This is a genomic window from Janthinobacterium sp. SUN176, assembly GCF_030587335.1.
Lineage (GTDB): Bacteria > Pseudomonadota > Gammaproteobacteria > Burkholderiales > Burkholderiaceae_D > Janthinobacterium > Janthinobacterium kumbetense.
This window is the reverse complement of sequence record NZ_JAPWIA010000001.1, coordinates 1,707,541-1,933,637: the sequence shown is the minus strand read 5'-3', so window position 1 is coordinate 1,933,637 and position 226,097 is coordinate 1,707,541. Positions and strand designations below refer to the sequence as shown.

Here is a 226,097-nt window from a genome sequence, read left to right as displayed (position 1 = left end):
TTCTCATCAGCCAAGAACGATGGATCAGGAGTGTCGTAGGTACCTGCAGCGACTTACCCCGATCACACCGTCCGCTTCTGCTCCGTTTGCGGACGTTGGAGGCACTTGTTTTTAAGTCTGGGGTAAGATTCCGGCTGACCTAATCAGCACCCTAAAGGTGAACAATCGCTGGGCGATTACTGATTAACGAGCCTCAATAATCACGATTGACCGAGCTGTAGACGCGCCGATTGCCACTCCGGCCAGACAGCTTCTGCGACAATGTCTGGGTAGCCGCGTTCCTCTTCCATCATTTCAGCTTGTGAAACGGGCATCGGCATGCAACTCGCGTTGTCACGGATAGCAATGACTTCGGGCTGTGTCAATGGTCTGCCCAACGTTTTTTCAGCGTGGAGAAGAACGGTCACAAGCGCAGGGATGAAAACCAAGCAGAGACGGTCTTCAGAATCGTGCGTAGGCGGGGACGGCGGCGCTTGCCGCTTTTTGAACATTCCAAACATTTAAATGTAGAAAGACATAAAAATAATAATCAATTAAGTTCTGGCAATGACCGCTTCTGGCTGCTGATTCAATCGGTCAACGCAACACTTTAACTTAAATGCATCGTTGCAGAACAGAAATTATGTGAAAGAGACCTCGAATCGATTGCTCCGCGCTCCGCGAAACCCGGGATTAACGTTGTAAGAGGTTGAGCCACGGAAGAGTGCATGGTAGAACCCGCCAAAGCTCAAGCAGCTTGTGCTTGAATGCGGTAGAAGTCTCCGCAGGGCCAGGGGGATAGACAGGTCAAGCCCGATCACGTCGTTGGATCAGGCAGCTACTAGATTGAACCCCAGGCGTCTGCTAGGACGCCCAGGTCTTTAACACGATCCATCAGTGTTTCATATTTCAAAAAACTATGGATCAGGAGAGTCTAAGTTCCTGGTGGCGATTCACGGTTCTGTGCTATGGGAAAGGGAGACCGTTTAGGCCACGCGCTCGCACTCGGAATGCAGCTCATTTCTGGTCGCCTTTGGTGCTTGCCGTTTCACATCACGGACATGCGGCATTCGCTGCGCCCCCGGTGTTGCAAGCGTTGAGGTAGCTTTGCGCCACTGCGGGCGTCAATTTACCACCCGCCTGGGCGTTTATGAATGCTGTGCGACAAGCGCTTTGACCGTTGGCCCCCGGGACAATCGCTTGAGCGTTCATGCGTTGAACATAGCTGACGGGGTTGACGCCACAGAGCAGGGCGTTGTTTTGCGCGACAAACGCTCCGGCAGCGTTCCGGACGATATTGGTCGCTTGTTCGCAGTTGTTGGCCTGAGTACGCACTGTCAGGTGGAGAGGGGTGGGCGGGTTCACGCCATTTGGCAGGAGGCCGAAGGTCAAGTGAACGTCGGGTTGTGCGGCCGTCAATTCGCACACTTGCAGGTTTTGCGTAGCAGGGCTTAGGCTTTTGCAGAGGCCGCTGGCGGCGGCATTGCCATAAAACGCCAGCGATGGGCATCGATTTGGAGTCTGCGCCAAAGCACTGGCGGAGGCGGACAACAGCGAAACGGTCATTGCTGCAAGACGCATCTGGGATTTCATCTTGTTCCTTTCGACTTGGTTGAATGGTTGAGTCTGGTATCTCAAATTGAGGTCTGGTTGGTAGCTCCAAGATATAAGAAGTACAAATCCTACATGTTTCTACTAAAGACAAACTATTCAAATGTAATAATATTATTTTTTTGAAAATATCGTTGATGTGCATCGGTAGTGTCCCGTCCGAACTGAGGACAAGTACGTTTTCCAGCTATCGGTGATGTTATCTGCTGATGCGATAGCCCTCTTGATCCTTTCCTTGAGCGGCAAAATCATCAATCCGGCTGCCGTGCGATCGTCCCGATTGCGGCTCAGTAAGTACGGATCGTCTTCGGTCAAGTGTGGCAGGGCATCAATGCCATGCGCTCAACATCAATGTGCCGGGCGCGCTCCCGATGCGCATACAGGCACCTATGTCTGGGGCAAGACTGAGCTCGTCGTCGGTGGTGACGACAAGCATCTGGATTTCCGGATCTGGATAAGCATTCAACCGAGTCTGAAGGGATCGGAAGTGACGGTTTCAACCTTGGTTAAAATAAACAATCTCTTTGGAAGAGTGTATTTGTTTATCATCATGCCGTTTCATAAGCTCCTGACGCGCTCGCTGTTGGAGCGCGCGGTCAACCGGCGCGACTAGGCGCACCGCAAGCCAGAACGGTGACCTCATTGTTGCCGCTAACCGAATATTGACCATATAAACGCAGAGTAGGCCATGGGACATTATCACAGGTCCGACGTTGCGCTCCCATCGGGAATGACCAGTACAAAATCGTAGCCCTGAATCATGCCTTGGACACTGCTGTTTCCATTCGCCAGGGTTTTCGCCGATCCCAGCAAGGGGCGTACGTCGAACAATGACCATTCCTTATGCTCGCTCGCTGCGGCGAAGAAGGGCAATACGCCAGCCATGGCGGACTTGATATCGGTTTTTTTGATTTCTGTCGAGACCGATGCGCGTCCAATTCCAGCAAATTGCGCCTGCTGGCCTTTGGACGCCAGCACTAATACATGCAGCGATTTTTGCCCGCGGCCTTCCGCATATTCAGCCAAATAATTGCCGATCTCCCGGCTGCCGGCACTCAGCGGGTTATAACCTCGGAATACATGAACTGCACCGGCTTTCAGCAACATTCGCTGTGCAGGCGCAAGCGTCAAATGGCTGGCCACATTCCGCTTCATTAGTTTGGCACGTTGTGTATTGGATGCATATCCCTGTCCCGGAGTGATGTTTTTGCTATAAATGCTGCGGCTTTCGATCAACGAATTTAACATCGCCAAGGCGGGCATGTCCTTGGGGGCCGTGAGCAGCTTCTGTAGCGCGAACAATTCCTCTTCTTTGACTTTCAACATGAAAAGATCACGCGGGTCTCCGCTCGCCGACGCCCGGCTATAGTCGTCGTTTTCAAGCTTGCGGAACGCCTCGATTTTTGATTTCGCCAAAGGACCAAGCGGTTGCCCGGCCATTTGGTCGAGCAAATATTTCGAAGCGCCCATGAGTTCCTGATCCATTCCCACTAATTGGAACGATGGTCCTGCAGCTTTGGCGAAACGGGCCAGGAATTGCGCCTCAGCTTGCCAATTGTAGAAAGCAGTAGCGACCGGATAGGCCTTATTAAATGCTGCTATGCCAGCAACGCCAGTATTGGCTTTCAAGGTCTTTGCCAAAGCATCAGCAACAGCCGGCCCATTTTCGACAATCAGTGTCGTAAATCCTTGATTTGCCAATTCTTCAAAATATGCCGCCGAAAAATTTGCAATTTCTGCAATACCATGGTCCTCGCCGATGAGCACGAATTGGCTCTCCCGACCTGCATCTATCAATGTTGCCGCGCCGGAACCAACCATCTTTCCATGGTCGATTGCGATCGTCGTGCGAAGGGCGGCCAAGCGGTCTGGCAAGGATGGTGCCTGATCCGCCGACAATGCAGGCATGGCCAAGCCGGCCAAAATGATAGAAATAATTATGGAATGAGTTTTTCGCATTATTTTTCGCAAGAATTGTGTTCTGGTCGGCGATTTCAGTCGCGGGGTATCAGCATGCTACGCGTAATCAGGGTCGGCTGACCTTGAAAGACATTTTCCTTTTTTTATGGATTTTTCATATTGGCTGGAAGGAAGAATTTGCCAATGCTACGGTAAATCAGGTGACGCGACAACTATCCTGACATGGGAGGAAGTTAATAATTTCGCAAACGATCATTGGACAGGACCCTGCCGCCATTAAAGTGGCGGGCGGTTGGCAATGCCAACCGCCGCCAGCCGCTAATGCGACAGCACCGAATCGCGCGACCGGTGCCCGAGGTAAGGCAGCAAGCTGAGGAGGCCAAGCACGGCCAGCGCGACGCCGACCCACAGCGGGGAGCGCAGGCCGTAGCCGGCGGCGATGCCTAGGCCGCCTAACCATGATCCGGCGCCCAGGCCGATGTTGATGACGGAAGTGTGCACCGTGTTGACCAGCGGCCCAGGGTGGGCCGTTTTCATCACGCGGGCGATGATGGCGGGGTTCATCGACATGCCGACCAGGCCTGTGACGACCAGCAAGGCGACGCTGATGCTCTTGTCGTGCGCAAAGACGGCGAACAGCGCCAGGCTGATGCCCAGGATGACCATGCCCCAGACCATGATGACGGTGGTGTAGCGGTCCGCATAGCGGCCGACCACGGCATTGCCCACCACGTTGGCGACGCCGTAGACGCCCAGCAGCCAGGGGATAGCGGAGGCTGGAAAGCCGGTAATTTCCGTCAGGATGGCCGCGAAGTAGCTGAACGCCGCGAAAATCGCTCCGATGATGAGGCCGCTGCTGGCATACGCTGCCCACAGGTGGCGGTTGCGGAATTCTCCCAGTTCATTGCCGAGGCTGACGACCTCGGATGGTTTGGCGCGCGGCACCAGCACGGTGATGAGCGCCAGGCACAAGAGCGCCAGCACCACCACCAGCCAGAAGCTGGCGCGCCATCCCAGGTGCTGGTCGATGAGCGTGGCGACGGGCACGCCCACCACGGAAGCGAGCATGAGGCCGCCGATCACGACGGCGGCGGCTCGTCCGCGCGCGTTGGGCGCGACGATGTCGGCACAGATCGCCAGGGACAGGCCAAAGCAGGTGGCGGCGGCCACGCCCGTGACTACCCGCGCGATGGCCAGGATGTCATAGCTGGTGGCGGACGCGGCGACTGATTGGGCAAGGACATACAAGCACAGCAGCCACAGCAGTCCCTTCTTGTTCGGCACGCGCAGCTTGAGCAGGATGATGGTGCTCAGCGGTCCGCCGATGACCATGCCCATGGCATAGAGCGAGATCAGATAGCCGATCCGCGTCACCGGTTCGTCCATGGCCAAGGCCAGCGACGGCATCATGCCCGCCACCATGAATTCGGATGTCGTCAACGAAAAGATCGTCAACCCCAGAATGTAAACAACCAGCGGCATAGCAATATCCTTCGAAAGTAATAACTAAAACACTCGCCAGGCGTGGCGCACACCCCGGCCGCATGCGGCCCTTGCGCGCGCCACGTCGTGGTCAGGTGTTGCAAGACGTAAAGACGCTGTCCGGAATGTCGCCGACAAACAGGTTGGGGAAGTCGCGTACCGAAAGATGCTGCGGGTCGTTGCCCGTGACCATGCGCAGCAGGCGGTTGCCGCCGGCCTCCAGGTAAAAGACCGATGACGGCTTGCCCGTCCGCTCCACTACCCAGGCGTCCGCCTCCCGGCCCAGCACGGTGTGGCGGCCGTCGTGGCGGGCGCCGCCGTCCGCCAGCACCGCTTGCGGCAGGAACAGCTCATGGAACGGGATCACCTCATCGGCCAGCGCCGTGCCCTGCAGCTGCTCGCCGGTGGCTTGCGCTTGCCTCGCGTAGGCCACTTTCTGCTTGCGGCTTTGTTCACGCCTGGCGTCGCCGATTTCCGACATCCACAGCAAGTGTCCATGTTCCTTTTCCGACCAGGGGTTGAACAGGCCATCGATGCGGCAGATGTTGCGCGCATAGTCGAACCAGCAATAGCCGGACGTGACCTGGTCGTGCTCCTGCATCGGCGTCCAGTAGGAAATGTAAGCGCTGCTCCATTGCATTGGCAGCAGCGGCGGGGCGACATGTGTCGGCATGGCAGCTCCCTAGCGGCCCAGCGCGTAGCCGAGGCTGGCCATCAGCGCTTCTTGTAGCGACGGCAAGTCCTTGCGGCGGGCGTCAAAGCTGGCGGTCAGCTCTGCATTGCTCAGTCCGATACGTTCGCCCACGCTTTCAAACCACAGGCGGCTGCTGTTGGCGTGCTCCTTGAACAATTGCATCAGGGGCACGGCGCGGGCATTGAAACTGTCCAGGGCGGCGGCCGTGCTGGCTTCAGTATCGAGGATTTTCACCAGCAGCAGGGCTGCCACCACCGCCATGGTGGTGCCGTGGCCGATGGAAAAATGCCCCGATTGCAGCGCATCGCCCAGCAGGACGAACTTGCCGTCGCAGGCCCGGTCACGGCTGAGAGTCATGAAATTGCGCCAGCCCTGGCCCGGTTGGCTCTGCAGCCTGTGTTCACCGAGTTCGGCTTTGAACGTCCTGGCGATGTACGCGGCTGCATCGCGCTCGGAAAGCGCTTCCAGCCCGGCCTTGGCGTACGTTTCTTCGCTGCATTCGACGATGAAGGTGCTCATCGTGTCCGAGTATTTGTAGGCATGGCCGATGAAAATGCCTTGTTCATTGCTGCGGAATACCAGGTTCATCTGGTCGAACAGCTGGGTGGTGCCGTACCAGATGTATTTGTTGCGGCCGAAATCGATGTGCGGCGCCAGTGCTGGCGGCAAGTCCAGCGATTTGTAATTGACGCCATTCGAGACCACCACCAAGTCGTACTCGGCTTCCAGCTGCGCCTTGTCGTCTGGCGGCGTTTCGTAGCGGATGGCAATGCCGGCCGCCACGCATTTGGCGCGCAGGGCTTGCACCAGGGCCTGGCGTCCGACGCCGCACAGGGTAACACCCGTGCTCATCAGGTTGGGCTGGTCGTGATGCACGAGCTTGAATTCTTCCAGGAACTGCGGATTGAGCCGTTCCGGCTGCTCCAGGTAAGAGAGCGGATTGGCGGGATGCCGCGGCGGCCGTCCCGGCAGCACCACGCCCCAGCCCAGCACTTCCTCCGGGGTATTTTTTTCCGTAATGCTGATATTCCAGCCGGGCTGGGCCTGTTTCATCTGGCTGGCGAAGAGCAGGCCTGCGGGGCCTGCGCCGATGACGAGAATGTTCATTAATTTACCCTTCCAAGTTTGTACCAAACGTTTTGTTTCTTCTGGATTTGCTGCAATTCATCGTAGGGAACCGATGTGAAGTACAGTTTCTCCGCCATGTCCGGCGGATAAACACGGGGGAATTTCTTGTGCATGTAGCGCGTGTAGCGCGTCTGCAGGAAGAAAATCAGATTCGGATTGCTCAGCGCTTCATAGTTGGCGATCGCCATGTCCTGCATGGCGTCCGCCTGCACCTTGCGCTGCTGCGTGAACTTGGACAGGGCAGGGCCCAGCGCATTGCCGTGCTTTTCCAGCAAGGAAACGAAGACGTGGACGTCTTCCAGCGCCATGTTCATGCCTTGTCCAAGGAACGGGGCGGTGGCATGCGCCGCATCGCCGATCAGCAGGATATTGGCCTTGTAGTGGAAGGTGCTGGAGCGGACATTGATGAGGTCGTTGCTGGGCAGCGCCATGAACTGGTCGAGCATCTCCTTGCGGCGCTCCGGCGGCAGGCTGCCGAAGTAGCGGTTGAAGAAGTCGGCCATGGCTTCGCGGTTGAGCGTGCCCAGGCTGGGCGTGCCGGTGTAGGGCAGGCACAGGGCAAAGCTGATGCTGCCGTCCGGGATGGTGGCGGCGCGGCCGGCAAACAGGCCCTTGGAATCCATGCCGAAGAAGTACAGCAAATCCTTGCGGAAACCCAGATCTGCTGCGTCCGGCAACACCAGCGTCTTGTAGCCGTGGCGGAAGTAGCTCTGCCTGAACTCGAAACGGCGCATGCCGCTTTGCATGGCGCGCCGCACGGCCGAGTGGGCGCCGTCGGCGCCAATGACCAGGTCGCCATACAGCTGCTGCACGGCGCCGTCCGGGCCCTGGACCAGCACGATCTTTCTTTCCAGATCGACATCCAGGCATTTATGCTCAAAGTAATACTTCACCTCGTGCTTGACGGCATGCCGGTTCAGCAGGCGCTGGAAGGCCGTGCGGTCCAGCGACAGGGGAAACAGGCCTTCGAGCGGGGTCAGCTCGCGTATCCGGTGCCGGCCGCCCACGCTGAAGGCCATGCCGACGATGGGCTCGCCGCATTGGTTGAGCTCCTGTTTGCTGATGCCAGCTCCCAGGACGGCCTTGATGCCGCGCACCGTCATGCTCACGCCGATGGCGCGCGAGTTGACGGGGTCGGCGTTGGCGGCATTTTCCAGCAGCGGATCGCCGCGTTTTTCGATGACGTGGACATCGTGCCCCCGTTGCGCCAGATAAATGGCGCTGAGGCTACCTGCCAGGCCTCCGCCGACGATAATGATTTTATGCATTTCAGGCCTCTCTTGACATCTTTCCCCGAGATAAATCGGTAAGTTGCTGATTAAAAAACTCCAACATTTCTATCGGTGCCATGCCGATGACATCGCTCTCCAGGCTGCGCGCGTACTGCGCCAGCGCCAGGCACTTCTGCGCCAGCATGTCGCAGCCCAGGCTGTAGTCGCCGCTGACCTGGCTGCTGACCGGCTCGGGCACGGGCGGTCCCGCGTGGCGGCCGGGCACGCCCGATGGCATGTTCATCAGGGCCGCCGACAGGGGACGCAACAGGCCGGTCATGATGTCGATGGAGGCGTTCATCAGGCGCGAGCGGCGCAGGCTGCCCAGCGGCCGCTGCGCGAAATGGTGGGCCATCAACAGGAAGGTCAGTTCGTAGCAGCCTTGATACAGCTGCATCAGCGCGCGCGCCGTTTGATCCGTCACCACCGTGCAGTCCGCCCGCGCTTCCAGCACCGGATTCTTCAGCGCCGGCAGCGCCGGCTCGAACGGCTTGCCGCAGGCGGAGAACTTGCCGGCGACGGTGCGCAGCCGCTGGAAGTGCGACGAGGCGAAATGCGGCGAATCGACGGCCACGCCTTCGCCCTGCTCGGTGACGAAGTCGATGGCGAACAGCGCGCTGTCGCGGTCGGACACTTCCAGCTGGTAGCCGGGATAGGCGCGGTTGGTCAGTTCTTTCAGGAACAAATGGTGTTCGCCGCCGCGCTTGCCGCCGCCGCTCTCGAACAGGCCGGGCAGCTCGGCCAGAGCTCGGCGGATCGCGATATAGAAGGTGGCAATGGATTTGCCCGGCGTGGGAATGTAGTCGGGCCATTCGAAACGCACGAAACGGGCCAGTACGTGTTCGGAAAATGGCTCGAATGCAAATTCCGTGTCCAGACCGAAACGCTGGCGCGCCTGCTGGCCCAGCACCGGGGCGCCTCTATGGAACGGTTCGCCGAGCGCCATCAGCACATTGTTGACCAATAAATAGTGAATCATTTCTTCGTGGGCGATTTCCAGCAACATGCCGCGCGTGCCGCTGTTGCGCCGCCGGTCTTCGGCGCCGCAGGCCAGTTCCAGCTCGGCCGGCAGCCAGCGGCCCGCCTGCACCAGCGCCGCCCCTTGCGCATAATTGGGAATGGAATACGCGGCATACAGGTATTGCAGCATGAGCGACAGTTCCAGGTCGACGGCCTTTTTCAGCTCGTCGATCAGTTCCGCCTTGTTGCCGATGGCGTGCGGCGTGGCCGGTGCCGGCAGCGCCGCCTTGGCCTTTGCCTCGACCTGCGTCAGGTATTTCAGGAACAGGCGCGATTTTGGCAGCGACAGTTCGCGCGTGCTGGGCATGTAGTAGCTCTTGTCGCGGTTTTGCGGATCGCACATCTGCCACATCAGGCGTGCATACGTTTCGCACTTGCACTGGTCCGCCAGGCTGAAGACCTTGTCCGACATGAAGGGATACACGAGCTCGTAGTAACTCATCACATGCCGGTAGAGGAAGGCGTAGTCGACCTGTTCCGCCGGTACGTCGTCGAGGTCCCAGTCGTCGGGCAGCACCCGCACGCCGAGGTATTGTCTTGCGCTGGCTGTCCCCAGCACGATCCTGGTCGCGCCCGGCTGGCGCCCCGTCAGGGTCAGCGCCGTGTAGCCGTGCCCGAGCGGCGACGGTTGCTGCTCCACGGCCAGCAGCGCGCCGTCTTCCGCCTGCGCCAAGGACGGGGGCGCCGCCAGCTCGCCGCGGAAGCGGCTTTGCACGGTGATGGTCTGCGGAAATTGCTCGTGCTTGTTGCGGTTCGGCGCTTCCAGGTACAGCTGGTTGCTGTCCGATTGCGATACCCAATCGGCCTCGTCCCACTGCGCTTGCGCGCTGCCCAGGCTGAGCGAACCCGCGGTGGGGGCATGTTGCAGCGGCACGTCGAAGACGCCGTGATGGCGCCAGTGGTCGCGGTACAACTGCTCGGGAATGCGCGCCAGCAAGGTGCCGGAGTCATCCTGCAGCAGCAGGTCGCCGAGCGCCTGCTTGCCGCCCAGGGCATGCGTGGGATGCTGTTCCGAGACGGCGTCCGCGTCGCGCGTGGTGAAGGGGATGGCGGTCGGCATGTTGAACGAGACGCGGTCCGCATGCAGTTTCACCAGCACCGGTCCCAGGCTGGCCTGGCGCGGCTGCAGCAGGCGGCCGGCCGGATAGGTGGCCAGCTCGTCGCGCCGCCACAGGCCGATGCTGCCGGCCAGGTCGTAGAACACGGGCGAGTCCGGTTTTGGCGGCGTCGACATATTGAACAGGCAATACTGCACCGTCAGGCCCAGCACCTCGTCGTCGGCCAGGGCTTGCTGCAAGGCATGCATACTGGCCGGCAACGGCAGCTCCGCATTGAACAGGAAATGCGGGTCTTGCTTGGACACGGAGAACTGGAACAGCCTGGAGCGGCCGATTTCCTCATCGAGGAAATGCCCGCTGCGTTCCGTGATGTGGCCGCTGCCGAGCCAGCGCACCGAGTGCGCCTGCGCGATGTCGGCGGTAAACAGCGTGGGCGTGTTGGGCGTGGCCAGCTTGTCGCTCAAGGTGAACTGGCCGGCGTAGATCAGCGTGGTGTCGGGCTGGGCCGGGTTGTTGTCGATCCACCTGGCGCGGTTGAAGGTCGTGCGCAGGTACTCGTTGTAGTGGCCCCACAGGCCCAGCCTAGCGCCCACCAGCGGGTCTTGCGTATCGACTTCGCCATCGCGCAGCTGGACGCCCGTGATCCTCGCGTTTTCCCACGAAAAATGATTATTCCCGCAAAAATTGTGGCCTGCCGCCAGGCTGAAGATGCCGTCCGGATCGGGCTTGCCCTTGGCGTTGAAGCGGGGGGCAAGCTGTTTCAGGTGCGCATGGAATTCAGCCGGCGGCCGGCACAGGTCGACAGGCTCGCCCGCCATCGATACCGTGTTCGTGGCGATATCGATGTTGCCGTGCGTATTGCGATTCCCCGTCGGCACATTGGCGCGGGCAAAACCCCGAAAATGCAGACGGGGGAAGTCAAGTAGGCTCATGCGCGCTCGGTCGAGGAAGTGATGAAGGTATCGTTGGCGGCGACGACGTCTTCCCGTTGATCTAGCCGCTGCAGCAACAGGCCGCTGGCGTGCTGGGCACTGATCAGGCTGCCTTCCATCCAGCCGCAATGCGCGGTATAGGCATCCGAGCAAGAGATGATTCCGTCCCGGTGCAGCAGGACGGCCGGGTGCTCGGCTTCCGGTTCCACGCAAAACTCGACGCCATGCGGCCAGAACTTGTGGAAGTGCGCCTTGATGGGCGGCAGCGGCTGGCCATCGAGCGGCAGGACGTCTTCCAGGTGGCGGCGGACGCGCTCCAGGTACACGTCTTCACCGAGTTCCAGGCTGTCCCGCCAGTAGGTGGCGCTCTTGCTGTCTGTATAGAACAGCACATACTTGTCGCTCTTGAAGTAGACCTTGCGCAGGGGATTGGCCGCCATCAGCACCTTGTCGGTCAGCCCCAGCTCTTCCCACCAGGCCGTGTCGAACGTGAGGAAGCCCTTGAACAGGGGCAGCGAGTCGTACTGGAACGGGCTCCAGGCGTTCGGGAAATCCAGGTTCAGGCGCGGCATGGCGGACGGCGGGATGGCCATCACCAGGTGGCGCGTGCGGTGCATCTGCGTGTCGCCCTGGTGGCTGAAGGCGAGCACATGGTCGGCGCCGGATTTTTCAACGGACAGCAAGCGGTGTTCCAGGCGGAATTCCACCCCGGCGGCCTGGGCCTGGTACTGCAGCTGGCACAGCAACGCGTGGTAGCCGTCGGTGGCATAGCGCCACTGGTTGGCGGCGTTTTCCGTAAAGTGCTGCGTTTCCGGGTGTTTCTTGATGATGTCGTAGGCCATGGCCGCCGACACCATCGGCAGCAGCAGGGCGTCATAGCCGGTCGCCTTGATGATGTGGGTGGCCTTGGCGGCGCCCAGGTAATGGCTGAAGAATTCGAGGAAGGAGTCGTTCGGATGCTCCTTGAGCATCGGGCTCAGGCCATGCAGCGTTGCCTTCAGCTCTTCCAGCACGCTGTCGTGGGAAATGACCTCGGTGAACGGGTAGACGGCATGCGGCAGTCCGCTGCCCTGCATCAGCTGCTGGAAATGCGGATGCAGCTGCGGCGAGTAGCGGGCGGCGCCGAGTTCGGCGATTTCCTCGCCATCTATTTTCCGCGACTGGATGCGGCCGCCGACGGTGGCATTCAGGTCGAAGACCCGGATGCGCAGCTTCCTGCTGGCGGCGGTGTCGATCAGGCGGTTGGCGCAAGTCAAGCCGCCTATGCCGGCGCCTACGATGCAAATGTCAGAATACGTGCTCATACGAAATTCCTTTTTAACGTTCATTAATCAAAAAGCTGCAAAATCGCTAGCAAAAGTTTCCCCTGCACGTGTAGGCAAGGGAGGTGGGACGCTGGGTGTTACCGCACTTGGCGAGCGTTATCGGCTGGGGAATGAAGAGCCTGGCGAGAACTGGCGTTGTTTCTGGAATGGTCGATTCTTGGCTGCAGAGTTTCTGTTTCAAATCAAAGATGGCACCGACAGTAGCCCAGGCATCGGGCAGTCAATTTGATAAATATCAATGTAGTTGTCGTTCGGTGTTGCGTCCTTGTCGACGCAGCGAGGCAGGCGGGATGGCGGCGGCAGTGCGCCGGGCAGTGGCAGGGAGGTATGGAATGCAGTGCGGTGCGGCGTATCGAGCCGCTGCGGGAGTGTCGCCGTTTGCCGATGGCGGCAGGACCAGCGGTGGGTCCTGGCGCCATCGGCGGTGGCTTGGTCTGCTTCTTGCTATTTTTATTGTTTCTGACTTTGCGGCTGGCGCGCAGTGCATGCGCCAGCCGGACGATGCCGGATGCCGGCGCCCGTCAGAAATCCACGGCGGCCGACAGTTGCACGCTGCGGGGCGCCGATTGGGAGACGGTGCCATACGAAGCCACGCCGGCCCAGTAATGGCGGTCGAACGCGTTCATCAGCCCGCCGCGCAAGGTCGTCGCCTTGCCGGCGATGGCCGTGCGGTAGCGCAAGCCCAGGTCCACCTTGGTCCATGACGGCACCGACTGCAGATTTGTCTGGTCGACAAATTGCTTGCCCGTGTAGCTGACGGCGCCCGTGGCCGTCAGGCCGGGCCAGTACGGCACATCCCATTCGCCGCCCAGATTGGCCATGGACGTGGGCACGCCCACGGGGCGCTTGCCCATGGTGGCGGCGTTGTTGGTCTTCACCAGGCGCCCGTCGAGCAAGGTGATGCCGGCCAGCAGGCGCACGGCCTTGCTGGCGGCGCCCGACAGGTTCAGCTCCAGGCCCCGGTTGCGCTGCTCGCTGTCCATGCTGTAGACCTTGCCATACAGCTGGCCGCTGGGTTTCGTCACCTGGAATACGGCCAGGGTCGCCAGCACCACGCCGAAATCGGCCTTCGTGCCCACTTCATACTGCTTGCTCTTGTAGGGCGCAAAGACCTGGCCCGCGTTGTCGGCGATGTTCGGCGCGATATCGCCCTTGCTCAAGCCCTCGATATAGTTCGCGTACAGCGACACGTGGCGCAATGGCTTGACGACGATGCCGGCCAGCGGCGTCAGGGCGCCCTGCTTGTAGTGCGTGTTCAGCGCGCCCGTCGTCGCATGGTAGTTTTTCGCTTCGACCAGCTGGCGGCGCACGCCCAGGGTCAGTTGCACGCGCTGGTCCAGCATGTCCAGGGTGTCGGCCACGGCCAGGCTGGACAGGGTGGAGGCGGACAGCTTCGGCGCGCGGGCCGGGGCGGCAATGCCGGGGTCGGCCACGGCGACTGGGTGGTAGATATTCGAGGTGATGAGCTTGCCGGAATTGCTGACGCTGCCAAATTCGTCCTGGTAGACATTGCCCATCACAACCAGCGCATGCTCGACGCCGCCCGTGCGAAAGCGCGCGCGCACGCCCGTGTCCGCACTGGCGCGCCGCACGCGGAATTTCCAGTTCATGGGCGTGACCGTCATGTCGCCCGCCGCGCTGGTGATGGTCGGCGTCTGGTCCGAATAGCGCGACACGTCGGAGCGCGTGCCGCCCACGTCGGCAAACACGGTGACGTTGTCGTTCAAGTCGTATTCGACCTTGCCCAGGGTGGCCAGGTCGTTGGACTTCCACCAGCCCCAGGATTGGGCGATGTTGCGGCGGCCGTCGGGCGCTGCCGGCACGGGCAGGCGCGCGGCCACGAGGAAGGGGCGCGTGGGTGCGTCGATCCACTGGTATTGCTCGATCACGTCGAGCGAGGCGCGCAGGCGCTGGCCCTGGTAATCGAGGGCGATGGCCGCCACTTCCGCGCGCGACGTCTGGTGGTCGAGCGGCGTGCGGCCCTGGCGGTGCAAGCCATTGAAGCGGATGCCGAAGCGCCGCTCCTCGCCGAAGCGGCGGCTGACGTCGATGGCCGCGCCTGCCTGCGAGCCCGCGCCGTAATCGACGGTCAGGCGCGTCAGGTCGCGCGGCAAGGAACGTTTCGGCACGGCGTTGACGACGCCGCCCACGCCGCCGTTCGGCGACATGCCGTACAGCAAGGCGGCCGGCCCCTTGAGCACTTCCACGCTCTGCAGATACTCCGTAAATAAATGGTAGTTGGGCGAGACGCCATACACGCCGTCGAACGCCACTTCGCTCAGATTGCCCTCGTTGAGGGGAAAGCCGCGGATGAAGAAGGAATCCGTGACGCCGCCGATCTGGCCAGTGAAGCGCGTGGATGGGTCGCCGCCCAGCACCTCGGCCAGGGTCAGCGCCTGCTGGTCCAGCATGCGCTGGCTGGTGTAGCTGTTGACGCTGAACGGCGTATCGAGCAAGTCTTTTTCGCCCAGCATGCCGGCGCGCGCGCTCTTGGCGATCTGTCCGCCGGCGTCCGCTTCGGCTTGTCCGTTGACCAGCACGGTGGCGAGCGGGGCGGATGCATCGGCCGTCGCCTGGGCGATCGCCTGCGGCGTCACGCTGGCGACGAGCAGGCCGGCGAGGATCAATCGGGTGGTGAGGTGGGGGTGGGCGAGTCGGGAAAGTGGAATGGGCATCAGGGGCAAGCGTATAAAGTTGATAGGGAGGAATTGCACACAGGATATTATAAATGAGAATCATTACGATTTATAATGATTAATATATTCATTGCCGCCACGGCCGCATACATGCCGCGCGCATGCCCGGAGGGCATTTCAGCGCGGAAAATGGCCATCCTGGGCCTTCAGATCCGGATATTTGCTGTCTTATATAAGATTCGTCGCCATCTGATACACAAACAGCGGCAGGACAGTCTAAAATACGTGGTGGGCAAGCACGGCGTCACCGCCGGCACACTAGCCGTCCAAAGCAAGGCTAACCGTCCTGTGTTTGGAATGAAGAAAGTTAACCACCAGGCATCACCGCATACAAGGGAATGAACATGGCAACACAAAAATCCAAAATCATCTACACGCTGACTGACGAGGCGCCGCTGCTCGCGACGTATTCCCTGCTGCCAATTATCAAAAAATTCACCGCGCCGGCTGGCGTGGACGTGGTCGCCAGCGATATTTCGGTGGCGGCCCGTGTACTGGCTGAATTTCCCGAATTCCTGACGGACGCGCAAAAAGTCCCGAATACCCTGGCTGAACTGGGCAAATTGACCCAGAGTCCGGACACCAACATCATCAAACTGCCGAACATCAGCGCCTCGCAAGGCCAGCTGATCGCCTGCGTGCGCGAATTGCAAGGCCGTGGCTACAAGCTGCCGGATTACCCGGAAGATGCGAAGACGGACGAAGAAAAAGCCCTGAAAGCCCGCTACGGCAAGTGCATCGGCAGCTCGGTCAACCCGGTCTTGCGCGAAGGCAATTCCGACCGCCGCGCACCGAAGGCCGTCAAAGAGTACGCACGCAAGCACCCGCATTCGATGGGCGAGTGGAGCCAGTCGTCGCAAACGCACGTGTCGCACATGCACCATGGCGACTTCTACCACGGCGAAAAATCGCTGACGCTGGAAAAGGCGCGCGACGTCAAGATGGAACTGGTCACGGCCTCGGGCAAGACCATCGTGCTGAAACCGAAGGTTTCCCTGCAAGCGGGCGAAATCATCGACAGCATGTTCATGAGCAAGAAAGCGCTGCTGGAGTTCTACGAGAAGGAAATCGACGACGCCTTCAAGACGGGCGTGATGTTCTCGCTGCACGTCAAGGCGACCATGATGAAGGTTTCGCACCCTATCGTTTTCGGCCACTGCGTGCGCATCTTCTACAAGGACGCGTTCGCCAAGCACGCCGAACTGTTCGACAAGCTGGGCGTGAATGTCAACAATGGCATGAGCAACCTGTACGACAAGATCGAAACCCTGCCAGCGTCGCAAAAGGATGAAATCCTCAAGGATCTGCACGCTTGCCACGCCAACCGTCCGGAACTGGCCATGGTCGACTCGGCCAAGGGCATCACCAACTTCCATTCGCCGAACGACATCATCGTCGACGCGTCGATGCCAGCCATGATCCGTATCGGCGGCAAGATGTGGGGCGCCGATGGCCGTCCGAAGGACGTCAAGGCCGTCATGCCGGAATCGACTTTCGCGCGTATCTACCAGGAAATGATCGGCTTCTGCAAATGGCATGGCAACTTCGATCCGAAGACCATGGGCACCGTGCCGAACGTGGGCCTGATGGCGCAGCAAGCGGAAGAATACGGTTCGCACGACAAGACGTTTGAAGTGCCGGAAGGCGGCATCGCCAACATCACCGACCTGGAAACGGGCGAAGTGCTGCTGACGCAAACGGTGGAAGAGGGCGATATCTGGCGCATGTGCCAGGTCAAGGACGCGCCGATCCGCGACTGGGTCAAGCTGGCCGTCACGCGCGCGCGCAATTCGGGCATGCCTGCCGTGTTCTGGCTCGATTCCTACCGTCCGCACGAGAACGAAGTCATCAAGAAGGTACAGGTTTACCTGAAGGAGCACGACACCAAGGGCCTGGACATCCAGATCATGTCGCAAACGCGCGCCATGCGTTACACCCTGGAACGCGCCTTCCGCGGCCTGGACACCATCTCGGTGACCGGCAATATCCTGCGCGACTACCTGACCGACCTGTTCCCGATCCTGGAACTGGGCACGTCCGCCAAGATGTTGTCGATCGTACCATTGATGGCCGGTGGCGGCATGTATGAAACGGGCGCCGGCGGTTCGGCACCGAAACACGTCAAGCAACTGGTGGAAGAAAACCATTTGCGCTGGGATTCGCTGGGCGAGTTCCTGGCCCTGGCCGTGTCGCTGGAAGACATGGGCATCAAGACGGGCAATGCGAAGGCCAAAATCCTCGCAAAAACCCTGGATGAAGCCACCGGCAAGCTGCTGGACAACAACAAGTCGCCATCGCCACGTACCGGCGAGCTGGACAACCGCGGCAGCCATTTCTACCTGGCCATGTACTGGGCGCAAGCCCTGGCTGCGCAGAAGGACGATGCGGAACTGGCAGCGCATTTTGCGCCGGTGGCCAAGGCCCTGGCTGACAACGAAGAAAAGATCGTTGCCGAGCTGAAAGCAGTACAAGGTAAGGAAACGGATATCGGCGGCTACTACCTGCCAGATCCGGCGAAGACGGAAGCCGTTATGCGTCCTAGCGCCAGCCTGAATGCGGTGCTGGACAGCATCTGATGCAGTCTTGACAGGCAGTAAGTTCTTGATTGCTGCCTGATAGAAAAACGCCGCCGGAAGCGATTCCGGCGGCGTTTTTCATTTCCGTGCAGGTTTTTTACTTGTAATGCTTGTAGACCTCGGTGCTGCCATTGTTCTTGACCAGCAAGACGTCATACGCATCCTTGCGCGGTCCTTCCATGCCTGGCGAGCCCATCGGCATTGCCGGCACGGCCAGGCCTTTCGCCTTGGGTTTGTCGCGCAGCAACTGCTTGATCTCGCTGGCCGGCACATGGCCTTCGATGGCGTAGCCGTTGACGAGGCCCGTGTGGCAGGAGCCGAGCGCGTCGGGAATGCCGGCCAGCTTGCGGTATTGCGCCGGCATCTCGACATTTTTCGCACGGACCGTAAAACCGTTCGCTTCCAGGTGCTTGATCCAGTCGGCACAGCAGCCGCACGAGGCGCTCTTGTAGACTTCGATGACGGGCAGGGCCGCCATGGCGAACGTGGGCAGGCCCAGCATGGCGGCGAAGGCGCCGCGCAATAAGAAATGTTTGATCATGTGTTGCTTTCAGACGGAATAGGGCTATCGTGGCCACCTTGGTGGCTTGCTTGGGATCTAGGCGGAAAGCGGCCGCGGCGGCCGGCGCGGGCCGTCGGGAATGAATCCCGTCAGCAAGGTGGCCGCAGCGATGGTGACTTGTTGTGCGCCGCTGCAGGCGGCGGCAGGCAGGGCCAGGCCAGGCGGCATCAGCGCGCCCAGGCAAAAGCTGGCGCAGGCGCCGCACGCGGGGTGCTTGGCAGGGGTCTTGTCGTCTTCCGGCGTGCCGGCGTCGTGCGGGATGGCGAAGGATGGCGCAGCGTGATGCTGGCAAGCCGCTGTCATCGCGACGGCAGGCACGGCAGCGAGCGGCGCGCATAGCCGCGTGGCTCCCGCAGCGGCCGCTTGCAGCGGCACCGCCGCGATCAGCAGCAGGATCAGCCATGTTTTGAAGAGTCTTAGCATCGCCGGAAAGTATAGCATAGGGGCAACTGCCGCCAGGAGCGGGCGTCCGCTAGCGCGAGGCGGCGGCCAGCATTTTCGACGCGTACATGGCCCGGTCCGCATGGCGCAGCAGCAGTTGCATGGTATCGCCGTCTTCCGGATAGTGGGCCACGCCGATGCTGACGGCGATCTGCAAATGCTGTCCGTTGCCCAGGTGCAGCGGCGCAGCCAGGGCCGCGTGGATCTTTTGCTCGATCAGGCTGACGTCGGCCGGCGCGGCATTGCTTTCCAAAAGCACGACGAATTCATCGCCGCCCATCCTGGCCAGGGTGTCGGTTTCGCGCATGCAATCGCGCAGGCGGCTCGCCACCGTTTGCAGCAGCAGGTCGCCACAGGCATGGCCGTGGTCGTCGTTGACCCGCTTGAAGTTGTCGAGGTCGAGGAACAGCAGCGACAGCCGGCCTTCCTGGCGGTGCGCGCGCGCGAAGGCCGTGTGCAGGCGGTCGTGGAACAGGCGGCGGTTCGGCAGGCGGGTCAGTTCGTCGTGCATGGCCATGAATTGCATCTGCGTCTGCAACTGCCGGCGCTCGATGGCGGTGGCAAGTTGCTTGGCGACAAATTGCAGCAAATCCTGGTCCTGCTCCGTGCCGATGACGGCATCCTGGCCGCCTTGCAAGGCCAGCGCGCCGATGCTGCCCAGGGAAGAATACAGCGGCACGGCCAGCCAGCACGAGGACAGGGCGCAGGCCGCCGTTTGCAGCGCCGCCGGCAGGCCGGCCAGTTGTCCCGCCTGCAGCAGCAGAGGGCGGCCGCTGCGCAGGACTTCGTCGCACAGCAGGCTGGCCAGCGACGACGTGGGCTGGGGCGCGCTGTCGTCGGCATGCGAGGTCATGGGAGGCTGGGCGCCGTGTTCGTCATGCAGCAGCAAGGTCAGGCTGCGCGTGGGCAAGTGTTCGCCGATGATGTGCTGGATGCGGTGCAGCAAGGAGGACAAGTCTTGCGTCGCCTGCATGGCTTCGGAAATGGCGTACAGGGCGGCCTGCTTTGCCTGCGCCTGTTTCAGCAGGGTGACGTCGCGCGCCACGGCCACGCGCAGCTGGTCGGCGGCGGACCAGCGGGCCGACCACATGATGTGCGCCAGGCTGCCATCCTTGCGCAGGTAGCGGTTCTCGAAGTGTGTCTGCGCATGGCCATCCATGATGGCGCGCGCGGCGGCCAGGGTGCGCGCGCGGTCGGCCGGGGCGACCATGTCGAGCATGAGCTTGCCGATCATTTCCTGCTGCGTATAGCCGAAGATGCGTTCGCAGGCGGCGCTGACGAAGACGAAGCGCCCCTCCACGTCGACCATGCACACGGCATCGAGCAACAAGTCGGTAAAGCTGGCCAGCGGCGCGCGCAGAATCTTGTGTTCCATGGTGGCATTTTAATGGACATTCCCGGCGGTGATTCAACTTGTTGGGGGTAGGCGAGGTCGGCGGCATGAAAATGTTTCATTTCCCCGACGCTCATGCTTTTCCGTTTCTTGCCGTTAATGCAGTATTGCCATGCAGTACTTGCCATCACGCCAGATAACGTGACGCAAGGTTTGCCTGGCGCCAGGTAATTGCAAAATACTTAACCATATCGAACTTTTATGATGCATCTTCTCTCCATTTGCAAGGTGACAGCGCCATGACCTCCATTTCTCCACTGTCCAGCTGGAACAGCGCCCCGTCGCGGGCTGCCGCCGCCACGTCGAACCGCGCGGAGGCGCCAGCGCCGTCGCCCGTATCGACGCCATCGTCCATCGTCGCTCTCAGCCCGGAAAGCGTGAACGACGGCAAGCCGGCGGCGTTCGTCAAACCGCCGATGGTGTGGGAAAGCGCGACGCGCGACAAGGTGAGCGAGGCGATGACGAAGAGTTTTTCTTCGTACGCGTTTGGCGGCCGCTTCAGCGGCCTGGGCGCGGCCATGCTGGGACAAGCCAAGCTGGGAAACTACAATTTCTCGCAGGCGATGCGGCAGCCGCCGCCGAGCACCACGCCGAACATCTATGCGGCGTCCGGCATCGCGCCCGGCAGCCTGCATGGCAATGGCGAAGACCGGGTTTCCCTCAGCATCACGACGAAGAGCGGCGTGGAAGTCAAGCTGTCGCTCGACAGCCAGGGCGACGGCCTGGCCGTGAACATGACGACCAGCGGCGACCTCAGCGACGCTGAAGCGAGCGCCCTGGGCGAGCTGGCAAAAGGTTTCCAGGAAGCCATCGACGGCATGGGACAAAGCACGCCGAAAATCAAGCTGGAAGGCTTGATGCAGTTCGATCAGCAAGTGCTCGAGTCGGTGAAGCTGCATGCGGAAGTCAAGGTGCGCGGCGAAACGGAAAGTACTCAAACCCTGGATTTCCAGGCCGATGGCGTGCAGCGCAAGGTCAGCTTCAGCGGCGAGGCCGGCAGCCTGGACCTGAAGGTCGATGCCAGCGCGCTCAATACCCTGGGCAGCCCCGAGCGGCAAGCCAAGGCGCTGGGCAGCTATATGAAGCAATTCGACCAGGCGGCATCGCGCGGCCATGGCGACGCGGGCCTGGTGGCCATGCTCAAGGATAGCTTCACTGCCTTGCACAGCAATACCGCCGCGCCGCAAGTGGCCACGGACAATCCCGAGACGGGCAAGTGGCGCCTGGCGGCCGAGGACAAGTCCATCCTGACGGGGCTGGCCGATTTCAGCGCCTCCGTGTCGCAGACCGTGAAATTCAGCAATCCCATGCGCAGCGCGGAAAAGGATGGCTTCAATTATGAAGTGTCGCAGAAGACGGAGCAGGCCGGCGCCCGCCAGGACGAGCGGTCGATCAGGCAGCAGCAGCAATCGAAGCTGAGCGCCAGCTACCACCAGACGCTGGTCCCCGGCGTGCCGCTGCGCCTGCTGGACAACACGGAATCGCAGAACTATACCTACCACCAGATCGAGGATACGGCCAGCAGCGAGGCGCAAGTGGCCTACAAGGATGGCAAGATGGTGAAGGCGAGCTTGCGGCAGGAGGGCAGCCAGTCCGAACACGTCATGAAGTATTTCCTGGGCAAGCTGCAATCGGACAAGACCACGCCGGGCAATTTCTCCGTGCTGCGCGACTTGCTGCCCGTGCTGGGGCCGTACAAGTCGGGCGAGAAGGAGATGACGCCCGAAGCGCGGCTGGAACAGCGCAAGCAGGCGCTGCTGACCTTGAGCGACGAAGTGCTGCTGCAGTCGTATGCGGGCCAGACCATCAGCCTGTGGCAAGCCGATGTGCCGCCCGAGGAGGCGGTCCGTTAATTGCCCCTTGCCTCATATTAAAAAAAGCCCGTCTTCCTGCGAAGACGGGCTTTTTGTTTGATGCGGCGCAAACAGCTTACGCTTTGGCCTTGCTTTGCTTGATCCAGTAACCGACGCCCAGCGCGGCGAGCCACACGGGGATCAGGTAGACGGAAATGCGCAGGCCCGGCGTCAGGTACATGATCACCAGGATGCCGGCCAGGAACGCCAGGCACAGGTAGTTGGTGAACGGGTAGCCCAGGCTCTGGAACAGGGTCGTCTTGCCTTCGATTTTTTTCTGTGCGCGGAAGCGCAGGTGGATCCAGCTGATCATGGCCCAGTTGATGATCAGCGCCGACACCACGAGTCCCATCAGCACTTCGAACGCTTCGCCCGGCATGAAGTAATTGACCACCACGCACGCACCCGTCGCCAGGGCCGACACGCCCAGGGCGACCAGCGGTACGCCGCGGCGGTTCAGGTGCAGCAGCGCGCGCGGCGCATTGCCTTGCTTGGCCAGGCCGAACAGCATGCGCGTGTTGCAGTACACGCCGCTGTTGTAGACGGACAGGGCGGCCGTCAGCACCACCACGTTCAGGGCCGTGGCCACCAGGTTGCTGTCGAGCGCATGGAAGATCAGCACGAAGGGGCTGCCGCCGGTGACGACGTTTTGCCACGGGTACAGCGACAGCAGGATGCCCAGCGCGCCGATGTAAAAGATCAGGATGCGGTAGATGGCCTGGTTGGTGGCGCGCGGGATCGTCGTGCTCGGGTCATCCGCCTCGGCCGCCGTGATGCCGACCAGTTCCAGGCCGCCGAACGAGAACATGATGACGGCCATGGCCATCACCAGTCCCTGCCAGCCATTCGGGAAGAAGCCGCCGTGCTGCCAAAGGTTGGCCACCGACGCCTGCGGGCCCGCGTCGCCGGAGGCCAGCAGGTACGCGCCGAAGACGATCATGCCGATGATGGCGACCACCTTGATGAGGGCGAACCAGAATTCCATCTCGCCAAACGCCTTGACATTCAACAAGCTGATGGCGTTAATCACGCAAAAGAAGACGAGCGCCGAGACCCAGGTGGGCACGCCCGGCCACCAGTACTGCACGTAGATGCCGACGGCCGTCAGTTCGGCCATGCTGACGAGCACGTACAGCACCCAGTAATTCCAGCCCGACAGGAAGCCGGGCAGGTGGCCGCAATATTTGTCGGCAAAGTAGCTGAAGGAGCCGGCGACGGGTTCGTCGACCACCATCTCGCCCAGCTGGCGCATGATCAGGAAGGCGATGACGCCGGCGATGCCATAGCCCAGCAGCACTGAAGGGCCGGCCATCTTGATGGTTTGCGCGATGCCCAGAAACAGGCCGGTGCCGATGGCGCCGCCCAGGGCGATGAGCTGGATGTGGCGGCTTTTCAGGCCGCGCTTGAGCTCTTGTGGTTCGGTAATCCCGACTGCCGTCATATGTTTTATCCTGTTTTTACGGGGCTGAGGTCGCTGATTCTAAAGCATGAATGGGCAAATCAGGAGCGAAATGCATGTTGCACTGCGGAGGCGCAAGAAAAGCCCCGCATCTTCGCCGAACGGCGCGCAAAACGGCGGCCCAGGCGTCCGCTTTTACGCGCCGGCCGCGACGATGGCCGGTTCGTACGCGGCCAGGAACTCGGGCGGCAGGCGGCGCGCGCGGCCGCTGCTCAATTCGATGCAGATCAAGTCCCAGCGTCCGCGCACGACGGTGGCGCCGTCGCTGTCGCGGACCAGCTGGAAGCGCCGCTCCATGCTGGAACGGCCATCGCTGGCGCACAGCCAGGTGGCCAGGGTCAGCGCTTCGCCGGCCCGCGTCGGCAGCAAATAGTCGTATTCGCCGCGGCGTATCGCCATGGCCCGGTCCAGGCGCCGGTAATCGTCCAGGTCCAGCCTCAGGCTGGCCGAATGGTGCCAGGCGATATGCTCGCACCAGCGCACGTAGACGGCGTTGTTGGTGTGCTGCAAGCCGTCGATGTCGCCCGGTTCGGGCGTGACGGGCAGGGTATGGGCGTGCGGATAATCCCAGTTCAAGAGCATTCCTTTCGATACGGTGGCGGCTGATTGTACGGTCTCGCGGCGCTTCCTGTCTGCGGCGCACGCGTGGAAAAACACTGTTTTTCGCATTGATGTATGATGCATCATAATTTATCGGCGATCAAAAACACGCATGAACCATCCATTGGACACTCTGCTGCACGTCAATCTGGGCAAGTCCGTGTACGCCGTGCTGCGCGAAGCGCTGGCGGCCGGGCGCTTCCAGCCGAATGACCGGCTGCGCATCCGCGAACTGGCGCAGCAGTTGGGCACCAGTGTCACGCCCGTGCGTGACGCCATGCTGCAGCTGGTGCAGGAAGAGGCGCTGGTGCTGCGCTCGCCGCGCGACTTCCGCGTGCCCGTGCTGAGCGTGGCGCGCTACCTGGAAATCCGCGCGCTGCGCCTGGAGCTGGAAGGCCTGGGCGCGGCGGAAGCGGCGCAGCGCATCGACGCCGCCACCCTGGCCGACCTGGAACGCCTGCTGCAGGCGAACGAAGAGGCCATCGCGCGGCACGACCTGGCCGCGGCGCTGCAATGCAACCAGGCGTTTCACCTTGGCCTGGCACAGGCGGCCGGCATGCCGACCTTGAAACGCTTCGTCGACCATCTGTGGATGCAGACGGCACCCCTGATCGCCGCCGGCTACGCCAGCTTTTCGCCCGACATGCGGGTGGGCCACCACCACGCCATCATCAGCGCGCTGCGCCAGCGCGACAGCGGGGCCGCGCGGCGCGCAATCGAGCAGGACATCCTCGACGGCGGCACGCAGATGCTGGCCTACGTGATGCGCCAGGAGCGCATCCACGCCGGCGCAACCGAAGAAGACAAGGAAGAACATGACGCACATCAAGCACAAGATTGAACAGAACATGGAACAGAAAACCGCCATCGTCACGGGCGCCAGCCGCGGCATCGGCCATGCCGTGGCCGAGCGCTTCCGCAGCCTGGGCTGGAGGGTCATCACCGTCTCGCGCAGCCCGATTCCCGGCGGCTGCCCGCGCAGCCAGGAGCACAACACGCATGTGTGCATGGATTTGTCGGACCTGAGCCAGATCGGACAGATGGTCGAGACGCTGCGCCCCATGCTGGGCGACGCCAAATTGCATGCGCTGGTCAACAATGCGGGCGTGTCGCCGAAGGGGCCGGGCGGTTCGCGCGTCAATTCGCTGACGACGGACATGCAGACCTGGCAGGAAATGTACAACACAAACTTTTTTGCGCCGCTGGCGCTGACGCGCGGCTTTGCGCAGGAATTGTCGAACGCGCGCGGCGCCGTGGTGAACCTGTGCTCGATCGCCGGCTACCGCGTGCATCCGTTTGCCGGTTCCGCCTACGCCAGTTCGAAGGCGGCGCTGGCGTCGCTGACGCGCGAAATGGCCAACGACATGGCGCCGCTGAACGTGCGCGTGAACGCCATCGCGCCGGGCGAGATCGACACGGCCATCCTGTCGCCGGGCACTTCGCACATCGTCGACACGCAAATCCCCCTGCGCCGCCTGGGCACGACGGCCGAAGTGGCCGATCTGGTGGAGTTCCTGTGCAGCGAGCGCGCCTCGTACATCACGGGCGCCGAAATCCCCATCGACGGCGGCCAGCGTATTTAATTGAAAAGGAAGATCGCATGACACAACATATCGGCATCGTCGGCTGCTCGGCCGAAGGCGCGGCCCTGTGCTACCGCACGATCTGCGAAGAGGGCGCGCATGCGCTGGGGCCATATGAACACCCGGAAGTATCGATGCACACGCCGTCGCTGGCGCGTTACGTGGATTGCCTGAACGGGGGCGACCTGGCAGGCGTGGCCGAACTGATGCTGGCGTCGGCGCGCAAGCTGGCCGCCGCCGGCGCCGATTTCCTGATCTGCCCCGACAACACCATCCATCAGGCATTCGAGCTGATGGCGCCCCGTTCGCCGCTGCCATGGCTGCATATCGCCGACGTCGTGGCCGCCGAAGCGGCGGCGCGCGGTGTCCAACGGGTGGGCTTGACGGGTACGCGCTGGCTGGTCGACAGTGCCGTCTATCCGGACAGGCTGGCCGCGCGCGGCATCGTTTGCGTGCGGCCCGGCGAGGACGAACGCAGCGAGATCAACCGCATCATCATGGAAGAGCTGGTGCCGGGCGTGGTCAAAAGGGACAGCGTGGCGCGCTTCCAGGCCATCATCGCCGGCTTGCGGGAGCAGGGCTGCGATGCCGTCATCCTCGGCTGCACGGAAATCCCGCTGATCATCAGCGACGCCAATTCGCCGCTGCCGACGCTCGATTCCACGCGCTTGCTGGCGCGCGCCGCGCTGCGCCGGGCGCTGGAAACCTAGCGTTCCAGCTGCGCCTGCAGCGCGGCCACCACCAGCGCGTGGTCGTCCGCCTGCGCCAGGCCGGAAACGGTCACTGTGCCGACCAGTCCCACGCCGCGTATCAGCAGGGGGAACGCGCCGCCATGGCCCGCGTACTCGATGTCATCGAGGTATTTCACGTCTTCGAAGGTGCTGCCGCGGCTCTTGTACGAAATGCCCATGTAATAGGAGCTGCGGCAAAAGCGCTGCACCGTGTTGTTCTTGCGGCGTATCCAGTCCGCCTGGTCCGCCGTGGCGCCCGTCATGGCGTGGTGGAACAGGATCTGACCGTTGCGCGTGATGTTCACGGTGACGGCCTTGCCCCGCTTGCGCACTTCCTCGACGATCCACAGGCCTACGGCCAGCGCGGCGTCGTTGTCGAAGCGTTCGAATTGCAGGGATTCTTCCTGTTGCGCCAGGGTTTGCAGCAAATCGGCGTAATGATCCATCGTGGAGGAGGGCGGTAGTGGCTGGAAGCGCTACTGTAGCGCACCATGGGCCGGCCGCGCGCGCTTTTTCCGTGGCGCGGCTAAAATAAGCGGCATGAACCTGTCCCTGTTTGCCGATGAAGACCAGATCCCGGCCGGCCCGGTGCCGCTGGTGCCAGGCTCGCGCGCCTCGATCCTGCTGCGCGGTTTTGCGCTGCCGTACCTGCACGAGCTGCTGCCGGCGCTGGACGCCGTCGTGCTGGCGGCGCCCCTGCGCCACATGGCCACGCCGGGCGGCTTGCGCATGTCGGTTGCCATGAGCAATTGCGGCCCCCTGGGCTGGGTCACGGATGGGCGCGGCTACCGCTACACGCGGCACGATCCTGCCAGCGGCCTTCCCTGGCCGCCCATGCCGCCCGTGTTCCTGCGCCTGGCGCGGCAGGCGGCGCTGGCGGCCGGCTATCCCGACTTCACGCCCGACGCCTGCCTCGTCAACCGTTATGCCCCCGGTGCGCGCATGGCCCTGCACCAGGACCGCGACGAATGCGACTTCACCGCGCCCATCGTTTCCGTCTCGCTGGGGCTGCCCGCCACTTTCCTGTTCGGCGGCGCCGAGCGGGCCGACAAGGCGGCGCGCATCGCCTTGCTGCATGGCGACGTGGTGGTGTGGGGCGGCGCCGACCGCCTGCGCTTTCACGGCGTGGCGCCCCTGAGGGAGGGCGAACACGCGCTGCTGGGCGCGCAGCGCATCAATTTGACGTTTCGCAAGGCCAGCTGATCCGTCAATACACCCATTAATGCAAGGCACTTGCAAATGCGGCCGTTTTTCTCCATGATATGCAACTTGTTTGCATATGGAGTGTTCAGCATGAAGCGCGATCCGATTTCCTTGCCCCTGCCCGACGTGGCGGCCGGCCCCCATCTGGGCAATCCCTTGCCGCTCGAGTGGGTCGGCATGCAGGGCATCGCCTTGCCCCTGTGGCTGGAAGAGGGCGGGCAGGCGCAGCAAGTGCATGCCTGGGCCGACGTGCAGGTCGACTTGCCCGACCCGCACGTCAAGGGCATCCACATGTCGCGCCTGTATCTGCTGCTCGACGCGTTCGCCGCCGCGCAGCCGCTCGATGCGGCCGCGCTGGCCGCCGTGCTGCGGCGCATGGTGGACAGCCATGCCGATTGCGGCAGCACGCAGGCGCGCCTGGCGCTGGCGTTCCCCCTGCTGCGGCGCCAGCCGGCGCTGCTGACGGCGGGATTGTCCGGCTGGAAATCGTACCCTGTGCGCCTGCAGGCCAGTGTTTCTCCGCAGGGCTTTGCCTTGTCCTTGACGGTGGAGATCGGCTACTCGTCGACCTGTCCGTGCTCGGCGGCGCTGGCGCGGCAATTGCTCGCCGACGCCTTCGCGGCGCGGTTCGGCGCGGGCCCCATCGATGGCGCGGCTGCGCGTGAATGGCTGCGGGAACACGCGAGCCTGGCCACGCCGCACAGCCAGCGCAGCACGGCGACGGTCACCGTGCCCTTGACGGAACAGGCGGAACTGGACCTGTTTCCCCTGATCGACGTGGTGGAAGCGGCGCTGGCGACACCGCTGCAGACGGCCGTGAAACGGGCCGACGAGCAGGCGTTCGCGCGCCTCAATGGTGCTAACCTGATGTATGTGGAAGATGCGGCCCGCCGCGTACAGGCGGCGCTGGCGCCATTGGTGCCACCGTATGCGCGGGCGCGTGTTACCGTACGGCATATGGAAAGCCTGCATCCGCACGATGCCGTGGCGCAGGCGGGCAAGCTTGCCGGAGATTGGTAGTCAACCACCGTGGAGGAGGGCAACATGCCGGAGAACATCGAGCGGGACGTCAACGATGACAGCCTGGAAGAGGAACTGGAGCGCGAACGGCGCGAGCATGCGCTGATCGACGAGGAAAAGCTGGGCATGGACGAGCTGGAAGAGGAGCACCTGAAGCGGGAACGCCAGCCCGGCGGGCCGGCGGGGCGCTAGCGTCAGGCGCGGGAGTCAAGGCGGCGCGATCATCGCTGGCATCGCGCGGCGCTGCCCGGTACAATTTCGCTTTGTCCTGCTCCCCCAACCCCGGAGGCCCATGAAATATCGCGCATTTTTCCCGTTCATCCTCGGCCTGACAGGCGCCGTCCTGGCCGCCTCGCAAGCCCAGGCCGCCACCATCTGCACCGCCATGGCGGACGCCAAAACGGGCACCGTCTTGTTGCAAGAGGGTAATTGCCTCGACCGCGTCACCCCCGCCTCCACGTTCAAGATTGCACTCAGCCTGATGGGCTATGACGCCGGCTTCCTCAAGGACGAGCACAAGCCGACCCTGCCGTACCGCCAGGGCTATGTGGATTGGGGCGGCGAAGCGTGGCGCCAGGAGACGGACCCGTCGCGTTGGATGCAGTATTCCGTCGTCTGGTATTCGCAGCAGGTCACGCAGGCGCTGGGCGCCGAGCGCTTCCAGAAATATGCGAAGGCTTTGCGCTACGGCAATGCGGACGTGTCGGGCGATCCGGGCAAGGACAATAGCCTGGAGCGCTCGTGGATCAGTTCTTCGCTGAAGATCTCTCCGCTGGAACAGCTGGGCTTTTTGCGCAAGCTGGTCAACGATCAGTTGCCAGTCAGCAAACAGGCGATGGAGCAGACGCGCCGCCTGACCCGCCTGGCGGACGTGGGCGGCTGGCAAGTGCATGGCAAGACGGGCGCGGCCTTCCCGCGCAAGGCCGACGGCAGCTTTGACGAAGCGCATGGCTACGGCTGGTTCGTGGGCTGGGCCAGCAAGGGCGAGCGCAGCATCGTGTTTGCGCGCCTGGTGCAGGACGAACAGAAGGGACAGCAATCCGCCGGCTTGCGCACGCGCGACGCCATGCTGAAGGAATTGCCGGCCCTGCTGGAGCAGGCGCAGAAGTGACGGCCAGCATCGTCGCCGCCACCTTCATCGCTTCCGACGGCGAGTATCTGGAAGCCGTCATCGAGGTGGAGGGCCAGCGCCTGCACGTGATGGACGAGTTCGGCGGCGGGCAACTGGCCGCCGGCACGCAAGTCCGGCTCGAACTGTGGCCCATGACCAGCGAACAGGACGACTGGGACGCCATCTTCGGCGCCAACCCCGGCTGTGTAAAGGGCGTGCGCCGGCTCGATGGCTGGCGCTACCTGGCGCTGGGCGTCGTGACCCAGGTCGATCCCGTCATCTGCGATTGCGGCTTGCTGCAGCTGGAAAACCCGTTTACGACGCATGATGCGCGCTGCGTGGGCGCGTATGTCGGCGTTACGCTGGCGCGCCTGGATGCTTGCCTGGCGTAAAATCCGGCCCGCTTTGTTGCCCGCCCTATATACTTGCTGAAACGGATCATCCGGCATCAGACAAGGTTACAAGCATGGCATCAGGCATGGAGCAGTTTCAGGAAAAAGCACGGCAGGCATGGACATGGACGCGCGCGCAAGCCGTGCGCGTGGCGGGAGTGGCGTGGACAAAGGCGGTGGCGCTGTACCGGCGCGGCCACGCGCACCTGATGACCTTGCCGCCCGTGCGGCGCGCGCTGGTGCTGGGGCTATGGTCGTTCCTGGCCGTGCTGGCGCTGGTGATCCTGTACATGCTGCTGCTGATCCCCCTGACGCCGAGCATCCACGATTTGCGCCAGGCGCGCGCGGCCGCGCCGAGCACCATGGTCAGCGCGGACGGCGAGGAACTGGCCCGCTTCGACCAGGGCTTGCAGGAGCGGGTCACGTTAAAACAGATTTCGCCGAACGTGATCAGCGCGCTGATTTCGACGGAAGACCACCGTTTCTATGAACACCACGGCATCGATTTCACGCGCACGGCGGGCGCCGTCCTGCATACGGCGGGAGGCAACCCCCAGGGCGGCTCCACCATCACGCAGCAACTGGCGCGCAATATGTTCCCCGAGGAAATCGGCCGCTCGCGCAACCTGAACCGCAAGCTGAAGGAACTGATCACGGCCCTCAAAATCGAGGCCACCTACAGCAAGACGGAAATCCTGGAAGCCTACCTGAACACGGTACCCTTCCTGTACAACACCTACGGCATCGAAATGGCGGCGCGCACCTATTTCGACAAGCCCGCCTCGCGCCTTGACATCCTGGAAAGCGCCACCCTGGTCGGCATGCTCAAGGGCACGAATTACTACAATCCCGTCGGTAATCCCGAACGATCCTTGCAGCGGCGCAATGTGGTGCTGGGGCAAATGCGCAAACATGATGTCATCGACGAGGCGCGCTACAGGCAGTTGATCAAGCGTCCGCTGCGCCTGCATTTCGAGCGCCAGAGCGAGCGGGCGCAATCGGACAGCCATTTCACGGCGTATGTGCGCAAGTGGCTGATCGACTGGGCCGACGAGAACGACTACAACCTGGAACGCGACGGCTTGATCGTGCACACCACGCTGGACCAGGATTTGCAGCAGGCGGCCGAGCGCGCCGTCGAGCGCCAGGCGAATGCCTTGCAGGCGATCGCCGACGTGGAATGGAGCCGCGCCGGCGTGCCGTCGTCCACGTCGACAGGCATGTATGCGGGCATGCAGGGCGGCAGCGTGCCATTCGATTATTTCTGGAAATCGCATCCGGCCCTGCTCGACGCCTTCGTGCGCGAGTCGGGCGACTACCGCAAGCTGACGGCGGCCGGCGCCACGCCGGACGACGCGCTGGCGCAACTGAAGGGCGACCGCGCCTTCATGGCGGCCCTGCGCAAGTCGAAGACGCGCCTGGAAGCGGGCTTCGCGGCCATGGACCCGGCCACGGGCGCCGTGCGCGCCTGGGTGGGCAGCCGCGACTTTGCGCGCGAACAATTCGACCACGTGTCGCAGGCGGCGCGCCAGCCCGGTTCCACCTTCAAGCCCATCGTGTATGGCGCGGCGCTGGAAAAGGGCCTGAGCCCCGAGCACGTTTACCGTGACGCCGTGATGGATATCAAGGCGTCCGACGGCACGATATGGCGCCCGACGGACATGAGCGGCACCACGGGGCGCGACATGACCATGCGCGACGGCCTCGTGTACTCGAAAAATACCATCACGGCGCAAGTGATGCAGGACGTCGGCTTGCCGCCGATCATCAAGCTGGCGCGCGCGCTGGGCATCCGCGACAGCAAGCTGGAAAAAGTGCCGTCGCTGGCGCTGGGCACCAGTCCCGTCACTTTATTGGAAATGGTCAACGCCTACGCCAGCATCGCGGCCCAGGGCGAGGCGCGCCTGCCGTTCGTCGTCACGCACATCACGGACCGCGAAGGCAAGGTCATCGCCCGCTTTGGCGAAGACAAGCCGCAGCGCGCGATGAAGGCGGAATCGGCGGCCACCCTGACGGACATGATGCGCGGCGTCATCGACCGCGGCACGGGCACGGCCATCCGCAGCCGCTTCGGCATCCGCTCCGACGTGGCGGGCAAGAGCGGCACGACGCAAAACAATGCGGACGGCTGGTTCATCCTGATGCATCCGGAACTGGTGGGCGGCGCCTGGGTCGGTTTCAATGACGCCAGGGTCACCATGCGCAGCAATTACTGGGGCCAGGGCGGCCACAATGCCGTGCTGGTGGTGGGCGACTTCTTCAAGACGGCGCTCGACACGGGAAAACTGTCGCGCGACGCCATCTTCCCTGGCGGCAAGCCTCCACCGCCGCTGCGCCATGTGGAACCGGTCGACGAGCCCGCGGACGAACCCGTGGAAGAGCCGGGCGATTTGCTGCAGGAAGGCGCACCGGCCGCGCCGCTGGCCATGCCGGCCGAAGGCGAGGGCGGACAGGAATCGCATGGGAAGGCGGTGCCGGAGGCGGCTCCCGCACCTGCGCCGCTTCCGTTGCCATCGGATTGAGATGACACTTCTATATGGCGTCGTTATTGCGGCCTTCGGGTTTCATATCGTGCCATCCTCGTTGCTGTTCGTCACGCGGTGCACTTGAAGGCAGAAACTTGGCCATAGCATGTCGCTAACTGTGCTCCAGTTTGTTTCGGGCGAATCAGGATGAAATCGGTTTGCGCACAGTCTTTAGCGAAGTGCAGGAAAATCACGTCCGTTTGGAGTTCTTGAGTTTATTATATGGAACTTCAGTGTTCTATTTTATTAAGGTGATACGATGAATAAAGATACTCCTTTCTATTTTTCTTGTCCGGACTCCGTAGAGATTCAAGTGAAGGTTGACTGGTCGCTTCCAGTGACGCATGACGTGTTGTTTCATGGGCTGGTTGAGGAAGATGCGACTGCCTACTTCTACGCCATAATTGCCATTCATGAGAAAGAATGGTGGCCGTACTACATCGGGAAAGTATTTTCTCAATCTACATCGCAGCGACATCGTGCTGCCGACCATATCGCCAGAATCGCGAGATTACGTGAAGAGTATCCTGAAAAGACATTTCATATTTCGCTTGGTACGCCAATCTTGAAAGACATGCACGAGGTCCCTGACTCGGAAACTGTCGATGATATTGAAGGCCTACTAATTATTTCTAATTGGAGCGAAAAAATGATCAATAAACGAAAAGTTGATCGCTTCATATGCACCCGTCAGATATCGCTTGAAAATACGGGTTTTTCAGAGCATCTTTACAAACGAGCTGCCTATGGATTGTTCTGGGCGGGGGAATGATTGATGATTTTGGTCGGAGTGTTCCGATTTATAAGTACGGTAGATGGTCCAGAAAGTTGATGTATAAATTTAGATTATTTTAAGAGGGAGGAAAGTAATGGAGGGAAATACTGATTCCAGAACCTGTGAAGAGCGGTGTAGCGATCGGGTTCGCACTCCTGCGGAGCGGGCCATTATCTATGCTGGGGTTTTGGGCGGATTGAGTCTGGAACAGTTAAATAATTTACTGGCGCAAACCAATACGCGATGTGTTCCTGCGGCGAGTTACGAATCCATGAAAAAAACTTATGTCCCTTTCTGGATTGCAGGCATGGAAACTAAAGGGGAAGGGCCGAATATATTCGGTAAGGAGATATATCATCCAACACCTTGGGGGCGTTTGAACGCGGCGGCAGACGTTGACGACTGACACTAGCGTGTATTGCGCCTCAACCCCGCTTCGCGCACGAACACTTGCAGCGCCGCCAGCGTCTGCTGGTGCAGCGCTTTCAATTCTTCTCTCAGCGCAGGCTTGACGGCCAGGCTGCCATCCGCCTGCCGGCGCACGGGCAGGCCCAGCGCCTGCGCCATTTCCACCGGGTAATTCGTGAAGTTGCCATACGGCCGCTTGCCGTCCACGGACGGGGTGGGCCAGTAGCCTTCGGCCAGGTAATCCTCCGCACTGCCCATGCCCAGCATTTCCACCGTCAGCCACGACTGCTGGCGCAGCAGCGTCAGGTGCCGCTCAGTCAGGGTGAACGGCGTTTTGCCGTGGGCATAGCTGCCCGGCTTCAGGTCGGCCATCTGCACGAAGTGGGGCAGCAGCAGCGATGCCTCCATCAGGCGCTGCGCGGCCAGGGCCGCATCCTTGCCGGCGATGGCTTGCATGGCCAGTTGCAGGGTATCGCCATTGCCCAGCGGGTGCTCCGGATTGAGCATGGGCGCGCCGCTTTCCACGGGCGACCAGCCGATGTTGAAACGCCGTATCAGCGCCAGGTGGTGCACATTGAGCACCTTGGGCAGCGGAGCGTCGAGGGTGGCCAGGATGCGCTGGCGCACGTCGCGCGGCAGGCCGTCGTCGGCCGCGCGCGCGAGCATGGGCGAGCACAGCAGGGCGCCGGCGAGGCGCAGCAGCTGGCGCCGCAGGGGCCGGTTCAGGCCAGGCATCACGGTGCCGTCAAGTCCTGGCGCTGGAATTCGATGCGGTTTTCTTGATAAGCCCACTTGGTGTAGGGCCCGAACACGCGCCGGTTTTCCTTGCTGTCGGCATTCGACAGTTCGCGCTTCATGCGCCGCACGAGGGCGGGGTCCGTGAGCGGCGCCGTCGTGGCGGCAAATACGTCGTGCCGCACGCTCTGTTTCGCGTCGGCGCCGCGCGAGATGATGGTGAGCTTGCGCGAGGCGGGATCGAAGTACACGCGCATGGCGAAGGTATTCATGTCCTGCAGATACAGGCCGTCGTCGCGCTGCTGGGCATAGAAATAGTCGCCGCACACGGCTTTCGGCTCGCGTTTCCACTCGCACGACAGGACGATCATCAGATGCTGGTCATCGAGTTGCTTGACCGAAATGCGTCCCTTGGAATAGCCCCAGGTGCTGGCCGGCACGGTCGCCGACGAGGCCAGGTTGTAGTCGCCCACGAGCTTGGTCAGGGGAGCTTGCGCCGAGGCGCCCGCGCAGAAAGTAAAGGCGGCGGCCGCAAGGGCGCCTGGTATCTTGGAAAAGGATGTCATGATGGCCATAAAGAAAAGTTGCCATATTATAGATGGCAACTTGCCAAGATGGCCGCGCGCTTGAACGCGCTGCTGGCCGTTACTTCAGCTTGCTTAATTCCGCCACGTCGATCTTGACGGTCTTGCCGTCAGTGGCGGCCACCAGGGTCAGGAAGTGGGGCGTCGCGTAGTGCGCCGTCAGGGCCGCCTTGTCGGTCCATTCTTCCAGCATGATGAAGCGCATGGGAATCTTATTGTCGAGGTGCAATTCGTAGCGCAGGCAGCCGCTTTCGGCGCGGCTGGGCGGCACGACGGCTTCCAGGGCGGCGCGCACGGCGTCGATTTGGTCGGCTTGGGCATCGATGGTGGCGACGACGGTCAGGGTCATGGTGGTCCTTGTGTAGTGGTGGGGCGGATGCAGCTTAGCGCATCCTGGACTTTCATGCCTGTCATGTCCAGTCTGGCTGCGCCGAAACAGTTTCCGTCGCAGCCAGAAAATCCGCCGCCGCTTACGCTGCCTGCAGCGCGCCGATCTGTTCAAACGCAGCCGTCAACGCCTGCACCCTGGCGTCGTCGCTGACCTTGACGCCTTCGGCGCGCACGATCTCGATCTGCGTGACGCCGAGGAAGCCGAAGAAGGCGCGCAGATGGCTTTCCTGGTGTTCCAGGGCGGCCATCGGCGTGTCGGCGCCGTAATAGCCGCCGCGCGTCGAGGCGATGATCACGCGCTTGCTGCCCAGCAAGCCTTCCGGGCCATTGGCGCCATACTGGAACGTTTTGCCGGGCACGGCCAGCGCATCGAGCCACGATTTGAGCTGGCTGGGGATGGCGAAGTTGTACATGGGCGCGCCGATGACGATGACGTCGGCGGCCAGCACCTGCTCCAGCGCGCCGGACAAGTCGGCTGTGTCGGCGGCGCCGGGCGCGGCCGTAAATTGCGGCAACGGTTGCGCGGCCAGGTCGCGGTACTGGGCGACGGCGCCCGGCGCGGCCGCTTGCAGGCGGGCGACGATGGCGGCGGACAATTGGCGGCTGAGGGATTGCTCGCCGAGGATGCTCGAATCGATGTGCAGGATGTTCATGTGGGCCTTCTTGGGTGATATGATCGGGTGGTATGCTTTTGTAACCGAGTTAAATATAGTGACTATCAAATGAACGCACAAGAAGGCACTTTTTCCACACTGGGGCACACGGATGTGACTATTGGCGACGCCGCCGCGCAAGGAGCGGAGCTGGAACGGCGCATGCGTGACGAGGGCGGCCATGCGGGCGTGGCCGCTTCCTGCCGCCCGATCACGGATATCCTGACCCGCGTGGGCGACAAATGGAGCGTGATGGTGGTGATATTGCTGGGTAATGGCACCAAGCGCTTCAATGAGATGCGCCGCCTGATCGGCGGCATCTCGCAGCGCATGCTGACCCTGACCCTGCGCGGGCTGGAACGCGATGGCCTGGTGACGCGCACCGTATTTCCCACCGTGCCGCCGCGCGTCGATTACGCCCTGACGGACCTGGGCCGCTCGCTGTTGATCCCCATCAGCGCGCTGGGCGCCTGGGCCCATGGCCACCGCGACGCCATCGATGCGGCGCGGCTGGCGTTCGATGCGAGGGCGGCGAACCAGTCGCCAGCGGCGGAGTAGGCATGGCGCTGCAAACCATTTGGCGAGAAAGTGAAACAATGCCCCAGATACAATTATTCTACCCCCGCAAGGAAGCCGTGGATCTTGCCTTGCTGCTGGCCGTGTGCGATGAGTTGAGCCAGGAGTGGAAAGACCATGCGCTGGGCGTGGAGCCGATGCCCGTGTATGGTGACAATAAATCGCTGGCGGAGCGCTTGCGCGCCAATCCGCACTACGCCTGCAGTTTTGACGTCGCTTGCCGGCTGCTCAGCAGCCAGCGCAATACGCGGCAAACCTCCCGCGCACTGTTCGACCATGTTGACAATGCGCAATGGTTTGAGCGCGTCAAGGCGCCGCATGGTTTGGGTGGCAGAAACGTGGATTGCGTGGAATTTACCGCGCCATGCCTGGCGTACTGGCATGGCTTGCCGGATGCCGCGCGCGCGCAGCTGGCGCTGCAGGCGCAGCAGCTGATCTGCGCCGACGTCGAGCTGGGCACCGGGGAGGACGTGGCGGTGGTCACCATGCAGTGGTCCGATCCGCAGGCGATTGCCGCGCTCGCCAACACGGTCGAGGTACCGGCAGGCGGCACGCTGGACCGGCGCCAGCTGCTGCAATTGCTGGTCGCCGATATCGGCCAGACCCCGTTCCAGCCGCGGTATCGCCGGCAGAATATCGGTGCCCCGGTCACGGGCTGGGACCGGCGCCTGCTCGCGTATTTCTGGCCGCATAAGTCGGTGGGCTATGCCGGCACGGCGCAGAAGACAAAGCCCTTGATTGCGGCGGCCGCGCAGTTGGCCCTTTGCCTGGAGGACGGGCGCGACTGGGACGGTCAGCAGCAAGGCGAGGCTGTCGATTTGGCGGAGGCGATTTTCAGCTGGGGAGGCGTGCCGCAAAAACACGGCACGGTGACGCCGGCCAATGTCGCAGCCGTGTTCCGCGCCGCGCTGGCCGCGGATGGCAAGGCTGCCGCGCTGATGAACAGCGGCTGGACCAAGGTGGCGGCTTTTGCCACCGCCCACCGCGATCACGCCCGGGCGGCTGGCTGCGCGCAAGTCATCTGGGATAGCCGGGTCGCGACCTCGCTGATTTCGCGTCTCGACCATCTATTGTCGGCCAACGGGCAGTCCGCGCCCGGCAGTCTGTTTCCCGGCATCGGCACCGTTGCCGGACGCGGCGGCAGCCGTCCGCGCCCGCTTCGGCTGCGCTGGCCCGACGGTTACCGCAAATGGAGCGCGCAAGTGGCCGGCAGTGCGCTGGTCCGCGACATTTGCGGCTTGCTCAATGCCGGCAACCATCCGGCGATGCCCTTGCCAGAGGGCGGCACGGGGCCGTGGACCATGCGCGGCGTTGAAATGGTGCTGTTCATGGATGGTTATTGAGCGTCACCCGCGCCCGTCAGCTGCGCCATCGTCTGGCGCAGCTGACGGTTCGACGCACGACGGATCTGCCTGACTAGAGTCCGGCCGCATCGCTCCGGTAGCGCGCCGGCGGCAGTTCGAACTGGGTCTTGAAGAAGCGGGTGAACGCGCTTTGCGAGGAAAAGCCCAGGCGCTCGCTGATTTCCACCACGCTCAGGCTCGTTTCGCGCAGCAAACGGCGCGATTCGCGGCTCTTGGCGCGCAGTTCCAGCGCGCGGAACGACGTTTTCTCCTGCTGCAGCTGGCGCTGCAGGGTCCAGCGGTTCATCGCCAGGCCGTCGCACAGGGCCGGCAGCAGCGCGGCGCCATCGGCGTCGGCTTGCTGGCCCAGCAAATCGATGATGGCTTGCTCCACGCGGGCCGAAAACAGCTGCGCGCCCTGCAACTGCTGCAATTGTCCCTGCGCGTGCCGCAGCGCGTGCGGCGCCAGCATGGCGTTGAACTGGGCGAAAGGCCGGTCCAGCGCGGGCGCGTCAAACGTCAGCGTGTTGCGCGCCTGGCCGAAGGTGGCGGCGGCGCCGAAGCACTCGCCAATGGCTGGCGCGAACCACGGCGCCTTGCCCTGGAAACCGGCATGGAAGGCCGTGGCTGCGCCATCGTCGTAGGCGCGCGCCACCAGCGACAGCATGCGGAAATTGGCCAGCGCCTGCATGGCGCCCCCCAGCGGGCAAAACTCGGACAGGTATTCGATCTCGATGCGCGTCCCATTCTCACTCATCAGCATGAAGTCGAATTCGCCGATCAGGCCCCGCAAGTGCAGCAGCTCGTGCAGGGCGCTGCGCAGGGTGGGGCGGTTGAAGCAGACGTGGGCGATGCCCGAGTAATGGGCGAACCAGTGCGTCACGTCGAGGTCGAGCAAGCCGCGGTGCTGCGGCAGCTGCTGGGCGTAGGCCGTCATGCGGCGGTGCCGCTCGGCGTTGATGCGTCCGCCCGGCTCCTCGAGCTGCGCCGGCGTGATGCCCGTCTGCCGGAAAAAGTCGGCGGGGTCGTGCCCATCGGCTTGCATGGCGCGCGCGCATTGCTGCGCGATCCGGTTCGAAACCGTGCGCGTATCGGGTTTGTGCAAGGGTATCTCCTGCTTGTTGTAGTAATTTTTCACAAATATTAGCACTTTGTAGGAGATTGTTGGTTGTCGTGCCGTCTAACCAAAAATTGTTCTCGCGGGTATAAAACGCGTGCTGTGCGGTCAAGAAACTCACGCATTCTCACGCTATATTGATTTCGGGCTGGCCCTGATGCCACCCGGATACCTACAAAAACAGTCTTGGAGATAATGATGAATTGCACTATGAAACCGATGGCCCGCATGGTCGCCGGCTGTGTCGCCACGCTTGCCCTGGCCGCCTGCGGCAACGACACCGTCAGCGAGGAATACACGCAGCCCGTGTTCGGCGCCACCACCTATAGCCAGCTCAAGGTCGACGGCTATACCTTCAAGGACATGAACCGCAACGGCAAGATCGACCCGTACGAAGACTGGCGCCTGTCCGCCGAGGCGCGCGCCGACGATTTGCTGTCGCGCATGAGCCTCGACGAGAAGGCCGGCCTGATGATGCACGGCACGGCGCCCACCGTGTCCGACCCTTCCGGCATCGGCCTCGGCGGCGCGTATGACTTGACGGCACTGCAAGACCTGATCGTCAAGCAGTACGTCAATACCTTCATCACGCGCATGGCGGGCGATACGGCCAACATGGCGTCGCAGTACAACAAGGTGCAGGAAATCAGCGAAACGTCGCGCCACGGCATTCCCGTGTCCATCAGCACGGACCCGCGCCACCATTTCCAGTACACGGTGGGCGCCAGCGCCGGCACCAAGGGATTTTCCCAGTGGCCGGAAACCCTGGGCCTGGCCGCCATTGGCGACGATGCGCTGGTGCGCCGCTTCGGCGACATCGCGCGCCAGGAATACCTGGCCGTCGGCATCACGCAAGCGCTGTCGCCGCAGGCGGACCTTGCCACCGAGCCGCGCTGGTCGCGCATCAACGGCACCTTCGGCGAAGATGCGGATCTGGCCAAGCGCATGGTGCAGCACTATATCGAAGGCTTCCAGGACGGCAATACGGGCTTGCACGACGGCAGCGTGGTGGCCGTCGTCAAGCACTGGGTCGGCTACGGCGCCACGAAAGAGGGTTTCGACGGCCACAATTACTATGGCCGCTACATGACTTATCCGGGCAACAACTTCGCCTACCACGTGAAGCCGTTCGAGGGCGCCTTCACGGCCAAGGCGGCCTCCGTCATGCCTACCTACGCGTTGCCGGATGGCAATATCACCATCGACGGCATCACCCTGGAGCAGGTGGCGGCCGGTTTCAGCAAGACCATGCTGACGGACTTGCTGCGAGGTAAATACGGCTTCGAAGGCGTGATCCTGTCCGACTGGGGCATCACTTCCGACTGCGACGCCAACTGCCGCAACGGCACGCCGGCCGGAGTGGCGCCTTCCTTCATCGGCTTCGGCACGCCGTGGGGCATGGAAAACGCCACCAAGGCCGAGCGCTACGTGAAAGCCGTCACGGCCGGAATGGACCAGTTTGGCGGCGTGACGGAAGCGCCCTACCTGACGCAAGCCGTGCAGCGGGGCCAGTTGACGGAAGCGCGCATCAACGCGTCGGCGCGGCGCATCCTGATCCAGAAATTCAAGCAAGGCCTGTTCGAACACCCATTCGTCGATGCGGCCAAGGCGGCGACCACGGTGGGCAAGGCGGACTTCATCGAGGCGGGCCTGGAAGCCCAGCGCCGCTCGCTGGTCTTGCTGGAAAACAAGGACAAGGTCTTGCCGCTGGCGGCCACCGTCAAGAAGGTTTACCTGTATGGCATCGATGCGGCCGTGGCGAAGCAGTATGGCTACACGGTGGTCGCCACGCCGCAGGAAGCGGACGTGGCCCTGCTGCGCGTGGCCGCGCCGTATGAAATCCTGCACCCGAACTACATCTTCGGCAGCATGCAGCACGAAGGGCGTTTGAACTATGTCGATGGCGACGCCGACTACGAAGCCATCAAGAACGCGGCGAAATACGCGCCGAAGACGGTGGTGACGGTCTACCTGGACCGCCCGGCCATCCTCGGCAACGTGCAGGACAAGGCCAGCGCCATCCTCGCCAACTTTGGCGTCAGCGACGGCGCGCTGTTCGATGTCTTGACGGGCAAGGCCAAGCCGCAAGGCAAGCTGCCGTTCGAACTGCCATCGTCGATGGCCGAAGTGCAGGTGCAGAAATCGGACGTGCCATATGACACGGCCCATCCGCTGTACAAGTTCGGTTACGGCCTGGCGTACTGATAACGCCCCTGTCGTCAGCGCAAGGTAATCCAGCTGCGCTCCTGCACGGAGCGCAGCGCGGCGGCTATCAGCCGGTCCACCTCGTAGCCGTCGCGGAAGGTGGGCCAGACCGGCTGGCCGCCGGCGATCGCCTGCAGAAAATCGCGCGCCTCGATGACGATTTGCTCGTTGTAGCCCGTGCCGTGTCCGGCTCCCTGGCTGAACGCCAGGTAGTCGGGGTGGGCGGGTCCCAGCAGCAGGCGCTGGAAACCCTGGCGTTGCGCGGGGCGGCTGGCGTCGTACAGCCACAGCTCATTCTGTTTTTCCTGATCAAACGCAATGGCGCCTTTCGTCCCCGTGATACGGTAGGTGTAGCCCATCTTGCGCCCGGCCGCCACGCGGCTGAAGGTCAGCGCGCCCAGCGCGCCGCTGGCAAAGCGCAGCATCAGATTCCCCTGGTCGTCGTTGTCCACCGCTTCCATGCCGTGCGGGCCGTCGCGCCGCGCATGCACGGTATTCATGTCGGCCACCAGCGAGTCGACGGGGCCGCCCAGGCGCAGGGCCAGATTGAGCAGGTGCGAACCCACGTCGGCCAGCGCGCCGGCACGCGTTGCCGTGGCCTCCCGCGTGCGCCACGAGGCGGGCGCGCGCGGGTCGTGCAGGTAGTCTTCCACGTGCTCGGCGGCGACGTGGATGATGTCGCCGATTTCGCCCGATTCGATGATCTGTCGCGCCAGCTGGCTGGCGGGCGTGCGGATGTAGTTGTAGCCGACCATGTTGGCCACGCCCGCGCTTTCCGCCGCCTGCGCCAGCAGCAAGGATTCGGCGGCCGTCATGCCCAGCGGCTTTTCGCAAAACACGGGTTTGCCCAGGGCCAGCGCCGCCAGCACGATGTCCTTGTGCGTGACGGGCGGCGTGGCGACGACGATGGCGTCGATGGCGGGATCATTGACCAGCGCGCGCCAGTCGCCGGTGGACCTGTTCCAGCCCAGTTCCTGCGCGCTGCGGGCCGCGCCTTCCTCGCTGCTGGTGGCGATGCAGGCGCAGACGGGGTTGCGGGCCGTGGGAAAGATGCTGCGCACGGTCTTGTAGGCGATGGTGTGGGCCTTGCCCATGTAGCCGGCGCCGATCAGGCCGATGTGGATGTCTTGCATAGGGAGTCTCCGAGACGCGTAGGGGGTTCAGGCTTGCTGGCGCCAGGCGTGGCTGTCCAGGGCGTCGAGGAAGCGGGCCGCGGGCCAGTCCTGCGCCAGCGCTGCGCGCATGAGCTGCTGCTGCGTTGGCGGCGCCATGCCGTCGATGGGCTGGTCGCGGTCCAGGTTACTGGGAAAGGCATAGCCTTCGGCACAGGCGGCGATCGCGTGGCCGACGCCAGCGTCATCCAGGGCGCCCTGCGCGCGCAGCGCCTGCAGCGCGGGGTATAGCGCGGCGCTCATGGCGCGGCGGTCCAGCGTTTCCATGGCGCGCCCGAACGGCGACGACACTTGCAGCAGGTTGGCCATGCGGCGGATGTCGGGCGAGCGGTTATGCCCGGCCGCGTGGAACAGGGCCGGGTTGAAGAACACGGCGTCGCCCTTCGACAGCGGCAGCTGCACGCAATGCCGGGCGAAATAGTCGCGGAACGGCCGCTGCTGCCAGGCGAGAAAACCGGCCCGGTAGCGCTGCGAATAAGGCAGGTACAGGGTGGGACCGGATTCCAGCGGCATGTCGCAATGGGCGACGGCGCCCTGCAAGGTCAAGAGGGCAGACATCTGGTGCACGGGCGCGGGATAGGCGGCGCAGGCGGCGGCGCTCTGGAAGCCCAGGTGATAGTCGCGGTGCGGCGCCTGGGCGGCCCCGCCGGGATTGACGACGTTTACTTGCGCCGTCATCTGGTAGGCGGGCCCCAGCCAGGCCTCGGATATCCAGGAGAAGACGGGATTGGCGTAGTAGCGCGCGAATGTTACGGGTGCGCGCAGGCAAAGCTTTTGCTGGGCGTTCCAGATGCGGTCATTCGCACCCGGCCTGGCGAAATGGTCGCCGCCCGCCTGTCCGCTGGCATGCTGCCCGGCGATCAGGTCGCGGAACACGCGATTCGCCTGTTCCAGCGTTTCCATGTCGGTGACGGCCCGTTTGAGCACTATGACGCCGGGACCATCCATCAGCGCCTTGCCCCATTCGGCCTGCAGCGCGCGCAGCGAGGCCGGATTGGCAGCCAGTTCGCGCACCGCATCGCAGTCGTAGACGAGGATATTTTCCGGCACCGCGGCGGCGTGCGGATAGTCGGCTAGCGCCGTGCTGCGGCTGACGGTGTCGATGAAGTCTTGCAGATCGCAGCTTTCCGGCGTCAGCCAATACGGGACGGGCGGCTGGGCGCCGGCGTTGGTGGTGTGCATGCGGTGTCTCCTGATTATTTAAGTTGTAGAATCAGTATAGGGATGAAAATCCGCATTTTTCATCAGAAAATCTATCAAAAAACCATCAATCCGAAATGGAGAGCACGTGACGCATCCTTTCCCCGTCAAGGTTGTGGCGCTGCAGGCCGGCGTCAGCGTGGCCACGGTCGACCGCGTGATCAAGCAGCGCGGCGGCGTGCACGCCAATACGGTGCGCCGCGTGATGCAGGCGCTCGACGAGCTGGCGCGGCAAAGTACGCAGGTGGGCCTGTCCGGCAGAAAATTCATGCTCGACGTGCTGATGGTGGCGCCGCGCCGCTTTACGGATGCCGTGCGCGCCGCGCTGGAGGCGGAGCTGCCATCGCTGCATCCGGCCGTGCTGCGTTCGCGCTTTCACCTGCATGAAACCCTGGAAGTGGACGGCATCGTCGACCTGCTGGAGCGCATCCGCAGGAACGGCAGCCACGGTGTGCTGCTCAAGGCGCCCGACTTGCCGCCAGTGGCCGAGGCGGTGAACCGGCTGGCGGCGGCCGGCATCCCCGTGGTGACCCTGGTGACGGACTTGCCGGCTTCCGCGCGCCGCAGCTATGTGGGCATGGATAACCGGGCGGCGGGCGAGACGGCCGCTTACCTGGTCGGCCAGTGGCTGGGCAGCGTGAGAAAAAAACAGCAGGTGCTGGTGACCCTGAGCAGCAACCGCTTTCATGGCGAGGAAGAGCGCGAGATCGGCTTTCGCCGCGCGCTGCGCGAACGGCATCGGCACTTGAGCGTCGTCGAAGTGAGCGAAGGCCACGGCATCGACGGCGCCACAGGCGCGCTGGTGCGGCAGGCGCTGGCCGACCATCCGGGCATCGCCGCCGTGTATTCCATCGGCGGCGGGAATGCCGCCATCGTGCAGGCGTTCGCCAAAGCAGGCCGGCCCTGCCAGGTCTTCATCGGCCATGACCTTGACGCGGACAACCTGGCGCTGCTCAAGGCGGGCGCCATCCACGCCGTGCTGCACCACGACCTGGGCCAGGACATGCGCCGCGCCTGCCAGGAAATCCTGCGTGCGCAGGGCGCGCTGCCGGCATTGGCGCAGCCGGCCTGCCTGTCCGCCATCCAGATCGTCACGCCGTGGAACCTGCCCGCCCTGAATGGCCTGAATTGACAGGCATGCGAGGCTGGCCGATACTCGTCGCTTCGCTCATCGCTCACCCTTGAAGGAAACCCCCGATGTCCGTCATCCCGAAATTGCATCAAACCGTGCTTGCCGCCTTGCTCTCCACCGCGTTTGTCATGCCGGCCATGGCAAACGCCACCCCATCGGCCTGGGTCGAGGCCAGCAACCGCAACGCGGCCATCGTGCTGGCGGCGCAGGCGCAGTTCTCGCCTGAAAACGCTTCCGACACGGGCCTGGCGCAGTACGACGGCCTGGCCGCCGACCTGGGGCCCAATATCGTCGAACGCCAGGTGGCGGCCATGCGACAGGCGCGCGCGCAATTGCAGCACAAGCTGGCGGCGGAAAAGGATGAGCGTATCCGCCAGGATATGCAAATCCTGACGCAGGCCGTCGACCAGGAAATCGCCGGCGCCCAGCTGGAAGCCAAATACACCCTGCCGTGGGTTGATGTGCCGCAAATGGTCTTTGGCAGCATGCAAAGCCTGCTGCAGGAACAGCGCCCGGCCGCGCGCCGCGCCAAGGCGCTGGAACGCCTGCAGCGCTATGTCGGGCAATACCCTGGCAGCACGCCGATCACGCAGCAGGCGAAGGCCCGCTTCACGGAGCAAATCGGCAAGCCTGGCCTGGCGGGACCCGTGCGCCTGCAGGTGGAGCAGTCGCTGGAAAACGTGCCGACGTATGTCGCCGGCATCCGCAAGCTGTTCGCCGACATGCAGATCGCGGGCGCGGAGAGCGCGCTGGCGGCCATGGAACAGCAGCTGACCGAGTATGCGGCGTGGGAAAAGCAGGTGGTGCTGCCCCTGTCGCGCACGGATTTCCGCATGGCGCCCGAGCTGTATGCGTTTCGCCTGAAGCAGGTGGGCATCGACATCGAGCCGCGCGCGCTGGTCGAACGGGCGCAGGTAGCTTACCTGGAAACGCGCGCCGCCATGCAGGCGCTGGCGCCCGTGGTGGCGGAGAGAATGTCGCTGAAAGGTGTCGACGGCAGCGATTACCGCCAGGTGCTGCGCGCGCTGAAAAGCGCGTCGATTCCCAACGAGCAGCTCGAAGCGCATTACAAGGGCGTCAATACGCAGCTTGAAGAACGCATCGCCCGGCAGCGCGTGGTCGATATTCCTGCGCGCGCCATGACCATGCGCCTGGCGTCCGCCGCCGAATCGGCGGCCCAGCCGGCGCCGCATATGCGTCCGCCTCCGCTGATCGGCAATACGGGAGAGCACGGCCAGTTCGTCCTCCCCGTCAGCAATCCGGCCGCCAGCGGCAAGGGCGAGGCGTATGACGATTTCAATTTCGCTGGCGCCGCCTGGACCCTGAGCGCGCACGAGGGCCGCCCTGGCCACGAGCTGCAGTTCAGCGCCATGGTGGAGCGGGGCGTGTCGCAGGCGCGCAGCCTGTACGCGTTCAACAGCGTCAACGTGGAAGGCTGGGCGCTGTACGCGGAAGCGGAGATGATTCCCTACGAACCGGCCGAAGGCCAGTTCATCGCGCTGCAGTTCCGCATGCTGCGCGCGGCGCGCGCCATGCTCGACCCGATGCTGAACCTGGGGCAGGTCACGCGCGAAGAGGCTGGCCGCATCCTGACGGACGAGGTGATGCTGTCGAAACCGATGGCGCGCCAGGAACTGGACCGCTACACCTTCAATATGCCGGGCCAGGCGGGCAGCTATTTCTATGGCTACACGCGCATCCTGCAGCTGCGCGCGGAAACGGAGCTGGCGCTGGGAGACAGATTCGACCGCCTGGCCTTCAACAACTTCCTGCTGGGCCAAGGCTTGCTGCCGCCGGACTTGCTGGCCAGGGCCGTGCGCGAACACTTCATCCCCGCACAGAGAAAAGCCAGGGGCTGACGGCGGTCTCCTGCGCATGCCATACTGGCGCCCTTGAATGAAAACGTGAGAGTGGCAGGCATGTGGCGTGGGATCGTATGTGGTGTGCTGGCCGGCGCCTTTTGGGGCGCCGTTTTCATTGTGCCCGTCTTGCTGCCGGACTTTTCCCCGGTCGAGCTGATGGTGGGGCGCTACATCTGCTATGGCGCGCTGGCGGCCGGCCTGATGCTGCCGCGCCTCTTGCCCCTGCTGCGGCGCTTGCGGCGCAGCGACTGGCTGGCGATGCTGCGCCAGGCGCTGGCCGGCAATGTCGTGTATTACCTGCTGCTGGCCTACGGCGTCAAACTGGCCGGCGTGGCGCCCACTTCCCTGATCATCGGCTTGCTGCCCCTGAGCGTCACCATCCTGGGCCGCAAGGACCACGGCGCGCTGCCGCTGCGCCAGCTGGCCTGGCCGCTGCTGGTGGTAGCGCTGGGCATCGCCTGTATCAATGTCGATATCTTCAGCCATGCAGGCGGCGCGGGCGGCGCCGGTCTGGCGCACAAGCTGGCCGGCGTGCTGTGCGCCGTTGGCGCGCTCGCCTGCTGGACCTGGTATGCGCTCGACAATGCCCGTTTCCTCAAGCGCCACGCGCATTTCAGTTCCGTGGAATGGGCCATGCTGTATGGCCTGGCCAGCGGCGTCATCGCCCTGGCCGTTGGCGCCGCGATGCTGGCGCTGCAGCAGGCAGGCGGCGCCGACGACGCGCCGGCGCGCGACTGGCACCGCTACTGGATCGTGTGTTTGCTGCTGGCGCTGGGCGCTTCCGTGATCGGCAATTACCTGTGGAATCTGGCGTCGCGCCTGGTGCCGGTCACCTTGTCGGGCCAGCTGATCCTGTCGGAGACCCTGTTCGCGCTGCTGTACGGCTTCGTCTACGCGCAGCGCATGCCGCGGCCCCTGGAATGGGCCGCCATGGTCTTGCTGACGGCGGGCGTGCTGTGGTCCGTGCGGCGGCATGCGCAGGAGGAGGGAGCAGGGCAGGAGGCAGGACGGACGTAGCGAAAAATACATCGTTGCCGGCCTGCCGTTTGCAGTGGGCGGGCCGTATAATTACGCTAATTTTCCGCCCACCCAGGGAGTTCCGCTTGCAGCTACCGATCCGTTATCCGAACATGCCGCAACTGCTGCTGAAGGCCCGCGACAGCCTGCTCCAGCATTTCCGCCCCATCCTCAATCACTTCGGCGTGACGGAGCAGCAGTGGCGCATCATGCGCGCGCTGAACGAAAGCCCGACCCTGGAACCGCGCGAACTGTGCGAGATCTGCCAGATTTCCAGCCCCAGCATGAGCGGCATCCTGGCGCGCATGGAAGAAATCGGCTTGATCGGGCGCAGCAAGTTCGAAGGCGACCAGCGCCGCCGCAAGGTGCACCTGTCGGAAGCGGGCGCCAGCCTGCTGCTGCAGATGGGCAAGCTGATCGACCTGCAATATGAACACCTGGAAGCGGCCTACGGCAAGCAAGTGTTCGAAGACATGCGCCGCACCCTGGAAGCCTTCATTGCCCTCGAAACCCTGCCGGTGGCGCCCGCCATCCTGCGCTGACCATCCCGCTTTTTCATCGTTTTTCCACCTGCCTGATTAGCCACCGGGCGCGTGTTTTTCGACACGCGCCGCCGCTGCTTTCCCCATGCCTGTTCCGCGTATTTCCGCATCCTGCCGGGCGTGCGCCCGCATACCTGCCGGTTTTGCTATAAGACACAAGAAAGTTTTGCTATAAGACTACGCCTTACAGTCAATCACTTACATGTGAGTAAATAAGCGTATAATTTGCTCCACTTGATCCAAATCAAGAAGAAAAGCGGACGCCCCACGCGCTGTATGGGGCCGCAACGCGGCGCCACAGCCGGTATGTCGCCATCACGGCGGTAATGCCGGCCGGGCGTACTATAAAACAGGAAAGTCAGGAAAAAATGAACACTACATGCATGCGCGCTGCGGCGCTGGCCGTCTCCACGCTCATCGGCGCAAACGTTTGCGCCCAAAGCAATGTCAGCATTTACGGCGTGGTCGACGCGGCCATGGCGTACACCAGCAACCAGGGCGGCAATTCGAACACCTACATGCGCAGCGGCAACTTGTCCGCCAGCAAGATCGGTTTCCAGGGCGTGGAAGACCTGGGCGGCGACCTGAAGGCGCTGTTCCTGCTGGAAAACGGCTTTGAAAGCGACACGGGCGCGCAAAGTTCGGCCAGCTCCCTGTTCAACCGTCAGGCTTACGTGGGCTTGCAATCGGCAGCCTACGGTAGCGTGACGGCCGGCCGCCAGTACACGCCGTACTACCTGCTGGTGGGCTCGCTGGCGTCGAGCAACGTGTTGACGGGCGCCACCGGCGCCCACCCGGGCGATATCGACGGCCTCGATACGACCGTGCGCATCAGCAATTCCGTCACCTACAGCATGCCGGCCTGGCGCGGCCTGCAGGCCAGCGCGCAGTACGGCTTTGGCGAAGCGGCAGACGGCAATGCCGTGGGCAGCAGCTTCAGCGCCGCCGTCAAGTACAGCACCTCGCCAGCCGAATTCGCGCTCGGCTACCTGAAACTGAAAAACGGCCAGAACAATGCCAGCGCCATGGCCATGAGCACCCAGGGCGGCTGGAACAGCAATGCTTCGGGCAGCTTCGGCATTTCCGCCATCAACCAGGGCTATGCCTCGGCTGAAAGCGTGCAATTCATCGCCGCCAGCACGCGCTACACCATGGGCAAGTGGATGGTGGGCGCCAACGCCAGCAACGTGCAATACGAGGCGGGCAGCCGCTCGGCCTTCCGCGACACGGCCATCTTCAACACGGCCGGCCTGATTTCCAGCTACCAGTTGACGCCGCAGTGGTTCCTGGCCGCCGGCTACAGCGACACCTTCGCCAGCCACGCCAACGGCATCGCCGACCGCGCGCGCTACCGCCAACTGTCGTTCGAACAGACGTATGCGCTGTCGAAGCGCACCGCGATCTACCTGATCGAGGCGCGCCAGCTGGCGCGCGGCCAGACCCTGGGCCAGGACGGCGCCATCGTCAACGCCGTCGCCTCGGTCGGCGATTCGCAAAACGGCACGCCATCGTCGACCGGCGGCCAGACGGTGGTCATGGTCGGTCTCAAGCATTCTTTCTGAACGGTTGCTGAACTCACGGGAGCTTCAAGTGGACGCTACACATCACAAGGAGGGCCGCGGCCCTCTCAATCCCGGCCGCCGCATGGTGCTGGCCGGCTTGCTGTCGGCTTCGGCCGCGGCGCTGATTCCCTGGGCGCTGGCCGAACCGGTCGCCAATGCGGAGCAGGGCGCCTTCCTGGGCGTGTCGGCCATGCTGGTGGGGCGGCAAGTGCTCGACCCCGTGCTGGCCAGGCGCCTGTATGACGCGCTGGTGGCGCAGGATACGGCCTTCCCGGCGAAGGTGCGCGCGCTGCTGGCGCTGATCAATGCACAGGGCTTGCAGGCGGCCGGCCTGCAGGAAGCGCTCGACGGGCTCGACCCGGCCCAGTCGCCGCTGGCCGCCTTGCCGCGCCAGATCGCCAGCGCCTGGTACCTGGGCATCGTCGGCACGGGCGAGGCGGCCGTCTGCGTCGCCTACGAGCAGGCGTTGAACGCGGCCGTCGTGGCCGACGTGCTGAAACCTCCCACGTATTCCTACGGCGCCTACGGCAGCTGGGCCAGAAAACCAATTTAAGGAGCCATCATGGCTGAAGAACTCTCCGCCGATTACCTCGTGATCGGTTCCGGCATCATCGGCTCCCTGGCTGCGCGCAAGCTCGCGCTGGCCGGCGCCTCGGTGCTGATCCTGGAAGCGGGACCGCGCGTGTCGCGCGGCGAAATCGTCGCCCGTTTCCGCAACACGACGCGCCGCAGCGACTGGATGTCGCCGTATCCGTCCGTCGCCACGGCGCCGCACCCGATCTACCAGCCGACCGATAACGGCTACCTGGTGCAGGCCGGCCCGTATCCGTACCCGGCCGAATATATCCGCCAGTTCGGCGGCACGTCGTGGCACTGGGCCGCGCAGGCGTGGCGCAATGTGCCGAACGATTTCCGCATCCATACCCTGTATGGCGTGGGCGTCGACTGGCCGATCAGCTACGAAGACCTGGAGCCGTTTTACCAGGAAGCGGAAGAGATCATGGGCGTCTCGGGCGCCGAGAACACGGGTTCGCCGCGCAAGCAGGCGTTCCCGATGGCCCCCGTGACGGAGCCGTACGCCATGCGCCGCATCCGCGAGCGCCTCGACCCTGCGTTCAAGGTCGTCGGCAACACGGTGGCGCGCAACAGCGTCAGCTACGATGGCCGCCCGGCCTGCTGCGGCAACAACAGCTGCCAGCCGATCTGCCCCATCGACGCGCAATACCACGGCGGCATCGCCGCGCAGCAGGCGGAAGACGCGGGCGTGAAGATCGTCTGCAACGCCAACGTCTACAAGCTGGAACACGACGCGCAGGGCCGCATCACGGCCGCGCTGTATTACGACGTCGACAAGAAAAGCCACCGGGTCACGGCCAAGACTTTTATCCTCGCCGCCAACGGCATCGAAAGCCCCCGCTTGCTGCTCGTTTCCGCCTCGGACAAATACCCGAACGGCCTGGCCAACAGCAGCGACATGGTGGGCCGCAACCTGATGGACCATCCGAGCACCTCGATCACCTTCGACGCCGATGAAGACTTGTGGCTGGGCCGGGGCCCGCAAAGCCCCAATTCCATCAACACCATGCGCGACGGCGACTTCCGCAGCGAGCACTCGCCGTACCGCCTGGATTTCACGAACATTTCTCGCGTCGACGGCGCCACCAGGGAATTGATCGGCAAGGGCGTGTTCGGCGAAGCATTCGAGCAGCAGCTGCGTTTCCGCTCGGCCCGCGAAATGAGCCTGAAAAACGTGCTGGAAGTGCTGCCGAACCCGGAAAACCGCATTGCCCTGAGCAGCGAAAAAGACGCCATGGGCATCCCCAAGCCGCAGGCGCACTATTCGATCGACGAGTACACGAAGCGGGGCCACGAGCGTTCGAAGCAGGATTTCGAACAGATCGCCAAGCTGATGGGCGGCACCAATCTGCGCCACAGCAAGGAAGGCGTGTTTGCCAACAACCAGCACATCTGCGGCACCCTGTCGATGGGTTCCGACCCCGCCAAGGCCGTGTGCGACCAGTGGGGCCGTACCTTCGACCACGCCAACCTGTTCCTGTGCAGTACCGGCGTGCTGCCCACGTCCGGCACCTGCAATTCGACGGAAAACGGCCTGGCCGTGGCACTGCGCACCGTCAAGCATATCCTCGACGAACAACAGGGAGGCACAGCATGATGGCGGCCTTCAGACTGACGGCGGGCGCCGTCTTGCTGTCCCTCGCGGCCATGCCCGTGCTGGCTGCCGACAAGGCCGTGCCCGATGCGGCGGCGATCGAACGTGGCCGCTACCTGGCCACGGCCGGCGACTGCATCGCCTGCCATAGCGTGCCTGGCGGCAAACCGATGGCGGGCGGGCTGTCCCTGGCGACGCCATTGGGCGCCATTGTTGCCACCAATATCACGCCGTCGACCACGCATGGCATCGGCAATTACACGCTCAAGCAGTTTTCCGACGCCGTGCGCCATGGCGTGCGGGCCGACGGCGCCAACCTGTACCCGGCCATGCCCTACACGGCCTACGCCAAGGTGACGGACGAGGACATGGCCGCCCTGTATGACTACTTCATGCACGGCGTGGCGGCCGTGGATGCGGCGCCGGCACAGACGACGGACTTGCCGTTCCCGTTCAACATCCGCCTGTCGATGGCGGGCTGGAACATGCTCTTCCTCGACAAGAAACCCTTCGTCGCCGATACGGCGAAAAGCATGGAGTGGAACCGGGGCGCCTACCTGGCGCAAGGCCTGGCCCACTGCACCACCTGCCACACGCCGCGCAATGCGCTGATGGCCGAGCAGCTGTCGAAGGAGCTGGGAGGCGCTGACCTGGGCACCTGGCATGCGCCGAACATCACGTCGGATATCAACAGCGGCGTGGGCGGCTGGAGCCAGCAGGAACTGGTCGATTACCTGCGCACGGGCCGCACCGCCAACAAGGCGCAGGCCGCGGGACCGATGGCCGAAGCCATCGACCATAGCCTGAAGCACCTGAGCGACGCGGACTTGCACGCCATCGCGCACTACGTCAAGAGCGTGCCGGCCATTCGCGACAAGGCCGACACGCAGTCGGTGACGCAATGGGGCAAGGCGGGCGACGAGCTGGCCAGCATCCGCGGCGTGCCGCTGCCGCAAAACCTGAACAAGATGTCGGGTGCGCAGTTGTACGATGCGCAGTGCGCCAGCTGCCACCAGGCCAGGGGCGAGGGCAGTTTCGACGGCAGCCTGCCGCCGCTGTTCCACAACTCGGTGACGGGCCGCAGCAACAGCAACAACCTGGTGATGGCGATACTCGACGGCGTGGAGCGGCAGGATGGCAGGGGTGCCCATGCAGGTCACCTGATGCCCGCCTTCCGCCAGACCCTGTCGGACGAGCAGATCGTCACCCTCGGCAATTACGTGCAGAAGATGTACGGCAATCCCGCCATCAAGGTGACGGCGGAGCAGGTGACGACCCTGCGCAACGGCGGCGCGCCGTCCAACCTGATCGGCCTGGCCCGCGCGGGCATCATCGTCGGCGTGCTGGTGTTGCTGGCATTGCTGCTGTGGTGGCGGGGACGCCGGCGCAAGCAGGCGTAGAAGCAGCCGCGAATAACAGGCGCTGAAGTACAGACGCTGAAGTACAGGCAGGGGCCAGGCTGAATAGTCTGGCCCCTTTTTTTACGTCTTGATGTTGCAACTGGTTTGCATCTGTGTAAATTATGTACTATCATTAGTTACATGAGACGCGACAGCAAACTATCATCGATCCTCCATGTGCTGCTGCACATGGCTCACGCGGGACGCCCGATGACGTCCGAGGAACTCTCCGCTTACCTGGACACCAATCCCGTGCTGGTGCGGCGCGTGATGGCCGGCTTGCGCGAACGGGGTTACGTGGCTTCGGTCAAGGGCCACGGCGGCGGCTGGCGCATCGTCTGCGACCTGCACCGCGTCACGCTGCACGACATTTACGTGGCCGTGGGTTCGCCCACTGTCTTCGCCATGGGCAACCGCGTCGATCAGCCGGGCTGCCTGGTCGAGCAGGTGGTCAACCAGTCGCTGGCCGGCGCCTTCGACGAAGCCGAGGCGCTGCTGATCCGGCGCTTTGGCGCCGTCACCCTGGCCGACCTGGCCGACCGTTTCAGCCAACAATACGCCATCCACAAAGGAGCACCGCATGCACATTCCTGAACCCCGAGGCGCAGACAGCGCCACGCCCGCCGCCCCGTTCGACGCCATCATCGTCGGCGGCAGCTACGCGGGCCTGTCCGCCGCCACGCAACTGGCGCGCGCCCGGCGCCGCGTGCTGGTGATCGACGGCGGCCAGCGCCGCAACCGCTACGCCAGCCATTCCCACGGTTTTTTGACCCAGGACGGCAGCGGGACGGCCGCCATCGCGGCCGAGGGCAAGGTGCAGCTGCTGGCGTATGCCACCGTCGCCTGGCTGGATGGCACGGCCGTGCAGGCCGCCGCCAGCCGCGATGGCGATGGCTTCGGCGTAACCCTGGCGGACGGCAGCGTCTTCCACGGCCGCCGCCTGATACTGGCCACCGGCGTGATCGACGAATTGCCGCCCATCGATGGCCTGGCCGAGCGCTGGGGCGGCAGCGTCTTCCACTGCCCGTATTGCCACGGCTATGAGCTGGAGCAGGGCGCCATCGGCGTGCTGGCCACCGGCCCCCTCTCCATGCACCATGCGCTGATGCTGCCCGACTGGGGCACGGTCACTTTTTTCCTGAACGGCGCGTTCGACCCCGATGGCGCGCAGCTGGAGCAGCTGGCCGCGCGCGGCGTCACGGTGGTGCGCGCGCCCGTGGCGCGGATCGCTGGCGTGGCCGACGTGGTCATGCACGATGGCAGCCGCCATGCGATGGCCGGCCTGTTCGTGGCGACCCGCACCCGCCTGGCCAGTTCCCTGGCCGGTGAGCTGGGCTGCGCGTTGGAAGAGGGGGCCATGGGGCCGTTCGTGCGCACCGACGAGCAAAAGGCCAGCAGCGTGCCTGGCGTATTTTGCTGCGGCGACGCGGGCCGCATGGCCGGCAGCGTGGCGTTCGCGGTGGCCGATGGCGCCATGGCTGGCGTGGCAGCGCACCGCTCGCTGATGTTCGGACTGGCCCCGGCGGCCTAATGCCGGGGCCGTGGTGCGTGCTGGCGCTCAGGCGGCAAAACCGCCATCGATCTTCAGTCCTGCGCCCGTGACGAACGCCGCTTCCGGGCTGGCCAGGTAGGCCACCATGCCGGCGATTTCATCGGCCGTGCCGTGGCGGGGCAGGGCCATCAGGCCGTGCATCAGGTCGGCGAAGTCGCCCGTCGGCGGGTTCATGTCCGTGGCGACGGGGCCCGGTTCCACGTTGTTGATGGTGATGCCGCGCGGACCCAGGTCGCGCGACAGGCCTTGCGTCAGGCCGCTCAGCGCCGATTTGCTCATGGCGTAGGCGGCCGCGCCGCCGAACGGCATGCGGTGCGCGTTCGTGCTGCCGATGTTGATGATGCGCCCGCCCGTCTGCATGTGCGCCACGGCTGCCTTGATGGCCACGAACACGGCGCGCACGTTGACGGCCACGGTCTTGTCGAAGTCTGCCAGCGAAAAGTCGTCGATGGCGCCAGGCAGGAACACGCCCGCGTTGTTGACGAGGATATCGACGCGGCCAAATTGCGCCGCCACCTTGTCGATGGCCGCCGTCAGGGCGGTGGCGTCAGCCGCATCGGCTTGCACGCCCAGGGCCTTGCCGCCGCTTGCCTCCACCGTGGCGGCCAGCGCCTGCGCTTCGGCGGCCGAGCTTTGATACGTGAAGACGACGTTGGCGCCCTGGCTGGCCAGGCGGCGCACGATGGCGGCGCCGATGCCGCGCGAGCCGCCCGTCACAAAAGCGATCTTGTCTTGCAGTGGCAGGGAGGTGGCGGTTTGGGTTTGCATGATGTGCTTTCTAAGTGAGGAATCGAGGAGTTCAGTATCTGCCTTTCATTCCTGCCGCGCTAGCCATGAATCGCTACAATCACTTTCAACCATTGGTATCAGCTGAGCGGGTAGAATAGGCGCATGGACGCCCTCAATCACTTGCAATCCTTCGTGCTGTCTGCCGAGCTGGGCAGCTTTTCCGCCGCCGCGCGCCGCCTGGGCCTGACGCCGGCCGCCGTCAGCAAGAATGTGGCGCGCCTGGAAGCGAGCCTGGGATTGCGGCTGTTCCAGCGCAGCACGCGGCGCCTGACCCTGACGGAAGGGGGTGAGCGTTTCCTGCAGCAGATAGGCGGCGCCCTGTCCACCCTGCGCGAAGCGATCGCCGGCGTGGCGGAAGAGGGCGGCCAGCCGGCCGGCATCCTGAAAATCAGCATGGCGCCGTCGTTCGGGCGCAGCTACGTGGTGCCACTGCTGGGCGACTTCATCGCGCGCCACCCGGGCGTGGTGCCCGACTGCCATTTCGACAACCGGCAAGTGGACTTGATCGGCGAAGGCTTCGATGTCGCCATCGGCGGCGGCATCGAACTGACGCCCGGCGTGGTGGCGCGCGAGCTGGGCCACGCCCACATCGTCGCCACGGCGTCGCCCGCCTTCATGCAGGGCAAGGCCATGCCCAGGCATCCGTCGGACCTGGCGCAATTCGATGGCGTGGCGCGCCGTTCTGCGGGCAGCGGCAGGCTGCGCAGCTGGATATTGCGCGACGGCGCGGGCGGCGAAGGCGTGGCCGAATGCCGGCCGCGCGCCATCTTCGACGACCCGGAAGCGATGGCGCAGGCAGCCATCCTGGGCGTCGGCGTGGCGCTGCTGCCCATGCCGCACGCGCTGACCCACTTGCGCAGCGGCGCGCTGGTACGCCTGCTGCCAGGCTGGCACGCCGATTCCGGCCCTTTGTCCGTGTACTATCCCAGCAAGAAGCTCTTGCCCGCGAAGACGCGCGTGTTCGTCGATTTCCTGCTGGAGCAGTTCCGCCAGCGCGATTTCGCCGCGCAGATGCGGCCCGATTAAACGATGAACAATTCCCATGCATAGTAATTACAGCCTGTTTTACACCTTCGACGGCGACCGGCCGGCCCGTTTCCGGGAAGCGCGCGTCTTCGGCACGACCGTCTGGACGGCCAGCGGCGCGGCCATGACCTGGGGCGAGGAGACGCGCAACGACTACGCCAGCGAAGCCGAAGCGCACGCCGTCTACCTGGCGCATGGCCGGGCCGCGCTGGCCGACGGCTACGTGCTGGCGCGCGAAAGCGTCATCGACCCGGCCGTATTCGATTTCGCGCTGCTGCAAACCCTGGTGGCAGACGCCGCGCGCCTGGCTGTCGAAGCCGCGCGCCGCGCGCATCCGGACCAGCACATCGACGCATTCGCCCTTGTGAGCGATGACGGCGCCATGACGATAGGCTGCATGGCGAACAGCCGCGAAGCGCTGGTCGCCTCGGAGTATGGCGAGGAAATGCTGTGGAACCCGGCCGAATGGGCGTTCGAGGAGGGCGGCGAGTATTTCGACAGCGCCTACCGTTTGCTGCTGCAGGCGCACCGCGACTTGCCGTTCGACGTGGACTTCGCCACCTTCCGCAGCGGCGTGTTCGACGCCTGCATCGCGGCGCTGGCGCAGCTCGACACGGAAGGCATATTCGGCACGGCCGCCCAGCGCGATGAGCGCGTGCTGTTGTTCGAGGTCAGCGACAGCGAGCCGGTGGCGGGCGCCATGGCGCGCCTGAATCCGCCGGCGGTGGTGGCGCGGTTCGAGGCGTGGATGGCCAGTTGGGTCGACTAGGTTCTACGCCGCCACCAGCCTGAGTCTCGTAATCTCCGCCGGCGCGCCGATGCGTTTCGGCGGCCCCCAGTAGCCCGTGCCGCGGCTCACATAGATCCACAGGCGGCCTTGCCGGTGCAGGCCCGCCACATACGGCTGCTGCAGCGGCACGAACAGGTTCCACGGCCAGAACTGGCCGCCGTGCGTGTGGCCGGACAATTGCAGGTCGTAGCCGGCCGCTTCCGCCTCGGGCGCGCTGCGCGGCTGGTGCGCCAGCAGGATGCGGGGGATGCCGGGCGGCGCGCCGGCGATGGCCGCTTGCGGGTCGCTTGCCTGGGCAGGGTCGAAGGCGGCCGCGTTGAAGTCGGTGACGCCGGCCAGCGCCAGGCGCGCGCCGTCGCGGTCGAGGACGACATGTTCATTCATCAGCACGCGCAAGCCCAGGCGGCGAAATTCCGCCACCCACGGCGCGGCGCCCGAATAGTATTCATGGTTGCCCGTGACGAGGAAGACGCCGTGGCGCGCGCACAGCTCGCCCAGCGGCGCCGTGTGGCTGCCCAGTTGCGCCACCGTGCCGTCGACCACGTCGCCCGTGATGGCGATGAGGTCCGCCTGCAAGCCGTTGGCACGCGCGACGATGGCCTGCACGTAGGCGCGCTTGATGGTGGCGCCCACGTGGATGTCGCTCAGTTGCACGATGGTGTAGCCCTGCAAGGCGGCCGGCAGGCCGGCGATGGGCACGTCGACCTCGCGCACGCGCGCCACCCGGCGGGCGTTGATGAAGCCGACGACGGTGGCCAGCAGCGCCAGGAGCAGCACAAGCACGGCGGATGCCTGCGCGTGCGGGCGGGTGGCAGGAATCAGCATCAGCAGTGCGCGCAGCGCGGTCAGCACGAACAGCGAGGAAAAAAAGCCCATGCACAGCGAACCGGCCCAGCTCAGACGGTCGGCCAGGCGCGCATCGTTGGTGACGGCGCGGGCGAAGATCGTCATCGGCATGAGCATGGTCGACGCCAGCAGGACCAGGCCGCCCAGCAGCCAGCCGGCCAGGCCGACGGGGAGCGACGGCAGCAGCAGCCAGCCCAGGAGGGCGTGCAGGGCGCCCAGTATCATGGTGATGCGCAGCAGCGGCGTGCGGGTTGTCATGTCATGCTTCCAGAGGTGAGGCGGCCGCCGATTATAGCCGACGCCTTGGCCGCAGGCAGCCGCCACCCCGCTCAGGGGGCGATATGCAATCCCAGCATGGCCAGCTTGCCGAAATCGACGGGTTTGGCGAAGTGTTCGTTGAAACCGGCCTGCAGGGCCGCCTGGCGGTCGTGTTCCTGGCCGTAGCCGGTCAGCGCGACGAGCAGGAATTGCTGCGGTATCGGCAGCTGGCGCAGTTTGACGGCCACGTCGTAGCCGCTCATGTCGGGCAGGCCGATGTCGAGAAAGACGATGTCGGGCTTGAATTCCAGCGTGCGCTCGGTGGCTTGCGCGCCCGTGTAGGCCGTGCGCACCGTGTGGCCGTACATTTCCAGCAGTTCGGCCAGGGTATCGGCCGCATCGCGGTTGTCATCGACGACGAGGATGCGCTGGCTGCCGCCGGTGGCGGTCTGCGGCGCTGGTGCTGCCGCCACCGGCACGTTGGCGTCGAGCGGCAGCAGGACTTCGAAGGTGCTGCCCAGCCCTACGCCGGGGCTGCGCACGCTGACCTGGCCGCCGTGCAGGGTCACCAGGTTGCGTACCAGCGACAGGCCGATGCCCAGGCCATCCTGCACCCGGTCGGGCGAGTGGCCGCTCTGCTCGAACAGGTCGAAGATGCTGTCGATGCTGGCAGCGGCGATGCCGATGCCGTTGTCGCTGAGGCGGATGCGCACATTGTCGCCTTCGCGTTCGGCGGTAATGGCGATGCGCCCGCCCGGCGCCGTGAACTTGGCCGCATTGAGCAGCAGGTTGGCGACGATCTGCGACAGGCGCACGGCGTCGCCGCAGACCCACAGTTCTTCCTGGGGCAGGTTCACGTCCAGCGCATGGCCGCGCGCCTCGATGCTGTGCGAACTCGTTTCCAATGCGCTGCGGATGACGCTGGCCAGGCTTACGCTTTCCCATTGCAGCGAGATTTTTCCCTGCGAAATGCGCGACACGTCGAGCAGGTCGTCCACCAGGCGCACCAGGTGATCGGTATGGCGGGCGATGGTGCGGCGCGCATTGTCCTGCACGGCCGGCACGACGGGGTCGAGCTTGCACAGCAGGGCCAGCGCCGTGCGGATGGGGCCCAGCGGGTTGCGCAATTCGTGCGCCAGGGTGGCCAAGAACTCATCCTTGCGGCGATCCACGTCGCGCAGCGCGCGCTCGACGCGGCCCAGGCGCAGCAGCGCCTTGACGTTGGCGATCAGTTCATCGGCCTCGATCGGCTCGACCAGGTAATTGTCGGCGCCGCCGTCCAGGGCGCGGATCTTGTCGGCCGTGCCGATGCAGGAAGCCGACGTTTGCAGCACCAGGATGGTGTTCGTCTCGGCGCCGCCCTTCAACTGGCGGCACACTTCCAGGCCGTTGATGTCGGGCAGCTTGACGTCGAGCAGGATCAGGTTGGGGCGGTCATGGCGGGCGCGCAGCAGCGCGTCGCCACCGTTCGACGCTTCGATGACCTTGAAACCGGCGCGTTGGAGGATGCGCGACTTGGCGTAGCGTGCGCCATCGCTGTCATCGACGTTCAGGATCAGAGCATCGCTGTTGTTATCCGGTAGCATGCGCATTGTCCCAGGTGGTTGTGCCTTGCGGCGGAACCGGCTCTTGCCGGTGGTGGGGATTGCCGATCAGCGCGCGCAGGGTCGCCAGCAATTGCTGGCGCGGCAGCGGCTTGACGTAGTAGGCGTCGGCGCCCAGGGCCAGGCCCTTGCGCACGTCGTCGATCTCGGTGGCGACGATGACGGGCACCTGGCGCCGCAGCGGGTCGTTTTTCAGCTCGGCCAGCCAGTGCCAGGCCGTTTCACCGTGCAGCAGGATATCGAGGATGACGGCGGCGGGGCGCTGCTGTTCCCAGCGCTCCTGCGCCTCGCGCACGCTGCGCGCGGGGACGACGCGAAATTCGCTGCCGGCCAGGAATTTTTCATACAGCAGGCGCACGGGCGGATTGTCTTCCACCACCAGCACGGCGATGCGCTGGTCGTTGCCATTGTCGTTGGCCGGCGCGCATGGCGGCAGGCTGCCTTCGGGCGCATGGTAGCTGGCGGGCAGGACGACGGAAAACAGCGAACCGTGGCCCGGCGTGCTTTCCACGCTCACCGTGCCATTGAGCAGGGTGGCCAGGTTGCGGCACAGGGGCAAGCCCAGGCCCGTGCCCTTGACCTTGCGCTGCATGTGGTTTTCCACCTGGCTGAATTCCTCGAAGATCATCTGCACGTCTTCGGCGGCGATGCCCAGGCCCGTGTCGGAGACGGAAAAGCGGATCGCGTCCTGCTCCGGCAAGGGCGTGGCGCTGACGACAATGGCGCCCGCTTCCGTGAATTTGAGGGCGTTGGAAATGAAGTTGCGCAGGATTTGCGACAGCTTGCCTTCATCCGTGTGGATGTGCAGCGCCGGATCGGGGTCGATGAAGGTCAAGGTGAGCGTATCGGACACCAGCAGCGGGCGCAGCATGCCGCGCAGGGCGCTGAACAGGTCCGCCACCTGGAAACTGTTGGCGTGCACGTCGACCTTGCCCGCCTCGATCTTGGCCAGGTCCAGCAAGTCGTTCACCAGGTCGCTCAGGCTGACGGCGCTTTGCAGGATGAACAGCACCTGTTTTTCCTGCTCTTCCGACAGATCGCCGTCGATGCGGTCGAGCAGCAGCTTGGACAGGGCGCGGATGGAGCTGAGCGGCGTGCGGAATTCATGGCTCATGTTCGACAGGAAGCGCGATTTCATCTGGTCGGCGCGGCGCAGGTGGTCGGCCTTTTCGTCCAGTTCCGCGAACAGCGCCACCACGCCGCGGTTGGTGTCTTCCAGTTCGCGCGTCAGCTGCAGCAGGTCGTCCTGCCGCGTCTTCAGTTCGGCCAGGGTGCTCAGCAGCTCGCGGTTCTGCTGCTGCACTTCCGACAGCGTGATGTCCGGCGGCAGCGCCTGCAGGCTGCCGGACAGCGTGCCGATCTTGCCGCCGTCGAGCAGGGGCGCGTCGCGCGGGAACAGCTTGTGCAGGGTGATCTGCGTGCCGTCGCCCGGCGCGCTGCGGATATGGCAGCGGTCCATCAGGCGCTGCGCGCCCAGGATGCCCAGTCCCATGCCCGTCGGCGAACGGTAGGTGCCGGCCAGTATCTTGTCGAGCTGCGCGATGCCGGGGCCCTGGTCCTCGATGCGGATGCTGAGCACCTGCGGCGCCGTCTGGCCATCGATGGCGAAATGCACCTTGCCGCTGCCGGCGTAGTTGTAGACGTTGCGCGCCAGTTCCGATACGGCCGTGGCGATGCGCACCTGGTCCTGCACGCCGAAGCCGCACAGGGCGGCGATCTGCCGCGCGCGCTGGCGTGCGCCCACCACATCGAGTTCGCTGCCGATATGGGCCGTCAATATGCGTCGTGTCATGTCGTTTCGCTCCTTTCCCCCGTCACGGCCTGCTGTTCCTCGTGTTCGCGCAGGACCACCACCGTGACGTCGTCGCGCCCGCGCGCAAAGTCGCGGTACAGCACGGCGGCGACGAGGCTGGGGTGGCAGTGCGCCAGGCCCGGATACTGTTCCAGGTCCCAGCGCGTGTGCAGGCCGTCGCTATGCATGATCAAGGTCGCGCCAGGCTGCCACGGATAGCAGAATTCCTGCACCTTGCGCAGGTTGCTGCCGACGATGCCGTTGTGCGACAGCAAATGCCGGCGCTGCCGCGCATCGAAGGCGCAGGCGGCGATATTGCCCACGCCCGCGTAGCGCAATTCGTGGCGCGCGCTGTCGATATGCGCCAGGGCCAGGGCCGCGCCGCGCGTGGCGCGCAGGGCGCCGTTGGCCAGCTCGATGAAGGGGGCGGGCAGCGGCGGTAGGCCCGGCGTGTCGTGTTCCAGCAGGGCGCTGGCGCGTTCCGACGCGCGCGCCGCCAGCGGGCCGTGGCCCAGGCCATCGGCCACCATCAGGCTCAGTTCATGGCCTTCGCAGACCACGTTCCAGGCGTCGCCGCATACCTGTTCCGATGCCAGCGGCAGGCACACGGCGCCGATCTGCCAGTTCGGGCTGGCCGGGATGGCGCTGCTGGCGTTCGGCCCCCAGACCACCATCATCAGCACCGTGCCCTTGCCGGGTGCCGTGTACAGGTCGAATTCCTGGCTCAGGCGGCGTATCGCGCCCAATCCCACGCCGTAGGTGCCCGTGGTGGAATGGCCATCCTGCATGTGCTGGCGCACATTTGCCATGCCGGGGCCGTTGTCGATGGCCAGCACTTCGATGCCGCTGGTGCCGCCGCGCAGCACCTTGCGCAGCAGAATTTCGCCGCGCTGCGCGTGCTTGACGATGTTGGTCGCCGCTTCGCTGATGATGATGGCCAGCTGGCCCGTGCGCACGTCGTCGAAGCCGATGTGGCGCGCCAGTTCGTTGCCGGCGCGGCGGGCCGTGGCGATTTCGCTCGGTTCGCCGACGGAAAAACGGCGTTGCCTGGCAATGTCAGGGGCTTGCTCGAGGTGGTTCAAAACAGCTTCCATTTCGCGATGGTGACAGTGGTGCCCGCGCCGGGCGCCGTGTCGATGTGAAAGGCGTCGGCCAGGCGCTTGGCGCCACCCAGCCCCAGTCCCAGCCCGCCGCCGCTGGTATAGCCATCGGTCAGCGCCAGGGGAATATCGTCGATGCCCGGTCCCGCATCGACAAAGCGCAGTTCCAGTCCCTGGCGCGCGCCATCGCAGACGCGCGCGATGCGCGCTTCGCCGCCGCCGCCGTAGCGCAGGGTGTTGCGCGCCAGTTCGCTGGCCGCCGTGATGATCTTGGTCTGTTCGATCAGGCCAAAACCCATGGCGACCATGCTGTCGCGTACCTGTTTGCGCAGCCGTACGACGTCTTCGTCGCTGTGCAGGGGCAGAATCTGCTGCGCACGCTCCTGTGCCTGCGCGCCTAGCACGGCGCCCCCGTCATGCGCATGCGCCGCCCCGTTCCAGCAGCTTGATCCCCCGTTCCACGTTGAGCGCCGTGCTGACGCCTTCCAGGGTCAGGCCCAGTTCCACCAGGGTGATGGCGACGGCCGGCTGCATGCCGACGACGACGGTGCGCGCGTCGAGGATTTTCGCCATCGCCGCCGTGTTGCTGATCATGCGGCCGATGAAGGAATCGACGATGTCGAGCGCGGAAATGTCGATCAGCACGCCCGTGGCGCGGTCCGTCACGATGCGTGTCGTCAGGTCGTCCTGCAAGGTCATCGCCAGGCGGTCGTGCATGTCCACCTGGATCGTCACCAGCAGCAGCCGGCCCATGCGTAAAATGGGGATTCTTTCCATAGGCGCCTCAGTGTTGTTGCTGCTGGTAGGTGATGCTGGAGCCCGTGCGCTTCAGGGCCACGACGAAGGCGTCGGCCAGGGTAGCCTTGGTCATCACGTCTTCCAGGTTCACGCCCAGGTGCACGATGGTTTGCGCGATCTGCGGGCGGATGCCGCTGATGATGCAGTCGGCGCCCATCAGGCGCGCGGCGGCGATGGTTTTCAGCAGATGCTGCGCCACCAGGGTGTCGACCGTGGGCACGCCCGTGATGTCGATGATGGCGATCAGCGCGCCCGTGTCGACGATCTTTTGCAGCAGGCTTTCCATCACCACCTGCGTGCGCGCGCTGTCGAGGGTGCCGATCAGGGGCAGGGCCAGCACGTTTTGCCACAGCTGCACCACGGGCGTGGACAGTTCCAGCAATTCCTGCTGCTGGCGCAATATCACCTGTTCGCGCGCCTTCTGGTAGATGGCGATGGTGAGCAAACCCAGCTCGTCGAACAGCTTGCTGGTGCTGACGATGGCGTCGCCCAGTTCCTGGGGCTGGGCCGTGATTTCCTGGCGCAGGTAGGCGAACAGCGGTTCCTTGAGCGAGAACATGAAGCTGGCCGTGTCGATCGGCGAATAGCCCTGGCGCACGCGCGACTGCGATATTTCCGCCAGCAGCTGGCGCGTATCGTCCCAGGCGCCGCCTTCGATGTCGAACGAGTCGCCGTTTTCCAGCGCGCCCGCCAGCAGCGGCAGGAATTGCGATGCCTGCTGGCGCAGCTCGTTTTCGGCGATCTTGTCGCGCCGCACCAGGCGGGCGATCAGGCCGGCCATCCAGCCGTCCAGCAATGCCGTGTGGTGCGCGTTGATGATGCCGGCCAGTTGCTGCGCCTGGCTCGTGCCCGTCTTGATCGTGTCCGTCTTCATACTCATGCTCATCCTTGGCTGGAGTGGAGGGTGCGGCGCGGCCGCAATCGGGCACGCGCTGTGATGAATAAATTATAGGCAGGCGTGGCCGTAGCTTGTGTTCTGTGCCGCACATAGTGGCGCATGTCGATGTACATTCTTGTGAGAAACATTTGCGCCTTTAAAGATGCATGTAATTTGCATGTTTAAGCGAATTCCGTTACACTGGGAACACTCAACAAGAGAAAAACATCATGAATATCGACAAATTCAAACAGCAGCACCTGGCCATCCTGGCCGCCATCGATGACTTGCGCCAGCTGGCGCGCGGCGGTGTCGCCGCGCAGGCGCAGGCCATTGCCGACCAGATCATCGCCATGAGCGGCTTGATCAAGCTGCACCTGGCCGTCGAGCAGCGCTACCTGTATCCGGCCGCGCAAGCGTGCGGCGTGGCCGAGGTGGCCCGGCTGGGACGCCAGTACGAAAACGAGATGCACGGCATCGCCGGCGCCTACCTGGATTTCGCCGGCCGCTGGAATACGCCCGTGCGCCTGGAAGCCGAACCGGACGCCTTCCGCAGCGAAGCCAATACCGTGCTGCACGCGCTGTTCCAGCGCATGCGGCGCGAAGACCACGATCTGTATCCGGCCATTGAATCGCTGGCCTGACACCGCTTACTAATAAATACACTAATAGATACACAGGAGTTTTACATGCTGACCCAAGAACAACGTGCCATCATCACGGCCACCGTCCCCATCCTCGAGCAGGGCGGCGAAGCGCTGACCCGCCATTTCTACAAGAATCTGTTCCGCGACCATCCCGAAGTGCTGCCGTACTTTAACCAGGCGCACCAGCACAGCGGCGACCAGCAGCGCGCGCTGGCCAATGGCGTATTGATGTATGCCAAGAATATCGACAAGCTTGCCGCGCTGGGCGACCTAGTGGCCACCATCGTCAACAAGCACGTGGCTCTGCAGATTCGCGCCGAGCACTATCCGCTGGTGGGCGCCAGCCTGCTGCAAGCCATCCGTGAAGTGCTGGGCGAAGAAGTGGCCAGCGACGCCGTCATCGATGCCTGGGGTGCGGCCTACGGCCAGCTGGCCGACATCCTGGCCGGCGAGGAAGGGCGCATCTACAAGGCGCAAGCGGCCGCGCCAGGTGGCTGGAGCGGCGCGCGCGACTTTACCGTGCGCGGCAAGAGCGTGGAAAGCGCCGAGATCACCTCCTTCCTGCTGGCGCCCGCCGATGGCCAGCCCGTGCTCGACTTTGCGCCAGGTCAATACATTGGCGTGGTGGCCACCGTCGATGGCGTGCCCATGCGTCGGCAGTACTCCCTGTCCGCCGCCAGCAATGGCCAGACTTACCGCATCAGCGTCAAGCGTGAAGAGGGCGGCAAGGTGTCGAATTTCTTCCACGACCACGTGCAGGCGGGCGACACCGTGCAGCTGACGCCGCCATCGGGCGACTTCGTGCTGACGGAGAGCGACAAGCCGCTGGTGCTGATCAGCGGCGGCGTGGGCATCACGCCCACCCTGGCCATGCTGACGGCGGCCCTGCGCGGCAAGCGTCCCGTGCATTTCATCCACGCGGCGCGCAACCACGGCGTGCATGCATTCCGCGCGCAGATCGATGCACTGGCCGCGCAGCACCCGCAGCTGCAGCGTTATTACTGCTACGCGGAACATGGCGGCGAACACGATGCGCCGGGCGCCGCCGCGCCGGATGCCGTCGGCTTGCTGAATAAAGAGCAGTTGAACAGCTGGCTGCCGGTCTCGCGCGACGTCGACGCCTACTTCCTGGGGCCGCAGCCATTCATGCGGGCCGTCAAGCAATACTTGCGCGAACTGGGCGTGCCGGAACAGCAGACGCACCACGAGTTCTTCGGACCGGCTGCCGCCTTGAATTGATTTTTTGCCTGCCTTGTGTTGTCCCCGCGAGAAAAAACGCTGCCGTAAGGGGCGGGTAAGCCTCGCGCTGTACTGTGAATCCAAGCTCGAAAACAACAGAGCAGCTTTTACATAACAGGAGGCAACACAATGCATGACGATCTCGTTCAAAAAATCAAGAGCGACCCCAACTATCACCAACTGCTCAAGGTGCGTTCCCGCTTTGGCTGGGCGCTGACGGGCCTGATGATGCTGGTGTACTACGGCTACATCCTGCTCATCGCCTTCAACAAGGAATTCCTCGCCACTAAGACGGGCACCGGCGTGATGACCTGGGGCATGCCGATCGGCCTGTTCGTCATCGTGTTTACCGTGCTGGTCACGGGCATCTATGTGCGCCGCGCCAACAAGCAATTCGACGACTTGAGCAACGCCATCCAGGCACGGGTGCAAGCATGAGCGGCACCACATTGACGCAACGCAAACTCTCCTGCCTGGCAAGCCTGGCCTTGCTGGCGGGCGCCAGCAGCAGCGTGCTGGCGGCCGGCGCCGACCTGGGCCAGGCGGTCAAGCAACCGACCAACTGGACGGCGATCATCATGTTCGCCGCCTTCGTCATCTTCACCCTGTTCGTCACCAAGTGGGCGGCCGCGAAGACCAAGTCGGCTTCCGATTTCTACACGGCCGGCGGCGGCATCACGGGCTTCCAGAACGGCCTGGCCATCGCGGGCGACTACATGTCGGCCGCTTCCTTCCTCGGCATTTCCGCCGCCGTCTTTTTGAACGGCTACGATGGCCTGATCTACGCCATCGGCTTTCTCGTCGGCTGGCCCGTCATCACCTTTTTGATGGCAGAGCGCCTGCGCAACCTGGGCCGCTTCACCTTTGCCGACGTGGCCGCCTACCGCTTCAAGCAGGCGCCGATCCGCATTTTCTCCGCGTCCGGCACCCTGGTCGTCGTGGCCTTTTATCTGATCGCGCAGATGGTGGGCGCGGGCCAGCTGATCAAGCTGCTGTTCGGCCTGGAATACTGGATCGCCGTCGTCCTGGTCGGCACCCTGATGATGATCTACGTGCTGTTTGGCGGCATGACGGCCACCACCTGGGTGCAGATCATCAAGGCTGTGATGCTGCTGGGCGGCGCCACCTTCATGGCCGTGGCCGTGCTGGCGCAGTTCAACTTCAGCCCGGAAGCGCTGTTCGCCAAGTCGGTGGACGTGCACGCCACCAAGGAAGCCATCATGGGCCCCGGTTCCTTCATCAAGGATCCTATTTCCGCCATTTCGTTCGGCATGGCGCTGATGTTCGGTACGGCCGGCTTGCCGCACATCCTGATGCGTTTCTTCACGGTGCCCAGCGCCAAGGAAGCGCGCAAATCCGTGTTCTGGGCCACCACCTGGATCGCCTACTTCTACATTCTGACCTTTATCATCGGCTTTGGCGCCATCGTGCTGGTGAGCACGAATCCCGAGTTCAAGGATGCTGCAGGTAAATTGCTGGGTGGTAACAACATGGCGGCCGTGCACCTGGCCAAGGCCGTGGGCGGCAACGTCTTCCTCGGCTTCATGTCGGCTGTCGCGTTTGCCACCATCCTGGCCGTCGTGGCGGGCTTGACCCTGTCGGGCGCGTCGGCCGTGTCGCACGACCTGTATGCCACCGTCATCAAGAAGGGCAAGGCCACGGGCGCCAATGAATTGAAAGTGTCGCGCGTGACGACGATCGTGCTGGGCATTATCGCCGTGGTGCTGGGCATCGCCTTTGAAAAGCAGAACATCGCCTTCATGGTTTCGCTGGCCTTCGCCATCGCCGCCTCGGCCAACTTCCCCGTGCTGTTCATGTCGGTGCTGTGGAAGGATTGCACCACGCGGGGCGCCACCATCGGCGGCTTCCTGGGCTTGATCACGGCCGTCGCGCTGACGGTGGTGTCGAAGTCCGTGTGGGTCGACGTGCTGGGTCATGGCGAAGCGCTGTTCCCGTATGCCTCGCCGGCGCTGTTCTCGATGACGGCCGGCTTCGTCGGCATCTGGCTGTTCTCGGTGCTCGACAAGAGCCCGCGCGCGCGCATCGACCGCGCCGGTTACGAAGCGCAGCAAATGCGTTCGGAAACGGGTATCGGCGCGGCAGGCGCCAGCGCGCATTGATGTAAATAGGAGTTGCTGAAGGAAACAATGCCCGGTTCGCCGGGCATTGTCGTTTCTGGCGCGCTTACTTTGCCACGCGCAGGGGGATGACGCCCGCCGCCAGCGCCGGCGCGCCCGGCGTCGCGTCGAGTATCGATGCCAGCGTCACCGTGTCGAGCACGGCCAGGAAGGCGGCCGTGGCCTGGTCCAGCTTGGCCTTCAGCAGGCAATCGGGCGTGAGCGGACAGGTATTATTTTCCTTGTTGAAACATTCCGCCATGAAAAAATCGTTTTCCGTTTCGCGCACGACGGTGCCGATATTGATCTCGGCCGGGTCGCGCGCCAGGCGCAGGCCGCCATTTCTCCCACGCACCGTTTCCACGATGCCCGACAGGCCCAGCTGGTGCACCACCTTCATCAAATGATTTTTCGAGATGGAATGCAGGTCGGCAATGTCCTGGATGGTCACGAGCCGGTCGCGGTGCACGCCCAGGTACATCAGGGTGCGCAGGGTGTAGTCAGTGTAGGCAGTCAGTCGCATGGGATATCGTTCATAAGATGTGGATTACATCCTTGTTTCAGCCGCCAGCATACAGGAGAGCGCCGGCCATGTGTGTTGCGCCGTCACTTTTCAGCCTCGAAAGACAAAAGTTGATTGCCTTTCGCTTAAATGCGTAGTAAATTTTCATATTGTTGCCATGGCAAACAGCTCGTAAGCCCTTGTCGGCCCTTTGGATATGATTTTTATTGATGGAAATCAAGAGGATGGTGAAGCAATAAGGTAAATTTACTACAAATTCGACGATGGGCGTTTCCCGGGCCGGGAAGCGCGTACTACGCAATCTGTGCGGTGCCGCCGTGGCCGCCCCAGGAAATGAATACCATGCAAATGAATGAAGTGAAAGACGAGCTGCTGAGCAGCGATATCCGCCAGCTGGGCCGTCTGCTGGGCGACGCCATCCGCAACCACCTGGGCGACCCCGCCTTCGAACGCATCGAACATGTGCGCCAGCTGGCCATCCGTTTCCGCCGCGACAATGATGAAGCGGCGCGCGCGCAGCTGTCGGACGCGCTGCAAGCGCTGTCGCAGGAAGAAACCACGCAATTGACGCGCGCTTTCAGCTATTTCTCGCTGCTGGCCAATATTGCGGAAGATCAACATCACATCCGCCGCACGCGCGCCCATCTGATCGCCGGCTCGCCGCCGCGCCAGGGTAGCCTCAGCCATGCCGTCGGCAATGTGTTTGACGCGGGCAAGGCCGATGCGCTGGAAACGTTCTTCGACGATGCGTTCGTCAGCCCCGTCTTCACGGCGCATCCGACGGAAGTGCAGCGCAAGAGCATCCAGAATTGCCAGATGGCTATCGCGCGCCTGTTGAGCGAGCGCGACCGCGTGCAAATGACGCCGGAAGAAGCGGAACAGAACGAAGAAGCGCTGGGCCGCGGCATCGTCACCCTGTGGCAGACGCGTCTGTTGCGCACGAGCAAGCTGTCCGTCATGGATGAAGTGGCCAATGGCCTGTCGTTCTACGACCACACGATCTTGCGCGAATTGCCGAAATTGTATTCCTCGCTGGAAACCATGCTGGCCCAGCGCGATGCCCGCTGGGAAGATGCGGAATTGCCCAATTTCATGAAGGTCGGCAGCTGGATAGGCGGCGACCGCGACGGCAATCCGTTCGTCACGGCCGACATCCTGCGCAGCACCTTGCAGACGCAGGCCGACAAGGTACTCGATTTTTACCTGGGCGAATTGCGCAAGCTCGCTTCGCAACTGTCGCTGGCGCAAATACTCAATGCCTGCAGCGAGCCGCTGCGCGCGCTGGCGGAACGCTCGGCCGACGCCTCGCCGCACCGCGTCGACGAGCCGTACCGCCGCGCCTTGCACGGCATCCATGCGCGCCTGGATGCCACGCGGGTCGTGCTGTCCAAGAAGGGTGACAATGCCGGCAAGCAGGCCGACGGCGTGCAGCCATACGCCGCGGCATCTGAGCTGCTGGCCGACCTGGACGTGGTCCAGCATTCGCTGGTCAGCAATGGCTTGCGTGCGCTGGCGCGTGGCCGGCTGCGCCAGCTGCGCCGCGCCGTCAAGGTGTTCGGCTTTTCGCTGGCGCCGCTCGATTTGCGCCAGAATTCCGACGTGCACGAGCGCGTCGTGGGCGAACTGTTCGCGGGCGCCCAGCCTGGCCTCGTCTACCTGGATCTCGATGAAGAGCAACGCATCAGCTTGCTGTTGGCCGAACTGGAGTCGCCACGCCTGCTGACGTCGCCGTATGCGCAGTACTCGGAGGAAACGACGTCCGAACTCGACATCTTCCGCGCCGTGCGCGAGGCCCATGTCAAATATGGCAAGGAATCGGTGCCGAACTGCATCATTTCCAAGGCGGCCAGCGTCTCGGACTTGCTGGAAGTGGCCTTGCTGCTCAAGGAAGTGGGCTTGCTGCGCCAGGACAGCCGCGAAGTGGACGTCAACATCATCCCCCTGTTCGAAACCATAGCCGACTTGCGCGCCGGTCCCGCCATCATGGCGCGCGCCTTCGGCTTGCCGTTCTACCGTGGCTTGCTGGCATCGCGCGCGGACCAGCAGGAAGTCATGCTCGGCTACTCGGACAGCAACAAGGACGGCGGCTTTTTGACGTCCGGCTGGGAACTTTACAAGGCCGAGATCGAGCTGGTGACGGTCTTCAAACAGTATCAAATCAAGCTGCGATTGTTCCACGGCCGCGGCGGTTCCGTGGGACGCGGCGGCGGACCCAGCTACGAAGCCATCCTGGCCCAGCCGGCCGGCGCCGTGCAGGGACAGATCCGATTGACGGAGCAGGGCGAAGTCATTACGGCCAAGTATGCGAACCCGGAAGTAGGGCGCCGCAACCTGGAAGTGCTGGTGGCCGCCACCATCCAGTCGACCCTTCTGCCGCAGGCGCAATTGCAGCCGAAAGCCTCGGCCGGCGCGGGCCACCTGGCTGCCATGGAAGAGCTGTCCGGCACGGCCCTGAACGCCTACCGCGACCTCGTGTATGGCACGGAGGGTTTCGAGCAGTATTTCTGGGAATCGACGGTGATCGCGGAAATTGCCGCGCTGAATATCGGCAGCCGTCCCGCCTCGCGCAAGAAATCCACGTCCATCGAGGATTTGCGCGCCATTCCCTGGGTCTTGAGCTGGGCGCAATGCCGTTTGATGCTGCCGGGCTGGTTCGGTTTCGGTTCCGCCGTGCAAGCCTACCTGGCCGCCCACCCGGCCGACGGGGCGGACGTGCTGCGCGGCATGTACACGGATTGGCCTTTCTTCACGTCCCTGCTGTCGAACATGGACATGGTGCTGGCCAAGAGCGATATCGCCATCGCCGGCAAGTATGCGGAACTGGTCAAGGACAAGGCCTTGCGCGACGCCATCTTCACGCGCATCCGCGCCGAATACGCGGCCACCCTGGACGCCCTGAAACTGATCACGGGCCAGGAAGAGTTGCAGCAAGCCAATCCGCTGATGCAGCGCTCGATACGCAACCGTTTCCCGTACATCGATCCGCTCAACCACGTGCAGGTGGAATTGCTGAAACGCTTCCGCGAGGGCAAGCAGGACGCAGCGGCGCGCACGGGCATCCATTTGTCGATCAATGGCATCGCGGCGGGACTGAGAAATAGTGGTTAAGTAAGTCATTCAAACAATATCAAGGAGACAGCATGACCATCAAAGTTGCCATCAATGGCTATGGCCGCATCGGCCGCAATGTCTTGCGCGCGTTTTATGAAGGCGGCAAGCAGCAGGATATCGAAATCGTCGCCATCAACGACCTGGGCGACGCCAAGTCGAATGCGCATTTGACGCGCTACGACACGGTGCACGGCAAGTTTCCCGGCGTCGTCACCATCGACGGCGACAATATGCTCGTCAATGGCGACCGCATCCGCGTCTTCGCGCAGCGCGACCCGGCCCTGATCCCCTGGGGCGAACTCGGTGTCGACGTGGTGCTCGAATGCACGGGTTTCTTCACCACCAAGGAAAAAGCGTCGGCCCACTTGAAGGGTGGCGCAAAGAAAGTCATCATTTCCGCGCCGGGCGGCAAGGACGTGGACGCCACCATCGTGTTCGGCGTCAACCAGCACGTCTTGAAAGCCTCGGATACGGTCATTTCGAATGCTTCGTGCACGACGAACTGCCTCGCGCCCTTGGTGAAACCGCTCAACGACGCCATCGGCATCGAATCGGGCCTGATGACCACCGTGCACGCCTACACGAATGACCAGGTGCTGTCCGACGTGATGCATGAAGACTTGCGCCGCGCCCGTTCAGCCACGCATTCGATGATCCCCACCAAGACGGGCGCGGCGGCCGCTGTCGGCCTCGTCTTGCCGGAACTGAATGGCAAGCTCGACGGCTTTGCCGTGCGCGTGCCGACGATCAACGTCTCGCTGGTCGACCTGTCCTTCATCGCCAAGCGCGATACGACCGTCGAGGAAGTCAACGCCTTGCTGAAAACGGCGTCGGAAGGCGCCTTGAAGGGTATTTTGACGTACCAGACGGAACCGCTCGTTTCCATCGATTTCAACCATAACCCGGCCTCGTCGAACTTCGATTCGACCCTGACCAAGGTTTCGGGCCGCCTCGTGAAAGTGTCGTCGTGGTACGACAACGAGTGGGGCTTCTCGAACCGCATGTTGGACACCACGGTCGCCCTGATGGCGGCCAAGTAAGAACGTAGTACCGCTGATCCAGCGCACCAGGACGGCCGGCCCACAAGGCCGGCCCTTGTAGCAGCACGAACTTTATAGAAAGCAGCACACCATGACCATGCAAGTACAGCAACGCGCCACCAAGATCGTTTCCACCATCGGCCCCGCTTCGAACGATATCGATACCCTGGTCCGCATGTTCAAGGCCGGCGTCGACGTCGTGCGCCTGAACTTTTCGCATGGCAAGGCGCAAGACCATATCGACCGCGCCCGCATGGTGCGCGAAGCGGCAGCCCTGTGCGGCCGCGAAGTGGCCATCATGGCCGACTTGCAAGGCCCGAAGATTCGCGTTGGCAAGTTTGAAGAAGGCAAGATCCTCCTGGAAAACGGCGCCAAGTTCATCCTCGACGCGAAATGGGGCGAAAACGGCGAATTGGGCAACATCGAGCGCTGCGGCCTCGACTACAAGGAATTGCCGCGCGACTTGCGCGCCGCTGACGTATTGTTGCTCAACGATGGCCTCATCGTCTTGACGGTGGACAAGGTCGTCGGCAGCGAAATCCACACGACGGTGAAAATCGGCGGCGAATTGTCGAACAACAAGGGCATCAACCGCCAGGGCGGCGGCTTGTCGGCACCGGCCCTGACGGCGAAAGACATGGAAGATGTCAAGACGGCGATGAGTTTCCAGGCCGATTACGTGGCCGTGTCCTTCCCGAAAAACGCCACCGACATGGTCATGGCGCGCCAGCTGGCCAATATCGCCGGCGAAGCGTGGGACCACAAGCCGATGATGATCGCCAAGATCGAGCGCGCGGAAGCTATTCCTGCGCTGCAAGAAATTCTCGACGCGTCCGACGGCATCATGGTGGCCCGCGGCGACCTGGCGGTCGAGGTGGGCAATGCGGCCGTGCCGGCCCTGCAAAAGCGCATGATCAAGATGGCGCGCGCGTCGAACAAGCTGGCGATCACGGCCACGCAGATGATGGAATCGATGATCGTCAACGCCGTGCCGACCCGCGCGGAAGTGTCCGACGTGGCCAATGCCGTGCTGGACGGCACGGATGCCGTCATGACGTCGGCGGAAACGGCCTCGGGCCGCTATCCGATCGAAACGGTGGAAGCGATGGCCGCCATCTGCCTGGACGCGGAAAAGTGGGATACCTGCAAGCTGGATGCCGATTTCCTCAATGCCACGTTCTCGCGCATCGACCAGTCGATCGCCTACGGCGCCCTGTTTACGGCCCATCATCTGCGCGTAAAAGCCATCGCCACCCTGACGGAATCGGGTTCCACGGCGCTGTGGATGAGTCGTTGCAACATCGACATCCCCATCGTCGCGCTGACCCCGAGCGTGGGCACGCGCCGCAAGCTGGCCCTGTACCGCAACGTCAGCACCCTGGAATTGACGTCGGGCACGGACCGCGACAAGGTCTTGCAACAGGCGGAAGATTTGCTGGTGGAACATAAAGTCGTGGCCAAGGGCGATACCGTCGTGCTGACCTGGGGCGAGCCGATGGGCAAGGTCGGCGGCACGAATGCGCTGAAGATCATGAAGATCGGCCAGCACTGACCGCATCGCCGGCCGGCCGCCGCCTGCAGTCTTAAGAATGACTGAAAGCGGGGTGCCTGGCCGCCCATCGCAATGGCAGATGCCTGATTTGCCATTGCGATGGCCACATTTCCGTGTCAGCATGGTTTCCTGCCTTCCAAGGCGCTTCCGGAGTTCATGATGACTACCTACCTGCCGGCCCTGATCTGGTCCCTGTCGGCCTTCGCTTGTCTCTTCATCGCCAAACGCCGTTCCTTGAAAACAACTGCCGTCAGGGCCATCCTGGTGGTATTTCTGGGGCCGTTTGCCATTCCCTTCGTGCTGGCGGCCAAGTCCGGGAAACCCCATCCAGCGTAACCGATCGCCACGGCAAGCGATACGCGCTGAGCGGCCAGCCGCCGCGCTGAAACAACAGTTTGCCGGACGGGACGGGCGCCGGCATTGACGCCGCGGGCAATGATTTGTGATAATGAGAATTATTATCAATTGAGTCGCTTGCCTTGCTGCCGGCCATCGTCCTGGCCGCGCCTTGCCTTGAGCGCATCGGAGTCCCTAGTGAACATTGCGCAATCCGGCGAATCGATCGCAGTCATTTACAGCAATCACCACGGCTGGCTGATGCGCTGGCTGCGCGCCAAGCTGCAGTGCGCCGACCATGCGGCCGACCTGGCGCAGGATACCTTCGTGCGCCTGCTGACGGCGCCGCCGGAAGGCCGGCAGACCATGCGCGAGCCGCGCGCCTATTTGACCACCGTGGCGCAGCGCCTGCTGATCGACCATTACCGGCGCCTGTCGCTGGAGCAGGCGTGGCTGGAAACCCTGGCGCAGCAGCCCGATCTGCTGATGCAGTCGCCCGAGGAGCGGTTGCTCGTGCGCGAAGCCCTGCAGCGCATCGATGCCATGCTCGACGGCTTGCCGCCGCTGGTGCGCAATGCCTTCCTGCTGGCCCATGTCGACGGCCTCGGCTACGGGGAAATCGCCCGGCGCCTGGCCGTGAGCGAGCGCAGCATCAAGCGCTACATGGTGCAGGCGTTCGAGCGCTGCATCCTGCTGATCCTGTGAGCACCGCCAGCACGGCGGCCATCGATCCCCGCGCCGCGCGGGCGGCGGCGCAATGGCTGGTGCGCCTGCATGCGGGCGCCTTAAGTCCAAGCGAGCAGCAGGCGTTCCGGGCCTGGCGCGCCAGCGATCCCGCACATGAAGCGGCCTGGCAGCGGGCCGAGCTGGTGTGCAGCACCCTGGCCGGCGTGCCGCCCGCGCTGCGCCAGGCGGCGGATGCGGCGCCGCAATCGCCGCGGCGGCGTGCCGTGCTCTACGGCCTGGCCGGGCTGATCGCGGCCGCACCCGTGTTGTGGCTGGCCAGCCAGTCGGCGCCCTGGCAAGCGTGGCGCGCCGCGATCCGCACGGCGCGCGGTGAAATCCGGCATATGGCATTACCCGACGGCACGCAACTGGTGCTCAATACGGATACGGCCATCGACGTGCGTTTTGACGATGCGGCGCGGCTGGTGGTCTTGCATGCGGGCGAAATCCACGTTGCCACGGCACACGATGCGGCCGTGCCGGCGCGACCGTTCCTCGTGCGCAGCAGCAATGGCACCGTGCGCGCGCTGGGCACGCATTTCAGCGTGCGCCACCTTGGCAGCGTGCTGGCGCCGCGCACCGAGGTGGGCGTCAGCGAGGGCGCCGTCGAGATCGAGCCATCGCAGGCGCCCGACGGCTTGCGCACGATCGATGCGGGCCGGCAGGGCAGTTTCGACGACGTGGCCGTGTCCGCCTTGACGCCGTCGTCACCCCATGCGGACGCCTGGCTGCGGGGCGTGCTGATCGCCGAACGCATGCCGCTAGGGGAGGTGCTGGAACAGGTGGCGCGCTATCGCTATGGCGTGCTGCGCTGCGATCCGGCGCTGGCGGCCTTGCCCGTGGACGGCATTTTCCAGTTAAACGACCCGGACAACATCCTGCTCTTGCTGCAACGTTCCTTGCCGATCCGGCTGGCGCGCCGCACGCGCTACTGGATCAGTGTCGAGGCAGCCTGAAGAAATTACTTGCCGCTTGCCTGTCCCTTTTTTGAGATTGCTTCGTCATACAAGGTAGAGAACGAACAATCCGAACCATCGAAAGGGTTTTACATGGCTGTGCAGCACCGCTTATTTTCCCCGTGGACGCCACTCGCGCTCCATCCCACCACGGGCGCCGTGCGCGCCGCGCTGGTCTTGCTGCTGGCCGTGGGCGCGGCTGGCGCCGGCTTGCCGCAGACAGCGCTGGCCGCTGAAGCCAGCCCGTCCGCAAGCGTGCGCGACTACAGCATTCCCGCCGGCAGCCTGCGCAGCGCATTGGCATCGTTCGCCATCGCCGCCGGCGTGAACCTGTCCACCCAGGGCGTGGCGCTCGACGGCCTGGCCACGCCAGGCTTGCAGGGCCGCCATGGCGTTGCCGCCGGCCTGCAACAATTGCTGCAAGGCAGCGGCCTGGAGGTGACGGACGGTGGCAACGGCAATTATCTGTTGCGCAAGATCAATACCAATATGGCCGATGGCGGCCTGGCCAGCATGCCTGCCGTCGTCGTCAGCGCGGAGGCGGACCGCGCCACGGAAGGCACGGGCTTGTATACCTCGCGCAATCTGTCGACGGCGACGGGCTTGAACCTGTCGCAGCGCCACACGCCGCAAACGGTCAGCGTCATTTCGCGCCAGCAAATGGAAGATTTCGATCTGACCACCCTGCAGGACGTGGCGCGCGCCACGCCCGGCCTGTACGGCAAGACGCAGGGCGTGTCCGACCAGGAAACCACGTATTTCGCGCGCGGCTTCGCCTTGAGCCACATCAATGTCGATGGCTTGCCGCTGGACGTGACGGGCTTCAATGAGCGCAACGTCTCCGCCGACATGCTGATGTACGACCGCGTGGAAGTGGTGCGCGGCGCCACGGGCCTGATGGAAGGGGCGGGCGCGCCGTCGGGCAGCATCAACATGATACGCAAGCGCCCCACGGCCACGCCCTTGCTGGACGCATCCATTCACCTGGGCAGCTGGAAGGACCGGCAATTGACGGTGGACGCCAGCAATGCCCTGAACGCGTCGGGCAGCGTGCGCGGGCGCGTGGCGGCCAGTCTGCGCGACAGCGACAGCTTCGTCGACGTGGTCAACAACAAGAACAGCACCGTGTATGCGATCGTCGAGGCGGACCTGACGCCGTCGACCACGGCCGGCATCGGCTTTTCGCGCCAGCACAGCCGCACCGACGGCGTGTTCGTCGGCTTGCCGACCTTGCCCGACGGCCGCCACATGGACTTGCCCCGCTCGACTTTCCTGAATAATGCCGACTCGTTCCAGAAGCGCGACAACAACGTCGTCTTCGCCGACCTGGAAACGAAGCTGGCGCAGGGCTGGCGCAGCCGCTTCGCCATCACGCATATCGACGCCTCGTCGAGCACGCGCAATACCACCAACGGCCGCGTCGCTGGCGAAACGTTTTTGCTGGAACAGTCGGAAACGGGCTGGAAGTACAACACGCAGCAAGTGGTGGCGGACTGGCGCTTGAGCGGCCCTGTCACCTGGTTCGGCCGCCAGCATGACGTCATCGTCGGCGCCAGCTACCGCCACGACGATTCGGACGCGGGTCAGAGCTGGGAAGGCGCGCAGACGCGCGTGTTCGACATCCGCCACTGGAATCCCCGCGCCTACCGCATGAACGGCGCGCCGTTCGAGCCCTACAACTGGGGCCGCAAGACGGACGAGAAGGGGCTGTATGCGGCCGGCAACTTCAGCCTGGCTGATCCGCTGCGCCTGGTGCTGGGCGGGCGCTTCGGCTGGTATGCGCAGGATGTCACGGGCTGGTATGCCGCCAATCCGACGTGGCGCCGCGACCTGACGGAAAACGCGAAATTCACCCCGTACGCGGGCCTCGTCTACGACCTGGACCCGCATCACTCCGTGTATGCGAGCGGCACGCAGATCTTCCAGCCGCAAAGCGTGCTCGATGTCAAAGGCAATGGCTTGCCGCCCTTGAGCGGCACCAACCTGGAAGTGGGCGTCAAGGGCGAATATTTCGGCGGCAGGCTCAACGCCAGCGGCGCCTTGTTCCGCATCAAGCAAAACAACCGCGCCATGACCGATGAAGTCAATTGCCCCACGGGCGGCCCCATCTATTGCGCCCGCGCGGCCGGGCAGGTGCAGAGCGAAGGCGTCGATCTGCAATTGTCGGGCTCGCCATTGCCGGGCTGGCAGGTCTCGGGTGGTTACACCCATGTGCTGGCCAAGTACACGAAGGACAGCGTGGCCGCGAATATCGGCCAGCGCATCGCCACGGACGAGCCGAAGCAGTTGTTCAAGCTGTACACGAACGTGCAGCTGAGCGGCAGCCTGGCGCGCTGGAACCTGGGCGCCTCCGTGTATGCGCAGGACAAGATCGACCGCCGCGACAAGGCTTACCTGACGCAGCAGGGCGGTTACGCCATCGTCGGGCTGACGGCCGGCTATCGGATCAGCGAACAGCTGCAGCTGCGCGCGAACATCGACAACGTGCTCGACCGCCGCTACTACCAGGCGCTCGGCTATTCCTGGTCCGGCGGGCTGGCGCGCTACGGCGCGCCGCGCAGCGTACTTGTCTCGCTGAACTACAAGATGTAGCCGTTGCGCCAGCGGAGCGCGCCCGTCCGGGCGCCTCTGCTACACTGCCGCCGTCTTTATCTTTCCACTTTGCCATGACCGCCATTCCTCTCCTCACGCCCCTGAAAAGCGCTTTCCAGCAATCGCGCGCCGAGAATAACATCGAGCTGATCCTGCCCGAACTGCTGGCCGCGCAATTGCACGTCGTCATCGGCGGGCAAAGCGAGCAGATCGACCTGTTCCTCGTGCCGTCGCCGAATCCCGAGCGCCGCTGCGTGACGGTGGCGGAAGATCCCGCCTTCCTGGCCGGCATCAATTTCCCCAAGATTCCCGTCACGGGCGCGCAGCTGCTCGCCTCGATTCCTCCCGAGATCGAAATCGTCCTGCTGCATGGCGATGGCGCCAATTACCTGACGCGCGAGCAACTGGCGTGGTTCCGCGGCATGCTGACGCAGAACGCTTGAGCGGCAGTCCCGCCCGGTCTTGCAAGCCGGCGCGCGCCGAATGGATACGCTTTGCGCCGGCCGACGATGCCAGCTGCCATGCGGCGATGATGGCCAATATGCGCCCCGTGCTGTGGCGCAGCGTGCTGCTGGGCGGCTGCGTCCTGATCCTTGCCTTCATCGTGCAAGCCGTCTGGCGCGACGTGCCGTATGCGGGCGAGGCGGTGCTGCTGGGCCTGCCGGCGCTGACCGCCTGGATCGTCGGCGTGCTTTTTCTGCCGGGCCCCGATCTGTCTTTTCATGTCGAGATCAATGATGCGGGCGTGTTGCTGCGCCGGCTGGCACGGGGCTTGCCCGGCCATGACAAGGTGCTGCAGCTGACGCCGCAGCAGATACGCGCGCTGGAGGTGGTCACTTACGCGGGCGCGGTGGATGTCTACCGCGGCGGACCGCCGATGGCGCGCGTGGAGCTGCTGCTGCACACGACCCTCGACGATTGCCCGCTGATCCGCGTGGTGGGCATGGATCTGCCCGTGCCGCAGCGCTGGTCGTTGCGGCAGATCAAGGACGAGCTGGGCCGCCGCTGTACACTGGCCGGTATCCCTGTGACCGAGCGCGCCGGTGCGACCTATCAGGCCTCTTCCGCCATACGCGCGCTGTGGCCGCCAGCCTGAACGGGCGAGTGCTGTCGCATCGCGACCTCAGAATATTGTCTTTCTTGCTATAGTATTGCTGAAGTCCTATGAATATGTTCGCAAAGCAACTATACTCATGGCTCTTTAAAAAATCATCGTCACGCTGGCGGCCAGCCATCCGCGCCAGAGTTCGTACGCATTCCGCTTTTTCACTCTGTAAAAAGCACCTTTCCCCCGCGCGGCAGGCGCGGGCGTGATGACCGAGCCTTGCCCTGGTCGACTGCTGCCGTTGTCATTTCCGCTGTGTTGCCGCTTTAGTAAAAAGCGTGGCGCCGGCGCGCGCGGTGCGCCGTCATGTTTTGCGACGTCACGTTTCACTCACCTTATGCCACGACAGTATGTTTAGTTCCATCTTTGCCGTATCGACCGATACCATGCAGTACATCTACGGCACGCACAACGCCTGGCTGGTGCTGTTTTCCATCGGCATCGCCATCTTTGCCTCGTTCATGGCCTTGCAGATCGCCGGCATGGCGCGCAGCAGCGAGCGCGGCTTCCAGCGCCAGACGGCCATCATCACGGGCGCCATCGCGCTCGGCGGCGGCATCTGGTCGATGCACTTCATCGGCATGCTGGCTTTCGACATCTGCACGCGCGTCTCCTTCGACCCCAGCCTGACCCTGCTTTCCATGCTGCCCGGCGTGGCCGCTTCGTGGGTGGCGCTGCACATGCTGGCGCGCCCGAGCATCAACTGGCGCCAGCTGGTGGTGGGCGGCGTGCTCGTCGGCGTGGGCATCGGCTCCATGCATTACAGCGGCATGGCCGCCATGCAGACGTCGCTGACCCTGCATTACCAGCCCTGGCTGTTCGCCCTGTCGCTGGTGGTGGCCGTCGTCATGGCCATGCTGGCGCTGTGGATACGCTTCGGCCTGAGCGCCATGCGTTTGCGCATGAGTCCCCTGGCGTCCTTGCTGGTCAGCAGTGCCGTCATGGGCTTGGCCATTTCCGGCATGCATTACACAGGCATGCTGGCGGCGCGCTTTTCCGGCACTCCCACGGCAGGCGACAACACGATCACGGTGCAAGCTTCGTTCGTGGCCCTGGCCGTGGCCCTGATCACCGTCACCCTGACGGTGTTTGTCGCCGCCGCGAACGGCTTGCTGCGCTACCGCCAGCTGCTGCGCCATGCGAGCGCCAGCGAATCGCGCCTGCGCGCCATCGTCGATACGGCGGCCGACGGCTTGATCACCATCGATGGCCAGGGCAAGGTGCGCTCCTTCAATCCCGCCGCGGAAAGCCTGTTCGGCTGGCGCGAAGCGGAGATCGTGGGGCGCGACGCCAGCGTGCTGCTGCAGCCGTCCGACGCGGCCGAATACGAGGGCTATCTGCGCGACTACCTGGAAACGGGCGCCTCGCGCATCCTCGACAGCGGACGCGAACTCGATGGCTGCCACAAGGATGGCGCCGTGCTGCCCATGCGTGTGGCGATCGGCAAGATCGACACGCCGGGCCAGCCCCTGTTCGTGGCGTTTGTCACGGACATGCGCTCGTCGCGCAGCATGGAGCAGGCGCTCAAGGACAGCGAGCGCCAGTACCGCACCCTGATCCGCAATATCCCCGGCGTGTCCTTCCACTGCAGCTTTGCGCCCGAATGGAAGATGATCTTCATCAGCGACGCCGTCTTCAACCTGACGGGCTGGATGCCGCAGGATTTCGTCGAGGGCCGCGTCAGGCTGTTCGACCTCGTGCACCCGGACGACCGCCAGCGCGTCAACGACACCTGCGTGCAGGCGGCCGGCGAAAAGCGCGACTTCGAGAACGTCTACCGCCTGATCCACCGCGACGGGCGCGAACGCTGGGTGCGCGAAAGCAGCGGCCCCGTGCTCGACAACGACGGCGTGGTGCGCTGGATCGACGGCGTCATCCTCGACATCACGGAAAGCGAATTGCGCAACGCCGAGTACGAAGGCAAGGTGACGGCCATCTCGCGCGCGACGGCCGTCGCGGAATTCGACCTGCAGGGGCGCATCCTGGCGGCCAACGAGAACTTCCTCGACCTGGTCGGCTACCGTCCCGACGACGTGCTGGGCTTGCACCACAGCATCTTCTGCGAGCCCGGCTATGTGACCTCGCCCGATTACATCGCGTTCTGGCAGCACCTGGCGCAGGGTGAATTCAACACGGGCGAGTACAAGCGCATCGGCAAGGATGGCCGGGAAGTGTGGATACAGGCTTCGTACAACCCGATCTTCAATACGGACGGCAAGCCGTTCAAGGTGGTCAAGCTGGCCACCGACGTGAGCGAACGGCGCGCCATGCAGGAAAACCTGCGCGCGGCCAAAGACCGCGCCGAGCTGGCCGCCGAATCGAAGACCAGCTTCCTGGCCAACATGAGCCATGAAATCCGCACGCCGATGAACGCCATCATCGGCTTTACGGAAGTGCTGCTGGGGACCGCCCTGGACAGCCTGCAGCGCCGCCACTTGGGCACGGTGCGCCAGTCGGCCCGTTCCCTGCTTGAACTGCTCAACGACATCCTCGACACGGCCAAGCTGGAAAAAGGCGCCACCGAGCTGGAACTGGTGGACTTTTCGCTGCCCGACCTGGTCGACCACGTGGCCGCGTCGCTGCGCATCACGGCCCATGCGCGCGACCTGGTGCTGCATGTCGACATCGACCCGGGCATGGGCCAATTCTTCCTGGGCGACGCGCGCCGGGTGCAGCAGGTGCTGACGAATTTGATCGGCAACGCCGTCAAGTTCACGGAAGTGGGCCATGTGCGCGTGGCCGTCGGCATGCAGGGCGAGCAAGTGCATATCGCCGTGCACGACACGGGCATCGGCATTCCCGCCGACCGCCTGGACAAGATCTTCGCGCCGTTCACGCAGGCCGATTCCTCGATGAGCCGGCGCTTTGGCGGCACGGGCCTGGGCACGACGATTTCGCTGCAGCTCGTCGAGCTGATGAAAGGCACCATCACGGTGGAAAGCACCCTGGGCGTGGGCAGCGTGTTCCACGTGCTGCTGCCGCTGGCGCCGGGCAAGGCCGTGGCGCGCCGCAGTGAGCAGCCCGTGGTGGCCTTGCCGCCGCTGCGCATCCTGGCGGCCGACGACGTGCCGCAGAACGTGGAGCTGCTCCTGATCAGCCTGGGCGCGGCCGGCCACCAGGTGATCGCCGCCAGCGATGGCGAGAGCGCCGTGCGCGAATTCGGCAAGGGCAGCTTCGACATCGTCCTGATGGACGTGCAGATGCCGCGCATGGATGGCCTGGAAGCGACGCGCCTGATCCGCGTGCACGAGCGCGAGCAGGGCTTGAAGGCGACGCCCATCATCGCCCTGACGGCCAGCGTGCTGGAACAGGACCGGCGCGCCGCGCAGACGGCCGGCATGAACGGTTTCGCCTCGAAGCCGCTGGAAATGCACAAGCTGACGGCGGAAATCGCCCGCCTGCTCGATATCGCCGTGGCCATGCCGCCGCCGGCGGCCGGCGCGGCGGCGCGCGCCGCTGCCGGTCAGGTGGACTGGCAGCGCGGCATCGCCCTGTGGGGCGGCCGCGAAGCCCTGCAGCGGGCCATCGCGCGCTTCGTGCAGGCCAATGGCGACTGCGCCGCCATGCTGGCGGCGGAACTGGAACGCGGCGGCAGCAGCGTGGCCGGCCACCTGCTGCACCGTATCAAAGGCGCGGCGGGCAACCTGTGCCTGGTGCAGGTCGAAAGCCTGCTGGGGCGCATCGAACAAGCGATTGCGCGCCAGTTGCCGGTGACGGAATTGCTGGTGCAGCTGGCGGCCGCCTTCATGGCGCTGGCCGGCGAGCTGGAGGAGGCGGGCATGCCGGCCGTGGCCATGCAGGCGCCGGCCGCCAGCGCGCCCCTCGATGCAGCCGCCGCTGGCGCCTTGCTGCGGCAAGCCATCGCCAGCCTGGAAGGCGGGCAGCTGGACGACGCCTTGATGGCGCAGATCTCCGCCATGCTGGCGCCGCACGGCCAGCAGCCGCGCCTGCAGGCGCTGGCCAGCGCCATCGACGACTTTGAATTTGCGCGTGCCGCGGGCGTGCTGCGCCAGCTGCTGGCGTGGCTGGAAGCGCCAACGCCTGCCGACCTTTCCTGATATTGGGCTAACGATGACCTTACACGAAGACAAACCGATCCTGTTGCTGGTCGACGATGAAGCGACGAATCTGCAGGTGCTGCGCCAGATTTTGCAGGACGATTACCGCCTGCTGTATGCGAAGGATGGCGAGAAGGCGCTGGAACTGGCGCAGAACAACCCCGTCGAACTGATCCTGCTCGACATCATGATGCCCGCCATGACGGGCTATGAAGTGTGCCGCCAGCTGAAGGCCATGCCGGCCACCGCGTCCATCCCCGTCATTTTTGTGACGGCCCTGTGCGACGTGAAGGACGAGGCGGACGGCTTCGACGCGGGCGCCGTCGACTACATCACGAAACCCGTCAGCCCGCCCATCGTGCGCGCCCGCGTGCGCACGCATCTGTCGCTGGTGGACGCCGAGGAATTGCGCCGCTCGCGCCTGCAGGTGATCCAGACCCTGGGCCAGGCGGCCGAGTACAAGGACAACGAGACGGGCATGCACGTCATCCGCATGAGCTATTACGCGCGCCAGCTGGCGCTGGCGGCCGGCTACAGCGCGGGCAGGGCGGAAGACTTGCTCAACGCGGCGCCCATGCACGACGTGGGCAAGATCGGCATCCCAGACGCCATCCTGCAAAAACCGGGCAAGCTCGATGCGGACGAATGGAAAGTCATGCGCAGCCACGCGGAAATCGGCGCGGCCATCATCGGCGAGCACGCGGGCGGCCTGTTGAAAATGGCGCGCACCATCGCCCTGACGCACCACGAAAAATGGGATGGCAGCGGCTATCCGCAAGGCTTGAAAGGCGAGGAAATCCCCCACGAAGGCCGCATCGTCGCCATCGCCGACGTCTTCGACGCCCTCACCAGCGAACGCCCGTACAAGCGCGCCTGGACGGTCGACGAAGCCATCGCCACCATGCAGCGCGACAGCGGCACGCACTTCGACCCGCAGCTGCTGGCGCTGTTCATCGAGCAACTGCCGGCCATGCTGGAAATCAAGGACAAGTGGCGCGAGCCGGCGTAGGGGAGGCAGGTCAGGGCGGGTCCACGCGCAGGCGGTCGGCAAGCAGGCGTGCGCAGGCCGCGGTGTCGCCGAATCGCACGTGTTGGCACGCCATGTCGCTGCCCAGCTTGCTCATGTGGCGCGATGAAATGGCATACGCAAGTTTGCCGGGCTGGCGGCGCGATGGATACATGAAACCGTGAATCGCGCCGGCTTCCTGCGCAATGATCCGATCCAGCTGCCAGCCCAGCCATTGGCACCAGCCGTGATCGGGGCTGCGCAATTGCTCATAGATGCCCAGCCGGCTGGCGGCCAGACCCGTCAGGTCGAGCAGCCGCAGTGGCACGCTGAATGACAGCGTCGCGATCAGCGCTTGTTGCGCGTTGTGGTCGAGGTAAAAGGTGCCCGGGCGCGTGACGTCGTTACGGAAAAGCTGGGCTTCCCAGGCTGCCGTGTAGGCATCGTCCGCAATATATACCCAGTGATAGGGTAAGCCGTGCGCATTGGCCAGCTCGGCGGGCGGACCGAAGCGGTAGGTCCGTTCAACCTTCGCTGGCCAGATGGATGCCGTGTTCCACGCCGCGCGCACGAGGGCCTGGCCGGCCTGAAGGATGATGATATTGCTCAATAATTCAGTGTGCAGCGATGCCAATGCCGGCAGGCGTGCGGCCATGTCTGGCGGAATTGGTGTTTCTTGCAGTTCAGACGTCATGCGGGACTAGCCTATGATGTCAGCCATCCCCCTATGCTGCCACTTTGCCGATGCCATGACCTTGCGTAATCTCTCGCTGGCCGGCAGATCCAGCAGCGCCTGCTGGCTGGGATGCACTGCGGGCCGCGTTTCAAACGATTTGCCTGCGAGCATCTCTGCTGGCGAAAGTTCGTTGAGTTCGTCTGCACTGCTGATCCAGAAAGCATGGATTTCACTGCTTGGCTGGCCGGCCAGGATGGCCAGCACGGGCGCGATCAGTTCCGGCACGGGCTGTACAAATTGCCATGCTGGAAATTCCTTGCCGATACTGCGTCCCTTGGGCGTCACACAATAAAACCGCTGGCTTTCCACGGCGCGATACAGCGACGCTTGCGACAGTTCCACCCATCCCTGGCCAATGACTTCTGAAACCTTGAGTTTGGATGCGGGAAGTTGCAGCAGGATCGATGGCGGCGTGGCGACCAGCGAGGCGCGCGCCGCATGGAGTGCGCGCGTGGCCAGGTCGATCAGGCGCTCGCGCTCGGGACCGTGCGCCAGTATGTCGAGTTGCGCACCCACCAACTGCGAGAATTGTTCCACTGCCCGCAAGTCCCTATCTGTCCATTCCTGTAGGTCGGGCGCCAGGGTGCTGTGAGTCAGATGTGCTGTCATGTTCACTCCTCGGATAAATGCGGCTGACATCTCACTCACAAGATTATCATGTTTCGCAACTTTATCAAGCGAGCAGCGCACTTTTCCCGCATCAGGCAGCTGGATATGCGGCCGCGCGGTCATGGTCATTGCTTTCTTGCATCCGGATTGGCGCCGTGGCGATGTTGATGAGCAATGGCTGGAGGCAGGCAGGGCGGATAGGTGGGATTGCGCAGGGCGTTGCTCCGCGCATCCGACCTGCGATGCCTTATGGCAGGCTGTCCGGCAGCCGCAAAATCCGCCGTATCTCCAAAATCGCCTGCGGGCTTTCCTGCACGCTGTGCCAGGACGGGATGACTTTTTCCGATTGCGCGCCGTCGAGGTGGGCGCTGGCATAGGGCACCACGCCGTCGCTCGATTCGGCCAGCGGCAGGTCCGGCGTGTCGTTGCCCATGATGGAGTAGTAGCGCACTTTCGGGCTGATGGGCAGGTCGGCCACCAGGCGCACGAACGGGTCCTTGTCGCTGAGGTTATCGATGCTGTTGGGGATGCGCAGCGGTTCGCTGCTGCCCGTGTCGAGCTGCGCCAGGCTGCCGGCCGCGTCGGACAACTGGTCGAGCATGGTGATCGGCAAGGTGACGAGGTTGGCGATCCAGCGCGCCACCTTGTGGTTGGCGAACGAGGTGCCGCGGTGCGGCGCGGCGATGAAGATGGCGCGGTTCACCTGCGGCATGGCCGTGAAATTCAGGTAGGGCGCCAGGCCGGCGCGCACTTTTTCCGCCTTCTTGCCCTTCAAATTGTATTCTTCCGTGATGGCGTCGAGCAGGGTGTTGCTGGCGTCGGACACCATCAGGCGCGCCAGCACGCCGCCCATGCTGTGGCCGATCAAGACCATGTCGTTCGCGGCGTCCGCCTTGCCAGCCGGGTCGAACTGCGCCAGGGTGGCGGCAAGCGCCTGGCGGATGGCGGCGTTGTTGGCCGCCAGCGGTGCATTGCTCGGGTAGTACACTTGCCAGATCTGGTAGCGGCGGCGCAGCTGTTCGTCGCCCATCAGCTCATTCGCCACGTTGATCCACGCTTCCGGGCTGCTGGCCAGGCCGTGCAGCATGACGATGGTGCGCTTGTTCGGGTTGTAGGGCTGCATCAGGTGCACCTGCGGGCGCGAAATGCCGTCGGCGCGGCCGAACAGGGTGCGCAGCGCCTGCACGCCGAAGCCGGAACGGGCCAGCCACAAGCCATAGCCGGCCGTGAAATTGGCGGCCACCGGCAATTCCTGGCCCGCCATGCGCGTCGATTCGCTGCGCGTCGGGTCGACCAGCATCACCAGCAGCTGCTGCGTCGCCAGCACTTCCTGCAGGCTGTTGCCGTCGAAGCGGATCAGCGCCGTGACGACGGGGAAGCGGGTTTCCTGGTAGGGCACATAGTCGCCTTTGGACGCCTGGGGCTTGGGCATGACGGCCACCAGGTCGGCGCCGAAGCCGTCGCGCCGGTACACATTGCGCAGGCCGGAAAACGACAGCGAGGTGGCCGGCAGCAGTTCTTCGGGCAAGGTGCCGTCCTCGGGCAGGCGCAGGGCCGACAATTCGCTGTCGATCTGCCAGCCGGCGACGCGGATCACATGGCCGTCCGGGCGGTATTCGCCGCGGTGGCGGAACAGGTTGCCGACGGCCTTTTGCACGGCATAGTTATAGTAGTCGCGGATCTGCGTCTGGCGCTCTTCGAAGGCGCGCTGGCCCGGCGTGCGCGTCGTGTAGAACAGGTAGGCATAGGCGTAGCGGGCCGATTCCAGCCAGGCGGCCAGCAGTTCGGCGCTGGCGTGGCCGCCTTGCTTTTCTTCCGCCAGCGCGCTTTCCAGCCACAATTCGGACAGGGTGGCCAGGCGCTGCTCGTCGCTGAGCAGCTCGGAGCGGGCCAGGTCGGCGCGGCAGCTGCCCGTATTGGCTTCGCAGGCGGCGATGTCGCTGCCGATGATGCGCAGCACCTCGCTGGCCGCGGCGCTCAATTTTCCCGTGGTGAGGATGTCGCCGCGCCGCTGCTGCAGGTAGTCGGCCGGCGAGATCGCGCTGACGGTGACGGCGGCGCAGCCGCTCAGGAGCGCCGCGGCGCACAGGAGGGCGCATACGCGCAGACGCCGCATCAGCATGGCCGGTCGGCGCCTAGAACGAGTAGACCAGGGTCAGCGAGGTTTGCGTATCCGTGTTCTTCTTGTCGTCCGGTACGCGCGTGTCGTTGCGGGCGCTGAAGGCGGCCTTCATCTGCATGGTGCCGTTGATTTTCGTGCTGAGCGCCGTCTCGGCGATCGAGTGGGTGTTCGAGGTGCCCCGTTCCACGCTGATCGTTTGCGTAAACATGGCCGACTGGCTGATCTTCCACTTCATGGCGGCCGCGCCGCGCACCGTCAGGCCGTGCTCCGATTCGCCCGCGTCGTTGGTGCCGCTGAAATAGCCGGGACCGATTTCCACGTCGACGCTTTTGTCGCTCGACTGGTACCAGCGCGAGCCATGACCGACGGCCAGGGTCGAGTACTTGGTGTAGGCGCCGAACTTGTCGTTCACGTGCGAGGCCAGCACGAACAGTTTTTCATGGTCGGCCATCAGCTTGTAGGCGGCCTTGGCGGAGGCGGAAAAGCGTTCCGCCGAGCGTTCGCGCACTTTCTCGCCGTCGTCGTTCGTCGTTTCGTCTTCCTTGAAGTAGCCGCTGAAGATGTACTGGTTGCTCCAGTCATCGAGCTCCTGGCGCGCGTCGATCTTGCCCGTGACGGAGGTGCCGACCGTGTTGCCCGAGGTGGTGATGGCGCCCAGTTCGGCGGAAGTGCTCCAGCTGCCGATGGGGATTTCATCGAACAGCATGCTTTGCTTGGTGTCGGCGGCGGCGGCGCTGCCGCAGGTGATGGCCAGCGCCAGTGCGAGAGAGTGGGTCGGTTTCATGGCTGTATTTGTCTGTGGCGCGCGCCGGGCGTGCCTGCTGTTCGTTAATGGCAGTGGTGGCTATGCAGGCCGCGGCAAGCCGGGAGGCGCCGATAAACCTGCGCACATGCGCGCGCGGGCGCGGCCAAAAATTGTCGAGGCTGTATTGTACCCGACCCTGCCATCGTTCGCCGCACGCGGCGGCGCGCATGAATGCTGCTATATTATGAGAAATATTGCAAACCTGGCATGCATGGATGATGACGATGAAAATGGCACGCAAGCTTGTTACTCTGATATGGCTGTGCGGTGCGGCGCCAGCGGGCGCGCAGGCACCCGAAGCGGCGCCGGTACAGGGTCCTGGGCCGGCACCGCAACTGACGCAAACGATGATACGCGATGCCGTGCGCGCCGTGCTGGAGGAAGAGGCGCAGGTGCGCGACTCTCTGCCGCAGCCTGCCATGCAGCAGGTGACGATACGCGCCGACCGAAAATATGAGCAGTTTGCCGCCGCCTTTGCCGAAGCGAAGGTACCCGACTGCCTGCACGCCGATGGCTTGAAGCGTCAGCCCACTGGCATCGGCCCGCTCGCCATCGGCGGCGTGTATGCCTTGCCCTTCGTGGCGATCGCCAAGCTGCGCGGAAAATGTAACTAGCCGGGAACGCCGCGCGGCGGGGCTGGCAAGTGGCGCGCGCCTGGCGTATGCTGCGCATGTTTGCTGTCCCGCTCTTTACAAGGAATTCCCGTGCGCTGCCTGGTCATCGAAGACGAAGCTGAAACTTCCCGCTATATCTGTGCCGGCCTGCGCGAGGCTGGCCACGACGTCACCGCCTGCGACAATGGCATCGACGGCATGCGCCTGGCCTGCGGCGAAGACTGGGATGCGCTGGTGCTCGACCGCCTGCTGCCCGGCGAGATCGACGGCCTGGCCATCGTCGCGCGCCTGCGCGGCATGGGCCGCAACACGCCCGTGCTGGTGCTGTCGGCCCTGTCCAGCGTCGACGAGCGCGTGCGCGGCCTGCGCAGCGGCGGCGACGATTATTTGTCGAAACCGTTCGCCATCGCCGAACTGCTGGCGCGCATCGAGGCGCTGCTGCGGCGCGCCGCGCCCGTGCCCGAATCGACGCAGCTGCAGGTGGCCGACCTGGTGCTCGACATGCGCACCATGCGCGTGACGCGCGCCAACCGGCAAATCGCCCTGCAGCCGCGCGAATTCCGTTTGCTCGAATACCTGATGCGCCACCAGGGCCAGTCCGTCACGCGCGCCATGCTGCTCGAAGCCGTGTGGGACTACCATTTCGACCCGCAGACCAACGTCATCGACGTGCAGGTGAGCCGCTTGCGCACCAAGGTGGACAAGGAATTTTCGCCACCGCTGATCCACACGGTGCGCGGCGTCGGCTACACCCTGGGCGTGATCGACAGTGCGTAACTGGCACCGCTCGATCGCGGCCCGCCTGGCGCTCGGCTATGGCGTGCTGGTGGTCGTCTCGATCAGCATCGTCTGCGCCGTCTTCTATTTCGGCACCATCGGCGTGCTCGATCGCAGCGTGGACCGCAAGCTGACCCTGCTCTCGGAGCGCCTCGCCGCCCTGTACCAGCAGGACGACGCCAGCCGCACGACGGCGGAAATCGCCCATTTGCTGACCGACCGCACCGACAGCGACACGGAAATCTTCCTGCTGGTGGGCGCCGACGGCCGCCGCGTGGCGGGCAATCTGTCGTCCTGGCCCGACGTGGGCAGCCCCGTGGGCCGTTTGCTGCACCGCGACGTCACGCGCGAAGGGCGCCGGGTGCCCGCGCGCATGCTGATCCGCGACCTGGAGGGCGGCGCGCGCCTGTTCGTCGGGCGCGACATGGAAGAGGGCAAGTCGATCCGCACCCTGGTGCTGCGCTCGCTGGCCTATGGCGGCGGGGTGGCCATCCTGCTGGTGGTGGCAGGCGCTTGGCTGTTCCGCCGCCAGCTCGAGGCGCGCATCGGCCAGATCCGCCGCACGGCAGGGGAAATCGAGGCGGGCGACCTGAGCCGGCGCATTCCCGTCTCCAGCGAAGATGAATTCGGCTTGCTGAGCCGCGACATCAACCGCATGCTCGACCGCATCGAACATTTGATGGAAGGCGTGCGCCACGTGTCGAACGCCATCGCGCACGACTTGCGCACGCCGCTGGCGCGCATCCGCAACAAGCTCGATGGCGCCTTGCGCCAGCATCAGGACGTGGCCGGCCACGAGAGTGCGGCGCAGGCGGCCATCGACGACATCGACGACCTGACGCGCGTGTTCGACAAGCTGCTGCAGATCGCGGCGGCCGAATCGGGCATGCGCCCGGAGAATTTCGACGACATCGACTTGCAGCAGATCGGCGCCGATATCGTGGAAATGTACGAAGCCACGGCCGACGAGCAGGGCGTGCTGCTGGTGCAGATGTATGGCGAAGGCGTGCCGGCGCGCGGCGACCGCAATCTGCTGGGCAGCGCGCTGGCCAGCCTGGTCGACAACGCCATCAAGTACGCGGGCCCGGGCGCCACGGTGGAAGTGTCGGCTGGCAGCGATGAACGGGGCAGCTGGCTGGCGGTGCGCGACAACGGCCCCGGCGTGCCGACGGAAGAATTGCCGAAGCTGACGCAGCGCTTCTACCGGCTCGACAAGAGCCGCCACTTGCCCGGCAATGGCCTGGGCCTGTCCATCGTGGCGGCCATCGCGGCCCTGCACGGCGGCAGCCTGGAGATCGAGGATGCGGCGCCGGGCCTGCGCCTGCGCTTGCGGCTGCTGCGCTAGCTTGCCAGTGCCCGTGGCATATCCGCACATTACCAACTTGTAACCCCCTTCATTTTCGCCTCCCCCTATCATCCGCTTTACCCCGCGTAGAGCGGCTGCGTGCGCGCAGCGGCCCGTGCCGGGCTGCCTGCGGCCGTCGCCGCGTCCCGTTCAGTAGAGCCGTTTCATGCATACATTTACCGCCACCGGCGACAACGCCGCGCCGCAACCGGCGCCACTGCGCCAGCATGGCCACCGGATCAAGGCGGCGCTGGGCGCGCTCGTCTTCCCCCTGCAGCGCGCGCGCTGGCAAGCGGTCATCGCCGCGACGCCGGGCCTGGCGGCGCTGGCGCAAGCCCATCCCAGCCTGCGCTACAAGATCTATCGCCCCTACGCCAGCCGCCAGCTGGGCTGCGCGGCGAGGGTGGACCTGCTATGCGGGCATTACCGTTTCCTGTGGCAGGCGGGCGCGCGGCCGCTGGTGGAGTACGCGGCGCGGCGCGCGCTGGTGCTGGCCACCATCGAAGGCAAGGACGGCGCCAGCTACCGCTTGCAGCTGACGGCCGTCCATGACAGCCACCGCGAAGGGGAGCTGTGCCTGCGCCTGACGCGCGACGGCGTGCCGCTGTACCTGGCCAGTTTCCTGTTCCGGCCCCAGCCTGGCGGCGCCGTCATCCAGCTGGGCGCCTTGCAGGGCTTGCGCTCGCCCGCCGGCGCGCAGGCGGTGAAGGAGGCCACGCGGGCGCTGCACGGCTGCCGGCCGAAAAACCTGATGGTGGCCGCCTTGCGCGACCTGGGCGACTTTTTCGGCTGCGGCCACCTGGACCTGGTCAGCAACGCCAACCGCATCGCGCTGAACTGGCGCCGGCGCCGGCATATCTCCTGCGACTACGACCTGGCGTGGCGGGAACTGCATGCGCTGCCCACCAGCGACGGCAATTACCGCCTGCCTTGCGGCCCTTGCCGGATGCCGGACCTGGAGCTGGTGCCGTCGAAAAAGCGCGCCGATGCGCGCCGCCGCGGCGCCATGCTGGTGCAGCTGGCGGCCGACATGCGCTGGCAAGTGGCGGCCCTGCTGCACGCGCAATGACGGCGCAGGGCGGGGTTTCTTGACCTGCGCGGCTTTTTTGCCGGGCAGCCCGGCGCAATCGGCGTGATCGGCGTATACTGATCGGCGTTGTTAACCTGAAGCCAGTCATCCCATGCCAGCACAATTCCCCACTTCGCGCATGCGCCGCCTGCGCGCGACCCCGCAACTGCGCGAGCTGTTCCGCGAAACCGAGATCAATCCGCGCGACCTGGTCCTGCCGATCTTCGTCGACGAAGGCAGCAGCGAATTCATCGACATCAAGTCCATGCCCGGCGTGCGCCGCATTCCTGAAGCGAAGCTGGCGCAGGAAGTGGAGCGCTATGCGCGCGCCGGCCTGCGCTCCGTCATGACCTTCGGCATTTCGCACCACAAGGACAGCCACGGCACGGACACCCTGAATCCGGACGGCCTGGTGGCGCGCATGTCGCGCATCATCAAGGACGCCGTGCCGGAAATGGTGGTCATGTCCGATACCTGCTTCTGCGAATACACGGACCACGGCCATTGCGGCATCCTGCATGGCGACACGGTCGACAATGACAGCACGGTGCTCAACCTGGGCAAGCAGGCCGTCATCGCGGCCCAGGCGGGTGCCGACATCATCGCCCCGTCGGCGGCCATGGATGGCCAGGTGGCGGCGATCCGCAGCGCGCTCGATGCGGCCGGTTTCCACGACACGCCCGTGATGGCGTATTCCACCAAGTTCGCCTCCGGCCTGTATGGCCCGTTCCGCGACGCGGCCGGCAGCACCCTGAAGGGCGACCGCAAGACCTACCAGATGGACCCGATGAACCGCCGCGAAGCGGTGCGCGAATCGCTGATCGACGAAGCCGAAGGCGCCGACGCGCTGATGGTGAAACCGGCCGGCGCCTACCTGGACATCATCCGCGACCTGCGCGAAGTGACGCGTTTGCCGATCGGCGCCTACCAGGTCAGCGGCGAATACGCGATGATCAAGTTCGCCGCCCAGGCGGGCGCCATCGACGAGCGCCGCGTGGTGCAGGAAACCCTGGGCGCCATCAAGCGCGCGGGCGCGGACATGATTTTTACTTACTTCGCGATGGATGTGCTGAATAATCCGTACTAAGTAAACACGGGGCAGGGCGGCCGCCTTTTCAGCTATCATGGCGCGCTGCCCAACCTGAATTTGCTTATGCCCCTGAAAATCTCCCGCATCCTGCACGCCGGCTATGTCTTCGAATGCGAAGGCACGGCCATCGCCTTCGATCCCATCGTCGAAAACCCGTTCAGCCGCAACTGCCACGCGTTTCCGCCCGTGCGCTTCGACCTGGACGCCGTGCGCCGGCTGCGCTGGGATGCCGTCTTCATCTCGCACTTCCACGACGACCACTGCTCGCTCGACAGCCTCGATGCGCTCGACCGCGCCACGCCCATCTACCTGTACTGCGTCTTCGACGAACTGTTCGCGATGCTGCGCGCGCTCGGTTTTACGCAAGTAGAGAAGCTGCACGTGGACGTGCCCGTGCAAGTGGGCAGCATCGAGGTGATCCCGCGCCGCGCGCTGGACGACGACGTCGACTCGCTGTTCCAGGTGCGCGCAGCGGGCTTGAATGTGCTCAACGTCGTCGATTCCTGGATCGGCCCCGAGACATCGGCGCAGCTGGCCGCGTTTGCGCCCTGGGACATGGTGCTGTGGCCGTTCCAGACCATGCGCGAGATCGCCGTCATCGCACCGTCGCAAGCGGCGCGGGGCCCGGTGGAACTTCCCGACGACTGGGTGCCGCAGCTGCGCGCGCTGGCGCCCCGTTACCTCGTGCCCAGCTCTTGCCAGTTCGTGCAGGAAGACTGGTCCTGGTACAACCATGCGATGTTCCCGATTACCTACCGCCGCTTTGCCGATGAAATGGGCGCCGCGCTGCCCGAGACGCACATCTTCCGCCTCGATCCATCGACGGCCGTGCTGCTCGATGCACACGGCATGGCGCCGGCCGCGCCGCTGCCCTGGGTCATTCCCGTGGGGCCGCAGGACGTGGATTTCGACTACCGCCCGGAGGCGCTTGCGCCCGCCACGGCGGACATCGCCCGGCGTTTCGCGCCCTTGAACGATGCCGACACGGCGCTGGTGCTGGATTTCTGCCATCGCGGCTTGCTCGAACGCTACCGCGACATGGAGCTGCCCGACGACAGTTATTTTCAGGCCCCGCGCGTGTGGCGCCTGGCGCTGTACGGCCATGACGGCGCGGCCACCATCCTGCATTACCGCACGCATGGCGACTTGATCGACCTCGTGCCGGACACGGGCGAGGCGCCGGGCTGGACGACGCAAGTGCCGCTGGTGAAATGCCACGCGGCGCTGGTGCTTGGTGAATCGCTGACGTCGATGTACATGCGCATCAACGATGGCCCCTTCGACGAAGCCACGCGCGCCGAACTGATGGAAGCGGACATCGTCGACGATCCCTTGATCCGTTGCCTGTTCAACGACGCCATCGGCGCCTATCAGGCGGCGCAGCTCAAGCGCTTGCTGGCCCGCTGAAGAAAATCGCGCGACAGGGTAAGATAAACGATTAATCCCAGTATCTCAGATCAAGGAATGATCAACATGACACAAAACAAGGAAACCGCGATCCTGGCCGGCGGCTGCTTCTGGGGCGTGCAAGACTTGCTGCGCCGCTATCCGGGCGTGATCGCCACGCGCGTGGGCTACAGCGGCGGCGACGTGGCCAACGCCACCTACCGCAACCATGGCACGCATGCGGAAGCGATCGAGATCATCTTCGACCCGAACACCATCAGCTACCGCAAGATACTGGAATTTTTCTTCCAGATCCACGACCCCAGCACGGAAAACCGCCAGGGCAATGACCGCGGCACCAGCTACCGCTCGGCCATCTTTTATACGAGCGATGAGCAAAAACGGGTGGCCGAGGACACGATCCGCGACGTCGACGCCTCCGGCCTGTGGCCCGGCAAGGTGGTGACGGAAGTGGCGCCGGCCGGCCCGTTCTGGGAAGCGGAACCGGAGCACCAGGATTATCTGCAGCGCTTGCCGCACGGCTACACCTGCCATTACATCCGGCCGGACTGGGTCTTGCCGCAACGCGGGCAGTAAGGAGCCGGGCATGCGTTACTGGCGCGTCGAGCGGCCGCCGGCGGAAGGGCAGCTGGACTTCGGGCGTACCCTGGAACTGATGGCGGCCATCGGCCATGCGGACGTGAACGCCGTCGCCGGGGCCATCCTGAAGACGGTCAGCACGGTCGCGCCCATTGCCCAGTGCACGATCTTTGCCTATGAATTCGGCAACCGTCCCCGCACCGTCGCCGTGGCCGACCGGCGCGGCGGGCGCTTTTTGCAGGATATCGCCGACAGCTACGCCCGCCATTACTATGCGCTCGATGGCAACCAGCGCGTGATCGCCCTGGCGCCGGGGCGGAAAATCGATCCCGCCATCGTGCTGCACCAGCAGGCCAGCGACGAGATCGACCATCCCGGCTACCGCGCCGTCTGCTACCAGAAGCCGAATGTGTCGGACCGCCTGTCCCTGCTGCTGCAGCCGGCCGGCGATATCTGGTTGTCCGTCAATTTCTACCGCGACAGCAGCCAGGGTCAGTTCCAGCCCGGCGAAGTGGCGGGCATCGAAACTCTGTCACCGCTGTTTGCCCATGCCGTCAAGCATCACTACAGCTTGAAGGGCCAGGCCACGCAAGGCGTCGCGCCGCTGATGCTGGCAAGGCTGCGCCAGCATTGCCCCGCCCTGAGCAAGCGCGAACTGGACGTGCTGCGCTGCGTGCTCGAAGGCCTCACGGCCGTGGAAATCGCCGAGACCATGGGCGTGCAGCCATCGAGCGTCATCACCTACCAGAAGCGCGCCTATAAACGCCTGGGCATTTCCAGCCAGCGGCAACTGTTTGCGCTGTGCATGGCGCCAGCACCTTAGTCCTTTTGGCGTAGGGCTGGCTTCGCCTTTTTGACTGTTTTAGCCGCGTAACGTCCCCAAAATGGGGACAAGGTTCGCGGCGCGCGTCTGCATACTGTGTTGCAAGCCGGGATCACCCGGCCGCTCTCACCCAATAACAATAGCAAGGGGAGAGCGACACCTTATGGAGACCAGCATGACCATCGCCCACGCGGCCACCCCCGCCACGCCCGTCCTCGACGCGGCCACCGTGCAACTGGAACAGCAAGTGATGCGCAAGGTGTCGCGCCATCTGCTGGGCTTTCTGTTCCTGCTGTTCGTGTTTTCCTTTCTGGACCGCATCAATATCGGCTTCGCCGGCCTGACCATGATGCAAGACCTGGGCCTGTCCGGCACCCAGTTCGGTTTTGCCACCACCCTGTTTTACATCGCCTACATCGCTTGCAGCATCCCCAGCAACATCGTGCTGGCCCGCATCGGCGCCCGTCAATGGATAGGCTCCATGATGATCGCCTGGGGCCTGGCCTCGACGGCGACCCTGTTCGCCAGCGGCCCGGCCAGCCTGTATGCGCTGCGCTTCCTCGTTGGCGTGACGGAGGCGGGCTTCCTGCCCGGCATGCTGCTGTACCTGACCTACTGGTTTCCCAGCGCCTACCGGGCGCGGGCGAATGCCCTGTTCATGATCGCCATGCCCGTCACGGCCGCCATCGGCTCGGCCCTGTCGGGCCTGATCCTGGGGCTCGATGGCCACTGGGGCTTGAAGGGTTGGCAATGGCTGTTCTTGCTCGAAGGCATGCCGTCCGTGCTGCTGGGCCTGGCCGTGTACGGCTACCTGGACGACTCGCCCGCCAAGGCGAACTGGCTGGGCAAGCTGGAGCAGCAAGTGCTGGCGCGCATGCTGGCGGCCGAGCAGAAGCCTGTTGCGTCGCAGCAAAAAACCTCGGTGCTGGCGGAAATGCTGTCGCCCACCGTGCTGAAATTCGGCATCGCCTATTTCTGCCTGGTCAATACCCTGGCGATGGTGGCCGTGTGGACGCCGCTGATCGTGAAAAGTTTCAATAGCAATGCCAGCAACACGCAAATCGGCTTGCTGGCAGCCATTCCGCAAGTGTGCACCGTGATCGGCATGATCGCCTGGGGCCGCCGCTCGGACCGCCTGCAGGAACGCCGCTGGCACATCGTCTGGCCCATGCTGCTGTCGGCCGCCGGCTGGCTGTGCACGGCGTACTCGGCCAACCCCGTGCTGCAACTGCTGGGCGTGTGCATGGCGTCGACGGGCGCTTATACGGCCATGTCCGTCTTCTGGACGACGCCGGACCGGGCCTTGAGCCTGGGCGCGCGCGCCATCGGCATCGCCGTCATCAATGCCACGGGCAATATCGGCTCGGCCCTGAATCCCGTCGTCGTGGGCTGGCTGAAGGATCTCACGCACAGCTTTGCCACCGGCTTGCTGTACGCCAGCGTCCTGCTGGTGGCGGGCGCGGCCATCGTGCTGACCCTGCCCATCGCGCGCGGCGGCAAAGACCATACTTGATCGAAGAGGACCCATCATGAGCGACACGTTTCACCCTTATCCCCATGTGCCGAAGGTGTATCCGCCCGGCAAACCGGCCGGCGCCGCCACGCAGCATGTCCCGGTCCTGATCGTCGGCGGCGGCCCTGTGGGCCTGGCCACGGCCCTGGGCCTCGCCCGCCACGGCGTGCGCTCGGTGCTGATCGAGGCGGACGACGGCGTGTGCACGGGAAGCCGCGCCATCTGCATCTCGCGGCGCAGCCTGGAAATCATCGAACGCCTGGGCGCGCTCGACGGTTTTATCAGCAAGGGCTTGCCGTGGGCGGGCGGACGCAGTTTTTACCGCGACGAGGAAGTGCTGCACTTTACGATGCCGCAAGACGCGAACCAGAAGTTGCCGCCGATGGTTAACCTGGCGCAATACCATATCGAACAATTCCTGCTAGATGCGGCTGAACGCCAGCCGGAATTGATCGATATCCGCTGGCAAACGCGGGTGACTGGCGTGGACAAGCGCGCCGACGGCGTCACCGTCACCGTGGCGACGCCCGACGAATCCTACAAAATCGAGGCGGACTGGCTGGTGGCGGCCGACGGCGGGCGCAGCGCCGTGCGCGAGGCGCTGGGCCTCAAATTGCAGGGCACCAGCTATGAAGGGCGTTATGTGATCGTCGATATCCACCTGAAGAGCGAGCGCCCGACGGAGCGCCTCGCGTATTTCGACCCGCCGTCGAATCCCGGTTCGACCGTGCTGGTGCACAAGCAGCCCGACGATATCTGGCGCATCGACTACCAGTTGCGCGACGACGAGGATGCGCAGGCGGCCGTGCTGCTGGAAAACGTGGCGCCCCGCGTGGACAGCCTGCTGGCCATGATGGGCGAAACGGCGCCGTGGCATCCCGTGTGGATCACCATCTACAAGGCCAATGCGCTGACCCTGGAAAAATACCGGCATGGCCCCGTGCTGTTCGCGGGCGATGCGGCCCACCTCGTGCCCATCTTCGGCGTGCGGGGGGCCAATTCCGGCATCGACGATGCGGACAACCTGGCCTGGAAGCTGGCCTACGTGGTCAAGGGCCAGGCGCCGCATGCCTTGCTGGACAGCTATTCGGACGAGCGCGTGTTCGCCGCCCGTGAAAACTTGCGCCACGGCACCAAGAGCACGGAATTCATGGCGCCGCCCACTTTCGCTTTTGACTTGATGCGCACGGCCGTGCTGGGCCTGGCGGGCAGGCATGCGCACGTGCGCTCGCTGATCAACCCGCGCCAGACGAGCGCCATCGCGTATGCGCAGTCGGCCCTGAATGCGCCGGACCCCGACACGTTTGCCGCCGGCCCCGCTCCGGGCACGGTCTTGCCGGAATGCCCGCTGGCGCTGCCGTACGACGGCGGGCAAAAAGCGGGGTATATTACCGATTTGCTCAAGCGCGCAGATGGCCATTTCACGGGGCTGTACTTCAGCGAGGACGGGGCCATTCCCGCTGAATTGCTGGCGCTGGGCGACACCTTGCCGCTGACGAGCGTGGCGATTTCCCGCGGCGGGGCGCAAGAGTGCGCCTGGGACCACACGGCGCAGCTATTCTCGCTGTTCGACGCGCAGCCTGGCACGTTTTACCTCGTGCGCCCGGACGGCCACGTGCTGGGGCGCTGGCGGCAAGTGCAGGTGGGGCAGGTGGCGGCAGCGCTGGCGGCGGCCGGCATCGCCCGATCAAAGTAACAAGGAGACAATATGACCGATATCGAACTGGATAATTTGTACACGGAGCTGTGCCACACCATGGGAGGCCTGGGCGAACAGCGTTCGCCCCTGTTCCTCGCCCGTTTCGCCTTGCTGGCCATGGGCGCCATCGGCAAGGCCGACGTGGTGCAGGGCTTGCTGCGCGACGCGGCCGACGGCTTGGCGGAGCCGGCATGATAGGCGCCGGCTACCAAAGCGGCTTCGGCAACGAATTTGCCACGGAAGCCGTGCCCGGCGCCTTGCCGCAGGGGCAGAATTCGCCGCAGCAGGCGCCTCTGGGCCTGTACGCGGAACAATTGTCGGGCACGGCCTTCACGGCGCCGCGCGCGCAGAACCGGCGCTCGTGGCTGTACCGCATCCGCCCTGCCAGCCAGCATCCGCCGTTTACCTTGCTGGAAAACACCCGCATCGTCAGCGACTTCCACGCCATGCCGCCGACGCCGCCGAACCAGCTGCGCTGGGACCCGCTGCCGCTGCCCGACGGCGCCACGGCGGTGGACTTCATCGACGGCTGGCAGACCATGGCCGGCAACGGCAGCGCCGAAGCGATGAGCGGCTGCGCCATCCACGTGTATGCAGCCAACCGCTCCATGCAGCGCTTCTTCTACTCGGCCGATGGCGAATTGCTGGTCGTGCCGCAGCAAGGCCGGCTGGCCATTGCCACGGAACTGGGCTTGATCGAGCTGGAACCGCAGGAAATCGCCGTCATCCCCCGTGGCGTGCGCTTCCGCGTGACCCTGCCGGACGGCCAGGCGCGCGGTTATGTGTGCGAAAACTTCGGCACGGCCTTCCGCCTGCCCGACATGGGCCCCATCGGTTCGAACGGCCTGGCCAACAGCCGCGACTTCCTCACGCCGCACGCGGCGTATGAAGACATCGACGGCGCATGCGAGCTGCTGGCCAAGTTCGGCGGCCATTTGTGGCGCACGACCCTGGACCATTCTCCGCTGGACGTGGTGGCCTGGCATGGCAATTACGCGCCGTACAAATATGACCTGCGCCGCTTCAACACCATCGGCTCGATCAGCTACGACCACCCGGACCCGTCGATCTTCCTCGTGCTGCAGGCGCCCAGCGAAAATCCCCTGTTTGGCGCCATCGACTTCGCCATCTTCCCACCCCGCTGGCTGGCGGCCGAGCATACCTTCCGCCCGCCGTGGTTCCACCGCAACGTGGCCAGCGAATTCATGGGACTGATCCACGGCGTGTACGACGCCAAGGCGGCCGGTTTCGTGCCGGGCGGCGCCAGCCTGCACAACTGCATGTCCGGCCACGGCCCCGATGCGCAGACCTTCGAGAAGGCGTCGCACAGCGACACGTCCGCGCCCGTGAAGGTGGGCGACACCATGGCCTTCATGTTCGAGACGCGCACCATCCTCAAGCCCACGCCATTCGCGCTGGACGGCGGCCTGCTGCAAAACGACTATTTCGCCTGCTGGCAAGGCTTGCGCAAGCATTTCGACCCGGAGCAGGCGTAGACAGCCTATCAAAACCTGCTGCGCATCGTAATTTTTACTGCCTCGGCGGCCCCGTACTCCGTACAGTTGCGCTTCTCGAGCCGACACGGGCGCCGAGTCTTTCTTTCGCTCATTACGGTTGTGTCAGGCGTTGTTAGTCAAACATTGGTCGCACAGTCCGCGCCCGCGCCTGTGCGATAAATCTTGCCAAGTTGAAATTATCAATATACCATCCCCCTTGCATCGAGCACGCGATTTTTTCTGTACCCGCTAGTCGAAGAAATGAACTGCTGAAAGGGCTGTATGGACCACTTTCCGGAGAACTTCGCCCGTCGTCGTGCCCTTCGAGGCATCGGTGCTCTCGCGGTTGGCACAACCGTCGGCTTGTCAGGCTGTTGCTTGCTCAAGCCATGTCCCATAGATTGCGTAAACAGTCCTGACATTAACTTGCCGACGGGACCTTTGACCATCGATGCCCACTGCCACATTTTCAATGGCACGGATATCCCTGTCATGGACTTTGTGGGAAAGGTGCTGGTTGGGGAGGCCAGCCCGCTGGGACCTGCGGCAATGGCTGTCGGTGCGCTGCTACAAGGCCTTGCGTGGTCATTGGCGCCTTCGGGTAATGTGGAACTGCAGACGCTCCGGGAGTTGTCCCCCCAACTGGCTGCTTGTACAACCGAGCAGGCCAAGATTGAGGTCATTTCACAGCTGCGACGAAACGCATATGCAGCCGGTACGGCTTCCTTGAAGACCGCTGCCGCTACCTCCCCCCTGTACCTGCCATTCATTGTGGAAAAACAAAGCAAGCTCCTTGTTCCCGATATGCAGACCCGTTTGCAAGTCGAGGCCCTGGAAATTATTGACAAGCTTCCTGCCACGATTCCCGATTTGGACAAGGACGCTCCAGAGCCATTGGACATGCTGAGTGGAGACAGGTCGGTGATGGGTGTAATTAAATTCATCCTTCAAAATTTCCAATACCGGTATGTAAATATTCAGCAATATCTGCGCACATTTAATGTTCCCGGGGTTCGAACGGTGGACCTCCTTATGCCCAGCATGGTCGATTATTCGTGGTGGATCTCAAAGGGGAAAACAACAGGGACGACGCTCGAAACGCAGGTCAAGGTCATGGAGCAGTTGTCCATTATGACGGGAGGGAGAATGCACGGATTCGTGCCATTCTGTCCGTTGCGAGAAGTGGCGTTCGGCAAGGGGGAATCAGCTACCAGTTCTTTTGCTCTTGTCCAGGGCGCGCTTGATGAACATGGATTTATCGGCGTCAAGTTATACCCACCAATGGGCTTTGCCGCGCTGGGAAATCAGCATATTCAAGATGCGGAGCCCGATTTCTGGAAGCGTTGTTGGTTGCCGGAGTGGGTACAAAATACCCCTGATTTGGGAAAGTTGCTTGATGGCGCCTTGCGCCGGCTTTATGGCTACTGTGAAGAGCATGGTGTACCTGTCATGGCGCACACGGGTCTTTCTAACGGCCCCAGCATGGCTTTCAAGAATCTGGCCGGTTCCAGATACTGGGCGTGCGTCTTGAAGGAGTTTCCACGCCTGCGTATCAACTTCGGACATTTTGGCGACACGTCAATCGTGAAGGACCAGCGTGCAGGATTCTCCCTTGCCGAAGCATTTGCAAAGGAAATGAATCCAAGCGGACCTGGGGAATTCGCGTACGCCGATGCTGGATTCTTTACCGAGGTGATATCGGACCAGGCTGAACTCAAGGCCGATCTGCAAAAGCTCTATGACCTTACCGCCCAAAAGGGTTCTGCATCGTTGGCGAATCGCTTTTTATATGGCACAGACTGGGAAATGAGCCTGATAGCCAGCTCAATTGGAAGCTATTTGAGCGATTTTATGAAACTTTTCAAAGAGCTTGAAGAACTGCCATCTCTCAGAGACGAAACCGCGACGACGCTCTCGAATAAATTCTTTGGCGATAACGCCGTACGTTACGCAGGCTTGTCCCAAGGCGGGAAAACGCGTTTGAGGTTGCAGACATTCTATGACAAACATGGCGTAAAGCCGCCTGCCTGGTTGTTGAAAGTTGATGATCGATTCGGTTAGCGGAAAAGAGCATGGTGCGGGTGTCCGAAATTTCACTTTCAAAATTTGGAGATTATCGATGTCTAACAGACTCCGGCAGTCGGTTGCTATCATTTTCTCGCTCATGGCTATGGGAGCCTCGGCAGCGGATATCGATATGGAAAAAATCCAGCAAGAAATTCCTGCGGCAAAAGATGAATCCATATCCGTTATTTGTGAGAGATGCAATTCTGATTTCAAGATAAGCGAGCATAAAATACTGCTGGATGGCCTGAGCAGCCGGAGGTATGTGCGCCAAATGCAAATTGCACTTTACATGCAAGATATCGTTCATCAGACTGCATCAAAAGCCCACTTCGACAACTGTGATTTTTCCGGAGCTATCGCTTATATTGCACAACTTAAAGCCGAACTGGACGAGCACGCTGAAGCGGCCACGGTTCTTCTCATGGCAAAAAAACCATTGTTGGTGAATCTGGAACTGAATCTGGCCTTCCTGTCCCTGGGACAGGCACTGCATGGAATTCAGGACTTCTATGCTCACACGAATTATGTCGAAATCAATATCGATCATGCCAGCGCTTTATCGGACTTCAAGGTTGTCAAAACCTGGGGAGACCAGGCAGAAGAGAATATTCAAAAATGGCAAGAGGTGGGTCTAAAATCTGGATACGTGAGTTGGGGGGCACCAAAGAAATGTGCTGTTCCATATGAAACGCATGGAGAGATGGCTAAAGACTCAAAGGAAACTGATCGAGGGAAAAAAACTATTTCAAAGTTTGGTAATGTTACCCATTTTGAAGTGGCTCAGGGACTTGCCAAAGATGCTTCAAAGAAATTTATTCTTGACGTATTCGCAGAGTGGCCGATTTTAAACGCAGTAAGTCAGGGAACGATTACACTCGATGTGTTGGTGGACAGCCGGGCGACCGTTTTGAAGTAGCGACGAATCAAATCCCGCAAGGTCAGTGTTGAAGTCGGGGAGGGATGACGCCATCGCCAGCCAAAGTGCGCCGTTTGCGACAAAACAGCGTTCACTCCCGACTCTTCGCATATGCAAATTCCGGATAAGCTAGCGCGGCACCATTCGTTCACGCCCGGCGATGGAGCGCGGTATAGTCGGCCCATGGAACTCTTAGCCCACAACTTCAGCAGCGATTTCGCGCGCAGCGCCCACCTGGCCCGCGGCGCGGGCGATGACGGCGACAGCGAGGCGCTGGTCGCCTTCCGCGACCCGCAGCAAATGAGCTTGCTGGTACGCGCCACGGCCTTTGTCTTTGCCGACCCCCGTTCGCGCCAGTTGCACGAGCTGATCGAGCGCATCGCCCCCAGCGAGGCGACGGTGCTGATCACGGGCGAAACGGGGACGGGAAAAGAACTGATTGCGCGCCACGTGCATGGCTTGAGCGGGCGCGCCGAGCAGACCTTCGTGGCGATCAATTGCGGCGCGTTTTCCGAAACCCTCGTCGAGAGCGAGCTGTTTGGCTATGAAAAAGGCGCGTTTACGGGCGCGCAGCAGGGCAAGCCCGGCTGGTTCGAGACGGCCAGCGGCGGCACCCTGTTCCTCGATGAAATCGGCGACTTGCCGCTGGCGATGCAGGTCAAGCTGCTGCGCGTGCTGCAGGAGCGCGAAGTGGTGCGCCTGGGCGCGCGGCGCGCCATCCCCATCGACGTGCGCCTGATCGCGGCCACCAACGTGGACCTGGCCGAAGCCGTGCGGGCCGGGCGCTTCCGCGAAGACCTGTATTACCGGCTGCAGGTGATCGGCCTGCCGCTGCGCCCCTTGCGCGAGCGCCCGGGCGACGTCATGCCGCTGACGCGCCACTTCATGGCCATCTATGCGCAGCGCCTGCACCTGGGCGAGGTGGAACTGGGTCTGGACGCGCAAGAGGCCTTGCTGGCCTATCCGTGGCCTGGCAATATCCGCGAACTGGAAAACGTCATTCACCGCGCGCTGCTTGTCTGCCGCAGCGGCGTCGTGCGGGCCGAGGATTTGAGCCTGTCGGGCTGGCACAGGGCGCCAGCTGCCGCACCTGTCTCCGCACCTGTTTCCGTGGCTGTCCCAGACGCCTGGGCCGGTGGCGCCGACATCGCCTACGCGGCCCACGGCGCGTCCGGCCAGGACGACTTGCTGGCGGCCGAACGCTTTGCCCGCGCCTGGCAAGCCTTGCTCGACTCGGGCGAAGCCGTGGAATTCGAGGCCATGCAGCAGGAACTGGTGCGCGCCGCGTGGGAGCGCAATGAGCGCAACCAGGTGCGCACGGCCAGGCACTTGAATTTGAGCCGCAACATCCTGCGCACTTTCCTGAAAAAGGCGGGCGCCATCGACTAGGCGCATGCGCGACCTCCCGGAGCCGGACCCGCAGCGATGCGGCTCCGGCTTTTTTCATGGCTGCTGCGCGTGCAGCACATTGCTGCCATGGGGGCAGCGGATTGCTGCCAAATCAACAGCGGCGGGCAGCGGCGGGCATCTGCGGCATGGCATGTTTTCTGCGAGGAGGGTAGGGCAGGCCGCTGCGCGATGCGCATACGGCCTTTTCTTCGACCCACGACAGGAGTCCACGCATGACCATAGAATTCATCTGGCAATTGCCCACCAGCGGGGACGGCCGTTACGCGGCGCCCGGCATCACGCGCCGCGGCGAGCGAAACGCTGGCGCGCCCAGCCCCCTGCAGGCGGGCGTGAGCGACCCGCGCGGCGCGCGTCCGCCCTTTAACTATTTCGATTATCTGCACCAGATCGCCCGCGCGGCCGATCTTTCCGGCTTCGACGGTATCCAGATACGCCACGATACGCAGGGCGATGAAAGCTGGATCGTCGCCGGCTACCTGGCCCGCAGCACGCGCCACCTGAAACTGATCGCCGAATTCGACGCGGCCTGGGGTTCGGCCGTGTATGCGGCGAAGAACGCCGTCAGCTTCCAGCGCTTCACGGGGGGACGCTTCGCCTGGCAGATCGGCCCTGGCGGCGACGCGGCAGCGCGCCGGCGCCAGGGCGATGCGGCGCCGGACGCCGACATCCTGCCCCGCATCGATGAATTCATCACGGTGGCGCGCGGTGTGCAGAACACCTCGCCGTTCAGCTTCAAGGGCAAGTTCTTCGAAGTGCAGGACGGCGGCTTCAAGGGGCCGCTGGCGCACCACCCCGTCAACGGCATCTACTTGACGGGCGAGTCGCCGCAGGCGCTGGCCCTGTCGGCGCGCCAGGCCGACGTGCACGTCTTCGACGCGGCGCCCGCGGCGCACTTGCAGCCCTCCATCGACAGCCTGCACACGCAGGCGCGCCAGCTGGGCCGCGCCGTGGCGGCGGGCTTGCGCATCGACGTGCTGGCCCGCGAAACGTTAGACGAAGCCTTGCGCGACGCGCGCCGCTACCGCAGCGGGGCGGGCCTGCCTGACGATGCCCCGTCGGCTGATGACACGGCGGGCGGTGCAGCCTTGTTCTGGCCCGGCTTTGCGCAAGCGCAAACGGGCGCCCGCGGGGCCCTGGTCGGCAGCCATGCACAGGTCGCCTCAGCGCTCGAAGCCTACGCGCAAGCCGGTGTGTCCAGCTTCGTGCTGGCGGCCATTCCCCATTTCGAGGAAGCCTACCGCATCGGCGAGCACGTGCTGCCCCGCGTGCGGGCAGCGTTGCGCGCCCAGCTGCAAGCGGCTTGAGTCCCCGTATCCAACCTATTCAAGGAGTACCTGCATGGCTATCGATTTTTTCTGGCGCATCCCCACGCATGGCGAACCGAGTTCGCACCGCGCCCGCACGCCGTTTCGCGGCGACTGGTTTCCCGGCAATGACAACCTGCGCCAGGCCGGCCTCGGCGGCGGCGGTGCCGACGGCTTTACTTACATCGACTACCTGGCGGAAATCGCCCGCGCGGCAGAATTGTCCGGCTTCCAGGGCGGTTTGATTCCATCCTTCCCCATGACGGACGAACCGTGGGCCATTTCCGCGCTGCTGGCGCGCGAAACGAGCACTTTCCGCTTCATGATCCCGTTCCAGCCCGGCTTCCTGAATCCCGTGGTGGCTGCGCGCATGACGGCCAGCCTGCAGCGGGCCACGGGCGGGCGGGCCCTGTACAACGTGATCACGGGCGGCGGCGGTCCGGCGCAGCTGTGGTGGGGCGATTCGGCCGGCCACGACGACCGCTACACGCGCACGACGGAATTTCTCGACGTGGTGCGCGGCGTGTGGCGCGGCGGGCCGTTTTCCTACCAGGGCAAGTTTTACCAGGTGGAGGATGCGGGCCTGGCCACGCCGCTGTCGGAGCAGGATTTCCCCGAGATTTATTTTTCCGGTTCCTCCGACGCGGCCTTGGGTTCCGCGTCCAAGCATGCCGATTACTACCTGACGTGGCTGGAGCCGTTCGAGCAGCTGCGCGAGAAATTCGCCCGCGTGCATGAAAAGACGGCGCTTCTGGGACGCAAGATCAAGTGCGCCGTGCGCGTCGACATCGTCGCCCGCGCCACGGAAGAAGAAGCGTGGGACGAAGTGCGCAAGGGTTTCGAGGCCGTCGATGCGGCCACCCTGCGCCAGTTCCTCGGTGCCGATGGCGGCGATTCCGTGGGCGCGGCGCGCCAGCGGGGCAACCGCCCGACGACCCTGAACAGCTACAAGGACTTGATCACGGCGCCGAATATCTGGTCCGGCTTCAACCTGCTGCGCGGCGGCCAGACGCAGGGCATCGTCGGCAGCTACCAGCAAGTGGCCGAACGCCTCGACGAACTGGTGCAGCTGGGCGCCGACGCCTTCATCCTGGCCAGCACGCCGCACCTGGAAGAAGCGTACCGCGTGGGCGAGGAAGTGCTGCCCCTCGTGCGTGGCCACACGGCGGCACTGCTGCGCGCCGCCTGAGTATCCCCTGTTGCCGCGACAGCAGCGCCACCGCCTGCTGTCGCGCAGGCAGCACGCGGCGGCGCCGCTGCTGCCAAATCAACAGCACTATCATGGCGATAGTCTTCCTTTGAAATCAATCACTTAACGACGATTTTGCTGCGCTGCGGCAGCGGGCATGCCCCTTGCAATACAGGTCATCACCATCTCGCGTTTTGACTTTACTCAAGGATAATCACCCATGCGCCGTTCGACTGCCCCCGCCGCCTTTTCCTCTTTCCCCTTTCATTTGACGCCAGTGCGCCGCGCGCTGCGCTCGGCCTTCGCCATCGGCGGCCTGATGCTCGTCCATGGCATGGCCCATGCCGAAGCGCCTGCCGCCGAGGTCATCGCCGCAGCCGACGCGAACGGCGCCGGCGAGGGCGCCGCGCTGCAATCGGTGACGGTGACGGCACAAAAACGCGAAGAATCCGCGCAAAAGGTGCCCAGCGCGATCACGGTCCTGGGCGGCAAGGAGCTGCTCGACACGGGCATCGGCCGCTCGGCCAGCGAAATCCTCAATTACGTGCCGAACGCCTCGGCCGGCACGCAGCAGCATGGCCGCCCGCGCTGGTGGATACGCGGCGTCGGTGCGGGCCAGCAGCAGATCGACTTCCCGAATCCCGTCGGCTTTTACCTCGACGACGTCTACATCAGCAATTCCAGCGCCACGGGTTTTCCCCTGTTCGACCTGGACCGGGTGGAAGTGCTGCGCGGCCCGCAAGGCACCCTGTGGGGCAAGAACACGACGGGCGGCGCCATCAACGTGATTTCGCGCAAACCGTCGTTCAAGTCCAGCGGCTACGCCAAGGTCGATTACAGCAGCTACGACACCAAGCTGGCCGAAGGGGCCATCGGCGGCGCGCTGGTCGACGAGGTGCTGGCGGGGCGCTTGTCCTTCCACACGGAGCAGCAGGACAAGGGCCGCTTCCACAACCAGTTTACGGGCGAACGCGATGGAAAGCTCAAGGACAGCGCCGTCCGCGGCCAGCTCAAGGCCCTGATCGGACGCGATTTGACGGCCAATCTGAACCTGCATTATCGCGACTACACGACCAAGGGCGCCACCACCACCGTGGCCAGCTATGGCGCGAATGGCGTGTACCGCAATGGCTACATCCCCAGCACGAATCCCGATGACGTGAGCACGAATGCGCCGGCCGACAGCGACGTGAAACAGGGCGGCGCGCAGCTGAACCTGGAATACGCGCTGGGCGAGCTGACCCTGACGTCGATCACCGGCTATGAAAACTTCCGCAACGAGGCGACGGGCGACAGCGACAACACGCCGCTGGAAGTGGGCCGCAGCCGCTCGAAGGCCAGCAGCCGCCAGGTATCGCAGGAGCTGCGCCTGACGTCGCCGCAAAACGGCGCCGTGAGCTGGGTGGCGGGCCTGTTCTACTTCAATGAAAAGATCGATTCCGATTCGGCTGGCGCGCGCCTGCCCAACGGCACCGTGCCGGCGCTGGCGGGCAGCACCCAGCCCGTCGGCTACAACCGCACCGTCTACCTGCACAAGGCGCGCAGCGCGGCCATCTTCGGCAGCACGACCGTCAACTTCAGCGAGCAGTTCCTGTCCACCTTCGGCTTGCGCTGGACGACGGAAACCAAGGACCTCGATTTGCGCCGCGTGCAGGCCGCATCGAACACGGTGACGTTTGGCGATGCATCGAACTGGTGGAACACGGTCAAGGGCGGCAATTACGCGGCCGCTTCCGTGGCCAACAACAATTTCACGTCGAACCCGTCGACCACGTGGAATGCGCTGACGTATGACGTGACGCCCGAATACCGCTTCAGCCGCACCCTGCGCGGCTACCTGAAATACGCGCACGGCATCAAGTCGGGCGGCTACAACACGAGCGCCACGGACGTGCGCGCCCTGAACACGGTCAAGCCGGAAACCCTGAATTCCTTCGAGGCGGGCATCAAGTCCGAATGGCTGGACGGGCGCCTGAATTTCAACGCCAACGTCTTCCACTATGACTACAAGAACGTGCAGGTGAATATCACGGGCGTGTACAACGGCGACCCCACGCAAAGCGTCAATTACCTGCAAAACGTGCGCAAGGCCCACGTGAACGGTGCGGAATTCGAGCTCGAGGCGCAGCCGACGGACAACCTGCACCTCAACGCCAATATCGGCCTGCTGCGCACGGAATTCGACGATTTCGCCATCCAGAACAATGGCGGCGACCGCTCCGGCAATGAATTCGTGCGCTCGCCCCACGTGACGGCCTTGCTGGCGGCCGACTACCGCTACCCGCTGGGCAATGGCGCGCAGCTGGTGTTCAGCGGCGACGTGCGCTACACGTCGAAGCAGTACTACTATGTCGACCCGCAAAATGCCGCGCGCGACTTGCTGAACCAGGGCGGCTTCGCGCTGGCCAATGCACGCCTGTCGTACGTGCTCCCTGGCGGCAAGCAGCGCATCACGGCATATGCGAACAACCTGGCCGACAAGGTCTACCGCAACCACACGCTCACCAGCTTCGTGCCGGGCGCCGTGAATGGCGACACCGTCATCATCGGCCAGGGCCGCACGGTGGGGGCATCGTACACGCTGCAGTTCTGAGCCTGACCGCCTGATGTAGAAAGGCCGGCGATTGCGCCGGCCTTGTCGTTTATGGCGCCAGCTTAGGCCGCCACGTGCAGCAACGCGTCGAGGCGCCGCTGCGCCTCTTCCAAAGGCCGGCGGTCGATCCACGCCCCGATATCCACGTCGCGGTCGAGGAAACCGTGCTGCAGCTGGAAATCCTTCTGCTGGCGGAACAGCGCCACTTTTTCCTCTGACAGGTCGGGCGCCAGGGTCAGGTGAAAACCGTCACGGTAGGCTTCGGCCACGGCGTCGGCGCCGGCCCGCGTCTCGCCCTGCAGGATGGCCAGCACGTCGGCCTGGTGGCTGCGGGCCCAGTGCGCGGCGCGCAGGGTTTGCGTCAGGAAGCGCACGACCAGCTCGAAATGCTGCTCCAGCATGGTCTCATGCACGGTGATCGGCCGCGGCGTGCCGTTATTCACGCGGAAGCGCCGGTCGGGCAGGGCGTCGATGTCTATGCCCACTTCCAGCCCCGCCGCGCGGGCCGCCTCGGCCGCCGCCGCGCCTTTTACGTAGACGGCATCGACTTCGCCGCGCAGCAGCGGCGCGATGCCTTGCCACAGTCCCGCGCCGAGATTGGCTTGCGCCGGCGCCTCGCCGCCCACTTCCACCAGCTGCACGTCGTCGAGCGTGAGGCCGGCCGACGCCAGCACGCCCTTGTAGCCGGCCAGGCTCATGCCGCGCGCGATGCTGCGTCCGCGCCGGTTGTCGCGCAAGTCCTCGGCGCGGAAGACGGGCAGCGCCAGACGCTTGCCCTGCAGCTGCGCGGGCGTCGCGATGCCGGAGCCGGGGCGCACGAGGATGGCTTGCCACTCGTCGATCCAGGTCAGACCGATCAGCCGCGTGGGCGCCCCTTGCGCGCGCGCGGGCAGGGCCAGCAGGTTGCCGCCTTCGCGCACGAGCGTGGACAGGCCGTGGTCATAGTGGTGGCGCGCCAGCTCGCCGCCCACTTCCTGCAGGGTCTTTAACGCGATGCCGTCGCGGGCGAATTCCTCGTCCAGCCAGCCCAGTTTGTAGGCCAGGCCCGTGGCCGTGGGCACGGGGCAGCGGGTGAACCAGACGGTATCGGCGGCGGGGGATGGTGCGGTAGTCATGGGATTCCTTCGTGGTGGTGGAAGCCTGGAACCGTGCAGGAAACGTGCCCGCGCCGCTTGCTGGCTGGCCGACAGCGCGTGCGGACGGTGCTGCTGCCGCGCCAGCAGCCGCTGTTGCGCAGGCAGCAGCCATGCACCACTTTCCCGGCGCTGGCGCTGGCACGCGTCTTGCGAAAGTAGAGGCAGGACTGACCCGTATTCCAACCCCAACGAATGGAGCATGACATGACGGACGTGGCACAAGCGGAAGCACAACAAGTACAGGTGCAGGAGTTGACGGCGGCCGAACTGGCCTTCGTGGAGCAGGTGCGCCGCGATGCGCAGATCGCCTTCGACGGCTTGCGCGAGACGGGCAGCCTGACGGCCAATGGCACGGTGGGCTTCGTCGAGCGCACGCCGGGCGGCGACAAGGTGGTGGTGGTCAACGATCCGGGCCCGTTCCGCCGCGGCCAGGCCCTGAAGGCGGCCGTGCTGGCACTGGATGGCACGGTGCTCGTGGGCGACGCGAACAACGGCGGCGCGCGCTACTTAAAACTGTTCCGCGAGCGCCCGGAGGTCACGTCGATCTCGCACGTGCACTCGCCGTCGCTGGGCGCGTGGGCGCAGACGCACCGCACCCTGCCGATCCGCTACGTGCCCGTGCAGCGCTACCAGCTGGTGCGCGAAATTCCCATCTATATCGACCGCCGCCAGCCGGAAGTCGATTTCATCCTCGGTGAAATCGCCCGCAACACGCATGCGACGGCCATCCTGGAAGCGAACGGCGGCGCCACCGTGTGGGGCAAACAGGGCTTGCTGAAGCTGGCCGAGTTCATCTTGCTGCTGGAAGAGGGCGCGAAGATCCAGATCGCGGCCGAAGCCATCGGCGGTTCGCGCGATTTCGGTCCCGGCGTGCTGCTGCAGCAATGGAAGATGAGCAAGCTGATCGACACGGCGCGCGCCTTGTCGCTGCTGCCCGCCACCGACCTGGTGTAACCCTTTCACGAACAGGCCCGCAATGTCATTGAAATTCTTACGTTTGATCTGGCGCAAGGCAGTCGCCACCGCCGTGGCGGTCAGCCTGCTGGCGCCAGCCATCGCTGTGGCGGCCGAGCCGCTGCCGGCCGCCGTGCGCATCGCCGTCGTGGCCCGCACGGCGCCGTCCGGCAAGACCGTGTTTGCCGGTTCCGCCGCCCAGGTGGCATCGACGGGCTGGCTGTCGGCCGAACTGGGCAAGCTGGGCGTGAAGCTGGAATGGGTGCCCGTCACCACCAATTCCGTGGCGACGCAGGTCAATGAAGCGTTTGCCAACCATTCGATCGACCTGGCCCAGTATGGCGACTTGCCGTCGATTATCGCCAATGCCTCGGGCTTGCAGACGCGGCTGATCTTGCCCGGAGGCAGCGCCAACAATACCTATCTGGTGGTGCCGAACGCTTCCACGGCGAAATCGATCCAGGATTTGAAGGGCAAGAAGATCGCCCTGCACCGGGGCCGGCCGTGGGAATACCCATTCGCGCGCCTGCTGGAAGCGAATGGCATGACCTTGCGCGACGTCAAGATCCTCAACCTCAATCCGCAGGCGGGCGCGGCGGCCGTGGCGACGGGCGGCGCCGAGGCTTTCTTCACGCTCAGCGACGCCTTCTTGCTGGAAGATAAAAAGGTGGGCAAGATCATCTGGGCGAGCAAGGCGCCGCCGCAGGATTGGAAGATGCGCGCCGAGCTGTGGGCCGACAGCGGCTTCCTGCAACGCTGGCCGCAGCTGGCCCAGCTGGTGGTGACGGCCTATGTGCGCGAACACCACCGGGCCGCCGGCGCGGGCGGCGAAGAAGAGTATGTGCGCACCGAGGCGGCCGCAGGCCAGGTGGAAAGCGTGGTGCGGCGCGAACTGGCGGGCGACCATACGCCGTGGCAGGCGCGCTGGTCGCCCCTGTTTACGGCCAGCCTGCGCCAGCATTACGTGGGCGAGGCGGCATATGCGAAGAGCGCGGGCTTGATCGGGCGGCCCCTGCAAGTCGACAGCCTGTTCGCGCCCCAGTTCGTCAACACGGCGCTGGCGCAGCTGAAACTGCAAACGTACTGGGCGCCATGACTTCCATCGCCCGCGCCATCGCCTTGCCGCGCCCCCCCGCGCCAGCGCGTGCAGCCTCAGTCCCCTTGCTGCAGCGCTTTATCCGTTCACCCTGGTCCGTGTGGGCGTCGCCGCTGGCCTTGCTGCTGCTGTGGACGGCCGCCACCACCTTCGAGTGGATGCCTGCGCATATTTTGATGTCGCCATGGCAAGTACTGCTGACGGCGCGCGACCTGGCCGAGAGCGGCGAACTGGGCCAGCACCTGGGCATCAGCCTGTTCCGCCTGCTGGCCGGCTTCGGCCTGGGCGCCAGCGGCGGCCTGGCCTTTGGCGTCGTGCTGGGGCTGTCCCCTGGCTTGCGCGCCTATGTCGACCCCACTTTCAATGTCTTGCGCCAGTTGCCGACCGTCGCCTTGATCCCCTTGTTCATCTTGCTGTTCGGCATAGGCGAGAGTTTTAAAGTGTTTATTGTCGCCAAGGCCAGTTTCTTCATCGTCGCGCTGGCCGTGCATGACGCCATCCGCAACTTGTCGCAGCGCTACTTTGAGGTGGCGCAAGTGTATTGCTTCTCGCGCTGGCAGCGCATCCGCCTGATCGTCTTGCCGGCCATCGTGCCGGCCGCGCTGACGGGCATGCGCATCGCCCTGTCGCGCTCGTGGATGGTGCTGGTGGGTGCGGAATTGCTGGCTGCGGACAGCGGCCTGGGCCAGATGATGGAAATGGGCCGGCAAATGTTCCGCCTCGACGTGGTGATGGTCGGCGTGGTGCTGACGGGCGTGATCGGCTTTGGCCTGGACCGGGCCTGCCACGCGCTGGAAGCACGGCTGATGCGCTGGAAGCGTAGCGGCGATGGTAAGGGAGGCGCCGCATGAAACAACGTTTGATCCAGATCATCAAGGGCGCGCTGTTGCCGCTGGCCTTGCTGGGCGCCTGGCAATGGGCGTCCGACCAGGGCGCGGCGGCCGCGTATATCTTTGTTTCCCTGGGCGACCTGGCGCACAGCTTGCGCGATCTGGTGATCACGGGCGAGCTGTGGGTGCACTTGCGCGCCAGCCTGGGGCGTACCCTGGCCGGCTTGTTGCTGGGCGGCAGCGCCGGCATCGTCACGGGCGCGCTGATGGCGCAGTCACCGCTGGCGGACCGATTGATCGGCCCCCTGTTCCACAGCATCCGGCAAGTACCGTTGCTGGGCCTGATTCCCTTGCTGGGCTTGTGGGTGGGCAATGGCGACGGCGCCAAGCTGCTGGTGATCGCCATCGCCGCCTTCTATCCCACCGTGCTCAACACGTATGCGGGCATGCGCCAGGTGGAAGGGCGTTTGCGCGAAGTGGGGCAGGTGCTGACCCTGACGCGCTGGCAGACCTTGCGCCAGATCTTGTTGCCGGGCGCCATGCCGGCCATCGTCACGGGTGTCACGCATGCGCTGGCGTTTGCCTGGCTCGCTTGCCTGGGCGGCGAACTGCTGTTTTCAGCCGGTCCCGGCATGGGTTCATTGCTGCTCAATGGCGAAGTGTCGGGCCGCATGGATGTTGTCTTGCTTGCCGTGCTCGTGATCGCCTTGCTGGCGCAGGCGATGAACGTGGCGTTTGCGCGCCTCGCGCGCCTGCTGGTGAAGGGGCGCAGCAGTGAGTGAATCCTTGCCATTCCAACCGGACGCGGCTGTCAGCGCCCGTGAAGGCGAGCTGCGTGCCTTCTTGCTGCGCTTTATCGGCTTGACCCTGCTGTCGGGCGTGACCATCGGCATGAACAAGGTACTGGCCACCTTGTTGGGGCTGCATTTGCACGTGAGCAACTTCCAGCTGGCCGCGATCAGCAGCGCGGAAACCCTGGCCATGGCGCTGGGCACCATTCCTGCCGGCTACATCTTGTCGCGCGGCAATCCGAAGCATCTGTACGCCGGTGTCAGCCTGAGCCTGGCGCTGGCCTTTTGCGTGCTGCCGTGGCTGCCCGGCTGGCAATGGGTGGCCTTGCTGATGTTTTTGGTGGGCTTGTGCATTTCCCTGCGCATCGTGGCCATGAGCACCGTGTTTCTCGTGCGCTTGCCGGAACTGGGGCAGGGCAAGGCGGGCTGGTACAAGGGGACGTTGATACTCGGCATGCAGTTCCTCGGACCCCTGTGCGGCAATTACCTGATCGCGCAACTGGGACTGAAGGCGGGATTTTTGATCTCGGCCCTGATGTTCGCCATCCTGGCCGTGCTGGGCTGGCAAGTGTTGCCTGACAATACGGCGCCGCGCAAGCAGGCCGGGCACTCCACGCTGCCGGGCGCGGCCAGCCTGCGCGAACTGCTGCGCCTGCCCATCGTGCGCGTGACTTATCTGTTTGAAATCCTCGCCAGCTTCACGGCGTCCAGCGTGGGCGTGTTTTCCATCTTGCTGGCCATCCGCGTGCTGCACTGGCCTGCGCACCACTCCGTCTGGCTGATGGCCGTGCAGGGACTCAGCTGCGTGCTCGTGCTGCTGTTCCTGGGTCGCTTCGTGCTGGCCAGCCGCTACCGCGAGCAACTGTATGGCGGCGCCCACCTGGCCATCATGGCGGCCTTGCTGATCCTCGGCCTGTGGCCTTCCAGCATCGCCTACCTGGGCGCCTCCGTGCTGCTGGGGCTGGGCCTGGGCGTGAATAACCTCGTCAATACAGACAATATCGCCCGCGCGCCCGTCGACAAGGCCCGCGTTTCCGCCCACTTGACCCTGTTCGGCATGGTGGGCGGCACGGCCGGCGCGCTGGCGGCGGGCCGCCTGGCCGACTTGACGGGCTTGCGCAATGTGTTCCTGATCTGGCTATTTCCCTGGTTGGCCGCCTGGCTGGTTTTCCACGGCAGCCGCTGGCTGCGCCGGGCGCCGCCCGCCGCCATTCCTTCCCTCGCCCCCACTGCAGAGAGTGCGCCATGAATGATTTTGTTTCCCCATCGGCCTTGTCGCCGCAACAGCAGCACCTGAGCGGCGGCTTGCAAGTACAGCACGTGAGCAAGTCGTTTTCCCTGAAAGGCGCGCCGCTGCCCGTGCTCGACGATATTTCGCTGACCATCGCGCCGGGCGAATTCGTCGCCATCGTGGGCGCGTCCGGTTGCGGTAAATCAACCCTGCTGCGCCTCTTGGCGGGCCTGGACACGGATTACACGGGCTTGCTGCTGCACGATGGCGTGCCCATCCGTGGCACGGATTTGCGCCGGGGCCTCGTGTTCCAGGATCACCGCCTGTTTCCCTGGCTGACGGTGCAGCAAAACGTGGCCGTGGCTTTCAGCAATACCAAGGTGCCGCTGGCCGAGCGGGCCGCCCGCGTGGCGGCGGAAATCACGCGCGTGGGCCTCGATGGCTATGCGGATGCCTATCCGCATCAATTGTCGGGCGGCATGTCGCAGCGGGCGGCGATTGCCCGCGCCCTCGTGGGACGGCCCGACGTGCTGCTGCTGGACGAACCGCTGGGCGCGCTCGACGCGCTGACCCGCTTGCGCCTGCAGCAGGAGCTGCGCCGCCTGTGGCAGGACGAGGGCATCACCATGGTGATGGTCACGCATGACATCGATGAAGCCGTCTACCTGGCCGACCGCATCGTCGTGCTCGACGCGCGTCCCGGCAAGGTGCGCCGCGTGCAGGACGTGCCGCTGGCCCATCCGCGCCAGCGGGGTTCGGCCGGCTTTGTCGCCATCCGCGACGGCTTGCATGCGGATTTCAGCGACCTCGACGAATCGCACGCGCCCGTGGCGCGGGAAGAACACCCCAGCAGCTCGTGGGATGGCAATGAATGGGCGCGCAGGATGGCGCTGTAGTTTTTTTGATATCCATCAACCTGGAGATACAAGATGAGCAATAGCAACGCACTCGACACCCTGTGGTACACGCGCTGCCCCGTCCCCACGGGCCTGGGGATAGCCCTGCAGCAAGGCTGGCTGGAAGAAGCCTTGCGCGCCGACGGCACCAGCTTGCGCTCGCTGCGCGAGTCGGACCAGGAAGCCGTGCGCGAATCGCATTTCGACCATACCCTGCAGAACTCCGTGCGTCACGGCGGCAATATCCCCGCCCTGTGGGCGCGCGCGGCGGGGCGCGACACGCGCGTGATCGGCCTGTCGTGGTCGGACGAGACGCAGCTGATATTGACCTTGCCCGGCAGCGGCATCCAGACGGTGCGCGACTTGAAGGGCCGGCGCTTCGGCTTGCCATTGTGGAGCAAGGCGCAGATCGACTTTGCGCGCGCGCAAGCCTTGCGGGGGCTGGAAAATGCGCTGAGCCTGGAAGGGCTGGCCGTGGCGGACGTGGAACTGGTCGATTATGTGGTCAACACGGGCCAGAGCGAGGCGGCGCCGGAAAAGGGCGCGGCAACAAACCTGTTCAGCGGCGCCCGGCGCGGCGGGCAAAGCCCTGAATTGCTGGGCCTCTTGCGGGGCGAGGTGGACGCCATCTTCCTGAAAGGCGCCTCAGCCGCGCAGCTGGCGCAGCAGTTCGGCCTGCATACGGTGATCGACACGGGCAGCCACCCGGAACCCTTGATCCGCGCCAACAACGGCACGCCGCGCACCCTGAGCGTGGATGCGCACTTGCTGGACAACCATTTTGCTTCCGCCGTCACCCTGGTCGACCAGGTGCTGCGGGCCGAAGCGTGGGCGCGCGGCCATGCGGACGAGACGCGGCGCTTCATGGCACGCGAATCGAATGCCAGCGAGCACTGGGTGCAAGTGGCTTACGGCAAGGATGCGCATCTGCGCCTGGACACGGACCTGGCGGAAACGTCGATCGCGGGCTTGCAGGATTTCAGCGATTTCCTGTTCCGCTGGAACTTCCTGCCCAGCAAGGTCGACGTGCGCGCGTGGATCGACCCCCGTCCTTTCGAAGCGGCGCTGGCGCACGCGCGCCGGGCGGCTTGAGCGGGAAGTACGTCAACAGTGGCCATGCTTGATGATGAGGAGAATGCGATGCGGCGACGCACGGTGATGGGCGGGCTGGCGCTGCTGCCCCTGGCGGGACAGGCAGTGTCGGCGGCGAAGGCGGGGGCGCCGCCGGCGGCCCTGCGCATCGCCTCGACGGGTTTTGCAGAGAATGGCAAGGCGGAACTGGGCGGCATCGCCTACCGGGTGCAGCAGGAAGGCTGGCTGGCGCGCGAACTGAAGCAGCGGGGCGTGCGGCTGGAATGGCTGCCCGTCACGGGCGACACGGGCGCGACGATGAACGAAGCGTTCGCCAGCGGACGCATCGACATGGCCGCGTATGGCGATTTGCCGTCCGTCATCCTTAACGCGGGCGGCGTGCGCACGCAGGTGATCGTGCCTGCGGGGAGGGGGACGGACCAGTTCCTGCTCGTGCCCACCGGTTCGCGCGCCACGTCGCTGGCCGAGCTGAAAGGCAAGCGCATCAGCGTGCACCGGGGCCGGCCGTGGGAACTGGGCTTGCGCCAGCTGATCGCCGACCAGCGCATGTCGCCCACGGATTTTCGCCTGATTAATATGGACCTCAAACCGGGCACGGCTGCGCTGGCCACGGGCGCCGTCGACGCCTTGTTCATGATCAATGGCTATCCGCTGGAAGACAAGGGCATCGGCCGCATCATCTGGTCCAGCAAGGGCTTACCCGAGCGTAAAATGCGCGCGGAACTGTGGGCGCGGCGTGATTTTACGCAAGCCCATCCCGACATCGCGGAACTGGTGGCCACGGCCTGGCTGCGGGCCCAGCACTGGGCGGCGCTCGACGGCAACCGCGAAGCCGTCATCAAGGATGGCACGCGCAACGGCACGCCCGACAGCGTGGTGCGGCGCAGCTACGACGATCCGGGCTTGCAGTGGAAGGAGCGCTGGTCGCCCCTGTACGACGACGCCGTGTACCGCCATTACCGCCGGGTGCTGGCGTTTGCACAGGAACAAAAGCTGATCCGGCAACCGTTGACGGCGGAAGAATTGCTGGAACCGCGCTTCGTCGCGGCCGGCTTGAAAAAGCTGGGTCTGGCCAATTACTGGGAACCGGCCAAGGTGTAGCGTCAGCGCGGGACGCGGCTCAATGGGGCAGGCATACGCGTCCCGCCACGTTGATCACGTCGTCGCCCGCATGTGCGCGCAGTTGCAGTAGCATCAGGGCCACGCCCAGCATCAGCGCGGCTGCGCAGAGTTTCTTGTGCATCGTCTTTTCCGTTTTTATGCTCGATGGAGCTTGGTTGTCATATTTACAGCCATATTATTGCCGAAATTCATGTGTGCGGGCTGAGCTTGTGCCAGGCGTGCTTTACAATTATGCATCTTGCGCATCCGCGCCATCTGAATGCTATGCATAGTATGTGAAGGGAATGACAAGCCTGTGACTTCCAAGCCGATCAAGATCGCCGCCACCGTTGTCGTGGCACTCGCCGCTGGGGCCGGTATTTATACGTACACCCGTCCCGCCGCCACTGCCACGCCGGGCGCTCCCGCCGCGGGCAATCCGGCCGCCGCACCCCAATCGACCGTCGACACGGCCGCCGTGGCCGCCCAATTCCGCGATTTGCTGGGCAATTTCCGCAAGATTATCGTGCTGCTGGCCGACGAGCAAAGTCTGCCCGAAGGCGCGCGCGACGAAGCCCGCAAAGTGGGGCAGGCGCTGTTCCATGAAAACCAGGAACGCATCGCCAAGCTCGATGCGGCGCTCGACCAGCTGACGGCGCCCACCAATCCGGGCCGCTTCGAGGCGCTCGACAGTTTATTGACCTATATCGAATCCGATCCCGGCCTGTACGACGCGGACCGCCTGGCGTTCCGCGAACTGCTGCAAAGCATGCTGGCCGACGTGGCCAAGGATTCGTCCTTGCCGGCGATCAAGCTGCACAAGCGCATCTCGGAAGACCTCGACGCGCTGGGCGAGATCGAGCGCAACTACGAGAAGGAAATCCGGCAAATCTTCGGCAACCTGGGCCAGCGCGCCATCGAACTCAAGCGTGAACGGTGGGACGATTACGTGGCGCAGCTGAAAAAACTCTACAGCCGCGAACAGATTCTCAAGGAAAACGGCATCGTCGTGCCCTATGCAACACCACCGGCTGGCTCCGTGCCCGAAGCCAAGCCCGCACCCAAGAAGGACGAAGCGGAAATCTTCGGCCTCGGCTTGCCGAAGAAAACCATCGTGCTGACCTTTGACGACGGCCCGCACCGCCGCTACACGGAAGAAATCAGCGCCATCCTGAAACAGTATGGCGTGCCGGCCGTGTTCTTCAACGTGGGCCGCAACCTCGGATCGCTCGACGCGGAAGGCCACGCCAAGCTGGGCGCGGGCGCGGAAGTGAGCCGCAAGCTGATGAAAGAGGGCTATGCCGTGGGCAACCACAGTTTCAGCCACGCACAATTGTCGAAACAGACGGGCGACAAGCTGAAGGGCGAAATCCTCGGCACCGATACGCTGTTGAAGGCCATCAGCCCCGAGCGGGCCGCGCTGTTCCGCTTTCCGTATGGCGCGCGCAACAGCGAAGGCATGGCCGCGCTGGCCGATGCGCACTTGAAATCCGTGATGTGGAATATCGATTCGCTGGACTGGGCCGACCCCGTGCCCAGCTCGATCACCAATCGCGTGCTGGCGTCCGTCGACAAGGCGGGACGGGGCATCGTCCTGTTCCACGACATCCATGAGCGCACGGTGAAAGCCTTGCCGGCCGTGCTCGACAAGCTGATCGCCGAAGGCTATCAATTCGCGGGCTGGGATGGCACGAGCTTCCAGGTCGCGAAACGCACGGCCCCGGCGCCGGAAAAGGTGCCCGTCACCACCGGTTACGCCAATTCCTGGGCCGTGGTGATCGGCATCGACGATTATGCGAAATGGCCGAAATTGCAATATGCGGTGCGCGATGCGCAGGGCATCCGCGAGACGCTGATCGAGAAATTCGCGTTCGCGCCCGAACGTGTCGTGACCCTGAAAAACGGCGAAGCGACGCGCAACAATATCCTGGCCGCCTTCCACGACAAGCTGGCGCATGGCGGCGTGCAAAAGAATGACCGCATCTTCGTCTTCTTCGCCGGCCATGGCGCCACGCGCAAGCTCAGTTCCGGACGCGACCTCGGCTACATCGTGCCCGTCGATTCCGATCCGGCGCAGTTCGCCACGGATGCGATTCCGATGACGGAAATCCAGAATATCGCGGAATCGCTGACGGCCAAGCACGCGTTCTTCGTCATGGATGCCTGCTACAGCGGCCTGGGCCTGACGCGCGGCGCCGGTTCCAGCTCGTTCCTGCGCGACAACGCCAAGCGCATCGGCCGGCAAATGCTGACGGCGGGCGGCGGCGACCAGCTGGTGGCCGACGGCGGACCGAACGGCCACTCCGTGTTCACGTGGACCTTGCTGCAGGGCTTGGCGGGCAAGGGCGACCTGAACGGCGACGGCCTCATCACGGCCACGGAACTGGCGGCTTATGTGGCGCCCGCCGTGTCCAGCGTCTCGAACCAGACGCCCGCGTTCGGCAGCCTGCCCGGCTCGGAAGGGGGCGATTTCGTCTTTGAATTGCCGGGCGAAACGGAATTTCTCAGCCCGAACACGACGCAGCTGTCGACGGAAGCCATTGCCCTGAACAGCAAGCTGGACGCCAAGCCGGCAGCGGCCAGCGTGACGGTGAAGGATTTGCAGGGCGGCGAACAGAAGATCGTCACGCCGGGCGCCGTGCCGTCGTCCACGCGCCAGCTGGCGCAGCGGGCCAACGACCGGGGCTTGCAGCTGTACAAGGAGAAACAGTATGCGGCGGCGGAAGCGCAATTTACGGAAGCGCTGAAATTGCGCCCCGACTTTGCGCTGGCGGCGAACAACCTGGGCTTTGTCTTTTACAAGCAGGAAAAATACCGCGAAGCGGCCCGCTGGTTTGAAAACACGGTCAAGATGGACCCGTCCCGCGCCATTGCCTACCTGAACCTGGGCGACGCGTATGCCAAGGCCGGCGATGCCGCCAAGGCGAAAGCGGCCTATAAAACCTATCTGGAACTGGCGCCGACGGCTTCGACGGCGCCGGCCGTGCGGCAAAAGATGGAAAAGCTGTAAGCGTGTCCGACAGCGTGCCCATCGTCCACGTATTTGCCTGCAACGGGCGCTTTCCCAGCTGGGAAGCGCTGCAGGCTTATCTGGCGCCCACGTACACGGAAGACGGCGATGCCGTGCCGTCGCCATTCTTCCTGGAAACGGGGCTGAGCCAATACGAGCCGGCCTGCTTTGAAAGCGCGCTGCTGGCGTCGCCCGTGCCGCTGGCGCAGCTGCTCGATGGCGCGTCGTATGGCGACAGCTGGCTGGCGCAGGCATGCGCGGATGCGCAGGCGCAGGGCGTGCTGGCCGATGCCAGCGTATGCGTGTTTGCGCCGAATCAGCTGGCGCACCCGCAGCGCAGCTCGCTGCACTACTTGGGCAGTTACCGTTACTGCGTGGAAGATTGAGCGCCATCCCCCCGTTCCTCATGCAATAGCTTGTTGACGCTGGCCAGCAGGCTGGTGCCCGAGGTGGTGATGAAGCGGGCGCCGGCCGCCTCCGCTTCCGTGCCGTAGCTGGCGATCGTATCTTTGCTGCAATACACGATGATGGGCAGTCCGGGCTGGGCTTGCTGCACTTCGCGCACCGTGCGTATGCCCGCATCCTTGATGCGCCGGCGGTTTTCCACCCGCGCCATGTCCGTGATGAGCAGCGCATAGGGCTTTTGTTGCAGCATGGCCAGCGCCTGCCGCGTCGAAACCGCCTGGTCCACCTTGATGTTTTCCCGTTCCAGCTGTTCCACCAGCAAGGTATTGTTGCGCGGATGGTCGTCCAGCCACAGCACCAGGCTGGCGGGTTTTTTCTCCGCCGGCATGCCGGCCAGGGCCGTGACGGCCGCGCCCTCGCACGGCGGATGGGCCAGCAACAGCTGCGTCACGGCTTCCTGCATGTCCTCCAGCGATTTTTGCTGCAAACGGCTCAGTTCCGCCACTTCGATTTCCTTGCCGCTTTGCAGGCGCACGGATTCGTTCTTGACCATGCTGTCGGCCCGCTTGATCATGATGGACAGGTAAATACGCGTGAGCAGGTAGCCGATCAGAAAACCATGCACGGAAAAGAACAGCATGATGCCGCCCACGACGGCCATGGCTGTGGGCGTGTCCGTGTCCAGGCTCGGTGCGATGAAGGCGGCCATGTTGCGCGCGCTGCCGGGCAGGCTTTTGAGTTCGATCAAGCCCACGCCGACGATGATTTTCGTCAGCCAGTCCGACACTTCCACCAGATTCGAATTGATTTCCATGGGCGTGGGCGTGCCCAGGAACAGGGTATTGCTGGCGTTGCCCGTCGCCGCATCGGCCCCGGCGGACGGCGGCTCGTCCGTGGCGCGGTCCTTGCCATTGCTGCGCTCGTCGCGCGGCGCCATGTTGACGGTGCCCGAGGGCAGGGTGCGCGGTATGCCGAACAGGAATCCCAGCAGCATGCCGCTGACGCAAAAGCCCAGGCTCCACAGCAGGGCCGGCACGGCATGGTAATAGGGCGGCAACAGGGCGCCCGCCAGCACGGCGAGCAGCCCCGCCAGCAGGATGAACAGCAGGATATACGGCAGCACGTCGCGCTTGCGCACGTCGGAAGGGGGACTGCTTGCCTTGCCGGTGCTGTCGTTCAGGTTCACGCTCGCTCCTTGAAAAGGCTGAATCCAGGCGCCCATCCGCCGCGTATATAGCCAGCAGGAGCCCGTACTGACATCATAAAAACTGGAGACGCGATGCTATTGAGAAAACGCAAACTGGTGGCAGCTTGTGCACTGGCATTGTTGGGCATGGGGCGCCTAGTGGCGGCGCAAGTTCCGGCCGACGGGGCCACAGGGGCCGAAGCGTCGCGCACCGTGCGCGTGACGGGCCACTATGACAACGCCGTCGGCACGTCGGATGCGGCCAGCCAGGGCGTCATTACCAATGAACTGATCGTCAACCGGCCCGCCTTGCGCACGGGCGAGTTGCTGGAATTCGTGCCGGGACTGATCGTCACCCAGCACAGCGGCGACGGCAAGGCCAACCAGTATTTTTTGCGCGGCTTTAACCTCGACCATGGCACGGATTTTGCCACCTACGTCGACGGCATGCCCGTCAACATGCGCACGCATGCGCATGGGCAAGGCTATTCCGACCTCAATTTCCTCATTCCCGAACTGGTGCAGCGCATCGATTACAAGAAGGGGCCGTATTTCGCCGGCGAAGGCGATTTTTCCTCGGCAGGCAGCGCCCGTATCCGCCTGGCCGACAAATTGCCGCAAGGCCAGGCCAGCGTATCCGTCGGCCAGCACGGCTATGTGCGCGGCGTCGTCGCCGATTCGGCCGCTGCCGGGCCTGGCACCTTGCTGTACGGCCTGGAAGTGAACCGCAACAACGGTCCCTGGGACGTGCCGGAAAACGTGCGCAAATACAGCGGCGTGCTGCGCTACAGCCAGGGCACGCCGGACGACGGCTTCAGCGTGACGGGCATGGCGTACAAGAACAGCTGGAACGCCACGGACCAGGTGCCGCTGCGCGCCGTGGCGTCGGGCCAGATCGGCCGTTTCGGCTCGCTGGCGCCCAGCGACGGCGGCGACACGTCGCGCTACAGCCTGTCGTACGCCATGCGCAAGCGCACGGAGAAGCGGCTATTCGAACTGGATGCCTACCTGATCCGCTCGCAATTGGAGCTGAACAGCGATTTCACCTATTTCCTCGCCAATCCGGCCGCCGGCGACCAGTTCCAGCAAAGCGAGCGGCGCACGGTGGCGGGCGTGAACGCGGCCGAAAGCTGGAGTACGGAGCTGGCGGGACTGCCCATGCGCAACAAGGTTGGCGTGCAGGCGCGCTACGACCGCTTGTCGCCCGTGGGCCTGTACAACACGGTGGAACGGGTACGGCAGAGTACGGTGCGCGAAGACAGCGTGCGCGAGGCCAGCGTCGGCCTGTACGGCGAAAACACGGTGCAATGGCTGCCGTGGCTGCGTTCGGTGGCGGGCCTGCGCTACGACGCCTACCGCTTCAATGTGGCCAGCAGCATAGCCGGCAACAGCGGCGCGGCGAACGACCACGTGGTGTCGCCCAAGCTGTCCCTGATTCTTGGTCCGTGGAGCAAGACGGAATTCTTCGTGAACTATGGCAAAGGTTTTCATAGCAACGATGCACGGGGCACGACGCAGACGCGCCTGCCTGACGGGCAAGCTGCCACGCCCGTGACACCCCTGGTGCCGACGAAAGGCATGGAACTGGGCGCGCGCACGGAATGGCTGCCGGGCCTGCAAAGTTCGCTGGCCCTGTGGCGCCTCGACATCGCGTCGGAATTGCTGTTCGTCGGCGACGCGGGCGAGACGGAAGCGAGCCGCGCCAGCCGCCGCCACGGCATCGAGTGGAACAACCATTATATTGCCGCGCCGTGGCTGCTGTTCGACCTGGACCTGGCCGCTTCGCGCTCGCGCTATACGCAAAACGATCCGGCGGGCAACCACATCCCCGGCGCCATCGACAAGGTGGCTTCGTTCGGCGTGACGGTGACGGACCAGGGCCCGTGGTCGGGCGCTTTTCAATTGCGCTATTTCGGCCCCCGTCCCTTGATCGAGGACAATAGCGTGCGCTCCGCTTCGACTACACTGGCGTATGCGCGCCTGGCGTACCAGCTCAACCGCAAGACGCGGCTGTCGCTCGACGTGTTCAACCTGTTTGACAAGCGCGCCAGCGATATCGATTATTACTATGCGTCGCGCCTGCCTGGCGAGGCGGCGGACGGGGTAAACGACCGGCATTTCCATCCGGTCGAACCCCGTTCCGTACGCCTGACCTTGTCATATGCGTTCTGATAACGGTAGACTGGGGCATGACAGATCATTTAGTAAATACCAGTAAATTTCTTTCCCTCATATTGCGCCACGCCCCCGAAAAAATCGGCCTCGCGCTCGATAGCAACGGCTGGGCCGACATCGGCCAGTTGCTGGCGCAATCGGCCCGGCATGGCCGCCGCCTTTCCCGTGAACAATTGGATGACGTGGTGGCCCGCGACAGCAAGACGCGCTACGCCATCAGCGCAGACGGCTTGCGCATCCGCGCCAACCAGGGCCACTCCCTGGCCGCCGTCGATATCGCTCTGCCGCCCGCCACGCCGCCTGCCATGCTGTACCACGGCACGGCCAGCCGCTTTGTCGAGGCGATTCGTGCCGGCGGCTTGCTGCCGGGATCGCGCAACCACGTGCACCTGTCGTCCAGCCGCGAAACAGCCGTGGCCGTGGGTGGGCGCCATGGCAAGCCCGTCGTGCTGACGGTGGATGCCGCCGCCATGCAGGCGCAGGGCCACGTGTTTTATGTGTCGGCCAATGGCGTGTGGCTGGCGGATGCCGTGCCGGTAGCCTTTATCACTTTTCCCTGAGGGTCGGCCGGACTGCGGCTTCCACGCCCGAGTAGGCCAGCACAGCATCGGGCAGCCTTGCCCCTCGCACCCGGATGGCGGCCACGGCCTGGTTCAATTCCGCCACTTCCGCAGGTGTAAACCGCACCTCCGCCGCGCCGATATTGTCGAACAGGTGCGCCATCTGCGTGGTGCCGGGAATGGGCACGATCCATGGCCGTTGCGCCAGCAGCCAGGCCAGGGCGATCTGCGCCGGTGTCACCTGCTTGCGCGTGGCCCAGCTATTCACCAGGGCCACCAGCGCCAGGTTGTGCGGCAGGTTTTCCGGTGAAAAACGCGATTCGAGCTGGCGGATGTCGCCGTCGGCAAAGCGGGTCTTCGCGTCGATGGCGCCCGCCAGGAAGCCCACGCCCAGCGGGCTCCACGGCACAAAGCCGATGCCCAGTTCCTCGCACAGGACCAGCACGCCATCTTCCGGCCCCCGCCACAGCATCGAGTATTCGCTTTGCACGGCCGAAACGGGCAGGGCGGCATGAGCGCGCCGCAGCGTTGATAATCCCATCTCGGACAAGCCCCAATGCAGCACTTTTCCTTCCCGCATCAGGTCTTGCACGGCGCCGGCCACGTCCTCGATCGGCACTTGCGGGTCCACCCGGTGCTGGTACAGCAAGTCGATGCGGTCCGTGCGCAGGCGTTGCAGCATGCCTTCGACGGCCAGCTTGATGTGCGCGGGGCGGCTGTTCAAGCCCGGACGGCGCTGGCCCGTCTGCAAGTCGATGTCCCAGCCGAATTTGGAAGCGATGACGATGTCGTTGCGAAACGGCGCCACGCCTACGCCCAGTATCCGCTCCACCTCGTGCGGTCCGTACGCCTCGGCCGCGTCAAACAAGGTGACACCCCGTTCGTAGGCCGTGCGGATGACTTGATGCATTTCGGGACGGCTGGGGATCGTCGTCTGGTAGGTGCGGCTCATGTTTTGCACGCCCAGGCCCAGGCTCGATACTTCCAGCTTGCCCAGCTTGCGGCGGTTCGCCACCGTTGCCTGCACCGTCCGGCCCTGCGCCTGGCCGATCAACGGCGCGGCGGCCAGGCCGCCCGCCGCCAGCAGGAAGCCGCGACGGTCCGTGGGCGTGTCGTGTTTGCTTGTCATGAAGCTATCCCTTCAGATATCGAGCTTGCGTGCCGCCATCCACTGGACGATGGCCGGGTCGCGGTGCGAAAAGAAGCTGCTGCTGCCCGTTTCCAGGGGGGCGATGGCGGCCATGTCCGCTTCGTCCAGGTCGAAATCGTCAATTTCCAGGTTTTCCGCCATGCGCTCGCGGCGCACGGTCTTGGCCAGCACGGCGATACCCCGGTGTGTCAGCCAGCGCAGCACCACCTGGCCGACGGACTTGCCGTGCTTGGCGGCGATGCCCAGCAGCAATTCATTGTGGAACAGGTTGTTGCGGCCCTCGGCGAATGGCGCCCACGCCTGCGGCTGCACGCCGTGCTCGAGCATGAAGGCCACGCTGTCCGCCTGCTGGAGGAAGGGGTTGATCTCGATCTGGTTGACGGCGGGCGCGATATCGTTGAAGGCGATGAGGTCCATCAAGCGGTCTACATGAAAATTGCTCACGCCGATGGCGCGCAGCTTGCCGCTGCGATACGCATCCTGCATGGCGCGCCAGGAACCGTGCACGTCGCCGAACGGCTGGTGGATCAGGAACAAGTCCAGGTAATCGAGCTGCAGACGCTGCAGCGACTGCTCGATGGCTAGTGCCGTGCGCTCGTAGCCCGTGTCCTGCACCCACAGCTTGCTGGTGACGAACAGCTCCTCGCGCGCGATGCCGCTGCGGGCGATGCCCTGGCCGACGGCCGCTTCGTTCAGGTAGGAAGCGGCCGTGTCGATCAAGCGGTAGCCGGCGGCGATGGCGTCGATGACGCTGCGCTCGCATTCGGCGGGGTCGGGAATCTGGAAGACGCCGTAGCCGGCGACGGGCATGGTGATGCCGTTATTCAGGGTGACGCGGTTCATCGCAAGCTCCTTCAGTCATTAACAGGAGCTACTGTACGGCGTCTGCCACCTATTGATAAGCCGCTGGAATCGGCATGCTCTTATTAGCTGCGCTAATGAATGAGGGCTTTGGCTTTGGCTTGTCCCTGGCGCTTGCGGCGCCAGATCAGCACGCCCGATACGCTCAAGCCCGCCACCAGCACGCCCATGGCGCAGATGAACATCTTAAAGGGCCAGCCCCACATCGAGGCCATGTGCAGGGCGCTGATCCAGCTGCGGATGGTGTCGCCGCTGGCCGCGCCCGTGGGCAGCCACGCGGCCAGTTGCCGGCCGCTGGCCGCGTCGAAGAAGACGGTGGTCAATCCCTTGTGGGCGCGCACGTCGCGGCTGCTGCGCACGTTGTAGCTGTACACGCCCAGCGCGCGTTCGTAGGACAGCGCGTTTTCCTCGACGATGGCGAACGCGTGCCGCTGCGCCAGCGCGTGCATCAACAGGCGCCCCTGCGTGCGCGCGGCCGGCCAGTCCAGGTGCGGGCCCGGCGAAGGCGTGTGCCGCGCCACCGCTTCCTCGGCCCCCTGGTGCGGGAACAGCGGCTGCATCACGGCCGCATACACGCCGTACAGGTTGAAGGCGACGCCGCTCCAGGCAAACACCAGCAGCATGGCCCACAGCCACAGGCCGCCCGCGCGGTGCAGGTCGAATACCAGTTTATAGCTGCCGCCATGGCGGCGCAGCAGCCAGGACGGGCGCCAGCGCCGCAGCCACGGCTTACTGCCCGGCGAGCGTTTTTTCAGGCGCGCGGGGAAGGTCAGGGCGGCGCCGATGAAGCAATCGACCGTCCACACGATGGCGACCAGGCCGAAGATGAACAAGCCCGTGTCGCCCAGCGCCAGCGCGTAATGCAGGCGCTCGATGAAGGGCAGCAGGTTGATGGCGCCCTGGCTTATCTCGCCCCAGCGACGCTGGCCCAGCACGGCGCCCGTGTAGGGATCGACAAACACTTCGTCGCTGGCCAGCGGCGCGTCGCCGGGCGGGCGCAGGTAAAACACCATGCTGTGGCCGGGCGGCGCGGACAGCGGCGCGTACGTGACGCTCGCCTGGGGAAAGCGCGCGGCGATGGACTCGCGCAGCAGCAGGGCGTCGAGGGGCGCCGCACCCGGCGCGGGCGGCGCTGCGCGGAAGACGGCGGGCAGCATGGCCGCTTCCAGCTCATCCTTCCATGCGAGCGCGCTGCCCGTGACGCCGGCCACGATGAGGAAGCCGGCCATCAGCAGGCCCGCGTAGCGGTGCAGCGCCGCCAGTGCGGGGCGCATGTGCAGCGATGGCATCAGAACCTGTACATCGCGCTGACGTTGGCCGTGCGTTCGGCATTGCGGTAGCACAGGCCCGGCAGGTAGCCGCAGTCGTACAGGGTCTGCTTGTCGAGCACATTGTTGACGTTGAGGGAAAACTGCCACGGTCCGCGCGACACGCCCAGCGCCGCATCCCACTGCGTCAGGCCGCCATTGCGGATGTTCAGGTTGTCGCCGTCGGAGTTCGAGCGCATGGCGCCCAGAAAGCGCATGCCCAGCGCCGCATACGCGGGCAAGGCCGTGCCCAGGTCGAACGCCTGGCGCGCCCAGGCCGAGGCGCTGTGGCGCGGCGCGCCCGACTGCTGCAAGCCCAGGTCGCCGTTATTGCTCTTCCTGACCTCTGTATCGAGGTAGGTGTACTGCGCGATCAGGCTCAGACGGCTGGCGAACTCCGTGCGCGCTTCCAGTTCCAGGCCGCGCGAGCCCACTTGCCCCGTTTGCAGCAGGCTGCCCGGGTTGCCGATGTCGGAGGTGGTGACGTTGTCGCGCACCAGGTCGAAGACGGCGGCCGTGTAGCTGGCGCGCTGGCCCACGGGTTCATAGCGCACGCCAGCCTCGAATTGCTTGCCGCGCGACGGCTTCAGGGCGTCGCCGTTGGCCGTGATGCCCAGTTCGGGCGAGAACGAGGTGGCGTAGCTGACATACGGCGCCCAGCCGCCATCGAACAGGTAGACGGCGCCCACGCGGCCCGTGGTGGCCGACGGCGCCTGGTGGTAGTCCGCTTTCACGCTGCCGGCATGGAGGTCGGTGACGTCGCGCGATTGCGTCGCCTTGTCGCGGCGCAGGCCCGCCGTCACGACCCAGCGGTCCCATTTGATTTGATCCTGCGCATACAGGCCCAACTGGCGCGACGGGGCGTCCGCGCGGGTCGGCGACTTGGCCGGGACCAGGGGCTGCTTGCCATACACGGGCTGGTACAGGTCGATCGGTTCGATAAAGCCCTGCTGGTGCCGGTATTCGTCCGTGTTGCGGATGTTCGCGTAATCGACGCCCAGCAGCACCTGGTGCGCCAGGCTGCCCGTGGCGAAGCGCGCCTGCAGCTGGGTATCGGCGAACAGGCTGTTCGACGCCGTATCGACGGGCATGAAATAGCGCTTCACCGTGCCATCGTCATTCAAGCCCAGGGGGAACATGTCCGTGCGGTCGTTCTTCAGGTGCGTGTAGCGCAGGTTCTGGCGCAGCGACCACGTATCGTTGAACGCATGCTCGAACTCGTAGCCCAGCATGGTGTTGCGGCGCTTGAAGCGGTTGTCGTCGCCCATCAGGTTGACACCGGGGTCCACCTGGCCGCGCGGGCCTGGCGCCAGCAGCTGGTTGGGAAACGCGTATTGCTGGTTGTCCTGCTCGTAGCGCGCCAGCAGGGTCAAACGCGTGGCCGGTCCTGCCTGCCAAGTGAGGGACGGGGCGAAGTACAGGCGGTTGTCGCGGTCGCGATCCAGCCGCGTGTCCGCTTCGCGGCCCAGCATGACGACGCGCCAAGTCCAGGCGCCCGGCGCGTCGAGCGTGCCGCCCACGTCCGCTTTCAGCTGGCGGCGCTGGTAGCTGCCGTACTCGATGCCCACTTCGCGCACGGCGTCCGCGCTGGGACGCTTGCTGACGGCGTTGACCATGCCGCCCGGCGGAATCTGCCCGTACAGCACGGAGGCGGGGCCGCGCAGCACTTCCAGGCGTTCCAGGCCATACGGCTCGATGGAGGCGCCAAACGTGCGGCCCGAATTGCGCAAGCCATCTTGCAGGATGCCGTTCGTTTCGATGGTGAAGCCGCGCAGCAGCGAGGAATCGTCGCTGCCCAGCGGACGCTGGTTCGGCGTCACGCCCGCCGTGTAGCGCAGGGTCTCGTCGAGCGATTCGGCGTTGCGGTCGCTGATTTCATCGGCCGTGACGACGGACACGGATTGCGGGTTTTCATTCAGGGCCGTATCCGTCTTGGTGGCCGAGGCGGCGCGCCGCGCCACGTAGCCGCGCACGGGGCCCGTCGCCGTTTCGCGTTCGGCCGTGGCATTGATGGTGATGGCGGGCAGGGTGGCGCTGGCCTGCGCCGCCTGTGCGCTTGCCGGCGCCGGCAATGGCGTTGCGGAGGCGTCCGCCCGCAGCGCATAGGCGCCGTTGGCGCCCGCGACGACGCGCACGCCCTGGCCGCGCAGCAGTTCGTCGAAGCCCTGGCGCACGGTATAGCTGCCCGCCAGGCCGCCGCTGCGTTTGCCCTGCAACAGGGCCGCGTCGGCCGACAGTTCCACGCCGGCCGCGCTGGCAAACGCGGTCAAGGCCCGCTCCAGCGGTCCGGCGGGGATCGCGTAGGGGCGCTTGGCTTGCGCATTCTCAAGCGTTTGCGCGTGGGCGGCAGGGGCCGTGACGGCCACGGCGCCCATGGCGGCGCCAGCCAGGAACAGGGCCTGGATGGCGACGGCGAGGGGGAATGGACGCAGCGTGGGTGCGGTCGGGCGAGGGGGCATGGTGCAGATCCTTGGAAAGTGGAAGGAAAAAAATCGGTTCTTCCCGTATTCCGAACGAGAAGCCAAAACCCTCAACGTTTTTTCATTTATTTTGCCTATATTTTTCAGGACGCCTGGCGCGGCCCCACGCTGACCCAGTAGCGCGTGCGGTAGCGCAGCTGCACGGGCAGGCTCAGGGCCAGGTTGGCCAGCGAGCGGTCCGTGTCGCGCAGCGAATACACGCCCGTCACGCGCAGGCCGGCGATGGATGCGTCGCAGCGCAGCACGCCGTGACGGTAGCGTCCCAGCTCGGCCAGCAGTTCGCCCAGCGGCATGCGTTCGGCCACCAGGCGGCCATCGGCCCAGGCGGCGGCGCTGTCTTCCACCTTGCCGATGTCTTGCACTGCGCGGCGCGTATAGCCGGCCTGCTGGCCCGCCTGCAGGTGCACGGGCGCGGCGCCGTCCTGCCGCGGCTGCAGGGCGACGGCGCCCTGGAACACGGCCACCTTGCTGGCGTCGGCATCGAGGCGCACGCCAAAGCGCGTGCCCAGCGCCGTGGCCGTGCCTTGCGGCGTCGCCACCAGCAGCGGACGGTCGACAGGCGCCGTTTCGTGCGCGCTGGTGACGAGGATGGCCCCCGCGCGCAGCACGATGCGCCGTTCGCCGGCGCTGTATGCCACGTCGATGGCGCTGGCCGTGTCCAGCACCACTTGCGTGCCGTCGGCCAGCACGATGGCGCGCGTCTCGCCCACAGCCGTGCGGTAATCGCTGGCGGCGCGCTGCCACAGGCCCGATTCGTGCGCCAGCAGGGCCGTGCCGCCGCCCGCCGCGATCAGTCCCAGCAGCTGCAAGGCGCGCCGGCGGCCGGCGGCATGGCGCTGGGCCGGCGCCAGCGCGCCGCGCGCCACTTCGCGGGGCAGGGCCTCGAATTGCCGGGCGAAGCGCTGCAGCCGGGCCCAGGCCCGTTCGTGCTCCGGGTGGGCGGCGCGCCAGGCGGCGCAGGCGTCGGCATCGGCCGCGCTGGCGTCTTCCGCCCACAGCCGCGCCATCCAATCGGCGGCGCGCTGCAGCACGGCGGGGGCGATGGGAGCGCTGTCCAGTTGGGGGTTCATGCGCATTGCGCCATGCAGCAGGCCAGCAGCGCGCGGGCGATGTATTTTTCCACGGAGGAGACGGACACGTCGAGGTGCGCGGCGATGTCGGCGTAGGCCATGCCTTCGAGCTTGCACAGCAAAAAGGCGTCGCGCACCTTGTTCGGCAAGCTGGCCAGGATGGCGTCGATTTCCATCAGCGCTTCGACGATCAGTGCACGCATTTCCGGCGTCGGCACCAGCGCTTCCGGCTGCGCGGCGATGGCGTCCGCGTAGGCTGACTCGATATGCCGGCGGCGGAACAGGTCGACCACCAGGCCGTTGGCGATCTGCGCCAGGTGCTGGCGCGATTCCACGGGAGCGGGCGCGCGGCCGCGCGCGAGGATGCGCAGATACGTGTCGTGCGCCAGGTCGGCCGCGTCGAAGGCGTTGCCCAGCTTGCGGCGCAGCCAGCCCTGCAGCCAGCCATGGTGGTCGCTGTAGAGGACTTCGATTTGCCGATGCAGTTCCAGTTCGGGGCGTAGCATGCAACCTTTCCATGCCACGGTCCACAGGACAGACAGGCCTTGATGCGATTGAGAATTGTTCGTATTGTAGCCCGATTGCCGGGACTTGTGGCCCGGCAGTGGCTGTCCAGCAACGCTATCGGGCGGCCGTCACGTTGAAATCAGCTTGATATCGGCCACCCGCTCCACCAGCCACACGCAAGCGACCAGGGCGATGGCCAGCGAGCCGACGGTCAGCACTTGCCGGTACAGCCACGTCTTGCGCAGCAGCCAGGCGAGCGGCAGGAAGGCGGCGACGATGGCCAGCTGGCCGATTTCCACGCCCACGTTGAAGCCGAACAGGCTGGCCAGCAGGGAACCTTGCGGCAAGCCCAGGTCGCGCAGCACGCTGGCGAAGCCGAAACCGTGGATCAGCCCGAATACGAAGGCGGCCACGGGGCGCTTGCCGCGGAACAGGGGCAGCAGGTTGTTCAGCGCGGCCAGGATCACGGAAGCGGCAATCGCCGATTCCACCCAGCGCGACGGCAGCGAGACGAGCGACAGGCTGGCCAGGGTCAATGTGATGGAATGGGCCAGCGTGAATGCCGTGACGACCTTCAGCACGTCATAAAAAGCCGTTTTCAAGCCTTGCCGCTGTTCGCGCAAGCCCGGCAGCAGCACGGCCGGCAGCAGCAGCGACAGCAGGAACAGGATATGGTCGTAGCCGATCCAGATATGCCAGATGCCGTGTTTGACATACGCGCCGAACTGCGCCAGGCGGTCGGGTGCGGCCAGGGACAGCGTCTGGCGCGGGCTGTCCGGGTCGAAGATGGCCGTTTGCGTGGCGCCGCCGCTGTCGATCTTGAGCAAGCCCTTGTGCTGCGGGTCGAGGTCGGCGAACAGGGTGTAGCCGATGTTTAAAGTGGCTGGCGCGGCGTTGCCGGGGCAGGTGGCCGCAAAGCGCAGCACGCTGTAGGCGCCGTCCGTATGCCGGTCGATCAGCTGCTCGACGGCCTTCAAGGGGCAGGCGCCCCGGTCGCTGGCCACCTGCAGGCGTTGCAGCGCGTAGGCGGCAATGGCGTCGTGGCGCGCGCGGATCTCCTCCCAGGTCAGCGCGCCGTCGCCATTGCCATCGAGGCCGATGGCGAAATCGAGGTCGCGCAGGGCGATATCCCATTGCCCGTCGATCTGCTGGCCGTGCACGGCCAGGCTCAGGTAGCTGTCGCTGGGCTTGTGCGCCTGCGCGGGGGCCAGCCAGGCGCACAGGGTGAGCAGCAACGCGAGCATGCGGGCGTTCACAGCGCACCTGCTTTCTTTGCGGCACTAAGTTTTTGCCCATCCTGCGGCCCCAGCTGCCTGACGAGGCGCTGCAGGGCCACGTCTTCCACGCCATGCGCCGTGATCCAGGCCAGCACCGGTTGCGCCGCGGCGTAGTTGCGCGCGGCCACGGATGCTTCCAGCAAGATGCGCATGTCGGGCACTTCCTTCTGGATGGCCCAGTTTTTCTGCGCCAGTTGCAGGGCGGCCGGCACATCCTGTTGCAAAAACAGGGCGAAACGGGCCTGTTCCCGCTGGTGCACGGTGTCGCCGCGTTGCATGGCGGCATTGAAACGGGCCGCCAGTTCCGCTTTTGCCGCCAGGAAGGCCGTCTGCTGGCCGGGCAGCGCCTGCAGCGCCAGCGCGTAGCGCAGCAGCAGGGCGTCGATGCGCTGCTGCTCTTTCAGCAATTTGGCGACTTCCTGCGGGCGCTGCCGGTCGAGCAGGAAATCCGCGTAGGCGCCCAGCAGATAGCTGTCGCGCGGCTGCCGCGCCAGCGCCGTCGTGTAGCGCGCCTCGGCCAGCGCCGCCTCTCCGCGCCGCGTGGCCATTTCCGCCAGCAGGGTTGCGGCCCAGCTGTCGAGCTCCGGCGCCGCGCCGGCGCTGCGTTGCAGGGTCAGGTCCAGCAAGCGCTCGCTGCTGGCGGCGCGGCCCGTGACGCTGGCGATACTGGCAAGGCAGGTGACGGTGACGAGCTGCGTCGTCAGGGCGGACAGGCGCGCGCAGGCCGCCGTCGCCTGGGCGTAGTCGCCCTGCACGGTGAGCACGGTGGCGCGCGTCAGCCAGGCCTGGCCGTTTTGCGGCTGCTGGGCGATGACGGCGTCGAGGTCTTGCAGGGCGGGAGCGAAATGGTGGGTGCTTTGCAGGATGGTGGCGCGCAGCAGGCGCACGGGGACGGGCGGTGCCGCTTGCCGCCACCATGGCGCCAGCGCCGCTTGCGCGTAACCCAGGTAGCGCGGGTCCGTTTCGCTGCGCGCCAGGGCAATGTAGCGCTGGGCCAGGCTGGTGGCCAGGGCAAGGTCTTGCGGCGTGTCATTCAGTTGCTGGCGCAGGCCGCGCAAGGCGAGCTGCGTGGCGTCGGCGCGGCGCGGCAATTGCTCGATGACGGCGCTGCCGTCTTTCGGCGTGTAGGGCGCGGCCGGCGCCAGCACGGGCAGGCAGGCGCACAGCAGGGAAATCGGTGTTTTCATCGTGGACGCCATCGACGGTGGAGTAGGGCGGCAAGGGCGGGCGCCGGAGAACGCTGTCTCCGGCGCCCGCACTCGGTGACCGCGCGTTACAGCGGTACCGGCTCCGTATTTTCCGGAGAGGTCGCCATGATGGCGTCGATGGCGACGCCGTCCTTGTCATCGCTGGTGGTCAGGATGACGTTGCTGACGGCCACATAGAAGGCGTCGAGCAAGACCACGGGCGGAGGGGTGACGCCGCCGTCGCCGTTATCGCCGCCGTGGCTGCTGCCGCCGCCACCGCAGCCGGCCAGCAGGGTGGTGAGCGCCAGGGCGCCGCATGCATGGAGCTTTTTCATCGTATTCTCCTCGTAGGCTTACAGTTGCGGCGAACCGGCGATGGGGTTTTTCAGGTAGGGAAAACCCGCCGTGAAGTAGGTTTCATCGAGGAAAGCGCCATCCGTGAAATGCAGGGCGCCGGCCGGTGCATCGGCCGGGGCGCAGCCGATGTTCAGGGTGCACAGCTTGCCCATGGCCACGCGCAGCACCACGTCGACCACGTCGTCGCCGGGGCGGCGGCCGTTCGGGAAGCCCGCGTTATCGCCATCGATGACGCCCAGGCGCTTTTGCGCGCCGACGGCGGTAGGGGCGATCGAGGTGTTCAGGCGCAGCATTTCGGACGCCGTCACGGTGACGGGCTGGTTCACGCCCTTGATGCCCGTCAGGAAAGTGGCCACCAGGTCGTTGCGGGGGAAGTTGGTGGGCGCCTTGGCGCCTGCCGAGCCAAACAGCACTTCCACCAGGGCCGGCGCCGTGGGGTTGGTGACGTAGTCGGCAAATTGCGCGTCGCCCGACGGCTTGCTGGCGTTGAAGCGGTCCTTGTCCTTCAGGCCGATGACCAGTTCATTCACCAGCGGCATGCCCAGGCGCGACACTTGCACCCACGCGCCGCCTTCCTTCGAGGCCGTGGTGGCCGTGCCCGGCGCCGGGTTCAGCAGGCGGCCCTGGCGCAGGCTGGCCGTGGTCCAGCCGCCGATGACGGGGTCGCTGCCAGCCGTCAGGCAGGCGGTCGGCACTTCCATCTCGATGGCCGTGACGTTTTTCCGGGCCAGGTCATCCTTGGCGGCCGACTCCGCATTCGCGGCGAATTCCGTGGCGGGCGCCTTGATGTTGATCAAGTCGAACGTTTCGCCCAGGTTCACGACGAACGGGTCCTTGCGCTGGCCGACGAACATGCGCGCCGGCGTGGCGCAGCCGGGAATATTGACGGCATACACATGTTGCGCAGCATACGCGGCATAGTTGGGGATGGCCTTGTTGCCGATGTTGTCGACGGGCTTGTCGAAGGTCGTGCCGCCGCCGCTGGCGTTGGTGACGGCGCTCCTGGTGCCCGTGCGGCGGTCGCCCCGCACCACGGTGACGCTGTACGTTTCGCGCACGTTCAGGCCGGCCGGATTGACGCTGTCGATGGCGCCGCCATTGATGACGAGCGGAATCGAGACTTTCTTGCCGCCCACGGTGAACTGGCCATCCTTGATGGTGTTGGTGAAGCGGAACTGGAAGGTGAGGTCTTCCTTGCCGTCGCCATTGTTGTCGATATGGATTTCGTACAGGGCGTTGGGGTCCATGGCGAAGTAATTCGGGCCGCCGTAGGCGTCCTGCAGGGGAATGTAGTCGGCCACCAGGGTGGTGTAGGCGCCGCGGCCCGCTTCATAGCTGCGGAACATATAGAAGTCGGTGGCGTCGACTTTGGGGTTTTGCGTGATGAATGGCGCTTCGCGGTGGCTGGAAGCGTGGGCCGCTGGCGCGATGGCCAACGTGAAGGATACGGCGAGCAGGTTGCCCATGAGGGCGGCGCCCAGCGCGGTTTTCGAGTGTGACAAGGACATTTCGATTCTCCCGATTTTTGTTAGCGTTGACAGACAAGTCCAAGAAACTGCAGGCTGCCTGACTTATACGCACGGGGAACGAAAACGGATTCACTGCCTTGAAAAGGAGGTCATTGGCTCACCAGGCCAGCACCTTGGGGCCAAGGGCCGCGCCGATGGCGGTCGGCACCAGCATGCCCAGCACGTACCAGAAACCGACGAAGCTGGCCGCCAGCTCGGGGCAATGCAGGCAATAGACGAGCGCCGCCATAGCGCCGGCCGCAAAACCGGCAGCCGCGCCCGCCAAGCGCAGGCGCGTGGGGGCCAGCTGGCGCATCAGGCGCAGCACGGCGGCCAGGATGGGCAGGGAAAGGGTGGCGATCAGCAAAGGGCAACTGCGCCAGGTGGCGCCCCAGAACAGCTCGGCGCGTTGCCCGGGAGGGGCTTCCTGCAGGATGAGGGCGCCCAGCACCCACATCAGCAACAGGGGCAGGGCGAGCAGCAGGGGCAGGGCGCGCGTCGGCGCACCGGGCATGCACAGGCGGCGGCTGGCTTGCCAGGCCGCCAGGCAGAGGCAGGCGACGAAACCCACCTTGACCCAGAAATCGGGCAACCGGGCCAGCTGTTCCAGGTTGGGCCGCACGCCCAGCAACATGGCCATCAGCGCCACGCTGCCCAGTACGCCGGCGGTCAAAGTGCCCGCGGCGCGCCAGCGGGCGCCCGGGGGCGGCGCGGCGGCCACGTCGGGGCCGCTGGCCAGCATGGCGATCAAGTCATCGGTTTTCATGGTGTCCTTATCCTCAAGTTGGCTGCCAGTGCCTTCAAGCCGCGATGCACGGCCACTTTGACGCTGGCTTCCGAAATCTGCATGGCCGCCGCCGTGTCGCGCACGGACCAGCCGTCGAGCTTGGTATGCACGATGGCGTCGCGCTGCTGCGCCGGCAAGCTGGCCAGCAATTTGCCCAGGTCGCGGCTGGCTTCGGCCGCCTCGGCATCGGCGCTGGAAAACAGTTCCTGCGCGCTATCTTCTTCGTCGTACGGCAAGTGCTGCGCTTCGCGCCGTCCATGCCGGCGCAGCCAGTCGATCAATTTATAGCGGGCGATCGCATGGATCCACGACGTCAGCGGCACGCCCGTGTCATACGTCAGCCGCTGGTTGTGGATGGCCAGCAGGCACTCCTGCACCAGGTCTTCCACCTCGTCCGGCCAGCGCTGCAGGCGGCGCCGCAGGAATGCGCGCAAATGGCTGCTACTGGCCTGCAAGAAACTGCGATACGCCGCCGCATCGCCGTCGAGCCCGCGCAGCATCAAGCCATGCAGCCGCAATTCCGTTCCATGCAGGTGCTCGCTTACAGGTATTCGTTGCATGCAGGCCTTTGGTGACAGGCGTTGAAAAAAATAAATATCATTAATTTTTGCCGGCGGCTGTAACCAATCCGGCCATTGCGGCGAATTGACAGGCAAGCACGCTTCTTCATTCACTATAACGGGTAGTCATCATGCATATCAAGCACCGCCTTGCCGCCAGCCTCGTTCCGCTCTGCCTGTGGGCCGCGACGGCACCCGCGTACGCGCAGCTGGCGGCCGGCCAGCGCTGCGCCGTGCAAAGCGGGCCGCAGACGGCGGCGCTGGTGGAACTGTACAGCAGCGAAGGCTGTTCCAGCTGCCCGCCCGCCGACCAGCGCCTGAACGCCTTGCGCAAGGAAGCGGGGGAGGCCAGCCTGGTCGTGCCGCTGGCCCTGCACGTCACCTACTGGGACCAGATCGGCTGGACGGACCCGCTGGCGCAGGCGCAATTCGATGCGCGCCAGGCCGAATTGCTGCGCTACCAGCCCCGTCATGTGGCCTACACGCCCCAATTCTTTGTGGGCGGCACGGAATTGCGCGGCTGGGATACGCAACTGCCGGCCGCCATCCGCCGCATCAACGCGACCGCCGCGCCCGTCAATATCAGCCTGTCCGCCACGCCAGGGGCGGGTGGACAATTATTGCTTGAAGCCAATGCCAGCGCGCCGGATGGGCAGGCGGGCGGCCAGCTGTACGTGGCCATCAGCGAAAGCGCCATCGTCTCGAAAGTGCTACGCGGCGAAAACCGCGGCGCCACCCTGCATCACGATGCGGCCGTGCGCCTGTGGCTGGGACCCGTTGCGCTGGCGCAAGGCCACGCCCGGCTGCGCCGCGAAGTCAACCTGCCCGCCAGCTGGCGCCCGGAGCAGCTGCAAGTGGTCGCCTTCGTGCAGCGGGCCGACAGCAGCGCCATCCTGCAAGCCGTCAGCACGGCATCCTGCGCGAAGGGAGTGATGTGATGAACGGACAAGCGAACGTGATCCACCCCGCCTGGCTGCGTCTGACGCACTGGCTCAATGCCGTGGCCGTCGTGGTGCTGGCCACCAGCGGCTGGCGCATCTATAACGCGGCGCCATTTTTCCCTTTCGAGTTGCCGCGCGCGCTGACCCTGGGCGGCTGGCTGGGCGGCGCCCTGCAATGGCATTTCGCCGCCATGTGGCTGCTGGTGGCCAATGGCTTGCTGTATCTGATCATCAACATCGCCTCGGGCAGGCTGCGGCGCCAGTTCTTTCCCCTGACGCCGCGCCTGTTGCTGGCCGATTTTGTTGCCGCGCTGAAAGGAAAGCTGGCCCACGCGGATCCGCGCCGCTACAACATGGTGCAGCGCGCCGCCTACCTGTTCGTCATGCTCGACTGCATCGTGCTGGTGCTGTCCGGCCTGGTGCTGTGGAAGTCCGTGCAATTTCCCCTGCTGCGCGAGCTCATCGGCGGCTACGAGAGTGCGCGCAGGGTCCACTTCATCGCCATGGCGCTGCTGACGGGCTTTGTCGGCGTACACTTGCTGATGGTGGCGCTGGTGCCGCGCACCCTGGTCGCCATGCTGCGCGGCCGCTAAGGAGACGATCATGAAAAAAACCATCCTCGTGCCAAGGCAGGGCCAGGCCATGCTGGACGACGCCTTGCGCCAGATCAAGCAACCGTCGCGCCGTTTGTTCCTGCAGCGCAGCCTGACCCTGGGCGGCCTGTCCTTGTTGACCGGCTGCAACGTCAGCGACCCGTCCGGCATCGAGACGGCGCTGGCGGCCGTGTCGCGCTTCAACGACAGGGTACAGGGCTGGCTGTTCGACCCGACCAAGCTGGCGCCGACCTACCCGGACTCCATGATCACGCGGCCGTTCCCCTTCAACGCGTATTACGGCGAAGATGAAGTGGAAGAAGTCGATGGCGACGCCTGGCGCCTGGAATTGAGCGGCTTGATCGCCGACAGGAAGCCGTGGACCCTGCCGCAATTGCGCGCCTTGCCGCAGGAAACCCAGATCACGCGCCACATCTGCGTGGAAGGCTGGAGCGCCATCGGCAAGTGGGGCGGCGTGCCGTTTTCCCACTTCCTGAAGCGGGTCGGCGCCGACACGACGGCCAAATACATCGGCTTCCAGTGCGCCGACGATTATTTCACCAGCATCGACATGGCCACGGCCCTGCATCCGCAAACCATCATGGCCCTGAGCTACGACGGCCAGGAATTGCCGCCCAAGTACGGCTACCCGATGAAACTGCGCATGCCGACCAAGCTGGGCTACAAGAATCCCAAGCACATCCAGGCCATTTTCGTCACGAACACCTACCCGGGAGGGTATTGGGAGAATCAGGGCTACAACTGGTTCGGCGGCTCTTGAACAATTTTGGCAGTACCCGTAGCTTGGCAGTACCCGTAGCACGGCAACAGCTTTACCACCGGGCAATCTCGCCCATATAACCCAGAGACAAGGACATATCATGAAAACCACCATCACCGCCCTGATTGCTTCCGCCATCCTCATGTCGGGCGCCGCGTTTGCCCAGGATGCCATGAAGAAAGACGCCATGGCCAAGGACGCCTCGGCCGATGCCATGCACAAGGACGCCATGGGCAAGGATGGCATGCACAAGCCGATGGCGAAGAAACACATGAAGAAGGACCACATGGCCAAGGATGGCATGGCGAAAGATGCCATGGCAAAAGACGGCATGAAGAAGGATGAGATGAAAAAGGATGGCATGGCCAAGGATGCAATGGCCAAGTAAGCGTGCAAGCAAGGTTTTGCATGGGCAGGCGCACCATCCTCGCCGGGTGGCGCGCCTGTCGTCGTTTCGCCAGCGGCTTGCTGGTGTTCATGGCAATTTGCTAAAATTGAAAACTTATTTAATAGCAATTGCTGGAGTAACGATGCCGATGCATGAAGCAAGCTTCCCATTACGCTGTGCGGCAGCGGTGCTGGCCATCCTGCCCGGGCTTGGCCAGGCGATGCCGGGCGCGACCTGTCCGCCGCAAGTGTATCCGCACGAGGCGCGCCTGTATGAACTGGAAGGTAAAACGAGCATGCGCTTTTCCGTGGGGCAGGATGGCAAGGTGGCAACGGCATCCGTGGCACGCAGTTCGGGGTGGAAAGTGTTGGACGATGCGGCGCTGAGCAATGTGCGGCAGTGCGTGTTCCCTGCTGATAGAGCGGCCAAGGAAAATTTTAGTGTTCAATATGTATGGGACCTGGACGATACCGAGCTCTTGCGTCCCTTGCTGGTACCCGGCAGCTGCCAGCCTTCCCAGCGCGTCCAGGGCTATAACAATCTCGACAAATCGGCCAGCAATGACAGCGGCATAGTGCTGCGCATGTTTATCGGCAGCGAAGGTGCCCCTGCACGTATCGTGGCCGAAGCGCCAGGCCTGCCAGCGGAACTGGTCGAGGCGGCGGTTACCTATGTGCAGGGTTGCCGTTTTGCCATCGATCCTGAAGTTGGCGGCACGCGTAGCTGGAGCACGTATGGCAAGGTGCTGCTGCGCCGTCAACCCCTGTAGTAAGCTTGCACTCTCCACATCGTTTTCCTGCCGAAGTCATGACTGAACCATCCGCCGCTGCCACCGCATCGTCCCCCTCCGACAAATCGATCCGCCGCCGCTCGCTGTTCGCCGCCTGCAGCGCGCATGCCGTGCATGACGGCTTGACGGACGTGATCTATGTGCTCCTGCCCATCTGGCAGGCGCAGTTTGCCATCAGTTACGCCATGGTGGGCCTGTTGCGCGGTTCCTACTCGGGCATGATGGCCGGCTTCCAGCTGCTGGCCAGCCGCATGGCGAAGCGCTGGGGGCGCGAACGCATGCTCGTGGGCGGCACGGCGCTGGCCGGCGTCGCCTACCTGATCGCGGGGCAGGCGGGCGGCCTGGCCGTCTTGCTGATCGCCTTGCTGCTGGGCGGCCTGGGCGCCAGCACGCAGCACCCGCTGGCGTCTTCCATCGTCACCGACACGCACGAGGCGGGCGGCGGCGTGAAGGAAGCGCTGTCGCACTACAACTTTGCCGGCGATATCGGCAAGACCCTGATTCCCGCGCTGGTGGGTTTGCTGTTATTGGTGTGCAGCTGGCAAGCCAGCGTCTCCTTGCTGGGCTTGCTGGGCCTGGCGGCGGCCGGCTTGCTGTGGTGGCTGCTGCCGAAACCGGGCGAGCTGCAGGCGGGCGCGAAGAAGGCGGGCAAGACCATCGCCGGCAGCGGTTCGAAGGCGAGCTTTCGCGCCTTGCTGGCCACGGGCACCCTGGACAGCGCCGTGCGCATGGGTTTTCTCACCTTTTTGCCATTCTTGCTGAAAAGCAAGGGCGCGGGCACGGCCGGCATCGGCGTGGCGCTGTCGCTGCTGTTCGTGGGTGGCGCCTTCGGCAAGTTGCTGTGCGGCTACCTGGGCGCGCGCATCGGCATGATGAAGACCGTGTGGCTGACGGAATCGATGACCTCGCTGCTGATCGTGCTGGCCCTGTGGCTGCCGCTGGCCGGCGTCATGGCCATGCTGCCCTTGCTGGGGCTGGCGCTCAATGGCACTTCATCCGTGCTGTATGGCGTGGTGCCGGAATTGGCCGAACCCGGCAAGCGCGAACATGCGTTCGCCCTGTTCTACACGGGCAGCATCGGCGGCGGGGCGCTGTCGCCCGTGCTGTTCGGCGCGCTGGGCGACCATACGAGCGTGCACACGGCCCTGCTGGCGCTGGCGGCCGTATTGCTGCTGACCTTGCCGCTGGCGTGGAAGGTGCAGCGGGGCCTGGCGCATGGCGGCACCGCATGAGGGGACGCTTCGCATGAGCCTGCCGTTGCCGCGCGATAAACACGATACGCGCAACGCGCGAGCCCTGATCGCCTTGAGCTGGGAGGAAGTCCGTCCAGCCATGCCGCAGATCCTGGAATGGGTGCAAGATGTGAACTGGCCGGTGGCCGGCGTGCTCCTGCCGTATCTGGCCGGCATCGGGCCGCGCCTTGCCCCCTATATAAAAACGGTGCTGGCCGGTAATGACGAACAATGGAAGTATTTTGTATTGCAGGGCATCGTGCGCCATTCACGGGAGCTGGCATTCGAATTGGACGGCGAATTGCAACGCTTCGCCCATGCACCGACAATGGGAGAACGGGAAGAAGGCGTGGCCGAGGTGGCTCGGGAAATTCTGCAATGCCAGATAATAACTGTGGCCGGCCAGTAATCAGGGGCATTATTGTAGGAAATCAGTATTGAATGTGCGTGCGTGTGGCCATTCCTGTAATAGATAGGAGACAATCCGGGCCGAATATATTTCGACCTCCGGGTTGTAAAACCCTCCCTATCATTTAACAGGAAGATTACATGGGCAATTTTAGTATCCCGCACACCAATAAAGCACTCGCCGTGTATTTTCATGGCAAGACGGTGCCTAGGCTGTTTGCGGTATTTGCGGCGATCCTGGCGGCAGTGGCAGGTTTTGTCTTGTACCTGAGCACGACCATCCCTCAGAAAACACTGACCGATACGCAGGCCATGACCTTGCGCAATGGCGCCAAGCTGGGCACGCACAGCAATTTGACTATTCTGTACGGCACGGCGGCTTTTCTATTGCTGCTCGCCGTGCTGGTACTGGTCATGCGCGCGATAATGCTCAAGCGGCGGAAAAGCCGTTTTGAATTGCATGAAGACGGTGTGGTGCATGAATTGAACGGCATTCGCAGTTACGCCGCCTTTGCCGATATCGAGGACCTGTATCTGTTTGCCGGCGGTTCCACCGCCATGACCGGCATGATCAATAACTTTGCCTACCGCACGGGCGCCGACCAGCCCTGGATATGGGCTACCGGAGAACTCAAGCGCTTTGACGAATTCATGGACGAATTTCGCTCCCGTTACCTGGATTGCCGCATGCCCGTCTTGAAGCAAAAGCTGGCGGACGGCGAGCGCGTGACTTTCCGCTACATCAGCAGCGGCGAGGTATACAAGAAACGCTTCTTCGGCAATTTCCTGAATGTCAAGACACAGGAACTGGCCTTCTCGGCGCAGGGCTTGCATGTGGACGGCGTCACCTGGCCTGGCGCCAGCCTGAAGTGCATGAATCAGAATGACTGGACCGAGAGATTGACGATCAAGGATGCGGCGGGTACGACAGTCTTTTCATGCATCGGCACGGGTATCCTGAGTTTCGACCTGTTCGCCAATATGATAGACGACGAGATTAATCAAGCGTCGTAATTCCGGCGGAAATAAGCCTCCCGATACGGGGAGGCTTGCGACCGGCTTATCCCGGTCGGCGGCCAAATGCAGATAAAAAATGAAAACACAGTTACTGTCGAATGACGAATATCAAAAAACCTTCCATGCACCCATGCTGAAGGTGACCGAGACCGCCAGGGAAGTCGTCGATCTTTGGGCATATGCCGATCTGGTCATCGGGAGTGACTTTGGCGACGCCGCGGACTGGAATTGGCAGGTCGCGCATATTTATGAGTCGTCAGATGGAAAGTTTCAGCACATCGGCATTCCCGTTCCCCGCGATGATACTTATCTGACGGTGATCGTCGATATACACGGCAGAAAAATCCTGGGGCATGTTTTTCTTGATTTGCGCGCCAGGCAGTCAAGCCGCAGTGAGGAATAACAGGGAGCGATTGGTGCTCCATGTCGCATTGATAAGTTATTGGCAAGCCGATACGGCATGACTTGCCCGCCAGCCCCCCCATCGTCTACACTCGCCGCATGAAAAATTTTGAAAAGCGGCGCGACCGCTACGACTTGTTCCGGGCATTCGACAATCCCCTCGTCAATATCAACTTCCAGCTCGACGTGCCGGACTTCCGGCCCTGGTGCAAGGAACGGAAAATCCCCGTGTTTCATTTTTTCCTGTTTTGCCTGCTGAACACGGTGCGGGAGATCGATCAGTTCATGTACCGCATCTACCAGGGCGAAGTGATCAGGATCGACGATTTTCCCGCTTCCTATACCGTCATCAACGGCGACGATAACCTGAACTACACGCGTTTCACGATGACGGACCAGTTAGACCTGTTCATCGAACGCAGCCTGGCAGCCAAGCGCTTCGCGGAAGCCAGCTCCGCGCTGATCAATACGGGCGAGGGGGAAACCGAGCGCGAGCAGCGCAACAATATCTTCATCACTTGCCTGCCGTGGCTGGAGCTGGCGGCCATCGAACACCCGATACACCGCCACCGCGACGCCGATATCCCGACATTTACCTGGGGCAAGTTTGGCCCCGCGCAAGAGGATGGCCGCATGCGGGTGCCGTTTTCCGCCCAAGCCCACCATGGCTTTGTCGATGGCTACCACGTGCAGAAACTGGCACAGGCATTGTCGCAGCGCATCGCCGCCATTATGGCCTAGGCCAGATAGTCGCTGGGCGCCTGGCCCAGCACGCGGCGGAAGGCGGCCGTGAAGGCGCTGGGGCTGGCATAGCCGAGGTCGAGCGCGACACGGGTGACGGCTTGCCCGTCCGCCAGCCGCGTGATGGCCGCCAGCAGGCACGCTTGCTGGCGCCATTGGGCAAAGGCCAGCCCCGTCTGGGCGCGGAATTGCCGCGTAAAGGTGCGCCGGCTCATGCCGGCCTGCGCCGCCATCGCATCCAGGCTGCTGTCCAGGCTCGGCTGCCGCAGCATGTCCATGCACAGGCGTGCCAGCCGGGGTTCCTGCGGCAGCGGGGCGCTCAGGGGCAGGGGCTTGGCGGCGGCAATCTCGTCGAGTAGCAAGGCCATCAGTCGTCCGGCGCGCGATGCTTCCGCATACAAGGCATCCAGGGTCACGGCCTCGGCCAGCAACTGGCGCAGCAGCGGCGAGGCGTCCAGCACCTGGCAATGGGGCGGCAAGCCCATCCCGGCGATGGCGGGTGCGTCGATAAACACATTGTGCATGGTCACGGCGCCATGCATGCGCATGCCGTGCGAAAGCCGGGCAGGTACCCAGCAAGCCCGCTGCGGCGGCACCAGCCAGTTGCCTTGCGGTGTGTGCACGCTGATGACCCCGCGCGCCGCATAGGCGAATTGCCCGCGCGCATGGCTATGGCTGGGAAAGACGGCATCGGCGGCATGGTCGCGCGCCGTGGCGATCAAGGGGCGGGGCACTTCCGTATAAAAATCATCCATGGCCCATACTCTACAGCATTTGACCTGTCATCGAAGGCGGGCCGCTTGCCGGCCGCTTACCATCACACTCTTTTCAGGAGTGAACATGCACAATACCTATCATCGCGTGGGCCATGGCCCGCACGCCGTCATCGTCCTGCACGGCTGGTTTGGCGACGCCCACGCTTTTTCCCCGATGGAAGCGGGTCTCGACGGCGGCGCTTTCAGCTATGTCTTCATGGACAATCGCGGCTATGGCGGCATGCGTGGCGCGGCGGGTGGGTATTCGATGGAAGAGGTCGCCCGCGACGCGCTGGCCTTGGCCGATGCGCTCGGTTTTGCCACCTTCAGCGTGGTGGGCCACTCGATGGGCGGCATGGCGCTGGAACGGCTGGCCTTGATGGCGCCCTTGCGCTTGCGCAAACTGGTGGCCGTGGCGCCCGTGCCCAGCTGCGGCGTGGCGTTCGACGGGGCGGCCCGGCAACTGTTTCTCGACGCCAGCGGCAACCAGCAGGCGCGGCGCGCCATCATCGACCGCAGCACGGGCGGACGCTTGCCTGCCGCCTGGCTGGACTGGAAGGCGCAATATTCGTGGGAGAGTGCGGATCAGGCCGCGTTTGCGCGCTACTTCCTCGCGTGGAGCGGGACGGATTTCAGTGAAGAAATCAAGGCGGCGCGCGTGGAACTGCCGTTGCTGGCGCTGGTGGGGGAGCACGACCCCCGTTTTGACGCGGCCCTGATGCGCCGCACGTATCTGGCGTGGTACCCGCAAGCCCGGCTCGAGGTGCTGGGCAATGCGGGACACTATCCGATGAATGAAACGCCGCTGGCCCTGGCGGCCAGCATTGAGGCGTTCTTGACGGAAAAAGACTAGTTACGCGGCCTTGCTGCGCAGGCGCAGCAGGCTCAGGCCCAGCAAGACGAAGGCGCCGCCGCAGATGCGATTGAACAGCTTGGCGCGGCCCGGCGTGGCCAGCTGGGTTTTCAGCAGGCGCGCCAGGTTGGCGTAGAACAAGTGGGCCAGCATGGCGCAGGCGACAAACGAGGTCGTCAGCACGGTGAACTGGATGGCCACCGGTTCGCCCGGCGTGATGAATTGCGGGAACAATGCCGAGAAGAACAGGATGGCTTTCGGATTCGTCAGCGCCACCGTCAAGCCCTGGCGAAACAGTTTCCAGAACGTGTTGGGATTCGCCGCGCCGGGTGCCACGGGCGCATCGGCCACGACACTGGTCTTGCTGCGCCATTGTTTGATGCCCAGGAACACCAGGTACAGGGCGCCAGCCAGTTTCAGCAGCATGAAGGCCGTGGCCGAGGTGGCCAGCACGACGCCCATGCCGGCCATGGCCACGCCGGAAATGATGAACAAGCCGAAACCATTGCCCATGCTGCTGATCATGGCGCGGCGCGGTCCGACGGCGATGGCATTCGAGATGGCCAGCAGGACGGCCGGGCCGGGAGAAAACGTGACGAGCAGGGCGACGCTGCAGAAAAGCAGCCAGTTCGAGAGATGCATGGGTGTTCCTGGGTGGGGCCGGAGCCGGATTGAGAGTCAAAACACGCTTATTGTACGAAGTTTTCGACTCCCGTGTCGGCTACCCCGGCCCGACAGCGGCGAGTGTCATGCAAACAGGCTGGCGACCACATGGTTGATGGCGGCCCCACCGGCGATCAGCCAGCAGAACAGCAGGCCGGCCAGCAGCAGGGGTTTGATGCCGGCGCGGCGGATGGCCGACATGTGCGTCGTCAAGCCCAGGGCCGCCATGGCCATGGCGAGCAAGGCCGTATCGATATCGGTGATGGTGGCTACCATGCTTGCTGGCAGCAGGCCCAGCGAATTGAAGGCGACCACGCCGATGAAGATGAAGGCGAACCAAGGGATGGCCAGCTTGGCCGCCTTGTCGTGGCTGCCGTTGCCACTCCTGGCCTTGCTGCGCGCCAAGACCGCCGACAGGATGACGAGAAACGGCGCCAGCATCATCACGCGCACCATCTTGGCGATCACGGCCGCATTCGCCGCCTCTTGCCCGATCGACTTGCCAGCCGCCACCACTTGCGCCACCTCATGCACGGTCGAACCGATGTACACGCCGAACGCGGTGGGCGTGGCGCCCAGCACCTGCCAGCCCAGGTTCCACCGGTACAGCAAGGGATACAGGAAGATGGCGATGGTGCCGAACACAACAACGGTGGAGACGGCCACGGTGACATCCTCGCTGCGCCCCTTGACGACGGGCTCGGTTGCCATCACGGCCGCCGCGCCGCAGATGGAGCTGCCCGCGCCGATCAAGATGGCGCTGTTGCGTTCCAGTTTGAACACCTTGGTGCCGAGGAACATGGCCAGGCCAAACGTGGACGCCAGCACCAGCGCGTCGATGGCGATGCCGGCCAGGCCCACCTGGCCGATATCCTGAAACGTCAAGCGGAAGCCGTAGAGGATGATGCCCAGTCGCAATAATGTCTGCTTGGAAAAGGCCACGCCCGCGCCGCAGGTGGGCGCCAGGCGGCCATACACGCTGTTGCCCAGCACGATGCCGAGCATGATGGCCAGGGTGAGCGCGCTCATGCCGTGGCTTTGCATCCATTCCAGCTTGCCCAGCGCAATGGCGCCATAGGCGATCACGCCGCTGAGCAGCAGGCCCGGCAGCAGGCGGCCGTAGCGGTCGCTGAAACTTGTTGTATTGGTGCTTGAGAGGGAAGACATGCCGTACTCCATGTTTTTATGCATATGGCATGACTGTACAGTTCGTCGATTAAATGGTAAAACGGATTGTTTTTGTATGTTTAACCGATAAAATAGGTAAATAAAATGGCGTTGACCTTGCGGCAGTTACAGATTTTCCTGGCCGTGGCGGACACGGGCAGCACCAGCGCGGCGGCCGAACACATTGCGCTGTCGCAATCGGCCACCAGCGCGGCCCTGAACGAACTGGAAGCGCTGCTGGGCGCGCAACTGTTCGACCGGGTGGGCAAGCGATTGCTGCTAAACGACAATGGCCGCCTGCTGTTGCCGCAGGCGAGGCAGATGCGCGACGGGGCCGCCAGCATCGAGCGCCAGTTCGCGGGCGCCGACCCGTCCGTGCCCGTCAGCCTGCAAATCGGCGCCAGCACGACCATCGGCATTTATCTGCTGCCGCAGATCCTGGCGCAGGCAGCGCAGCAGTACGGCCGCAGCATTCCCCAGGTGACGATTGCCAACACGGCCGATATCGCAGCCGCCGTGGCGGAATTCCGTGTCGATATCGGCCTGATCGAAGGTCCGTGCCACGAAGCGGGCTTGCTGGTGGAACCGTGGCTGACGGATCAGATGCTGATCGTGGCCGCGCCCACGCATCCGCTGGCGCAACTGCGCCATCTGCTCAGTTTTACGGAGCTGAACCAGGCCGGCTGGCTGCTGCGCGAAGCGGGCTCGGGCACGCGTGAAGCCGTGGAGCAGGCGCTGGTGCCGTATCTGCACTATCTGCGCGCCGCGGGCGAGTTCAGCAACTCGGAAGCGATCAAATATGGCGCAGCGGCCGGGCTGGGCATCGCCTGCCTGTCGCGGGTGGTGGTGGCCGATTTGCTGGCCAGCGGGCAATTGGTGGAACTGGAAACCATGCTGCCGCCCCTGGAACGCAACTTTTACCTGATTCGCCAGTCCAAAAAGATCCTTTCGCCCCGTTTGACGGGTTTCCTGGAATTGTGCCGCCACGCGTCGCGCATGGCGGGGTAGTTTGCTGCGCGGCAATTGTATGGGCGGTGGAGGACGCAGGCGTGAAGTCACATGCGGCTAGTTCTCGTGTGGCCGCGCGCCTGGTTGTCACTGGCCGGGCCGCCATCCGGTGAGCTTGCGGGCTGACGTCCGAGACGATCATTGATAAATCCGCCTTCTTCGCAGCGCTCGATCTCGTGACGTATGAGGTCCGGAACCGTTCCAATGCGTTGCAGAAGGCGCTTCAGGTGACGGTGCGTATGCTGCCATCAATGCGCAACGAACCAGGAAAATAATCTCACTACTACGTCTGTCAGGGGACAGTCTATTACTCGACTTCTACATGCGGGCTGGATTGACGGCAGTTGTTCCCCACACGGCAGAAGAGTGTGAGCAGAGGAATCAGCAGGAAACAGGCCTCCTGTACCGCATTTTGGTTTACTACCAGAACAGGCGGAAGGCGAAAATTTAAATGTGTGGGGTTAGACGGAATTTATCACTTGAATTTATACTTTAAAGAACAATGTACATGGTTCCAAGGAAATTTTTCCAATGGGAAACTAAGGAGCTTGAAAATGGCAGACGCATTTAAAGTGGGTGATGTTGTTATTTTGAGAAGCGGCGGTGAGTTGATGACGGTTGAGGCTGTTGATGGGGCGGATATTGATTGTGTCTGGTCCCAGAGTAAAAAGGTGGAACGCAGCACGTTCGTCGCTGCCACGCTCTCGAAGTACGTCCCAGAGTCACCGTACTAACAGGTTTTATCCCAGCGCCGGAGCTTGTGGCGTTGGGCTTTCATCCTCCCCATTTACCGTAGGGAATTTGGTATTTTATGAAAATTGTATAATTGGTCAGTCGTTTGCATAAAATACCAGTTGCTTACTTGACTGCAAGCATGTAAGTTTGCCGATGAAGCAACTTTCTGTTGCAATATTGGAGCGTTATGAAGTTAAGCAAATTGTTCAAACTGGGTAAGACGCAAGCAGAACTTGACTTCATTGATATTGATCCTGATAAGGATATTGGGTTGTATGTGGACTCACACCTGATCGGTGCATCCCACCATCCCTTCGCCGAGAAATGCCACTCTACGATATCAAGCTTTTTTAATTACTTCCTCGCTCTTATCAAAGACGGCGGTCAAGACGACGCTCGTGAACTTTTCTCCCACTTGCACGAGCCAAATGAAACTTGCTTAGGGTCGTCTGTAGGCACCCCTAACGGTCGTGGCGTAGGCGGAGAGAATGCAAGCGATATTTTCGAGAGCGTGATGAGCAGCCGTGCAATCGAAACTGGCGTCCTGGAGCATTTGGAAGATTTTCGCATCTTTGTCCATGGCGTCGGTCCTGATAAAGTATCTGATATGACGACTAATATCATCCGTCATAACCTTATTGAGTATACGCAGACGCAGTGCGACCTTCATGGTATCCAGATGAGGGACATGGTTGCTACTGGGCCATGGTGGGATTCGCAGAACCGTCAATGGCAGTGGTCTCATGAGAGGATGCTTATCGTGGATGAACGCCCGATTCTGCTGGTTCCGAAGTGTATTGTATCCTACGGGCGTGCATATTCCGCGGACATATATCACCGTCAGTTTGTCCTCAATTTTGTCAAGCGTGCACAACTTGCCTCCAATGGACCGTTTGTTCGTCATCGGAAACCAAAGAGAGGGCAGAAAGTCGGCGATGCGTACGTTCTGAAGAAGGAATTGGCAGTGGAATACCCGCCGCAGAAGGACTTCATCGCTGGCTTCACGCAGCAGCATAAGGGCGTTTTTGAGGGGTTCCGGGAGTTCACGACTAAGCATGCGAAGCCATTAGATCATAGCGAAATTAGTGCCTCGAACATTCCTGAAATTTGCTTGTATCTTGCCAATAAGCTGACTGTCACACCCAGTGGTAATGAGGCTGCAACTGCTTACCACCATCTGATCACGGGGATTCTTGAACTTATCTTTTACCCAAGTCTTGCATGCCCCCAGAAGGAACGTGAAATCCATGATGGTCGCAAACGTATCGACATTGTGTTTGACAACGCAGCTCGCGACGGCGAGTTCTACCGCCTTATGGATACTCGGAAGATTCCCGCACACTACATTGTTGTCGAGTGTAAGAATTATGGGAAGGACGTGGCGAATCCCGAGGTGGATCAACTCGTCGGGCGATTTTCCTTTCAGCGGGGTGAGTTTGGTATGTTGGTTTGCCGCTCAGTCGAAAACTACCAGACTTTAATTAAGCGCTGCCAAGACGTATTTACAGACCGACGCGGACTCATCATCCCGATTCTCGATTCCGACTTGATTGTCTTGCTAGAGAAAAAGGCAAGCGATCCAACAAGCAGGCCGGAAGAAGATTTCATCCGTGATCGCATTCGGGAAGTCGCGTACGCCTAAGCGATACAGTGCCTAGCCGTACGGGCGAAATTACAAGTGTGGGGCTACATCTACCGATCCCTGGAAGCATGGGCCGCACTGATATAACCGGTGCCGGAGCGCGAACGTATTGGCTACGCCCAACAAAGCATTCGCGGACGGCTACGTCAACGCCCATCGACCGTTTGAACCAATTCAACGAGCTATCCGGCTACCCAGCGATTTCCAGGGGCTGCTGGATTGCCTATTTCCCACCCCAGTAGAACGTCATTGCCGATGGAGGTGTGATCGGCATCATTGGTCTGTATGTCGCGCACCTGTATGTGTTGTGCTTGATTGGTTCCTAATTGTGGGATAAATTCCCATATATGGAAAATTCAGCGCTCACAGAGAACGATACGGAACAGCGGCTGGCGGCCCGTTTAAAACAGTTGCGTGTGGAGCGGGGCTGGTCGCTGGACCAGCTGGCCAGTGCCAGCCAGGTCAGCCGCGCGACTTTATCGCGCCTGGAAAATGGCGAAGTCAGCCCGACCACGAACGTGCTGGGCAAGCTGTGCGCCGCGTATGGCTTGGCCATGTCGCGCCTGCTGCGCATGGTGGAAGACGATTTTCCGCCCCTGCTACGGCGGGCCCAGCAAAGCGTGTGGACGGACCCGGACACCGGTTTTATCCGCCGCTCCGTCTCGCCCCCGGCGCGGGCGCTAGCTGGCGAAGCGCTCGAATGCGAGCTGGGCGCGGGCGTGACGATCGCCTACGCCGCCTCGCCCCGGCCCGGCATGGAACACCATCTGTTGCTGCAGGAAGGCAAGCTGAACGTGACCGTCGACGGCCGCTCGCACGACTTGCTGGCCGGCGATTGCTTGCGCTACCAGTTGCACGGCGCCAGCGCCTTCATCACGCCGCCGGACAGCGGCGCCCGCTATTTTCTCTTTCTTGTCTGAGGTCGCCATGCCCGCATCGCTACGCCATTTTTCATCCGCCGACATTCTCGAACGCTTGCCGGAGCTGGGCGCGCTGCTGCAGGCATGCGTACACGACGGCGCCAGCATCGGTTTTATCTTGCCGTTCGACACGGCGGCCAGCCAGGCGTTCTGGACGGATAACGTCTTGCCGGCCGTCACGCGTGGCGTGCGCCTGCTGCTGGTGGCCGAGGTGGAAGGGGCGGTGGCCGGCGCCGTGCAGCTGGACTGGGATACCAATCCCAACCAGGCGCACCGGGCCGAAGTGCGCAAGCTGCTGGTCGCACCCGCTTTTCGCCGGCGCGGCCTCGCGCGCCAGCTGATGCAGGCGCTGGAAGAGCAGGCGCGCCTCTTGCCGCGCAGCCTGCTGACCCTGGACACGCGCAGCAGCGACCATGCCGAACCGCTGTATTTGTCGCTCGGCTACGTGGCGGCGGGCAGCATCCCCGGCTATGCGCTGGCGCCGGCCGGTGACCGGCTGGACGCCACCACGGTCATGTACAAGCAGCTATAGCGAATATATCGCGGCGAGGCGATGAGCTGGGGAACTCAGGCTTTCAGCCGCGCTCTAACGCTTGCGGCAGACAGGTTTGCCGGCGCGGTGACAGCGTGCGTGGTCTGTGCGGCTACCAGGCTGATGCCGTGTGCGGCTTGGGCTAACACTTGGTCACGGCTCAGCTTGAAGATGCCAACCGTGCCTGACAGTAGAGTGGCGCGCTGCTGCATGCTGGCCGCCGCGGACGATGCCTGTTCCACCAGGGCTGCGTTTTGTTGCGTTACCTGTTCCATTTGCACGATGGCGGCATTGACTTGTTCGATGCCGGACAATTGCTCGCCGCTGGCCATGCTGATTTCGCCTATGATGTCCGTTACGCGGTGCACGCTGGCCACGATTTCGCGCATGGTGGCGCCGGCCGTATCGACCAGGCGCGCGCCTGCATCGACCCGCTCGACGGAGTCGCCGATCAGTTGCTTGATTTCCCTGGCCGCGCCGGCCGAGCGTTGCGCCAGCGTGCGGACTTCAGCGGCCACGACGGCAAAGCCGCGCCCTTGCTCTCCGGCGCGGGCCGCTTCCACGGCCGCGTTCAAGGCCAGGATATTCGTCTGGAAGGCGATGGCGTCGATGACGCCGATGATGTCAACGATCTTTTTCGACGAAGCGTTGATCGAGCTCATGGTATCGACTACTTGCGCCACTACCGTGCCCCCTTTGCCTGCCACAGCGGCGGCCGATTGCGCCAGCTGATTGGCCTGCCGTGCGTTATCGGCATTTTGCTTGACGGTGCCCGTCAGCTCGTCCATCGAGGCGGCCGTGCGTTCCAGCGAACTGGCTTGCGCCTGCGTGCGCTGCGACAAGTCCAGGTTGCCGGCGGCGATTTCGCCCGAGGCGCCCGCGATGTCGTGCGTGCCGCCGCGCACCTCGCCCACGATCGTGATCAAGCTGGCATTCATGTCTTTCAGGGCTTGCAGCAGTTGCCCCACTTCATCGCGGGAATCGACGCGGATATGTTCGCTCAAGTCGCCGCCAGCCACCTTGCGCGCCACTTTGACGGCATGCCGCAAGGGCCGCACGATGCCACTGCTGATGAACCAGGCCGTCGCCAGGCTCAACACGCCGCCGACCAGGCCCAGCGCAATGATCAGCACGCTGGTATCGTGCGCGCGGGCCATGGCCGCCTCCGCCGCCGTGCGCATCTGCGCCGATTGCGTGGCGATCTGCTGGTCGAGTTCACGGAGGGCGGCTTGTTCTTGCGTACTGTTGCGCGTGGCCTGCAATTGCGCGATGCGCGCATAGCGCTGGTTCACGCTGCTATCGATTTCCCCGCTCACGGTCGACAACTGCCACGTGCTGATGACCACTACCACGGCCAGTAAAAGCGAAGTGAGCAAAAAGCCTGTGGTCAGGCGCACACCGATACGTATGTTTGAAATATTCATGTCCCCTCAGCTGTTGTCCCATGGTGGCCGTCTCCCATGCCTGCGGCATGGCGTGGCGCTTGTCCCCTGAAGTTGCTGGGGTGAAATGAGTGTAGCAGTGCGGTACTAAGTAATCTATTAATATTTCCATATTGGAATTAGTCACTGCCTGTTTAGCAACAGCGGCATGATTTGTTGCCAGATAAAATCACTCGCCGTATTACAGACGCGTCCTACCTCGATACCCGGTATCGTCCGACTGGCGCATGCCGGTGCAGCGCCTACACTGTTTCTTGCACAGACCCGACGGCGGGTCTTTCTTCTTATTCACAGGAGGCTGACATGGCGAATATCCAGGCAGGATCGGACGGTGCGGCAAATGAGGAAATGTCGGCCAAGCGTCTGAACGTGGTCGACTGGATCTCGATGATCCTGCTGATCGTGGGCGGTTTGAACTGGGCGCTGGTGGGCTTGTTCGATATCGATATCGTGGCCCGCATCCTGGGCGCCATGTCGACGGCGTCGCGCGGCGTGTACGTGCTGGTAGGGCTGGCGGCGCTGTATTCCATCTATCTGTGCGTGCGCAAGCTGCCGGCCAAGCCTTAGAGTCGTCTGCGCGACTATGAGGCGGCGGACAAGAAGCGCAAGGGCGTGCTGCAAGCGCCGGGAATTGGATCTGGCGTCACGGGCCTGATGCCGCCTTGTGCGCGTGCATGTGCCAGCCTGCGTGCAGGCTGGCGCACAGCCAGCTTGCACGCTGACGTTGTTGCATATGTTTATTGCATGCGCTTACTGGGTGCGCAGGTAGGCCAGCAAATCGGCCACTTGCTGGGCGTTGCCGATGCCCCAGAAACGCATGTTATTGCCAGGAATGAAGTCGCTCGGTGCTTTCAGGAAGCCGGCCAGGTTTTGCTCGGTCCAGACGATATTCGCGTTTTTCATGGCCGCCGAGTATTTATAGTCGGTGGTGGCACCGGCCTTGCGGCCGATCACGCCCGTCAGCTTGGGGCCGAAGCCGCCGCGCGCCGATGGTCCCACCTGATGGCAAGAGGCGCACTTGCGAAAGGCCGCCTTGCCCGCTTCGGCATTGCCCGTGGGGGCGGCAGGAGCGGCCGCCTGTGCGGCGGCGACTGGCGCCAGCAGCAAGGCTGCGGCGGCGAGAGGGGAAAACAAGCGAAAAAGAAATGGATAGGTCATCGTTGAGGCGGAAGTGCACGATATGGCAAGCAATGACGTATTTTACAGGCGGGCATCAAAACCTATCCGTCAGCGGCGCAGCAATGCCAGGCGGCGCAGGAATGGCTGCGGGAATGGCGGCAGGAAGGGAAGCGCGCAGGAATCGATACGGGATGGCCTGAAGGCCGCTAGCGCTTGCCGCCCTGTGCGCCCAGCGCCGCCATGGCCGACGCGAACACGATGCAGGCGATGGCCAGCCATTGGGTCAGGCTCAGCAGTTCTCCCAGCACGGCCATGGCGGCCAGTGCGCTGACGGCGGGCGCCGCGCTGCTGAACATACCGAACACGCCTTGCGGCAAGCGGCGCAAGGCAAAGATTTCCAGAGAGTACGGCAGGGCGCTGGACAGCATGGCAATGGCCAGGCCCATCAAGGCAATCGACGGCGCCAGCAGGGCCGTGCCCGAGTAGGTGATGCCGATGGGCACCGTCACCATGGCCGCCACCGTCATGCCCCAGGCCACGGCTTGACCACCTTGCAAGGTCGAGGCCCGCTTGCCGAAGATGATATACAGCGCCCAGCACAGCGCCGCTCCCAGCGCATACGCCACGCCGACCGGGTCCAGGCTGCCTGGACTGCCTTGCAGCGGCAGCAGCAGATATAAGCCGAACACGGCGCACGCGACGGCCAGCAAATCGCGCGGCCGGCGCGACGACAGCATGGCCACGGCCAGCGGCCCCGTCACCTCGATGGCGACCGCGATACCGATCGGTATCAGCGCAAACGCCCGGTAAATGAGCAAGTTCATCAACCCCAGCACGGAACCGTAGACCAGCAAATTCAGCACATCCTTGCGCGTCAGCCGGTAGCGCCAGGGCCGAAAGATGGCCAGCAGTATCAGCGCCGAAAACCCCACCCGGTACGCCGTAATCCCTTCCACGCCAATGACAGGAAACAGATTCTTCGCAATCGCCGCCCCCAGATTGACGGAAATCTGCCCTCCCAATACGGCCAGGGAAGGGAGCAGGATGCTGTCGGGGAGGGAGGAGGTCGAGGCGGGGGAGGTCATGGGACGGTATTTTAATATGCCTGAGGCTGGCAGTCGCTGGCAGATTGGTAAGCCGAGGAGATTTAACGAGGTAGTTGCTGACATGACTGGTGCATTGCGGCTTGTTTTTCGATATCATGTTGCAAAATACGCTACAGTTGCGGAATTGTTTACGAATGGTCAGAAGTAGCCGCTCCTAATCGAACAGCCTTTACCATTAGCACGTTAAAGATTGATACTAATGCTAATCGGCATTTTGACTAAAAGAGTCGGTAATCGGCCAGAAGCGGTCGTTCGACAAAGAGTTCGGGGATAGAACGGTCGAGCTTTTTTGAATACTGGAGAATTTCAATGGCAGTATGGCAATTCAAGTTCACCTTGATTCCCGCAAGAAGGATTGTCGAAATACATGGCAAAATGCCTGATTTCCTGCTTCAGTTTGCTGCTGTTGTGCCAGACGCAAGTTTCGATGATGAAATGGTTTGGCCAAATTATTGGGAAGGCGTAGACAAATCTGCCATACATGCCCTCGCGAAGAGTGTTTTGCCCGTAGCTGATTCTTGGAGCGCTGAGGCGACTATGTATGGCAATTCTAAAACAGACGACATACAGGTTTGGGACGATTCCGTTGACGTTCGTCTGGATTGTTCAAATCTGAATATCAGGCTGCTCGAAAGCATCGTTGCTATTGCTGATGACTGTGGGTACTGCATAGTACTGTGCGAAGGGGGACGAGTTATCGCTCCCATAGTGGAACAAGTGACAGAAGCCCTGAAAGCATCGTCTGCATCCAGATTCGTCAAGGATCCAAACGCATTTCTCGCTTCCAGCGATCGAATTTTCCAAGCTAGCATTGGTTAAGAAAGGTCGGCTGTGGGGCGGAAGCCACCAACGACAGCAGCCGGCCAAAAGCGGCCCTTCAACTGCATAGTTCGAAACGCGGTGGAAAATCACTCATGAACGGAGACCCAGTATGAATGAGGAATTAACCCTCCAACGTTTCGAGCGCGTCGTCAACTATGACGATTTCGTTGCCTTGGCTCTGGAGCTGAGTACAAGTCCACAGCAGGAACTCTTCAATTTTCTTTTTACTCAGTCGATCTCAAGCGGGAGAGGCGCTAGCGTAGCTGCTTGCCTATTGGTTGAGATCGACCCCACTCCCACTCGGAGCTGTGAGGAACTTCTAGCCGAAATTGCAAAATCCAAGTGGAATGTCAGCACTAAGGAAGTGCCATTCTTTTTGATTTCATGGTTCTGCAAGCACTTTCTGAATGATGCTTACCGGTCGTTCATGCAGGAAGCAAGTTTGACGCATGAGCAAAAGCAGCGGGTAGGCACCATCATCTATTGGACACTTAGCCCGACCGCTAATCTCATCCGTTCATTTCATGACTGGCCATGGCATGAAACAAACGACTCAGAGTGATTGGCCAACGTCCGGAATGGGTTGCGGATTCAATCGGTCAACGCAACACACTGTTCAAATCGTTGAGCCGGTGTTTGGTAGTGTGGCGTCTTCCTGGGGCGCTCGTTGAGTCGTCTGGCTACCGCATCGAGTTGCTCTTGTGAATAAGTAGAAATATCCAGCCCCTTGGGGAAATACTGGCGCAACAGGCCATTGGTATTTTCATTTGAACCGCGCTGCCATGGATTCTGTGGATCGCAGAAGTAGACCTGGATGTCGGTGGCCAAAGTAAAACGCTTGTGGCCAGCCATCTCTTTGCCTCTGTCCCAGGTCAGTGATTTATACAGTTCGTGGGGCAGCCTGCAGGCATTGTCGATCAGCGCATTTACAACCGTTTCGGTGTCCTTGGCGGCAACTTTCACTAGCATGACGTACCGCGTCTGGCGCTCGACCAAGGTGACGATCTGGCTGTTGTGGCTGCCGCAGAGCAGGTCCCCCTCCCAATGCCCGGGCACTGCTCGATCCGCTGCAGTCGCTGGACGCTCGCTGATCGGCACGGCGTCGACAATTCTGCCGTGGTTGTCCGTTTTTGGGGTGTGATGACGTGAGCGGCGCATAGCGCGCGTCCGGCGCAAGTGTTCCAGCAGCTCTTTCTTTAAGGCGCCTCGGGCCTGGATGTAGAGGCTGCGGTAAATGGTTTCGTGCGACACGTGATACTCCTCGTGGCTCGTGAACAGCTGCTTGAGCCAGCCAGCAATCTGTTCCGGCGACCACTGCAATTGGAGCTTGCTGGCAACCATGTTGGCCAGCATGCGGCTCTCCGTCAGCTTACAAGGTTTGGGGCGATGCGCCTGATCCCAAGCATGCTGATCCGCCTGAATCGCACGATATGCTTCGCGGCCACCATTGCGCCTGAGTTCCCTGCTGATGGTCGATGGTGCACGTCCAAGGCGCCTGGCAAGTGCGCGGATGGATACGCCGGTAACGATGGCGCGCGAGACCTCCTCGCGTTCGGCCAGTGTCAGCGCCAGTCTGGAACGGCATCGCTGCGCTGGCCGTATGCCACCAGATTCAGCCAGAATCCGCTGTATCGACGAGTGATTCCGATTAAACAGCTGGGCTATCATCTGCAGAGAGTCGCCTTGCTTCCAGCGTTCCCACATCAAGGCCTTCTGCGTCTCGGTGTAATAAATGCGTGGTTTCTGTTTCATCTTCAACACTCCTGTAACCTAGGAATTTAGGTTTGAGTGTTGCGACCACCGATTGAATCCGCAGCCAATACCGGCCATTGAGATACTGAGAGATTTTTATGAAGACTCGGCATATTGCGCTTGCAGCCCTTGTCGCCATTTTGTTGCAGCCACTGCTCGGGTTAGCTACGTTCTCTCTGCTCTTTTTAGGCGAATTTCATCTAGTCAGTTTTCCCCTTGATGTTCTTATTTTTTACTTTGCAGCGGTCCTGGTCATTTCGAGTCTGGTAATACTCTTATTCGGAATCCCATGCTTTGATGCGCTTCATCGGACACAAAAACTAAACTTCTTAAGTCTAAGTTGCTGTGGTAGCCTCCTCGCGATGATTCCCTACTTTGTCATAGGGCGTCCCCAAAACCTTGATGGTTCTACTACAAATAGACAATGGGACGGACATGCCCTTATGCTTTATGAAAATAGCCATCCGACGGGGTTAGCGTGGGTAGACTACGCTGTAACTGCTCTAGGGTTCGGAGTGCATGGTTTCGTTTGTAGCTTGATTTTTTATTTGTTTTGGCGACGAGATAAAGTGTAACAAGCCACCGCAATGCGAAGGTCCGCTATGGGGTCATCGGTCGACTGTGAGAATTGGTGGGTTTTGCAGCTGGGCAAGCTGCAATGCTAGGGGCCGACGGCCGCGTTCGGCCAGAAGCAGACATTCACGTTGACGTGACAATGTGTGACTTTTCTCGCTTGGTAATTCGTTATGCTCACGGACCGCTGCCGGCCAGAACCGGACGGACAATGAATTTAATAGGAGGCAAACTGGTTGAAATTGGATATGGAGTTTTCTAAAGAATTCGAGAGTTGGCTTGCATCGGCGCTGGCGCCAGAGATACCAAGCATTGTAGTAGCATTTTCCTTCAACATCTTTGAATTGGACTCGGCACAGGCAAATTACGGCATCGAATTAGTAGGATGTGACGAGTTTGATGCGGGAGATTCAGACTGGGCCTGTGGTGAGGTATGGGTCGCGAGTCCACGTTCTATATTTATTCCTCGTGGGTTTGTTAGTGGTGGTTGGGAGGCATGCTTGCACGGCATAGAGCAGCTAGTTTTGAGTGTGATGGAAAAGTCTTCGGTCGCCACAAAGAAGCTGAAAGAAGCAAAGGCCGTTGCCGTCGGCTTTGTCGACGGAGATTTAAAATTGATTTGGCAACGTTAGACGGCAGTCGGCCAAAAGAAGACCTTCCAAGCGGAGTGCAAACAAAGGAAACAAAGATATGAAATTAGACGAATTTGCTGGTATTGCACGAAAAATAATCAGTGAACAGGGTTTCGATGATTTCATTCCCATCGCATGTCTCCCTGAGCGTCGAGAACTTCGAGCCCTCGCCGATATTGAACCTGGTGAAGAAACTGAGGTAGCTGTGGTTGAGTGGGCGAAGTCTTTAACGGAGTCAGTAGAAGAGTTGCTGGTTGCTTTCAAATTCTCCGTGTCTCAGTTCAAGGTCATCCGCATCAGAGGACCTGAGGAAGAGTCTGCGATTTATGAAGTTGCGTGTGATTGAACTGGCCGTAGCCGGCCATTATAAGCCATTCCATTTTTTAGAAATCTGGAGATTGCTATGTGTCATTTGATTACCGCCGGGTTCGTTGCTGCTGCCCTCATCGCTTACTCCTTCGGGTTTGAGTCGGGTGCAGGAATTCTCTTTGTCGCGGGAGCAATATTTGAAATAGTATCGATCAAGCGCCTTCGTAGTCGTCTGCGAATTGAGACTTGACTGCAACCGGCCAAAAGCGGACGGTCCATTTCCGCTCCCAGAGCATTAACTATTACTTTGGTACCTGTGACCAGAAAGAAAGACGATGAGTATTGATAGTTCTGACGTTGTCGATGGGTTAGGAATATCGAAGGCTGATGGAAAAGCCGTCCTTATAATTTCGGATCACCTTCCTTGGGACGATCAAGAGGCGCACTTCAGTCTGATCGAGAGAAAAATCGGGGCCTATCTCGCGTTTATTGCCAGTGGACAGGTGGTCGAAACGTTGCCAGCAGCAAAGGGCAAAGCTGTTCGAATTGAGCTGGTCTACGAGCATGTACCTACTACGGCAGCAGGACGATTCTTGACGGCGACCCGAACCCAACTGCAGTCCAATGGAGTCGAGTTCATTGCAATGAGTCTGCCCAACGGCTATTGATGCCAGTTGCAATCAGTCAAGGGAAGGTCTGCTGTGAGGCGAAAGCTGCCAACGACGGCAACCGTCCATAAGCAGACGACTACGGACAGCAATCATCAAAGAACGAGCTTTAAAAATGAAACTTAAGTATGCCGCCTTGTTGATTTTCATGCTTGGTTGCTCTACTCAGGCCTGTGCGCAAGACTCGCGATGTGATGGCGACGAAGGAAAGGCAGTGACATCCTTGGATAAACTCCCTGCTCAGATTTTGGATTTATTGGGGCATGATAAGACTGGCACCTCGGGTATTGCCGATATTGGTGGAAAATTCAATCCGACTGACGCTATCATCGATGATTCTGTACCGATGCGCAGGCTTATTAGCGATATCGCCGGCCATCATTGTATTTGGCTAACAGTCGAATACGGTGGCATGGGTCATTATCAAAAGAAGCTGGAGTACCGATTTAGTGAGAATAGCTGGGTTCAGGTGAAGACTGCGAACTCGGGATGGGCGCCCTCCGTCCTTCCTGCTACTGTACGTTGATTTTGATTCGGCGTTGACGCCCCAAATAACAGAAATCGGCCGCATCAAGCGTCTTCTTGAATGACGGCTTCGGGGCGGCTTCTGCCTCATGGTGACAAACCGTGAGCTTTGCACGAAGGCAAGATGCTATCCTCACCTGTTCGGCCGCGTTCGGCCAAAAGCGGACCTAGCCAAATACGTGAACAACGCCAGGAATATTAAAGGAATGATCGTGCATGAAGATCGAAGACCTAGCTGAGACCTACGTGCTCTCCTTCTACCTGGAGCAGCGCCATTCCTATTTTCTGACGAAGTTGATTGACTATGACGGGACACGATTTGAGTTGCTGGCGACAAATTCCGATGGCTCGCCAATTGGATTTGAAGTTGGCGAACTTCGTTTTGCCGGGAACTTCACAACTCGTGAGAATGTTCCAAGTCTTGGTGAGCTTGAAGGTGCGGCGACAACTGAAGATGGTGCAATCCTTGAAGGTGACTTCGGCGACATCAGAATTCGCGCAAACAACATTACCATCAAGAGGGAATCCTAGTTCTCGATGGTCCGCTTTGGGGCGGAACCTGCCAATGACGGCAACCGGCCAAGAGCGGATGAATGGGAATCCAATCCACATGGCGAATAACGCTAATTTTGTGAATGTGGCGGCAAGATGAAATGTCTCACCTGCGGAAATTCCAGCTTTGATAGACCAGTGGACAAATCGAGCTTGGAGATTTGGTACTGCAAAGTGTGTGGCAATGAGTGCGCCGTACGTTGCCACTACATCCCGGATCTATCGGAGATGCAAATAAGTGATCTCTTCATTGGAACAGCCTGTATCGATCCCGGACCTAACGCTCTGAAATCTCTTATGAAGTTAAAGAAGGTACTTGCGTTTTCCGAGCGATTTGAGCCTGCTCTACTTGAAGCGCAATACAAGGCAGGCAAGCTTAAATGGGAGCTTGGCTACTTCTTGGATTTTGAGGTCGCGCAAGCATTCGCGATGAGCCAAGCTATCGGCATTCCAGTAACGTTTGAAATTGTTCGCTCACCACCGTATGCGACTGCGGCCGGCGAAACGCAATGATCTGTCTATGTCCGCTTTGGGGCGCAAGCGGACATTACAAGTTTTACCTGTTTTACAGAGTAAACGCCCCTTTCTTGCATTCATTGGCATTATTAAAGGTGGTAAAGTTTAATGTCATTGCTGTGCGCATTGACAATAGTTAAATTAATATGGTGAAGACACGGCAATCCTGCATTTCTTGCTGTTTATCGCGCCGTCTATTTGCTTGTAACTCAGGAGAAGTATTGAATGACTGTTTTTAGTATCGGCAACACCAATTTTGAAGTGGATGTAGCGAAATCAAGCATTAGTCTGGAAGCGCATGGCAGCGGCATGCTGGAGCTGAATATCGATATCCATGGCGACGATGAGGTGTTTATGCGCTTGACCGAGCCGGAGGATGCGGAATGGTCGTGGGCGCTGTATCCGCCGGTTTTTTTCCTGCATGGCTTGCGCATACAGGAAGGGCAGGGAGGAGCGTTTGCGATCGGGATGCTGGATATGCATCCCGAGGCGGAGGAATCGGGTATCTATATGATGGAATATGGTGACGTGTCGGCCGTCAACATCATTGAATTGTCGGCGGATCGACTAGCCGTGTCGGGTAGGGTGGACTTGTGCGGCAAGCGCCTGCCATTTCATATCGATATGCCGCGCAGATAGTATCGGGGCGGGGCTCCGCGGGATTGGAATGCGCCCCATTGAGGCGCATTCCTCCGGCGGGGCCGGCCCCGCTCCAGTCTGATTAGTCCAGCTTCAACGCCTTCGCCACATCCCCCCACGCCACATACTTGAAGTTCTGCGGTCCATCGGGCAGGCGCTTGTAGCCGTCCTGGATTACCAGCATGCCTTGCGCGTACGCGCCGCCCAGGTTGGCGGAGGTGACGTCGAGGCCGTCCGTTTCCGAGGTGCCGTCGATGCCGGCGGGCAGGTTGAAGCCCACCTTGACGCGCCCGCGCACTGTATATGGCGCTTGCGCGTCGAGCACCACGTAGCTGCTGTCGCCCTGGCTGGAAACGATCAGGTAGCCGGTGTCCGGCTTGGCGCCAGGCTTGCGGTAGATGGCCATGCCTTCCACGTCGGCCGTCAGGTGCGCGCCCACGGGCAAGACCATGGTGAGGGCGTCCGGTTTGGCGGCGTCGGCCGAGGTGGTCCAGATGCCGCGCGTTTCTTCGCCCAGGAACAAGCGGGCGTTGGCGTCGTCGGCCACGCAGCCTTCCGGTTGGGTGGCGACCTTGAAGCTGCGCAAGAGGGTGGCGCTGAACTTGTTGCCTTCCAGGCCGATGCTGTACTGCTGGAAGGTGCCGTCCTTGTCGTTGATGAACGCTTCCACGCCGCCGCTGGCTGGCTGGTACAGACACATGCCGTAGATGCTTTTCAGGCCCGTAGGGAAGCGGCCCGCTTCCGCCACGTCGCCGCTGGCGTTGATGGTGAACAACATCATGCTGTTGTCGTCGCGCTGGGTGGCCACGGCCAGGTCGACCTTGTTGCTGCCGAACTGGATGTTCTGCCGCACGTCGACGTTGTTCAGGCGTCCCACTTCCAGCAGCTGCGTCTGCTTGCCTTGCAGGTCGTAGACCAATAAGCCTTGCTTCTTGTTGGTGCCGAGGATGCGGGCGTCGGCCGGGTTGCTGGACAGCCAGATGGCCGGGTCGTCGGCCGCGTCGCCCTGGCGCGCCATCGGCTCCGTCTGGGCTTGCGGGGCGATGATGGCCACGGCAGGCTGCGTTTCCGCCTTGCCGGCCCATTTCAAGGGCCGCGCTTGCCAACCGTTCTTGCCGCGCAGCAGCAAGGAGTCCTTGTCCAGCGCCAGCTGGCTTTCACCCTTGCGCACGTTCAAGGCCACGGCTTGGGCTGGCTGCGCCGTCCATTGACTTCCCTGGCGGGAGAACAGATGCAGCTTGTCTGCCTTGCCGTCGAGCACGGCCACGCCGCCCGGCAGCACGGCCAGCGCGCCGGCGCCGCCGTCGAGCTGGCCGTACGGCTTGCGCAGGGCCACCACTTCGCGCCTGCCCATGCCTTCGGACTCGGCGTCATACGCCCACACGCCCATGTTGGACTCGCTCACCAGCAGGCGCTGGCCGCCATCGTCGACCCGGCAATGCTTGGCGTGCGGCGGCAAGGCCAGTTTGCGCACCAGGCTGCGCTGCTCGCCCTGCATCACCCACTGTTCCGCTTGCCCATCCTTGCCGATCAAGAACAGATGGGCCAGCTGCTGGGCGTCGCGGTACAGGCACGACGCTTCCACGGAAAACGTCGGCACGGGAAACGGCGCCAGTTTGACCAGCTTGCCGGCCTGCACGTCGACGGAGACGGGCAGGGGGCGCTGCGTGTCCGCTTCCAGGAAGACGGCCAGCACCTTGCCGCCATCGCTGCGCGTGTCCAGTTGCTTGGCGCGCAAGGCGATGCGGTCCTGTTCCTGGCCGGCTGCGTTGAACAGGCGCAAGCCGTGCTTGTCGAGTAGCAGCCACCCGCCGCCGGGCAGGCGCGCCAGTTCCTCCGCTTCCTGCGTGAAGGAAGGCACAGCGTTGGCAGGCGCGGCTTGCGCCGTGCCCGCGAGGCAAAAGGCAGCCAGCAGGGCGCTGCAGAGTACGGTTTTTTTCATATTATTGGAAATCATCATCAGAAGGCGCTGGCTTTCAGGCTCACTTTAAAGGTGCGGCCATATTGTTCGTTTTGCACGTTGTATTGCTTCGTGCCCTGGTAAACATAGTATTTTTCGTTGTTCAGGTTTGCCGCCTCGAACATCAGCTGGAATTGCTTGTTGATCTGGTACGACAGCGAGAAATCGAGCTGTTTCTGGCCGGCGACGATATGGTCCTGGCTTTGGTCGAGGATGTCGTTGCCCATTTCCAGCAGGTAAGGCGACTTGTAGTTGAGGGCCAGGCGGGCGCTGACCGGCCCAGTTTCATAGCCCAGCATCAAGTTCATCACCTGGTTCGACTGGCCCGGCAGGCGGATGTCGCGGTTCAGCTGCTTGTTGCTGGCCTTGTCGAAGCGGCCGATTTGCGCGCTCGAGGTGCTCAGGGTGCCGTTGACGCCGACGAGGAAACGATTGAACGGCGCCGGCAGCATGCGCAGCGGCTGCATGTAGGCCAGTTCGATGCCTTTCACTTTTGCCGCGTCGCCATTCGCATACGAGGTCGCCGTCGTGTAGCCGGCCCACTGTCCCGTGCCGGCCAGGTTCGTCGTGTAGGTGAAATTCTTGATGTCCTTGTAGAAACCATACGCCGACATCACGCCGTCATTGCCCAGTACCCTTTCGATGCCCAGGTCCAGGTTGTTGGCCTTCAGCGGCTTCAAGTCCGGGTTGCCGATCACGGCTTCCGTGTTGCTGGCCAGGCTGATGCCGGGCGCCAGCTGGCTGAAGTTGGCGCGCACGACGGCTTGCGTCCAGGCGGCCCGCACGCTGGTATGTTGATCCAGGTCATAACGGGTTTGCAGGTTTGGCAGCCAATTGGTGTACGAGCGTTCGCGCGTCAAGGCCGTGGCCACGCCGGCGCTGTCCACCTGCGAGCCGTTTGCTTCGAAACTGGTGCGCTCGGCGCGCACGCCGCCCAGGATGTGCCAGGCGTCGAAGTCGTAGCTGTTCTGCACATACATGGCGTTGATGTCTTCATGCATGCGGTAGTCGTTGATGATGGACTCGGTCGCCAGGCGCGCCTTGGTGCGGTCCAGTCCCGCTACGCGGGCGCGGATGAGGGCCGGGTCCAGGGCCACGCCGATGTTGCCCAGGTCATAGTCGAGATTGTGGCCTTGCACGAAATTGCTCATCGACGTGGAACCGGCGCCCCAGTAATTGCCGCTGGAAGCCTTGCTGCTGTTATATGCCCATTGATCCGTGTCATTGGTTTTTTCGCGGCGGCTGACTTTTGCGCCGAACTTCAGGGTGGCGATGTCAAACTTGCGGGCCAGGTCAATGCGCGCGTGGTGTTCATTGTCCTTCGAGTAGCGCTTTTGCAGGGTGATGGCGTTGAGCGCGTAGCTGGCCGGGTCGTACAGCGAGGCGGGGCCGCTCAATTTCGGTTCCTGCGTATCCGTGAAACTGATGCCGGCGAAATTGCTGGTGCCGCGGAAACGGCCGTCGTTCAGGGATTCCGGCGTGTCTTCCGTGGCGCGGCTCAGGCCGCCTTTCACATCCAGGGTCCAGTCGCCCGATTTCTGTTGCGTGCCCAGCACCAAGGAACGCACTTGCTGCGTGTACTTGCGCTGGCGGATGCGGCGCTCGGCGCGCGCGCTGGCCGTCTGGCCTTCGGCCAGGCTGCCGCCCGCGATATTGCTGATGGTCAGGCGGTCGCGTACTTCATTGTCGGAAAATTCGCTGAGGAAGGAGCGCAAGAGCCAGCTGTTGCCCGCTTCGGGACGGTAATCGAGGTTGACGGCCAGGGCGCCGCGCTTGCGCACGGGCAGGTAGTCGCGCAATTCCAGGCCCGACAATTTACCTTTGCTCCAGGCGCCGCCCGTTTCCACGTCATCCGAGCCGAACGAGCGCTTTTCCGCGCTCAGGCCGGCTGCCACGCCCAGCTTGCCGTCGAGGAAGCGCTGGGCCCACAGGGCGCCGCCGCTTGGGCTGGTCTTGCCCGTCTTTTCATCGTAGCTGGCGCCCACGTTGGCCGACAGCAGCTTGCCCGGCAAGTCGAAGGCGGACAGCGATTTGACTTCGACGGTGGCGCCCAGCGAGTTGGCGTCCATTTCAGGGAGTAAAGTCTTCGAGACTTCCAGCGTGCGGATCAGGCCGGCAGGCAGGATGTCCAGCGCCACGGCGCGGCGTCCCGCTTCCGGCGACGGCACCAGCGCGCCGTTGATGGTGACGGCGTTCAAGTCCGGGCCCAGGCCGCGCACGGTGATGTAGCGGCCTTCGCCCTGGTCGCGCTGCACGGACACGCCCGGCAAGCGGGCCAGCGCCTCGGCCGCGTTTTTGTCCGGCAAGCCGCCGATATCGTCGCTGCTGATGACGCTGATGATATTGTCGGCTTTCTCTTGCGCGGCGATGGCGTTGCGCAGGCTGGCGCGCTGGCCGCTGACGACCACGGTGGCGGCCGGCTGGCCATCCGCATCTTGCGCTTGCGCATGGCTTTGGCCGCTGAAGACGGCCATGATGCCGAGGGCCACGGCCGTCAGACGCAGCGGAGAGGGGAACGATATGTGCATGGTTTTCATGAAGAGCTCGGTTAGGGGAGGGAACCGGGCGGATTCTAGGCAGCAAATATGACGGTTGCGTGACAGGCAAGGGCTTGCCACCTTGAAAACAACGGCCTGTGAGCGCTTTCCAGCTGGAAATGAATCATGGTGAGCTGAAATGACCTGCCAGCGCAGGGCGCATGGGATGCTGCTTGCCGGATTTGCATCGGCTGCGCTGCTAATGATGAGCCGTTTGCACCTGCCGCACGGGCGTGGGGCATGTCATCGTGCCGTCATGGGCGGGCGCTATCGTGGCGACAGCACCACTTTTAAAGGTTTCCCACATGCTGCCGTTGCACCGTAACAGCCTGATTGCCGCCGCGCTCGCGTTGCCCTTGTTCTTGTTCCTGTACGCCACACTGGGGCACCTTAAACCGTTTGCCATCTGGAAGTGGATGGATATCGTCTGCGAAGGCGGCACGGCCGTCATGGCGGGCATCTGGTTCCTGTTCACTCTCAGCAGCCGTCCCCGCGGGCGGGTGACGCGCCTGATCGCCGGCGGCCTGTGCGCCATCATGCTGGGCTCCTGGGCCGATTGCCTGGACGAATTCTTTGCCGTCGACAAGAGCGCCGTGTGGGATAACTGGCTGGAAGCCTTGATTCCGTTCGGCATGCTGGTGCTGACGATCGGCATGTATTACTGGCGCCAGGAACAGTTCCGCCTGAACGAGCACCTGCAAAAGCGCGAACGCCTGTTCCGCGACCACCGCGCCTTCGACCGCATCACGCAGCTGGCCGACGCCAGCTACCTGCGCACGCAGATGCGCCTGGAACAGGAGCGCCGGCCCGGCCTCGATTGCGCGCTGGTCTTGCTCGATATCGACAGCTTTCATTTGATTAACCGCGAATACGGCCACCGCGAAGGCGACCGCGTGCTGCAAGCCGTGGGCCACATGCTGCTGTTGAACTTGCGCAATGACGACTTGCTGTGCCGCTATGCGGGCGACCGCTTCGCCGTGCTGATGCCGGGCGTGTCGCGCGAGGATGCGGCCGCGAAGGCGCGCCACCTGTGCGCCATGGTGGGGCAGATGCGCCACCACGCCAACGACAACCGCGAAATCCGCTTGAGCCTGCGGCATGCGTGCGCGCTCACCGATGGCGTACCGGAAGTGGTGTTGGCCGAGCTGAGCCGGGCCGTGGAAACGCCCGGCCGCAGCGCCGGTCCCAGGGCCAGTTCCGCCGCGCCCGCCTGATGCCGCTGAACCAGCAGGGCGACCCCAGCATCGCGGCCCATCACCAGCCGGCGCTGGTGCTCGATTATGCGCGCAGCCGCGAACTGGCCGTGGCGCCGCTGCTCAAGGGCACGGGCCTCGATGGCGGCGCGTTGCCGTCCGCGGAAAGCCAGGTCAGCGCCGCGCAATACCTGCAATTGCTGGCCAACGTGGCGCGCGGCCTGGACAGTGCCGACACCAGCTTCATGCTGGGCCAGCAAATGCTGCCCGGCCATTACGGCGCGGCCAGCCACGCCTTGCTGCAGGCGCAGAATCTGCGCCAGGCGCTTGGCATCCTGTGCGAATTCCACACCTTGCTGTGTCCGCTGCTGCAGCCGCGCTTGCGCGAGGCGGGCGACATGCATGTGCTGTACTGGGTCGATGCGTTCGGCGCGCCCAGCCAGCTGCCTTTTCTGGTGGAGATGCACATGACGGCGCTGGCGGCCATGTGCCGCTGGCTGGCGGGCGAAGCGTTGCCGTGGCGCTTTTGCTTCAACCGGGCGCGGCCCCGCCACGTCGAGCAGCACGAAGTGCACCTGGGCCAGACGCTGCGCTTCGATTGCCAGGTCGACGCCATGCTCATCGATTCCAGCTGGCTGGATAAGCCCTGGCCGCGCGGCAATGCCACGGCGGCGGCGCTAGCCTTGCGTGCGGCGGCCGTGGCACCCGTGCCGGCCGCGAGCCTGCTCGGCGCGCTGTACGACTATCTGCTGGCCAATATCCGCTGCGCGCCGACCCTGGAACGCACGGCGCAGGAGTTCGGCGTCAGTCCCGCCACCCTGAAACGCCACCTGGCGCGCCATGGCACGCATTTCCAGGCCGAGCTGGACCAGGTGCGCGCGCACAAGGCGATCTATCTTTTCCAGGCGCATGGCTACGACAACGATGCCGTGGCCGCCTATCTTGGCTTTCATGATGCCACCAACTTCCGCCGCTCGTTCAAGCGCTGGACGGGCCAAACGCCGCAGTTGCTGCGCCATGCTTTGGCCCTTTTTGTGGCAGGTTGACCGCCGGCGTTGCGCGCCAGCGCCACGGACAGTCGTTCCTGAGGGAACAATTGCCCGTTCTGCTACATCCATAGTACACTCGATCAGAGAGCGAACAGACGCGCTTTGAGGCGCTCCGGCACGGCGTCAAACGACGCCGCAATACCGTCATCTTGATGGCGGTGCCGGCGGCAGACGACCGGTGTGCCGTGCCTTAACCCAGCCTGGAAACTGGCGTCACCCGTGGGGTGCGCCGGAAACCGGGCAACTTGATAATGCTCAATCGTGTATTCACAATCGCAGATCGATCCAGTCGTCAGTTTCCGCAACACCCAGGGTGAGGCGGTGCGCGGCACGATTTTCAACTTGCAGCGCAATTCGCTGGTCATGGAAATCTATAATCCATACTCGATTGTGCAGGTCAGCGAGGTGCTCAATGACGTGACGGTGCGCATGGGGGCGAAAAATGCCTACGTGGGCAAGGCCGTCGTCATCAGCAGCGTCAACACGGGCCTGACCGCCATCGTTTCCGTGACCCTGATCGACGAGTGGCGCGAGCTGAGCGACGTGGTGGTGGTCAAGGGCGCCGTGCAGAAAGAGTCCAGCGCCTTTGTCGCCGGCTGGGGCGAGCGTTTCCGCATCCGCCGCGATTACCAGATCGTCGTCAACGAAATGCGCGCCTTCCTGTCGGAAGTGTCGCGCTGGGTCGAGCAAGTCGACTTGTCCGACTCGCTGCCCAAGGAAAACGGCCGGCTGCGCCCCGATATCTTCGACGAGCTGGCCTTGCCGCTGATGGAGCAAACCCAGCTGTACCTGCGCCAGCTCGAAGTGGAAGCCTCGCTCGTCGAGGAAGAGCGGGCGCCCGCGCACCGCGCCTTCGCTCAAGCGGCGCTGCATCCCTTGATCCTGCGCGCGCCGTTCGTCTTCCGCACGTTTACCAAGCCGCTCGGTTACGCGGGCGATTACCAGATGGTCAACCAGCTGCTGGACGACCCGCGCCAGGGGCCGAGCACGTACTTTCAGATCGTCAATGCGGCCTTCCTGCAGGCGGCTGTCGCCACGGCGCACCGCAACCGCATCGATATTTTGACGGAATTCCTGTCGCAGAAGGCGGCCGCGGCGCGCGCTGCCGGGCGCGTGTATAAAGTGCTCAACGTGGGCTGCGGCCCGGCCATCGAGGTGCAGCGCTTCCTGGAAACGTGCCCGGACGCGCAGTGGCTGGCCTTCGAACTGGTCGACTTCAGCAGCGAGACCCTGGACTGGACGCGCGCGCGCCTGACCACCATCATGCAGCGCACGGGGCGCGTGGTCGAGATCGATTATGTGCACGATTCCGTGCACAACTTGCTCAAGCGCCGCCATGGCGCCGGTATCACGGGCTTGCCCGGCAGTTTCGACGCCGTGTATTGCGCCGGCCTGTTCGACTATCTGTCCGACAAGGTGTGCGCGCGCCTGCTGATGCATTTCGCCTCGCGCGTGGGGCCGGGCGGACGTTTGCTCGTCACCAATGTGCACGCGAACAACCCCGGCAAGTTCGGCATGGAGCATTTGCTGGAATGGCATTTGATCTATCGCAATGAAGAGGGCCTGTCGGCCTTGCTGCCCGAGCACGCGACGGACCCGCTGATCTATGTCGATGCCACGGGCGTGAATGTGTTTGCGGAAGTGAGCATCCCTTGATGGATACGCCAGGCCTGCACGCCGGCTACACGGCCGTTTTGCGCGACTTCCGCCTGGAATTCAGCCGCGGCGGGGCGTACACGGGCATCGTGCTGATCCTGCTGGGCATGGGCCTCGATTCGGCCCTGTATCCGGACAAGCAGTCGGCGTTCACCACTGCGCGCATCCTCGTGTCCGTGCTGATCTTCTGCGTCGTGCTGGCCATGCGCACGCGCTGGGCGCAGGACCGCATCCAGGGCTTGACCTTTGTCTGGCTGATCTTGCCGCAAATCATGATCGCCTGGATGATCGCCGTCACGGAGGGCGCCACCTCGATCTATTACGTGGGCATGACCCTGGCCATCTATTCGTCGGGCATCGTGCTGGCCTTCGGCTTGTGGCAGAATATGGTTTTCGGCGCCATCTCCTGCCTGCTGTATGTGGGCGCCTGTGCCTGGCATGCGGGCGGCTTCGACCTGGCGGGTACGTTTGTCGTCAACTGTTTGTTCCTTATTATGTCGGCCAGCATCAGTGCCGTGTTTACCTATTTCAATGAGCGCGCCCGCTTCATGCTGTTCCAGCTGAAGGCGGAAGTGGCGCAAAAGAACACGCAGCTGGAAGAAACCAACAAAAGTCTGGCCGATATCAAGGGGCAGATGCTGCAGCAGGAGAAAATGGCTGCCATCGGCACCCTGGCCGCCGGCATGCTGCATGAAGTCAATAACCCCGTGAATTTCTGCATGATGGCCATCGAGGTGGCCATTGAAGATCCGGCCGCCAAGCAAAGCGCGCTCGTCAGCGAATGCCTGGCCGACGCCAAGCAGGGCATGCTGCGCGTGCAGCACATCGTGTCCGACTTGAAGACCTTTGCCTACCGCAAGAGCGGCAACCAGCTGGAAACGGGACACTTCCAGTTCCGCAGCGCGCTCGACGCGGCCATCCGCCTGGTGGGCCATGAAACGAAGAATGTCAGCATCAGCCACGACTTGCCGGTCGACACCCTGGTGCGCGGCGACGAAGCGGCCATCGTGGGCGTGCTGATCAACTTGCTGGGCAATGCCGTGCTGTCCATGCGCAAGGGCAATGCGCCGCCGTTCGAGATCCGCATCACGGCCCACTGGGACGAGAACCGCCTGCGCATCAGCGTGCGCGACAACGGTCCCGGCATCGCCCCGGAAAACCTGGCGCGCGTGTTCGAGCCGTTCTTTACCACGCGCGAAGTGGGGCAAGGCCTGGGCCTGGGCCTGAGCATCAGCTATGGCGTGATCGAGCGCCACGGCGGCACCCTCACGGCCGAAAGCGAGCTGGGCGCGTGGGCCAGCATGAATTTCGACTTGCAGCGCTCCGATTGGGAGGGCCGTTAGCATGGATAACGATAGCCGCGCCAGCGTGCTGTACGTGGACGACGAAGCGCTCGCCTGCAAGTATTTCGAACGCGCCGCCGGGGCCCGCTACCGCGTGCTGACGGCGCTCAGCGTCGATGCGGCGCTCGCCTTGCTGGCAGACGAGGCCGGACAGATCGACGTGCTCGTCACCGATTACCGCATGCCGGACCGCCTGGGCAGCGAATTGCTGCAGGAAGTGGCGCAGCGCTATCCGCACATCGTCTGCATGCTCGTCACCGCGTATGCGGACAAGGATGTGCTGCTCGAACTGATCAACGGCGGCGCGGTGTTCCGCCTGCTGGAAAAACCGCTCGACCTGGCCGCCATGCAAACGGCGCTGCAACTGGCCGTGCAGACGGGACGCGAGCGCGCCGCGCGCCGCCAGGGCCTGGTGGCGATGGAAGAATCGCTGGCGTTTCTGGCGCATGAATTGAACACGCCGCTGGCGGCCATCGCCAATTTTGCGCGCGGCATCGCCCGGCGCGCGCAGGCGGAGGCCGCGCCGCAGGCCGAGATCGGCGAAGCGGCCGCCTTGATGCACGACAATGCGCGCTATTGCCTGTCGGTGCTGGCCAGCTTTGTCGACACGGTGCGCCTGGCAAGCGCCGGGCCCGGCATGCAGGGCGGACGCCGCGCCGGCAGCGCGCGCCAGCTGCTGACCACCTTGCTCGACAGCTATCCCTTGAGCACGGCCCAGCGCGCCGCCATCACGGTGGACGTGGGCGACGATTTTTCCATTGCCGAGTCGCCCAATTGCGTCGCGCTGATCCTGTCGTCCGTGCTGGCGAATGCCTTGCGCTCGGCCGGTGAGCAGGCTCATCCTGCGATCGGCATCCGCATCGACGCCGGCCGCATCAAGGTGCGCGACAATGGCGCCGGCATCGCCCCCGAGATAGTCGAACAGCTGTTGATCGACCCCGTCAGTGCCAACGGCGACGAAGGCAAGGGCTGGGGCATGGTGTTTTGCCACCGCATGATGCAGTCGTTCGGCGGCAACCTCGACATCGCCACCGAGTTTGGCACTTCCACCACGGTAACCCTGAATTTTCCAGTACATATAAGGAACGAGCATGATTGACGCCAATCTGCGTTTACCGGCTCAGCGTGAGCCGGCGCAAGGCTTGCCGACGATACTCTATGTCGATGATGAGGCCAACGCCCTCAAATACTTCCAGCGCGCCATCGCGCCGCTGGCCGACGTGCTGACGGCGACCTCGGTCGAGGAGGGCAAGCGCATCCTCGACGAGCAGGCCGACCGCATCGCCGTGCTGGTGTCGGACCAGCGCATGCCGGGCGCCTATGGCAACGAGCTGCTGTCGTACGCCTGGGACCGCCATCCGCACATCGTGCGCATCCTGACCACCGCGTATTCCGAGCTCGAACACACGGTGGAAGCCGTCAACCAGGGGCAGATCCACCGCTACATCCAGAAGCCGTGGGATATCGCGGCCCTGCGCATGGAACTCAAGCAGGCGCTGGAACTGGCGCGGCTGCGCAACGAACACGCCCAATTGCTGCGCGAAAAGCTGATGGTGCGCCAGCGGCAAGCCGTCGCCAACCGCATCGGCAGCCTGTACGCCCTGTGCGCCAGCCTGGCCGGTCCGGAGCAGCAGCTGCCCGTGGAAGCGTATTTGTCGGCGGCCCTGACGGCCGGCGTCACGCCGCCCGAGCCGGACTGGCTGTTGATGGATTATGCCGACCTGGTCAGTTCGGAAGCCTTCCGCGGCACGGCCTTTGCCGCCGCCGTGCGCCAGCAGCTCGACACGCTCGAGCGCGAGCATCCGGGGCGCGGCGTGGAACAGGCGATCGACATGCTGCTGCCCGTGTTCGGCGCGGCGCTGCAAAACCAGGGCGGCACGGCACTGTTCCTCGATGGCCGCCTGCTGACGGAATTCCTGGAAACGCCCACCACCACGCCCGTCTCGGCGATTCACTCGTTCTGGCTGGCCAGCTTGCTGTGGCTGGCGCGGCGCGGCTGGTCCTTGCAGCTGAGTAAAACGGAAATGGGCTTGCAGGGCAAGGTGGTGCAGGCTGAACCGGCGCTCACGCCGGATCACCTGGCGGCCTGGATCGAGCAGTTCTGAGCTGGCTGCCCCGCAAGGGGCGGCGCCAATGACAACAGGGCCGCGCGGCCCTGTTTTTCATCGCGACGGGGAAGGCTTAGCGCTCCGCCGCCGCCTTCAGGTTGTTCAAGCCCTTCTCGAAATCCTTGCCGATCATGGTATCCATGCTGACGAAGACCGTCATGACCTTGCTCACGTAAGGGCTGGGACCCGTCATGGTCCAGTTCACCTTGGTGCTGTCGCCTTCTTGTGTCATGGCAAACGTGGTGGTGTTGTGGCTTTCGAACGGCTTGAGGAAGTCCAGCTTGATGACGGTGCGTTCGGGCTGGGCCGCTTCCGTGATTTCCATGCGGCCGGCGCCCACCTTGTCATTGCCCGTCCACGCATATTGCGCGCCCAGGCCATTGGCGGGGCCCGTAAACGTGCGGCGCATGGCCGGATCGAGCTTTTCCCACGGCGACCAGGCGGCCCAGTAGTGGAAGTCCGTGATCAGGGCGGCGATTTTCTCGGGCGGTGCCTTGATGGTGATTTCGCGCTGGACACTGAAAGTGTCGGGTTTGGTGGTGGCATAGCCGAGGATGGCGGCGACGACGACAACGATCAGCAGCAGGGTTTTTTTGATCATATGCTCTCCAAATCTTGAATGGTCGATGCGAACGAATCAAGGCAATCTTAGCAGATATGAATGGCTGTGCGCGGCCTGTTGGCCTTTATTTGCGCCAGCTCTGCACAGGGCCGCCCGCACGCCCGCCTGCACGCCCGTTCGCCGCCGCGCACGCCAGGTTGGTGCGGGTTTGTGGCGAGGGCCGCCGTCCGCTAGAATGCTGGCCTGCAAAGATTTCAGAGGGAAATATGTTTCAACGATCGATCGCCAGGCTGACCCTGGCGTGCGGCTTGCTGGCTTCCGCCTTTGCCGCGAACCTGGCGCATGCCGATGCCTGTCCCGCCCACTACGTCGATGGCCGCAAGCCGGAAATCACCAACCCCAAGCTGGACGTGGCGACCAGGGAGCTGTGCTACAACGTGTTTGGCGTGATGCATTCGGGGATTACGCGCACGCCCCTGTGGTCGGCTGAACACTTGACGGCGAACAACCTCGAAGCGGCGCAGGACTTGTCGCGCGAAAATTCCTTCCACGCCGAACGCAAGCTGCCCGCCGCCCAGCGCGCCGAGCTGGCCGATTATGCGCGCAGCGGCTTCGACCGTGGCCACATGGCGCCGAACGGCGACATGCCGGACCGCCAGAGCCAGCGCGACAGCTTTACCCTGGCCAACATGGTGCCGCAGGATGCGCGCAACAACCGCTATGTGTGGGCCGGCATCGAGGGCGCCGTGCGCAAGATGGCGAAGAAAGAGGGCGACCTGTACGTGATCACGGGGCCGGCTTTCATTGGCGGCAACCTGCGCAAGGTGGGAAGAGTGATTGTGCCCAGCCATCTGTACAAGGCCGTGTACAGCCCGCGCCAGCGCGCCGGCGCCGCCTACTTCATTGAAAACGTCGATACCAAGGCGTATGAAGTGCTGAGCATTGCGCAACTGGAAGACAGGATAGGCATCGATCTGTTACCGTCGCTGACGCGCCAGCAAAAGTTGCGCATGCTGAGTTTGCCCAAGATCAATAGCAAGTCGAAAAAATAATCCCTTTGAGAGGAAATCCCATGTGCGCAAAGAAATTCGTCCCGTACGCCAATGAAAGCGATGTGCTGGAGATCGGCAGCCTGAGCATCGAAAACAGGATCGACCGCATCAGTATCAGCGGCGACATCGACCTGACCCTGGACAAGCCGGGCCTGGCGCTGGCGAAACAGTTGCAAAAACTGCTGGGCGACGTGGTGGCGCAACTGGAAAAGCAGGAATTGCCCGACCAGCTGCCGCCGCCCGAAGTGACGTCGGTGGCCAATCCCTTCGAGTGACGCTGGCGGGGAGGTCTACGGCGCCGCCTTGGCGGCGCGATAGTAGCCTTTCCTGTTGATCTCTTCCGGCGCGTTCGCCACTTCATACGCGGTCAAGGCGATGGCGATGGCCGAGTATTGCTGCGCCGCGCTGAAAGGCTGCACGTTGTCGTAGGTGTCGAGCACCGTGTGATGCACGCGCGCATAGTCGAAGTCGCCGAGCACGGTAAATTTCGGCGTCGGCACGCCATGCAGGCTGAAGACGGCGTCATCGCTGCCTGCCCGCGCGCTCATCGCCTTGCTGGCGTCGCGCGGCACGTCATTGATGCTGGCGGCGAAGCCGAACACGGGATGGATGTCTTGCAGGGCCAGCTCGACCCGACCAAACACGCTCTTCCAGGCCGAGGGAATGGCGATGCCGTCGATGGCGCCGGGCCGCCCGTCGCGGTTGAGCATCATCACGATATGCTCCAATTGCCCCGCATGCCGCTCGGCGAACGCGAACGATCCCTTGCGGCCGATTTCCTCCGCGCCGAATGCCACCAGCATGATGGTGCGGCGCGGTTTCGCCCCGGAGAGCGCCAAGAGGCGCATCGCTTCCAGCATCGTGGCCACGCCGCCGCCATTGTCGGCCGCGCCCGTGCCGCCGTCATAGCTGTCGAGGTGGGCGCCGATCAGCACGATTTCCTCCGGCTTTTGCGTGCCCGGAATGCGGGCGACGACGTTGTGATACGTCACCGGGCCCGGATAGAACCAGTTGCGGACGTCAAACTCCAGGGTGACGGCTTCGCCGCGCGCCAGGCGCTGGCGGATGTCGGCGTACTGTGGCGCGGCCAGCTTGATGTCGGGCAAGGTCGGCAGGGCTGCCCACGCGGCGGGCGCGGCGCTGGCGGCATACAGCGGTTCTTCGCCGGACTGGATGGTGCCGAGGGCGCCCGCCTGCATCAGCACGCGGGTGATGGCCCTGGGCTGGTGGATGGTGCTGCCATCGCGCCCGCCGCCCCCGTTTTCACCGCCGATCAGCACCCATTTGCCCTTGAATTGCGCGGCGCGCGCCTGCGCCTCTTCCAGGGTGGCCGGTCCCATCATGGCCAGGCCCTGCTGCACGCCGCGCGTGCCGGCCGAATAGGCGGGCGTCGCCAGGCGCAGCGGCTGTTTCTCGGGCGCCAGCATCTTGCCCGACCACGGGCCGCGGTTGAAGCCGACGGGCATCTGGCCCGCTTCTTCCAGCTCCGCTTGCACGCCCCATTGCCGCAGCTGCATGCGCGCCCATTGCGCCGCATGCGTGTAGGCGTCGCTGCCGGCCATGCGGCCGCCGAAGCGGTTGCTGAGGATGTCGAGCCAGTCCATCGCGCGCGGCTCGCCGGTACCCAGCGCCACGATCCGGCGCGCCGTGGCGTCGCTGGATGGCGACGTGGCGGCGTCGATGCCGGCATTTCTGCCGGACAGTGTGGCGAGGAAGGCGGGCAGCCTGTCTTGCCGGCGCGCCGCCAGCGCCGCATCCAGCTTCGCGGAACGGTTCAGCTTATCCTGGCGCAACAGGGTTTCGTAGGCGCGCAGCACGCCCTGCATGGCCGCCAGGTCGCTGGCGCTCTGCTGCCCAGCCTGCTCCGGGTGTTCGATCTGGAAGGCCATCGCGCTGGCCAGGTATTGAAAGACCGTTGCCTCGCGGATGGCCGGCCGGCTGGCGATGGAGAGCCAGCTTTCCAGCGCGCTGGCCGGTAAGGTGAAGTCGGGAATCGCTTCTATCCATGCGCCCAGCCAGGCGCCGTCGCGCTGTTGCACGGCCAGGGGAGCGCGCTGCGCCTCGTTCGCCATCTGCACCACGCGCGCGCGCTCGGCCGGCGTGGAAGGGCCGCGCGCGGCGCCGCTTGCCGCCGTCGCCAGCGCTGCGGCCGGCAGGGCGGGCGCCACATAGCGTTCCTTGAGCCGCGTGCCGGTCACGGGCTTGGGTTCGTTCTCATCGGTTTCGACCAGGCGCTCGCCGCTCAGCACGTTGCCCTTGGCTTGCAGGGTCCAGCGTATCGTCACGTCGGTGCTGATCTCCTTGCCGTTGCGCCCCATGCTGACGCGCTTGCCGCCATGCCGGAAGACGGCGCCGGCGGGGCCGGCCGTGCCGTCGACCGTGCGGGGCGGCGTGAGCTGGCCCCCTTCGTCGAGCCACGCGATCGTCGCGCGCAAGCCGCCTTGCTCTTCGCTGATGTCGAGGATGCCCGTGTCGATCAGGTCGACCTCGACGCCATTCGTCGTGGTTGTGCCCGTCGCCGTCTGGAATTGCCACTGTCCGGCGAGGGCCGGCGCTTGCGCGTACAGGGCGCCCGGCAGCGCGGCAGCGGCGAGGAAGCAGGTGGCGTAAAGGTGGGGATGGAACAGGTGCATGGTTGTCCTTGTCATGGTTTTCACTCGGGAAGAGTCGAAAAACAGTATGGGGATAACCAGATTGCCAAGATGCTACTTTCCGACCAAGGCCGGGATTTGCGGAATGAAGGCGGGTTTGGCCGCGCCGAATGCCAGACCAACCCCATCCGGCAAGCTGCATCGGACGAGGTTGATCTGGCACAAACTTACTTGGCGAAGGCCTGCGCCGCCGGCGTGACGGTGACGGCGGCTGGCTTGATGTCCAGCTTCATCGCGCCGATGACCTTGTCTTCATCGAGCAGGGCCTGCGGCTTGTTGCCGTCGTACTTGATGGGCGAAAACGCGTCGCTGACGAGCTTATCCTTCAAGCCTGCCGCATCCTTGGCGACGATGACCACGGACAGGTTCTTCGCCGACAGGTGCTGCTGGATGGCGCGGTTGACGTCGGCCAGCGTCAGTTTCGACAAGCCATCACGCATCAGCTTGGTAAATTCCGGCGTGCCATACCATTGCGAATCGAGCGCATAACCGAGTTGCTGGTCCTGCGTCGACGTCATGACGAAGACGTTCTTCATCAGGTAGTCGCGCGTGGTGGCGAAATCGTCCTGCGTCAAGCCGTTGTCGACCAGCTTGCCCAGTTCCGTCAGGGCCACGCGCAGGGCGAAATGGGCGTTGTCCGGTGCCACGGGGCGGATCCAGATTTCGAACAGCTGCGCCTTGCGGCCCAGGTTCGGGTTCGGGAAGAACTGGTACATGCCGCGCGGGAAGGCTTCGATGTACGCGTAATCGCCATAGTTCATGCCGCGGATTTCACGGATGCGCTGGTACAGGTAGGAATTCGAGGCGCGGTGCTCGCCCAGCCACGTCTTCGCCAGCCACAGGGCGGGGAAGTCCGGGTGCGTGCGCGTCACGTCCAGCGGCAAGCCGAAGGAAATGGCCGTGGCGCGCGTGTTTTTCTCGATGATTTCCACTTCCAGACCCTGCGCCTTGCGGCCCGCGGGTTTCACGGTGGCGGGCAAGCCCGGGCCGGCCGGCAAGCTTGCCAGCGCCTGCGTCAGCGAGGACGTCATGGCATCCGACACCTCGCCGGAAATGCCGACCTTGACGGCGCCTTGCGCATACGCGCTCTTCCAGAACTGTTTCACGTCGTCCAGGGTGATGGCGTCGATGCCGGCGACCGTGCCCAGCACGGGGTGGCCGTACGGCGTGCCCGCATACACATTCGTTTGCAGGCGTTCCTTGGCGAATTCCTCTTCGTTATTGTCCTTCAGGTCCAGCAGCAGCGCGTTCTTTTGCGCATCCTTCAGGCGGCGGAAGTCGTCTTCGCGGAAACCGGGCGAGAGCAGCAGCGGCAGGGCGATGGCGTTGAACTGGGTCCAGTTATCCCGGTGGATGGAACCCGTAAACGTCGTCATTTCCTTGTCCGTCTGCTGGCTGAAACTGCCGGCCAGCGGGAACAGGGCCTGGTTGACTTCGTCGATCTTGCGCTCGGACGAACCACCGGACGCCACCATGGACGCCGTCAGCGCGGCCAGGCCTTCCTTGCCTTGCGGGTCTTGCGCGGAACCTGCCGTAAACAGCAGTTTGTAGCGGATTTGCGGCAGCGCCGACTTTTGCACCAGCACGTCGAACTTCGCGGTCGGGGCGGCCGGCAGCAGGCTGGCCAATGTCGGCGTGGCGGCGATGGCGGCGGCCATCGGCTGGTGCGACAGGGTCGTCACCACCAGACCCTCGTCCGTCAGGTATTTGCGCGCGGCCGCCTGCAGGTCGGCCGGCGTGAGCGTATCGATCAGGCGGTAGTACTGGTTGATGGTGGCGTAGGAACGGTCGAAATGCACGAAGGACGCCAGGGTGCCGGCGATCTGTTCCGTGTTGTCGAGCGAGCGGATCAAGCCGTATTTTTCCGCCGACTTGGCGTCCGCCAGGTCTTTCTCGCTGACGGGCGTGTCGCGCAGCTGCGCCACGGTGGCCAGGATGGCGTCGCGCACATAGACGGCGTCGTCGATGTTTTTCACGCGCGCGCCCAGCACGGCCAGGGTCGGGTCGACCCGGTCCGGCGTCATGTCGAACAACTGGTCGACCTTTTGCTCGTTTTGCACCAGGCGTTTATACAGGGGCGAGGTGCGGCCGAACGACAGCGACAGCAGGGTCGCCAGCGCCGCCTGGTCCTTGTCCTTCACGGAAAATGCGGGCGCGTGGAAGCCCACGGCCACCCACGGCAGGGTCGGAGTGGGCCAGGCCACATGCTTGTAGACGGGGCCGCGCGGCTTTGGTTCCACGGGCACGGCCGCCTGCTGCTTGCCGCGCTGCCAGTTGCTCCAGTATTTTTTCACCAGCGCGATCGCTTGCTGCGGTTCCACGTCGCCGGCGATGATGATGGTGGTGCGCTCGGGACGGTACCAGCGGTCGAAGAAGAGCTTCGAATACGCGTACTGGTTCGGCATGTCTTCGATGTCCTGGATAAAACCCATCGTCGTGTGCTTGTAGGTATGCGTCGTGTAGGCGCTGTCGCGCATCACTTCGAACAGTTTCGACACGGGATTGGCGCTGTTCTTGTTGTATTCGCCCAGCACGGCACGCGATTCCGTCTTGAACGCGTCTTCCGCATAGTCGAGGTGCTGGAAGCGGTCCGCTTCCACCTTCAGCACGGTTTCCAGGTCTTGCTTGGCAAACGTCGTGTGGTAATTGGTCAAGTCGTCGCTCGTATACGCGTTCTGGCGCGCGCCGGCGCGGGTGATGACTTCCTGGTATTTCTCGGGCGGATACGCCTTGGTGCCGCGGAACATCATGTGTTCGAAGAAGTGGGCGAAGCCGGACTTGCCCGGCTCGACTTCATTGCGCGAACCCGTCTGCACGGGAATCTGCAGCGAGACCAGGTTGGGGAAGCCGGTCGGCACGATGATGATTTTCAAGCCGTTGGGCAAGGTCTTTTCCGTTGCCTTGAACGGCAGCAGATCGGCCTTGCTGGCCGCGGCGCTGTGGGCGGCGGCCGGTTTGACGGGCGCGGCGCCCAGGTTCGACGAGGCCATGGCCGACAGGGCCAGGGCGAAAGCGGGTAATAAAGCGGGCATGATTCTTGACACGGGGGCTCCTTCTTTTTTGGATGTTATGAAAGTGCAACGCCGCAGCATAGAATATTCGTGCCGCCCTGCATAGGGGCTAACAGTCGGGCCGCAGGATGCGCGCCGTCAAGTGGGCGAGGAAGTCGCGTTTGGTGGGCAGGAACATGCGGATGTACACGGTGTCGTGCGCGCGGTCATGGTGGTAGATGACGCGGATCTCTTCGCACAGGCGTTGCCGCACATCCATGCCGACTTCGTGGGCGGCTTCGACGGGCGTACCGCTGTCGGGGAAGGTCTTGAGATCGGCAAATAATTGCCGGAAAGCTGCGATGAACTGCGCGTACGCTGCCGCCGTGTGGCGCGCCTTGAAGTCGCTGCGCAGTTCATTGAAATCGGCTTGCGCGCTTTTCAGCACGACGATGCGCGCCATGTCAGTCCTGATCGAGGCTGGCCAGGAAGTCTTCTTCGGACACCACGTCGCCGCGCGCGATGTCCTGGTTGCCCATGGCGATCAGTTTCATGAATGCATGCTGCTCCTGCATCTGCCGCGCTTGCCGCTTGCCTTCCTGATACGCGTGCATGGACAGCACGACCATCTTCGCTTCGCCATTTTGCGTGATGATGATGGGCTCGTCCTGGCCCGCGTCGAAGCTGTTGACGATGTCCGTCGTATTGGCCTTGAGATAGGAAATCGGCTTGATGCGTTCCTTGAGGTCCATGGCGGCTCCGAATGCGAAAAACTGTGATAGGACTAAATATACACCAAATTTGGTCGTGCTTCCCTGTTGCCTACGTGAGCGTCGTTTCCGGCAGGCTGATGCGGTTACGGCCCAGGTGCTTGGCGCGGTACAGGGCGCAGTCGGCCGTGTGGATCAGCTGTCCCAGTTCCGTGCCGGGGCCGGGCAGGGCCGTGGCGGCGCCGATGCTGACGGTGACGCAGGCGCCGTCGGGACGCTTGCGCGGCAGTTGCAGCCGTTCCACGCGCTGGCGGATGCGTTCGGCCACGATGGCCGCGCCCTTGAGCGACTGGTTTGGCAGGATGACGGCAAATTCTTCGCCGCCATAGCGGGCCACCAGGTCGTTCGTGCGCATTTCGCTGGCCACGGCGCCGGCCACCTTGCGCAGGCACAGGTCGCCGCCCTGGTGGCCGTGGCTGTCGTTGTATTCCTTGAAATTGTCGACGTCGACCATCAGCAGCGACAGGGGCTGGCCCTGCCGCTGGGCACGTTGCCACTCGGCCAGGATGGTGTCGTCGAAGCAGCGCCGGTTTGCCAGGCCCGTCAGGCCGTCGCGCGTGGCCAGGCGTTCCAGTTCCACGTGCGCGCGTTTTTCATCCGTCATGTCGCGCAGGGTTTCGACCACGGCGATCAGCTCGTCGTGATTGCCATAGATGGGACTGGCATCGACGGCCAGGTAGCGCCGCCGTCCCGTGCGCGGCATGTCGCACCAGTTTTCCGCGCACAGATTGCCGCCCGTGCTGCTGCGGTATTGCTGCTGGGCGTGCAGCGCGCGCATGTCGCCGCCGCGCCCGGCCAGCAGCAGGTCGGCCAGGGTGGGGCGCTCGTCGTTGTAGAAGCAGCGGCCCGGCTCGCGCGTGCGCAGCACTTCGGCCGCCGGCACGCCCGTCAGCTGCTCGCAGGCGCGGTTCCAGATCATGACCTGGCCATGCACGTCGAGGACAAAGGTGGGCACCACCAGCAATTCCATCATCTTGACGGCGAAACCCTGGGCTTCATCGCAGGGCGATGCGCTGGCATGAGCATGGCTATCCGGCATGTAAGCATCCTTCTTGGGGTGAATGGGGCTGGCTCGTTGGCCATGATGCAGCGCAGCGGGGCGGAAGGTGTTGATATTGAGCAATATTTATGGCGCCACGATCAGTCGTGCAGCAGGGGCGCCTCCTCGCAGGCGGCCAGCGGCAGGGACAGGCGCAAGGTGGTGCCGGCGCCGCTGCGGCTTTCGATGTGCAGGCTGCCGCCGGCGGCGGCTACGCGCTCATGCATGCCAGACAGGCCGCAACCGAGGCGCGGCGGCAAGCCCGACAGCCCGACGCCGTCATCGCTGATGCGGCATGCCAGGGTGGCTCCCGCTTGCTGCAGGCTCAGCTGGACATGCGTGGCGCGCGCATGGCGGGCGATGTTCGCCAGCGCTTCCTGCAGCACGTGATACAGCAGGGGGCCGTGCGCGCTGCCGGCGGCGGCGTCGAGCCGGTAGTCGCAGCTGCAAGCGATGCCCGTGGTGCGCTTGAAATCGGCCAGCAAGCCGTCGCACGCCGCTTGCAGGCCCGCGTCGAGGGCGGGCGGGCGCAGGTCGTGGATGACGCAGCGCAGCGCCGCGATGCTGAGGTCGATATTGCGCGCCATCATGTCCAGTTGGCGCGCCAGCAAGGGGGCGGCGTCGTGCGTGCTTGTCTGCAGCATGGCCAGGTCGATTTTCAGGGTCAGCAGATGCTGGCCCAGGTCGTCGTGGATGTCGCGCCCGATGCGCAGGCGTTCCTGCGCGCGCGCCTTGTGTTGTTCGCCGGCCAGGCGCGCCTGTTCCGCCTCCGCGCGCAACTGCTCCAGTGCCTGCAGGCGCAGCGCCAGGCGGTGCTGGCGCCACAGCAGCAACGCCAGCGCGCCGAGCAGGACGGCGCAGGCCAGCATCAAGGGGAAGGGCGTGCCGGCCGGCTGCATCGACCCGGCGGCATGGCTGGCGTGCAGGGCCGCGAGTGCGGCCGCCGCCAGGCAAGCCAGAATACTCAGGCGGTACGGCGGGCGTAGCCAGCGTTGCGGCATGTCCATGCTCCCTTAATGTTTTCCATCAGGCAATGTTCTTACAGAAAATATATTAACTTGGGATCATTTACATTGTCTAAACGCAAAAGCCGCGCAGTTATGCCTGCCCATGTCGATTTCCGGCCCCGGATGCCGCAGCGGCAGGCGGCGGGCACGGCATTTGCACGGGAAGTGTCGCGGCGGCATATAATAGAGGGTTGTCAATCGGCTTTTGCGGTAACGGCGCCACGCGCCAGCCCCGATGCGTTCGCCCTGCGCGATGACGCCAGCCAGCTCTTAGGAAATACAGTGACTTATAGCATCAAAGAGATTTTTTATACCCTGCAGGGCGAAGGTGCGCACGCGGGCCGTCCGGCCGTGTTTTGCCGCTTTTCCGGCTGCAACCTGTGGACGGGCCGCGAAAGCGACCGCGCCACGGCCGTGTGCCAGTTCTGCGATACGGATTTCGTCGGCACGGACGGCGAACTGGGCGGCAAGTTCAAGACGCCGCAGGAATTGGCCGCGCTGATCGACAGCCTGTGGCCCGCCAGCTACGCGCCCAGCAAATACGTGGTGTTTACGGGCGGCGAACCGCTGCTGCAACTGGACACGGCCCTGATCGACGCCATGCACGCGGTCGGCTTTACCATCGCCATCGAAACCAATGGCACCTTGCCCGTGCCGGCCGGCGTGGACTGGATCTGCGTCAGCCCGAAGATGGGTTCCACCCTGGTGGTGCACAAAGGCAATGAAATCAAGGTGGTCATCCCCCAGTTCCAGCAAGACCTGGCCGCCTACGAACAACTGGACTTCGAGAACTTCTTCGTGCAGGCGATGGACGGCCCCCTGGCCGCGCACAACATGAAGCTGGCCATCGAAACATGCAAAAGCAACCCGAAGTGGAAGCTGAGCCTGCAAACCCATAAACTCCTGCAAATCCCTTAAAACAAATAATATGCTGACTATCACACGCAAGCTCGAATTCGACGCGGGCCACCGCATTCCCGACCACAAAAGCCAGTGCCGCAACCTGCACGGCCACCGCTACACGGTGGAAATCACCCTGGTCGGCAAGGTCATCGAAGCGGAAGGCAATTCCGACAATGGCATGATCATGGACTTTTCCGACGTGAAAACCCTGGCCAAGCAGCACCTGGTCGATGTGTGGGACCACGCCTTCCTCGTCTACGAAAAAGATACGGCCGTGCGCGACTTCCTGGCCAGCCTGCCCGACCATAAAACCGTCGTCATCGACCGCATCCCGACCGTGGAAAACCTGGCGCGCATCGCCTTCGAGATCCTGAAAGCCGCATTTACCGACCATTTCGGCACGGGCTTGCACCTGCATAAGCTGGTGTTGCATGAAACGCCGAATTGCTGGGCAGAAGTGACCGATGACTGAAACGCACGCTAGCGCGCAGGACGCGCGCTACATGCAGCTGGCCCTGGAACAGGCCCAGCACGCATGGGACCTGGGCGAAGTGCCCGTCGGCGCCGTCGTCGTCAAGGATGGGGTAGTCATCGCCGTCGGCTACAACCAGCCCATCGGCCGCCACGACCCCACGGCGCATGCGGAAGTCATGGCCTTGCGCGCGGCCGCCGAAAAACTGGGCAACTACCGCTTGCCCGGCTGCGAGCTGTACGTGACCCTGGAGCCGTGCGTGATGTGCTCGGGCGCCATGCTGCATGCGCGCCTGGCGCGCGTCGTGTACGGCGCGGGCGACCCGAAGACGGGCGCCTGCGGTTCCGTGCTGAACCTGTTCGAGCAGCCGGCGCTGAACCACCAGACGGCCATCGCTGGCGGCGTGCTGGCCGACGAGTGCGGCGCTTTCCTCAAGCGTTTCTTTGCCGAGCGCCGCCGCGCGCAGGCGGAAGCGCGCAAGCTGGCCCATCCTCCGACCTGATTCTGGCCCAGTCAGGGCATGGTCGCCATGGCCTTGTCCCGCGCGTCAGCCATGCCAGCTACCCCGGCTGGCATTTTTCATAACTGTTGCGAAATAACATCTGTCTAGACCACTTTGTCATTCTCAAATGAGAATGATTCGTGTTACAGTATTGTTTTCGCCAGCAAACTTTCCTTATGTATCGTTAACACTTTCGTTATCGATCCGGGTTCAAGAGCCAGCCTTTACTCTTCCACCGGATCATCATGACTACTGTGCCTACGCAGCGCCTCGCTGCACCCGTCGTATCCCCAGCTCACCTGCCTGTCCGCCGCCATAACCTGGTGCTGCGCGCCGCTTTGCTGGGCCTGTTCGCCGCGCCGCTGCTGCCCGTGGCCGCGCAAAACGCCGCCATCAATGCAGGCACGGCCGTGCAGGAACCGGCCAAGCTGCCTGTCTTCCCGGAAATCGTCGTGAACGCCAAACAGGATTACGAGCGCCGCGCGGGCACCAAGACGGTGATCCGCAGCGACGACCTGGAGCGCCGCAACGTGACGGACATGGCCGGCGTCGTGCGCTATCAGCCGCTGATCAGCACGTCAATGGCGGCCTCGGGCGGCGGCGGCATGTGGGATGGCGCGGGCAATACCGGTTACAACATCCGCGGCCTGGAAGGCAACCGGGTCAGCCTGGAACTCGACGGCATTTCCCTGCCCGACGCGGCACCCAAGCCGGACAGCACTAACATGAACGCCTTCGGCATGGGCCGCGATTATTTTGATCCAGAAACTTTCCGCGAAGTGCGCATCGATTCGGGCACGACGGCCGTCAGCGGCGCCAATCCCGGCCTGGGCGGCGGCGTGGCCTTCATCACCAAGTCGCCCGAAGATTACCTGGGCGAAGGGGTGGACCATTACGTGGCGTATAAATACGGCCGCGCCACGGTGGACCGCAGCAATGCGCACACCCTGACGGGCGCCGCCAAGATCGGCGCCAATCTGCAAGGCCTGGCCGTGTACGTGCACCGCGATGGCGAGCAGCTGGACAGCCGCGGCAGCGCCACCGTCAACCCGGATGACTGGCATTCGAACGCCTTGCTGTCGAAGCTGGTGTGGGCCTTGCCGGGCGAACAAAAGCTGGACTTGACGGTCGACATGTTCGAACGCAAGAACAAGCGCGACCTCAACAATAAAGTCAGCGCCATGTACCCGGACGGCGTGCAGCAGGATTCCACCACCAAGCGCACCCGCGTCAGCCTGGGCCACGAGGTGGTGCTGAAGGATTTCGCCCTGTTCGACCGCCTGACCTCGAAAGTCTACCTGCAGAATGCGAAGATCGAGGACAAGAGCAAAGGCCGCTATGTCTACCGCGGCAACTTCCAGCGCGCCATCGACACCAGCTTCAAGAATGACAGCATCGGCCTGACCTCGGAAGCGTTCAAGCAGCTCAACGCCGACAACGCGCTGCTGTACGGCGTGCAGCTGGAACAGGTCAAATCGCGCCGGCCCTGGATGGAAGACCGCACCCTCATCGCCACGGGCGAGCACCAGATCACGCGCAAGAACCGCATGGCCGACATGGATGTCACCAAGCTGGCCCTGTACGTGCGCGACGACCTCAGTTTCGACCTGGGCGGCAAGAAAGCCGTGCTGACGCCGGGCCTGCGTGCCGACTACCGCAAGCTGGAGCCGAAAAACCTGCAGAACTACCTGATCGGCGTGCCGAATGCGGCCAAGGAAGTGCGCAAGGAGAGCGATTCCTACTTCACGCCGAGCCTGAGCCTGTCCGTGGAAGTGCTGCCGCAAATGCAAGCCTACGCCACGTTCACGCGCGGCACGCGCCTGCCGACGGCGATCGAACGCACGGGCACCTATGATTCCATCAGCTATACGGGCACGGGGAATGGCTATGCCGTGCTGGGCAATCCGAATCTGGGCAAGGAAACCAGCAAGGCGTATGAACTGGGGCTGAAAGGCGACGTGACCAGGGGCTTGAGCATGCAGGCGTCCGTCTACCAGACGGAGTACAAGAACATGATCGAGTACGTGGCGCAAGAGCTGGATCCGGTGAATTACCCGACCCTCACCCTGGGCCTGTTCCGTCCGGAAAACATCGGCAATGCGCGCACCTGGGGCGCCGAGCTGAGCCTGCGCGCGGAGCTGGGAACCTGGTTGCCGGCCATGCAGGGCTACCGCGTCGACCTGGCCACGGGCGTGGCCAAGGGCCGCTCCTTCAATACCCTGACGGGCGAGAGCGGTGGCCTGGCCTCGGTGGCGCCGGCCAAGACGGCGCTGACCTTCGGCTATGACCATACGAACAAGTTGTTCGGCCTGGAACTGACGGCGCTGCATGCCGGCGAGAAACAGGCGCCGAACGATTTGCTGATGGGCGGGACCGCGCCGCTCTTCAAGGTGCCGTCGTACACCATCTTCGACCTGTCGACCTACTGGAACGTGCACAAGAACGCCAAGATCATCGTCGGCGTGTACAACTTGACGGATCGCAAGTACTGGGATTACGCCGCCGCGCGCAGCCTGGCCGCCGGCACCACGGCTGCCAGCCGCCTGGAGATCGAGCGCTACGCCAAGCCGGGCCGCAACGTCGCCGCCAGCCTCAGCGTCAACTATTGATTTTTACCGGGGAGGGGTGCTTGCCCCTCTTTTTTTCCATGTTTGATTGAATGGTCTCTCTATGAAGTTATCCAAACTCGTTCTATCCCTGCTAGGCAGCCTGCTGATCGCAAACGCATACGCGGCCCCAGCCACTTTGGCGGAACGCTGGTCCACCTTGCGCACGGAGCAGCCGAAGCTGCAGATCCGCGACGCGGCGCGCGCGCTGGGTGTATCCGAAGCGCAATTGCTGGCAACCAACATCGGCAAGGGCGTCACGCGCCTGCAGGCCGACGGCAACCAGCCGCGCGAAATCATGCGCGCCGCGCTGGACCTGGGCATCGTGCAAGCGATCACGCGCAATGAAAACGGCGTCATCGAAACGACGGGCGTCGCCAGCAAATTCAAGCAGGCGGGCGACAAGTCCGAGCAGGCCGACGCCAAGGACCCGGAAACGGAAGCGCGCCAGCGCAATATCGCGGGCGGTTACCTGGGCGGCCAGATCGACCTGCGTTTCCACTTTGAAAACTGGAAATACGCATTTGCGGTAGAACAAGCAGGCCGCGATGGCAAGCCGACGCGCAGCCTGCAATTCTTTGACGCCAACGGCACGGCCGTGCACAAGATCTACCTGCGCAACGAGCCGGGCGTGGCCGTCTACGATAAATTGGTGGCGACCTTCCGCATGCCCCAGCAAAGCGCGGAGCTGAACGTGCTGGCCGTGGCGCCGAAAGCGGCGGAAAAGCCGGATGCCGAGATCGACGTCAAGGAATTCCAGCTGGCCTGGAAAGACATGACGGACGTGCACCAGTTTGCGCAAATCATGCGCGAATTCCACCTGTCGCGCGAACAGGCCCTGCGCCTGGCGCCGGCCGGCGTGGTCGAGCGCGTGACGCCAGCGGCGCTGCGCACCCTGCTGGAAAACGCGGCCAAGGACAAGGTCGCCATCATGGTGTTCCTGGGCAATGAAGGCTTGACGCAGATCTACAGCGGCAAGATCGGGAAAACCATGGCCGCCGGCGGCTTCTTCAACGTGCTGGACCCGGACTTCAACCTGCACATCCGCGACACGGCCCTGCGCAGCGGCTGGATCGTCAAGCGCGGCGGCGTCACTTCCGTCGAGTTCTTCGACAACGACGGCACGCAAGTGGTCTCCTTCTTCGGCGTGCGCGAGCGCGGCAAACCGCAGCCGCAAAGCTGGGTGGACCTGGCCGATTCCTTGCCTAAGGCCAAGTAAGCAGTAGCGATGATTCTGCACGGTTGCCGCGCGCCGTACCGGCGCGGCAACACTTCAGCTTGTGTACCGCGTGCCGGTCTCATGTCTGAAGCACAATAGTGGTATGCTGATTGCAAGGCCGCAGCGATCGTGCCTGCGTGCTGGTTCCTGAAGAGAGGCAATCATGGCAACCATCATGGCGAACGGCCTCAACATAGCTTATGAGAGCCACGGCAACCCCGATGACCCGTGCGTGCTGCTGGTCATGGGCCTGGGCATGCAACTGATTGCCTGGCCGGCGGACTTCGTCGAAGGCATCGTCGAGCAAGGTTACCGGGTGGTGCGTTTCGACAACCGCGACAGCGGCCTGTCGAGCAAGATGGCGCTGGCGGGCAAGCCGTATCTGCCGCTGGCCTACGTGAAAAACCTGCTGGGCTGGCCCCTCAAGACTTCCTACACCCTCGATGACATGGCGGACGACGCGCTGGGCTTGCTGGCATCCCTGCGGATTGCCCAGGCGCACGTGATCGGCGTATCGATGGGCGGCATGATCGCGCAAGTGATGGCGGCGCGCGCGCCGCTGCAGGTGCTCAGCCTGACGTCCATCATGTCGAGCAGCGGCCGGCGCGGCTTGCCCGGCCCCACGCGGGCCGCGCGCAATGCGCTGCTGCAACGCCCGAAACGCAACGCCAGCCGCGCCGAACTGATGGCGCACATGGCCGCCACCGTGCGCGTGATCGGCAGTCCCGCCTATCCCGTGTCGGAAAAACTGCTGTACCAGCGCATCGAAGCGGCGCTGCAGCGGGGCAGTTGCCCCGAAGGCGTGGCGCGGCAAATGGTGGCGATCGCCGCCTCGGGCGAGCGTACGGCCTTGCTGCCGAGCATCAGTTGCCCGGCGCTCGTGATCCATGGCGCGGCCGACCCCTTGATCCCCGTCGCCTGCGGCATCGATACGGCGGCGCTGATCCCCGGAGCCCGGCTGGAAGTGATCGAAGGCATGGGGCACGACATGCCGCCCCAGCTGATCGAGCGCCTGCTCGCCTTGATCGATGTGCATCTGCAAGGTAAGATGGCGCCCCAGATGCGCTCCCAGCCAGCTTGAGCCAGGCGCGCCCACCACTTGACTAGCCAGGCATATTTTGAAGACACCTGAGATTGGCATTGCCATCGTCGCGCCGGGCGGTTGTGCGCCCGACGAGGCGGCTTTGGCGCGCGGCATCGCCCGCTTGCAGGCGCAAGGCGCCACCGTCCACAATTACTACGACCCCGACCACACATTCCAGCGCTTCGGCGGCACGGATGCGGGCCGCCTGGCGCAGTTGAACGCGGCCGCCGCCGACCCGGCCGTGCAAGTGGTGATCGCCTTGCGCGGCAGCTACGGCATCAGCCGCATCCTGCCCGACATCGATTTCGACCGCATGGCCGACAGCGGCAAGCTGTTTGTCGGCTACAGCGATTTTACGGCCTTCCACATGGGCTTGCTGGCAAAAACGGGGCGCGCCAGCTTTGCCGGCCCCATGATCTGTGACGATTTTATCCGCGACGAGCCCGAGCAATTTACGCTGGATCAACTGTGGTCGTGCCTGGCCGGTCCCACGCACACGGTCACGGGCGCGGCGGCGGGCAATCCGCAGGTAGAGCTGAGCGGGCAACTGTGGGGCGGCAACCTGGCCATGCTGGTTCACTTGCTGGGCACGCCGTATTTCCCCCAGATCGATGGCGGCATCCTGTTCCTGGAAGACGTCAACGAACACCCGTACCGGGTCGAGCGCATGCTGCTGCAACTGCTGCACGCGGGCGTGATCCAGCGCCAGCAAGCGGTTGTGCTCGGTGACTTTTCCGGCTATAAACTGAGCCCGATGGACAAGGGCTACGATGTCGATGCCATGCTGGCCTACGTGCGCGAGCGCCTGCCCGTGCCCGTGTTGACGGGACTGGAATTCGGCCACATCCGCCGCCGCGTCACCTTGCCGTTCGGCGGCCAGGCGCGGCTGCAATCGGATGCGTCCGGCTTCAGCCTGCAGGTGGGCGATTACCCGACCCTGGCGCGCCCCTGAACGTCCTGCACTCCGCGGGCGCCAAGCCCGGACGCCTGCTGCAGCTCGATGTGCTGCGCGGCATCGCCGTGTTTGGCATCTTGCTGGTGAATATATGGTCGTTCGCCTGGGGCAGCCTGTCCTTGCGCTACGGCACCTTGCCGGCGCAGCCTCCCGTGCTCGACCAGCTCGTCATTTTTGGCGTGGCGGCGTTGGCGCAATTCAAGTTTTACCCCATCTTCGCTTTTCTGTTCGGCGCCGGTTTTGCCCTGCAGACACGTTCCCTGCGGCGACAGCTGGGTAGCTGGGAGGCGGCGCAAGCGGCTTACCGGCGCCGTTTGCGCTGGCTGCTCGTGTTCGGCCTGCTGCACGGCTTCTGCATCTGGAGCGGCGACGTGCTGACCTCGTATGCCGTCGCCGGCATGCTGGTCCTGCCCCTGCTGTCCGCCAGGCTCAGCCGCGTGCGCAACCGCGCCTGGCTGGTGGCGGCCGGTTTTCTATTATTCATGTGCCTGTTGATTCCTGTGGGCCAGCAGGGCGGCGCGCCGGACATCGCGCGCGACCTGCAAGCCTTTGCGGAGCGCTACGCGGTCTACACGCAGGGCGGCGCATGGGCTGTCGCCAGGCTGCGCGCCAACGATTTCCTCGTCTCCTTGCTGTACTCGGCCGTCATGCTGCCGCATATCATCGTGCTGTTCTTGCTGGGCATCTTGTCCGTGCGTTTCGGCTGGCTGACGCAGCCGCAGCGCCACCAGCACCTGTGGCGCCGGGTGCGTGCCGTGGGACTGGGCGCGGGCTTGCCGTTCAACCTGCTGGCGGCGGGGGCCGTCGCGTGGCAGGTGGCCGATCCGTATCAAACCGTGTTTGACACGGCCCTGTTCGAAGTGGGCCTGTTCGCCGGCGGCCCCGTGCTGGCGGCCGGCTATGTGGCCGCGCTGATGCTGGCCGGCCCCTTCATGTTGCGCTGGCTCGGTGCATGGCTGGCGCCCGTGGGACGCATGGCGCTGAGCAATTACCTGCTGCAATCGCTGATCGGCACCTGGCTGCTGCAGGGGCCGGGCCTGGGCTGGGGCGCAACACTGCGTCCCGCCGAGATGCTGGGCCTGGCGGTCGTGATGATGGCGGGGCAGGTGCTGCTGAGCCGCTACTGGCTGCGCCATTTCAGGCAAGGTCCCATGGAAGCGCTGTGGCGCCGCCTGGCGCGCCTGCCTTAATCCGTACCCCAGTCGAAGGCACTTTGCGCCGCGGCCGGTGGCGGCTTGGCCCTGGCGGACGGTACCAGCGGATTGTCGACGGCATGCCATTCGAACAAGTCCACGTCGAGCATGCAGGTGCGCGCCAGGTGCAGCGCCTGCTCGGGCGTCAGGGCGGGGTCCAGCCAACGGTGCGCGTCTTCCCGGCTGACGGCCACGGGGCGGCGGTCGTGGATATCGACCATGCCGCCCATACTGTCGGCCGTCACCAGCACGAAGCCCGCTTCTTCCCGATTGACCTTGTAGGGACCGAACTGGGCCAGCGCCAGCAGGAACAGGGGCGCGCGGTCCTTGCGGTGAATGTGCCATGGTTGCTTGCCGCCTTTCTCGCCCGTCCATTCATACCAGCCGGAAACGCAGACGATGCCGCGCCCCGCGCGCAGCAAGGGTTTCCAGTAGGCGCCGGCGAGCTTTTCCAGGCGGGCATTGATGGCGATGGGGATTTTTTTCTTGCCGGGAGCGGGCGTGGCCGCGGCGGCCCAGGCGGGGCGGTAGCCCCAGAAGACATCGTCGACCCGGTGCACGCCATCCTGGATGTGCAGGATGGGCCGGTAGGTGCCGGGCGAGACGTTCAGGTGCGGTTCCGCCTCGCTGTCGAACACCGCGTCGGTCCAGCCGAAGGATGACGCCAGCACGCGCGCCGTGTCATTTTGATCGAATCGTCCACACATGGGGAAATCATACCCGATCGCCTGCCGGCGCGAGCGCGGCGCGCGCCCTTTTCGTGAGTGTGGTCAAACGTACAGACGTGGGCGGCCGCAAGGCGCACAGTGGAAGCCAGTCAGATCCCTGACGCTTCTTGCATCGGAGGAATTATGCCTTTTGAAAATCCCACCATCCACAAGGGTTTTACCATCAGCGCCACGGCCAGCCAGCGCCGCGATGGCCGCTGGGTCGGCTCGTATGTCAGCCAGAACCAGGCGTGCGGCGCGTATGCGGATACCTGCGATTACGACGATTGCAGCAATGAAAAAGAGGCGCAGCAACTGGCGCTGTCCGTCGGCTGGCGCCTGGCCGATGGCGCGCCGGCACGCTGAGACCGCTTGCGGGTCAGTGTTTTCGCCGCAGGGCCAGCAGCAAGCCGGCCACGGGGAACAGCAGGGCGGTACCCAGCCGGACGGAGGTCAAAGAAGCGGCTTCCACGCCCACCACATGGGGCAAGGCCAGCAGCAACAGGGGCGTGGGCACGGCGATGGCGAAGAAAAACAGGTACCACGAATAACCATTCTTCTTGGCCAACAAGGCAATCAGGGCGCAGCCGACGAGGAAGACCAGCGGCAAGTTCACATATTCCATGGTTTTGCGTTTTCATCCGGGAAAGCGCGTCATTATACGCGCGCCCGGGTGGGCCGGACGGGCTTGCCGGCGTCAGTTGCCGACGAAATCCGGCGGTTGCGGCGCCTGCGTACCAGCCTGTGTACCGGCCTGCGTGTCCGCGAGCGGCGCCTCGGCCGGCAGCAGCGCCTTGATGGCGCCGTTATAGATGAGTTCCTGGGCGTACGCCGAGGCCTCGATCAAGGCCGCATGCACGGATTTGAAACTGCTCGGCGTTTCAATCAGCACGGGCTTGGCATACGCCTGCAAGGTATCGCCGCGTTTGCTGATCAAGATCATGCCCCGGTAGCGCCCATCCTTCTCCAGCGCCCCCGTCACATGAAATTCATAACCCCTGATCTGGTGTTTTTGTTCCTGATCCATGTCTCCCGCCTCCAGACCTGATTGTCGTGGCCCAGACCTGCTTACGCGTATCGAACAGCAGAGTGTTTGATCTGAATCAAGACCGCCATTTCAAGCCACGATTCAACGAACGTCGCGACGGCAGCGGCAAGCGTAGCGAGCGGAGCGGATGTGTGGCTGAGAAGCGCAACCGTACATTGGTACGGTGAGCATCGCCAGCCGCAAAGCCGCCCGCGCAGTAGCTTGCGGCTGCCGTCATCATCCAGCGCGGATGGCGCGGATCTGCTGGGCCGTTTCTTCGATTTCCCGATACGCTTCCTGGATGTAGCCATTGATCGGGTGCCCGTCCATCCACTCGAAATAGGCGCGCTCGTCGTGTTTGATGGCAAAAGGGACGTGGTGGTCGCGTATCGATTCGGCCGTTTCGCGCACCAGCGCGGCAAAAAGCAGCTCCAGAGTTTCCATGATGGTCACCTTGCGAGACAGGAATGCAGAGCCTTGAATGTAGCACAAAGTGGCGCGTCGCCTGCGCCGCCGGCCATGGCGTGCGCAGGCCTTGCCCGGCCTCAGGCCGGATGGCCGAGATGCTCGTACAGGATCACGCAGCCGATGACGATCAGCACCAGGCCGCCCACCAGCTCGGCGCGCCGGCCCGCCACCGTGCCCAGCACGCGGCCCAGCATCACGCCCAGGGTGACCATGACGAAGGTGGAAAAGCCGATGGCGGCCGCCGTCACGACGATGTTGGCGCCCAGCAAAGCCAGGCCCGCACCCACCACCATGGCGTCGATGCTGGTGGCCAGGCCCGTCACGGCCAGCACCCAGAACGAGTGCGACTGGGCCGGCGCTTCTTCTTCGTCGGCATCGGAAAGGGCATTGCGTATCATCAGCAAGCCGATGATGCCCAGCAGGCTGAAGGCGATCCAGTGGTCCCACGCTTCCACGTAGGGCGCGGCCACGCTGCCCAGGGCCCAGCCGATGATGGGCGTGATGGCTTCGATGACGCCAAAGATCAGCCCAGTGCGCAGCGCTTCGCGCCATTGCGGCTTGTGCAGGGCGGCGCCCTTGCCCACGGCGGCCGCGAAGGCATCGGTGGACATGGCAAGCGAGAGGGCGGCGGTGGCGGCGAAATTCATCGTTGGCTTTCAGTAAAACCTGGCTGGGATAATAAAGCAGCAACGCCGAAGAAAACCGTAGCGAGCGGAAGGGAGGCTCGGCGCCCCCGTTGGCCCGAGAAGCGCAACTGTACGGAGTACGGGGCCGCCGAGGCAGTGAGCATCGCAGGCCGTAAATCACGACGCGCAGTAGGTTTTATAGGCGTTTAACGCAAACCCGGCGATTTTACCCTACGTACAGCACCACCAAGGAGGCCAGCAGGCAATATGCGCCAAAGAAATGCCAGCGCCCCTGTTCCAGCCAGCGCGACAGCCAGCGCAGGGCCAGCAAGCCGGCCAGGAACGACAGCAGCATGCCCAGCAGGCTGGGGCCGAGCAGGTGCAGCAGGCTGTTGCCGTGCTCCAGATGATCGAGGCTGCCGTTTGCCACGGCCTGGTAGAAGCGCCAGCCTTCCTTGACCAGCACGGCCGGCGTCAGCACGACGGCCAGGGCGAAGCTGAATTCTTCCGCGCGGCGCTGCGGCACGCCCATGGCGATGCCGGCGGAAATGGTGGCGCCCGAGCGGGAAAAGCCCCGGAAGGGCAGGCACAGTCCCTGCACGGCGCCGATCACCATCGCCTTGCCGATGGACAAGGTGCCATGCTGGCGCGCCTGCAGGCGCGAGGATACAATGATCAGCACGCCTGCGGCGGCCAGGGCGGCGGCCATCAGTTTTGCGTTGCCGAACAGGTGCTCGATTTCAAAGCCCGGCGCATCCTTGCTCATGACGTGTGTAATGCCTTTCAGCAAGCCAAAGCCGACGATGCCCGTCAGGGCCGTGGCGGCCACGAGCAGCAAGGCATTGCTGCGGAAGGCAGTGGCCGAGCTGAAATACGTGGCGCGCCAGGATTTCCAGAAATACACGATGACGGCGAACATGGTGCCCGTGTGCAGCATCACCAGCAGCATGGTCAGCTCCGGTGACGTCGGGTCCAGGCCCATCAGTTTTTCTGCCATGATGACGTGGGCGGAGCTGGACACGGGCAGCAGCTCGGCGAAGCCCTGGACGATGGAAAGAATAAATAGTTGTAAAAAACTCATGGGTATCTGTACTCGGCGCGGGGGAATAGGGGTCGCCGATTTTACCCGCCGGATGCGGCGGGCACGTCCCGCGCCAGATTACAGTTTGTCCATGTTGGCGCAGGCGAGCGCGACGCCCAGCGCCACCAGGACCGCGCCGATCAGCCGGTCGATGCTCCGCTGGTGGCTGACCATGCGCATGCGGAAGCGCGCTTGCGAGAAAAAGACGGCCACCAGGGCGAACCAGGCCAGGTGGATGGCGGACATGCACAGCCCGTAGCCGAACTGGACTGCCAACGGCGTGCCGGGCTGCACCACCTGGGTGTAGGTACTGATGACAAACAGGGTCGTTTTCGGGTTCAGGGCATTGGTCAGTAAGCCGTTGAGCAAGATTTGACGCCGGGGCACGCTGCTGCCGCCGTGCAGGTCGATGACGAGTCCGGCGCGGTTGGCCCAGGTTTTCCAGCCGATCACGGCCAGGTAGAGGGCGCCGGCCAGCTTGATCGCCGTAAATAGTCCAGGCGAACCGGCGATGAGCAGCGCTACGCCAAACATCGTATAGAACACGTGCACTTGCACGCCCAGCGCGATGCCGAGCGCGGCCAGCAGGCCGGCACGGCGGCCATGCAGATAGCTGTTGCGCGTGACCATCGCGAAATCGGGGCCCGGAACGATGGAGGCCAGCAGGGTAATCAGGGCAACGGCAAGCAATGCAATCATGTGTCTTCCTTGGGCAGTGGTGGCGCCCGCACGGCCATCGGTGACAATTTCTCGCCTGTTTGGCAAGGGCGCGGCGCGCATGCGGGCTGCCGGAAGACAAATTATCCCTATAATAGCCTTCTATGAAAAACGATGATATCTTGCGGATATGTGTGAGAAAAAGTGACAGATCATGACTAGACAGACGGCGCTGGGCTCCTTGCGGTTCTTCGAGGCTGCGGCCAGGCTGGGCAGTTTCGTCCAGGCGGCCGCGGAGTTGCACGTCACGCATGGTGCGGTCAGCCGGCAAATCCGCCTGCTGGAAACGTCGCTGGGCACGCCCCTGTTCGAACGCCGCAACCGCGGCGTGTTCCTCCTGCCGGCGGGCGCGCAGCTGCGCGATGCCGTCCAGCAAGCATTCGAGCGGCTCGACGCCGCCCTCGAAGCCGTGCGCCAGCCGGTGCGCCAGGGGCCGCTGGTGGTGTCGTGCGAGCCGACGATCGCGATGAAATGGCTGATACCGCGCCTCGGCGACTTTTACCAGCGCCATCCCGAGGTGCCGCTGCACCTGTTCGCCTCGGGCGGGCCGGTGGCGTTCCAGCGCGACGCGGTGGACGTGGCGCTGCGCCGCAACGATTTTCTGTGGGATGCGGGCTTGCATGCGGAAAAGGTGTGCGATGAATGGATCGCGCCCGTGTGCGCGCCGGCCCTGCTGCGGCAAGGCCGGCTGGACCTGTCCGCGCAGCGCCTGCTGCACACGGCGTCGCGCCCTGCCGCCTGGACCCACTGGCGCGACGCCGGCAAGGATGCCGACGGCGGCGGCCAGGGCGGCAGCCAGACCTACGAGCACTTCTATCTGAGCCTGCAAGCGGCTTGCGCCGGCCTCGGCGTGGCCATCGGCTCAGTCTTCATGGCGCGCGAAGACCTCGACAGCGGGCGCCTGGTCGCGCCCTTCGGTTTCCGGCGCGACGGCAGCAGCTATTTCCTGTTGTCGCCGCTGCCATTCGATGGCGACGCGCGCCGCACCACCTTGCTGCACTGGCTGCGCGAGCAGATGGGGCAGGCGTTGCCGGCGCCGTAGCCGCGCCCGTCCCCGTCCCGCTTATTGCGGCGGCGTGGCCGGCTTGAAGACGCTGCGAAACGCTTTCAGGGCGGCCGGGTGATAGATCGTGCCGTGGGTTTCTTCCGGCATCTTTTCCACATGCCATTGCAAGCCGCGCGGCGCCTGTTTTTCCAGCACGTCGGCCAGGCGCTGCACTTCCACGGCGATGCCTGCTTCGCTGCTGGACGCCAGGTACAGGCTGTGCTTGCCCGGCGTGCCTTTCGCCAGCAGGGCCGCCGCCTGGCGCGGCAGGGCGCCATGATTCCACCACAGGCTGGGGTCGAACGCCACGTAATGGTCGAACAGTTGCGGTTCCAGCAGATAGGTTTCCACCACGAACAGGCCCCCCAGCGATTCGCCGACGATGGCCGTCTCGCCCGTCGTGCGGTAGCGGCGCTTGATTTCTGGCATCAGCTCATCGCGGATGAAGGTCCGGTAGGCGGCCGCGCCACCCACGACGGGGGCGATCTTGCGGTCTTCCGCATTCCCGGTCGGGCCCGTCAGGTCGCGCCGGCGCTGCGTGTTTTGCATGCCGACCAGCATGAAGGGGCGCATCGTGCCATTCGCCACGGACACTTGCAGCAAGCCGGCCACGTGCAAAAAGTCTTCGGCCACGCCGCCGTCCGGCATGTACAGCACGGGCAGCGGAGCGTCGGGGGGCGTATCCCAGGCGCGCGCCATGTACACATTGATGTGGCGTTTTTCTTTCAGCGCCTGCGAATCGATGCTGAAACTTTCGCCGATGACGAGCGGCGTGGCTGCGCTGGAGGAAGCGGTAGCGGCGGACGCGGCAGTGGCGAGGTGGAAGGGGCTGGACAGCAGCAGGGCGGCGGTGAGGTGCAGTGCAAGGCAAGAGCGGCGCATGGTTTCCTGTGATAAGTAAGTTTGGATCGATGGCATGTACTCGTATAGACATGCCATCAAGCAATTCTATCTCATCTTTCTTGTCTTTGATGCAGCCTTACTTGATCGTCAATAGTTTTCTCTCGCGCACGATACCGGCCTTGTCGATCGTGTAGGCGACCAGCAGGGCGCCATCGTCGGCGCAGGCGTGGCAGGTGATCAGGGGCGTGGAAAACAGCACGCTCTGGCCGCCATCGCCGGTGGCCGTGCTGCCGACGAACTCGGCGGGCGCGAACGGCATGGCGTCCGGGTGGGCGGCGGTAAACGCTTGCCAGGCAGGCGTGGCCCGGTCTTCCTCGCGCACGGAGTGCTCGTCGACATCGATGGCCGCGCCATCGCTGCCGATCAGCAAGGTGCTTTCATTCGTGTTGGCGCGAAACGGATAGGTGACGGTGGCCAGCGCCACCTTGCCCAGCGGGCGCCAGGCAGAGATGTAGCCTGGCATGTTTGCCCCGACCAGCATCCTGGCGGCGGCGATGGCTTGCGGGGGCGCACCGGTACGCTTCATGGTGCGCAGCAGGCAGACGTCGGGCGCGGAGTGCGATTGCCCGGTGCGGCAGGCCGACAGCGAGCGTTCCTGCCAGACGGCACGCGCATCGATGGGCCCCGTCTCTTCGGCATGGGCGGCCTGCATGGCGGCCAAACCGGAAAAGGCCAATACGGCGCAACCGATTACATGGCGGGGAAATTGTATGGACATGGGGAACTTTCTGTAGCGGAAACAATAGAGCCTCAGATTATAGGAGGGGGCCGACGAGCTTGCGCGCACGGCTGGATGGCCGCTTGACGCCCGGCGTCCGCTCGCCGATGATGGCGCGCTGAGGTAGCCCGCCGCGCGCCCATTCAAAGGAAACCCATCTCTATGCGTCTTGCCCCAGTCATCGCCGCCGTCGCGCCGTACTGGCGCGCCAGTCCTGGCGCCACGCCGGCATCCCTGGCTGCCATCGAACAGGCCATGGGCCTGCCGTTGCCGCCGGATTTACACGACTTCCTGTGCTGGTCCGATGGCGGCGCAGGGGATGTCGATGGGCAATCGCTGTCGTTGTGGCCCGTGCGCGAGCTGGTGGCGCTGAATGGCGCGTATCAACTGCAGCGCTACCTGGGCGGCCAGTGCCTGGGGATCGGTTCCGATGGCGGGCCGCTATGCCTGCTGCTCGATTATCGCGCGGGCGCGGCGCCGGCCCTGGCGTACGTCAACTTCGGCGACCTCGATCCGGCCGAGGTACGCGTCATCGCCCCCGCGTTCGGCGAGGGCATGGCCTTGCTGGCGGCCGGCTTGCGCCTCGATTAACGCTTTTTGGCCGCCGCCTGGCGCAAGGCCTTCGCTTCCTGCTTGTTGGGGATGTGCGGGCGCGTGGCCAGCACCGCCTTGACGGCGGCGATGGCGGCGCCGAACTGCTGCTCGGCCTGCTCTGGGGTGGCGCCTGCATAATCCTGCTGGTTGGATTGCGCGGCACGCAGCCAGCGCAGCAGCGCCAGCAATTGCTTGCCGTGCAGGCTGGCCAGGTCTTGCGCCAGTACCTGCTTGCTCAGCGCACCGTCCACGTGATCGGGATCGAGCAGGCGCAGCAGGGCCAGGCCTGCCGGCTGGGCGACGGGTGTCAGTTTGGGTTTATCCACCGGCAGCCTTAGGGATGAGTGAAGGATTACAGGTATTCCCAGATTTCATCGAAGGTTTCACGCGCGAAATCGTTGCGCCAGGCTTCCGAATTCTTTTCGCGGCTGACGGCAAACACGGCGCGCCAGGTCTGTTTCGGCGAGCTCGTGTAGGTCGCGGCGATCTTTTGCAGGCCGGCCTTGCATTGCTCGGCCTTGCAGCCGCTCTTCGCCAGTTGCTGGGCGGCAGGCGCCCATGCCAGCGGTACCTTGACGATCTGGCATTCGAAGCTGACGGCGGCCGTCTGGATGCCGTTTTCCACCGTCACCGGGTCCGCCTTGGTGGCCTGGCACACGGCGCCCTTCTTGGCGGCGATGACGTTTGCCGCCAGCAATTCGGCGGCCGGCGTCACGGCCGCGCGCATGGTTGCGGGGAACAGGTCGGCGATCAGCTTGCCCGTCTCCGTTGGAAACTTGGCGTCCGCTTCCTTCATGTCGCCGTACGACGCGTATTCGGCGCTCTGGTGGCCGGCCAGGCGGGTGGGGCGCAGGTAGGCGTTGAGCTTGGCGACGCTGGCTTCATCCAGGTTGATGATGGTCTTGATGTACAGGTTGGCCGCATCGAGCGGGGCCAGTTCCGCGGCGTCGGCGGCGATGGCGGGCTGGGCCAGCGCCACGGCGGCGGCAAAGCTTGCTGCCAGCAGGACGGTGCGCGATGTTTGTTGTGTTTGATGCATGTATTTTCTCCACGATTCAATGTCAGGCGCCAAAAGATGCCTTAAGGCAACTCTGGCGCCGCGCATTATATATGGTGAAAGTCATAACGTTGCGCACATTAGGCGCCGGTCTTGCTGGCCGCTTCCAGCAAGGCCAGCAGCAGCTCCTTGCGCCGGCCTTGCGCCTTGCGCGCCAGGGCCGCCAGTTTTTCCAGCTTGCCCCAGATGGGGTACAGCATGTGCTCGACCGGATAGCCTTCCAGCCCTTGCAGTTGCTGGCAGAACAGTTCCAGTTTCTCCACCTCTTCCAGTTCCGCCTGGATTTTGACTTTGGCGTTATCCGTGCACGCGCGCAGGCAGGCCGCCAGCACGGGGATGGACTCCGTCGTCACGCCATGCCGTTCGGCGAAGGCGGCCGTGAACTGATCCTGCACGGACTGGTGCTCCTCGTCGACGTTGGCCATGTAGTGCTGCACCAGCGGGAAATGGCGTGCGTCGAGCAAGCCCAGGCCAAACGTGGCGTAACTGCCGGGCATGCAATTCTTTTCGCCTTCCGTGTCGGCATAGAACTCGTATTGCTCGATGGCGGCGCGCGCATACGCTTCCAGTTGCGGCTGCAGCGATGCATGGGCGAGGGCGTTGGCAAAGAAGCGGTGGGTGTCGGAGCGGGCCAGGCCTTTCAAGGGCAGATATTCCTTGACCTTCGATTTGAGCTTGATCCGGTAGCTTTTCGGGAAGCCGTTGTTCAGCAGGTGCGTGATGAACGCCAGCGCCTGCGCATACGCGCCTTCTTCTTCCTGGGCAATCGTGATGCTGATCGTGGCAAACACGTCGTTGGCGCGGCATTCCAGCAGCGCATTTTTGACGTGGATGTCGCCGTCGGGGAAGGTGCCGCTGCCTTCCTTGAGCATGCGCACGGCCCGTTCACTGCCCAGTTCGCGCGCGATTTCCAGGAATTTCAGGCCCGTCGATTTGGCGTAGCTCGGTTCGTGGCGCAAGATCATCACGGCCCCGTACAGCAGCAGGTCGATCGGTGCCAGCGCCTGGGCATCGGGCGCCGCGCCCGCTTTCAAGGTGTATTCCGTGCCGCTGTAGCTTGAGGTTTGCACGTCATAGAACTGCGGCAAGAACTGTTTTTCCGCCCAGGCCGACACGGCCTGGATGATGTCGCTGCGATGTTCGGCCAGCGCTTGCGGGCGCGACTTGTTCAGTTGCTCGATGCGCTCGAATTGTGCGATGGTCCAGGCGATATCGGGCTGCGGAAACAGCTGGGGATCGAGCAGGTGGCGCGCCAGGAAGAAGGTTTCCAGCTTTTTCGTCGGCCGGTTGCCGCGCTCGAGTTTCTGCTCGACGTAGCTGTGGATGCGCGCGAGCAGGGCGCTGCGCTTGCCTTCGTTGATATGATCGAGCAGATTCAGGTGCAGCGTGCCCTGTGCCGTCTGGAATTTGCCGCGAAAGCTGAAGCGGTAGTCGATCAGAGGCGTGTCGGCCAGCGTTGCCAGTTTCGCTTGCACCATGGCAACTAACTGGGGCGCGATGCTGTCGCGTACGACGGCTTCATCGAGGCGCGATGGCGTCCTCTGCGTGAAATCCCCGGCATCGGCCAGATGGTAATCGTCGGCCGTGGTGCGGCCGGGTTTGTAGTCGAGCAAGAGATCGTTAAAAATACCCATTTGCAAGGTGGTCCGATTCACGGCGCTGTCCAGATCGGTGCGCTTCAGGCGCTCGACAAACCACGCTTCCACGGCCGCCACCATTTCCGCCGTTGCCTGTTCCTGCAGTGTACTCATCCTCTCATGCCTTTCGGTAGTTGCGTCCCGCGGGGCAGTATACGTGATGCTGCCTTTTCGCCATGGTTTCAACCGTGCCAGCCTGATTCTTCCTGCATGCTTATCTTCCGCATAATGTTGCATTGCAGTGTATTGGTATTTCCGCACAGATCGTCAAGTAAATGCAGGTATGGCTGGACGGAAATGTTACATCTGGGTATTCTGCGCATGATACTTATTTCTATACAGAAAAAGGTAAGAGGGCGGTTCGGGGCGGCGGCAACGCGGCGCGCGCCGCCACGCAAGGTCAGGCATGCAAAGGTGAAGTCGTCCGCCAGCTGAGCGAAACTGTCAGGTTTCGGCTCGCGGCGGGCAGGGAACAGTGCTGTCATCTTTAAAATAGTAGGAGAGGTTGCTCATGGATGCAGAAAAGGATGTTGTGTACGGTACAGAAGATTTGTTGATGAGTTTGTGCAACTCGGTGGTTCGGGTGCTCAACGTTGCAACGCAAAGCAAGGTCAATTATTCAGGCATGGTGCAGCGCATCACCAAGACGGGCCTGAAGCCGGATATCGGCTGTTTCGTCATGTTCGATGGCGGTTTCACGGGCCTGGTGGTGCTCAATTTTGCCGCCGATACGGCGATGGAAATCTATGAGCGCTACATGTTGCACATGGGCATGCCGAAGTCGGAGCTGGCCAGCTTCTACACGTCGGACGAAGTGTCGAACATCATGGGCGAGCTGATGAACCAGATCGTGGGCGACTTCACGGGCAAGGTGCGGCGCGAGCTGCAAACGAATATCACCCAGAGCCAGCCGAAGATGCTGGTGCTGAACAAGCAGGTGATGCTCAGCGTCGACACGCCGCTGGACCGCCCGGAAATGCGCCGCGTCACTTTCTACACGGAAAAGAACAATATTTTCTACCTGGAACTGGCGATCGACCGTACCGAGTTCATCAAGTTGCACGATTTCGATTCCCGCGAAGTCGACGCCGACTCGCTGATGGATGGCGAATTCGCGAACCGCGAACGGGACGCCGCCCCGGCGCCTGCCGCGGAACCGGAAGACGACGACAACGCCGACCTGCTCAAGTCCCTGGGCATGTAAGCGGATGTGGCTGACCAGGGCTGGCGGCAAACCTGCCGCCAGCCCTGGTCGCATGCCGCCTACAGGGTCTTGCTCATGAATACCCGGCTCGTCCCCTCGGGACTGCAGGCAATTTCGCCGAAGCGGCGCCAGCCGCGCCGCTCGTAAAACTCGGGCGCCTGGAAAGTGATGGTGTACAGCACCGCCGAGGCGCAGCCGCGCCGGCGCCCTTCCTCTTCGAACTGCGCCAGTATCCGGCTGCCCAGTCCCAGTCCCCGCAAGGCGGCGGGCAAATAAAACAAATCGAGAAACAGCAGGCCCAGCGAAGTCCGGCCCATGGCGCCGCCCAGCACCCGCTGGCTGTCGCGGTCGCGCACGACGACGCTCAATACCTGCCTGTCGCTATAGCCGGTGATGGCATCGTTGTAGGCATTCAAGCCCTCGAGGATGGTTTGCTCGATCTCCGCGTCGATCGTGGCGCTGACGCAGATGGTGTAAGGTAATTGGATGGGCGGGTGTGCAGACATGCTCGAAAAGGGGATAATAAATAACTGTATGAATATACAGTATTTCACCTGTTCGCGTCTATTTTATTGCGGAAACGTCAATGTTTCCATCCTGCGAATGCCGACCATGCCGCGTTGCTGGCTGTCATCGAGCGACCAGTACTCGAGCGCATACGCATAACTGCCGTCGATGATGGTCAGCGACTCCTTCTGGCGGCCGTTGGGCGCCTTGTAGTACAGGCGCCGCGCGGGCCTGCCATCGACCTGCTGCTTGAACGATTGCGGCGAAATGTGGGCGCGCTTGCCCGTCTTGCCTGCCATCGACATGGCCGTGATCGTCACATAGGCCCGATCCGGGCACCGCGCCAGCAGGTGCGCGCCGCTCAGGACGGTCGCTGGCGCCTGTTCCAGCGGGAAACCGAACGGCTGCATGCCGACGATATCCTCGCACCCCATCTGTTGCGCCAGGCTGCTCAGCACGGCCGGATCGAGCGCGCTGGTATAGTGTTTTTCAGCGGCCTGCGCCTGTCCCAGCGCCAGGCGGCGCTCCAGCTCGGCCAGCGAAATGTCGCTGGGCACGGGCAGCGGTGCCGGGGCGTCCGGATCGGCGGCGCTGGACGTTTCCGCCTGCATGCGCGCGACAACGGAGTGGCTGCGCTCGGCGGCGGCGATCCCATCGTGGGCATGGGCGGATGGCGCGGCGCCGGCAAAGGCCATGGCCAGCGCCAGGGTCGTGTGTTTCAGCATGAAAACTCCTGCAATCGGATACAAGTGGCCCGCATTGTGTATCAGATTGCCTGCGCATGCGCGCTTCTTCTAGCGTGCGGCCATCGCCGATGCAATCTCGATCGAACTCAGCTTCCAGCCCCACACGCCATGACGCAGCAGGACCAGCGCGCCTTCCTGCGCATTGCCATCCTTTGCGCGCACGATGAAGGTGTTCAGGCCGGCATAGCCGGCTGAATAGTCGGCCTTCTTGCGCGCGCCATCGGCGGGCGCATCCGGATTTGGCTCTGCTTGCGGGCTGACGGCGCTCTTGTTGACCAGCGCCACCACGCCGGCCGGCGAGACCATGGTGTCGACCATCTTGCCCAGCATGGCGCTGGCGATCGACTGGCCCAGCGCGGCCAGCGGGTTGCCGCTGCCGGCGGTCGCCTCGATGCTGCGCGCCATGCTCGCTTCCAGCTGCGTCTTGACGCTGGCGCGCAGGGCGGGGAAGTCCACGTGTGCGGCCAGGGCGTCGGCGTTGCGCTCGGCCAGCGCGGTCTTGATCTGGTGCAAGGTGTAGTAGGGCGAAGCGTAGGCGGTGACAGCGACGGCAATGACGGCCACGGCGGCGGCGATGGTGATTTTTTTCAAGTGATGCCTGTGAGGTAAAGGGTAGAAAACAATGCCACGCAGCGTAGCTGCTAAATGGGAATACGGCAATCATATTTTCTTGCCATTATTTCTGCGCCGTATGCCTGCGCATAGGCTCCGGCTGCGACTGCCGGGCCACTATAGAGTGGAAGAGGGTGGGTGCTGTATAATGGGGGAAAAGTACTTAACTAGCTGTTTTAACTGAATAAAGACCTAATATCACATGCTTTCAACCGCAAATATTACGATGCAGTTTGGCGCCAAGCCATTGTTTGAGAATATCTCCGTCAAGTTCGGCGACGGCAACCGCTATGGTTTGATCGGCGCGAACGGCTGCGGCAAGTCGACGTTCATGAAGATCCTAGGCGGCGACCTGGACCCGTCGGGCGGCAACGTCATGCTCGATACCAACGAGCGCCTGGGCAAGCTGCGCCAGGACCAGTTTGCGTTTGAAGACATGCGCGTCCTCGACGTCGTCATGATGGGCCATACGGAAATGTGGGCCGCCATCCAGCAACGCGACGCGATCTACGCGAACCCGGAAGCGACGGACGACGACTACATGCAGGCCGCCGAGCTGGAAGGCAAAGTTTCCGAATACGACGGCTACACGGCCGAATCGCGCGCGGGCGAACTGCTGCTGGGCGCCGGTGTCGCCATTGATCTGCATCAAGGCCCGATGAGCAATGTCTCGCCAGGCTGGAAGCTGCGCGTGCTGCTGGCGCAGGCGCTGTTCTCGAACCCGGACATCCTGCTGCTCGACGAGCCGACGAATAACCTAGACATCAACACGATTCGCTGGCTGGAAGACGTGCTCAACGAGCGCAATTCCACCATGATCATCATTTCCCATGATCGCCACTTCCTGAACCAGGTGTGCACCCACGTGGCCGACATGGACTACGGCACCCTGAAGATTTATCCAGGCAACTACGACGAATACATGTTCGCCTCGACCCAGGCGCGCAACCAGCAGCTGGCCAACAACGCGAAAGCGAAAGACAAGGTTGCCGAGCTGCAGGAATTCGTGCGTCGCTTTGCCGCGAACAAGTCGAAGGCCCGCCAGGCGACGTCGCGCGCCAAGCAGATCGAAAAGATCAAGGTCGACGACATCAAGCCATCGTCGCGTGCCTATCCGTTCGTGCGTTTCGACGGCGAAAAGAAATTGCACCGCCTGGCCGTGGAAGTCGAGAATATCTCGAAAGGCTTCGATCGCCAGCTGTTCAAGAACTTCAGCATCATGGTCGAGGCGGGTGAACGCATCGCCATCATCGGCGCCAACGGCGCTGGCAAGACCACCATGCTGCGCTGCATTGCGGGCGACATCGCCGGCTTGCAGCCGGACCAGGGCCGCGTGAAGTGGGCGGAAAACGCCAACGTGGGCTACATGCCGCAAGATCCGACGGAAGATTTCGCCAAGGACACGAACCTGACCGACTGGATCGGCCAGTGGACGAAAGAGGGCGATGACGACCAGGCCGTGCGTTCCATCCTGGGCCGCTTGCTGTTCGGCGGCGACGACGTCAAGAAGGCCGTCAAGGTACTGTCCGGTGGCGAAAAGGGCCGCATGATGTACGGCAAGCTGATGCTGGGCCGCCACAACGTGCTGATGCTCGATGAGCCGACCAACCACATGGACATGGAATCGATCGAATCCCTGAACATCGCGCTGGAAAAATACGCGGGCACCCTGATCTTCGTGTCGCATGACCGCGAATTCGTCTCTTCGCTGGCCAACCGCATCATCGAGATCAAGGAAGATGAAGTGGTCGATTACCGCGGCAACTATGAGGATTACCTCAAGAGCCAAGGTATTGACTAAACTCTGAGGCAAGATGCCGGATGGCGCGCCAGTCGCCCATCCGGCAGCACCACACCGACGCGCCGCGGTCCTTTCGTTCCGGCGCACCTGCTTTATTGCAATCGTGCCGGTCTATCCCGTTTTTGTTTGACACAGCCATGCAAACTTTAGCCATCAAATCCGTCGAGTACGAACATCCACAAGACGGAGCCAGCTGCACTGCCCACGCCTGGGCACGCACGCCAGCGACGCCTTCCCCGGCCGAAAAAGCCGAACTGATCACGCGCATCAAGCGCTTGCTGATCGAGCGCGAAGCCGTGCTCGTTGCCCACTACTACGTTGATGCTGACCTGCAAGACCTGGCGGAAGCCACGGGCGGCTGCGTCTCCGATTCCCTGGAAATGGCCCGCTTCGGGCGCGACCATCCGGCCAAGACCCTCGTCGTGGCCGGCGTGCGCTTCATGGGCGAAACGGCGAAAATCCTCAGTCCTGAAAAAACGGTCTTGATGCCCGACCTCGACGCGACCTGTTCGCTCGACCTGGGCTGCCCGGTGGATGAATTCACGGCCTTTTGCGACGCCCATCCGGACCGCACGGTCGTCGTCTACGCCAACACCAGCGCGGCAGTCAAGGCGCGCGCGGACTGGATGGTGACGTCGTCCATCGGCCTCGATATCGTTGCCCATTTGCATGCGCAGGGCAAGAAAATCCTGTGGGCGCCCGACAAGCACCTGGGCTCGTATATTCAGAAGGAAACGGGCGCCGACATGCTGCTGTGGCAGGGCAGCTGCCTCGTGCACGACGAATTCAAGGGGATCGAACTCGATTTGCTCAAGGAAGAGTATCCGCAAGCCAAGGTGCTCGTGCATCCGGAGTCGCCCGCGAATGTGGTGGCCCTGGCCGACATGGTCGGTTCCACGTCGCAAATGATTGCGGCAGCGCAAACCATGGATACGGACACTTTCATTGTCGCCACCGACAACGGCATCCTGCACAAGATGCGCGCGGCCGCGCCGGGCAAGCGTTTCATCGAAGCGCCCACGGCCGGCAACAGCGCCACCTGCAAGAGCTGCGCGCACTGCCCGTGGATGGCCATGAACGGCTTGCTGAACCTGGCTGAAACGCTGGAAAACATGCACAACGAAATCCACGTCGATCCCGCCGTCGGCCAGCTGGCCGTGCGTTCGATCAACCGCATGCTCGACTTCGCCGCCGCCAAGAAGGCGGGCCTCAAGCCGGGCGCGGACCTGGCAAAAGAAACTAAATTGTTCCAAGGAATCGGTCCAGCATGAGTACCCTCGTTAATTCTTTCGCTCCTTTCGATCCCGCCCTGGCGCGCGCATTCGAAGGCAATTTGCTGGCCGCCTTGCTGGAAGACGTGGGCCAGTGCGACCTGACGGGCGAACTGGTGCCGCCCGACCATATCGTCACGGCCCGTGTCATCGTGCGCGAAGCAGCCGTGCTGTGCGGCGCGCCGTGGTTCGAAGGCATCATGAAAAGCCTGGACCGCAGCATCGACATCGTTTGGCATTACGCCGAAGGCGACATGATGACGGCCGACAGCGTCGTGTGCACGATCGAAGCGCCGGCCCGCGCCTTGCTTACGGCCGAGCGCAGCGCCCTCAATTTCCTGCAGCTGCTGTCGGCGGTCGCCACGGCTACGCGCCAGTATGTCGATGTGGTCGCCGGCACCAAGGCGTCCATCCTGGACACGCGCAAGACCTTGCCGGGCCTGCGCCTGGCGCAAAAGTATGCGGTGCGCGTGGGCGGCGGCAAGAACCAGCGCCTGGCCCTGTATGACGGCATCCTGATCAAGGAAAACCATATCGCTGCCGCGGGCGGCGTCAGCCAGGCCCTGGAAAATGCGCGCAACCTCGACGCGGGCGTGCCCGTGCAAATCGAGGTGGAAACCCTGGCGCAATTGCAGGAAGCGCTGGACGCGGGCGCCGTTTCCGTCTTGCTCGATAACTTCAGCAACGACATGATGCGCGACGCCGTGGCCTTGACGCATGGCCGCGCCTTGCTGGAAGCGTCCGGCGGCATCAACTTCGACACCGTGCGCGCGATTGCCGAAACGGGCGTGGACCGCATCTCGATCGGCAGCCTGACCAAGGACGTGCGGGCCACCGATTACTCCTTGCGCATCGTCGGCTGATGAGCGGAGCAGGGCGGCGCCTGCTGGCCTTGGCGCTGCTGTGGCCGGCATTTGCCGCGCCGCTGCAGGCGCGCGAGCTGCTGGCCGTGGGCGCGCAGTTCGAGCGCGTCTTCGAGTACCAGGACAGCGGCGAGTATGGCGGCCTGGGCGCGGAACTGCTGCGCCTGATGGCGGCGCGCACGGGCAATACCGTGCGTTTCCGCATGGTGCCGTGGGCGCGCGCGCAAGCCATGCTGGTGCAGGGGCAGGCCGATATCCTGATCGGCCCCTACAAGACGCCCGAGCGTATCGCCGGCATGGCGTTTGCCGACAAGCCGTTTTACCAGGACCAGATGGTTTTTTACACGCGCCAGGACGCCAGCTTCGGCTGGGATGGCGACTATGCGGTGCTGAAGAGCCGCCGGGTGGTGCTGCTCAATGGCTGGGCCTATGGCGCGGACTGGGAGCGCGTGCGCCCCGGCTTGCAGGTCAGCGTGGCGAATAACGTGGAAAACGGCTTGAAGATGCTGGTGCACAACCACGTCGACGTATTCGTCAGCAACCGCCGCAATACCGACCCCGTGATCGCCCGCCTCGGCTATGGGCGCCAAGTGAAACCCTTGCCCAAAGTCATAGAAGTGCAGAATGGCTATTTTGCCTTTCCCCGCTCGCCCGCCTTCGACAAGCTGCGCCTGCAGTTCGACCAGGAATTGAATAGCCTGATCGAGACAGGCGAACTGAAAAAGCTGGGCAAGCGCTACGACGTCGGCATACCCTGACGGGGCGCAAGCCCTATCTGCGCTGCGCTTGACGCGGCTCAAGCGCCCGGCACGGTCCGCTTATACCCTGATGGCAGGCAGCGCAATTCTGCCCATCTCGCAGAAGGGGAACGCCATGAAAACGCATACCACCAGGCAGATTGTTTGCGCCTGTCTCGCCGCCGCGCTGGCCACCGTGCTGTTTGCCTGCGGCGGCGGCCACCACCATCACAAGCCGCCGGCCCTGAACGCATATGCGGCGACCAGCCTCGTATCCGATACGGCCGCGCTGCCGGCCGCGCACACGGACCCCAACCTCGTCAATGCCTGGGGCGTGGCGTTCAATCCGCGCGGCTTCGTCTGGGTGGCGGCGAATGGCACGGCGAAGTCGACCTTATACGATGGCAACGGCGTGCCGCAATCGCTGGTGGTCAGCACGCCGGCAGGGCCGACGGGCATCGTCTTCAACGGCACGCAGGATTTCAAGCTGAGCCAGAATGGCGTGACGGCGCCCAGCCCCTTCATCTTCGCCAGCGAAAGCGGCAGCATCTCGGCCTGGTCGCCCACGGTCAGCCCCGTCACGGCCCTGGTCGTGTATGACGGCAGCGCCGGCGGCAGCGTCTACAAGGGCCTGGCGATTGCCGCCCGTGCGGGCGCCAACTACCTGTACGCGGCCGATTTCCATAACGGACGCGTCGACGTCTTCGATGCCAATTTTGCCAGGGCCAGCTGGCCTGGCGTGTTCAGCGATCCCGACTTGCCGGCCGGCTATGCACCGTTCGGCATCCAGGCTATCGGCGAGCGCATCTATGTCGCCTATGCCAAGCGCGAAGCCAGCGGCGACGACGAGGAGGCTGGCGCGGGCCTGGGCATCGTCAATGTGTACGACACCGGCGGCACGCTGATCAAGCGGCTGGTGAGCGGCGGGGCCTTGAATGCGCCATGGGGCATGGCGCTGGCGCCGGCCGACTTCGGCTCTGCCAGCAATATGCTGTTGATCGGGAATTTTGGCGATGGCAGGATCAACGCCTATGACACCGTCACGGGCAAGGCTGGCGGGCCGCTGCTCAAGCCCGACGGCACGCCGCTGGTGATCGATGGCTTGTGGGGCATCGCCTTCGGCAATGGCCTCAACAGCCAGCCCGTCAATACCCTGTTCTATGCGGCCGGGCCGGCTGACGAGGCGCACGGACAATATGGGCGCATCGACGTGAAGTAGCGTGGCACGGGCAGGCGCGCTGTGCCCAGTGCGCCTGCAACCGGCCGGCAAGGGCCTACAGCTGGCGTGCCTCGAAGGTGTTGCACTGGGAAATCTGGCCGCTCTCGATGCCTTTGCTGAACCAGCGCACGCGCTGCTCCGAGGTGCCGTGCGTAAACGAGTCCGGCACGACATGGCCTTGCGACTGGCGCTGCAGCGCATCGTCGCCGATGGCCGTGGCCGCTTTCAGGGCCGCTTCCACGTCGCCCTGTTCCAGGATCTTGCGGTCGGCGTTCGCGTGATACGCCCACACGCCGGCAAAGCAGTCGGCCTGCAATTCCAGGCGCACGGACATGGCGTTGGCCTGGCGCTCCGACTGCGTGCGGCGGGCATTGTCGACCTTCTCGGACAAGCCCATCAGGTTTTGCACGTGGTGGCCCACCTCATGCGCGATCACGTAGGCTTCGGCAAATTCGCCCGAGACCTTGAAGCGCTGCTGCATCAGGTTGAAGAAATCGAGGTCCAGGTAGACTTTCTGGTCGCCAGGGCAATAGAAGGGACCGCTGGCGCTCTGGCCCGTGCCGCAAGCCGTCGGCGTGCTGCCGGAAAACAGCACCAGCTTGGGTTTCACATAGCTGCCGCCTTCCGCTTTGAACAGGGCGCCCCACGTGTCTTCCGTATCGGCCAGCACGGTTTTCACGAAGCGGGCCATCTCGTCCGATTCGGGCGGCTGGCGCGCGGGCGACTGGCTTTGCTGGGTGCTGATCTGGCCGCCACCGCCGCTGAGCAGGTTGAGCAAGGTCAAGGGATTGACGCCCAGCACATACGAGCCGACGAGGGCGATGACGATGGTGCCGATGCCGATCGAGCGCCCGCCAAACCCAAAGCCTCCACCGCCGCCGCCCCCACCGCCCCCACCGCCGTCTTCGCCACGGCGATCTTCCACATTGTCGCTTTCGCGATTGCCTTCCCATTTCATGATATCTACTCCTGCTGCGATTTGCGATTGATTGGTGACGCCGTAAGATGTCTCTTGCGGTGAGTCTTATAACGAATCTTACAATTATCGCAGCAAACCGCGCCGCGACAGGAGCGACAGTGTTACGCTTTGCAACTTTCCACCCACATCACAACAGGTACACGCATGGCGCTTGCCAACGATACACGCATTTCTCCCGTCGCGGTGGTCCAGGCCCAACTGGACGCCTACAACGCGCACGACGTGCCGGCCTTGCTGGCCATCTATGCCGACGACGCACAGCAATTCCAGCATCCCGATACCTTGCTGGCCACGGGCAGCGGGCAAATCGGCCCCCGTTTCACGGCCCGCTTCGCCGCCAGCAAACCGCATGCGCAGTTGCTCAACCGCATAGCCTGCGGCAAGCTGGTGATCGACCATGAAATCGTCCATGGCGACACGGACGATGGCGTGTCGGCGCAGGAACTGGTGGCGACGTATGACGTGGAGCAGGGACGCATCAGCCGCGCCTGGTTCAGCTTTGGCGCTTTGAGCGGCTTGCGCGTGGCGCTGCCGGCCGACGTGCCTGCCATGAACGCGCTGATTGCCCGTTCCGGCGTGGCGCTGAGCGCGGGGTTCTATACGCCGGAACAGGCCGAGTCCGTGACGCGCCACGTGTTCGGCGTCGATACGCAGCTCGTGGCCGACCAGACGTATTTCGTCATCGAACGGGAGGGCGCCATGCTGGCCTGCGGCGGCTGGAGCCGGCGCGCCACCCTGTATGGCGCCGACCGCGCCAAGAACGGCCCGGACCCGCTGCTCGATCCGGCCAGCCAGCCGGGCCGCATCCGCGCCTTCTTTGTCGAGCCAGGCGCCGCGCGCCAGGGCCTGGGCAGCATGCTGATGCGCCATTGCGAACGCCAGGCGCTGGCCGCCGGTTTTACCGCCCTGGAACTGGCCGCCACCTTGCCCGGCGTGCCGCTGTACCTGGCCAGCGGCTTTGCCGTGACGGAAGAGTTTTACCTGGACTTGCCCGATGGCGTCAAGCTGCCGCTGGCGCGCATGCACAAGCGGCTGTAATGTTTTACCAGGGCAACGGGGCTTGCTCTCCATTCGCGTGCTCGCCGTAATACAGCGATGGCAAAAAGCGCGACAGGTAGGTAAATTCGCTGTAGCAATGGCGCAGCAAGTTCAGGCCCAGCACGTCGGGCACGTCGCGCACGGGGTTCAGGCTATTGCGGCCTAGCAAGAAGCGGCTGCGCAGCACGCAGCCCGTGGGGGTGTCGCGCGTCAGGTGCAGCATTTCGCCATCGAGCGGATCGCCCTGCGGATCGAGCGCCACATGGTCGCCGAAGCCGATGCGCGCGCAGATGGCGGCCGACAGGGCGCCGCTGTCCCTGGCCTGTTGCAGTTGCGCCGTATCAAATACATCCTTCGGATCATGGAACTTCAGCTTGGCTTTCACGGGCGGAATGTCGCCCAGCGATTCCACTGCCTCGATCGAGGCGCCATAGTAACTTTCTCCCTTTTTCCACGCGCTGTTCCAGCCATGATGGGCCACGTGATCGTGCGGGTGCCACCATTTGATGTGCTGCGTCGTCTCGAAAAACGTAAACCACCAGTCCAGCATGCGCCCGCTGCAGCCGTGCAGTTCCGTGCGCGCCGCCACCAGCAGGCAACCGTTTTCCAGGCGCGTGACGCCCGTTTCCAGGTGCAGGGGAAATGGGTCGAGCAAGTCGCCTGTGCTGGTAATGCTCCATGGGAATTCAATATGCTGCGTCATGTCGTTCTCCTTTGTTGGGGTGAGCCAATTATATATTAAAGAAACGTTTAGCGTTTCCTAAATATGTTTCAGTGTAAAATTGCTCATCGATCAAGCTTGGAGCTGGCATGCAGGAAGAAGAGAGCAAGGCCTTGCGCGGACGGGGCCGTCCGGCGCGGCCTCCCGAGGAAGCGCGCGAGGCGGCCGTGCAGGCGGCTACCTGGCTGCTGCTGAACGAAGGCTATGCGGCCACGACCATGGAAGCGGTGGCGCGCCACGCGGGCATGGCAAAGAAATCGCTGTATCAATACGCGGCCAACCGCGAGGAACTGGTCGCCCTGGTGGTGCGCGGCTGGACGGATGCTTTCCTGCCGGCCATGGCGCACGATGCGGCCGGGCCCGGTGAGGTGTTGCCGCTGTTGAAAGAGATCTTGCAGGCGATGGCGGCGCGCGTGCTGACGGCGGACGCCGTGGGACTGTTCCGCCTGCTGTGCACGGAGTTTCCCGCCCGCGCGGATCTACTTGCCGTGTATCAGCGCAACGGCATCGAGCGGGGCACGGCCCTGCTGGCCGACTGGCTGCAGCGCCAGGCCGCGCGCGGCCATCTGGCGTTGCAGGATGGGCGGGAGGTGGCCGGCTTGCTGCTGGCCATGGTGATTGCCGAGCCCCTGCGGCAGATGGCGCTGGGCTTGCTGGCGCCCGCGCCGGCCTGGGATGCCGCGCCGCGCATCGATGCCGCGCTGCGCCTGCTGGGCGGCTCGGCCTTCAGCGTGGCTGGTGCTTCAGCGCTTCGCGGTAGCTGAGCGCCGACAGTTGCTGGCGGTGCGCGTCGGCAAATGCCGTCACGGCCTCTGGCGCGTGGCGCGCGTAGTCGCGCAAGGCCCAGCCGATGGCCTTGCGGATGAAAAACTCGTCTTCGTGGGCCAGCGCCAGCGCCGCGCCGAACAGCCAGGCCGCGTCCGTCTCGGCCCGCCAGCCCAGCTGGTGCAGCATGGCGATGCGGCGCAGCCAGAAATCGTCATGGCGCAAGGCGGCCTCCATGTGCGCATGGCCGTCGCCGCCGCGCTGCCGTTCCGCCTGCAGCACCTCGCCGACGATGCCCGCCATGCCGTCGACGCTGTCCCACCACGCGCGCTGGCGCGCCAGTGCCAGCAGGGCGGGGAGGTGTTCGATGCCCAGCTGGCGCCGGTGCAGGGCCAGCATGTCGAGCGCCACGTGCTGGTACTCGCGTTCCGGCTGTTGCCACAGCAGTTGCGCATGTTCCAGCAGGGCATCGGCACCGATGCCTTGCAAGCCCGCCAGCAAGCCCCTGGCGGCCAGCCGCCGCTGCGGCGCTGCCACGCCCAGGAAAACGAACTGGTCGCGCATATAGGCTTGCATGGGCCCCGCGCGGCCCGGTTCGGCAACCGCTTCCAGCGCCGCCTTCAGTTCTGCATGTAAATCCATCGCATCTCGCTTTTTTCAGGCGTAAAAAAAGCGCCCCGAAGAGCGCTCTTGTCCAGCCATCCAAACGGCTGATAGAAGCGTAGCGAGCGGCAGCGATTTGTGGCCGAGACGCGCAACCGTACGAAGGTACGGTGAGCATCGCAGGCCGCAAAGCGCGACGCGCAGTAGCTTATATCAGGCGTTTTTATTGGATTTTTGCCTTCTTCATCAACTCATCGCGGTAGGCGGCGAGTTTCTTCTGTTGCAGCGACTCGGCCACCTGGCCCTTGACTTCTTCCAGTGCCGGCAACTTCGTCGGACGGGTTTCTTCCAGCTTGATCACGTGGAAGCCGAATTGCGATTGCACTGGCGTTTGCGTGACCTGGCCTGGTTTCAGGGCGACCATGGCGTCGGAGAATGGCTTCACGTACGAAGCTGGGCTAGCCCAGTCCAGGTCGCCGCCATTGGCTGCGGAACCGTCTTTCGATACTTTCGCCAGTTCTTCGAACTTGGCGCCGCCTTTCAGCTTGGCGATGATGTCTTTCGCTTCCGCTTCGGTGGCCACCAGGATGTGGCGTGCATGGTATTCCTTGTCGCCCGCTTGTGCCTTGAACTTGTCGTATTCGGCCTTGATTTCAGCGTCCTTGACAGGGTTTTTCTTCACGTAGTCGGCCAGCAGGGCATTGATGATGATGCTTTGACGGGCATTGTCGATCTGCGACTTGACTTCCGGACGGGTGCCGTAGCCTTGCTTGTCGGCTTCCTGGATCAGCACTTCACGGCCGATCAGGTCTTTCTTGATGGCTTCGCGCAATTGCGGCGAATCCGCTTGTTTGCCTTGGGCGACGACTTGCTTGACGACCTGGTCGACGCGCGACGAAGGGATGGCCTTGCCGTTCACGGTGGCCACGTTTTGCGCGAACGCAGGGATCGCTACAACGGCGACCAGGGCTAAGATCAGGCGGGCTGGCTTCAAAATCATGTTCATTCCTAATAAGTATACAAAAACCGATACAAAAGATCGCGACTGCCGTGCAGTACGCATTCAGGCGCAGAATACACGACCGGCGCCGAAAAGGGCGCCGGGGAGGTCAGTTCTTACTGAACTTTCGCTTTTTTGATCATTTCTTCCTGATACGCTTGCAGTTTCTTTTGCTGCAGCGCTTCGGCGATCTGTGGCTTGACTTCTTCCAGGGTCGGCAGTTTTGCCGCGCGGGTGTCGTCCAGCTTGATCACGTGGAAACCGTTAGGCGTCTGCACCGGGGTGTCGGTGACCTGGCCTTTTTGCAGTTTCACGAAGGCGTCGGAGAAGACTTTCGGGAAGGACGATGGTGCTGCCCAGTCCAGGTCGCCGCCGTTGTCGGCCGAGCCGGCATCTTTCGATTGCTTGGCCAGGTCTTCGAACTTGGCGCCGCCTTTCAGCTTAGCGATGATGTCTTTCGCTTCCGCTTCGGTCGCTACCAGGATGTGGCGTACGTGGTATTCCTTGTCGCCGGTCTGGGCCACGAAACGGTCGTATTCCGCCTTGATTTCAGCGTCGTTGACCGGGTTCTTTTTCAGGTAGTCGCCGACCAGGGCGTTGATGACGATGGCCTGGCGTGCGTTCTCGATTTGCTGCTTGACTGCTGCATCTTTACCGAAACCTTTGTTTTCCGCTTCTTGCATCAGCACTTCACGGCCGATCAAGTCCTTCTTGATCATTTCGCGCAATTGCGGCGAATCCGGTTGCTGGCCTTGGGCGACGACTTGCTTGACGACTGCATCAACGCGCGACGATGGGATAGGCTTGCCATTAACAACGGCAACATTTTGCGCAAAAACAGGTACCGCGACAACGGCGAGTAGTGCGATCAGCAAGCGGGCTGGCTTAAAAGTCATTATTAAATCCTGTTAGGGAAAGTTTCGTAAAAAACGCATGGAAAGAAATCCAGGCATGGCACCAGAAGCAAGGGCATACCCAAGTGATCCGGGTACGCCAAAAACGCCATCCTTATGCTACCTCGGACGGCGCCAATGCCACAATCGCCAATGCATGTATCTCATTATGCATCATATCGTGCACGGAATCATACACCAGTCGATGGCGCATGACGAGCCTGAGCCCCTCAAATTGACTAGAAATAATGCGTAGATTGTAATGGCCGCCGCCCGAGGCGGCGCCCGCATGGCCCCGGTGGCGCGCCGAGTCGTCTTCCAGCACGCATTCCAGAGGGGAAAGTGCCGTTTCCAGGCGGGTACGAATGCGCTGCATGCGCGTTTCCGGCGCGGTATTCTCGGTGGTGGTGTGCATCATGCGTCTTCCTTGATATGTTTGGCCAGGAACAGGGTTTGCGCCACGATGAAGGCAAAGAAAATGCCCGTCGCGCCAAACGCCTTGAAGCTGACCCAGGCAGCCATGTCGCCCTTGTACAGCACGAAGGCGACGAACAGGTTCAGTGCGCCGATGGCGCCAAAGAAAATGATCCAGGCGGCCAGCAGCTGGTTCCAGACGGCATCCGGCAATTGCACTTGCGCTTCCATGGTCTTGCGGATCAGGTTTTTCTTGAAACCCACGTGGGCGATCAAGAGGGCCAGGCCGGACAGCCAGTAGATCAGGGTCGGCTTCCATTTCAGGAAGAAGTCGTCATGCAGGTAAATGCTGGCGCCGCCGAACACGACAAAGATGAACAGCGACAGCCACAGCATGCCGTCCACCTTGCGCCCGCGCAGCAGCAGATAGCTGACCTGGCAAGCCGTGGCGACGATGCCGACGAGGGTGGCAAGTATCCACGGCGCCTGGTCGGCCTTGATCAGGCCGCCGGACACGAAGCCGGACAGATATTGCTGCACGAAATCGTGCGTGGCCGCTTCATACATGCCGCCCAGTTTGAAGGCGGTGAAGAAGGCGATCAGGGGGAAGAGGTCGAATAGAAATTTCATGGCGAGACTTTACACTGGTCTTATTAAAATCATCTTAGGAATGGCTTAGGAGCAAGGCCTAAGCCATTGCCAGCATCAAGGCTGCGGATCGAAGCGCAGGGAAGCCGAATTGATGCAATAGCGCAAGCCGGTCGGCGGCGGGCCGTCCGGGAAGACGTGGCCCAGGTGGGCGTCGCAGACGGCGCAGACGATTTCCGTGCGTACCATGCCGTGGCTGCGGTCGACGATTTCCGTGACATTCGCCGGGTCGAGCGCCTGGAAATAGCTGGGCCAGCCGCAGCCGGAGTCGAATTTCGTGTCGGAGGCAAATAGTGGCGTGTTGCAGCAGACGCAGGTGTAGACGCCGTGTTCATGGTGGTCCCAGAACTTGCCCGTGAAGGCCCGTTCCGTGGCCGCGTGGCGCGTGACTTCGTATTGCATCGAGTCGAGCATGGCGCGCCATTCGGCGTCGGTTTTCTTGACTTTATTCGTGGTCATAAGGACTCCTTAGGATGAGCAGCTGACTTCAAGGTGGCTGGCCCAGTCGGGCGGCAGGGCCGCATAGTGCTGGTGTTCGGGCTGTTCGTCAAATGGCTTTTGCAAAACTTCCAGCAATTTCGCCACTTCCGTGTAATCGTGCTGCTGGGCTTTCTCGATGGCCACTTGCGCCAGGTAGTTGCGCAGCACGTATTTCGGGTTGACCTGGTTCATGGCGGCTTGCCGTTCGGCATCGACGCTGTGCTCCTGCAGCAGGCGCGCGCGGTAGGTCGTCGCCCACGCATCGAAGGCGGGGCGGTCGATGAACATGTCGCGCAGCATCGTGTCGTGTTCGGGAGCGGCCACTCGCAAGGTCGCCAGCGCGCGGAAGAAGTTGGTGAAATCCACGTGGTTGGCTTGCATCAGCGCAAACATGCTGTCGAACAGCGCCGTGTCGTC

General features: G+C 63.5%; 219 protein-coding genes (1 of these 219 running past the window's edge). 129 read left to right on the top strand and 90 right to left on the bottom strand.

All coding sequences use genetic code 11. The annotated features are described in order from the left end of the window. Positions 1 to 1,032: 1,032 nt before the first annotated feature. On the bottom strand, positions 1,033 to 1,572 hold the full coding sequence (locus O3299_RS08785; protein ID WP_305052208.1) for a hypothetical protein: 540 nt from the start codon (positions 1,570 to 1,572) through the stop codon (positions 1,033 to 1,035). Between the two features lie 253 nt (positions 1,573 to 1,825). On the opposite strand from O3299_RS08785, the gene O3299_RS08780 reads away from it, so the two are divergent. Further along, complete coding sequence (locus tag O3299_RS08780) at positions 1,826 to 2,203, top strand: DUF2867 domain-containing protein (RefSeq protein ID WP_305052207.1); 378 nt, start codon at positions 1,826 to 1,828, stop codon at positions 2,201 to 2,203. Between the two features lie 86 nt (positions 2,204 to 2,289). Here O3299_RS08780 and O3299_RS08775 read toward each other — a convergent pair whose 3' ends face one another. The 7 genes from O3299_RS08775 to O3299_RS08745 all read right to left on the bottom strand — a co-directional run bounded on the left by O3299_RS08775 (position 2,290) and on the right by O3299_RS08745 (position 12,399). Continuing rightward, positions 2,290 to 3,549: a hypothetical protein gene (locus tag O3299_RS08775; protein ID WP_305062086.1), complete on the bottom strand. Its 1,260-nt coding sequence runs from the start codon at positions 3,547 to 3,549 to the stop codon at positions 2,290 to 2,292. A gap of 279 nt (positions 3,550 to 3,828) precedes the next feature. Further along, positions 3,829 to 4,992: an MFS transporter gene (locus tag O3299_RS08770; RefSeq protein WP_305062085.1), complete on the bottom strand. Its 1,164-nt coding sequence runs from the start codon at positions 4,990 to 4,992 to the stop codon at positions 3,829 to 3,831. A gap of 91 nt (positions 4,993 to 5,083) precedes the next feature. Continuing rightward, positions 5,084 to 5,665, bottom strand: a complete 582-nt coding sequence (gene vioE / locus O3299_RS08765) for a violacein biosynthesis enzyme VioE (RefSeq protein WP_305062084.1) — start codon at positions 5,663 to 5,665, stop codon at positions 5,084 to 5,086. A 9-nt stretch (positions 5,666 to 5,674) separates the two neighbouring features. Then, on the bottom strand, positions 5,675 to 6,793 hold the full coding sequence (locus O3299_RS08760; RefSeq protein ID WP_289914503.1) for a tryptophan hydroxylase: 1,119 nt from the start codon (positions 6,791 to 6,793) through the stop codon (positions 5,675 to 5,677). Next, on the bottom strand, positions 6,793 to 8,082 hold the full coding sequence (locus tag O3299_RS08755) for an NAD(P)/FAD-dependent oxidoreductase (RefSeq protein WP_305062083.1): 1,290 nt from the start codon (positions 8,080 to 8,082) through the stop codon (positions 6,793 to 6,795). The genes O3299_RS08760 and O3299_RS08755 overlap by 1 nt, the downstream gene beginning before the upstream one ends. Before the next feature lies 1 nt (position 8,083). Then, positions 8,084 to 11,095, bottom strand: coding sequence for an iminophenyl-pyruvate dimer synthase VioB (vioB, locus tag O3299_RS08750; RefSeq protein ID WP_305062082.1), 3,012 nt, complete (start codon positions 11,093 to 11,095; stop codon positions 8,084 to 8,086). Continuing rightward, positions 11,092 to 12,399 carry an FAD-dependent oxidoreductase gene (locus O3299_RS08745; RefSeq protein WP_305062081.1) on the bottom strand — a complete coding sequence of 436 codons (1,308 nt, stop codon included), beginning with the start codon at positions 12,397 to 12,399 and terminating at the stop codon, positions 11,092 to 11,094. The genes vioB and O3299_RS08745 overlap by 4 nt, the downstream gene beginning before the upstream one ends. Between O3299_RS08745 and O3299_RS08740 the strand changes: the two genes are divergently transcribed. Then, positions 12,380 to 12,649, top strand: coding sequence for a hypothetical protein (locus O3299_RS08740; RefSeq protein WP_305062080.1), 270 nt, complete (start codon positions 12,380 to 12,382; stop codon positions 12,647 to 12,649). The two genes, O3299_RS08745 and O3299_RS08740, sit on opposite strands and share 20 nt — an antisense overlap. 292 nt (positions 12,650 to 12,941) lie before the next feature. Here O3299_RS08740 and O3299_RS08735 read toward each other — a convergent pair whose 3' ends face one another. Beyond that, entirely contained in the window at positions 12,942 to 15,095 is a 2,154-nt protein-coding gene (locus tag O3299_RS08735; RefSeq protein WP_305062079.1) for a TonB-dependent siderophore receptor, read from the bottom strand. 75 nt (positions 15,096 to 15,170) lie between these two features. On the opposite strand from O3299_RS08735, the gene O3299_RS08730 reads away from it, so the two are divergent. Next, the gene (locus tag O3299_RS08730; RefSeq protein WP_305062078.1) at positions 15,171 to 15,458 is read left to right on the top strand and encodes a hypothetical protein; all 288 of its coding nucleotides are present in this window, start codon (positions 15,171 to 15,173) and stop codon (positions 15,456 to 15,458) included. A gap of 2 nt (positions 15,459 to 15,460) precedes the next feature. Then, on the top strand, positions 15,461 to 17,692 hold the full coding sequence (locus O3299_RS08725) for an NADP-dependent isocitrate dehydrogenase (protein WP_305052198.1): 2,232 nt from the start codon (positions 15,461 to 15,463) through the stop codon (positions 17,690 to 17,692). Between the two features lie 97 nt (positions 17,693 to 17,789). Here the strand turns inward: O3299_RS08725 and O3299_RS08720 are convergent, their stop codons facing one another. Genes O3299_RS08720 through O3299_RS08710 form a run of 3 tightly spaced genes read right to left on the bottom strand, consistent with a single transcriptional unit; the run spans position 17,790 to position 20,070 of the window. Further along, positions 17,790 to 18,233 carry a DUF411 domain-containing protein gene (locus O3299_RS08720; RefSeq protein ID WP_099667723.1) on the bottom strand — a complete coding sequence of 148 codons (444 nt, stop codon included), beginning with the start codon at positions 18,231 to 18,233 and terminating at the stop codon, positions 17,790 to 17,792. Positions 18,234 to 18,290: 57 nt separating this feature from the next. Next, positions 18,291 to 18,677 carry a hypothetical protein gene (locus tag O3299_RS08715; RefSeq protein WP_305052197.1) on the bottom strand — a complete coding sequence of 129 codons (387 nt, stop codon included), beginning with the start codon at positions 18,675 to 18,677 and terminating at the stop codon, positions 18,291 to 18,293. A gap of 49 nt (positions 18,678 to 18,726) precedes the next feature. Further along, a complete protein-coding gene (locus O3299_RS08710) occupies positions 18,727 to 20,070 on the bottom strand; it encodes a bifunctional diguanylate cyclase/phosphodiesterase (RefSeq protein ID WP_305052196.1) in 1,344 nt (447 codons plus the stop codon). A 257-nt stretch (positions 20,071 to 20,327) separates the two neighbouring features. Between O3299_RS08710 and O3299_RS08705 the strand changes: the two genes are divergently transcribed. Beyond that, complete coding sequence (locus O3299_RS08705) at positions 20,328 to 21,941, top strand: hypothetical protein (RefSeq protein WP_305052195.1); 1,614 nt, start codon at positions 20,328 to 20,330, stop codon at positions 21,939 to 21,941. 76 nt (positions 21,942 to 22,017) lie between these two features. Here O3299_RS08705 and O3299_RS08700 read toward each other — a convergent pair whose 3' ends face one another. Together O3299_RS08700 and O3299_RS08695 are read right to left on the bottom strand one after the other, a co-directional pair. Continuing rightward, complete coding sequence (locus tag O3299_RS08700; protein ID WP_251348465.1) at positions 22,018 to 23,382, bottom strand: amino acid permease; 1,365 nt, start codon at positions 23,380 to 23,382, stop codon at positions 22,018 to 22,020. 153 nt (positions 23,383 to 23,535) lie between these two features. Then, positions 23,536 to 23,976, bottom strand: coding sequence for a thioesterase family protein (locus O3299_RS08695; protein WP_305062077.1), 441 nt, complete (start codon positions 23,974 to 23,976; stop codon positions 23,536 to 23,538). 136 nt (positions 23,977 to 24,112) lie between these two features. Between O3299_RS08695 and O3299_RS08690 the strand changes: the two genes are divergently transcribed. The 3 genes from O3299_RS08690 to O3299_RS08680 are packed head-to-tail and all read left to right on the top strand — an operon-like array spanning position 24,113 to position 26,293. Next, positions 24,113 to 24,841, top strand: coding sequence for a GntR family transcriptional regulator (locus O3299_RS08690; RefSeq protein ID WP_305062076.1), 729 nt, complete (start codon positions 24,113 to 24,115; stop codon positions 24,839 to 24,841). Further along, positions 24,816 to 25,583: an SDR family NAD(P)-dependent oxidoreductase gene (locus O3299_RS08685; protein WP_305062075.1), complete on the top strand. Its 768-nt coding sequence runs from the start codon at positions 24,816 to 24,818 to the stop codon at positions 25,581 to 25,583. The genes O3299_RS08690 and O3299_RS08685 overlap by 26 nt, the downstream gene beginning before the upstream one ends. A 17-nt stretch (positions 25,584 to 25,600) precedes the next feature. Further along, on the top strand, positions 25,601 to 26,293 hold the full coding sequence (locus tag O3299_RS08680; protein WP_305062074.1) for an aspartate/glutamate racemase family protein: 693 nt from the start codon (positions 25,601 to 25,603) through the stop codon (positions 26,291 to 26,293). Here O3299_RS08680 and O3299_RS08675 read toward each other — a convergent pair. Next, positions 26,290 to 26,760: a heme-degrading domain-containing protein gene (locus tag O3299_RS08675; RefSeq protein ID WP_034786432.1), complete on the bottom strand. Its 471-nt coding sequence runs from the start codon at positions 26,758 to 26,760 to the stop codon at positions 26,290 to 26,292. The genes O3299_RS08680 and O3299_RS08675 overlap by 4 nt on opposite strands. A 94-nt stretch (positions 26,761 to 26,854) precedes the next feature. On the opposite strand from O3299_RS08675, the gene alkB reads away from it, so the two are divergent. The 8 genes from alkB to O3299_RS08635 all read left to right on the top strand — a co-directional run bounded on the left by alkB (position 26,855) and on the right by O3299_RS08635 (position 33,746). Beyond that, positions 26,855 to 27,517 carry a DNA oxidative demethylase AlkB gene (gene alkB, locus O3299_RS08670; protein WP_305052190.1) on the top strand — a complete coding sequence of 221 codons (663 nt, stop codon included), beginning with the start codon at positions 26,855 to 26,857 and terminating at the stop codon, positions 27,515 to 27,517. 90 nt (positions 27,518 to 27,607) lie between these two features. Next, positions 27,608 to 28,537 carry a GTP cyclohydrolase FolE2 gene (gene folE2, locus O3299_RS08665; RefSeq protein WP_305052189.1) on the top strand — a complete coding sequence of 310 codons (930 nt, stop codon included), beginning with the start codon at positions 27,608 to 27,610 and terminating at the stop codon, positions 28,535 to 28,537. Positions 28,538 to 28,561: 24 nt separating this feature from the next. Then, entirely contained in the window at positions 28,562 to 28,729 is a 168-nt protein-coding gene (locus tag O3299_RS08660) for a hypothetical protein (protein WP_180278775.1), read from the top strand. Positions 28,730 to 28,829: 100 nt separating this feature from the next. Next, the gene (blaOXA, locus tag O3299_RS08655) at positions 28,830 to 29,648 is read left to right on the top strand and encodes a class D beta-lactamase (RefSeq protein ID WP_305052188.1); all 819 of its coding nucleotides are present in this window, start codon (positions 28,830 to 28,832) and stop codon (positions 29,646 to 29,648) included. Continuing rightward, positions 29,645 to 30,040 carry a hypothetical protein gene (locus tag O3299_RS08650; protein ID WP_289910258.1) on the top strand — a complete coding sequence of 132 codons (396 nt, stop codon included), beginning with the start codon at positions 29,645 to 29,647 and terminating at the stop codon, positions 30,038 to 30,040. Before blaOXA ends, O3299_RS08650 begins: the two co-directional genes overlap by 4 nt. A 74-nt stretch (positions 30,041 to 30,114) precedes the next feature. Beyond that, complete coding sequence (locus O3299_RS08645) at positions 30,115 to 32,562, top strand: penicillin-binding protein 1A (protein WP_305062073.1); 2,448 nt, start codon at positions 30,115 to 30,117, stop codon at positions 32,560 to 32,562. A 262-nt stretch (positions 32,563 to 32,824) separates the two neighbouring features. Next, the gene (locus O3299_RS08640) at positions 32,825 to 33,337 is read left to right on the top strand and encodes a hypothetical protein (protein WP_251348475.1); all 513 of its coding nucleotides are present in this window, start codon (positions 32,825 to 32,827) and stop codon (positions 33,335 to 33,337) included. 97 nt (positions 33,338 to 33,434) lie between these two features. After that, positions 33,435 to 33,746, top strand: coding sequence for a hypothetical protein (locus O3299_RS08635; protein ID WP_251348476.1), 312 nt, complete (start codon positions 33,435 to 33,437; stop codon positions 33,744 to 33,746). A gap of 2 nt (positions 33,747 to 33,748) precedes the next feature. On the opposite strand, the gene O3299_RS08630 is transcribed toward O3299_RS08635, so the two are convergent. From O3299_RS08630 to O3299_RS08615, 4 genes are all read right to left on the bottom strand, one after another. Continuing rightward, the gene (locus O3299_RS08630; protein ID WP_305052186.1) at positions 33,749 to 34,483 is read right to left on the bottom strand and encodes a hypothetical protein; all 735 of its coding nucleotides are present in this window, start codon (positions 34,481 to 34,483) and stop codon (positions 33,749 to 33,751) included. After that, positions 34,483 to 35,049: a hypothetical protein gene (locus O3299_RS08625; RefSeq protein ID WP_305052185.1), complete on the bottom strand. Its 567-nt coding sequence runs from the start codon at positions 35,047 to 35,049 to the stop codon at positions 34,483 to 34,485. Before O3299_RS08625 ends, O3299_RS08630 begins: the two co-directional genes overlap by 1 nt. A gap of 79 nt (positions 35,050 to 35,128) precedes the next feature. Further along, positions 35,129 to 35,416, bottom strand: coding sequence for a putative quinol monooxygenase (locus O3299_RS08620; RefSeq protein WP_305052184.1), 288 nt, complete (start codon positions 35,414 to 35,416; stop codon positions 35,129 to 35,131). Between the two features lie 121 nt (positions 35,417 to 35,537). Beyond that, positions 35,538 to 36,110: an FMN-dependent NADH-azoreductase gene (locus O3299_RS08615; RefSeq protein WP_305052183.1), complete on the bottom strand. Its 573-nt coding sequence runs from the start codon at positions 36,108 to 36,110 to the stop codon at positions 35,538 to 35,540. Between the two features lie 162 nt (positions 36,111 to 36,272). On the opposite strand from O3299_RS08615, the gene O3299_RS08610 reads away from it, so the two are divergent. After that, complete coding sequence (locus O3299_RS08610; protein WP_251349211.1) at positions 36,273 to 36,668, top strand: helix-turn-helix domain-containing protein; 396 nt, start codon at positions 36,273 to 36,275, stop codon at positions 36,666 to 36,668. Positions 36,669 to 36,745: 77 nt separating this feature from the next. Continuing rightward, positions 36,746 to 38,029, top strand: coding sequence for a hypothetical protein (locus O3299_RS08605; RefSeq protein ID WP_305052182.1), 1,284 nt, complete (start codon positions 36,746 to 36,748; stop codon positions 38,027 to 38,029). A gap of 73 nt (positions 38,030 to 38,102) precedes the next feature. On the opposite strand, the gene O3299_RS08600 is transcribed toward O3299_RS08605, so the two are convergent. Further along, positions 38,103 to 39,134, bottom strand: coding sequence for an AraC family transcriptional regulator (locus O3299_RS08600; protein ID WP_251348482.1), 1,032 nt, complete (start codon positions 39,132 to 39,134; stop codon positions 38,103 to 38,105). Between the two features lie 222 nt (positions 39,135 to 39,356). On the opposite strand from O3299_RS08600, the gene O3299_RS08595 reads away from it, so the two are divergent. Further along, positions 39,357 to 41,351: a glycoside hydrolase family 3 protein gene (locus tag O3299_RS08595; RefSeq protein ID WP_305052181.1), complete on the top strand. Its 1,995-nt coding sequence runs from the start codon at positions 39,357 to 39,359 to the stop codon at positions 41,349 to 41,351. A 14-nt stretch (positions 41,352 to 41,365) separates the two neighbouring features. On the opposite strand, the gene O3299_RS08590 is transcribed toward O3299_RS08595, so the two are convergent. Then, a complete protein-coding gene (locus tag O3299_RS08590; protein WP_305062072.1) occupies positions 41,366 to 42,484 on the bottom strand; it encodes a Gfo/Idh/MocA family protein in 1,119 nt (372 codons plus the stop codon). A gap of 27 nt (positions 42,485 to 42,511) precedes the next feature. Next, the gene (locus O3299_RS08585; RefSeq protein WP_305062071.1) at positions 42,512 to 43,705 is read right to left on the bottom strand and encodes a phytanoyl-CoA dioxygenase family protein; all 1,194 of its coding nucleotides are present in this window, start codon (positions 43,703 to 43,705) and stop codon (positions 42,512 to 42,514) included. Between the two features lie 106 nt (positions 43,706 to 43,811). Between O3299_RS08585 and O3299_RS08580 the strand changes: the two genes are divergently transcribed. The 10 genes from O3299_RS08580 (at position 43,812) to O3299_RS08535 (ending at position 54,939) form a co-directional block, all read left to right on the top strand. Then, positions 43,812 to 44,855, top strand: coding sequence for a LacI family DNA-binding transcriptional regulator (locus O3299_RS08580; RefSeq protein WP_305062070.1), 1,044 nt, complete (start codon positions 43,812 to 43,814; stop codon positions 44,853 to 44,855). A gap of 65 nt (positions 44,856 to 44,920) precedes the next feature. Further along, the gene (locus tag O3299_RS08575) at positions 44,921 to 46,714 is read left to right on the top strand and encodes a DUF885 domain-containing protein (RefSeq protein WP_305062069.1); all 1,794 of its coding nucleotides are present in this window, start codon (positions 44,921 to 44,923) and stop codon (positions 46,712 to 46,714) included. Positions 46,715 to 46,774: 60 nt separating this feature from the next. Further along, complete coding sequence (locus tag O3299_RS08570; RefSeq protein WP_305062068.1) at positions 46,775 to 47,734, top strand: DMT family transporter; 960 nt, start codon at positions 46,775 to 46,777, stop codon at positions 47,732 to 47,734. 86 nt (positions 47,735 to 47,820) lie between these two features. Next, positions 47,821 to 48,276, top strand: coding sequence for a homoprotocatechuate degradation operon regulator HpaR (gene hpaR, locus O3299_RS08565; RefSeq protein ID WP_251348489.1), 456 nt, complete (start codon positions 47,821 to 47,823; stop codon positions 48,274 to 48,276). 368 nt (positions 48,277 to 48,644) lie between these two features. Continuing rightward, the gene (locus tag O3299_RS08560; protein WP_305062067.1) at positions 48,645 to 49,838 is read left to right on the top strand and encodes a porin; all 1,194 of its coding nucleotides are present in this window, start codon (positions 48,645 to 48,647) and stop codon (positions 49,836 to 49,838) included. A gap of 28 nt (positions 49,839 to 49,866) precedes the next feature. Then, the gene (locus tag O3299_RS08555) at positions 49,867 to 50,391 is read left to right on the top strand and encodes a sorbitol dehydrogenase family protein (RefSeq protein ID WP_251348491.1); all 525 of its coding nucleotides are present in this window, start codon (positions 49,867 to 49,869) and stop codon (positions 50,389 to 50,391) included. A gap of 9 nt (positions 50,392 to 50,400) precedes the next feature. Next, positions 50,401 to 52,011 carry a GMC family oxidoreductase gene (locus tag O3299_RS08550; protein WP_305062065.1) on the top strand — a complete coding sequence of 537 codons (1,611 nt, stop codon included), beginning with the start codon at positions 50,401 to 50,403 and terminating at the stop codon, positions 52,009 to 52,011. Continuing rightward, positions 52,008 to 53,408 carry a cytochrome c gene (locus O3299_RS08545; protein ID WP_305062064.1) on the top strand — a complete coding sequence of 467 codons (1,401 nt, stop codon included), beginning with the start codon at positions 52,008 to 52,010 and terminating at the stop codon, positions 53,406 to 53,408. The genes O3299_RS08550 and O3299_RS08545 overlap by 4 nt, the downstream gene beginning before the upstream one ends. 141 nt (positions 53,409 to 53,549) lie before the next feature. Next, entirely contained in the window at positions 53,550 to 54,002 is a 453-nt protein-coding gene (locus O3299_RS08540; RefSeq protein ID WP_305052174.1) for an Rrf2 family transcriptional regulator, read from the top strand. Continuing rightward, a complete protein-coding gene (locus O3299_RS08535; RefSeq protein ID WP_305062063.1) occupies positions 53,989 to 54,939 on the top strand; it encodes an NAD(P)/FAD-dependent oxidoreductase in 951 nt (316 codons plus the stop codon). The genes O3299_RS08540 and O3299_RS08535 overlap by 14 nt, the downstream gene beginning before the upstream one ends. A gap of 27 nt (positions 54,940 to 54,966) precedes the next feature. Here O3299_RS08535 and O3299_RS08530 read toward each other — a convergent pair whose 3' ends face one another. Further along, the gene (locus O3299_RS08530) at positions 54,967 to 55,728 is read right to left on the bottom strand and encodes an SDR family oxidoreductase (protein ID WP_305062062.1); all 762 of its coding nucleotides are present in this window, start codon (positions 55,726 to 55,728) and stop codon (positions 54,967 to 54,969) included. A gap of 123 nt (positions 55,729 to 55,851) precedes the next feature. On the opposite strand from O3299_RS08530, the gene O3299_RS08525 reads away from it, so the two are divergent. Next, the gene (locus O3299_RS08525) at positions 55,852 to 56,775 is read left to right on the top strand and encodes a LysR family transcriptional regulator (RefSeq protein WP_305062061.1); all 924 of its coding nucleotides are present in this window, start codon (positions 55,852 to 55,854) and stop codon (positions 56,773 to 56,775) included. Between the two features lie 16 nt (positions 56,776 to 56,791). Beyond that, entirely contained in the window at positions 56,792 to 57,544 is a 753-nt protein-coding gene (locus O3299_RS08520) for a DUF4303 domain-containing protein (protein WP_305062060.1), read from the top strand. Positions 57,545 to 57,547: 3 nt separating this feature from the next. Here the strand turns inward: O3299_RS08520 and O3299_RS08515 are convergent, their stop codons facing one another. From O3299_RS08515 to O3299_RS08485, 7 genes are all read right to left on the bottom strand, one after another. Beyond that, on the bottom strand, positions 57,548 to 58,669 hold the full coding sequence (locus O3299_RS08515; RefSeq protein WP_305052169.1) for a metallophosphoesterase: 1,122 nt from the start codon (positions 58,667 to 58,669) through the stop codon (positions 57,548 to 57,550). 71 nt (positions 58,670 to 58,740) lie between these two features. After that, on the bottom strand, positions 58,741 to 60,255 hold the full coding sequence (locus tag O3299_RS08510; protein ID WP_305062059.1) for a response regulator: 1,515 nt from the start codon (positions 60,253 to 60,255) through the stop codon (positions 58,741 to 58,743). Beyond that, a complete protein-coding gene (locus O3299_RS08505; RefSeq protein ID WP_305062058.1) occupies positions 60,242 to 62,065 on the bottom strand; it encodes an ATP-binding protein in 1,824 nt (607 codons plus the stop codon). Before O3299_RS08505 ends, O3299_RS08510 begins: the two co-directional genes overlap by 14 nt. Further along, entirely contained in the window at positions 62,062 to 63,147 is a 1,086-nt protein-coding gene (locus O3299_RS08500; protein ID WP_305062057.1) for an ATP-binding SpoIIE family protein phosphatase, read from the bottom strand. The genes O3299_RS08505 and O3299_RS08500 overlap by 4 nt, the downstream gene beginning before the upstream one ends. Then, positions 63,144 to 63,569: an ATP-binding protein gene (locus O3299_RS08495; protein WP_305062056.1), complete on the bottom strand. Its 426-nt coding sequence runs from the start codon at positions 63,567 to 63,569 to the stop codon at positions 63,144 to 63,146. The genes O3299_RS08500 and O3299_RS08495 overlap by 4 nt, the downstream gene beginning before the upstream one ends. 10 nt (positions 63,570 to 63,579) lie before the next feature. Then, complete coding sequence (locus O3299_RS08490; RefSeq protein ID WP_099667758.1) at positions 63,580 to 63,942, bottom strand: STAS domain-containing protein; 363 nt, start codon at positions 63,940 to 63,942, stop codon at positions 63,580 to 63,582. A gap of 7 nt (positions 63,943 to 63,949) precedes the next feature. Beyond that, positions 63,950 to 64,843 (bottom strand): STAS domain-containing protein, encoded by an 894-nt coding sequence (locus tag O3299_RS08485; protein ID WP_305062055.1) that lies wholly within the window; start codon positions 64,841 to 64,843, stop codon positions 63,950 to 63,952. Between the two features lie 227 nt (positions 64,844 to 65,070). On the opposite strand from O3299_RS08485, the gene O3299_RS08480 reads away from it, so the two are divergent. From O3299_RS08480 to O3299_RS08465, 4 genes are all read left to right on the top strand, one after another. Beyond that, on the top strand, positions 65,071 to 65,484 hold the full coding sequence (locus O3299_RS08480) for a hemerythrin domain-containing protein (RefSeq protein ID WP_289907149.1): 414 nt from the start codon (positions 65,071 to 65,073) through the stop codon (positions 65,482 to 65,484). A 45-nt stretch (positions 65,485 to 65,529) separates the two neighbouring features. Then, complete coding sequence (gene hmpA, locus O3299_RS08475) at positions 65,530 to 66,726, top strand: NO-inducible flavohemoprotein (protein ID WP_305062054.1); 1,197 nt, start codon at positions 65,530 to 65,532, stop codon at positions 66,724 to 66,726. Positions 66,727 to 66,855: 129 nt separating this feature from the next. After that, positions 66,856 to 67,164, top strand: coding sequence for a DUF485 domain-containing protein (locus O3299_RS08470; protein ID WP_305062053.1), 309 nt, complete (start codon positions 66,856 to 66,858; stop codon positions 67,162 to 67,164). Continuing rightward, on the top strand, positions 67,161 to 68,846 hold the full coding sequence (locus O3299_RS08465) for a cation acetate symporter (protein WP_289897696.1): 1,686 nt from the start codon (positions 67,161 to 67,163) through the stop codon (positions 68,844 to 68,846). The genes O3299_RS08470 and O3299_RS08465 overlap by 4 nt, the downstream gene beginning before the upstream one ends. Before the next feature lie 64 nt (positions 68,847 to 68,910). Here the strand turns inward: O3299_RS08465 and O3299_RS08460 are convergent, their stop codons facing one another. After that, positions 68,911 to 69,366 (bottom strand): Rrf2 family transcriptional regulator, encoded by a 456-nt coding sequence (locus O3299_RS08460; protein ID WP_305062052.1) that lies wholly within the window; start codon positions 69,364 to 69,366, stop codon positions 68,911 to 68,913. A gap of 342 nt (positions 69,367 to 69,708) precedes the next feature. Between O3299_RS08460 and ppc the strand changes: the two genes are divergently transcribed. From ppc to O3299_RS08405, 11 genes are all read left to right on the top strand, one after another. After that, positions 69,709 to 72,474: a phosphoenolpyruvate carboxylase gene (ppc, locus tag O3299_RS08455; protein WP_305062051.1), complete on the top strand. Its 2,766-nt coding sequence runs from the start codon at positions 69,709 to 69,711 to the stop codon at positions 72,472 to 72,474. Positions 72,475 to 72,506: 32 nt separating this feature from the next. Next, positions 72,507 to 73,517, top strand: a complete 1,011-nt coding sequence (gene gap / locus O3299_RS08450) for a type I glyceraldehyde-3-phosphate dehydrogenase (RefSeq protein ID WP_099667765.1) — start codon at positions 72,507 to 72,509, stop codon at positions 73,515 to 73,517. Between the two features lie 91 nt (positions 73,518 to 73,608). Continuing rightward, positions 73,609 to 75,069 (top strand): pyruvate kinase, encoded by a 1,461-nt coding sequence (gene pyk, locus O3299_RS08445; protein ID WP_305062050.1) that lies wholly within the window; start codon positions 73,609 to 73,611, stop codon positions 75,067 to 75,069. A gap of 156 nt (positions 75,070 to 75,225) precedes the next feature. Further along, the gene (locus O3299_RS08440; protein ID WP_305062049.1) at positions 75,226 to 75,405 is read left to right on the top strand and encodes a hypothetical protein; all 180 of its coding nucleotides are present in this window, start codon (positions 75,226 to 75,228) and stop codon (positions 75,403 to 75,405) included. A gap of 198 nt (positions 75,406 to 75,603) precedes the next feature. Further along, a complete protein-coding gene (locus O3299_RS08435) occupies positions 75,604 to 76,110 on the top strand; it encodes a sigma-70 family RNA polymerase sigma factor (protein WP_305052159.1) in 507 nt (168 codons plus the stop codon). After that, a complete protein-coding gene (locus tag O3299_RS08430) occupies positions 76,107 to 77,087 on the top strand; it encodes a FecR domain-containing protein (protein WP_305062048.1) in 981 nt (326 codons plus the stop codon). Before O3299_RS08435 ends, O3299_RS08430 begins: the two co-directional genes overlap by 4 nt. Before the next feature lie 93 nt (positions 77,088 to 77,180). Further along, positions 77,181 to 79,679: a TonB-dependent receptor gene (locus O3299_RS08425; protein ID WP_305062047.1), complete on the top strand. Its 2,499-nt coding sequence runs from the start codon at positions 77,181 to 77,183 to the stop codon at positions 79,677 to 79,679. A gap of 74 nt (positions 79,680 to 79,753) precedes the next feature. Beyond that, positions 79,754 to 80,122, top strand: a complete 369-nt coding sequence (locus O3299_RS08420; protein WP_305052156.1) for a hypothetical protein — start codon at positions 79,754 to 79,756, stop codon at positions 80,120 to 80,122. Next, positions 80,119 to 80,775 (top strand): hypothetical protein, encoded by a 657-nt coding sequence (locus O3299_RS08415; protein WP_305062046.1) that lies wholly within the window; start codon positions 80,119 to 80,121, stop codon positions 80,773 to 80,775. Before O3299_RS08420 ends, O3299_RS08415 begins: the two co-directional genes overlap by 4 nt. A gap of 359 nt (positions 80,776 to 81,134) precedes the next feature. Beyond that, positions 81,135 to 84,842 (top strand): PAS domain S-box protein, encoded by a 3,708-nt coding sequence (locus O3299_RS08410; protein ID WP_305062045.1) that lies wholly within the window; start codon positions 81,135 to 81,137, stop codon positions 84,840 to 84,842. A 13-nt stretch (positions 84,843 to 84,855) separates the two neighbouring features. After that, positions 84,856 to 85,851 carry an HD domain-containing phosphohydrolase gene (locus O3299_RS08405; protein ID WP_289897706.1) on the top strand — a complete coding sequence of 332 codons (996 nt, stop codon included), beginning with the start codon at positions 84,856 to 84,858 and terminating at the stop codon, positions 85,849 to 85,851. Positions 85,852 to 85,861: 10 nt separating this feature from the next. On the opposite strand, the gene O3299_RS08400 is transcribed toward O3299_RS08405, so the two are convergent. The 4 genes from O3299_RS08400 to O3299_RS08385 form a co-directional block, all read right to left on the bottom strand. Further along, on the bottom strand, positions 85,862 to 86,542 hold the full coding sequence (locus O3299_RS08400; RefSeq protein ID WP_305062044.1) for an RES family NAD+ phosphorylase: 681 nt from the start codon (positions 86,540 to 86,542) through the stop codon (positions 85,862 to 85,864). 6 nt (positions 86,543 to 86,548) lie between these two features. Continuing rightward, positions 86,549 to 87,322 carry a hypothetical protein gene (locus O3299_RS08395; RefSeq protein WP_305062043.1) on the bottom strand — a complete coding sequence of 258 codons (774 nt, stop codon included), beginning with the start codon at positions 87,320 to 87,322 and terminating at the stop codon, positions 86,549 to 86,551. Between the two features lie 118 nt (positions 87,323 to 87,440). Beyond that, positions 87,441 to 89,315: a triacylglycerol lipase gene (locus tag O3299_RS08390; RefSeq protein ID WP_305062042.1), complete on the bottom strand. Its 1,875-nt coding sequence runs from the start codon at positions 89,313 to 89,315 to the stop codon at positions 87,441 to 87,443. A 13-nt stretch (positions 89,316 to 89,328) separates the two neighbouring features. Further along, a complete protein-coding gene (locus O3299_RS08385) occupies positions 89,329 to 90,099 on the bottom strand; it encodes a YdiY family protein (protein ID WP_289897710.1) in 771 nt (256 codons plus the stop codon). Between the two features lie 245 nt (positions 90,100 to 90,344). Between O3299_RS08385 and O3299_RS08380 the strand changes: the two genes are divergently transcribed. The 18 genes from O3299_RS08380 (at position 90,345) to O3299_RS08295 (ending at position 112,011) form a co-directional block, all read left to right on the top strand. Further along, positions 90,345 to 90,734 carry a hypothetical protein gene (locus O3299_RS08380; RefSeq protein WP_305059404.1) on the top strand — a complete coding sequence of 130 codons (390 nt, stop codon included), beginning with the start codon at positions 90,345 to 90,347 and terminating at the stop codon, positions 90,732 to 90,734. A 90-nt stretch (positions 90,735 to 90,824) separates the two neighbouring features. Then, positions 90,825 to 91,511, top strand: a complete 687-nt coding sequence (locus O3299_RS08375) for a winged helix-turn-helix domain-containing protein (RefSeq protein ID WP_034785794.1) — start codon at positions 90,825 to 90,827, stop codon at positions 91,509 to 91,511. Continuing rightward, positions 91,504 to 92,856, top strand: a complete 1,353-nt coding sequence (locus O3299_RS08370; RefSeq protein ID WP_305062041.1) for a cell wall metabolism sensor histidine kinase WalK — start codon at positions 91,504 to 91,506, stop codon at positions 92,854 to 92,856. The genes O3299_RS08375 and O3299_RS08370 overlap by 8 nt, the downstream gene beginning before the upstream one ends. Positions 92,857 to 93,022: 166 nt before the next feature. Next, positions 93,023 to 93,925: a DUF535 family protein gene (locus tag O3299_RS08365; protein ID WP_305062040.1), complete on the top strand. Its 903-nt coding sequence runs from the start codon at positions 93,023 to 93,025 to the stop codon at positions 93,923 to 93,925. A 112-nt stretch (positions 93,926 to 94,037) separates the two neighbouring features. Then, positions 94,038 to 95,012: a porphobilinogen synthase gene (gene hemB / locus O3299_RS08360; protein ID WP_305062039.1), complete on the top strand. Its 975-nt coding sequence runs from the start codon at positions 94,038 to 94,040 to the stop codon at positions 95,010 to 95,012. A 66-nt stretch (positions 95,013 to 95,078) separates the two neighbouring features. Further along, positions 95,079 to 96,422 carry an MBL fold metallo-hydrolase gene (locus O3299_RS08355; RefSeq protein WP_305062038.1) on the top strand — a complete coding sequence of 448 codons (1,344 nt, stop codon included), beginning with the start codon at positions 95,079 to 95,081 and terminating at the stop codon, positions 96,420 to 96,422. A gap of 66 nt (positions 96,423 to 96,488) precedes the next feature. Further along, positions 96,489 to 96,998: a peptide-methionine (S)-S-oxide reductase MsrA gene (gene msrA / locus O3299_RS08350; protein ID WP_289907166.1), complete on the top strand. Its 510-nt coding sequence runs from the start codon at positions 96,489 to 96,491 to the stop codon at positions 96,996 to 96,998. 10 nt (positions 96,999 to 97,008) lie between these two features. Next, positions 97,009 to 97,824 (top strand): helix-turn-helix transcriptional regulator, encoded by an 816-nt coding sequence (locus tag O3299_RS08345; RefSeq protein ID WP_305052147.1) that lies wholly within the window; start codon positions 97,009 to 97,011, stop codon positions 97,822 to 97,824. A gap of 175 nt (positions 97,825 to 97,999) precedes the next feature. Further along, the gene (locus O3299_RS08340; RefSeq protein WP_305062037.1) at positions 98,000 to 99,337 is read left to right on the top strand and encodes an MFS transporter; all 1,338 of its coding nucleotides are present in this window, start codon (positions 98,000 to 98,002) and stop codon (positions 99,335 to 99,337) included. Positions 99,338 to 99,353: 16 nt separating this feature from the next. Then, positions 99,354 to 101,033, top strand: a complete 1,680-nt coding sequence (locus O3299_RS08335) for an FAD-dependent oxidoreductase (protein ID WP_305062036.1) — start codon at positions 99,354 to 99,356, stop codon at positions 101,031 to 101,033. 12 nt (positions 101,034 to 101,045) lie between these two features. Then, entirely contained in the window at positions 101,046 to 101,231 is a 186-nt protein-coding gene (locus tag O3299_RS08330) for a DUF2783 domain-containing protein (protein ID WP_092708909.1), read from the top strand. Further along, a complete protein-coding gene (gene hmgA / locus O3299_RS08325; protein ID WP_305062035.1) occupies positions 101,228 to 102,532 on the top strand; it encodes a homogentisate 1,2-dioxygenase in 1,305 nt (434 codons plus the stop codon). The genes O3299_RS08330 and hmgA overlap by 4 nt, the downstream gene beginning before the upstream one ends. A 441-nt stretch (positions 102,533 to 102,973) precedes the next feature. Continuing rightward, positions 102,974 to 104,593: an amidohydrolase family protein gene (locus O3299_RS08320; RefSeq protein ID WP_305062034.1), complete on the top strand. Its 1,620-nt coding sequence runs from the start codon at positions 102,974 to 102,976 to the stop codon at positions 104,591 to 104,593. Positions 104,594 to 104,651: 58 nt separating this feature from the next. Further along, a complete protein-coding gene (locus tag O3299_RS08315; protein ID WP_099667787.1) occupies positions 104,652 to 105,515 on the top strand; it encodes an HET-C-related protein in 864 nt (287 codons plus the stop codon). A gap of 183 nt (positions 105,516 to 105,698) precedes the next feature. Continuing rightward, a complete protein-coding gene (locus tag O3299_RS08310) occupies positions 105,699 to 106,904 on the top strand; it encodes a sigma-54 interaction domain-containing protein (protein ID WP_370385269.1) in 1,206 nt (401 codons plus the stop codon). A gap of 233 nt (positions 106,905 to 107,137) precedes the next feature. Beyond that, on the top strand, positions 107,138 to 108,229 hold the full coding sequence (locus tag O3299_RS08305; protein WP_305062033.1) for an LLM class flavin-dependent oxidoreductase: 1,092 nt from the start codon (positions 107,138 to 107,140) through the stop codon (positions 108,227 to 108,229). Between the two features lie 34 nt (positions 108,230 to 108,263). Next, complete coding sequence (locus O3299_RS08300) at positions 108,264 to 109,418, top strand: LLM class flavin-dependent oxidoreductase (RefSeq protein ID WP_099667790.1); 1,155 nt, start codon at positions 108,264 to 108,266, stop codon at positions 109,416 to 109,418. Between the two features lie 220 nt (positions 109,419 to 109,638). Further along, the gene (locus O3299_RS08295) at positions 109,639 to 112,011 is read left to right on the top strand and encodes a TonB-dependent receptor (RefSeq protein ID WP_305062032.1); all 2,373 of its coding nucleotides are present in this window, start codon (positions 109,639 to 109,641) and stop codon (positions 112,009 to 112,011) included. Between the two features lie 62 nt (positions 112,012 to 112,073). Here O3299_RS08295 and O3299_RS08290 read toward each other — a convergent pair whose 3' ends face one another. Beyond that, entirely contained in the window at positions 112,074 to 113,126 is a 1,053-nt protein-coding gene (locus tag O3299_RS08290; RefSeq protein WP_305062031.1) for an ABC transporter substrate-binding protein, read from the bottom strand. Positions 113,127 to 113,351: 225 nt separating this feature from the next. Between O3299_RS08290 and O3299_RS08285 the strand changes: the two genes are divergently transcribed. From O3299_RS08285 to O3299_RS08250, 8 genes are read left to right on the top strand one after another with little or no spacing between them, the layout of a single operon-like run. Then, positions 113,352 to 114,101: a class II aldolase/adducin family protein gene (locus O3299_RS08285; RefSeq protein ID WP_099388611.1), complete on the top strand. Its 750-nt coding sequence runs from the start codon at positions 113,352 to 113,354 to the stop codon at positions 114,099 to 114,101. 22 nt (positions 114,102 to 114,123) lie between these two features. Next, complete coding sequence (locus O3299_RS08280) at positions 114,124 to 115,197, top strand: PhnD/SsuA/transferrin family substrate-binding protein (RefSeq protein WP_305062030.1); 1,074 nt, start codon at positions 114,124 to 114,126, stop codon at positions 115,195 to 115,197. Then, positions 115,194 to 116,048, top strand: coding sequence for an ABC transporter permease (locus tag O3299_RS08275; RefSeq protein ID WP_305062029.1), 855 nt, complete (start codon positions 115,194 to 115,196; stop codon positions 116,046 to 116,048). The genes O3299_RS08280 and O3299_RS08275 overlap by 4 nt, the downstream gene beginning before the upstream one ends. Continuing rightward, the gene (locus O3299_RS08270) at positions 116,045 to 116,809 is read left to right on the top strand and encodes an ABC transporter permease (RefSeq protein WP_305062028.1); all 765 of its coding nucleotides are present in this window, start codon (positions 116,045 to 116,047) and stop codon (positions 116,807 to 116,809) included. The genes O3299_RS08275 and O3299_RS08270 overlap by 4 nt, the downstream gene beginning before the upstream one ends. Continuing rightward, entirely contained in the window at positions 116,802 to 118,067 is a 1,266-nt protein-coding gene (locus tag O3299_RS08265) for an MFS transporter (protein ID WP_305062027.1), read from the top strand. The genes O3299_RS08270 and O3299_RS08265 overlap by 8 nt, the downstream gene beginning before the upstream one ends. Next, positions 118,064 to 118,945 (top strand): ABC transporter ATP-binding protein, encoded by an 882-nt coding sequence (locus O3299_RS08260; protein ID WP_305062026.1) that lies wholly within the window; start codon positions 118,064 to 118,066, stop codon positions 118,943 to 118,945. Before O3299_RS08265 ends, O3299_RS08260 begins: the two co-directional genes overlap by 4 nt. A 33-nt stretch (positions 118,946 to 118,978) precedes the next feature. After that, a complete protein-coding gene (locus tag O3299_RS08255) occupies positions 118,979 to 120,037 on the top strand; it encodes an ABC transporter substrate-binding protein (RefSeq protein ID WP_305062025.1) in 1,059 nt (352 codons plus the stop codon). A gap of 48 nt (positions 120,038 to 120,085) precedes the next feature. Continuing rightward, positions 120,086 to 121,138 (top strand): ABC transporter substrate-binding protein, encoded by a 1,053-nt coding sequence (locus O3299_RS08250; RefSeq protein ID WP_180278778.1) that lies wholly within the window; start codon positions 120,086 to 120,088, stop codon positions 121,136 to 121,138. 19 nt (positions 121,139 to 121,157) lie between these two features. Here O3299_RS08250 and O3299_RS08245 read toward each other — a convergent pair whose 3' ends face one another. Next, positions 121,158 to 121,280: a hypothetical protein gene (locus tag O3299_RS08245; protein ID WP_255206395.1), complete on the bottom strand. Its 123-nt coding sequence runs from the start codon at positions 121,278 to 121,280 to the stop codon at positions 121,158 to 121,160. Positions 121,281 to 121,454: 174 nt separating this feature from the next. Here O3299_RS08245 and O3299_RS08240 point away from each other — a divergent pair, with 174 nt between their 5' ends. Next, a complete protein-coding gene (locus tag O3299_RS08240; RefSeq protein WP_305062024.1) occupies positions 121,455 to 124,148 on the top strand; it encodes a polysaccharide deacetylase family protein in 2,694 nt (897 codons plus the stop codon). Between the two features lie 2 nt (positions 124,149 to 124,150). Further along, positions 124,151 to 124,534, top strand: a complete 384-nt coding sequence (locus O3299_RS08235; RefSeq protein ID WP_305062023.1) for an immunity 22 family protein — start codon at positions 124,151 to 124,153, stop codon at positions 124,532 to 124,534. Here O3299_RS08235 and O3299_RS08230 read toward each other — a convergent pair. Further along, positions 124,516 to 125,739: a response regulator gene (locus O3299_RS08230; RefSeq protein ID WP_305062022.1), complete on the bottom strand. Its 1,224-nt coding sequence runs from the start codon at positions 125,737 to 125,739 to the stop codon at positions 124,516 to 124,518. The genes O3299_RS08235 and O3299_RS08230 overlap by 19 nt on opposite strands. Before the next feature lie 93 nt (positions 125,740 to 125,832). Here O3299_RS08230 and O3299_RS08225 point away from each other — a divergent pair, with 93 nt between their 5' ends. Further along, positions 125,833 to 127,911, top strand: coding sequence for a TonB-dependent receptor (locus O3299_RS08225; protein WP_305062021.1), 2,079 nt, complete (start codon positions 125,833 to 125,835; stop codon positions 127,909 to 127,911). Between the two features lie 17 nt (positions 127,912 to 127,928). Then, positions 127,929 to 128,474: an RNA 2'-phosphotransferase gene (locus O3299_RS08220; RefSeq protein ID WP_305062020.1), complete on the top strand. Its 546-nt coding sequence runs from the start codon at positions 127,929 to 127,931 to the stop codon at positions 128,472 to 128,474. Here the strand turns inward: O3299_RS08220 and O3299_RS08215 are convergent. The 12 genes from O3299_RS08215 to O3299_RS08160 all read right to left on the bottom strand — a co-directional run bounded on the left by O3299_RS08215 (position 128,461) and on the right by O3299_RS08160 (position 141,525). Further along, positions 128,461 to 129,603 (bottom strand): aldo/keto reductase, encoded by a 1,143-nt coding sequence (locus tag O3299_RS08215; RefSeq protein ID WP_305062019.1) that lies wholly within the window; start codon positions 129,601 to 129,603, stop codon positions 128,461 to 128,463. The two genes, O3299_RS08220 and O3299_RS08215, sit on opposite strands and share 14 nt — an antisense overlap. A gap of 12 nt (positions 129,604 to 129,615) precedes the next feature. Beyond that, the gene (locus tag O3299_RS08210; protein WP_305062018.1) at positions 129,616 to 130,467 is read right to left on the bottom strand and encodes an aldo/keto reductase; all 852 of its coding nucleotides are present in this window, start codon (positions 130,465 to 130,467) and stop codon (positions 129,616 to 129,618) included. 92 nt (positions 130,468 to 130,559) lie between these two features. Beyond that, the gene (locus O3299_RS08205; RefSeq protein WP_305062017.1) at positions 130,560 to 131,774 is read right to left on the bottom strand and encodes a PepSY domain-containing protein; all 1,215 of its coding nucleotides are present in this window, start codon (positions 131,772 to 131,774) and stop codon (positions 130,560 to 130,562) included. Next, positions 131,774 to 134,251, bottom strand: coding sequence for a TonB-dependent siderophore receptor (locus O3299_RS08200; protein ID WP_305062016.1), 2,478 nt, complete (start codon positions 134,249 to 134,251; stop codon positions 131,774 to 131,776). The genes O3299_RS08205 and O3299_RS08200 overlap by 1 nt, the downstream gene beginning before the upstream one ends. 104 nt (positions 134,252 to 134,355) lie before the next feature. Further along, positions 134,356 to 135,342 (bottom strand): FecR domain-containing protein, encoded by a 987-nt coding sequence (locus O3299_RS08195; RefSeq protein ID WP_305062015.1) that lies wholly within the window; start codon positions 135,340 to 135,342, stop codon positions 134,356 to 134,358. Then, positions 135,339 to 135,848 carry a sigma-70 family RNA polymerase sigma factor gene (locus tag O3299_RS08190; RefSeq protein WP_305062014.1) on the bottom strand — a complete coding sequence of 170 codons (510 nt, stop codon included), beginning with the start codon at positions 135,846 to 135,848 and terminating at the stop codon, positions 135,339 to 135,341. Before O3299_RS08190 ends, O3299_RS08195 begins: the two co-directional genes overlap by 4 nt. A gap of 129 nt (positions 135,849 to 135,977) precedes the next feature. Beyond that, positions 135,978 to 137,093, bottom strand: a complete 1,116-nt coding sequence (locus O3299_RS08185; protein WP_305062013.1) for a HupE/UreJ family protein — start codon at positions 137,091 to 137,093, stop codon at positions 135,978 to 135,980. A gap of 8 nt (positions 137,094 to 137,101) precedes the next feature. After that, positions 137,102 to 138,313 carry a hypothetical protein gene (locus O3299_RS08180; protein ID WP_305062012.1) on the bottom strand — a complete coding sequence of 404 codons (1,212 nt, stop codon included), beginning with the start codon at positions 138,311 to 138,313 and terminating at the stop codon, positions 137,102 to 137,104. Positions 138,314 to 138,399: 86 nt separating this feature from the next. Continuing rightward, positions 138,400 to 138,648, bottom strand: a complete 249-nt coding sequence (locus tag O3299_RS08175; protein ID WP_099667811.1) for a hypothetical protein — start codon at positions 138,646 to 138,648, stop codon at positions 138,400 to 138,402. Between the two features lie 18 nt (positions 138,649 to 138,666). Next, a complete protein-coding gene (locus O3299_RS08170; RefSeq protein WP_305062011.1) occupies positions 138,667 to 140,178 on the bottom strand; it encodes a DUF4331 domain-containing protein in 1,512 nt (503 codons plus the stop codon). A gap of 118 nt (positions 140,179 to 140,296) precedes the next feature. Beyond that, entirely contained in the window at positions 140,297 to 140,944 is a 648-nt protein-coding gene (locus O3299_RS08165) for a DUF1109 domain-containing protein (protein ID WP_305062010.1), read from the bottom strand. Continuing rightward, the gene (locus O3299_RS08160; protein ID WP_289914588.1) at positions 140,941 to 141,525 is read right to left on the bottom strand and encodes a sigma-70 family RNA polymerase sigma factor; all 585 of its coding nucleotides are present in this window, start codon (positions 141,523 to 141,525) and stop codon (positions 140,941 to 140,943) included. The genes O3299_RS08165 and O3299_RS08160 overlap by 4 nt, the downstream gene beginning before the upstream one ends. Before the next feature lie 131 nt (positions 141,526 to 141,656). On the opposite strand from O3299_RS08160, the gene O3299_RS08155 reads away from it, so the two are divergent. From O3299_RS08155 to O3299_RS08110, 10 genes are all read left to right on the top strand, one after another. After that, the gene (locus O3299_RS08155; RefSeq protein WP_305062009.1) at positions 141,657 to 142,463 is read left to right on the top strand and encodes a DUF1223 domain-containing protein; all 807 of its coding nucleotides are present in this window, start codon (positions 141,657 to 141,659) and stop codon (positions 142,461 to 142,463) included. Then, entirely contained in the window at positions 142,463 to 143,059 is a 597-nt protein-coding gene (locus O3299_RS08150) for a cytochrome b/b6 domain-containing protein (RefSeq protein ID WP_305052117.1), read from the top strand. Before O3299_RS08155 ends, O3299_RS08150 begins: the two co-directional genes overlap by 1 nt. 10 nt (positions 143,060 to 143,069) lie before the next feature. After that, on the top strand, positions 143,070 to 143,840 hold the full coding sequence (locus O3299_RS08145) for a molybdopterin-dependent oxidoreductase (RefSeq protein WP_305062008.1): 771 nt from the start codon (positions 143,070 to 143,072) through the stop codon (positions 143,838 to 143,840). A gap of 100 nt (positions 143,841 to 143,940) precedes the next feature. Continuing rightward, positions 143,941 to 144,228, top strand: coding sequence for a pentapeptide MXKDX repeat protein (locus O3299_RS08140; RefSeq protein WP_099667818.1), 288 nt, complete (start codon positions 143,941 to 143,943; stop codon positions 144,226 to 144,228). A gap of 142 nt (positions 144,229 to 144,370) precedes the next feature. Then, positions 144,371 to 144,997, top strand: coding sequence for an energy transducer TonB (locus O3299_RS08135; RefSeq protein WP_305062007.1), 627 nt, complete (start codon positions 144,371 to 144,373; stop codon positions 144,995 to 144,997). A 38-nt stretch (positions 144,998 to 145,035) separates the two neighbouring features. Beyond that, entirely contained in the window at positions 145,036 to 146,250 is a 1,215-nt protein-coding gene (locus tag O3299_RS08130) for an MFS transporter (RefSeq protein WP_305062006.1), read from the top strand. 13 nt (positions 146,251 to 146,263) lie between these two features. Next, a complete protein-coding gene (locus O3299_RS08125) occupies positions 146,264 to 146,659 on the top strand; it encodes a DUF5071 domain-containing protein (protein WP_305062005.1) in 396 nt (131 codons plus the stop codon). A gap of 140 nt (positions 146,660 to 146,799) precedes the next feature. Next, positions 146,800 to 147,672, top strand: a complete 873-nt coding sequence (locus O3299_RS08120; protein WP_305062004.1) for a hypothetical protein — start codon at positions 146,800 to 146,802, stop codon at positions 147,670 to 147,672. Positions 147,673 to 147,751: 79 nt separating this feature from the next. Continuing rightward, positions 147,752 to 148,078 carry a hypothetical protein gene (locus O3299_RS08115; RefSeq protein WP_289897754.1) on the top strand — a complete coding sequence of 109 codons (327 nt, stop codon included), beginning with the start codon at positions 147,752 to 147,754 and terminating at the stop codon, positions 148,076 to 148,078. A 98-nt stretch (positions 148,079 to 148,176) separates the two neighbouring features. Beyond that, positions 148,177 to 148,818, top strand: coding sequence for a CatA-like O-acetyltransferase (locus tag O3299_RS08110; RefSeq protein ID WP_305062003.1), 642 nt, complete (start codon positions 148,177 to 148,179; stop codon positions 148,816 to 148,818). Here the strand turns inward: O3299_RS08110 and O3299_RS08105 are convergent. Continuing rightward, positions 148,815 to 149,573 (bottom strand): helix-turn-helix domain-containing protein, encoded by a 759-nt coding sequence (locus tag O3299_RS08105; RefSeq protein WP_305062002.1) that lies wholly within the window; start codon positions 149,571 to 149,573, stop codon positions 148,815 to 148,817. The genes O3299_RS08110 and O3299_RS08105 overlap by 4 nt on opposite strands. Before the next feature lie 85 nt (positions 149,574 to 149,658). On the opposite strand from O3299_RS08105, the gene O3299_RS08100 reads away from it, so the two are divergent. Further along, positions 149,659 to 150,426, top strand: coding sequence for an alpha/beta fold hydrolase (locus O3299_RS08100; protein WP_305062001.1), 768 nt, complete (start codon positions 149,659 to 149,661; stop codon positions 150,424 to 150,426). Here the strand turns inward: O3299_RS08100 and O3299_RS08095 are convergent, their stop codons facing one another. Together O3299_RS08095 and O3299_RS08090 are read right to left on the bottom strand one after the other, a co-directional pair. Further along, positions 150,427 to 151,068 (bottom strand): LysE family translocator, encoded by a 642-nt coding sequence (locus tag O3299_RS08095; protein ID WP_099667826.1) that lies wholly within the window; start codon positions 151,066 to 151,068, stop codon positions 150,427 to 150,429. It abuts the gene before it with no gap. A 105-nt stretch (positions 151,069 to 151,173) separates the two neighbouring features. Then, on the bottom strand, positions 151,174 to 152,256 hold the full coding sequence (locus O3299_RS08090) for a YeiH family protein (RefSeq protein ID WP_305062000.1): 1,083 nt from the start codon (positions 152,254 to 152,256) through the stop codon (positions 151,174 to 151,176). Positions 152,257 to 152,361: 105 nt separating this feature from the next. On the opposite strand from O3299_RS08090, the gene O3299_RS08085 reads away from it, so the two are divergent. The 5 genes from O3299_RS08085 (at position 152,362) to O3299_RS08065 (ending at position 157,093) form a co-directional block, all read left to right on the top strand. After that, positions 152,362 to 153,264 (top strand): LysR family transcriptional regulator, encoded by a 903-nt coding sequence (locus O3299_RS08085; protein ID WP_099667828.1) that lies wholly within the window; start codon positions 152,362 to 152,364, stop codon positions 153,262 to 153,264. 554 nt (positions 153,265 to 153,818) lie between these two features. Then, complete coding sequence (locus O3299_RS08080; RefSeq protein WP_305061999.1) at positions 153,819 to 153,998, top strand: YodC family protein; 180 nt, start codon at positions 153,819 to 153,821, stop codon at positions 153,996 to 153,998. Positions 153,999 to 154,186: 188 nt separating this feature from the next. Next, on the top strand, positions 154,187 to 155,641 hold the full coding sequence (locus O3299_RS08075) for a hypothetical protein (RefSeq protein WP_305061998.1): 1,455 nt from the start codon (positions 154,187 to 154,189) through the stop codon (positions 155,639 to 155,641). Between the two features lie 347 nt (positions 155,642 to 155,988). Beyond that, the gene (locus O3299_RS08070) at positions 155,989 to 156,561 is read left to right on the top strand and encodes a helix-turn-helix domain-containing protein (RefSeq protein WP_305061997.1); all 573 of its coding nucleotides are present in this window, start codon (positions 155,989 to 155,991) and stop codon (positions 156,559 to 156,561) included. Between the two features lie 7 nt (positions 156,562 to 156,568). Further along, on the top strand, positions 156,569 to 157,093 hold the full coding sequence (locus O3299_RS08065) for a GNAT family N-acetyltransferase (RefSeq protein ID WP_099667830.1): 525 nt from the start codon (positions 156,569 to 156,571) through the stop codon (positions 157,091 to 157,093). A 35-nt stretch (positions 157,094 to 157,128) separates the two neighbouring features. Here the strand turns inward: O3299_RS08065 and O3299_RS08060 are convergent, their stop codons facing one another. Next, positions 157,129 to 158,517, bottom strand: coding sequence for a methyl-accepting chemotaxis protein (locus tag O3299_RS08060; RefSeq protein WP_305061996.1), 1,389 nt, complete (start codon positions 158,515 to 158,517; stop codon positions 157,129 to 157,131). Between the two features lie 321 nt (positions 158,518 to 158,838). Here O3299_RS08060 and O3299_RS08055 point away from each other — a divergent pair, with 321 nt between their 5' ends. Beyond that, positions 158,839 to 159,102 carry a DUF378 domain-containing protein gene (locus O3299_RS08055; protein WP_218965320.1) on the top strand — a complete coding sequence of 88 codons (264 nt, stop codon included), beginning with the start codon at positions 158,839 to 158,841 and terminating at the stop codon, positions 159,100 to 159,102. A 183-nt stretch (positions 159,103 to 159,285) separates the two neighbouring features. Here O3299_RS08055 and O3299_RS08050 read toward each other — a convergent pair whose 3' ends face one another. Together O3299_RS08050 and O3299_RS08045 are read right to left on the bottom strand one after the other, a co-directional pair. Then, positions 159,286 to 159,693 (bottom strand): cytochrome c family protein, encoded by a 408-nt coding sequence (locus O3299_RS08050; protein ID WP_305052100.1) that lies wholly within the window; start codon positions 159,691 to 159,693, stop codon positions 159,286 to 159,288. A 167-nt stretch (positions 159,694 to 159,860) separates the two neighbouring features. Then, positions 159,861 to 160,739, bottom strand: coding sequence for an EamA family transporter (locus tag O3299_RS08045; protein WP_289897765.1), 879 nt, complete (start codon positions 160,737 to 160,739; stop codon positions 159,861 to 159,863). A 330-nt stretch (positions 160,740 to 161,069) separates the two neighbouring features. On the opposite strand from O3299_RS08045, the gene O3299_RS08040 reads away from it, so the two are divergent. Continuing rightward, positions 161,070 to 161,579 carry a hypothetical protein gene (locus O3299_RS08040; RefSeq protein ID WP_305052099.1) on the top strand — a complete coding sequence of 170 codons (510 nt, stop codon included), beginning with the start codon at positions 161,070 to 161,072 and terminating at the stop codon, positions 161,577 to 161,579. A 112-nt stretch (positions 161,580 to 161,691) separates the two neighbouring features. Further along, complete coding sequence (locus O3299_RS08035; RefSeq protein WP_305052098.1) at positions 161,692 to 162,144, top strand: hypothetical protein; 453 nt, start codon at positions 161,692 to 161,694, stop codon at positions 162,142 to 162,144. A gap of 29 nt (positions 162,145 to 162,173) precedes the next feature. On the opposite strand, the gene O3299_RS08030 is transcribed toward O3299_RS08035, so the two are convergent. Next, a complete protein-coding gene (locus O3299_RS08030) occupies positions 162,174 to 163,334 on the bottom strand; it encodes an IS30 family transposase (RefSeq protein ID WP_305052097.1) in 1,161 nt (386 codons plus the stop codon). Positions 163,335 to 164,143: 809 nt separating this feature from the next. Between O3299_RS08030 and O3299_RS08025 the strand changes: the two genes are divergently transcribed. The 7 genes from O3299_RS08025 to O3299_RS07995 all read left to right on the top strand — a co-directional run bounded on the left by O3299_RS08025 (position 164,144) and on the right by O3299_RS07995 (position 167,748). Continuing rightward, positions 164,144 to 164,539, top strand: coding sequence for a hypothetical protein (locus O3299_RS08025; RefSeq protein ID WP_305052096.1), 396 nt, complete (start codon positions 164,144 to 164,146; stop codon positions 164,537 to 164,539). A 58-nt stretch (positions 164,540 to 164,597) separates the two neighbouring features. After that, positions 164,598 to 164,885, top strand: coding sequence for a hypothetical protein (locus tag O3299_RS08020; protein ID WP_305052095.1), 288 nt, complete (start codon positions 164,598 to 164,600; stop codon positions 164,883 to 164,885). A gap of 298 nt (positions 164,886 to 165,183) precedes the next feature. Further along, entirely contained in the window at positions 165,184 to 165,516 is a 333-nt protein-coding gene (locus O3299_RS08015) for a DUF6572 domain-containing protein (protein WP_305052094.1), read from the top strand. Between the two features lie 115 nt (positions 165,517 to 165,631). Beyond that, the gene (locus O3299_RS08010; RefSeq protein WP_305052093.1) at positions 165,632 to 166,042 is read left to right on the top strand and encodes a hypothetical protein; all 411 of its coding nucleotides are present in this window, start codon (positions 165,632 to 165,634) and stop codon (positions 166,040 to 166,042) included. 215 nt (positions 166,043 to 166,257) lie between these two features. Beyond that, positions 166,258 to 166,572: a hypothetical protein gene (locus O3299_RS08005; RefSeq protein WP_305052092.1), complete on the top strand. Its 315-nt coding sequence runs from the start codon at positions 166,258 to 166,260 to the stop codon at positions 166,570 to 166,572. 117 nt (positions 166,573 to 166,689) lie between these two features. Continuing rightward, positions 166,690 to 167,106, top strand: a complete 417-nt coding sequence (locus O3299_RS08000; RefSeq protein ID WP_305052091.1) for a hypothetical protein — start codon at positions 166,690 to 166,692, stop codon at positions 167,104 to 167,106. A 228-nt stretch (positions 167,107 to 167,334) separates the two neighbouring features. Beyond that, positions 167,335 to 167,748, top strand: a complete 414-nt coding sequence (locus tag O3299_RS07995) for a hypothetical protein (protein ID WP_305061995.1) — start codon at positions 167,335 to 167,337, stop codon at positions 167,746 to 167,748. Positions 167,749 to 167,830: 82 nt separating this feature from the next. Here the strand turns inward: O3299_RS07995 and O3299_RS07990 are convergent, their stop codons facing one another. Beyond that, positions 167,831 to 169,690, bottom strand: a complete 1,860-nt coding sequence (locus tag O3299_RS07990) for a phytase (protein WP_305061994.1) — start codon at positions 169,688 to 169,690, stop codon at positions 167,831 to 167,833. A 17-nt stretch (positions 169,691 to 169,707) separates the two neighbouring features. Next, positions 169,708 to 172,245, bottom strand: coding sequence for a TonB-dependent receptor (locus O3299_RS07985; protein WP_305061993.1), 2,538 nt, complete (start codon positions 172,243 to 172,245; stop codon positions 169,708 to 169,710). 305 nt (positions 172,246 to 172,550) lie between these two features. On the opposite strand from O3299_RS07985, the gene O3299_RS07980 reads away from it, so the two are divergent. The 6 genes from O3299_RS07980 (at position 172,551) to O3299_RS07955 (ending at position 179,591) form a co-directional block, all read left to right on the top strand. Next, positions 172,551 to 173,459 carry a GGDEF domain-containing protein gene (locus O3299_RS07980; RefSeq protein WP_099667838.1) on the top strand — a complete coding sequence of 303 codons (909 nt, stop codon included), beginning with the start codon at positions 172,551 to 172,553 and terminating at the stop codon, positions 173,457 to 173,459. Continuing rightward, a complete protein-coding gene (locus tag O3299_RS07975) occupies positions 173,459 to 174,484 on the top strand; it encodes an AraC family transcriptional regulator (protein ID WP_305052087.1) in 1,026 nt (341 codons plus the stop codon). The genes O3299_RS07980 and O3299_RS07975 overlap by 1 nt, the downstream gene beginning before the upstream one ends. Positions 174,485 to 174,748: 264 nt before the next feature. Continuing rightward, on the top strand, positions 174,749 to 176,143 hold the full coding sequence (locus tag O3299_RS07970) for a class I SAM-dependent methyltransferase (protein ID WP_099667840.1): 1,395 nt from the start codon (positions 174,749 to 174,751) through the stop codon (positions 176,141 to 176,143). Next, positions 176,143 to 177,486, top strand: coding sequence for a sensor histidine kinase (locus tag O3299_RS07965; protein WP_289904845.1), 1,344 nt, complete (start codon positions 176,143 to 176,145; stop codon positions 177,484 to 177,486). The genes O3299_RS07970 and O3299_RS07965 overlap by 1 nt, the downstream gene beginning before the upstream one ends. Before the next feature lies 1 nt (position 177,487). Beyond that, the gene (locus tag O3299_RS07960) at positions 177,488 to 178,585 is read left to right on the top strand and encodes a hybrid sensor histidine kinase/response regulator (RefSeq protein ID WP_305061992.1); all 1,098 of its coding nucleotides are present in this window, start codon (positions 177,488 to 177,490) and stop codon (positions 178,583 to 178,585) included. Continuing rightward, positions 178,578 to 179,591 (top strand): response regulator, encoded by a 1,014-nt coding sequence (locus O3299_RS07955; RefSeq protein WP_251348576.1) that lies wholly within the window; start codon positions 178,578 to 178,580, stop codon positions 179,589 to 179,591. The genes O3299_RS07960 and O3299_RS07955 overlap by 8 nt, the downstream gene beginning before the upstream one ends. A 76-nt stretch (positions 179,592 to 179,667) precedes the next feature. On the opposite strand, the gene O3299_RS07950 is transcribed toward O3299_RS07955, so the two are convergent. Continuing rightward, positions 179,668 to 180,195 carry an SRPBCC family protein gene (locus O3299_RS07950; RefSeq protein ID WP_077404908.1) on the bottom strand — a complete coding sequence of 176 codons (528 nt, stop codon included), beginning with the start codon at positions 180,193 to 180,195 and terminating at the stop codon, positions 179,668 to 179,670. Positions 180,196 to 180,422: 227 nt separating this feature from the next. Between O3299_RS07950 and O3299_RS07945 the strand changes: the two genes are divergently transcribed. Both O3299_RS07945 and O3299_RS07940 read left to right on the top strand, forming a co-directional pair. Continuing rightward, positions 180,423 to 181,208: a DNA/RNA non-specific endonuclease gene (locus tag O3299_RS07945; protein ID WP_099667845.1), complete on the top strand. Its 786-nt coding sequence runs from the start codon at positions 180,423 to 180,425 to the stop codon at positions 181,206 to 181,208. A gap of 20 nt (positions 181,209 to 181,228) precedes the next feature. Next, on the top strand, positions 181,229 to 181,483 hold the full coding sequence (locus tag O3299_RS07940) for a hypothetical protein (RefSeq protein ID WP_251348577.1): 255 nt from the start codon (positions 181,229 to 181,231) through the stop codon (positions 181,481 to 181,483). 15 nt (positions 181,484 to 181,498) lie between these two features. Here O3299_RS07940 and O3299_RS07935 read toward each other — a convergent pair whose 3' ends face one another. The 6 genes from O3299_RS07935 to O3299_RS07910 all read right to left on the bottom strand — a co-directional run bounded on the left by O3299_RS07935 (position 181,499) and on the right by O3299_RS07910 (position 189,659). Then, a complete protein-coding gene (locus O3299_RS07935) occupies positions 181,499 to 183,856 on the bottom strand; it encodes a M28 family metallopeptidase (protein WP_305061991.1) in 2,358 nt (785 codons plus the stop codon). A 170-nt stretch (positions 183,857 to 184,026) separates the two neighbouring features. After that, the gene (locus O3299_RS07930; protein WP_305061990.1) at positions 184,027 to 186,891 is read right to left on the bottom strand and encodes a pitrilysin family protein; all 2,865 of its coding nucleotides are present in this window, start codon (positions 186,889 to 186,891) and stop codon (positions 184,027 to 184,029) included. An 88-nt stretch (positions 186,892 to 186,979) separates the two neighbouring features. Continuing rightward, a complete protein-coding gene (locus tag O3299_RS07925) occupies positions 186,980 to 187,312 on the bottom strand; it encodes a type II toxin-antitoxin system RelE/ParE family toxin (RefSeq protein WP_305061989.1) in 333 nt (110 codons plus the stop codon). 1 nt (position 187,313) lies between these two features. Continuing rightward, positions 187,314 to 187,601 carry a type II toxin-antitoxin system Phd/YefM family antitoxin gene (locus O3299_RS07920; protein WP_289904851.1) on the bottom strand — a complete coding sequence of 96 codons (288 nt, stop codon included), beginning with the start codon at positions 187,599 to 187,601 and terminating at the stop codon, positions 187,314 to 187,316. 70 nt (positions 187,602 to 187,671) lie between these two features. After that, entirely contained in the window at positions 187,672 to 188,658 is a 987-nt protein-coding gene (locus O3299_RS07915) for a diguanylate cyclase (RefSeq protein ID WP_099667847.1), read from the bottom strand. A 101-nt stretch (positions 188,659 to 188,759) separates the two neighbouring features. After that, positions 188,760 to 189,659: a sensor histidine kinase gene (locus tag O3299_RS07910; RefSeq protein WP_305061988.1), complete on the bottom strand. Its 900-nt coding sequence runs from the start codon at positions 189,657 to 189,659 to the stop codon at positions 188,760 to 188,762. A 288-nt stretch (positions 189,660 to 189,947) separates the two neighbouring features. On the opposite strand from O3299_RS07910, the gene queE reads away from it, so the two are divergent. From queE to O3299_RS07870, 8 genes are all read left to right on the top strand, one after another. Next, positions 189,948 to 190,583 (top strand): 7-carboxy-7-deazaguanine synthase, encoded by a 636-nt coding sequence (gene queE / locus O3299_RS07905; protein WP_034785949.1) that lies wholly within the window; start codon positions 189,948 to 189,950, stop codon positions 190,581 to 190,583. A 10-nt stretch (positions 190,584 to 190,593) separates the two neighbouring features. Beyond that, on the top strand, positions 190,594 to 191,040 hold the full coding sequence (gene queD, locus O3299_RS07900) for a 6-carboxytetrahydropterin synthase QueD (protein ID WP_035819191.1): 447 nt from the start codon (positions 190,594 to 190,596) through the stop codon (positions 191,038 to 191,040). Then, complete coding sequence (gene tadA / locus O3299_RS07895) at positions 191,033 to 191,542, top strand: tRNA adenosine(34) deaminase TadA (protein ID WP_289914641.1); 510 nt, start codon at positions 191,033 to 191,035, stop codon at positions 191,540 to 191,542. Before queD ends, tadA begins: the two co-directional genes overlap by 8 nt. Before the next feature lie 245 nt (positions 191,543 to 191,787). Further along, the gene (locus tag O3299_RS07890; RefSeq protein ID WP_305061987.1) at positions 191,788 to 194,151 is read left to right on the top strand and encodes a TonB-dependent hemoglobin/transferrin/lactoferrin family receptor; all 2,364 of its coding nucleotides are present in this window, start codon (positions 191,788 to 191,790) and stop codon (positions 194,149 to 194,151) included. 61 nt (positions 194,152 to 194,212) lie between these two features. After that, on the top strand, positions 194,213 to 195,367 hold the full coding sequence (locus O3299_RS07885; protein WP_305061986.1) for a hemin-degrading factor: 1,155 nt from the start codon (positions 194,213 to 194,215) through the stop codon (positions 195,365 to 195,367). Between the two features lie 163 nt (positions 195,368 to 195,530). Further along, positions 195,531 to 196,448 (top strand): alpha/beta fold hydrolase, encoded by a 918-nt coding sequence (locus tag O3299_RS07880; protein WP_251348585.1) that lies wholly within the window; start codon positions 195,531 to 195,533, stop codon positions 196,446 to 196,448. A gap of 37 nt (positions 196,449 to 196,485) precedes the next feature. After that, complete coding sequence (gene ldcA, locus O3299_RS07875) at positions 196,486 to 197,403, top strand: muramoyltetrapeptide carboxypeptidase (RefSeq protein ID WP_305059450.1); 918 nt, start codon at positions 196,486 to 196,488, stop codon at positions 197,401 to 197,403. Positions 197,404 to 197,453: 50 nt separating this feature from the next. Next, positions 197,454 to 198,596 carry a DUF418 domain-containing protein gene (locus O3299_RS07870; RefSeq protein ID WP_305061985.1) on the top strand — a complete coding sequence of 381 codons (1,143 nt, stop codon included), beginning with the start codon at positions 197,454 to 197,456 and terminating at the stop codon, positions 198,594 to 198,596. On the opposite strand, the gene O3299_RS07865 is transcribed toward O3299_RS07870, so the two are convergent. Beyond that, positions 198,593 to 199,306, bottom strand: coding sequence for an SOS response-associated peptidase (locus O3299_RS07865; protein WP_305061984.1), 714 nt, complete (start codon positions 199,304 to 199,306; stop codon positions 198,593 to 198,595). The genes O3299_RS07870 and O3299_RS07865 overlap by 4 nt on opposite strands. 144 nt (positions 199,307 to 199,450) lie before the next feature. On the opposite strand from O3299_RS07865, the gene O3299_RS07860 reads away from it, so the two are divergent. After that, positions 199,451 to 199,672, top strand: a complete 222-nt coding sequence (locus O3299_RS07860) for a hypothetical protein (RefSeq protein WP_305052075.1) — start codon at positions 199,451 to 199,453, stop codon at positions 199,670 to 199,672. A gap of 13 nt (positions 199,673 to 199,685) precedes the next feature. Here O3299_RS07860 and O3299_RS07855 read toward each other — a convergent pair whose 3' ends face one another. The 6 genes from O3299_RS07855 to O3299_RS07830 form a co-directional block, all read right to left on the bottom strand. After that, positions 199,686 to 199,931: a hypothetical protein gene (locus tag O3299_RS07855; protein ID WP_289914652.1), complete on the bottom strand. Its 246-nt coding sequence runs from the start codon at positions 199,929 to 199,931 to the stop codon at positions 199,686 to 199,688. Between the two features lie 72 nt (positions 199,932 to 200,003). Next, positions 200,004 to 200,333: a hypothetical protein gene (locus tag O3299_RS07850; RefSeq protein ID WP_289914654.1), complete on the bottom strand. Its 330-nt coding sequence runs from the start codon at positions 200,331 to 200,333 to the stop codon at positions 200,004 to 200,006. A gap of 237 nt (positions 200,334 to 200,570) precedes the next feature. Continuing rightward, positions 200,571 to 200,777, bottom strand: coding sequence for a hypothetical protein (locus O3299_RS07845; protein WP_289897799.1), 207 nt, complete (start codon positions 200,775 to 200,777; stop codon positions 200,571 to 200,573). Positions 200,778 to 200,878: 101 nt separating this feature from the next. Then, positions 200,879 to 201,448, bottom strand: a complete 570-nt coding sequence (gene mntP, locus O3299_RS07840) for a manganese efflux pump MntP (RefSeq protein WP_289897800.1) — start codon at positions 201,446 to 201,448, stop codon at positions 200,879 to 200,881. Between the two features lie 205 nt (positions 201,449 to 201,653). After that, positions 201,654 to 202,508: an undecaprenyl-diphosphate phosphatase gene (locus O3299_RS07835; protein ID WP_099667861.1), complete on the bottom strand. Its 855-nt coding sequence runs from the start codon at positions 202,506 to 202,508 to the stop codon at positions 201,654 to 201,656. A gap of 78 nt (positions 202,509 to 202,586) precedes the next feature. Continuing rightward, a complete protein-coding gene (locus O3299_RS07830; RefSeq protein ID WP_305061983.1) occupies positions 202,587 to 203,207 on the bottom strand; it encodes a LysE family translocator in 621 nt (206 codons plus the stop codon). Between the two features lie 172 nt (positions 203,208 to 203,379). Here O3299_RS07830 and O3299_RS07825 point away from each other — a divergent pair, with 172 nt between their 5' ends. Continuing rightward, on the top strand, positions 203,380 to 204,267 hold the full coding sequence (locus O3299_RS07825; RefSeq protein WP_305061982.1) for a LysR substrate-binding domain-containing protein: 888 nt from the start codon (positions 203,380 to 203,382) through the stop codon (positions 204,265 to 204,267). Positions 204,268 to 204,288: 21 nt separating this feature from the next. Here O3299_RS07825 and O3299_RS07820 read toward each other — a convergent pair whose 3' ends face one another. Both O3299_RS07820 and O3299_RS07815 read right to left on the bottom strand, forming a co-directional pair. Further along, positions 204,289 to 205,152, bottom strand: a complete 864-nt coding sequence (locus tag O3299_RS07820) for an alpha/beta hydrolase (RefSeq protein ID WP_305061981.1) — start codon at positions 205,150 to 205,152, stop codon at positions 204,289 to 204,291. Between the two features lie 97 nt (positions 205,153 to 205,249). Next, on the bottom strand, positions 205,250 to 205,891 hold the full coding sequence (locus tag O3299_RS07815) for a hypothetical protein (protein ID WP_289914667.1): 642 nt from the start codon (positions 205,889 to 205,891) through the stop codon (positions 205,250 to 205,252). Positions 205,892 to 206,053: 162 nt separating this feature from the next. Between O3299_RS07815 and O3299_RS07810 the strand changes: the two genes are divergently transcribed. After that, the gene (locus O3299_RS07810; RefSeq protein WP_305052069.1) at positions 206,054 to 206,482 is read left to right on the top strand and encodes an SMI1/KNR4 family protein; all 429 of its coding nucleotides are present in this window, start codon (positions 206,054 to 206,056) and stop codon (positions 206,480 to 206,482) included. Here O3299_RS07810 and O3299_RS07805 read toward each other — a convergent pair. The 3 genes from O3299_RS07805 to O3299_RS07795 form a co-directional block, all read right to left on the bottom strand. Continuing rightward, entirely contained in the window at positions 206,479 to 206,811 is a 333-nt protein-coding gene (locus O3299_RS07805) for a hypothetical protein (RefSeq protein ID WP_305061980.1), read from the bottom strand. The two genes, O3299_RS07810 and O3299_RS07805, sit on opposite strands and share 4 nt — an antisense overlap. Positions 206,812 to 206,837: 26 nt before the next feature. Beyond that, positions 206,838 to 207,524: a hypothetical protein gene (locus tag O3299_RS07800; protein ID WP_305052068.1), complete on the bottom strand. Its 687-nt coding sequence runs from the start codon at positions 207,522 to 207,524 to the stop codon at positions 206,838 to 206,840. A gap of 98 nt (positions 207,525 to 207,622) precedes the next feature. Continuing rightward, positions 207,623 to 209,293, bottom strand: coding sequence for a DUF6138 family protein (locus O3299_RS07795; protein WP_305061979.1), 1,671 nt, complete (start codon positions 209,291 to 209,293; stop codon positions 207,623 to 207,625). 397 nt (positions 209,294 to 209,690) lie between these two features. Between O3299_RS07795 and O3299_RS07790 the strand changes: the two genes are divergently transcribed. Continuing rightward, positions 209,691 to 210,383, top strand: a complete 693-nt coding sequence (locus tag O3299_RS07790) for a DUF3334 family protein (protein ID WP_034784631.1) — start codon at positions 209,691 to 209,693, stop codon at positions 210,381 to 210,383. Between the two features lie 59 nt (positions 210,384 to 210,442). On the opposite strand, the gene O3299_RS07785 is transcribed toward O3299_RS07790, so the two are convergent. From O3299_RS07785 to O3299_RS07775, 3 genes are all read right to left on the bottom strand, one after another. Continuing rightward, on the bottom strand, positions 210,443 to 210,889 hold the full coding sequence (locus O3299_RS07785; protein ID WP_305061978.1) for a GNAT family N-acetyltransferase: 447 nt from the start codon (positions 210,887 to 210,889) through the stop codon (positions 210,443 to 210,445). Positions 210,890 to 210,952: 63 nt separating this feature from the next. Continuing rightward, positions 210,953 to 211,615 (bottom strand): hypothetical protein, encoded by a 663-nt coding sequence (locus O3299_RS07780; protein WP_305061977.1) that lies wholly within the window; start codon positions 211,613 to 211,615, stop codon positions 210,953 to 210,955. 69 nt (positions 211,616 to 211,684) lie between these two features. Continuing rightward, positions 211,685 to 212,227 carry a DUF2939 domain-containing protein gene (locus tag O3299_RS07775; protein ID WP_305061976.1) on the bottom strand — a complete coding sequence of 181 codons (543 nt, stop codon included), beginning with the start codon at positions 212,225 to 212,227 and terminating at the stop codon, positions 211,685 to 211,687. A gap of 223 nt (positions 212,228 to 212,450) precedes the next feature. On the opposite strand from O3299_RS07775, the gene O3299_RS07770 reads away from it, so the two are divergent. From O3299_RS07770 to O3299_RS07750, 5 genes are all read left to right on the top strand, one after another. Then, positions 212,451 to 214,049, top strand: coding sequence for an ABC-F family ATPase (locus tag O3299_RS07770; protein WP_034756044.1), 1,599 nt, complete (start codon positions 212,451 to 212,453; stop codon positions 214,047 to 214,049). A 137-nt stretch (positions 214,050 to 214,186) separates the two neighbouring features. Beyond that, a complete protein-coding gene (gene nadA, locus O3299_RS07765; RefSeq protein ID WP_289904874.1) occupies positions 214,187 to 215,320 on the top strand; it encodes a quinolinate synthase NadA in 1,134 nt (377 codons plus the stop codon). Continuing rightward, positions 215,317 to 216,183, top strand: coding sequence for a carboxylating nicotinate-nucleotide diphosphorylase (nadC, locus tag O3299_RS07760; RefSeq protein ID WP_289897813.1), 867 nt, complete (start codon positions 215,317 to 215,319; stop codon positions 216,181 to 216,183). Before nadA ends, nadC begins: the two co-directional genes overlap by 4 nt. Further along, entirely contained in the window at positions 216,183 to 216,941 is a 759-nt protein-coding gene (locus O3299_RS07755) for an ABC transporter substrate-binding protein (protein ID WP_289904876.1), read from the top strand. The genes nadC and O3299_RS07755 overlap by 1 nt, the downstream gene beginning before the upstream one ends. Positions 216,942 to 217,056: 115 nt before the next feature. After that, the gene (locus O3299_RS07750; protein WP_305061975.1) at positions 217,057 to 218,139 is read left to right on the top strand and encodes a TIGR03118 family protein; all 1,083 of its coding nucleotides are present in this window, start codon (positions 217,057 to 217,059) and stop codon (positions 218,137 to 218,139) included. Between the two features lie 55 nt (positions 218,140 to 218,194). Here O3299_RS07750 and O3299_RS07745 read toward each other — a convergent pair whose 3' ends face one another. Next, on the bottom strand, positions 218,195 to 219,097 hold the full coding sequence (locus O3299_RS07745; protein ID WP_305061974.1) for a neutral zinc metallopeptidase: 903 nt from the start codon (positions 219,095 to 219,097) through the stop codon (positions 218,195 to 218,197). A 165-nt stretch (positions 219,098 to 219,262) separates the two neighbouring features. On the opposite strand from O3299_RS07745, the gene O3299_RS07740 reads away from it, so the two are divergent. Continuing rightward, complete coding sequence (locus O3299_RS07740) at positions 219,263 to 220,156, top strand: GNAT family N-acetyltransferase (protein ID WP_305061973.1); 894 nt, start codon at positions 219,263 to 219,265, stop codon at positions 220,154 to 220,156. A 4-nt stretch (positions 220,157 to 220,160) separates the two neighbouring features. On the opposite strand, the gene O3299_RS07735 is transcribed toward O3299_RS07740, so the two are convergent. Continuing rightward, positions 220,161 to 220,859, bottom strand: a complete 699-nt coding sequence (locus O3299_RS07735; RefSeq protein ID WP_289914682.1) for a DAPG hydrolase family protein — start codon at positions 220,857 to 220,859, stop codon at positions 220,161 to 220,163. A gap of 107 nt (positions 220,860 to 220,966) precedes the next feature. Here O3299_RS07735 and O3299_RS07730 point away from each other — a divergent pair, with 107 nt between their 5' ends. After that, positions 220,967 to 221,641: a TetR/AcrR family transcriptional regulator gene (locus tag O3299_RS07730; RefSeq protein ID WP_305061972.1), complete on the top strand. Its 675-nt coding sequence runs from the start codon at positions 220,967 to 220,969 to the stop codon at positions 221,639 to 221,641. Here O3299_RS07730 and O3299_RS07725 read toward each other — a convergent pair. The 7 genes from O3299_RS07725 to O3299_RS07695 all read right to left on the bottom strand — a co-directional run. Beyond that, on the bottom strand, positions 221,604 to 222,284 hold the full coding sequence (locus O3299_RS07725; protein WP_305061971.1) for a DNA alkylation repair protein: 681 nt from the start codon (positions 222,282 to 222,284) through the stop codon (positions 221,604 to 221,606). The genes O3299_RS07730 and O3299_RS07725 overlap by 38 nt on opposite strands. A 184-nt stretch (positions 222,285 to 222,468) precedes the next feature. Next, on the bottom strand, positions 222,469 to 223,245 hold the full coding sequence (locus O3299_RS07720) for a peptidylprolyl isomerase (protein ID WP_034756072.1): 777 nt from the start codon (positions 223,243 to 223,245) through the stop codon (positions 222,469 to 222,471). 116 nt (positions 223,246 to 223,361) lie between these two features. Further along, positions 223,362 to 224,141, bottom strand: coding sequence for a peptidyl-prolyl cis-trans isomerase (locus tag O3299_RS07715; protein WP_077404793.1), 780 nt, complete (start codon positions 224,139 to 224,141; stop codon positions 223,362 to 223,364). 112 nt (positions 224,142 to 224,253) lie between these two features. Then, positions 224,254 to 224,556 (bottom strand): BolA family transcriptional regulator, encoded by a 303-nt coding sequence (locus O3299_RS07710; RefSeq protein ID WP_257219016.1) that lies wholly within the window; start codon positions 224,554 to 224,556, stop codon positions 224,254 to 224,256. After that, positions 224,553 to 225,182, bottom strand: a complete 630-nt coding sequence (locus tag O3299_RS07705; protein WP_099411909.1) for a septation protein A — start codon at positions 225,180 to 225,182, stop codon at positions 224,553 to 224,555. The genes O3299_RS07710 and O3299_RS07705 overlap by 4 nt, the downstream gene beginning before the upstream one ends. Positions 225,183 to 225,257: 75 nt before the next feature. Continuing rightward, the gene (gene msrB, locus O3299_RS07700) at positions 225,258 to 225,659 is read right to left on the bottom strand and encodes a peptide-methionine (R)-S-oxide reductase MsrB (protein WP_034756083.1); all 402 of its coding nucleotides are present in this window, start codon (positions 225,657 to 225,659) and stop codon (positions 225,258 to 225,260) included. A 9-nt stretch (positions 225,660 to 225,668) separates the two neighbouring features. Then, positions 225,669 to 226,097, bottom strand: partial view of a YdiU family protein gene (locus tag O3299_RS07695; RefSeq protein WP_370385299.1) — the 3' end only. The gene runs 1,050 nt beyond the window's last position; 429 of the gene's 1,479 nt are visible here — the last part of the coding sequence; its start codon lies off the right edge, out of view; the stop codon is at positions 225,669 to 225,671.

Coding starts and splice junctions, on each gene's coding strand:
- O3299_RS08785 (WP_305052208.1), bottom strand. CDS start 1,572: ATGAAATCCCAGATGCGTCTTGCAGCAATGACCGTTTCGCTGTTGTCC.
- O3299_RS08775 (WP_305062086.1), bottom strand. CDS start 3,549: ATGCGAAAAACTCATTCCATAATTATTTCTATCATTTTGGCCGGCTTG.
- O3299_RS08770 (WP_305062085.1), bottom strand. CDS start 4,992: ATGCCGCTGGTTGTTTACATTCTGGGGTTGACGATCTTTTCGTTGACG.
- vioE (WP_305062084.1), bottom strand. CDS start 5,665: ATGCCGACACATGTCGCCCCGCCGCTGCTGCCAATGCAATGGAGCAGC.
- O3299_RS08760 (WP_289914503.1), bottom strand. CDS start 6,793: ATGAACATTCTCGTCATCGGCGCAGGCCCCGCAGGCCTGCTCTTCGCC.
- O3299_RS08755 (WP_305062083.1), bottom strand. CDS start 8,082: ATGCATAAAATCATTATCGTCGGCGGAGGCCTGGCAGGTAGCCTCAGC.
- vioB (WP_305062082.1), bottom strand. CDS start 11,095: ATGAGCCTACTTGACTTCCCCCGTCTGCATTTTCGGGGTTTTGCCCGC.
- O3299_RS08740 (WP_305062080.1), top strand. CDS start 12,380: ATGTCAGAATACGTGCTCATACGAAATTCCTTTTTAACGTTCATTAAT.
- O3299_RS08745 (WP_305062081.1), bottom strand. CDS start 12,399: ATGAGCACGTATTCTGACATTTGCATCGTAGGCGCCGGCATAGGCGGC.
- O3299_RS08735 (WP_305062079.1), bottom strand. CDS start 15,095: ATGCCCATTCCACTTTCCCGACTCGCCCACCCCCACCTCACCACCCGA.
- O3299_RS08730 (WP_305062078.1), top strand. CDS start 15,171: ATGATTAATATATTCATTGCCGCCACGGCCGCATACATGCCGCGCGCA.
- O3299_RS08725 (WP_305052198.1), top strand. CDS start 15,461: ATGGCAACACAAAAATCCAAAATCATCTACACGCTGACTGACGAGGCG.
- O3299_RS08720 (WP_099667723.1), bottom strand. CDS start 18,233: ATGATCAAACATTTCTTATTGCGCGGCGCCTTCGCCGCCATGCTGGGC.
- O3299_RS08715 (WP_305052197.1), bottom strand. CDS start 18,677: ATGCTAAGACTCTTCAAAACATGGCTGATCCTGCTGCTGATCGCGGCG.
- O3299_RS08710 (WP_305052196.1), bottom strand. CDS start 20,070: ATGGAACACAAGATTCTGCGCGCGCCGCTGGCCAGCTTTACCGACTTG.
- O3299_RS08705 (WP_305052195.1), top strand. CDS start 20,328: ATGACCTCCATTTCTCCACTGTCCAGCTGGAACAGCGCCCCGTCGCGG.
- O3299_RS08700 (WP_251348465.1), bottom strand. CDS start 23,382: ATGACGGCAGTCGGGATTACCGAACCACAAGAGCTCAAGCGCGGCCTG.
- O3299_RS08690 (WP_305062076.1), top strand. CDS start 24,113: ATGAACCATCCATTGGACACTCTGCTGCACGTCAATCTGGGCAAGTCC.
- O3299_RS08685 (WP_305062075.1), top strand. CDS start 24,816: ATGACGCACATCAAGCACAAGATTGAACAGAACATGGAACAGAAAACC.
- O3299_RS08680 (WP_305062074.1), top strand. CDS start 25,601: ATGACACAACATATCGGCATCGTCGGCTGCTCGGCCGAAGGCGCGGCC.
- O3299_RS08675 (WP_034786432.1), bottom strand. CDS start 26,760: ATGGATCATTACGCCGATTTGCTGCAAACCCTGGCGCAACAGGAAGAA.
- alkB (WP_305052190.1), top strand. CDS start 26,855: ATGAACCTGTCCCTGTTTGCCGATGAAGACCAGATCCCGGCCGGCCCG.
- folE2 (WP_305052189.1), top strand. CDS start 27,608: ATGAAGCGCGATCCGATTTCCTTGCCCCTGCCCGACGTGGCGGCCGGC.
- O3299_RS08660 (WP_180278775.1), top strand. CDS start 28,562: ATGCCGGAGAACATCGAGCGGGACGTCAACGATGACAGCCTGGAAGAG.
- blaOXA (WP_305052188.1), top strand. CDS start 28,830: ATGAAATATCGCGCATTTTTCCCGTTCATCCTCGGCCTGACAGGCGCC.
- O3299_RS08645 (WP_305062073.1), top strand. CDS start 30,115: ATGGCATCAGGCATGGAGCAGTTTCAGGAAAAAGCACGGCAGGCATGG.
- O3299_RS08640 (WP_251348475.1), top strand. CDS start 32,825: ATGAATAAAGATACTCCTTTCTATTTTTCTTGTCCGGACTCCGTAGAG.
- O3299_RS08635 (WP_251348476.1), top strand. CDS start 33,435: ATGGAGGGAAATACTGATTCCAGAACCTGTGAAGAGCGGTGTAGCGAT.
- O3299_RS08630 (WP_305052186.1), bottom strand. CDS start 34,483: ATGCCTGGCCTGAACCGGCCCCTGCGGCGCCAGCTGCTGCGCCTCGCC.
- O3299_RS08625 (WP_305052185.1), bottom strand. CDS start 35,049: ATGACATCCTTTTCCAAGATACCAGGCGCCCTTGCGGCCGCCGCCTTT.
- O3299_RS08620 (WP_305052184.1), bottom strand. CDS start 35,416: ATGACCCTGACCGTCGTCGCCACCATCGATGCCCAAGCCGACCAAATC.
- O3299_RS08615 (WP_305052183.1), bottom strand. CDS start 36,110: ATGAACATCCTGCACATCGATTCGAGCATCCTCGGCGAGCAATCCCTC.
- O3299_RS08610 (WP_251349211.1), top strand. CDS start 36,273: ATGCGTGACGAGGGCGGCCATGCGGGCGTGGCCGCTTCCTGCCGCCCG.
- O3299_RS08595 (WP_305052181.1), top strand. CDS start 39,357: ATGAAACCGATGGCCCGCATGGTCGCCGGCTGTGTCGCCACGCTTGCC.
- O3299_RS08590 (WP_305062072.1), bottom strand. CDS start 42,484: ATGCAAGACATCCACATCGGCCTGATCGGCGCCGGCTACATGGGCAAG.
- O3299_RS08585 (WP_305062071.1), bottom strand. CDS start 43,705: ATGCACACCACCAACGCCGGCGCCCAGCCGCCCGTCCCGTATTGGCTG.
- O3299_RS08575 (WP_305062069.1), top strand. CDS start 44,921: ATGTCCGTCATCCCGAAATTGCATCAAACCGTGCTTGCCGCCTTGCTC.
- O3299_RS08570 (WP_305062068.1), top strand. CDS start 46,775: ATGTGGCGTGGGATCGTATGTGGTGTGCTGGCCGGCGCCTTTTGGGGC.
- O3299_RS08560 (WP_305062067.1), top strand. CDS start 48,645: ATGAACACTACATGCATGCGCGCTGCGGCGCTGGCCGTCTCCACGCTC.
- O3299_RS08550 (WP_305062065.1), top strand. CDS start 50,401: ATGGCTGAAGAACTCTCCGCCGATTACCTCGTGATCGGTTCCGGCATC.
- O3299_RS08545 (WP_305062064.1), top strand. CDS start 52,008: ATGATGGCGGCCTTCAGACTGACGGCGGGCGCCGTCTTGCTGTCCCTC.
- O3299_RS08540 (WP_305052174.1), top strand. CDS start 53,550: ATGAGACGCGACAGCAAACTATCATCGATCCTCCATGTGCTGCTGCAC.
- O3299_RS08535 (WP_305062063.1), top strand. CDS start 53,989: ATGCACATTCCTGAACCCCGAGGCGCAGACAGCGCCACGCCCGCCGCC.
- O3299_RS08530 (WP_305062062.1), bottom strand. CDS start 55,728: ATGCAAACCCAAACCGCCACCTCCCTGCCACTGCAAGACAAGATCGCT.
- O3299_RS08525 (WP_305062061.1), top strand. CDS start 55,852: ATGGACGCCCTCAATCACTTGCAATCCTTCGTGCTGTCTGCCGAGCTG.
- O3299_RS08520 (WP_305062060.1), top strand. CDS start 56,792: ATGCATAGTAATTACAGCCTGTTTTACACCTTCGACGGCGACCGGCCG.
- O3299_RS08515 (WP_305052169.1), bottom strand. CDS start 58,669: ATGACAACCCGCACGCCGCTGCTGCGCATCACCATGATACTGGGCGCC.
- O3299_RS08510 (WP_305062059.1), bottom strand. CDS start 60,255: ATGCTACCGGATAACAACAGCGATGCTCTGATCCTGAACGTCGATGAC.
- O3299_RS08505 (WP_305062058.1), bottom strand. CDS start 62,065: ATGACACGACGCATATTGACGGCCCATATCGGCAGCGAACTCGATGTG.
- O3299_RS08490 (WP_099667758.1), bottom strand. CDS start 63,942: ATGGAAAGAATCCCCATTTTACGCATGGGCCGGCTGCTGCTGGTGACG.
- O3299_RS08485 (WP_305062055.1), bottom strand. CDS start 64,843: ATGAGTATGAAGACGGACACGATCAAGACGGGCACGAGCCAGGCGCAG.
- O3299_RS08480 (WP_289907149.1), top strand. CDS start 65,071: ATGAATATCGACAAATTCAAACAGCAGCACCTGGCCATCCTGGCCGCC.
- hmpA (WP_305062054.1), top strand. CDS start 65,530: ATGCTGACCCAAGAACAACGTGCCATCATCACGGCCACCGTCCCCATC.
- O3299_RS08470 (WP_305062053.1), top strand. CDS start 66,856: ATGCATGACGATCTCGTTCAAAAAATCAAGAGCGACCCCAACTATCAC.
- O3299_RS08465 (WP_289897696.1), top strand. CDS start 67,161: ATGAGCGGCACCACATTGACGCAACGCAAACTCTCCTGCCTGGCAAGC.
- O3299_RS08460 (WP_305062052.1), bottom strand. CDS start 69,366: ATGCGACTGACTGCCTACACTGACTACACCCTGCGCACCCTGATGTAC.
- ppc (WP_305062051.1), top strand. CDS start 69,709: ATGCAAATGAATGAAGTGAAAGACGAGCTGCTGAGCAGCGATATCCGC.
- gap (WP_099667765.1), top strand. CDS start 72,507: ATGACCATCAAAGTTGCCATCAATGGCTATGGCCGCATCGGCCGCAAT.
- pyk (WP_305062050.1), top strand. CDS start 73,609: ATGACCATGCAAGTACAGCAACGCGCCACCAAGATCGTTTCCACCATC.
- O3299_RS08440 (WP_305062049.1), top strand. CDS start 75,226: ATGATGACTACCTACCTGCCGGCCCTGATCTGGTCCCTGTCGGCCTTC.
- O3299_RS08425 (WP_305062047.1), top strand. CDS start 77,181: ATGGCTGTGCAGCACCGCTTATTTTCCCCGTGGACGCCACTCGCGCTC.
- O3299_RS08420 (WP_305052156.1), top strand. CDS start 79,754: ATGACCGCCATTCCTCTCCTCACGCCCCTGAAAAGCGCTTTCCAGCAA.
- O3299_RS08410 (WP_305062045.1), top strand. CDS start 81,135: ATGTTTAGTTCCATCTTTGCCGTATCGACCGATACCATGCAGTACATC.
- O3299_RS08405 (WP_289897706.1), top strand. CDS start 84,856: ATGACCTTACACGAAGACAAACCGATCCTGTTGCTGGTCGACGATGAA.
- O3299_RS08400 (WP_305062044.1), bottom strand. CDS start 86,542: ATGACGTCTGAACTGCAAGAAACACCAATTCCGCCAGACATGGCCGCA.
- O3299_RS08395 (WP_305062043.1), bottom strand. CDS start 87,322: ATGACCATGACCGCGCGGCCGCATATCCAGCTGCCTGATGCGGGAAAA.
- O3299_RS08390 (WP_305062042.1), bottom strand. CDS start 89,315: ATGCTGATGCGGCGTCTGCGCGTATGCGCCCTCCTGTGCGCCGCGGCG.
- O3299_RS08385 (WP_289897710.1), bottom strand. CDS start 90,099: ATGAAACCGACCCACTCTCTCGCACTGGCGCTGGCCATCACCTGCGGC.
- O3299_RS08380 (WP_305059404.1), top strand. CDS start 90,345: ATGAAAATGGCACGCAAGCTTGTTACTCTGATATGGCTGTGCGGTGCG.
- O3299_RS08365 (WP_305062040.1), top strand. CDS start 93,023: ATGCATACATTTACCGCCACCGGCGACAACGCCGCGCCGCAACCGGCG.
- hemB (WP_305062039.1), top strand. CDS start 94,038: ATGCCAGCACAATTCCCCACTTCGCGCATGCGCCGCCTGCGCGCGACC.
- O3299_RS08355 (WP_305062038.1), top strand. CDS start 95,079: ATGCCCCTGAAAATCTCCCGCATCCTGCACGCCGGCTATGTCTTCGAA.
- msrA (WP_289907166.1), top strand. CDS start 96,489: ATGACACAAAACAAGGAAACCGCGATCCTGGCCGGCGGCTGCTTCTGG.
- O3299_RS08345 (WP_305052147.1), top strand. CDS start 97,009: ATGCGTTACTGGCGCGTCGAGCGGCCGCCGGCGGAAGGGCAGCTGGAC.
- O3299_RS08340 (WP_305062037.1), top strand. CDS start 98,000: ATGACCATCGCCCACGCGGCCACCCCCGCCACGCCCGTCCTCGACGCG.
- O3299_RS08335 (WP_305062036.1), top strand. CDS start 99,354: ATGAGCGACACGTTTCACCCTTATCCCCATGTGCCGAAGGTGTATCCG.
- O3299_RS08330 (WP_092708909.1), top strand. CDS start 101,046: ATGACCGATATCGAACTGGATAATTTGTACACGGAGCTGTGCCACACC.
- hmgA (WP_305062035.1), top strand. CDS start 101,228: ATGATAGGCGCCGGCTACCAAAGCGGCTTCGGCAACGAATTTGCCACG.
- O3299_RS08315 (WP_099667787.1), top strand. CDS start 104,652: ATGTCTAACAGACTCCGGCAGTCGGTTGCTATCATTTTCTCGCTCATG.
- O3299_RS08310 (WP_370385269.1), top strand. CDS start 105,699: ATGGAACTCTTAGCCCACAACTTCAGCAGCGATTTCGCGCGCAGCGCC.
- O3299_RS08305 (WP_305062033.1), top strand. CDS start 107,138: ATGACCATAGAATTCATCTGGCAATTGCCCACCAGCGGGGACGGCCGT.
- O3299_RS08300 (WP_099667790.1), top strand. CDS start 108,264: ATGGCTATCGATTTTTTCTGGCGCATCCCCACGCATGGCGAACCGAGT.
- O3299_RS08295 (WP_305062032.1), top strand. CDS start 109,639: ATGCGCCGTTCGACTGCCCCCGCCGCCTTTTCCTCTTTCCCCTTTCAT.
- O3299_RS08290 (WP_305062031.1), bottom strand. CDS start 113,126: ATGACTACCGCACCATCCCCCGCCGCCGATACCGTCTGGTTCACCCGC.
- O3299_RS08285 (WP_099388611.1), top strand. CDS start 113,352: ATGACGGACGTGGCACAAGCGGAAGCACAACAAGTACAGGTGCAGGAG.
- O3299_RS08280 (WP_305062030.1), top strand. CDS start 114,124: ATGTCATTGAAATTCTTACGTTTGATCTGGCGCAAGGCAGTCGCCACC.
- O3299_RS08275 (WP_305062029.1), top strand. CDS start 115,194: ATGACTTCCATCGCCCGCGCCATCGCCTTGCCGCGCCCCCCCGCGCCA.
- O3299_RS08270 (WP_305062028.1), top strand. CDS start 116,045: ATGAAACAACGTTTGATCCAGATCATCAAGGGCGCGCTGTTGCCGCTG.
- O3299_RS08260 (WP_305062026.1), top strand. CDS start 118,064: ATGAATGATTTTGTTTCCCCATCGGCCTTGTCGCCGCAACAGCAGCAC.
- O3299_RS08255 (WP_305062025.1), top strand. CDS start 118,979: ATGAGCAATAGCAACGCACTCGACACCCTGTGGTACACGCGCTGCCCC.
- O3299_RS08250 (WP_180278778.1), top strand. CDS start 120,086: ATGCGGCGACGCACGGTGATGGGCGGGCTGGCGCTGCTGCCCCTGGCG.
- O3299_RS08245 (WP_255206395.1), bottom strand. CDS start 121,280: ATGCACAAGAAACTCTGCGCAGCCGCGCTGATGCTGGGCGTGGCCCTG.
- O3299_RS08225 (WP_305062021.1), top strand. CDS start 125,833: ATGCTATTGAGAAAACGCAAACTGGTGGCAGCTTGTGCACTGGCATTG.
- O3299_RS08220 (WP_305062020.1), top strand. CDS start 127,929: ATGACAGATCATTTAGTAAATACCAGTAAATTTCTTTCCCTCATATTG.
- O3299_RS08215 (WP_305062019.1), bottom strand. CDS start 129,603: ATGACAAGCAAACACGACACGCCCACGGACCGTCGCGGCTTCCTGCTG.
- O3299_RS08210 (WP_305062018.1), bottom strand. CDS start 130,467: ATGAACCGCGTCACCCTGAATAACGGCATCACCATGCCCGTCGCCGGC.
- O3299_RS08205 (WP_305062017.1), bottom strand. CDS start 131,774: ATGCCATCGCTGCACATGCGCCCCGCACTGGCGGCGCTGCACCGCTAC.
- O3299_RS08200 (WP_305062016.1), bottom strand. CDS start 134,251: ATGCCCCCTCGCCCGACCGCACCCACGCTGCGTCCATTCCCCCTCGCC.
- O3299_RS08195 (WP_305062015.1), bottom strand. CDS start 135,342: ATGAACCCCCAACTGGACAGCGCTCCCATCGCCCCCGCCGTGCTGCAG.
- O3299_RS08190 (WP_305062014.1), bottom strand. CDS start 135,848: ATGCTACGCCCCGAACTGGAACTGCATCGGCAAATCGAAGTCCTCTAC.
- O3299_RS08185 (WP_305062013.1), bottom strand. CDS start 137,093: ATGCTCGCGTTGCTGCTCACCCTGTGCGCCTGGCTGGCCCCCGCGCAG.
- O3299_RS08180 (WP_305062012.1), bottom strand. CDS start 138,313: ATGAAAACACCGATTTCCCTGCTGTGCGCCTGCCTGCCCGTGCTGGCG.
- O3299_RS08175 (WP_099667811.1), bottom strand. CDS start 138,648: ATGAAAAAGCTCCATGCATGCGGCGCCCTGGCGCTCACCACCCTGCTG.
- O3299_RS08170 (WP_305062011.1), bottom strand. CDS start 140,178: ATGTCCTTGTCACACTCGAAAACCGCGCTGGGCGCCGCCCTCATGGGC.
- O3299_RS08165 (WP_305062010.1), bottom strand. CDS start 140,944: ATGAAAACCGATGACTTGATCGCCATGCTGGCCAGCGGCCCCGACGTG.
- O3299_RS08160 (WP_289914588.1), bottom strand. CDS start 141,525: ATGCAACGAATACCTGTAAGCGAGCACCTGCATGGAACGGAATTGCGG.
- O3299_RS08155 (WP_305062009.1), top strand. CDS start 141,657: ATGCATATCAAGCACCGCCTTGCCGCCAGCCTCGTTCCGCTCTGCCTG.
- O3299_RS08150 (WP_305052117.1), top strand. CDS start 142,463: ATGAACGGACAAGCGAACGTGATCCACCCCGCCTGGCTGCGTCTGACG.
- O3299_RS08145 (WP_305062008.1), top strand. CDS start 143,070: ATGAAAAAAACCATCCTCGTGCCAAGGCAGGGCCAGGCCATGCTGGAC.
- O3299_RS08140 (WP_099667818.1), top strand. CDS start 143,941: ATGAAAACCACCATCACCGCCCTGATTGCTTCCGCCATCCTCATGTCG.
- O3299_RS08135 (WP_305062007.1), top strand. CDS start 144,371: ATGCCGATGCATGAAGCAAGCTTCCCATTACGCTGTGCGGCAGCGGTG.
- O3299_RS08130 (WP_305062006.1), top strand. CDS start 145,036: ATGACTGAACCATCCGCCGCTGCCACCGCATCGTCCCCCTCCGACAAA.
- O3299_RS08125 (WP_305062005.1), top strand. CDS start 146,264: ATGAGCCTGCCGTTGCCGCGCGATAAACACGATACGCGCAACGCGCGA.
- O3299_RS08120 (WP_305062004.1), top strand. CDS start 146,800: ATGGGCAATTTTAGTATCCCGCACACCAATAAAGCACTCGCCGTGTAT.
- O3299_RS08115 (WP_289897754.1), top strand. CDS start 147,752: ATGAAAACACAGTTACTGTCGAATGACGAATATCAAAAAACCTTCCAT.
- O3299_RS08110 (WP_305062003.1), top strand. CDS start 148,177: ATGAAAAATTTTGAAAAGCGGCGCGACCGCTACGACTTGTTCCGGGCA.
- O3299_RS08105 (WP_305062002.1), bottom strand. CDS start 149,573: ATGGATGATTTTTATACGGAAGTGCCCCGCCCCTTGATCGCCACGGCG.
- O3299_RS08100 (WP_305062001.1), top strand. CDS start 149,659: ATGCACAATACCTATCATCGCGTGGGCCATGGCCCGCACGCCGTCATC.
- O3299_RS08095 (WP_099667826.1), bottom strand. CDS start 151,068: ATGCATCTCTCGAACTGGCTGCTTTTCTGCAGCGTCGCCCTGCTCGTC.
- O3299_RS08090 (WP_305062000.1), bottom strand. CDS start 152,256: ATGTCTTCCCTCTCAAGCACCAATACAACAAGTTTCAGCGACCGCTAC.
- O3299_RS08085 (WP_099667828.1), top strand. CDS start 152,362: ATGGCGTTGACCTTGCGGCAGTTACAGATTTTCCTGGCCGTGGCGGAC.
- O3299_RS08080 (WP_305061999.1), top strand. CDS start 153,819: ATGGCAGACGCATTTAAAGTGGGTGATGTTGTTATTTTGAGAAGCGGC.
- O3299_RS08075 (WP_305061998.1), top strand. CDS start 154,187: ATGAAGTTAAGCAAATTGTTCAAACTGGGTAAGACGCAAGCAGAACTT.
- O3299_RS08070 (WP_305061997.1), top strand. CDS start 155,989: ATGGAAAATTCAGCGCTCACAGAGAACGATACGGAACAGCGGCTGGCG.
- O3299_RS08065 (WP_099667830.1), top strand. CDS start 156,569: ATGCCCGCATCGCTACGCCATTTTTCATCCGCCGACATTCTCGAACGC.
- O3299_RS08060 (WP_305061996.1), bottom strand. CDS start 158,517: ATGAATATTTCAAACATACGTATCGGTGTGCGCCTGACCACAGGCTTT.
- O3299_RS08055 (WP_218965320.1), top strand. CDS start 158,839: ATGGCGAATATCCAGGCAGGATCGGACGGTGCGGCAAATGAGGAAATG.
- O3299_RS08050 (WP_305052100.1), bottom strand. CDS start 159,693: ATGACCTATCCATTTCTTTTTCGCTTGTTTTCCCCTCTCGCCGCCGCA.
- O3299_RS08045 (WP_289897765.1), bottom strand. CDS start 160,739: ATGACCTCCCCCGCCTCGACCTCCTCCCTCCCCGACAGCATCCTGCTC.
- O3299_RS08040 (WP_305052099.1), top strand. CDS start 161,070: ATGGCAGTATGGCAATTCAAGTTCACCTTGATTCCCGCAAGAAGGATT.
- O3299_RS08035 (WP_305052098.1), top strand. CDS start 161,692: ATGAATGAGGAATTAACCCTCCAACGTTTCGAGCGCGTCGTCAACTAT.
- O3299_RS08030 (WP_305052097.1), bottom strand. CDS start 163,334: ATGAAACAGAAACCACGCATTTATTACACCGAGACGCAGAAGGCCTTG.
- O3299_RS08020 (WP_305052095.1), top strand. CDS start 164,598: ATGAAATTAGACGAATTTGCTGGTATTGCACGAAAAATAATCAGTGAA.
- O3299_RS08015 (WP_305052094.1), top strand. CDS start 165,184: ATGAGTATTGATAGTTCTGACGTTGTCGATGGGTTAGGAATATCGAAG.
- O3299_RS08010 (WP_305052093.1), top strand. CDS start 165,632: ATGAAACTTAAGTATGCCGCCTTGTTGATTTTCATGCTTGGTTGCTCT.
- O3299_RS08005 (WP_305052092.1), top strand. CDS start 166,258: ATGAAGATCGAAGACCTAGCTGAGACCTACGTGCTCTCCTTCTACCTG.
- O3299_RS08000 (WP_305052091.1), top strand. CDS start 166,690: ATGAAATGTCTCACCTGCGGAAATTCCAGCTTTGATAGACCAGTGGAC.
- O3299_RS07995 (WP_305061995.1), top strand. CDS start 167,335: ATGACTGTTTTTAGTATCGGCAACACCAATTTTGAAGTGGATGTAGCG.
- O3299_RS07990 (WP_305061994.1), bottom strand. CDS start 169,690: ATGAAAAAAACCGTACTCTGCAGCGCCCTGCTGGCTGCCTTTTGCCTC.
- O3299_RS07985 (WP_305061993.1), bottom strand. CDS start 172,245: ATGAAAACCATGCACATATCGTTCCCCTCTCCGCTGCGTCTGACGGCC.
- O3299_RS07980 (WP_099667838.1), top strand. CDS start 172,551: ATGCTGCCGTTGCACCGTAACAGCCTGATTGCCGCCGCGCTCGCGTTG.
- O3299_RS07975 (WP_305052087.1), top strand. CDS start 173,459: ATGCCGCTGAACCAGCAGGGCGACCCCAGCATCGCGGCCCATCACCAG.
- O3299_RS07965 (WP_289904845.1), top strand. CDS start 176,143: ATGGATACGCCAGGCCTGCACGCCGGCTACACGGCCGTTTTGCGCGAC.
- O3299_RS07960 (WP_305061992.1), top strand. CDS start 177,488: ATGGATAACGATAGCCGCGCCAGCGTGCTGTACGTGGACGACGAAGCG.
- O3299_RS07955 (WP_251348576.1), top strand. CDS start 178,578: ATGATTGACGCCAATCTGCGTTTACCGGCTCAGCGTGAGCCGGCGCAA.
- O3299_RS07950 (WP_077404908.1), bottom strand. CDS start 180,195: ATGATCAAAAAAACCCTGCTGCTGATCGTTGTCGTCGTCGCCGCCATC.
- O3299_RS07945 (WP_099667845.1), top strand. CDS start 180,423: ATGTTTCAACGATCGATCGCCAGGCTGACCCTGGCGTGCGGCTTGCTG.
- O3299_RS07940 (WP_251348577.1), top strand. CDS start 181,229: ATGTGCGCAAAGAAATTCGTCCCGTACGCCAATGAAAGCGATGTGCTG.
- O3299_RS07935 (WP_305061991.1), bottom strand. CDS start 183,856: ATGACAAGGACAACCATGCACCTGTTCCATCCCCACCTTTACGCCACC.
- O3299_RS07930 (WP_305061990.1), bottom strand. CDS start 186,891: ATGCCCGCTTTATTACCCGCTTTCGCCCTGGCCCTGTCGGCCATGGCC.
- O3299_RS07925 (WP_305061989.1), bottom strand. CDS start 187,312: ATGGCGCGCATCGTCGTGCTGAAAAGCGCGCAAGCCGATTTCAATGAA.
- O3299_RS07920 (WP_289904851.1), bottom strand. CDS start 187,601: ATGGACCTCAAGGAACGCATCAAGCCGATTTCCTATCTCAAGGCCAAT.
- O3299_RS07915 (WP_099667847.1), bottom strand. CDS start 188,658: ATGCCGGATAGCCATGCTCATGCCAGCGCATCGCCCTGCGATGAAGCC.
- O3299_RS07910 (WP_305061988.1), bottom strand. CDS start 189,659: ATGCCGCAACGCTGGCTACGCCCGCCGTACCGCCTGAGTATTCTGGCT.
- queD (WP_035819191.1), top strand. CDS start 190,594: ATGCTGACTATCACACGCAAGCTCGAATTCGACGCGGGCCACCGCATT.
- tadA (WP_289914641.1), top strand. CDS start 191,033: ATGACTGAAACGCACGCTAGCGCGCAGGACGCGCGCTACATGCAGCTG.
- O3299_RS07890 (WP_305061987.1), top strand. CDS start 191,788: ATGACTACTGTGCCTACGCAGCGCCTCGCTGCACCCGTCGTATCCCCA.
- O3299_RS07885 (WP_305061986.1), top strand. CDS start 194,213: ATGAAGTTATCCAAACTCGTTCTATCCCTGCTAGGCAGCCTGCTGATC.
- O3299_RS07880 (WP_251348585.1), top strand. CDS start 195,531: ATGGCAACCATCATGGCGAACGGCCTCAACATAGCTTATGAGAGCCAC.
- O3299_RS07865 (WP_305061984.1), bottom strand. CDS start 199,306: ATGTGTGGACGATTCGATCAAAATGACACGGCGCGCGTGCTGGCGTCA.
- O3299_RS07860 (WP_305052075.1), top strand. CDS start 199,451: ATGCCTTTTGAAAATCCCACCATCCACAAGGGTTTTACCATCAGCGCC.
- O3299_RS07855 (WP_289914652.1), bottom strand. CDS start 199,931: ATGGAATATGTGAACTTGCCGCTGGTCTTCCTCGTCGGCTGCGCCCTG.
- O3299_RS07850 (WP_289914654.1), bottom strand. CDS start 200,333: ATGGATCAGGAACAAAAACACCAGATCAGGGGTTATGAATTTCATGTG.
- O3299_RS07845 (WP_289897799.1), bottom strand. CDS start 200,777: ATGGAAACTCTGGAGCTGCTTTTTGCCGCGCTGGTGCGCGAAACGGCC.
- mntP (WP_289897800.1), bottom strand. CDS start 201,448: ATGAATTTCGCCGCCACCGCCGCCCTCTCGCTTGCCATGTCCACCGAT.
- O3299_RS07835 (WP_099667861.1), bottom strand. CDS start 202,508: ATGAGTTTTTTACAACTATTTATTCTTTCCATCGTCCAGGGCTTCGCC.
- O3299_RS07830 (WP_305061983.1), bottom strand. CDS start 203,207: ATGATTGCATTGCTTGCCGTTGCCCTGATTACCCTGCTGGCCTCCATC.
- O3299_RS07825 (WP_305061982.1), top strand. CDS start 203,380: ATGACTAGACAGACGGCGCTGGGCTCCTTGCGGTTCTTCGAGGCTGCG.
- O3299_RS07820 (WP_305061981.1), bottom strand. CDS start 205,152: ATGCGCCGCTCTTGCCTTGCACTGCACCTCACCGCCGCCCTGCTGCTG.
- O3299_RS07815 (WP_289914667.1), bottom strand. CDS start 205,891: ATGTCCATACAATTTCCCCGCCATGTAATCGGTTGCGCCGTATTGGCC.
- O3299_RS07810 (WP_305052069.1), top strand. CDS start 206,054: ATGCGTCTTGCCCCAGTCATCGCCGCCGTCGCGCCGTACTGGCGCGCC.
- O3299_RS07800 (WP_305052068.1), bottom strand. CDS start 207,524: ATGCATCAAACACAACAAACATCGCGCACCGTCCTGCTGGCAGCAAGC.
- O3299_RS07795 (WP_305061979.1), bottom strand. CDS start 209,293: ATGAGTACACTGCAGGAACAGGCAACGGCGGAAATGGTGGCGGCCGTG.
- O3299_RS07790 (WP_034784631.1), top strand. CDS start 209,691: ATGGATGCAGAAAAGGATGTTGTGTACGGTACAGAAGATTTGTTGATG.
- O3299_RS07785 (WP_305061978.1), bottom strand. CDS start 210,889: ATGTCTGCACACCCGCCCATCCAATTACCTTACACCATCTGCGTCAGC.
- O3299_RS07780 (WP_305061977.1), bottom strand. CDS start 211,615: ATGCTGAAACACACGACCCTGGCGCTGGCCATGGCCTTTGCCGGCGCC.
- O3299_RS07770 (WP_034756044.1), top strand. CDS start 212,451: ATGCTTTCAACCGCAAATATTACGATGCAGTTTGGCGCCAAGCCATTG.
- nadA (WP_289904874.1), top strand. CDS start 214,187: ATGCAAACTTTAGCCATCAAATCCGTCGAGTACGAACATCCACAAGAC.
- nadC (WP_289897813.1), top strand. CDS start 215,317: ATGAGTACCCTCGTTAATTCTTTCGCTCCTTTCGATCCCGCCCTGGCG.
- O3299_RS07755 (WP_289904876.1), top strand. CDS start 216,183: ATGAGCGGAGCAGGGCGGCGCCTGCTGGCCTTGGCGCTGCTGTGGCCG.
- O3299_RS07750 (WP_305061975.1), top strand. CDS start 217,057: ATGAAAACGCATACCACCAGGCAGATTGTTTGCGCCTGTCTCGCCGCC.
- O3299_RS07745 (WP_305061974.1), bottom strand. CDS start 219,097: ATGAAATGGGAAGGCAATCGCGAAAGCGACAATGTGGAAGATCGCCGT.
- O3299_RS07740 (WP_305061973.1), top strand. CDS start 219,263: ATGGCGCTTGCCAACGATACACGCATTTCTCCCGTCGCGGTGGTCCAG.
- O3299_RS07735 (WP_289914682.1), bottom strand. CDS start 220,859: ATGACGCAGCATATTGAATTCCCATGGAGCATTACCAGCACAGGCGAC.
- O3299_RS07730 (WP_305061972.1), top strand. CDS start 220,967: ATGCAGGAAGAAGAGAGCAAGGCCTTGCGCGGACGGGGCCGTCCGGCG.
- O3299_RS07725 (WP_305061971.1), bottom strand. CDS start 222,284: ATGGATTTACATGCAGAACTGAAGGCGGCGCTGGAAGCGGTTGCCGAA.
- O3299_RS07720 (WP_034756072.1), bottom strand. CDS start 223,245: ATGATTTTGAAGCCAGCCCGCCTGATCTTAGCCCTGGTCGCCGTTGTA.
- O3299_RS07715 (WP_077404793.1), bottom strand. CDS start 224,141: ATGACTTTTAAGCCAGCCCGCTTGCTGATCGCACTACTCGCCGTTGTC.
- O3299_RS07710 (WP_257219016.1), bottom strand. CDS start 224,556: ATGATGCACACCACCACCGAGAATACCGCGCCGGAAACGCGCATGCAG.
- O3299_RS07705 (WP_099411909.1), bottom strand. CDS start 225,182: ATGAAATTTCTATTCGACCTCTTCCCCCTGATCGCCTTCTTCACCGCC.
- msrB (WP_034756083.1), bottom strand. CDS start 225,659: ATGACCACGAATAAAGTCAAGAAAACCGACGCCGAATGGCGCGCCATG.